This window comes from Streptoalloteichus tenebrarius (genome assembly GCF_024171885.1).
Taxonomy (GTDB): Bacteria; Actinomycetota; Actinomycetes; order Mycobacteriales; family Pseudonocardiaceae; genus Streptoalloteichus; species Streptoalloteichus tenebrarius.
This window is the reverse complement of record NZ_JAMTCP010000001.1, coordinates 1-230,686: the sequence shown is the minus strand read 5'-3', so window position 1 is coordinate 230,686 and position 230,686 is coordinate 1. Positions and strand designations below refer to the sequence as shown.

Genomic DNA, 230,686 nt, shown 5'->3' with positions numbered 1-230,686 from the left:
TGGCGATGCGGCCGGCGGCCAGCAGGACGCCGAGGCCCGCGCCGTCCACGCCGCAGTTGTTGGACACCACGCTGATGCCGCGCACTCCCGTGTCGTACAGGGCGCTGATCAGCACCGAGGGCACCCCGCTGAGCCCGAAGCCGCCGACGGCGAAGGACGCGCCGTCCCGCACGCCCGCCACGGCCTCGGCCGCGGTGGCCACCACCTTGTCCATCGCGCACGCGCTCCGATCGTCCGCCCGAGATGTTCCCTGTGTTCGCCCAGTGAACTATCGTTCAAAATCGACTGGCGCTGAGTCTGGTCCGCCGGACGCGGCGCTGTCAACGCCTCCCGCGGGGTGTGGTCGGAGAGCCGGCGGGCGCCCGGCCCGCGCCGGTAGCGTCCGTCCACACCCGACACCGACTGGAGGACGCATGCCGCGCCCGGCCACCGCCGCCCCCGTCCCGGACACCCCGTCCGGCGACGAACTCGTGGGCCCGCTCGATCGCGGACTGACCGTGCTGCGCACGCTCGCCACCAGCCAGGAGCCCCGGCTGCGGCCGGGCGACCTCGCCCGCGCGACCGGCCTGGCCCGCGCCACGGTCGACCGGATCGTCTCGACCCTGGCCCGCCTCGGCCACGTCCGCGTCGAGGGGCGCGAGGTGCTGCTCGCCCCGCGCCTGCTGGAGATCGGCAACGCCTACCTGGCCGCCAGCGGCATCCCGTCGGCGCTGGGGCCGCACCTCGCCCGCCTGGCCGAGGACCTGGACGAGTCGGTGTCGGTCGCCGTCCCCGACCACGAGGTGGTGCGGCTGCTCACGCAGCGGACGCGTCCCCGCGCGGTGCGGCTCTCCTTCCGGATCGGCCTCCCGCTCCCCGCCGACCGCTGCTCCCCCGGGCCGCTGTTCGCGACCTCGTGGGACGAGGAGGACTGGCGGAGGTGGGACGAGAGCGCCCGGCTGCGCGAGCTGCCCGCCGACCGGGTCGCGGACTTCCGGCGGAGGGTGGCCGAGGCGGGCGAGACCGGCTTCGCCGTGGACGACCAGTACCTCGAACCCGGCCTCATCGCCGTGTCCGTCCCGGTGCCGGGCGCGGACGGGACCACGGCGTGCACGGTGAACGTCGTCAGCGACACCAGCCGGCACACCGCGCGGGGTCTTGTCGAGCACGCCCTGCCCCGGCTGCGGGCCAGCGTGCCCGCCATGGCCGCCGACCTCGCCCGGCCCGCCGCCGAGAAGCCCGCGGGACGGCCCGTGGCGGGCGGGCTGCGCGCGCACAAGGACGAGCTGGGCCCCGAGTTCCTCCAGTCCCTGGCCAGGGGGTTGGCCGTGCTCACCGCGCTGCGCGCCCCTGGCGGCCGCACGTTGTCGGAGGTGGCGGACGCGACCGGCCTGCCGCGCGCCACCGCGCGCCGGGCGCTGCTCTCCCTCCAGCAGCGCGGCTACGTGGCCCCGGCCCGCGACCAGCGACGCTTCGCGCTCCAGCCCCGGGTGCTGGAGCTGGGCTACGCCAAGCTCTCGCGGCTCACCTTCGAGGAGATCGTCCAGCCCCACCTCGCCGACCTCGTCGAGCAGGTGCACGACTCCGCGTCGGTGGCGGTGCTCGACGGCGAGGACATCCGCTACGTCGCGCGCGTGGCCACGGTCCGGATCATGAGCGTCGACATCCGGGTGGGCACGCGGTTCCCCGCCTACGCCACCGCCATGGGCCGCGTCCTGCTGGCCGGCCTCCCGGACGAGGAGCTGGCGGAGCGCCTGTCCCGCCACGAACCGCGCCCCTTCACCCCGCACACGCGGACCACGCGCGAGGCGTTGGCCGTCGCCGTCGACAACGCGCGCCGGGATGGATTCGCCCTGGTGGAACAGGAGTTGGACGAAGGGTTGCGCTCGATCGCGGTGCCGCTGCGCGACCGCGCCGGCCGGGTGGTCGCGGCGGTCAACGTCGCCACCCCGGTCAGCCGCAGGACCAGCGCCGATCTCCGGGAGCGGGTGCTGCCGGCGCTGCGCGCGACCGCCGACCGCATCGCCGTCGACCTCGCCGAGGTCGGGGAACGGGGGTTCCTCCCCCTGCCCTGACGACACCCCGAGGGCGGAGCCGGGCAGTTCTGTCCACAAAGGACGGACATGCGGGGCGCCCGCCAGATCGGCCGGGTGTTGTCCACGGGCTCGTCCTGGCGACGGAGGGGGACGCCAGGACGAGCCGCGGCCCGACATGTCAGGGAAACAGGGACTCGCGTCCACAAGGGACTTGTGATCAATCGCTGTTCCGTCAGGTCACACCGATCAGTGGCGACCCTCCCTTCTCCTCGTCGGTTCTTCCGCGCGCGGTCGTCGGCGGCTCAGGGCGCGGCCGGTGAGGCCAGTTCCTGGCGGATCGGGGTCACCGGGGCGGGACGGCCGGGGCTCACCTCGCGGCGCAGCGTGGCGGCGAGGCAGCGCTCGCAGGGGACTCCCTCGCCCAGCTCGCAGATCTCGGACAGGGTCAGGCGCAACACCGTGCCGCAACAGGCCCTCGGGTGGTGCGACATGAACTCGCCCGGCGCGAGCCGGACCATGTGGACCACGCGTCGGGTCTCCCCCACCACGCCGGGCAGGTAGCGCACCAGGACCGTGACGGGCTCGCCAGCGCCCACGTCGCCCCGGACACCCCACCGGACGGCGCTCAGCCCGTAGCGCGCCCGCCAGGTCGCGGCAGCCCTGGCGACGGCGACCGGGCTCGCCGACGCCCACTCCAACAGCACCCCGTCCGGGGTCTCGCCCACGACGTGAAACGCCTTCACGTCAACGGAAGGCTCAACGTCGGACCGTCCCTCCTGGACGGACACGGGCGGACGGACGGGCGTCGCCTCGCCGGAACCGGGGCTGTCACTGGTCATCGCGCTCTCCCTGACTCGCTCGACATCACCGCGTGCGGTCAGGGTTCCCCTTCCCGGCGCGGTCAGGGACACCGGAGTGCGGAAGCGACGGTGGGGAGGATTACGGGAGGATCTTGGGAGGGTATTCACCCGATAGCGGGATGTGTTTCCGTGGTGACGGACAGTGCCAGACTGGGGGAGTCCGGGAGGAGGCCTGATGCGACCGACGCGCACCCCCAACGACCACCTGCGACGCGCCCGCGAACGGCGTGAGTCCCAGCGGTACCCGGGACATCCGCTGTCCCGCGCCGAGTTGGCCGAGGCGGTCAACGCGTGGATCTACGAGAACCGCAACCGCCGCGTGGCGGCGCTGGACGCCCACTACGTCGCCAAGCTGGAACGCGGCGAGATCCGGTGCCCGCAGGACGACTACCGCGCGGGACTCCGCGCCGTGCTCGACGTCGCCACCGACCAGGAACTCGGCTTCCAGCCACGCCACCGCAGCGCCCCTCCCCCACCGCCGGCGCCCCCCGCGGCGGTGCCGATCCCGAGCGGCCCCTCCGCGCACCCGCCGGCGCTGGGCGAGCTGATCCGCCCGGTCGCGTCGTTACCCACCCCCGGCGCCGTCGGACGCCGGGAGATCACCGAGATCAGGAGCGTGGAGCGGATGTACCGGGCGTGGGACGCCACGCACGGGTCGGGACTGCTCCGGAGCACCATCGCCGAACACCTGCGTTACGCCAACGAACTCCTCAAGGCCCGCTGCCCGGAGCCCCTCCGGGAGGAGCTGTACTCCGCCGTCGGCGGCCTGGTCCACGCCGCCGCCTTCTTCGCCTTCGACGCCGGCTCCTACGAGGAGGCCGAGCGCCTGTTCCGGGCCGCCGCCCACTACGCCGAACTCGGCGGCGACTGGCACCTGCGCGCCAAGGTCCTGTGCTCCCTCGCCCGGACCTCGTTCTGGCGGGGTGATCCGGACAGCGGACTGACCTGGATCGAGTACGCGATGGTGCGGGCCGACCGGCTCACCCACACCGAACGCGCCATGCTCACCGCGGTCCGCTCCCGCGCCCTGGCGTTACTCGGGCGCGTCCAGGACACGATCCGCGCCGTGGGCGAGGCCGACGAGTACATCGGCCAGTCCAACCCGGCCGACGACCCCCCGTGGGCCGCCTACTACGACGCGGCCGAACACGCCGGCGAGACCGGCCACGCCCTGGCCGACCTCGCCCGCCACGGCCACCGGGCCGACGAGGCCGCCGCCCGGCTGCGCGAGGCGATCCTCCACCACGGCCCCGAGTACGCCAGGGCCAGGGCCTTCTGCCAGCTCCGGCTCGCCCGCCTCACCCTCGCGGTCGGCGACCCCAGGGAGGCCGTGCTGCTGGGCGAGCAGGGACTGACCAGCGCCACCACCATCCGCTCGCACCGCATCACCACGGTCCTGCTGACCCTGGGGCAGGCCGCCGAGCGACACCGGGCGATCCCCGAGGTCGCCGCGCTCCGCGACGCCGTGGCCGAGGCGGTCACCCCGTGACCACCACCGTCGACACCGCCACCGTCGTCCGCGCCGCATGCGCCCGCGTCGGCCTCCCCGGCGCCGAGGCCAAGCTGATCCGGGTCGCCGAGAACGCGCTCTACCGACTGCCCGGCCGCGTCGTCGCGCGGGTCGCGCGCCCCGGACAGCAGGCGGCCGCCGCCAAGGAGGTCGCGGTCTCCCACTGGCTGCACGGCCACGGCGTGCCCGCCGTGCGCGCCCTGGAGATCGAGCAGCCCGTCCTCGTCGCCGACCGCGCCGTCACCTTCTGGCACGAACTCCCGCCGCACCGACGCGGACAGCGACGCGACCTGGCGGCCGCGCTGCGCCGTTTCCACGACCTGCCCGTCCCCTCCGGCCTCTCCCTGCCCGCGCTGGACCCCTTCGTGCGTCTGGACCAGCGCATCGACGGCGCGCACACCCTCACCGAGGACGACCGCGCGTGGATGCGGGCGCACCTGCGCAGCCTGCGCCGCCGCTACACGTCCCTTCCGGCCACCCGGCCGGTCGGCGTGGTGCACGGCGACGCGTGGATCGGCAACATCGCCGTGACCCATCGAGGTCAGGTCCTGTTGCTGGACTTCGAACGCGTCGCCGTCGGCCCTCCCGAGTGGGACCTGATCTACAGCGCCCTCAACCTCTACTCCGTGGCCGCCCCCGGGGCCAGGAAGGAGTACGAGGAGTTCGTCGCCATCTACGGGTACGACGTGACGACGTGGGAGGGATACACCCTGCTCCGGGACATCCGGGAGTTCCGCATGACCTGCACCGCCGCGCAGGCCGCCGCCGAACGCCCGGAACTCCACCCGCAGGCCGCCCTCCGGCTGGCCTGCATCCGGGGCGAGCGGGGACCGCGCCCGTGGAGCGGCTGGCACTCGGTCTCCTGACCGCTTCCCGCTGCCCGCTGGCGTGGGGCCGGCGCCGGCTGTCCTTCCAGCGGCGGCACCACGCTCGCGCGTCGCCCGGTCCACCCGGTGGCGATCCTGCCCCGAGTGGTGGGGACAACCTCAGGAAGGATCCGCCGGGTGACCGGCCGGGGGGAGACGGGCCGAGTCGGAAAGCTCTCCCCCGCGGAAGCCTGTTTCCTCCCGATCAGAATCGAGACCGCAGTGCCCACCACGCAGTCCGTCCTGTCCTCGCGTTCCGTTCCGTCTCCCGGCGTGGCCCAGCGACCACCGGCCCCGGTGCGAGGCGCGTTCGCACTGTGGATCACGGCGGTGGTCGCCGGCGTGCTGGAGACAGCGCTGGCCGTCGGCGGTCTGCTTTCCGGCGACCCGGGATCCGCGGGTCAGGTCGCCGTGGGCCTCGCGATCCGGGTGCCCGTCTTCGTCGCCGCGTTGGTCGTCGCGGTCCACATGCTCAGGGGACGGGGTTGGGCGCGGACAGCCCTGACACTCGGCCTCGGTGTGCTGGGCACGGCCTCGATGGTCGTTCCCCCGCTCACCGCGCTCGCTAAGGGAAGTTCCCTCGGCGCGTTCCTCGCGGACGCCGGACCACGCGACCTCGCGTTCGGGGCGATCCGCGCCCTCCATGTCGCGGCCGTCCTCACCGCCGTGCTCCTGATGTTCGTTCCCGCCGCGAACGCCTACTTTCGGGCACGTCGAACACGATGAGGATCCCGCGCCACGCACCAGGTTGGAAGAGATGCGAGGCAATCGGGTGGCTCGCGTCATCGAGGCCAGGAAGGGAAGGCTGGCTCGGAGAAGTCGAGTCCTTCGAGTCAGCTACAGCGGTGTCAAGGACAAACTGGTTCAGGTCAATGCCACCCTCCAGCGGACATCCACCGCCACCACCTGGGCATGCCGCCGTTCGGCCGATCTCCGGAATGGCCTGTGGCCAAGGAAAATTGGGTTCAGCGAAGGTCTTGTTGGCTCATGGCGGTGACGAGGGTGGAGGGAGAACGCCCTGATGCCCTGGGGGTAACCGGGTCGGCAGCCGAACCGTTAAGATCAAGTGGGATCGGGAGAACGTCTGGCGAGACGGGACATCCGCAGGTCACGCGTGGACGACGGGTACGTGGGACACGCTCCTCATACAGAGAAGCAGCGGTGGTCCGGGCGCGTGTCCGAGGCGAACTTCCCGACTGACGCGAGGAGCGCGATGAGTCAGGCCGTGCGGAACTGGGCGGGAAACGTCGTGTTCTCCCCGAGGAATGTGCACGCGCCTGTCAGCGTGGAACATCTTCAGGAGCTGGTGAATGAAGCCGGACAGGTGCGAGTGATGGGCACCGGTCACTCGTTCAGCGCGCTCGTGGAGACGTCCAGGACTCTTCTGCGGCTCGACCGGCTTCCCCGCACCGTCGAGGTCGACGCTGACAGCCGCACCGCATGGGTCAGCGCGGCGACCACCCTGGGTGAACTGGCGCCACGCCTGCACGAGCGTGCTCTGGCTCTGCCCATTCTTCCGTCCCTGCCTCACATTTCGGTGGGCGGCGCGTGCGCGACCGCCACCCACGGGTCCGGCAACGACGTCGGGAGCCTCGCGAGCGCGGTACGGGCGGTGCGGTGGGTGACCGGGGACGGTGAGGTCAGGACGATCTCTCGGGGCTCGCCCCGGTTCGAGGGCGTGGTCGTCTCACTGGGCGCGCTCGGGGTCGTGACGCATCTGGAGTTGGACCTGGTCCCGACCTTCGAGGTAGAGCAGCACGTCTACGAGGACCTTCCCTGGTCCTCGCTGCTGGACGGTGGCGCGGAGATCTTCGCCTGCGCCTCCGCCGTGAGTGTCTTCACCGACTGGCGCCGGTCCCCCTCGGTCTGGGTGAAGCGGCGTTCCGACGACGCGCCGGTGGACCTGACCTGGACAGGGGCGCGGAAGGCGTCCCGACCCCGGCATCCGATCGCGCACCTGTCGGCCGAGAACTGCACTCCCCAGTTGGGCGTCCCCGGTCCCTGGCACGAACGTCTCCCCCACTTCCGCCCCGACCGCGTCCCCAGCGCCGGCGCCGAACTCCAGTCCGAGTACCTCCTCCCCCGGGACCGCATGACGGAGGTGTTGCGGGCGCTGCGGGAACTCGCGCCCCTGATCACACCCGTTCTCCAGGTCTCGGAAATCCGCACGGTGGGGGCGGAACCGCACTGGCTCAGCCCGAGCCACCACCGGGCGAGCGTGGCCGTGCACTTCACCTGGCGGCCGGACGCGGGCGCGGTCTCCCGGGTCCTTCCCCGGATCGAGCACGCGCTCGACCCGTGGTCTCCTCGCCCCCACTGGGGGAAGATCTCGATGACGTCCCCACGACTGCTGGCGAGCCGATACCCGTACTGGGCGGAGTTCCGCGCGTTGCGTCAGGACATGGACCCGTCGCGGAAGTTCGCGAACCGGTTGATCGAAGACTGGTTCCTGGTGGACCACGCCGGGTCAGCGGGAGACCGCGCCGACGAAAGACGCTGACTGCACAAGGAAACGCTTGTCCGCATTACTCCTGCGGGGTTTCTTGCGGTGTGCTACTGGCGGCACGCGTGAACCGACGGGCCAACACGCCGAGCCGTTCGGTGAGTTCGGGCGCGTCGAGGACGTCGAAGTCGACGTCGAGGGCGGCGAGGTAGACGGCGAGCATGTGCGGGGTGTCGGCTCCGGCGTCGAGCACGCAGGTGTCGGCGTCGGTGGTTTCCAGCACCCAGGTTGGCGGCAGACGATCGGCCACGGACGCGGCCGGCGCGCGCACCACGACGCGGGCCCGGTACCGCCAGAGGGCGTCGGCGATTCCTCGGGTGACGAAACCGACCAGGTCCTCGGCCGGCGGTTGCCGTGGCGTGAAACGGGGTCCGGTGGGGACGCGGGGCGTGAGGCGGTCCGCGCGGAAGCTGCGCCAGTCCTCGCGGTCGCGGTCGAACGCCACGAGGTACCAGCGGTGACGGGTGTACACGAGGTGGTGCGGCTCGACCGTGCGGAGGCTGGTGACGGCGTTGTGGTCGCGGTAGTCGAACCGCAGTTGGTGGTGGTCGCGACAGGCCGCGGCGAGCGCCGTGAGCACCGAGACGTCGACCTTGGGGCCCGGGCTGGGCGACGGCACGGACATGGCCCGCGCGGTGGCGACCCGGTGGCGGAGCCGGGCGGGCAGCAGGTGTTCGAGCTTGGCCAGCGCGCGCACCGAGGCCTCCTCGATGCCGGAGACCGACCCATCCGCGGCTGTCCGGAGTCCGACCGTGACCGCCACGGCCTCGTCGTCGTCGAGCAGCAGCGGCGGCAGGGCCGCTCCCGCGCCGAGCCGGTAGCCGCCGGCGACGCCGGGCGTGGAGTGCACCGGATAGCCGAGGCCGCGCAGGCGGCCCATGTCCCTGCGGATCGTGCGGGCGGCGACACCGAGCCGCTCGGCCAGGTCGGCGGTCGCCCAGTCCCGTCGGGTCTGGAGCAGGGCGAGCAGCCGGAGCAGCCGGGCCGAGGTGTCCACCATGGTCCGAGTATGCGGCCGATCGCGGCCCGATCCTGGCCGCGATGGCTCCTAGCGTGCGTCGCATGAGTCACGAGAGCAAGGTTCTGGCCGGTCGTGCCGCCGTGGTGACCGGTGGTTCGCGGGGCATCGGGCGGGCGGTCGTGCTGCGCCTGGCCGCCGAGGGCGCGTCCGTGGTGTTCAGCTTCCGCGAGGACGAGGCCGGCGCGGACCGCGTGGTGGAGGAGGTGCGGGCCTCCGGGGGCGTGGCGTGGGCGGTCCGGGCCGACCAGGCGGACCTCGCCGCCGTGGAGGGCCTGTTCACCGAGGCGGACCGGCGGTTCGGCGCGGCCGGCCTGCCCGGGCTGGACGTCCTGGTCGTCAACGCCGGGGCTTCGTTGTCGAGAACCATCGCGGAGACGAGCGAGGCGGACTACGACCGGCTGATGGCGGTCAACGCCAAGGGCGTGTTCTTCACGATCCAGCACGCACTGCCCCGACTGCGGGACGGCGGGCGGATCGTGGCGGTCTCGTCCATGAGCGCCGTCTACGCCACGCGGGGAGAGGCGGTGTACGCGGCCAGCAAGGCCGCCGTCGACCAGTTCGTCCGGGTGGCCGCGAAGGAGGTCGGGGCGAGGGGTGTCACCGTCAACTCCGTCGCTCCCGGGCCGACCGACACGGACATGCTGCGCGGCGCGGTCCCGGACGAGGTGCTGGGCGGCGTCGCCCAGATGACCCCGCTCGGCCGGGTCGGCCTGCCCGAGGACGTCGCCGGCGTCGTGGCCTTCCTCGCGGGCCCGGACAGCGGGTGGATCACCGGTCAGACCATCCACGCCAACGGCGGCCTGGTCTGAGCACACGTCCCCTGAGGCCGACGTTTGCTCGCTCACCCGAGAACGGTTCCGCGTGTCGGTGCCGCGACCGCACTGGTCGCGGCACCGATCTCCCTTGTGCCAGCCGAAATCCCTGAGAACGCGGCCTCGACATCAACCGTCCTCTGTGTGTCCACAGAGGACACGTCATCCACGGTGGTCGGACCAGGCTGACGTGATCTGGTCGAAGATCTCGTCCCGGTGCGCGAAGGCGGCGAGGTGCCCACCGGGCACGAACCTGGTCTTGCCGGTGGGGAGCCTGTCGGCCAGGCGACGCGCCAGCGAGACCGGCACCTTCGGATCGTCCAGCCCGTGCCAGAGGAAGACCGGCCCGCGGACCTCGGCCGGGTCGAACCCCCACGGCCGCAGGTGCCGCCGCAGGTCGTCGACCATCGCGGCACCGCCCTGCCGACTGCTCTCGCGCACGTCGGCAGCGAACGCCGCGCGGGCGTCGCCGTGCTCCGCGACCAACAACTCGCGCAGGACCCGGCGGTCCGCCTCGGGGAGCGTCCGCTCGACCTGGCCGACGAGCCGGCCGGGGTCGCCGTCGGCGGCGGAGGCCATGGCCCGCGCAGAGGTGGCGCACAGGACGCCCAACAGCCCCGGCGCGTGTCGGGCCAGCGCCCAGTACAGGGCGTCGGACCGGCTGTCGGGTCGCCAGCGCTCCCCGGGGTCGATCGGCGGCATTCCACTGAGGACGGTCGCGCTGGACACGAGGTCGGGGCGGAGCGCTGCCAACGCCAGTGCGGGTGCGGCCCCCATGGACACGCCGATCACCGCGAGCCGGTCGAGACCAAGATGGTCGGCGAGCGCCGAGGCGTCGTGAGCCCACGCCAGGAATCCGCGCCCGGGACGCGCGGTGGACCGGCCGTAGCCGGGCCGGTCCACCGCGATCAGGCGCACGCCGTGTCGACGCGCGTGCTCCTGACCGAGCGTCCACCCGGCGGCCCAGCGGGACGAGGAGAAGCCGTGCACGAACAAGCACGGCCGACCGGCGGGGTCACCGAAGACGGTGTACGCCAGGTGCCGCCCGTCCTCCAGTTCGAGGGTGCGGTCCTCGGGAGCGCTCGTGGCCACCTGGCGTCCTTCCGCTGTCTTCCGTCTTCCGCTGTCTTTCACTGTCCGCGGCGGTCTTCCGTCGACCCGCCGTCCCGTCGACGACCCGCCGTCCCGTCGACGACCCGCCGTCGCGTCGGCGCGGCCAGGCGTCGCGGGGCTCATTCGGTCTCACGGTGGTACTCCAGTTCCTCGCGCAGGAAGTCCTGGGCCTGCCCGGGGTCGACCGTCCACAGGGCGAAGGACCGCAACACCACCTCGTTGCGTTGGAGTGGTCCGCCGACGTCGTCGTCAACCACGTGCGCAGCGTCCGCTCGCCCGCGACCAGGGACCCACCTACCCGATCTACGTCGTCCCCGAGTTCGCCACGATCACCCTCGACGAGTACGTCGGCCTCGACGACTCGGTCATCTCCGTGGGCGCGCGCCACGTCGCCCAGACCCCGCTGCTCATCCGTCGGAGCGTCGTGGTGCCTCCAGCCCGGGTCGCCGTGGCCAGGGCGGCAACGGCCGCCACTCGGGGGCCGAGCGTCCCGCTGCCTCCGCGCCCGTGCGCGACGTCGTGGTACTCGGCCCGGTCCCAGGACAGCCGGCGACGGCCGGCCTCGGGGCACAGGTCGGCCGCCTCCGGAGCCCGGGCAGGTCCTGGCCGCCGATCGGAGAGGAATAGCGGGCCTCAGTCCTGCCGGCCATCAGGTCTGGCAGCGGCTGGGTGGGCGCGGGCTGGTCGCGTCGGTGTGCTGGTCACTCCCGGCCACGGGGCTTGGCGCGCACGTGCATGCGCTCGCCCTGCGGGCCGAACAGGCTGAGGATCTCCACCGGCCCCTCCCCCGTGCTGCCGAACCAGTGCGGCACCCGCGTGTCGAACTCGGCGGCCTCCCCCACCTTGAGCACGACGTCGTGCTCGGCCAGCATCAGCCGCAGCTTCCCGCTCAGCACGTACAGCCACTCGTAGCCCTCGTGGGTCCGCAGGTCGGGCTTGCTCCGGGAGGCGCCGATGAGCATCTTGTACGCCTGCAACCCGCCGGGCTGCTGCGTCAGCGGCACGATCGTCATGTCTCCGCGCCGGACCGGCTTCATCCGCACCCGGGGGTCGCCGATCGGGGGCGCGCCGACCAGCTCGTCCAGCGGCACCTGGTGGGCGTGCGCGATCGGCAGCAGCAGTTCGAGGCTCGGCTTGCGTTGCCCCGACTCCAGGCGGGACAGGGTGCTGACCGAGATCCCGGTGGCCTCGGACAGCGCGGCGAGGGTGCACTGGCGCTGCTGGCGGAGCTGTTTGAGCCTGGGTCCCACGGCGGCGAGCACGTCATCCATCCCCCTATTGCAGAAACAGCAACAGGATTTGTCAAACCATCGGCGCGCCGGGCATGGTCGGTGCTGCGGCGCCCCGCCGAGAGGGTGGGGGCGGCGAGGACGCGGGCGGGACCACCAGCGCCGCCCACCGGACCCGTCGGGCAGGGCGACGTGGGGCAGAGCACAGGGACGAACGGCTGGAGTGGGTGTGGACAACGACTTCGACTGGGCCGCGATGGCCGACATGCTGGAGCTGGAGGGTGAGGCGCACAGCCCGTACGTGCGGCAGGCCCTCGACGAGCTGCGTGACCTCGCCCCGCGCCGGGTGCTCGACGTGGGCAGCGGCCCCGGGGTGGCGGCCTGCCGGATGGCGGAGGTGTTCCCCGAGGCCGAGGTGGTCGCGGTGGACGGGTCGCCGGAGCTGCTGGCCCGCGCCGAGCGGCGGGCCGAGCGGCTGGGCGTCCGGCTGAGGACGCGGGTGGCCGAGTTCCCCGAGGGGCTCGCCGACCTGCCCAGGGCGGACCTGGTGTGGTCGGGCCAGGTCGTGCACCACGTCGGCGACCAACAGGGCGCGCTCGACCTGCTGGCCGGCCTGCTCGAACCGGGCGGGGTCCTGGCGATCGTCGAGGGCGGGCTGCCGGCCCGGTCGCTGCCGCGCGACCTCGGCTTCGGGCGCCCCGGCCTCCAGACCCGGCTGGACGTGGCCATGGCCGACCGCTTCAACCGGATGCGGGCCGAGCTGCCCGGCACGGTGTCGGTGGTCGAGGACTGGGCGGGGATGCTGCGCGCCGCCGGCCTCACCGAGGTGCGCAGCAGGAGCTTCCTGGTGGACCACCCCGCGCCCCTGGCCGACGGGCCGAGGCGGGCGGTGCGCCAGATGCTGGAGCGGCAGCGCGGCATGTTCGCCGAGGTCCTCGACGCCGACGACGTCGCGACGCTGGACCGGCTGCTCGACCCGGAGGACCCGGCGGGCGTCGACCGTCGCCAGGACCTCTTCCTGCTGACCGCCAAGACCGTCCACTTCGGAGTCAAGGCGAAGGGCTGATCCGGGGCGGCGCTGTCCGGAGTCGGGCGGCGCCGTCCTGACTCCCTTTCCCGTGCGGCCTCGCGGGGTGCCCCGTGGTCCTCTCAGGCCTCTCTGGCAACCGCCTCTCTGGCAACCGCCTCTTTGACAAGCATCTTTTTGACAAGCACCTCTTTGACAAGCACCTCTTTGACAAACACAGTCCCGCCGCGGGCTTCCCCACCTGCCCGACGACGGGAGAACTGTCGACGCCATCTGGTCCCGACGCCCACACGAGGGGCGTCGGGACCAGGTTGTCCGCGCCGATCAGACGAATGACTCCCAGGTGCTGGGCGTGTCGCCGCGAGCACGCAACATCGCGTACACGTCGCGACCGTAGTTCAGTTCGGCCGCCACGAACTTCCCGTTGGCGCTGGACTGGATGGTCACGCACCCGCCACCGCACGACTGGGAGATGGTGAACCGCTCCCAGGCTCCCGGCGCGTCCGACCGGGCACGCAGCAGGGCCTGGACGTCGCGGCCGTAGTTCAGCTCCGCCACCACGAACTTCCCGTTGGCGGTGGAGCGGATGGTGGAGTTGCTCCCGTCAAGACAGACGTTGAAGACCTCCCACGCCCCCGGCGCGTCCGACCGGGCGCGGAGCATCGCGGCGAAGTCGCGGGCGTAGTTCAGTTCGGCCGCCACGAACTTCCCGTTGGCCGCCGACCGGATCGTCACGTCCCGACAACCGGGAACGGAGCCGCCGCGCACGTGGTCGGCGACGAACTCGGACAACGACGGCCACGCCTGTGCGCTGGCGGTCGGCGTGCTCGCGTGGGCGGCCGACGCCAGGGTCAGCGCGGCGACAGCGGCGGCAGCCACCGCGACGGCGCGGGCCGTTCGGGATCTCCACGTGCTCATCTGATCACTCCTCGGGAACGGTTGTGGGCCGCTCGGGCGGCCCCGTTCGACACCGGCGGCTCGCGGCGCGCGACAGGCGCGGCGCCACGGCTGTGACCAGCGAACGGGGCAGCGAGGAGTCGGAAGTCCCGCGCCGCTGGCGGCGGAGCATCAGGACCTCCTCGGCTCGTGGCACAGCGAAACCAGGATCAGGGCTATCAAACGCCCGCACCCGGCACAAGAAATCCGTCAACTGACGGAAGTCCCGGAGAGGAACGGGGGCGCGCTGGCCACGATTGTGCGGCCAGCGCGCCCCGCGTGCTCCTGACGTCACTCCTCGACCATGATGGCCATCACCGGGCACAACGCCGCCGCGTTGCGGACGTCCTCGGCCAGCTCCGCCGAAGGGTTGGGGTCGAGCAACACCACGACCCCGTCCTCGTCGCGCTGGTCGAACACCGCCATGGCGGCCGTCACGCACTGGCCCGACGCGACACACCTGTCCTGGTCAACGGTCACCTTCATCAGTTCCTCCAAGGGGGTCACCACGTCACGGGAAGCTCGTACACCCCGTACACCGCGCCGTCGTGTTTGAACGGGATCTCGTCCAGCCGCGCGGCCAGCCGCAGCGTGGGGATGCGGCGGTAGAGGGTGCCGTAGACGACCTGGAGCTCCATCCTGGCCAGGGGCTGGCCGAGGCACTGGTGCGGTCCGAACCCGAAGGCGACGTGCCGGCGGGCGTCGCGCCGGATGTCCAGCCGGTCGGGGTCGGGGAAGGCCTCGGGGTCCCGGTTGGCGATGTCGTTGGGCAGGATCACGCCCTCGCCCTCCCGGATGACCTGACCCGCGATCTCGATGTCGGCCAGCGCGACGCGGCGCCGCCCGTTGTGCGTGATGTGCAGGTAGCGCAACAGCTCCTCGACGGCGGAGGCGACCAGCGCCGGGTCGTCCGACTCGCGGAGCAGGGCGAGCTGGTCGGGGTGTTCGAGCAGGGCGAGCGTGCCGAGCGCGATCATGTTGGCGGTGGTCTCGTGCCCGGCGACCAGCATGAGGACGCCGATCTGGGCCGCCTCCGGCCGGGTCAGCTCCCCCTTCCCGACCCGGTCGGCCAGCGACGACAGCAGGTCGTCCTCCGGGTGGTCGAGCTTCTCGCCGATCAGCCGGTCGAGGTAGGCGGACAGCCGGTCCACGGCCACCCACCGCTCCTCGGGCGTCACGTCCCTGTTGATGAGGACCCGGCTGTTGTCCTGGAAGAAGTCGTGGTCGGCGTAGGGCACGCCGAGCAGTTGGCAGATCACCAGCGAGGGCACGGGAAGCGCGAAAGCCTGGACGAGGTCCACCGGCCTGGGGCCGGCGAGCATCTCGTCGATCAGGTCGTCCACGATCTTCTGCACGGTGGGCCGCATGGCCTCCACCCGGCGGATGGCGAACGGCGCGGTCACCATGCGCCGCAGCCGTGCGTGTTCCGGGTCGTCCATGAGGATGAAGCTGAGGGGTCGCCCCCTGACGGGCGAGGGGCTCGGGAAGCCGGGCCGGGTGACGTCCGAGCTGATCCTCGGGTCGGCCATCAACGCGCGCTGGTCGTCGTACCGGGTCACCAGCCACGGCGTGCTGCCGTCCGCCAGCCGGACCCTGGTCAGCCGGGTCCGCTCCCGCAGCGCCTGGACGGTGGGCGGCGGGTCGAACGGGCAGCCGGCCGCCCGCGCCGCCGGGAACGCCGGAGTCTGCTCGGCCACCGGGTCGATCGTTCCGGTCATGACTTCCCTCCCACGAGTACCGAAGCCCCGACGAGTTCCCGTCGGCGCAGCCTGGCCTGTTTCGGCATGTTCCAGCCGACGACGCCGATGACCCCGCCGTCGCGGCGGTGGGCGGCGACGAAACGGCGCTCCGCGACGTCACCCTCCACAATGGACACCTCAGCGGTGGGGGACGTCTCCCCGTGCACGTGGATCCTGGCGTCGAACTGGTCGGTCCAGAAGTACGACACCGGGGTGTAGGGCTGGTCGTCGCCGAGGATGTCGCCGGCGACCGCGACCGCCTGTTCGACCGCGTTGGTCCGGTTCTCCCACCGCACCGCCACGCCCAGCGCCTCGTGGTGCCAGCGGGCCACGTCGCCCACGGCGTAGATTCCTTCGGCCGCGCGGCAACGGGAGTCGCAGATCAGCCCGTCGTCCACGTCGAGGCCGCTGTGCGCGAGCCAGTCCGTCACGGGTTCGCCGCCGAGCGCGACGACCACGACGTCGGCCGGCAGCACCTCGCCGCCCTCCAGGCACACGCCGGTGACCCGCCCGTGCCGCTCGGTGAGCCCGGTGACCGCGGCTCCGGGCCGCAGGTCCACCCCGCGCTCGGTGTGCAGTTCGGCGAGCACTCCCGCGACCAGCGGACCGAACCGCGACGTCAGGGGCGCGGGTTGGGGGCCGACCATGGTGACCTCCACGCCCATTCCGCGCGCGGAGGCGGCGATCTCGGCGCCGAGCACGCCGTCGCCGACGACCACGAGCCGCGCGCAGCGGAGCAGGTCGGCGCGGAGCGCCATGGCGTCATCGAGGGTGCGGAGCACGTGGACGCCGGCCAGGCCGGCCTGCCCGGGGAGAGTGCGGGGCCGCAGCCCGGTGGCCACCACCACGACGTCAGCGGTCAGAACGCGTCCGCCCACGGTGTGGACGGTCCGCTCAGCGACGTCCAGACCGGCGGCCGGGTCGCCGAGGAGGAACTCCGCGTCCAATGCGGACAGGGTCTCTGGCTGGCGCAACGGGACGCGCTCCGGCGGCCAGACCCCGGCGAGGACCTGTTTGGACAGTGGCGGCCGGTCGTAGGGTTGGCGCGGCTCGGCGTCCAGCAGGGTCAGACGGCCCGTGAAACCCCTGCGGCGTAAGGACTCCGCGGTGGTGAGGCCGCCCACCGAGGCGCCGACGACCAGCACGTGGCCCGGGGCGCTCACGCGTTCACGCTGACCGGGTCGGCGGCTCCGGGACGCCCGTCCCGGTCCACGAAGACTGTCACGGTTGTTCCTCCTCGGGTGGTGCGGGAGACGTGACGGGCGCCAGCCACAACCCCACGAGCGCGTCGATCAGCCCGTTCGCGGTGTCGTGCCAGCTCGCCCGGAGAGTGGGGGCGCCCTCGGCGAGCGCGCGTTCCCGGTGGGCGACGAGGTGCACCAGGAGCTGCCGGGCCATCTCGGCCCGTTCGAGTCTGGTCTCGGGCGGCAGGTCGGGGAGGCACCGGTTCAGCCCCTCCACGATCCGGACCAGCGACGGCGACGACAGCGCCTCCTCGGCGATGATCGGGCGCAGCGACGGGTCGGTCATCACCTGCGCGGCGAACCGGGCGAACCAGGTGGGGCTGCCCAGCGCGGCCAGGTGCTCGGTGACCGGGCGCACCAGACAGGAGACCCAGTCCCTGAGGTCCGCGCTGTCGCCGATCTCGGCCACCCTGCGCCGACGGATCTCCTCGATCGGTGCGGCGTGCCGGCGCATGATCGCCCGCACCAGGTCGGCCTTGGTCCCGAAGTGGTAGCCGACGGCCGTGTTGTTGCCCTGGCCGGCTGCCTCGCTGACCTGTCGGTTGGACACGGCGAGCACCCCGTGCTCGGCGAACAGCCGTTCCGCCGCGGTCAGGATCAGCTCGCGGGTCGCGTGCGCCCGCTCCGCCCGCAACGTCCGCCCCGGATCGCTGCTGACAGTCCCGCTCATCGTCATCACCATCGCACCGGTAGTTCCTGGAGCCCGCCGACGGCGGCCCCCTCGATCCGATGCAGATCCTCTACCGGGACCGCGAGTTCCCACGACGGCAGCGTGCGCGGCGGCACTCGAACCTCGGTGCGCGGGAGCGGGCGGCGTCGGCGCGTCGAGGGGGACCGGGCCGCGCACCAGGTCGCTCACCTCGCTCGGAGTCACCACGCGCTCCCTCTCCGTGAAGGCCTGTTGGAGCACAGCGTGCACCCGGCGCCGAAGTAAGTCAATCAACTGACTTAAAAAGAGGGAGGGTCATCCAGGGTCTCGCGTGACAGGACCGGAGGACACGAAGTGGCGGGAGCCGGAATCCGGCTCCCGCCACCAACATCCGCACCGGGCCTCCCGCTCGGCCCCTCGCCCCAGCCCAGCGAGGCCGCCGCCCGTTCCAGCCCGGTGAACTCTGTCCAGCGAGTCCTCAGCCCAGTGAGGTCACCAGCTCCCGACACGCCCGCTCACAGCTCCGGCACGCCTCCGCGCACACCCGGCAGTGGTCGTGCCGGTCGGCGTGGCTCGCGCACTCGTCGCCACAGGCACGGCACACGGTCGCGCACGCCTCCAGCACCGCGCGCGTGATGTTGGCGTCGTAGCCGGTGTGGCGGGACAGGATGCGGCCGGTCGTGTCGCACACGTCCGCGCAGTCCTCGCAGGAACGAATGCACTTGCGGAGCATCGGGAGCATGTCGTCGGCCTCCGACATGCACGCGTCGGCGCACGCGGTGCACGCCTGGGCGCAGGAGTAGCACTCCTCGATGCAGCGCATCAGCGCCTCGCGGTCCACTCGACCCAGGTCCGCCGGGTAGGTGCGGAGCATCTCCGCGACCTGCGTCATCACGGTCACCACCTTCCGTCGCACCCCGCCCCGCGGCCCTGCGCCGCGGGTCGGCACGGGCTGCCTTCGGTTCGGCTACCCGTCCGGGACAGCCGACACGCGCGGCGACGGGGTTGGCGTCGGCCACAGGGCCGCGCGACCGGGCGGCCCCGGCGCGTCACCGGTGGCCCGCACCCGGGGCTCTCGCCGAGAGTCGACGGATCAGTACGCGCGGATGCCGCCGAGTGCGACGTCCACACCGCGCCGCATGGCCGCCCAGAAGTCCTCTTCGGACTGTTCGAGTTCGAGGCTCCTGAGCGTGGCCGCCTGCACGGCTCCGACGAACGCGCCGACCACGGCGGCGGCGGTGACCGGGTCGAGTTCGTCGGGGCAGGCCCTCTCCAGCGCCACGGCGATGTCCCGCTGCATGTCGAACGCGACCTGGAGCGCCCTGGCCTGGAGCGAGGGCACCGACCGGACCAGGGCGGGGTAGATCTCCATCAGCTCGGGGTCGCGCAGCCCACTCCCCCGCTCGTCGTACCCGGCGAGCATGGCCTCGTAGGCGCGGGTCAGCAGGTCGGCGACGCTCTCCCCCTCCCGCCGGTCGGCGATCACGTCGAGCGCGGTCCGCACGCTGTCCCTGCTGTCGGCGAACAGCACGTCGTCCTTGCTGGGAAAGTGGTTGAAGAACGTCTTGGTCGCGACGTCCGCCGCCGCGGCGATCTGGGCGACCGTCGTCCGCTCGTACCCCTGCTCGGCGAACAGCCGGAGGGCCGTCTCCGTGAGCAGCCGACGGGTCTCCCGCTTCTTCCGCTCGCGCCGCGACTCGTGCATGGGGAAAAGTTTACATCAGTAGCAAAGTTACCCTTGCTGTACGGTTACACCCGATGTAACTTTGCCGGCGGAGTCTCAGGACGACACAGGGGGCCACACGACACCCGTGCGGCCACCATCTGGTGAGGACGACGACGATGACGACAGAACCCCTGACGTTTCCTCTGGCCAACGCCGGACCCTTCGACCCGCCGAGCGAGCTGATGGCGATGCGCGAGGGGCGGCCGATCGCCCCGCTGCGGTTGCCCGACGGCAGGCTCGGATGGGTGGTCGTCCGGCGCGCGACGGTCCGCTCGGTGCTCGCCGACCCGAGGTTCAGCGCCCGACAGGAGCTGAGGGGCAACCTCAGCCCCAGCGGCGGGTCGCTCCCGCCCGCGCCTCCCGGCATGTTCATCGGCATGGACCCGCCGGACCACACCCACTACCGGCACCTGCTCACCGGCCAGTTCACGGTCCGCCGGATGCGCCAGCTCACCGCGCGGATCGAACAGCTCGCCGAGGAGCACCTCGACCGGATGGCGGCGGCCGGGCCGCCGGTGGACCTCGTGGCGACCTACGCCCGGCCCATCCCCGCGATGGTGATCTGCGAACTGCTCGGCGTGCCCGACGAGTTCCGGGAGCGGTTCGGCCAGCAGGTCGCCGAGTTGTCCCGCCAGGACGCCACACCGGAGGAACAGCAGCGCACGCTGGTCGGGATCCTCACCTACCTCGGCGAGCTGGTGCGGGAGAAGCGGAGCACGCCGACCGACGACCTGCTCGGCGGCCTGGTCGTCGACGGGGCCGGGCTGACTGACGAGGAGCTGACCAACCTCGCGTTCATGCTGCTGGGCGCCGGGCTGGACACCACCGCGAACATGCTCGGTCTGGGCACCCTCGCGCTGCTGGCGCACCCCGAGCAGATCCCCGTGATCACCAACCCGGACACCGTGGACAACGCGGTCGAGGAACTCCTCCGCTACCTCGCGATCGTCCCGGGAACCCTCCGCACCGCGCTGGAGGACGTCGAGGTCGAGGGCGTCACGGTCCGGGCGGGCGAGACCGTCATGGTCAGCCTGCCCGTGGCCAACCGGGACCCGGAGCGGTTCGCCGACCCCGACACCCTCGACCTCACCCGGCAGACCTCGGGGCACGTCGCCTTCGGGCACGGCGTCCACCAGTGCCTGGGCCAACAGCTCGCGCGGGTCGAGATGCGGGTGGCCTTCCCGGCCCTGTTCCGCCGCTTCCCGACCCTGCGGCTGGCGGTGCCCCAGGAGGAGGTGCCACTGCGCGACGAGATGCTCATCTTCGGGGTGCACCGCCTCCCCGTGACCTGGGAGGACTGACCATGGCCGAGATCCGTGCCGACCGGGAGGTGTGCGTCGGGGCGGGGATGTGCGCGTTGACCGCGCCCGAACTCTTCGACCAGGACGACGAGGACGGCCGCGTGGTCGTCCTCGTCACCAGGCCCGAGGCGGAACTGCGGGAGCGGGCTCGGGAGGCCGTCCGCCTCTGCCCGTCGGGCGCCCTGTCCCTGAGCGAGGAAGCCTGATCCGTCTTCGGCGGTTGAGGACGCGGCGGGTCACCACGGGGCCAGGTGTGACGAGGGTGGTCAGCCTGGCCCTCGGGGTGGCCCGTCGCCATGTGACCACCGCGCTGTCTCTTTCGCGCCGTCTCTTTCACGTTGTCTTTTTCGCGCTGTCTCTTTCGAAGCGTCTCGGTCGAGATGTCACTGTCACCGCCATGTGTCTTGGTTACGAGCGAGGGGGCCTCAAGCCGCTCGACCGAGGCTCGCGCCCCTCAAACGGGCCATCGGAATGGGAGGTGTTCCGGGGGACGATGACACTCCGGAGTTGTCCACAGTCCCCCGAATTCCTCCACAGGAGACGGGAACAGCCTGGCTCGTGAGGCACTTCGCGGTAGGCTGGAGCGGGGCTCGCCCCCCGGGAAGGGTGGGGGGCTGCCCTGAGGAAGGTGGGTGGGTTCCGGGGCGGGCTCCGGGATGTAGGAACTGTCCACTGAGGACGTTCTTGTCGACGAGGAACCCTCGAACCCCAGCGCCGCGCACTCCCCTCCGCAGAAATGACGAACGACGCCGTCCCCTGGCGGGACAGGCGTCGTTCGTCGTGGTGAGGCGGTACGCGTCGCTGGGAGTGGCTCTGGGGGCGGTTCTGCGCCCGACGCGCCGCCTCAGCTCGGGAACATGCCGCTGGTGGCGTTGACGAAGGTGCCGGTGATGGCGGCGGCGTGGTCCGAGGCCAGGAAGGTGAGGGTGGCGGCGACCTCGCTCAGGCGCGGGGACCGCCTGGTCATCCGCATCTGGTCCAGGTTCTGGAGGATGCCCTGGAACGCCTCCTCCTCCATCATCACGCCACCGCTGAACGTGGCGAGCTTCTCCCGGGAGAGCGTCTCGGGCAGGCCGGCGGTCCACACGCCCAGCACGCGCACGCCGCGCGGGCCGATCTCGGCGGCCAGGTTGCGCACGAACGCGTCGATCGCGGCGTCGGCGGGGCCGGTGGCGCCCATCATCGGGCTGCCGTGGGCCGAGCCGCTGTTGAGCGCGAGGATCACGCCGGAGCCCTGCTCGACCATCTGGCGGGCGGCGGCCCGCGCGGTGACGAAGTTCGCGGTGAGGCCGGTGGCGACCGGCCCCACGACGTCCTTGGTGGGCAGGTCGAGCAGCGGGACGCCCTGCACGTCGCCACGGGTGACGAGGTTGAGCGAGATGTCCAGGGTGCCCGCGTCGGCCACCACGGACTTCACGTGCGCCTCCACGGCGGCCTCGTCGGTGGCGTCCACCACGGCGACCGAGGCGTTCCCCCCGGCGGCGGTGATCTCCCCGGCCACCGCGTCGAGGGTCTCCTTGGTCCGGCCCACGAGATGGACGTTCGCGCCCGCCGCGGCGAACGCCTTCGCGACCGCGCTGCCGATCGCCCCGCCGCCGCCGTAGATGACCGCGTTCTTCTTGTCCAGCACCATGTTCGTCCTCACGTCCGTCGTCTTCTCGTCACGTGCTCGACAGCACGCAGGAAAGAAGACGCACAGGAGCGCGGGAACTCATCGGTCCCCTCACACGTCGCGCCCCGGCAGGGTCAGCGGCAGGCCAAACGCGCGGAACAGGTGCGGTTCGAACGAGGTGATCTCGACGATCCGGCCGCCCTCGATCCGCAGCACGTCGAGGACCTGCGCGCGGTAGACGGTGGTGCCGGGGCGCTGGAGGTAGCCGGCGGTGGCCGGCTGCCGGTTCGCCGACGTGGGCAGGTGCTTCCACCGGCCCAGGTAGTGCGGCGAGGACGGGTCGACCGAGGGCCGGATGAACGACATCATCGCCTCGCGGCCGGCGAACCACAGCCGGTTCGGCGGCATCGTCAGGACGACGTCCTCGCTGAGCAGCTCGGCGACCGCGTCCGCGTCCGCCTGGTCGGCGGCGGTCATGTACCGCTGGAGGATCTCGCGCTCCTCCTCGGTCGGCCGGGCGGCGGCGGTCCAGTCGGCGCGGCGTTCCGGCAGGTGTCGGCGCAGCGTCGGGCGGGCCCGTTGCAGCGCGCTGTTGACCGAGGCCACGCTCATCTCCAGAAGCTGGGCGGTGTCCGCGGCCGACCAACCCAGCACGTCCCGCAGGACGAGCACGGCGCGCTGCCTCGGCGGCAAGTGCTGGATGGCCGCCAGGAACACCAGTTCCATCGTCTCCCGGGACACGGCCGCCTCATCGGGGCGCACGTCGTCGGAGGCCACGTCGACGAGCAGCTCGTCGGGGTAGGGCTGCAACCAGGTCACCCTGGACGGCGGGGTGACACCGTCGGCGTCGGCTCCGGGAACAGGCTCGTAGGGCTGCGGCCGGCGCGAGTTGCGGCGCAGGAAGTCCAGGCAGGCGTTGGTGGCGATCCGGTACAGCCAGGCGCGGAACCCGGAGCGCCCCTCGAAGCCGTCCCTGGCCCGCCACGCCCGCAGGAAGGTCTCCTGCACCAGGTCCTCGGAGTCGTCGTAGGAGCCCACCATCCGGTAGCAGTGCACCTGGAGCTCGCGCCGGAACGGCTCCACCAGGCCCGCGAAGACCCACTCGTCCCCGGAGCGCAGGGTCTCCGCGACCGTGTCGTCCCTGGTCACGTCGGCGCGGCTGTCGTCGTCCCCCGTCCCGGCCCCGGTCACGCCGGTTTCCGTCACGTCGTCTTCCGTCACACGGTCCGGCGTGGCGTTGTCCGCCGCCACCGCGCCGGACGCCGGGCGGGAATTCGTCACCGAGCCGGCCGTGACGTTTTGTGGCGTGACGATATCCGTGACGTCCCTCGGGCCGGCGGTGGCCTGGGCGGCGTCCCGGGCGATCCGCGCGATGCGCCGTAACCTGCCGACCGACGAGGACAGCTCGGTCACCTCGGCGTAGAACTTCAACGGCATCCGCGGCACCAGCAGCCGCACCCGCCGCTCGATGTCGGCGATCAGGCGGTACACCGCCTCGTCCGTGGACGGGGTCTGGCGGGAGCGGTACGCCTTCTGCCGACACGCGGCCGAGCAGTAGACGGCGGCCCTCCCCCGTCGGGCGGTCTGCCGCGGCAACGCCCCGCCGCAGGTCCTGCACCGAGCCTCGGACACGGAGCATCACCCCGAAAACGTCACGCGAGATCACCGTTACGGATGAACGTACACGGGGAACGATCATGTCGGTGTGCGAAGGCTCGAACAGATGAGCGACGACACCCCGAGAGGGCGCACGAGCCCGGAAAGCACGAGACTGCGCAATTCTGGAGAAGCCGAGGAGGGTGAGCGGGACACAACTTCCTGCCGCGCGCACCACTTCCGCGCTCCCGCTCTCCTCTCTCCACGCGAAGGATCACCATGACCACGGGGCCCACCGACGCCGACGGACTGGTCGACACCGTTGACCCCGTCGTCGACGCGACAGGAGCCAAGCCGATCGAGACCGCCGAGCGCTACACCGACGCGGTCGCCGCCTCCGCCACCACGCGGACCTTGGGCAACAACACGGTGCGTGCGCTGCCCGGGCCAGCGCCAGAACCGGGGTAGACGGTCTTCCGCGTCCCATACCGGGGCAGGTCCTACATGATCAGCCGGACACTCCGCCACCGCAGCAGAGCCCGACCGCGCAACCATTGCGCTCCATGGCAAGGCACGTGCGAACAGGGCGCGGTAGTCGACGTAGCCACGGATCGACACGACCGACATCGAGTGCGAACGCCACTGCCTTTGCAAGGGTTGCCGGATCGGTCGCCGTGCCGGGGCGGCAGGGTGGTGTGATCACACCTCAGCCTGATCGAGGGCATCGCCTCCAAGGACCGCACAGGTGGTGCCTCTGGCGGGAGGCGCCGGAACGGTTCGGGCCGTGGCAGACGCTGGGTGAGCGGCAGTCGCGCTGGAGCGCGGACGGCACCTGGAGTCACCTGGTCAACCAGGTCCGCGAGGGCGAACCTGGCCAGGGAGTGGGACTGGGTGGTGTCGGTGGAATCCAGCCTGTCTCTGGCTGCACCATCATCGTGTTCGAGGAGGGTCTGGCCGATGTCCGCGTCACCGCCCGGGCGCCGCGCCCGTGCGTCAGGCCGGAGCGGGTGATCGTGGACAAGGGGTTACTCCAGCCGCGCCAACCGGGAACACCTGGCCCGGACGATCAGATCGACTATCCAGAGAAGGAGTGACCAGGTCGAGAACCGCGCCGTCGCGGCTCGGTCGGCGGGCATCCCCACACCTTCAGCACACAGATCGACACGCGACGCACCATGGTCGGGCGCTGTTTCAACCGGTTCAAGGGTTGTCGCGGCATCGCCACCCGCTACGACCGGCTGGCCCTCGACTACCTGGGTGGGCTGGAGCTTGTTGGTCTGCTCGACTGGCTCCGTGATCCGTCAGACACGACCTAGGAGAGGGTGCCGGCGGCCTCGCGAAGCGCGGCGCGACAGGCGCGGATCGCGGGATGACCACCGCGCCCGGCGCGCACGACGGTGAGCAGCCGGCGGGCCTGGTGACCGCGCGGGAGGCGTCGCAGCGGGACGGTCGGCCGCCGCCCCTCCCACACCAGGTCCGGGAGCAGCGCCACCGCGAGTCCGCGCTCGACGAGCCGCCGGTGCAGGAGCAGGTCGCTGGACTCGAACCGCACGTCCGGCTCGAAGCCGACCTGACGGCAGAGGGAGATCGCCCACCGCCGGGCCGCCGACCCCTCGGGCTCCAGGACCCACGGGTGTCCGGCCAGCGCGCGGAGCGCCTCGGTCGGCCCCACGGCGCCCTTCCCGGAGCGCGCGACGCGCGTGCCCCTGGGCTGGGCCAGGCGCAGCGGGTCCTCGCACAACTGTTCCACGTCCAGCTCGGCGACGCGGGGGTGAGGGTCGCCGGGGTACTCCTCGGTGATCACGAGGTCGTGGTCCCTGGCCAGCAGCGCTGGCAGCGCGATCTCCGGCTCGACCTGCGTGACGTGGACGCGCAGGCGCGGGTGGGTGTCGCGGAGCAGGGTCAACGCGGTGATCACCAGGGTCAGGGACGCGGTCTGGAAGCACGCGACGCGCAGGGCGCCGGTCAGTTCGGTGAGCGAGGAGGCGATGTCCGCCTCGGCGCGTTCCAGGCGTTCGAGCACGGCCTCGGTGTGGGCGACCAGGATCTCGGCCTGCTCGGTGAGCCGGACCCGCCGGCCGACCGGCTCCAGCAGCGGAACGCCGACCTCCGTCTCCAGCAGGGAGAGCTGCTGGGAGACCGAGGACGGGCTGTAGGACAGGGCGGCCGCGACCGCCGCGAGGGTGCCCCGGTGCTTCAGCTCGCGCAGCAGGCGCAGACGGTGGAGGTCGAACATCGCCCGCTCCCCCGATCGATCGGATTTTCCGAACGATATCGCTCGGAAACATGCGCTGGACCGAGGGGTGGAGCGGGCGTCAGGCTGGGCGCGTGCCGCAGAACACCCTTCGTCGCTCCTGGTTCGCCCTCCGCGACGCCCGCACGGTGACGACCACGCCCGCTCCCGCCGAGGTCCAGCGCTTCCACGCGGGCCTTCCCGACTACGCGCCCACTCCCCTGGTCGGGCTCCCCGAGCTGGCGCGCGAACTGGGCGTGGGCCGGGTGTTCGTGAAGGACGAGTCCGGCCGCCTGGGGCTGCCCGCGTTCAAGGCGCTGGGCGCCTCGTGGGCGGTCCACCGGGTCCTGTCCGCGCGGGAGCCGGGGGCCGAGGTGCGCCTGGTGACCGCCACCGACGGCAACCACGGCCGGGCGCTGGCCCGGATGGCCCGGCTGTTCGGCCAGCGGGCTCACGTCTTCGTGCCCAGGGGGGTGCACCCGGCGGCCGTCGCCGCCATCGCCGACGAGGGGGCCACGGTCACCGAGGTCGCCGGCGACTACGACGACGCCGTCCGGCGGGCCGACGCCGCGGCGGCGGAGCCGGGCTCCGTGCTCGTGCAGGACATGGGGTGGCCCGGGTACGAGGAGATCCCGGGGTGGATCGTCGAGGGGTACTCCACCCTGTTCACCGAGATCGAGGCGCAGCTCGCGGGGGTGGGCGTCGACGCGCCCGACCTGGTCGCCGTCCCGGTCGGGGTGGGGTCGCTGGCCCAGGCCGCCGTCACGCACTACCGCGCCCAGCCCGGTGGCCCCGCCCTGCTGTCGGTGGAGCCGGAGGCCGCCGCGTGCGTCCTGGAGAGCCTGCGCGAGCAGAGGCCGGTGACCGTGACGACCGGCGTCACGACGATGGCCGGGCTGAACTGCGGCACTCCGTCCAGCCTCGCCTGGCCCTTCCTGCGCGACGGTCTGGACGCCGCCGTCGCGGTGTCCGATGAGGACAGTGCGCGCGCGGCGCGGGACCTCGCCCGGCTCGGTGTCTCCTCCGGCCCCTGCGGCGCCGCCTCGCTGGCCGGGCTCCGGGCCGTGCTGGCCGACCCCGACAGCCGCTCCGCGCTGGGCGTCGGTCCGACCGCGACGGTCGTCCTGCTGAGCACCGAGGGGGTGCGGGCCAACCCGCACGGGGAGAACCAGGTCTGACCTCCCGTCCACTGTGGATGCTTCCTCGCGACGGCCGGAGCCGGTGACGCCAACGGGTGTCGCGAGGAAACCGGCCCGCCGGGAACCGCGGTCTCCCGCCCCGGTTCCCGGCGGGCCTCGCCGCGCTCAACCCTCGTGCGCCTCGAAGAACTCGGTCAGCTCCCGCACCACCACGTCCGGGGCCTCCTCGGGAACGTAGTGCCCGCTCCCCTTCATCTCGACCACCCGGATGTCGGTGCCCAGGTCCGGGCTCATCTGCTCCCGCAGCGCGGCGTAGCTGGACTCGCCGGCCAGCGTCAGGATCGGCACCGTCACCGGGGCGTAGGTGGCGAGGGCCGCGACGTCCTGGCGCATCGTCTGGTACCACCCGCTGCCGGCGCGGATCGCGTCCGGGTTGTCGTAGGCGTGGGCGTAGACCCGGCGGGCCTCCTCCTCGACGGACGCCTGGTCGACCAGCATGTGCCCGTACAACCAGTCGATCACGTGCCGGAACCGGCCGACGAGGAGGCGCTCGGGCAACTCGCGGAGCTGGTTGAACGCGAACCACCACGGGTAGCCGCCCCGGCCGGTCTCCAACGCCACCTGCTGCTCGTCCGAGGCGGGCAGCATGGGGATGCGGAGCCAGGAGTCGACCGGCACGCCCAGGTCGATGGTGACCAGTCGCCGCACCGACTCCGGGTGGTTCGCGGCGAGGTGGTAGCCGACCGAGGCCCCGATGTCGTGGCCGGCGACGAACGCCGACTCGTGGCCGAGGTGGCGGATCAGCTCGTGGATGTCCTCGCCCATCGTCCGCTTGTCGTAGCCGGTCTCCGGCTTGGCCGAGGAGCCCATGCCCCGCAGGTCGACGGCGGTCACCCTGAACCGCCGCGCCAGCGCGGGCATCACCTTGCGGAACTGCCACCAGGTCTGCGGCCAACCGCCGAGCAGCACCAGGGGCTCGCCCGCGCCGCCGGTGACGTGGTGCAGGCGGGTGCCGTTGACCTCGGCGTGGGCGCTGGTGAAGTCGCCGTCCAGCGAGGCGGCCAGCTCGGCGTCGGTCGGCACCGGGTTCGGGGCGGTCATGGTCCCCCTCCACATTCTTTAACGATCGGTCCAATAAAAGGGCAGGAGAAAGGTCGAGAGGTTGGGAGCCGACGGGGTCGGCGAAGACGAGGGCGTCGGGGCGTCGGGTCAGGCGAGCAGGGCGAGGGCCTGGTCCACGGTGTCGTCGAGGAAGCGTTGGCGCACCGGGGTTTTGCCGACGACCCGGATCCCCTGGAGCAGGGTCACCAGGAACCGCGCCAACACGACCGGGTCCCTGTCCTCCGACAGCTCCCCCTCCGCCTTCGCGCGCATCAACGTGGCCGTGAGCAGGACCTCCATGGTCTCCAGCCCCGACTCCACGTGGCGCTGGGCCTCCTCGTCGGCCGGCAGCTCCACCGCGGTGTTGGTCAGCAGACAGCCCTTGCGCCCGGCCTCCTGGAGCGCGGTTTCGGCGTAGTCCCGCACCAAACCCCGCACGGCGTCGAGGGCGGAACCCGAGGTCGACAGGCGCGCCAGGAGCGACTCCCTGCTGTCCTCGACGTACCGCCGCACGGCCATGAGGAACAGCTCGCGCTTGCCGCCGAACGCGCCGTAGACACTGCCCCTGCCCAGCCCGAGGTGCTCGCACAGGTCCTGCATGGAGGTCGCTTCGTAGCCCTGCCGCCAGAACAGGTCCATGGCGGCGCGCAGCGCCGCGTCCGGATCGAACTCCTTGGTCCTGCCCACGCCGAGAACCTATCCATACTTGATCGTTCGGTCAAGAATCAGCGGTCGGCCCGGCCACCGGACCGTCACGGCGCCCGCGACCGGCGGCCCGGGGCCGACGCCCCGCGCGGCCGAACGGGTGCCATGCGTCGGGCGGATGGTGCGGCGCGCGCCGAGCCGGCAGGGTGTCCCCCAGCGACGGATCTCACCGGAGGACACACCGTGTCGCGTTCCGCAGGAACCTGGTGGCGCCCCACCCCGGGCCTCCAGTGGCAGTACCAGCTCACCACGCCCGTGAAGCTCGACGTCGACGTGCCGGTCTACGACATCGACGCCTTCGAGAACGACGCCGAGGTCGTGGCCGCCCTCCACGCCGCGGGACGCCGCGTGATCGCCTACGTCGACGTGGGGGCGGCGGAGGAGTACCGGCCCGACTACGCCGACTTCCCCCCTGAGGTGCTGGGCAAGAAGGTGCGCGGGTGGTCCGACGAGCGCTGGCTGGACATCCGCCGCCTCGACGTCCTCGGCCCGATCATGGCGCGCCGCTTCGACATGTGCCGGGACAAGGGGTTCGACGCCGTCGAACCGGACATGGTCGAGGCCTACACCCACCGGACCGGCTTCCCCCTGACCGCCGAGGACCAGCTCACCTACAACCGGTTCATCGCCGACCTCGCCCACGAGCGCGGGCTGGCCGTGGGCCTGAAGAACGACCTGGCGCAGATCCCCGACCTCGTCGACCACTTCGACTTCGCCGTCAACGAGCAGTGCGTGGAGTACGAGGAGTGGACGGCGCTGCTGCCCTTCGTGGAGGCCGGCAAGGCGGTGTTCCACGTCGAGTACGAGCTGCCGGTCCGCCGGTTCTCCCCCGTCACCGCGCCGCTCGGCTTCAGCTCCATCCGCAAGAACGTCGACCTCGACGCCCGGCGCTGGGCCGGCGCCTGACGTCCACGTGCCTGGCGGGGCACCGCTACTGTTCCCGCCCATGGCCGACCTCTCCCTCGAAACCACCCGGACGTTCTACGACACCATCGCGGACGACTACGCGAAGCTCTTCAAGGACCCGTTCGAGGGCCGAACGCTGGACCGCGCGTTGCTGACCGCGTTCGCCGAGCTGGTGCGGGGCGCCGACGCGAAGCTGGTCGCGGACGTCGGCTGCGGCCCCGGCCGCGTGACCGCGTTCCTGCACGGCCTCGGCCTCGACGTCCTCGGGGTGGACCTGTCGTCCGGCATGCTCGCGGTCGCGCGGCGGGAGAACCCGGAGCTGCGGTTCGAGCAGGGGACGATGACCGACCTCGACCTGGCCGACGGCGCGTTGGGCGGCCTCGTCGCCTGGTACTCGGTGATCCACACGCCGCAGGAGCGGCTGCCCCTGGTGTTCGCCGAGTTCCACCGGGTGCTGGCGCCCGGCGGCCACCTGATGGTCGCCTTCCAGGTCGGCGACGAGCCGCTGCACCTGGCGCGGCCCTTCGGCCACCCGGTCTCGCTCGACTTCAACCGGCTCTCGCCCGACGACATCGCCGACCTGCTCGGCCAGGCCGGGTTCACGGTGAACGCCAGGACCGTGCGCGAGCCGATCGAGACCGAGTCGACGCGGCAGGCGTTCCTCCTGGCCAGCAAGCCGGCTCGCCCGTAGTCGGCCCCCGGTCACCGCCCGCCGCCGTCCCCGCCCGCTGTCGTGAAGGTCACGGGGGCCATGATCTCGGAGGTCATGGCCCCCGTGACCGAGCGCGCCTACGGTCGCCGCATGAACGCGGCGCAACCGGTGCGGGTCGGGACGCTCCTGAGGGAGTGGCGGCTGCGCCGCAGGCTCAGCCAGCTCGAACTCGCCCACGCGGCGGGCACCTCCCCGCGGCATCTGTCCTGTGTGGAGACCGGGAGGGCCCGGCCGAGCCGCGCCATGGTGCTGCGGCTCGCGGCGACGCTGGACGTGCCGTTGCGGGACCGCAACACGTTGCTGCTGGCGGCCGACTACGCGCCGGCGTACCAGGAGAGCGGCCTGGACGACGAGGCCATGGCGTCGATCCGGTCCGCGCTCGACACCATGCTCCGCGCCCACGAGCCCTATCCGGCGGTGGTGGTCGACCGGTGGTGGGACGTCGTGGCGGGCAACCGGGCGATGGACGTCCTGATGGACGGAGTCCCCGCGCACCTGCTCGACCCGCGCCCGAACGTGTTCCGGCTGGTCCTGCACCCCGAGGGGCTCGCGTCGCGGCTGGTCAACCTGCACGAGGTGCGGGAGCTGTTCCTCGAACGCCTGCTCCGCCAGGCCAACGCCAGCGGGGACGGCCGACTGCGCGCGCTCCACGACGAGGTGAGCGGGTACCCGCTTCCCGCCAACGCGGGGCGGAGCGCGACCCGGGCTGCCGCCCGGCGGGCGAGTCCCATCGAGGTGCCGATCCGCGTCAGGACGCCCGAGGGCGAGCTGTCGATGTTCAGCACCATGGCGACGTTCGGCGCTCCGGCGGACGTGACCCTGTCGGAGTTGGCGATCGAGCTGTTCTACCCGCTCGACGAGTTCACCACGCGCGCCCTGCGGGGCATGGCCGGACTGCCGCCGACTCCGTAGCCGCTCCTCGTGCGGCCTTCGCCGCGATGGCGGATCTCCGGTCGCCCGTCGCTCACTGATCGCCGGCCGGTCGTCCGTTGGCGGAGGAGCGGGCGAGGGAGTCCTCGGCTGCGGCCTCGGCTCCCGGTCGGCGCGGAATTCCGACACCGATGCCGCCGATGTCGTCGTCGTGGGGTGGTGGCGGGAGCGGCTGCCACCCCATGAGTTCCTCCCACTGTTCGAGCGTGAGGTCGAGCAGGCTCCGCGGCGTCCGTCCCGTGGGGACGGCCCGCTGGGCGAGCAGGACGTACGGCGCGCAGGACAGGGCGCAGCCCCACTCGTGCGCCCTGGTGCGGAGGTACTTGCAGCCGGTGAAGATCTCCTTGTACGAGACTCCCTGGTCCTGTCCGCAGTACATGATGCTCTTGGCCACAGTGGACAGATGCCAGCGCAACCGGGAGCGCAGCTCGTTCTGCCCGACGTCGGACCCGGGGACGAAACCGCAGTCCTCGATGAACAGGCTGGCGTCGACGTCCTGGTCCTCGGCGATCGCGATCGCGATGATCGACCACACGTAGCCCGGTCCCCGGACGCTGGCGTCCTTGTTGGCGCAGACGACGTGCGCGCCGGGAGCGGGCGGCAGCCGCAGGCGCGTCGCGTCGTGGCTGTCCGGTGTGTCGATCCGGCCGAACAACCGTTCCGTCGCGTCGAGCAGGGGCGCGACCTCGTAGACCGGGACCTGGCGGTCGGCGCGCAGGTCCGGGCCGGGCAGCTCGTCGACGGGCACCAGGTCCAGCCTCTTCCTGAGCCGGTCGTCCGGCACCTTGACCAGGTCGTACCCCCACAACGCGCCGTCCAGTCCGCAGAAGGAGGACGCGGTGATCATGTTGATCTGGCCGACGTAGGCGTCGTTCTTCTCGCACCGGTCGTAGGAGACGATCCGCGACGTGCCCTCGTCGAGGTCCTCCACCGGCACCTTGCCGACGGACAGCTTCATGGTCGCGACGTAGCCGGTCCCGTCGCTGCCGGCGGCGGAGGCGCCGACCGGGTTCAGGTAGCCGGTGCACCTCCTCTCGTGGGTCCCGATGGCGTTGTCGACCACCTGCTCCAACCGCGTGCGGGGTGTCGCCATGAGCCCTCTCCCCTGCTCGACCGGAGGTTCACCTGCTGAGTGGGGCGCAGCTCGATGCTAACCAGGACCCCGTCCGGGCCGACCGGGCCGGACACACGTCCGTGTGGCACTCACATGGCTGCATGAACGCTCTGTCATGAGGCAGGTGAGACCGCGAACTCCGGAACGCACATGAAGACAGGGACACCAGACGACCGACGACGACCACCAGAGATCATCGGGTGCCAGCAACCACAAGGAGATCCACAGTGGACTCTCCACTGTGGATCTTCTTGGTGCCCGTCAACCTTCTTGGTGCCCGTCGACCGAGATCACCGCTGCGGGGCGTCGGTCTCCCCGGACTCCCCGGCCGACTCGGGTCGCGCCTCCTGTCCGGAGAGGACGTTCGCGCGCAGGGCGAGTTCCAGCTCGAACCGGCGGTCGGGGTCGCTCAGTCTGTCGCCGAAGAGCTTCTCCAACTGCCGCATGCGGTGCCGCACCGTCTGGGGGTGGACCTTGAGGCGGGCGGCGACCTCCGGGGCGCCGCCCCGGACGCCCAACCACACGACGAGGGTGTCCGCCAGTCGACGGCGCTGCTTGGGGGTGAGGTCGGCCAACGGCGCCAGGACCCGGTCCGCCATCTGCCGCGTGAGGAACTCGTCCTGGCGCAGCAGGAGCGTCGGCAGGTGCTCGGAGCAGAGCGTCAGGGACACGTCCGGGAGGTGGCCCCTGCGGACCAGGGCCAGCGCCTGGCGGGCCAGCCGCAAGGACTCGCGCGCCTCGGCGAGCGGCACCTCGGGGCCGGCGGCGGCCCTGCACCCGCCGAGTTCCAGCCTCAGGGCGGCGAGCGGGACCGACCCCGGCAGCAACAGGCACGGTTCCGGCCCCTCCAGGTCGGCCAGCACCTCGTCCAGCACTGGCGCGGTCGGCAGGAGGGGGTCGGCGTCCCTGCCGAGGGCCACCGCCACCACCCGCTCCGGCAGCGGCCAGCGCGCGGAGACGGCGAGGTCCGCGAGCTCGGCGCGGGACGGGGGCTGCCCGGCCAGGATCGTCTCCAGCAACCGCTTCCTGCGCAGTTCGAGCGCGCCGGCCGCACGGGCCTGCGCGGCGGCGTAGCCCTCGACCGACAGCGACGACAGCTCGTCGATGTAGGCGAAGAGCGCCTCGGCGAGCACGCACATCGTGGGCAGGGGCAGGCGCACGCGCTGCCCGAACTCGGCCATCCGCCGCCAGGCCACCCGCGCCCCGACCCGGTACGCGGTCTGGAGGGTGTCCATGCCGCGTCCCGCGTTCACCTCGCACCTGCCCAGCTTCCGGAACAGCTCCAGTCGCGTGTCCCTGCCCGGGTCGGAGGGGTCGGCCACGCGGTCGAGGAACTGGAGCAGGGCCTGTTCGACGCCGTTGACGAAGACCCGGCCGAACACCCCCTCCAGCGGCAGGGCGTACTCCGGCACCGAGCGCCGGATCTCCCGCAGGATCTCGCCGGCCACCCGGCCCATCTGGGGCCGGAGCAACGCCGCGAGCGTGCTGGGCAGCTCGGCCAGCAGCCGGTTCGTGGCCCGCATGCGCCCCTCCAGCCCCGACAGCGTCGGTGACGACGGTGGCGGCGGTGGTGGCGACTGGAGAACGGCCGTGGTGGCGCGGCGATGAGGCCGGTGCGCATCGGGTCCCTGGTCGTCCAGCGAAAACACGGTCACGTCACACCCCTGGGGGACGGGCACGGGGGCGCGGGTGGACGGCAGGTGCGGTCACGCGCTGCTCCACCCACTCCGCTCCCCACACACCGAGTGGCTCCGCCGGGGAGGGGCGGGGTCCCCGCCCGTCCCCGGCGGTGGCGTTTCCTCGCAGTGCGGATCAAGGTCTCATATCGCCGGCGGTCTCAACAGGCCGGCGGTCGGGCGTTGGCCGGGTCGAGCGCGTTCAGCACGAGCTGCGCGGTCGGCCGGTTGTAGGTGATCCCGACGTGTTCGGTTCGGTCGGACGGGCAGAAGTCCTGGAGGGTCTGGTTCGTCACGTTCGGCCCGGGAGGCAGGAACGCGGAGGTGTGCGGCGTGGTGATCTCGTCGTAGCGCGTGGCGATGTTGACGTAGCGCACGGACGGACGGGTGCCGCCACCGGCGTTGAGCGCCCTGAGGAAGTCGGAGTCCGCGATCTGCTGGAGGCACGCGGCGCATGGCCCGACGATCCCGGGGAACATCCGGCCCAGCTCGGCCAGTCCGTGCAGGGTGGTGCCCTGGTTGGTCGCGACCAGCGCGACGAGCGTGCCGACCTTCGCGGCGCCGCCGAGGTTGTTGATGTAGTACCGAGGCATCATCCCGCCCTGGGAGTGCCCGACGATGTCCACCGCGCTCGCGCCGGTGGCGGCCATGACCTGGTCGACGTAGGCCCTGAGCTGGCCCGCCGAGGTCGGGATGTCGCCGGTGCCCTGGATGACCTCGCCGGGAGCGCCTCCGTAGTTCAGGGCGAAGACGCAGTAGCCGCGTTCCTTGAGCCTGCCGGACAACCCCGCCCAGTTGTCGTACCGGTTCTCCCAGGTGCCGTGCACCAGCACCACGGGGCGGGGGTGCGCGGCGGACGGGCGGCAGGAGAAGTCGTTGGCGCCCGGCGGGTCGGCGGTCGGGTGGGCGACGGCGTAGGCGAACGCCGCCGGGAAGGTGTCCTGGGCCGGGCCGGGGTCCGCCCCCGCCGTGCCGGCGAGGAGCCCGGTCAGGGCGACGGCGGCGAGGGCCGTCCACCGGAGACGGCCGAGCCGTCCGAGTCGTCCGCGTCGTCCGCGTGCGGTCGCTCTGGTCATGGCGCTTCCTTCCCGCCCCGACCGGTACGCCGTGTCCGGCCCGGCGCGCGGGGCGGCGGGCAGTCGACATCGCACGATCCGCGCGGAACGCGTCGTGCCGAGGACGCCGGGAGCCGTCCCGGAACCGGAATTGCGACGAAAACGCGACGACGGTCGGGGGATTGTTTTCCGTCGGATGCGGGCATGCAGAGTGGCACGCTCGCCGAAATGGGCTCAATACTCCACCAGAGGTATGTCGGCGAGTGCCCGTGACACCGCCGCCCTCCCCTCACCGCGGTGACAGTTCCGGCCGCCGGACTTCGTCTCCTGGTGACTGTTCCCCGGGAACGTGACACGACCGCGACCGCGACCGGACCGTCATCGGCGCGTGGTCGGCGGCCAGAGTTGTCCGGCAGTACTGGAGTCCCTTCTGACGATGCCCGGCGGTGTTCAACGGCGTCCGGCGGTGTTCGACAGCACCCGGCCGTGTTCGACAGCACCCGACGCTGCCCGCCGGTGTTCGACGGCCTCCAGTCGTGTTCGACGGCCTCCAGTCGTGTTCGACGGCCTCCAGTCGTGTTCGACGGCCTCCAGTCGTGTTCGACAGCGTCCAGTGGTGTTCGACAGCGTCCAGTGGTGTTCGACAGCGTCCGGCGGTACCTGACGGCGCCGGATGACGAAGGTCGCCACCGCGACGGCCGAGGAACCCTGGCGATGCCCGGGAACAGCCGACGACGGCTGCGTACTGTCCCATTTCGGGTGGTCTACTCGGCTTGACGTCCGAGCAGGGCACTTTTTGTCAGACCCGCATGGGATGTTTGAAGTGGGGGGTCCCCCTTACTTCAGGCAGTAGTCGCGCGCGTGCGCGTGCTCCCGCACCGGTGCGGAACTTGATCATCCCGGGGCCTGGGCGCCCGACGTCGCCTCGGAACACCTGACCGCGCCGAGAAGCCAGACAACGCGGGGACACCTGACGACGCCCGAGGTCACCAGCGGCGCGGCAGCAGGCGGTCCACGGCGTCGAGCACGTCACCGGCGCGTGCTCGACGTCGCCCGACCCGAGCTGTGATCGTCATGCCCTCGGGAGCGCCTGTGACCTGCGGCACGACTGGTGCCTCTTTTCGCTGTCTCTGGTGAGCGCCCGCGCCCCTGGATTGTCACCCGGGTGACAGTTCCGCTCCGAGTAAGGCGTCCGAACGGTGTGGGGCGCCAGGCGCGTTCTTGCCCCGAATGAGGCGCCTGGGTAACCTCGCCGACACATTCGAGGGCGAATGCGAAGGAATTCGAAGCCCTCGCCGTCGTCCTTCCCCCACGTCGTCGCCGACGTTGTCGCCGCGTGCCCCGCGAGTTCTCGCCCACATCCCGACCGAAAAGGAGGTCGCGGTTATGGTCCAGACCTCTACGGCCCTTTTCCGACTGGCCGTCATGGGGTCGGCGGTGTTCGACGGCGGGTCGCGGCGCCGTCCCCGCCGTCTCGGCGGTGGGACCGGGCTCCCCCTCCCACCGGACGGCCGACGCTCCGCCGCGACGCTCGCCCTGGTCGCGCTCGTCGCGTTCGTGTCCACAGTGGACAACACCGTCGTGGTGGCCGCCGCGCCGACGATCGGGGCGGACCTCGGGATGGACCTGTCCGCCCTCCAGTGGCTGGGCATCGCCTACATGCTCCCGTACGGCGGCCTGCTCCTGGCCTCGGGAGCCCTGCTCGACCGGGGCGGCGACCGGGTCCTCCTCGCCGGGTTCGCGGTGTTCGCCGCCGGCTCCGCGCTCGGCGGGACGTCGGGCACGGCCGGGGGCGTGCTCGCCGCGCGGGTGGTGCAGGGGGTCGCGGCGGCGCTCGTGGTCCCCGGGACGCTCCGCCTGGTCCGCACCGCGTTGCGGCCCGGCCTCCGCGCGGTGGGCGCCACGGTGTGGACGGCCGCGCTGGCGACCGCGCTGGCGCTGGGGCCGTGGCTGGGCGGAGCGCTGGCCGAGCACGCGCACTGGAGCTGGATCTTCCTCGGGCACCTGCCGTTCGTCGTCCTCGGTGGCCTGCTGGTTCCCCTCGCCTCCGACGGCCGGCGCGGCCCGAGGCGTCACCCCGTTCCGGTCGGGAACGCGTTGGCCGCCACGGCTTCGCTGTTCCTGCTCACCGCCGCGGTCCTCGCCGCTACCGACGCCTCCGCCGGCATCGGGCGATCGCTGGCGTTGGGCGTCGCCGGTTGCGTCGCGGGGATCGCCTTCGTTCTTGGGGAGCGCCGCGCACCGCGTCCGCTGATCCCCCGACGACTGCTGCGCGAGCGCGCCTTCTCCCAGGCCAACGGCGTCCTTCTGCTGTGGGGCATGGGAACCAGCGGCGTCGTGTTCGCCACGCCCTTGGTGCACCAGGAGTTCCTCGGCATGAGCCCGAGCGCGGCGAGCCTGCCGCTGACGGCGGTCGCCGGCGCGGTCATCGTGACGACCCCGCTGGTGCCCGTGCTCTCCCGCCGGTGGGGACCGGGCAGGACCGTGGCCGCCGGCATGGCCGTCGTCGCCGCCGGGATGGGCGCGCTGGCGGCAGTGAGCCACATCCCGGAGGTTGGTCCCCGCTTGGTCGGTCTGGTGGTCGTCGGCGTCGGATCGGCCCTCACCACGCCGCTGACCGCGCACGCGCTTGACGCGGTCGCCGAGGACGACGCCGGCACGGCGTCCGGACTGCTGACGGCGGCCAGGGAGGTGTCGGGCGCTCTCGGGATCGCCGTGACCGGACTCGTGGTCTCCCTGGTGGGAGCGAGCCGCGCCGACGAGGGCGTCCCGGCGGGACCGGCGCTCACCCACGGCTACACGGCCGCTCTCGTGCTGGCCGCCGTGAGCCAGCTCGCCGGCGCCGTCCTCGCGTCGCGCATGCCGCGTCCCCACGCCCGCTCCCCCGCCGGAGAGCCCACGACGCCGCCCGCGACCTCCACGCCGCCCGCGTCCGCGGCGACCTCCGCTCCCCCCGCGCCCTCGGCGACCTCTGAGCCCCCTGGTCTCGGCCGATGACCCTGTTCCCCGCGCACGAAGTCGAAGGACCCATGAACAGTCACTCCCCCGACCCCGCGGCCACCCGGTCCGCGCCGCGCGAGTCCCTCGCCACCCTGCTCGACCGGTGGGCGGTCGAACAGGGCGACCACCCCGCACTGACCCACCTCGACCACTCCCGCGACCCCGGCGGGGTGGCCACCACCCTGACCTGGCGGGAACTCGACGCCATGGCCGCCGCCGTCGCGGCCAGGGTCGAGCACCAGACCGACCGGGGCGACCGGGTCGCGGTCCTGGTCGACCAGTCACCCGCCTACGTCGCGGCCTTCCTCGGCGTGCTCAGGGCCCGGCGGATCGCGGTTCCGCTCTTCCCTCCCGGTTCCCCGCACGACAGGCGGCTGGCCGCGATCCTCGGCGACTGCGCCCCCGCCCTGGTCCTGACCACGTCCCGCCTGGTCGACGACGTGGAGCGCTTCCGCCGCGACACGGGCTCGGGCGGGGCGGCGCTCGTCGTGGTGGACACCCTGCGCCCCCGGCGCGGCCACCCCCTCCCCGAGCCCCCGCACGCCGAGGAGATCGCGTACCTCCAGTACACCTCCGGGTCGACCAGGACCCCGGCCGGCGTGGTGCTGACGCACGGGAACGTCCTGGCGAACGCGCGTCAGGCCGCCGACTGCTACGGCGTGGAGCGCGGGCGGACCGTGAACGTGTCCTGGCTGCCGTTGTTCCACGACATGGGCCTGATGTTGGCGGTGGCCACGCCGGTGCTGCGGGGCACGCGGGCGGTGCTGATGGACCCCACGGCGTTCCTCGAACGCCCGACCCGCTGGCTCCAGGCACTGTCCGCCAACCCCGGCGCGATCACGGCCGCGCCCAGCTTCGCCTACTCCTACGCCGCGGGGCGTTGCTCGCCCGAGGAGCGTTCCCTGCTGCGGCTGGACGACGTGGTCACGCTCGTCGACGGCAGCGAGCAGGTGTCGCTGGCCAACATCGACCGCTTCCACGACACCTTCGGGCCCTGCGGGCTCCGCCGCGAGGCGCACCGCCCGTCCTACGGCCTGGCCGAGGCGACCGTGCTGGTCACGGCCAGCCGCGCGGGCACGGCGCCCCGGGCGCGGACCTTCGACGCGCGGACGCTGGCCGACGGCCACGCGGTCGCCGCCGTGGGCGTGGCCAGCTCGACCCTGGTCGCCTGCGGCCGTCCCGTCGACCAGCACGTGCGGATCGTGGACCCGCGCACCCACCGGCCGCTGGCCGACGGCAGGGTCGGGGAGATCTGGGTGAGCGGCCCCAACGTCGGCGTCGGCTACTGGGGCCGCCCCAAGGAGAGCCGGCGCACGTTCGGGCTCACCCTCGACGCGCCCGGCGACCCGCTCGCCGCCGGGTGGGAGGGACGCGGCTGGCTGCGCACCGGCGACCTCGGGGTCGTGGTGGACGGGGACCTGTTCGTGACGGGGCGGATCAAGGACATGATCGTGATCGACGGCAGGAACCACTACCCGCAGGACATCGAGCTGACGGTGGAGCTGGCGCACCCCGCCGTGCGCCGGCACTCCGTGGCCGCGTTCGCCGTCCCCTGCGACGAGGGGGAACGCCTCGTGGTGGTCGCGGAACGGGCCAGGGACGAACGGACGTGGTCCGCGCCGACCTCCGACGTGGTGGCCGCCGCCCGCTCGGCGGTGTCCGCGGCGCACGGGGTGTCCGTGCACGACATGTGGTTGCTGGAGCCGGGCCAGACGCCCCGCACGTCGAGCGGGAAGATCAGCCGCGCCGCCAGCCGCCTCCAGTACCTGGCCCACGCCCGGCGGAGCGCCGCGTCGTGAGCGGGGCGCCGGTGACCGAGGAGGAGTGGCGCGGGTGGCTGGTCGACCGGTTGGGCAGCCTGCTCGGCCGACCGGTCACCGAGGACGAGTGGGAGCGCCCGCTGCGCGAGTGCGGGGTGTCGTCCCGGGTCGCGGTGAGCCTGGCCGCGGAGATCGGACGGCGGCGCGGGCGGGACGTGCCGCACAGTCTGCTGTGGACGGTGCCGACCCTGGCCGGGCTGGCGCGGGAGCTGGCCGGGGCCGGCCAGGACGGGACGCCGGACCACCGCCCGGTGGCCGGCCAGGGCGAGCCCGTGGCCGTCGTCGGGTTGGCCTGCCGGTTCCCCGGGGCCGGGGACGCCCGCGCCTTCTGGTCACTGCTGCGGGAGGGCAGGGACGGGACCGGTGAGGTGCCGGCCGGGCGGTGGGAGCCGTTCGCGACGCCCCGCGAGCTGGCCCGCCTGCCCCGCAGGGGCGGTTTCCTCCCCGACGTCACCGGGTTCGACGCGGACTTCTTCGGGATCACGCCGAGGGAGGCCGAGGCCATGGACCCGCAGCAGCGCCTGCTCCTGGAGGTGGCGTGCGAGGCGCTGGCCGACGCCGGCATCCCCCGCGCGTCGCTGGCGGGCAGCGACACCGGCGTGTTCGTCGGGCTGTCCGCGACCGAGCACGGCCAGTGGGCCATGACCGACCTGGCCTCGGTCGACGCCTGGTCCAGCACGGGCGCCGCCGCGTCGCTGGCCGCGAACCGGCTGTCCTACGCGCTGGGGCTGCACGGACCCAGCATGACCATCGACACGGCCTGCTCGTCCTCCCTCGTCGCGGTGCACCAGGCGGTGCGCGCGCTGACCGGCGGCGAGGTGTCGACCGCGGTGGTCGGCGGGGTGAACGTCCTGCTCTCGCCGGCGGTCACGGCCAGTTTCCACGCGGCGGGCGTGCTGTCGGCGGACGGGCGGTGCCGGCCGTTCGACGCCTCGGCCGACGGGATCGCGCGCGGCGAGGGCTGCGGGGTGGTCGTCCTGCGCCGCCTGGCCGACGCCCGCCAGGCCGGGGACCGGGTGCTGGCGGTCATCCGGGGCAGCGCGGTGAACTCCGACGGGCGGTCCAACGGCATCACCGCGCCGAACCCGGCCGCCCAGCGCCGGCTGCTGCGCGACGCCTACGCGGTCGCCGGCCTCGCGCCGGCCACCGTCGACTACGTCGAGGCCCACGGCACCGGGACCCCGCTGGGCGACCCGATCGAGGCGGGCGCGCTGGCCGAGGTGCTCGGCGTCGACCGCGACCAGGGCCGGCCCCTGCTCCTCGGCTCGGTCAAGAGCAACCTCGGTCACCTGGAGGGCGCGGCCGGGATCGCCGGGCTGATCAAGGTCGTTCTCGCGCTGCGCCACTCGTTGATCCCGGCGAGCCTGCACGTCACCGAGCCGAACCCGCGCGTGGACTGGGAGGCGGGACGGCTGCGGGTGGTCACCTCGGCCGAGCGGTGGCCGCGCTACTCCGGGTTGGCCAGGGCCGGGGTGTCCGCGTTCGGGTTCGGGGGCGCGAACGCGCACGTGGTCGTCGAGGAGTGGCCGCGCCTGACGCGCCCCGACACCCCCGAGCCGCGGGACGAGCCGGGCGCTCCTGTCGTGGTCCCGCTGTCCGGGCGGACCGAGGACCGGCTGCGGGCCAGGGCCGGCGCGCTCGCGCGGTGGGTCGGTGAGGATCACGACGAGCGCCCGGCGCTGTCCGACCTCGCCGCCGCGCTCGTGCACGGGTGCGACGTGGAGCCGGTGCGGGCGGCCGTGGTCGTCCACGACCGGGACGAGTTGCGCGACGAGCTGCACGCCCTGGCCGAGGGGCGGCGTCCCGCGCGGAGAACGCGGCCACCGGAGTCCGGGCCGGTCCTGGTGTTCTCCGGCCACGGTTCGCAGTGGCCGGCGATGGGGCGTCGGTTGTTGGCCGAGGAGCCGGCGTTCGCCGACGCGGTGCGCGCGATGGACCCCGACTTCACCCAGCTCGCCGGGTTCGCCCTGTCCACGGCCCTGAACGGGGATCACCGCCCGGAGGACCTGGCGGTCCAGCAGCTCGGGCTGTTCGGCATGCAGGTCGCGCTCGCCGCGCTGTGGCGGGAGCACGGCGTGACGCCGGCGGCGGTGCTCGGTCACTCGGTGGGTGAGGTGGCGGCGGCGGTCGTCGCGGGCTGTCTGGACGTGCGGGAGGGCCTGCGGGTGATGTTGGCCAGGACGGCGGTGCTGGCCGAGATCGACGCGGCGGGGACGGGCGCCATGGCCGTCGTGGAGTTCTCGCCCGAGGAACTGGCGGGGCTGTCCCGCACCGCGCCGGACGTGACCGTCGCCGTCCACTCCTCCCCCACCCATCACACGATCAGTGGCCCGGCGGACCAGGTGTGCCTGGTGGTGGCGGAGGCGGAGCGACGCGGCCGGTTCGCGCGGCGGCTCGCGGTCGGCGGGGCCGGACACTCCGCCGCTGTCGCCCCGTTCCTCGACCGCTTCCGCGCGGTCCTTGGGACCCTGTGGCCCCGCCCCGCCTCCGTGCCGTTCTACTCCACAGTGGACCCCGAGCGGACGCCGGAGCCGGATGAGGAGTACTGGGCGGCGAACCTCAGGGAGCCGGTGCGGTTCCGCCAGGCCGTGGCCGCCGCCCTGCGGGACGGCCACCGGGTGTTCGTGGAGGTCTCGCCGCACCCCGTCGCGTCGTCCTCGATCGAGCAGACCGCCCACGCGCTGGGCGGCGGCGAGGTCCACGTGGTGCCCACGATGCGCCGTCACCTGAGCGACCGGCTCGACGGTTTCGCCGGCGCGTTGGCGCGGTTGTACGAGCTGGGCCATGTCGACGTCCTGCGTCGCCGGTACCCGCGCCGCGTCGTGATCGACCTGCCGCCGCCGACCTGGGAGCACCGTCCACATTGGATCCCTCGCCCTCGCGTCGCGCGAAGCCGCGCGGGACACCCGTTCCTGGGTGATCTGGTGCGCCCTCCGCGCGACGAGCGTCGGCTGCGTTTCGGCGACGTCGGACTGTCCGGGCACCCGTGGCTGGCCGACCACGCCGTTCACGGTGTCCCGGTGTTTCCCGGAAGCGGGTTCGTCGAGCTGGCCCTGAGCACGGCGCGGGATCTGGCTCCGGAGCGCCCGCGCACCGAGGTCCGGGACGTCGTGCTGCACCGGATGCTTCCCCTGACGGAACACACCGAGGTGTGCGTGTGCGCGGAGCCCGGCCCTGACGGTGCGGTCACCCTGACCATGTTCGGCCGATCCGGCGAGGACTGGGTGTTGTACGCCGAGGCCACCGCGGGCCCACTCCATTCATCCATTGTGGACGATCTGTCTCCGCGTCCAACGCCGGCAGGCCAGCGCGAATCACGGGACGTTTACGAGGTGCTCGACCGCGCCGGCCAGGTCTACGGCCCGGCTTTCCGAGGCCTGACGTCGGTGACCGCCACGGCCGGGTTCGCGCAGGCGCGAGTCCCTCGTCCTTCGGACGCGGACCGGTTCGTCCTCCACCCGATCCTCGGCGACGTCTGCCTCCACGCGCTGGCCGCTGCCGGCGGTGACCTGGCTGGTCAGCTCTGGCTGCCCATCCGCTTCGGGCGGGTGCGGGTTCTGGGAGACCCGCGACGGGGCGACGTGGTGCGGGCGTGGTTGTCCGCGGAGCCGGGCGAGGACGGCACGCGGTCGGGCTCGGTCCAGTTACTGGACGACGACGAGCGGGTCCTGGTCGACATCAGCGAGGTGACGCTCCGACCGGTGCGGCACGACGAGGTCGCCGCGTTCCCGCCCCACCTCGCCTACGAGACGACCTGGGCGCCGACCAAGCCGCCGAGTCCCCACTCCGTGCGCGAGGGCGCCTGGCTGGTCCTCCACGACACCGATTCCGACACCGATTCCAGCACCGATTCCGACACCGATTCCAGCACCGATTCCGACACCGATTCCGACACCGACACCAGCACTGACACCGACTCCGACACGAAGAGCCGGGACCTGGCCACGAGGATCGCGCGAGGCCTGACCGAGGCTGGCCACGCTCCCACCCTCGCTCCCCTCACCCGTGTGCCGGGCACGTCCCCCGACGGCCACGAAGGGAACGGGGACGGTCTGGCGGGGGTCGTGATCGTCGCCGCCGCCTCCCCGCCGCCCGACGCGGTCGCGGCGGCCAGGGAACTGGTGCTCGCCGCCGTGGACGTCGTGCGCCGGCTCGTCACCCCCGGCTCCGCCGCGCCCAGGCTGTGGCTGCTCACCCTGGGTGCGGCGGCCACCACCGCCGACGAGGCCGGCGAACCCTCCCCCGCCGCCCTGCGCGGCCTGGTCCGGGTGCTCGCCTTCGAGCACCCCGAGCTGCGCGCGAGCTGGCTCGACCTCGACCCGGCGGGCGACCTGGCGACGGTGGCGCGCGACGCCGTCCACGAACTCACCGCGAACGCCGAGGACGACGAGGTCGCGTGGCGGTCCGGTCGTCGGCTCGCGCACCGCCTGTCCCGCGCCACCGTCGACGCCCCGACCGTCGCCCCGGCCGTCGCCCCAGCCGACACCCCGGCCGACGCCCCAACCGGTGCCCCTTCGATCCGCGCCGGCGCCTACGTGATCAGCGGCGGGCTCGGTGGGCTCGGGCTCGCCGCCGCGCGGTGGCTCGCCGAGCGGGGCGCGTCCCGGCTGGTGTTGTCCGGCCGGCGGGCTCCCGGTCCGGACGCGGAGTCCGAGGTCGCCCGGTTGCGGGCGCGCGGTGTCGAGGTGGAGGTCGTCCTCGGGGACGTCGCCGAGCCCGAGGTCGCGCGGCGCATGGTGGCGCGAGCCACCGACGGGGGCATGCCGCTGCGGGGCGTCCTCCACGCCGCCGGAGTCCTCGCCGACGCCGCCGTCCTGTCGCTGCGTCCGGAGGACCTCGCCGCGGCGTGGCGCGCGAAGACGGAAGGCGCGCTCCGGCTCCACGAGGCCACGGCGAAGCTCGATCTGGACTGGTGGGTCGCGTACTCCTCCGCCGCGGCCCTGTGTGGTTCTCCCGGTCAGGCGGCCTACGTCACGGCCAACGCCTGGCTCGACGCGTTCGTCACCTGGCTCCGGGCGCGCGGACGTCCTGCCGTGAGCGTCCAGTGGGGCGCGTGGGGCGAGGTCGGCGGCGCGACCGGCCGGGACAATCCGCTGCTGGCTCCTCTGTCCACAGAGGAGGGTCTGGTCGCGCTGGGCGCGGTGCTGTCCTCGGGGAGGGGCGTGACCGGGATCGCTCGCCTCGACTTCAGTCAGGCACTGGAGCTGTTCCCCCGCCTGGCGACGCGCCCGTTCTTCGCCATGGTGTCCCGCGACCAGTCCACGCGCGGGGTCGGTTCCGCCCGGCTCGATCCGGAGGAACTCCATCGACTCGCCCCAGGGCGCGCGCGGGACCTGCTGCTGCGCCGGCTCACCGACGTGGTCGCCGACCTGACGCGCCACGACCCCGACCAGCTCGACCCGCAGGCGCCCCTGACCTCGCTGGGGTTCGACTCCCTGCTGGCCATGCGCGCCCGCGCGACGATCGAGCGCGAGAGCGGCCGGACCGTCCCGTTGCCGCTGCTCATGCGGGGCGCGAGCCTGAACGACCTCGCCGACTGGCTGGCGTCCGAACTGGGGCTGTCCTCCTCGCCGACCGGACCGGGGCCGTCCCACCGCCCGGGTCCGCTCCCCCGCGACCCGGCGGAACGGTGGGTCGCCCGGCTGTGGCGGGAGGTGCTCGGCGTCGAGGAGATCGCGGTCGACGTGCCCTTCGCCGAGGCGGGCGGCGGCCAAGACGAGCGCGCCCGCCTGCGAAAGCTGGCGTCGGAGGAGATCGGGCGAGACCTGACCGCCGAGGAGCTGTTCGCGGTCCCCAGCATCGCCGGCATGGCCGACGTCCTGCGGGCGGAGATCGACGGTCGCCGTGACCGGCACGACCAGCCGGTGCGCGTGCTGGCCGAGGGCGGGGGCGGTCCGACCGTGTTCCTGTTCCACCCCGCCGGCGGCCCCACGGAGGTCTACCGCCCCCTGGTGCGGCGGCTCGACCCCGCGGTGCGGTGCTACGGCATGGAACGCCTCGACGATCTCCACGACGTCGAGTCGAAGGCCGCCCGGTACGTCGAGCTGCTGCGGGAACGCCAGCCCGACGGGCCGTACCGGCTGGGCGGCTGGTCGTTCGGCGGCTGCCTCGCGTACGAGGTCGCCCGGCAGCTCACCTCGGCCGGCGCCGAGGTCGACCTGGTGTTCCTGATCGACACCATCCTGCCGCTCCCGTCGGCGGACCAGGCCGGCCACTCCGACAGCTCCCACGGTTCCCACGGTTCCCACGGATCCAACGGATCCAACGGATCCAACGGATCCAACAGTTTCGACGGCTCCCACGCTTCGGACGCCTCGGGCCACGAGGTGTCGGTCGCCAGGATGCGCCGGTTCGTGGAGCACGTCGAGCACGGCTACCGGGTCGACCTCGACCTCCCCGTCGAACACCTGGCGGCGCTGCCGGAGGAGGAGCGGCTCGACCTCGTCCTGCGGCGCGTGCGGGAGCGCGTCCCCGCCGTCACCGACGCCGTCCTCGAACACCAACGAACGTCCTATGTGGACGCCCGGGTCGGGGAGCGGTACCGGCCGGGCCGCCACACCGGGCGCGTCCTGCTGTTCCGCGCCGCCCAGCCGCACCCGCTCACCACCGCCCTCGACCCCCGCTACCTCCGGACCGACGCCGCCCTCGGCTGGGACGAGTTCTGCCCCGACCTGGAGATCGTCCCGGTGCCGGGGGACCACATCTCGGTCATCGACCCACCGCACGTCACCGTGATCGCGGACCGGCTCGCCGCCGCGCTGGGCGCGGTGGACCGGTCCCGGGGAGAGGAGAGAGCCTGATGAGCAGTGGCCCACCCCTGCTGCCGAGCACCGCCTACCGCATCGCCGACCTCGCCGCCCGCGAGGAGGAGGTGCTCCGCATCGCCGAGAAGCACGCGGCGGACCGGCAACACACCCGGGGGAAGCTCACCGCCCGGGAGCGGATCGACCTCCTGGTCGACCCCGGCTCCTTCTACGAACTGGACCGGTTCGCCCGGCACCGCTGCACCGACTTCGACATGGACGCGCAGCGCCCCTACGGCGACGGCGTGGTCACCGGACAGGCCACTGTGGACGGACGCCCAGTCTGCCTGTTCTCGCAGGACTTCACCGTCCTCGGCGGCAGCATGGGCGAGGTCTTCGGGGAGAAGGTGCTCAAGGTGATGGACCTGGCGATGAGGATCGGCTGCCCCGTCATCGGCATCAACGACTCCGGGGGCGCGCGCATCCAGGAGGGCGTGGTCTCCCTGGCCTACTACGCGGAACTGGGCCGCCGCAACGTCCTCGCCTCCGGCGTGGTTCCGCAGATCTCGCTGGTCATGGGGCCGTGCGCCGGCGGAGCCGTCTACACCCCGGCCCTGACGGACTTCGTGGTGATGGTCGACGACATCGCGCACATGTTCGTCACCGGGCCGGAGGTCGTGGCGGCGGTGACCGGCGAGAACGTCTCGGCGGGGGAACTCGGGAGCGCCGAGGTGAACAGCGAGGTCTCCGGCAACGTCCACTACCGCGCGACCGACGAGCGGGACGCGCTCGACTGGGTGCGGACGCTGCTCGGGTTCCTGCCCGCCAACAACCTTGACGAGTGCCCGGTCTACGCCAGCGCCGCGCACGACAGGACCGACACGGCCAACACCGAGGACGCGCTCACGCCCACCGACCTCGCGCTGGACCACCTGATCCCGGACTCCCCGCACCAGGGCTACGACATGGGGCGGCTGATCCGGGCGGTGGTCGACGACGGCGAGTTCCTGGCGGTGCAGGAGCGGTTCGCCCCCAACATCATCTGCGGCTTCGGCCGGGTGGAGGGCCGCACGGTCGGCGTGGTCGCGAACCAGCCGCTGCACCTGGCCGGGGTGATCGACATCGACGCCTCGGAGAAGGCAGGGCGGTTCGTGCGGTTCTGCGACGCGTTCGGCATCCCCCTGCTGACGCTGGTCGACGTGCCCGGTTACCTGCCGGGAGTGGAGCAGGAGCGCGCCGGCATCATCCGACGCGGCGCGAAGCTCATCTACGCCTACGCCGAGGCGACGGTCCCCAAGGTGACCCTGGCCGTGCGGAAGGCCTACGGCGGCGGCTACGCCGTGATGGGCTCGAAACACCTGGGCGCGGACGTCAACCTGGCCTGGCCGACGGCGGAGATCGCGGTGATGGGCGCGGAGGCCGCCGTGACCATCCTGCACCGGCGGCGGCTCCGCGCGACGGACGAGGCGGAGCGCGAGGCCGTGCGCCGGCGGTTCGTCGAGGACTACCGCCGCCGGTTCGCGACGCCCTACGCGGCGGCCGACCGGGGCTACGTCGACCGGGTCATCCGCCCGGCGACCAGCCGGATCGAGGTGGCCAGGGCGTTCCGGATGCTGCGCGACAAGCGGCAGGAGACGCCGGCGCGGAAGCACGGGAACATCCCGCTGTGACCGTGTGACCACACGTTCAGTGGGGACCGGTGCTTTCTCGTGTTCAGCGTGTTCTCGTGTCCAGTGTGTCCTATATGGATGGCTGAGGAGGGACGATGGTCGCCCGGCGCCGCCTTTCCCGTTGTCTCGTCCTGACACTCCTGACGATCCTCGCGGCCACGTCGGTGTCCCCCGGTTCCGCGCGCGGGGAGACGACCTCCGCGCCGGAGGCCGACGACGGGGCCCGGGTGGTGCGGGAGACCAGGGTCTCGGACCGCGTTCTCGATCTGGAGATCAGCTCCCCCGCCCTCGGGCGCATCGCGATGGTGCGACTGCTGGTCCCGGCGGGCTGGCACGAACGCGCGCGGCGTGACTGGCCCGTCCTCTGGCTGCTGCACGGCTGCTGCGAGCCCGCCGACTACCGGTCGTGGACCCAGTTCACCGACGTCGAGGAGTTCACGGCGAACCTGCCGGTCCTGGTCGTGATGCCCAGCGGAGGGCGGGCCGGGATGTACAGCGCGTGGTGGAACTTCGGGTTGGGCGGCGCACCCGACTGGGAGCGCTTCCACGTCACGGAGGTGCGGCAGATCCTCGAACGCGGCTACGGGGCCGGCGCGCGCCGCGCGGTCGCGGGGCTGTCGGTGGGCGGCTTCGGCGCGATGCACTACGCCTTCCGCCACCCCGACCTGTTCGGGGCCGCCGCCTCCTACAGCGGGCTGCTGAACACGCTGGGCGCCCACGTTCCCGAACTCATCAAGGGCATCCTCGTGCGCGAGGGCTTCCCGCTCTGGCTCGCCCTGTGGGGCAGTGAACACCTCAACCGCGCACTCTGGGTCTCCCACAACCCCTACGACAACATCGAGCGGCTGCGCGGGAAACCGCTGTACGTGTCCTCGGGAAACGGCCTGCCCGGTCCGTTCGACCCGCCGTACCGACTGGACGCGCTGGAGTCGGCCGCGTCGGTCTCGTCGCAGGAGTTCACGAGGAAACTCCGGCACGCCGGCATCGAGGTCACCACGGACTTCGGCGCCGGAACCCACAGTTGGCCCTACTGGCAGCAGGCCCTGCGCCGGTCCTGGCCGGTCCTCGCGAAGGGGCTCGGCCTGTGACCGACCGTCTGAGATCAGCAACGCGGGAGAGACGGGCGCGCCGTCCCGACGAGAGATGGTCCTTCGGGGTTCGGTTGTGGTTGGCATGCCTCAGCCCGGCCGCAACCTCGGTCCCCCCTGATCAATCGTGGTGGGAACCCAGTCGCACCTCGGCTTGGAGCAGTTTCGGGGACACTGAGAACCCGTGCCGCTCGTACACCGACACGGCGCGCTCCGACGAATGCACGGTGACCCGCTCCAGCCCGAGTTCGGTGGCCAGGCGCAGGACCGCGTCGACCAGCAGGCCGCCGAGGCCACCGTCACGGGCCTCCGGCGCCACGTACACGCTCTGCACGTCCCCGGACGCCCGGGAGAACGCCAGCGGTGTCGGCACACGCGCGGTGATCGCGAGGAACGCCATCCCGATCACCTGACCCTCCCGCACCAGGACCAGACACCGGTGCGTGGCCGCGTTCTCCCGCGCCCACGCGGCGAACCTCCGCACGAACTCGTCGCGGCCGGCGGCGGGCAACCCGTCCCGCTCGGCCACCCAGCGCCAGCGCAACCCGGCGACGGCGTCGAACTCCGCGGCGCGGGCCGGGCGGATCTCCGTCTCGGTCACGCGTTCATCCTGGCCCTTCTGGCCCCGTGCTCACGGCCGAGCCGGCGGACGACCCGCACCAGTGCCGGCATTCCCGACGAAACCGTGGGTGCCGCGATCGTCCTCGCCATCGCCCTCGCCATCGTCCTCGCCGGTGTCCTCGCCGGCGCGCAGGAACCGGATTCGGCCCGGAATACGGAAGGGCGGCTCCCGGCCACCAGGTCGGGAGCCGCCCTTCCCTGTTCTCTCGCTGTGAGCGTCGGCCGTGGTCAGGCGCGCGCGGCGGGGATGCCCGCGGGCCGGTAGGGCCGAGGCGCCGTCGCGGGCAGCGGGTCACCGGTCACCCGCTCCATCGCGGTCACCTGGCGAACACTGTCCGGTGTCGGGATCGGAGCACCGGGGCAGGAGTCCTCGGCCACGGCGCCGTCACGGAAGTACCTCACCGCCTCGCTGGCGCACGGCAGGTGCATGAGCGAGCCGTGCACGTCGTCCTCGACGGTCAACAACGCGCCACCGATCTTCTTGCGCATCCCCAGCGCCCAGGGCAGCGGGGTGACGGTCTCGTAGGTGTGGCCGACGAGCTGGAGGGAGGCGTTGTTCTGCTTCAGGTTCCACGGCTGGGTCGGCAACGGCCAGCCCACGCAGGTGCCGGAGTGGCGGGAGAGCCCGCCGGCGGCGGGGTAGCGCCGCTTCCGCTCCTGCTTGTTCCGCCAGACCGTCTCGAAGTCGCGGCTGCTCACCGACTCGTTGCAGATCACGGCGTGGCCCTGGAAGTCGTTGCCGTACTCGAACCGCTCGTCGAAGCCGAAACGGGGGTCGGCCCCGGCCTTCGCCGCCGCCACGGCCGCCTTCGCCTCGACCCGCCTGGCCTCCCCGGGCACGTCGCCGTCCCGGATCGTGGCCAGGTCCCTGGCCCAGTCGGCCCACAGCGACCGCGGCCCGAGCATGAGCTGGGTGACCGTGTCCCCGTCGATGGTGATCTGGGACTGCCCCGAGCCGATCACGCGCGGTGAGCTGGCGAGCTGGTCCCGCAGCGTGAACAGGGCGTCGCGGACCCGGGACGCGGTGTTCCCGAAGTGGTAGACGTCGTCATAGCGCGCGACCCAGGCCGTGAAGTCGTGGAAGAGGTTCTCCCCCGCTGCCTCGGTGTCGTCGTCGATCGCCTCCAGGTCGAACCTCGGCGGCATGACCGAGTCAAGCACCATCCGGTCCACCTTGTCCGCGAACAGGCTCCGGTAGGTGGCGCCCAGGGCGGTGCCCCAGGAGATGCCGTAGTAGCTGATCTTCTGCTCGCCGAGGGCGACCCGGATGGCGTCCATGTCGCGGGCGATCGACGGCGTGGTGAGCTGCCTGGTGAAGTCGATGTCGGTCTCGGCGCAACGCTTGTAGTACCGCGCTTGCTGGTCGGACCGGAACTTCTCGGTCTGCTTCGGGGTGAGGCCGGGCGGCGGCTTCTCGTTGTCCTCGGGGAGCGTGGGACAGCGCAGCTTGTCGCTGTAGCCCACGCCGCGCGGGTCGAACCCGATGATGTCGTACTCGGCGGCCAGCGGGGCCAGCTCGCTGCGGGACACGACCAGCGGCAGGAAGATGCCGCTGCCACCGGGGCCGCCGGGGTTGGTCAGGATGACGCCCCTGCGCTTCGCGGGGTCGGTGGCCTTCAGCCGGCTCACCCCGATACTGATCTTGCGACCGTCCGGCCTGGCGTGGTCGAGCGGGACGCGCAGGGTGGCGCACTCGGTTGTCGTGTCGCCGTGGGTGAGTTCGTCCCAGCCGTTGGCGATCTTGGCGCAGGGCTCCCAGGTGAGCGTTTCCCTCGGAGCCGGCTCAGCGGCGGCGGTGGGCGCCAGCAGCACCGCGCCCGCCGCCGGAACAGCCGTCGCCAGGAGCATCGCCACCAGGCGCACAGCGGGTTTCCTCGACATCGACACCTCCCGTTTCGCGATGTCGTGCCCAGCGTGCGCTCAGTTGATCTCCACTCACATCAGCCCGTGGTCCCATCGCGGACCCGAAGATCGGCGGGTTGTCCCCGGCCAGTTGGCGTGATACTCGGCCGCCACGAACAAACGCGGCCCACCGGCCCCCACCCCAGTGGACAGCCCCCACCCGCCCTGGGGGGCGAGCCCCGCTCCAGCCTACCGGCGAACGCCCCTCGCCCGAAGCTCACATCAGACGGCTGTGGACAACTCCGGCACCTGTGGACAAACCCATCCCCCAACACGGCGACAGGCTTGACAACCACCCGGAACACGAACCAACAAGACATCCCGTCTTCGCCGCCGGATGCCCCGCCCTCGACACCGCGGACCTCGCGCGGAACAGGAGCCGACACCCCACTGGGCCGGGAACACCACCACCCGAGACAGCCCCCACCCGCCCTGGGGGGCGAGCCCCGCTCCAGCCTATCGGCCCACCACCCCCGCCCCAAGCCCATGACGTGAGCCTGTGGAGGAATTCGGGGGATGTGGACAACTCCCGCGCTCGCCCCGACGAAGGGTGAGCAGGAGCCGACGGGCGCCAACACATCAACCATCCACTATGGACACACACCAAGGCGGGACACGAAGCGGGACGGAACACACGAGGCGGGGCGCACGACGGGAAGACCTCACCCGACGTGGCGTCCCCCACAAGGGTTGCCAGAAGATCTTCGGCGTGCGTAGTCTCTGACGCATGGGAACTCTGTGATCGCCGGGCGCGGTACGGCGTCGAGCACCGCTCCGCTGTTGACGCGCTCATCCGTGCGCTGATCCTTTCTCGCCGCCTCTCACTCGCGGTCTGTCTCGCGCACGGTCACGCCCTCGATCCGTTCCGATCGGCCCGGCCGAGAACAGGGGGATTCCCTTATGCGAATCGCGCAACTCACCCTTCATGACATCACCAAGCGTTACGACGAGCGTGTCGTGCTCGACCGGGTCTCGTTCACCGTCAAGCCCGGCGAGAAGGTCGGCGTCATCGGGGACAACGGCTCCGGCAAGTCCACCCTGCTCCGGCTCCTCGCGGGCCGGGAGCGCCCGGACAACGGCGACCTGGTCGTCGTCGCCCCCGGCGGCGTCGGCTACCTGGCCCAGACGCTGGAGCTCCCCTCGACGGCGACGGTGCGGGACGCCGTCGACCTCGCCCTCGCCGACCTCCGCGACCTGGAGGCCCGGATCCACCGGGCCGAGGTCGAGATGGAGACCGTGCCCGAGTCCGAGCTGGGGGCGGCGCTCCGCCGCTACGCCAGGCTCGTCGAGGACTACGAGGCGCGGGGCGGCTACGAGGCCGACTCCCGGGTCGACAGCGCGCTCCACGGCCTGGGACTGCCCGGTCTGGCCAGGGACAGGGTGTTGGGCAGCCTGTCCGGCGGCGAACGGTCCCGGCTGGCGCTGGCCGCCACGCTGGCCTCCTCGCCCGAGCTGCTGCTGTTGGACGAGCCGACCAACGACCTCGACGACAGCGCGGTGGCCTGGCTGGAGGCGCACCTGCGCGCCCACCGGGGCACCGTCGTCGCGGTCACCCACGACCGCGTGTTCCTGGAACGGTTGACCACGACGATCCTGGAGGTGGAGTCCGGTCAGGTCTCCCGCTACGGCAACGGTTACGACGGATACCTCACGGCCAAGGCCGCCGAACGGCGGCGGAGGCTCCAGGAGTACGAGGACTGGCGCGCCGAGCTGACCCGACAGCGGCGCCTGGTCGCCGCCAACGTCGTGCGGTTGGAGGCGATCCCCCGGAAGCTGCCGTTCGCCGTCTTCGGCCACGGCGCCTTCCGGACCAGGGGACGCGGCCACGGCGCGATGGGGCGCATCCGCAACGCCAAGGAGCGGGTCGAGCGGCTGACCGAGAACCCGGTCGCACCGCCGCGCGATCCGTTGGTCTTCACCGCGCGCATCGCCACCACCGGCGCCGCCGCGGAGGAGATCGCCGCGGTCGCCGACCTGCGCGACGTGCGGGTCGGGACGCGTCTCCACGTCCCGTCACTGCGCGTCCTGCCCGGGGAGCGGCTGCTGGTGACCGGCCCAAACGGCGCCGGCAAGAGCACCCTCATGCGGGTGCTCGCCGGCGAGATCCGGCCGGACACCGGAACGGTGCTGGTGCCGGGACGGGTCGGGCACCTGCGCCAGGAGGAGAGCCCGTTGCCCCCTGGGTTGACGGTGCCGCAGGCGTTCGGGTGGGGACGGGTCGGGGACGTCGACGAGCACACGGAGACGTTGCTCTCGCTCGGGTTGTTCGACCCGGCCGACCTCCGGTTGCGGGTGGGGGAACTGTCCTACGGGCAACGGCGGCGGATCGAGCTGGCACGGCTGGTCACCGAACCCGTGGACCTGCTGTTGCTGGACGAGCCCACCAACCACCTCTCCCCGGCGCTGGTCGAGGAGTTGGAGCAGGCGCTGGCGGGCTACGAGGGCGCGCTGGTGGTCGTGACCCACGACCGCCGGATGCGTTCCCGGTTCACCGGTTCCCGGCTGGTGCTGCGAGACGGCGAGGTCGCCGAGTACCAGCCGGCCCGGGAGACCGCCGACTGCTCGTGACTCTGGTGGTGCGGGTCAGCCGTTCTCGCGGCTGGCCCGCACCGCTGCGGCTGACCCGCACCGCTGCGATTGACCGGCACCGCTGCGATTGACCGGCACCACTGCGATTGACCGGCACCGCTGCGACTGGCTCCGCCCCACCGGGGCTGGGGCCCTTGCGGCGCAGGATCGGTCCCCTTCGGTCCCTCGCCGTCCACATTGGCGTTCCTGAAGAAAACGCTTGTGCGCCAAGGAATCCCGGCCGCCGTCCAGCGGAAGGCGCCACCCGGGTCCGCCTCTGGAACCACTCGCGAGGTGATCATTGCTGGTACAACTGTGGCGATGAGCGACTTCTACCACCTGGGCTTCGTCGTCCAGGACATCCATCGCGCGACCGACGACCTCACCCGCGCACTGGGCGTGGAGTGGAGCCCGATCCGCGAGGGCCGCCTCGGCGAGTGGGCCTACAGCATCGTCTTCTCCGTGCAGGGGCCGCCGTTCTTCGAGATCATCCAGGGACCTGAGGGAAGTCCGTGGGATGCGACCGCGGGCTCCCGGTTCGACCACATCGGCTACTGGTCGCGCGACATCCACAGGGACAAGGGATTGCTCCAGGAGCGAGGCGCGCCCGTCGAGTTCGACTCCTGCCCCTACGGGCGGTCGTTCAGCTACCACCGCCTCGACAGCCTCGGGATCCGTGTCGAGCTGGTGGACACGGCCGTGCGGAAGTCCTTTGTGGACACCTGGTGCCCTGATGGTCCTGTCATGCCCTCACTCGATCTCGACCACCGGCGGACGTGACGGACGGTGTGGGGGCCGCGCCGTCTCATCGGGGCGCGAGATCGGGCGAACCGAGGCACAGCGCCGCCTGCGCCGCGCCCGCCGCCAGTGCCGTCGGCGTGTCCGCCCCTCCGAGGTGGGCGACCAGGAAACCGGAGAAGAACGCGTCGCCCGCGCCGTTGGTGTCCACGATCCGGTCGACGGGCGCGGCCGGGACGTGGTGGAGTTCGCCGTCGGAGGCCGCCACCGCGCCCGCCGCGCCGCGCGTCGCCACGGCCACGCGCGCGCCCTGGGCGACCCGTGCGGTGAGGAAGGCGAGGAGATCCGGCTCGGACATGCCGTCGTCGTTGAGGAAGAGGTAGTCGGCGGCGTCGACGAAGTCGCGGTGGAAGTCCGCGTGGCCGTCGTAGTCGTGCACGTCGCACCACACCGGGACGCCGGCCTCTCGCGCGGCGGCCAGGAGCGGGCGGGAGTGCTCGGCGAGGTCGATCACCGCGGCGTCGGCCTCGGCGAGGGCCGCCATGGCGCGCTCGTCGGGCCGCGCCCGTCCGGAATCGGGGAGGTCGAGGTAGATGGAGACGCGACCGCCGTCGGGGGTCATCAGGTTGAGGTGCTGCTCGCTCGCCCCGGGCACGACCTCGGCGAGGAGTTCCACGCCGGCGGCCGTCAGGGCCTCGGTGATCGCGCGTCCCGGCTCGTCGTCGCCGACGACGGTACGCAGGGTCACCTCAGCGCCGAGGTGGGCGAGGTTGAGCGCCTTGCCGGCCGACGTGCCGCCGAGGGCGGTGCGGTGGGCACGGGCGAAGACCGTGTGCGGTCGGGGTTCCGGGAGCTGGTCCACCATCACCAGGCGGTTCCACGACACCGGGCCCGCCACGAACACCTTCGGCATGGCGTTCATTCTGCTCGCCGCCCAGGTCTGGTCTTCGAACAAAGCCGTCGATCTTGCGCGGGGTGGCGCACCCGTGTCACCCCGGGTCACACCCGTGGCGCGCCACCGTTCTGACCGGGGGTCGTGCCGCCGGTGTTCGTCGACGGATGAGGAGTGGTCGTGGGCGTCCCCGACGCGTTCGTCGGCGGTGCGCTCGTCGTGGCGTTCTTCGGCACGACCTTGAGCATCGGGTGCTCGGTGTCGTAGGGGTCCAGTGGACGCACGCCCGGACTCCAGACGCCTGGTCAGGGGACGGCGTCCACTTCTCGTCGTCGACGAGGGCCAGCGTGTGGCACAGCGTGGGGTGGCCGTTGAGCTTCGGCCACGTGTCGAACTCGCCGTTGCCGTTGGTCTTCGCCGTGGCGAGGTCGGCGCCGCCCTTCTCCGCGTCGAACCACCGGACGGTCACCCCGGAAACCCCCTCTCCGGGGTCGGCCTTGCCGTTTCCGTTGGCGTCGTGGAAGACCGTGCCCCTGAGCAGACCGCTCCGGGGAACCCGGACGAAGTCATATCCCCGGTTGTCCTTCGGATTCGCGTCGTCCTGCTCGGCGACGAACGTGACGGGGAAGAAGAACGCGGGGATCTCGGAATCCAGCTCGGAGACCGGCACCCGGAACTCCACGGAGCGCTCCTGGCCGGGCTCCAGCGCGATCCCCGCCCCGTCCGGCCGCAGGTCCCGCCACCGCGCGGCGGGGATCTCCCGCACCACCTCGTCCGACCCGACCGTTTCCGCTCCCGTCGGGCCGATGCGCGTTCGTTACCGCCGCCGAGAAACGACCCCATTTCGTCGGGCGTGAAGAATCTCTTTTTCACGCGGAGTTCGGCGCCCGCGGGCGGACAATCAGTGGTGGAACCGCCGTGAAAACCGTTTCGTCCCTGTTGCGCGCCTTGTTTTGTTCCGGCTCAGATCCGGTCTCCCGGAGCGAGGCCGCGCGGAGGGACGTAGCCGTCGTGGTCCTTGGGGTCCCCGGCGTGCAGTCCGGGGAACATCTGGTTGGGCACCAGCACGACCTCGGCGGTTCGGGAGAGGTCGATTCCCTCGGACGGGCCGATCCAGCCGTCCTCCAGCCACCGCGGGGTGACGATGTCCCCGCTGTCGGCGTGGCCGATGTCGGAGCAGAGGAGGACGACCCGCTGGGCGTCCACGGCGCAGATCTGGAGCTCGATGCGTTCGGGGGCGAAGCCGGCGAACTGGTAGGTGAAGTGGACGGCGTTGCCCCGGTCGGGGACCTGCGGGTGGGTCCTGACCTGCCAACCGGTGACCTCGGCGGTGGTCGGGTAGGTCCTGTCGCCCCGGATCACGGTGACCTTCTTCGCCGCCGGCCCCAGCGGAGGAGGAGCGGGCTCACCGCAGGCCGCGAGGGCTCCGATCATCGTGAGGGCGGTGACGACGCCCACCGGCCGCGACCACGAACCCATGAGTACCCCCTCGTCAGGCAGACCAGCCCATGCGGTGACCTCACCCCGGTGAGACCCACGCGCACACGGTGATCATCCATGGCTCCTGGCGACGTCGGGGCGCGCGGCGCTCGACAACCAGCGACGACCTAGGGCGACCTGTGGCGACCTGTGGCGACCACCACCCCGCCTCTCGGAGGTGTTGTGACAAGAGCCGCAGGAGACGCCTCCGGTGTGCAGGTTCGCTAAACAGGCGCTGTAGCCTGACTCAACGAAGCGATGCGCCACCTGGTCGTATCGACACCACCGAATGCCGTAGGCCCCGTCCTGTGGACGGGGCTGCTTCGTGCTGCGCCCGGAAGGACGCGCACGAGAGCCGCCGGACCCGACCCCGTCCGGCCGGCGGCACCCCACACGAAGGAGACTGGTTTGCCACGCGCAGCGGAGCCGCTGGCCGCCCAGGAAGCGTCGGCGCCCGCCGCCGGCCCGGAGCTGGCCGACGGCGGCCTGAAGCCCCGTCACGTCCGCATGGTCGGGCTCGGCGGAGCGCTGGGCATCGGCCTGTTCCTCGCCTCGGGCAAGCTCATCCAGTCGACCGGTCCCGGTCTGCTGCTCGCGTACGCCGTGTGCGGCGTCCTCGCCTACCTGGTCCTGCGCGCGCTGGGCGAGCTGGTCGTGTACCGGCCGGTGTCCGGCTCGTTCACCAGCTACGCCAGGGAGTTCCTCGGGCCGTGGGCCGAGTTCGTCACGGGGTGGACGTACTGGTTCACGTGGGTCGTCGTGGGGATGGCCGAGGTCACCGCCGTGGGCATGTACGTGCAGGTGTGGCTGCCCTCGGTGCCGCAGTGGTGCACCGCGCTGCTCGCCCTGGTCGCGGTCGGCACGGCGAACCTGGTCGCGGTGCGGCTGTTCGGGGAGATCGAGTTCTGGGCGGCCATCGTCAAGGTGCTCACGATCGTCGCGATCATCCTCACCGCGGTGGCGGTCGCCGTGTTCGGCTTCGGCGCCGAGCACTCGTCGGGCGTGGCCAACCTCTGGGCGGAGGGCGGCGTGCTCCCGCACGGCCCGCTCGCGGTGGTCCTCGCGCTCCCCCTCGCCTACGCCTCGTTCCAGGGCGTGGAGCTGGTCGGGCTGACCGCCGGGGAGACGGCGCGCCCGCAGGAGGTGCTGCCCTCGGTGTTCCGCAGCGTGCTGTGGCGGATCGCGTTGTTCAACATCGGCGCGCTCGCCGCGCTGATGGTGCTGATCCCCTGGCACCGGGTGTCGGCGTCGTCGAGCCCGTTCGTCCAGGCGTTCGACCAGCTCGGCGTGCCGGCCGCCGCCGACATCGTCAACTTCGTGGTCCTGACCGCCGCGCTGTCGGTGTGCAACAGCGGCGTCTTCGGCACCGGCCGCCTGCTCATGACGTTGGGGCGGGACGGGCACGCGCCGAGGTGGCTGGGCGCGACGAACCGGCGCGGGGTGCCGGCCAGGGCGCTGGGGGTGTCGCTGGCGGTCATGTTGGTGTCGGTGGTGGTGAACTACCTGGTGCCGAGGGAGGCGTTCCTCTACCTGTACTCGGTCTCGGTGTTCGGCGGGCTGCTGACGTGGGCGGTCATCGTCGCCACCCACCTGCGGTACCGGGCGGCGGTCGCCGAGGGCCGGGCGCGCGCGGTGTCCTTCCGCATGCCGGGGCCGCCCTGGCTGGGGCGGGCGCTGCTCGGCGCGCTGGCCGTGATCACCGTGCTCTTCGCCGCCCACGACGAGACGCGCGTGGCGCTGCTCGTGGGTCCGGTGTGGCTGCTCCTGCTCTCCGGCGCCTACCTGCTGGTGCGGCGGCGTCAGCGCGCGACCGAGGCAGCCGCGAGCGAGTAGGAGGGCGGTAGGAGGGCGATCGGGCGGGTCCTCGACCCGCGTCAGCCTCCGTACTCGCCGGGGTCGAACGGCCGGTCGGCCGGGAGCGACGGCTGCTCGGTCTCGACCGTGCCCACCATGTCGTCCGGCAGTACGCGGGGCGGTAGCTCACCGAACCGCACGAAGCGCCAGAAGGCCGCCTCCTCGTCGGTCAGCCGGTCCACCGGCTCCGGCGCGTCGTCGATCCGCTCCACCTGTCGGCCCTCCCCCTCGACGCCCTGCCCGGCGGGCTCGTGTCGAACACCGGTGTGCCCAGCATTCCTGATCCTGGTCACGCCGAACAGCCCTTGGTCGAAATCGCCCCGACCCTCGTGCGCGCCGAGGCCGGGACATGTCCTCGCTCGGCATGGACGCGAGGCAGGAGGCGACCGGGACCGGGCTCTGGTGGCCGGAGCCGGGTTCCATCCACTGTGGACCTGGCCGCCGTCAACCCCCGAAGTCTGGGGATTCGCCGATCTCCTTCGCCACGGCAGGGTTCAGGTCAGGAGGAGAACCCGTCAGCGAGCGCACAGGAGGGGTGGGGATGAACTCCTACCGACGGTTGACCGTGCTGGGCATCGGAGTGTTGGTGGCGGGCAGCGCCGTGGTCGCCACGTCGGCGTCGGCGGCGCCGGCTACCGGGTCGGCGGTGTCGGGCCGGCAGACGACCCAGGCCGTGAACGGCCCGGTGCGGGAGTCCGACCTGACCACCGGCCAGGACGTGGTGCGGCAGACGACGTCGGCGGTGAAGCTCCAGTCCACCGGCGGGGTCCAGACGACCGTGCTCTCCACGTCGTTACCCGCCGGCTCGTGGGTGTTGTCCAGCAACGCCAGCCTCGTCAGTTGGGGGCCGAGCGACTACACCCGCTGCACGTTGTTCGTGAACGAGACCGTCGTGGGCGGAGCGGCCACCATGGTGGGCGCCCCGTCGCCCAACGGTGAGCAGACCGGCGTGTACGTGGCCACGGTGAGCGCCCACGGCGCGTTCACGAGCGGTGCGACGACCACGGTGAGCCTGCGTTGCTCGCACGACCACACCAGGGCGGCCTCGGAAACCGCCTACGTGGACCCGTCGGCGACGTTGTGGGCGCACAGGAGCTGATCCCTGTGCGCCCACGCGCAAGGTGAGGTCCCTGCGGCACGACGAGTGCGCGCGTGGGCGCACACCTTGGCGCGCGGGTGCACACCTTGGCGCGCGGGTGCACACCCTGGCGCGTGGGCGCACACCCTGGCGCGCGGGGCGGAAGCGTTGCCGGGGACCAGTACGGGGAGGTGCTGGGGGTCACGGGGCCGTCGGGGCGACACAGGCGCGGTGTCGCTCCGGCGGCCCCGTGCCGTCGTCAGCGCGCTTCGTCGGCCCCCGGTGGCCTGAGCCCGAGATCACGCAGCGACGCGAACGCCCGACGCGCGAGCCCGGTGGGTGACAGCACCCCGCGGAAGATCGACAAAGCCTCGGCGCGTTCCTGGTCCTGGTGCCGGTCGGGCTCGACGACCTGAGCCGCCGGCACGACGAGATCCTCCAGCGCCCTGACGCACCGGTGGTACGCGAGCCGCACGGGGTCGACGTCCACCGGCCCGTACCCGGCGAGGAACCACGACTGTTCGCGCTCCCCCACCGGAGCGAAGTCGAGGACCCCGCCGAGGACGAACAGCAGGTCGCGTTCCCGTGGGGCCAGGACCGCGTCGTCCCAGTCGATCAGCCACACCCGCTCGTCGTCCCCCACCAGCAGGTTCCCGAGGTGCGGGTCCCCGTGGCAGACGACGACCTCGGGAGGGTTCCGGACGGCGGCGTCGCGGCTGAGGACCCGAGTCGCGCCCACGAGTGCCGAGACGAGTTCGGTGGCCGCCCGCCACTCCTCCACGAGGGCGCGGACCAGAGGGTCGGGCGAGGTCGTGGCGGCTGGCTCGCGCAGACGTCCGTCCAGCGCGTGCACGTCCGCCACCCATCGCTCGTGGGCGTCCACCTCTCTCGGCAGGAACTCGGACACGGCGCTCGTCACGTGCGTGGCGTGCACACGGGCCATCAGCTCGCCGTAGGCGGTCCACTGGCGTGCGGACAGCCCGCGGTCCAACGCGCCGACGTCCGACACCCACGGCACGAGGGACAACCGGCGTCCCTCCCGTTCGCTCCAGAGCGCTCCGTGCCGGGCCCGCATCGGCGCGACGATCCCCGGCACGGCGTTCTCGGCGAGCCAGGCGGGCAGGGCGAGTCCGGCTGGTGAGCCGCCACCGCTCCATTTGACCGCGTACGACGCGCCGTCCGCGGTCTCCCCGCGCCACACCTCGGCCGCCACGTCCGCGCCGTCGTCCACCCTGGCCATCGCGACCAGGTCGACGTCGAAGTCCTCGCGCACCCACGCGCGCAGTCGGTCCCGCACCCGAAGCCCCTCCCCGCGATCCCCTGAGTCGATCCCTGCGCTCGATCCCTGAGCACACGTGGCTGACATTTCTGGCCGTCTTCACCTGTCCGTGGGCGGAGTTATCCACATCCCCCGAGGTTGTCCACAGGCGAGCATGATCCAGATGGGCGGGCCGTGCCGGACCGATAGGCTGGTCGCGGGGCTCGCCCCCCGGGACGGGTGGGGGCTGTCCTCGGGGAAGGGTGAAGATCCGGCGGTGGGGCCGGCCCGAGGGGGCGGGAGCGGGCCCAGTGGCGAGAGCGAGCACCCTCCTCGCGGAGGGACGGCGCTCGCCACGAACCGGACGGCGCTGCGGCTGGAGACAGGCACCCTCCTCGCGGAGAGGCAGCGCGTCGCCGTCGCCCGTCCCTCGCGCCACACGCCTCGCGCCGCACGCCTCGCGCCGCACGCCTCGCGCCGGTGTTCCGGGCCGGTCTCGGCGCCGCGTTCAGTCGGACCGCCGTCCGCTGGCGATGATCAGGGGAAGGGCGCGCGCCAGCGAGGCCAGGCTGGCGAACTCCCCGGTCAGGATCTTCCCCGCAACGCCGAACGGGAACGCGGCCGTGCCCTCGACCAGGACCGCGAGCGCGCCAGGGGCCTGCTCGTGCGCGCCCCACCGCCCACCGTAGGCGCGGATCAGCACCTCGCCCGTGTAGGAGCCGACCAGCTCCCGCCACCGCTCCAGCCGCTGGTCGTCGAGCGGCCCCTGGGCCAGCAGCTCCGCGCACACCTCGTCCAGCTCGTCGAGGCTGTCCACGCTCCAGTCGAGGTGGCGGCCGAACTGGGCGTCGACCAGCTCGACGCAGTCCTCGGCCGCGCGACGGAGGTCGGTGGTGGGGATGGTTGACATGGAACATGATCTTGCCATCGGCTCCGGTCCCGGCCAACGGGGTTCGACGGGGACGCCGGGGTTCTCACCCGCACGAACGGGAACGGCACCGGAAGTCCACTATGGACAGATATTCGCCGTCAGCCGACACCCCCCGATCGGGAACGCAAGAAGCACCGGTAAGCAAGAAGAACCCGCCAGCGAACCCGGCGCGCACCGAGGCCGCGCGCGCCGAGCAGACAACGGGACGGCCAGGAGATGCGGACGATCTCCCCGATCCGGCTCCGCAAAGCTGTGGCCATGCGCCACCTTCCGACGCTCGTCGTCGTCAGCGGCCCGCCCGGATCGGGCAAGACCACGCTCGCCCGCACGCTCGCCCGGGTGATCGGCTGCCCCGCCGTGTGCCGGGACGAGATCAAGGAGGGCATGGCCCACGCCACCCCCGGCTTCACGCCGAGCGAGAGCGACGAGCTGAGCCTCCGGACGTTGCCCGTCTTCTTCTCCGTGATCGGGACGCTGCTGCGGGCCGGCGTCACCACGGTGGCGGAGGCCGCCTTCCAGGACCGGCTGTGGCGGCCCGGCCTGGAGCCCCTGCTCCACCTCGCCCGCGTCCGGGTCGTGCACTGCGTGGTCGACGCGGAGATCGCCCTGGCCCGGGTGCTGCGGCGTCGTGCGGACGACCCGCTCCGACAGGTCCACGCCGACCCGCGACCGGAGGACGCCGACCCGCACGTGAAGGCGCACCGCGCGTTCCGGCGGGTGAGTGTCGACGCGCCGGCGATCGAGGTCGACACCACCGACGGCTACGCGCCCGCGCTCGACGCGGTCGTGGCGTTCGTGAACAGGTGAGGCCGGCCCCGGCGTTCCGACCGCGAGGAGCGATCACGACGCGGGTGGGCCCAGACTGGGAGGCGTGACGCGGCCGGTGGTGACGCGCGAGCGCGCGACCGTTTTGTCTTCTCCGTAGTGAATCGGTCACGGGCGGTGGCCGGCGACGCACGGGTGACTCGTCCGCGCTGTGTAACGTGAGCGCGGTGCGGCGACGGCACGCCCGGACGGGTGGCACCTGTCCGGGTTTGCGGTGACTCCAGCAGAACGAGGTGGACGTGGGCGACACCAAGGTCAGTGTTGGTCGTCGGGCGGCGGACGGCGGGGCGGGCGGGGCTGCGTGGGACCAGCCGGAGTTGCGGCAGTTGCTGGCGGGGCTCACCGCCGTCAGGGACGGTGACTTCGGCATCCGGCTGCCCGGGGACGGCGACGGCCTGCTGGGCGAGATCGCGACCGTGTTCAACGGCATGGTCGACCAGCTCTCCCTGTTCACCTCCGAGGTGACCAGGGTGGCCCGCGAGGTCGGCACCGAGGGCCGGCTCGGCGGCCAGGCCGAGGTGCCCGGCGTGTCGGGGACCTGGGCCGACCTGACCGACTCCGTCAACGCGATGGCGAGCAACCTGACCAGTCAGGTCAGGGACATCGCGCAGGTCGCCACCGCCGTCGCCAGGGGCGACCTGTCCCAGAAGATCACCGTCACCGCCCGCGGCGAGATCCTCGAACTCAAGAACACCATCAACACGATGGTCGACCAGCTCTCCGCCTTCGCCGACGAGGTCACCCGCGTCGCCCGCGAGGTCGGCACCGAGGGCCAGCTCGGCGGCCAGGCCGACGTCAAGGGCGTCTCCGGCACCTGGCGCGCCCTGACCGACTCGGTGAACTTCATGGCGGGCAACCTCACCGCCCAGGTGCGCTCCATCGCCCAGGTGGCCACGGCGGTGGCCAGCGGCGACCTGTCCCAGAAGATCACCGTCACCGCCCGCGGCGAGATCCTCGAACTCAAGAACACCATCAACACGATGGTCGACCAGCTCTCCGCCTTCGCCGACGAGGTCACCCGCGTCGCCCGCGAGGTCGGCACCGAGGGCCGCCTCGGCGGCCAGGCCGACGTCAAGGGCGTCTCGGGCACGTGGAAGGCGTTGACGGAGTCGGTCAACGTCATGGCCGACAACCTCACCGCCCAGGTGCGCTCGATCGCCCAGGTCACCACCGCCGTGGCGCGCGGCGACCTCACGCAGAAGATCCGGGTGGACGCCAGGGGGGAGATCCTGGAGCTGAAGGAGACCATCAACACGATGGTCGACCAGCTCTCCGCCTTCGCCGACGAGGTCACGCGCGTGGCGCGCGAGGTCGGCACCGAGGGCAACCTGGGCGGCCAGGCCACGGTGCGCGGCGTGTCGGGCACCTGGAAGGACCTCACCGACAACGTCAACGTGATGGCCTCGAACCTGACCAGCCAGGTGCGGTCCATCGCGCAGGTGGCGGCGGCCGTGGCCAGGGGCGACCTGTCGCAGAAGAGCACGGTGGAGGCCAAGGGCGAGGTGGCCGCCCTCGCCGGCGTGATCAACACGATGGTGGACACCCTGTCGGCGTTCGCCGACGAGGTGACCCGCGTGGCCCGCGAGGTCGGCACGGAGGGCATGCTCGGCGGCCAGGCCAGGGTCCCCAACGTCGCGGGGACGTGGAAGGACCTGACCGACAACGTCAACTCGATGGCGAACAACCTGACCAACCAGGTCCGCAACATCGCCCAGGTCACCACCGCCGTCGCCCAGGGCGACCTGTCGAAGAAGATCGACGTCGACGCGCGTGGCGAGATCCTCGAACTCAAGACGACGATCAACACCATGGTGGACCGGCTGTCGGCGTTCGCCTCCGAGGTCACCAGGGTCGCCCGCGAGGTCGGCACCGAGGGCAAGCTGGGCGGGCAGGCCGAGGTCGAGGGCGTCTCGGGCACCTGGAAGCGGCTCACCGAGAACGTCAACGAGCTGGCGGGCAACCTGACCAGGCAGGTGCGGGCGATCGCGGAGGTGACCAGCGCGGTCGCCGAGGGCGACCTGACGCGGTCGATCACCGTGGAGGCCTCCGGCGAGGTCTCCGAACTCAAGGACAACATCAACTCGATGGTGGAGTCGCTGCGCGAGACCACCAAGGCCAACCGGGAGCAGGACTGGCTCAAGTCCAACCTGGCCCGCATCTCCGGCCTGATGCAGGGGCAGCGGGACCTGACCGTCGTCGCCGAGCTGATCATGGACGAGCTGGCGCCGCTGGTGTCCGCCCAGTACGGCGCGTTCTACCTGGTCGACGACGCCGACACCGACCCGAGGCTGCGCCTGGTCGGCTCCTACGGCCACCCCGAGGCCGACGGGGCCGCGGTGGGGCCGGACCGGCTGCGGTTCGGCCAGTCCCTGGTGGGCCAGGCGGCGCGCAGCCGCAGGGTCATCGCCGTGGACGACGTGCCCGCCGACTACGTCGCGATCTCCTCCGCGCTGGGCAGCGCCGCGCCCCAGAGCCTGATCGTGCTGCCGATCGTGGTCGAGGAGCAGGTGCTGGGCGTCATCGAGCTGGCCTCGGTGCACCGGTTCACCGCCGTCCACCGCGACTTCCTCGAACAGCTCATGGAGCTGGTCGGCGTGAACGTCAACACCATCAGGGCCAACGCGCGCACCGACGAGCTGCTCGCCGAGTCGCAGCGGCTCGCCGCCGAGCTGCGTGCCCGCTCGGAGGAGCTCCAGATCCGGCAGGAGGAGCTGCAACGCTCCAACGCCGAGCTGGAGGAGAAGGCGGCGCTGCTGGCGAGCCAGAACCGGGACATCGAGACCAAGAACCTGGAGATCGAGCAGGCGCGGCAGGAGCTGGAGCAGCGCGCCCAGCAGCTCTCGCTGGCGTCGAAGTACAAGTCGGAGTTCCTGGCGAACATGAGCCACGAGCTGCGCACCCCGCTCAACAGCCTGCTGATCCTGGCGCAGCTCCTGGCCCAGAACCCGACCCGCAACCTCACGCCCAAGCAGGTGGAGTACGCGGGCATCATCCACTCCGCGGGGTCGGACCTGCTCCAGTTGATCAACGACATCCTGGACCTGTCCAAGGTCGAGGCCGGCAAGATGGACATCACCCCGGAGCGGGTGCCGCTGCGCCAGCTCCTGGAGTACGTCGAGGCGACCTTCCGCCCGATGACCAGCCAGAAGAGCCTCGGGTTCCTGGTGACCACCGCGTCCGGCGTGCCGGGCGAGCTGCTCACCGACGGCTCCCGGCTGCGGCAGGTCCTGCGGAACCTGCTCTCCAACGCGGTGAAGTTCACCGAGCGGGGCAGCGTGGAGCTGCGCATCGAGCAGGCCGACCCCGCCGAGCTGCCCGCCTCGGTGCGCCACCACGGGGCCGCCATCGCGTTCCGGGTGATCGACACCGGCATCGGGATCGCCGAGCACCAGTTGGAGTCGATCTTCGGGGCGTTCCAGCAGGCCGACGGGACCACCAGCCGCAAGTACGGCGGGACCGGGCTGGGGCTGTCGATCAGCAGGGAGATCGCCTACCTGCTCGGGGGCGCGATCCTCGCCGAGAGCGCGCTGGGCAGGGGCAGCACCTTCACCCTCTACCTGCCGGTGGCCCGTCCCGACTTCCAGGAGACGTCCGCCGGACCCCAGGGCGGCGACGCCGGGAACACGACGCGCCAGCAGGAGGTCCTGGCCGGACCGCCGCACGCGCCCACGGCGCCCTCGGCCCCGACGCAGCGGCGGCTGCTGGTGGTCGAGGAGCGGCCCCGAGGGCTGCTGTCCCTGGTCGCCGAGAGCGCCGTGGCCGACCTGGCCGGCAACCACGACCCCCGGGGACCGGTGCAGGTGGTGACCGCGGTCGGCGCGGAGGAGGCGGCGGCGGCCATGGCCGCGGAGTCCTACCACTGCGTGGTGCTGGAACTCGACATGCCGGGCGCGGCGGCCCAGCGGTTCCTGGAGGCGATGGACGGCGATCCCGCCCTGCGCTCCGTCCCGGTGCTGGCGCACAGCAACCAGCGCCTGCCGGGCGACCAGGAGCGGCGCCTGCGGGCCAGGGCCGAGAGCCGGCCGCTGGAGCTTCTGTCCAGTTTGGACGAACTCAGGGAGCGGGTCGCCCTGCACCTGACCGCCGACGGCCCCGGCGACGTGCTCCCCCTGGTGCGGGCGGAGGACCCGACCCCGGACGCGGCGTCCCAGGTGGACGGTGTCCTGACCGGACGGACCGTGCTGATCGTCGACGACGACGCGCGGAACCTGTACGCCCTCAGCTCCATCCTGGAGCTGCACGGCGCGCACGTCCTACACGCGGAGAACGGGCGGGAGGGCATCGACGCGCTCGCGGCGCACCCCGAGGTCGACCTGATCCTGATGGACGTGATGATGCCGGAGATGGACGGCTACGCCGCCACCGCCACCATCCGCGCCATGCCGGAGCACGCGGACCTGCCGATCATCGCGGTGACCGCCAAGGCCATGCCCGGCGACCGGGACAAGAGTCTCGCCGCCGGCGCGAACGACTATGTGACCAAGCCCGTGGACGCCGACGACCTCATCGCGTGCGTTCAACGCTGGTTGAACGGGTAACCCCCTCGGTATCGGCACGACCGACGACTGAGGAGGAGCACCCGTGGTCGACCCTGCGCATCCCGCCGAACCCGCGCGGGACGACGGGCGGCGTCCGTCCGCCCCTCCCGACGACGAGCGATCTCCCCACGGATGGAACCGGCTGGCGGCCACGGTGGAGCGGCTGCGCGACGAGGTGCGGAGGGCGAACGCCGAGGCCGAGGGAAGGGCGCTGATCGAGCTGGCCAAGGGCGTCCTGGTCGAGCGGCTGCGGTGCGGACCCGCGCAGGCGGCGCAACAGTTGAGCGACCTGGCGGCCAGGGCGGGCCTGATCGAACTCGAACTGGCCGCCGAGCTGGTCAGCCAGGCCGCGCAGGACCGGCTCACCGAGGCCGTCGGGGAGTTCCTGGCCCACTCCGGCCAGGGCGGAGACCAGGTCGACGGAGGCCAGGACGGGGAGCGGGACGGCCCCGCCGAGCCCTCGCCCGCGCTGCGGTTGCGCACCGCGGAGAGCGCGGTCCTGGCCGCGAACGACACGCAGCGCGTCGCCCAGTCGCTGTTGGACCACGCCCTGGAGCCGCTGGGCGCGGTGGCGGTGGCCGTGTGGTCGGCGGGGGTGGACTCCTCGCTGTCGCTGGCCGGGTTCGCCGGCTTCACCGACGAGGAGGCCCGGCGGTGGCACTACGTGCCGCCCGGTGTGGCCACCCCGGCGCGCAGGGCCCTCACCGACCGGGGTCCACTGTGGATCGAGGACCTGTCCCGGTCGGGGCTGCCGTCGATCGGGCACCTCACGCTGCCGACCGGAGGACGGGTGGTCGTCCCCGCCGAGGCGGGCGGACGCATCCTGGGCGCGCTGGAGATCTGCTGGCCGCAGGCGACGCCCCCGCAGCCTCCCGCGATCCAGCGGCAGATCGAGGCGTTGGCCGAACTCTGCGCGCACACCCTGGAGACCGGGACGCCCGCCGTGGCGGCGGGCTCTCCCGGCGACGACCAGTCGCTCGCCGAGCTGGTCAACCTCGCCGACGGGCTCTTCGACCCCGCCCTGGTGCTGCGACCGCACCGCGACGCCGGCGGCGGTCTCGTGGACTTCCGGGTCCACCACGTCAACCGCCACTTCGTGGACCTCTCCGGCCGTCCGCGCGGGGCCGTGCTGGGCGCGCTGCTGCTGGAGGCGTACCCCTCGGCCGCGACGCCCGGCCAGCTCTTCGACAAGGTCGAGCGCGTGTACGCGACCGGGGAGGCGTTCCATGCCGAGCGGATGCCCCTGCTCACCCTGGTCGACGAGGTACCGTTGACCGTGGTCGCGCGGGTCAGCGTCAACCGGCACGGCGACAACGTGCTGCTGGTCTGGCGGGTGGAGGACGAGGCGGCCCGGCTGGCCAACCTGCTCCAGCACGCCCAGCGCCTGGGCCGCGTCGGCGGGTTCGAGGAGAACACCGTCACCGGCGAGATCACCTGGAACGACCAGCTCTTCGCCCTCTACGGGCTGGAGCCCACCGCCGACCCCGTCCCGCTGAGCCGGTTGTCCGCCCACGCCCACAGCGACGACGCGGTGCCCATCAACAGGTTCCTGCGCACGGTGCTGCACCACGGGCGCCCCGCCGCCACGACCTTCCGGTTGCGACGGTCCGACGGGGTCACCCGGCACATGCGGGTCATCGCCGAACCGGTCCTGGACAGCGACGGGGACCTGATGGCCGTTCGCGGCGCGTACCAGGACATCTCCGCCCAGCACTGGACCGAGGTCGCCCTGTCGGCCACCAGGGACCAGCTCGCGCACACCGAGCAGCGGGTCGCCGAGCAGAACCGGCTCGCGCTCCAGCTCCAGCAGGCGATCATGCCGCCGGCGCAGCCGCCCATCGACGCCTTCGACCTGCGCGTCGCCGTCCGCTACCGGCCGGCCGAGCAGGAGCACCTCGTGGGCGGGGACTGGTACGACGCCGTCGTCCTGCCGTCCAAGCAGATCCTGGTCTCGGTGGGCGACATCACCGGGCACGGACTGGAGGGCGCCACGCGGATGGTGGTGCTGCGCAACGCCCTGCGCGGCCTCGCGGTGACCGGGGCGAGCCCCGGTCAGCTCCTGAGCTGGCTCAACCTGGTGGCCCACCACCTCAACGACAACATCCTCGCCACCGCGATCTGCGCCCTGTACGACCCGCAGACCCGGGTGCTGCGCTGGGCGCGCGCCGGGCACCTGCCGCCGGTGCTGGTGCGCGGCCGCCAAGCCACGAACCTGCGCATGTTGTCGGGTGTGATGTTGGGCGTGTGCTCCCAGGTGGAGTACGAGGAGGGCGAGATCCAGCTCGAACACGACGACGTCCTGCTGCTCTACACCGACGGTCTGGTCGAGCGCCGGGACCTCCCCCTCGACGACTGCCTCGAATGGCTGCGCGCCACCGCCGCCGCGTCCGCCGTTCCCCTGGAGGAACTCCTCGACCACCTGCTCACGCACAGCCCGTCCGACACCGACGACGACACCTGCGTGGTCGGCATCCAACTGACCTGAGGGCCGACACCGCCAGCCGAGGGCGTGTCTGACGGATCACGAACCCAGTCGCGCAGACCAACAAGCTCCAGCCCACCAAGGCAGTCACGACGCAGTCGGGCCACCGGTCAACACCACTGACAGAGGTCGGCCATGGCCGTCGCGGGCGAGATGGATCGTGGTGGTGGCTCCCACCGCGGGAGCGACCGAGGGCATGATCAGATGGCTCACGGTGCCCGCCGCACGATCCGCCCTCCCCCTGTGTGAGACGCCGTGCTGCGGCGGGCGCCCGGGGGCGTGCTGGTGCGTGTCGCACGGTGCTGGAATCGACCGCCACCTTCGGGGCGGGTTCGTTGATCGCCTCGGCGGGTACCCGCACCCGTGACACCACGGGTGGTCAGGGTTCCGGTGCGTGACCACCGCCAGAACCGGTTGTCGACACCTCTTCCACGGCCCGTGCCGTTCCGTCAGGTCACGCCATGCCACACCTGTCTTGGCTGGGAATGGCGTCCCGTTGATCACGCGACGCCTCGTCTCCCCGGGGGCGTCCCTTCGCGCCGAAGGCGGGCAGCAGGGTTCGATGCCTGTCATTGCTCGTCGGTCAACTCGTGCCTGCGCACCACCATGCGGGATCAAAGCCGATCAACCACACCAGCTTTGAGGACTCGCCCTAGGTGTACTGACCACTGAGGTTGCGAACGGTTCGACACGTCATCGGATGATCGTGGAATGAGGGAGGGCCTCCGGGTTCGGTGTGGATCGCGACGTCGACACCAACCAACGCAAACCCCTCGTGACCCACGCTCACACACCACTGACTCCGCTGGGCAGGCTGCGCCTGGCCCGCTGTGTCGTGGACGAGGGGTTGGCCGCTGCGGCGGGCCGCGGAACGGTTCCAGGTCTGGAGTCAGCACCGTGAAACGCTGGGCCGACCGCTACCGGGACGAGGGTGAGCCGGGCGTGGCCGACCGATCGTCTCGTCCGCACACGAGTCCGGGGCCGGATCCCGACCCGCAGCGAATCGGCGGATCATCACGGTTCGCCTGGCACGGCGATGGAGGGCCGGCCCGCATCGCGTTCCCGCTGCACCTGGCGCCCTCCACCGTGCATCGTGTGCTGGCCCGGTTCGGCCTGGCCCGGCTGGCCTATCTCGATCGGGCCACCACGCAACCGGTGCGCCGCTCCGAACGGGCGAGGCCCGGTGAGCTGGTGCCCGTCGACATCACCACACTCGGCACCATCCCCGACGGCCGCGTCGGGTCACCAGCCGCCAGGCCAGCACGCGTCACCGCACCCACACACCGGGCAAGACCCACGACCGCAACGGCAACAGCCACCTCGGCCACACCGACCCGCACAACCGTCGTGGACGACCACTCCCGGCTCGCCCCCCAGCGACATCCCGCCCGACGAGAAGAAGCAAACCGCGGTCGCGTTCCGGCAACCAGCCCAGAACGTCGTCACCACCAACGGCATCACCGTCGAACGGGTACTCACCGACAACGGCGCGTGCTACAAGTCCCAGCTCTGGCGCGACACCCTGACCACCGCCGGCATCAGCCACCAACGCACCCGCCCCTACCGGCCACAGACCAACGGCAAGGTCGAACGCCGCAACCCGCACCCTGCTCGACGAATGGGCCTACGCCCGCCCCTACCGCACCAAGACCGAACGACGAGCCGAGCCGCCGCGGTGGCCGCACACCGACCATCACCACCGCGGCCACACCGCACTCGCAGGCCAACCACCCGCCAGCCGCGTTCCCCACCTCTCAGGTCAGTACACCTAGGGGCGGTGTCCCATGGAGAAGCGGTGCCCCATGGAGAAGCGGTGCTCCATCGAGGAGCGGTACTCCATCGAGGAGCGGTGGTCGGGGGATCGCCTTTCGTTGTCACCCGTTCGTCGGAAAAGCCTCGTGGAGTCGGATCGTCCACTCCGCACTACTGTCCCGGGTGTCCCCCGCTGGTTGACTTGGTGGCGGAGCTGACCCCCATCACGCTCCGGCCCGGGTTTCCGACCAGCCCCCTGGAAACCCGAAGGCCCGCGCGGACACCCACAGGCCCAGGGTGTCCGCGCGGGCCAAAAGAATCCGGTCAGGCCTGGAGGAGCCTGCCCCCGCACAGGGTTTCGGCGTAGGCGAAGACGTAGCCCTGGCCGATCTCCACCGGGGCGAGGCCGGCGAAGTCGTCGTCGAGCGGGGACGGGAACCGCAGCTCAGCGCCACCGGCCCAGATCTCGCCGAACTCAACTCCGGTCACCTCGGAGGAGACGAGTTCGGCCACGGGTGGGGCCGACGAGGTCCAGGTGGGGAACACGCGCGTGTGCACCAACGGAACCGTGTGCAGCAACGGGGGCTGCTCGATCCGGCGTTCGGCGCGCACGGCCATCTCGGCGACGCGCCGGCCGTGGACCGACAGGGTGCCGGCGTGCCGGCCGGGGGCGTTGGGCTTCGGGCCGGCCAGCCCGACGCTCTTCGGCCGGGTCTGGTGGACCGAGCCGAACTGCTTGGGCATGCCCTGTACCCATCCCCGCATCATGGGGACGGGGCTGTCGACCCACGCGTACGGGCAGCGCGCCATGGGCACGCCCTCGTACTCGCAGGCGAGCAGGATGAGGAACTCGGTGAACTGGCTCCGCTGCGGGTCGTCGAGTTCCTCACCGGACTCCGAGCACCACTGCCACTCGGCGAAGACCGCCGCCGCCGCGCCGGGGTCGGCGCCGAGGGACAGTCCCGGCGGGAGGAAGCGGGCGGCGGCCTCGGGGTCGACGCGGTAGTCGACCATGATCACGTCGCCGGAGAAGTGCCACGGGGGCGGGGTCAGCATGGCGGAGGCGCCGGTCGGCGACAGCGGCAGGCTGTAGCCGGTCGGGCCCGCCTCGGCGGGGGCCGTCGTGGTCATGCTCGTCCCTTCGTCACGCGGGAGTCGTCGACGCGGACCGCCAGGCTTCGGCGAGCAGTCCGGCCGCGACCGTGAGCTTGTCGGGTTCGGTGAAGCTGTAGGCGAGGCGCACGGCCGCGTGCGGTCCCGAGCCGAACCGGGACCCGGCGGCCACCCGCACCCCGACCGCCTCGGCGGCGGCCAGCAACGCGGACTCGGGGTGCGCGAACGCGCGGACCCACAGGAAGTAGCCGCCCTCCGGCGGGTCGCAGGCGAAGTCGTTGTCCACTGTGGACCCCACGCCGGACCCCATGCCGGCCCCCATGCCGGGCCCCAGCCCGCACCCCAGCCCGGACCGCAGCGCGGTCGCGAGGGCGTCCCGCCTGGTGCGCAGCCGGGCGCGCAGCCACGTCAGGTGGCGGTCGTAGGCGCCGGAGCGCAGGGCGTGCGCGACGGCGAGCGAGGTGGTGTGGTTCGCCGAGCCACCGCTGACGAACACGCCCTGCTCGGCCACCCGCGTGACGACCGAGGGGTCGGCGAGCAGGTAACCGAGCCGCAGCCCCGGCGCGAGCGTCTTGGAGAACGTGCGGAGCCGGACGACGCCCTGGTGCTCGGCGAGTCCCGCCAGCGAGCGGGGCGGCGTCCGCCCGTCGAGGTCCAGTTCCGCGTAGGCGTCGTCCTCCACGAGCAGCACGTCGAGGCGACGGGCGACCGCGAGCAGGTCACGGCGTCGCGCCTCGGGCATGACCAGCCCGGTCGGGTTGTGGAAGGTGGGCACGAGGCAGGCGAACGCCACCCGGCGCCCCTGGGCGCGGACGGTGGTCACCGCCTCCTCGAACGCCCCGGGGTCGACGCCGTGGGCATCCATCGCCACCGGGAACGGACGCAGCCCGCAGTCGCGCAGCAGGCGTCGCCCCAGGTCGTAGCCGTACTGCTCGACGAGCACGACGTCGCCGGGCTCGGCGAACGTCCGCGCCAGCAGGTACAGCGCGTGCGAGGTGCCCGCGGTGACGAACACGTGCTCCGGGCCGCACGCGCTGCCTTCGGCGCGGGCCACCCGGTCGGCCACGGCCGCGCGGAATGGCTCGGCTCCCCGGTCGTCGCCGTAGGCCAGCGCGGCGGCCCCGAACTCGGCGAACGCGCCGTGGTAGGCCTCGGCGAGCAGGCCGGCGGGCAGCAGCCCGGGGGCCAGGTAGCCCGGACCGAGGTCGAGGACCCCGTCCGGGCACACCTGTTGGACCACCCCCGGCCGCCACGCGCGCGCGTGGGAGAGGGGTCCGGCCATCACCGGGCGAGCAGCACCGACCGGAGGGCCTCCGCCGCCTGGGCCACCGCGGAGGGCGACCGGGACAGGGCGACGCGCAGCGAGTGCGCCCCCTCCTCCGGCCGCGCCCAGTGGAACTGCTGGCAGGGCAGCGCGAACACGTTGTGCTCCCGCAGCGCCGACCACACGTCGAGGCCGAGCCGCTCGCCGAGGTGCACGCGCTCGACGCTGACCCGGCTGTCCAGGTCGGTGAAGGTCACCCCCGGCACGTCGGCCAGCCGGTCACGCAGGATGGCGCGGTTGCCCGCGATGAAGCGGTGCAGCTCGACCAGCCCGCCGCCGATGCCGTCCTCGGCGAAGCGCCGCACCATCGACAGCACCAGTGGCGACACGCCGAGCAGGATGTCCGAGTAGATCTTGGCCAGCGGCAGCCCGACGTTGGTGGACGACACGAGGAAGCCGATCTTCAGTTCCAGGGTGGGCCACAGCTTGCCGGTGTCCTCGATGACGACCCAGCGGCAGCCGCTGGCCTCCAGCACCGCGTAGTGGTCGTAGTGCGCGCGGGTGTCGAAGCCCCGGAAGGACGTGTCGAGGGTGAGCACGACGTCGTGCTCGGCGCACTGCGCGGCCAGGGCGCGCAGCCGCTCCTCGGACAGCACCCGGCCGGTGGGGTTGTTCGGCGTGGTCACGAAGACGGAGCCCACGGAGCGGAGCAGCTCGACCGGCAGGTCCCCGCCGTGGAGGACGTCCTCCTCCAGCGGCACCAGCCGCAGCCCGACGCCGCGCAGGATGTCGGGGATGTTGTCGAAGGTGGGGTGCACGAGCGCGATCGCGTCGGCCGCGGTGGCCAACGAGCGGGCGAAGATCTCCATCGCCACCGACGAGGAGTAGCAGCTCAGCACCCGGCCGTCGTCGGCGGGGTAGGAGTGCTGGCCGAGCATCTCGAAGTAGGTGCGGCACGCCTGCCGCTCGATCTCCTCGACCGGCCGCTTCACCGCGTCGGCCCACAGCTCGGGCAGCTCGTCGACGACCCTGCTCTGGCCGGGGGTGAGGGGCTGGCGCGCGTGGCCGTCCGAGAGGTTGAGCGGGCTGTTGAGCGCCAGGTACTCGAACTGCGTGAGGTTGCCGGGGGTGGTGGCGGCGAGCACCGGGCTCGTCTGCGTGTCCTGCATTCCGATCACAAGCACCTTAGGTAGGAGGAAACGGGCTTGGAGCCACCGCGCGCCGGACGCGACGCCCCGAGCGTCCACAGTGGACACGACAGGGCGCTGTCCCCGAATCGGGAGAGATCAACGGAAACGGTGTCCGGCGACCGGTTGACTCACCGGCGGCTGCGGCGAGCAGCCGGGACGAAACGACTCCCCGAGTAGAACACCCTCGCGTGGGCGCTGTCCACGACGAGAGTCAGGACGCCAGTGGTCGACCTGCGGCTTTTCCGCAGAAATCAAGAACCTTGTCGGTCCCGCGGACCCGCCCCAGAATCCCGTCGACAGTCGCCCCCGCGCTCGGAGTGAGGCCATGACCGCGTCCGCCACGATCGAGGCAGCCGACCGAACCGACGAGGACGGCGTCCCCGCGCTGCGGGCCGGCCCGGTCCTGGTCGTCGCCGGGGTGCTCGGCGCGTTGTTGTTGGCCACGGCCGGCCGGCACGGCTACTACATGGACGAGCTGTACTTCCGGGTGGCCGGGCGTCATCTCGCCTTCGGGTACGTGGACCAGCCGCCGCTGGCGCCGTTGCTGGCGCGGGCGCAGATCGCGGTGTTCGGGGACTCCGTGTTCGCGCTCCGGGTGGTTCCCGCGCTGCTGGCGGTCGCGTCGGTGGTCGTGGCCGCGCTCGTGGTCAGGGAACTCGGGGGTGGCGGGCGGGCGCAGGTGCTCGCCGCGCTCGCCACGAGCGCCTCGCTGGCGACGTTGGCCGCCGGTCACGTGCTGCACCCGACCGCGGTGGACCACCTGGTCTGGGTGACGGTGTGCTGGCTGGTGGTCCGGCTGGTGCGCACCGGGGACACCCGGCTGTGGTTGGCGGTCGGCGCGGTGGTCGGGGTGGGCCTGCTCGCCAAGTACCTGGTGGCGTTGCTGGTGGTCACGTTGCTCGTCGGCCTGGTGCTGTGCGGGCCACGACGGGTGCTGCGCAGCGGTCACCTGCTGGGCGGCGTCGTGCTCGGCCTGGTGGTCGCGGGGCCGGGGATCGTGTGGCAGGCGCGCAACGGATGGCCGCAGTTCACCATGGCCTCGGAGATGTCCGCCGGGTTCGGTGTGGAGGGCGCGGTCGGCTTCCTCGTCGGACAGCCGCTGATGATCGGGCTGTTCCTGACTCCACTGTGGATCGCGGGGCTCGTGGCGTTGTTCCGGCGTCCCCAGTGGCGCCCGTACCGGTCGCTGGCCGTGGCCTACCTGCTGATGGTGGTGCTGTTGACGGTCGTCGGCGGGTTCAGCCGGTACAGCGAGGGTCTGTTGACCGTGTTGCTCGCGGTGGGGTGCGTTCCGGCCGTCGACTGGGCGCGCGGCGTGGGCCGGCGCGCGCTGCTCGGGGCCGCGGTGCTGCTCAACGCGGTGACGTCGGCGGTGATGTGCCTGCCCGTCCTGCCGGCCACGGCCTACGGCGAGGACTCGCCGCTGGCCGGGTTCGCCGACGCCCAGCTCGGGCAGACGGGGTGGGCGGAGCTGACGGAGCAGGTCGCGGCCGTGTACCGGTCGCTTCCGGAAGGCGACCGCGCGCGGGCGGTGCTGCTCGGCCAGAACTACAGCGAGGCCGGCGCGCTGGACCGGTACGGCCCCGGGCTGGACCTCCCGGCCGTCTACAGTGGACACAACTCCTACGCCGACTTCGGGGTCCCCTCCGACGACAGGACCGTGGTGGTCGCGGTCGGCGTGGACGTCGCGACGCTCCGCCCACTGTTCGGCCGGTGCGAGACCAGGGCCACCCTTTCGTTCCCGCTGCCGCATTTGGATCAGGGCAAGGAGGTCGTCGTCTGCCACGACCCGAACCGCCCGTGGGACCAGATCTGGCCCAGCCTGCGCTGGATCGGCACGTTCTGACCACGGCCGCCCCTCCCCCTCGTGTCCGCCCGACGCGCGCCCCGCGTCGGGCGGACACGTCCGTCAGGGGAGGCCGACCGGTCAGTTGCGCAGGTAGGTGAGCACGGCCAGCACGCGGTGATGCCCCTCGGCGCCGGAGATGTCCAGCTTCGTGAAGATCGCGTTGATGTACTTGGCGACCGCGGCCTGACTGACGCACAGGTGCTCGGCGATGGCCGCGTTCGCCCTGCCCTCGGCCATCAGCGCCAGCACCTCGCGCTCCCTCGGCGTGAGCCGGCCGAGCAGGTGGGCGGACCGCTCCCTGCGCAGGAGCTGCCGCACCACCTCGGGGTCGATCACCGTGTCGCCCTCGGCGATGCGCTCGACGGCGCTCACGAACTCCCGCACCGCGCCCACCCGGTCCTTGAGGAGGTACCCCAGTCCGCCGACGCGGCCCCGGCCGTCCGCCTCCAGCAGTTCGAACGCGTAGGTGGGGGCGACGTACTGGGTCAGCACCAACACGCCCAGCCGGGGATGCCGCGCCTGGAGGTCGACGGCCGCGCGCAGGCCCTCGTCGCTGAACCCCGGCGGCATCCGCACGTCGGTGACCAGGATGTCCGGCTCCTGCTCGTCGACGGCCTCGGTGAGCGCCTCGGCGTCGCCGACCGCCGCGACCACGTGGTGGCCGAAGCGCTCCAACACCGCGGCCAGGCCCTCCCGCAGCAGGACGCCGTCCTCTGCCAGCACTACCCGAAGTCCGGCGTTTCCCATGGCAGCTCCACTCGCAGTTCGGTCGGCCCTCCCGGTGGGCTGGACACCGCCATGGACCCGCCCACCACGGCCACCCGGTCCGCGAGGCCCTGGAGGCCGGTGCCCCGCTCCGGCGAGGCGCCCCCGATCCCGTCGTCCCGGACGACCAGCACCATGTGATCATCCCGGGCGCTGCCGATGATCTGGGCCGAGGACGCCCTGCTGTGCTTGATCACGTTGGCCAACGCCTCGCTCACCACGAAGTACGCCGCCAGCTCCACCTGCGGGCACGGCCGGCGGGGCAGGGTGAACCGCACGTCGACCGCGAGCGGGCAGCGGTCGGCCAGCTCGGTCACGGCGGCGGGCAGGCCCCGGTCGGTCAGCACCTGGGGCCGGATGCCGCGGATCAGCTCCCGCAGCTCCGCCAGCACCCCCTCGGCCTCGGACCGCGCCCTGGCGACCAGCCGCGCGCCGGCCTCGCTGACCCCGGACAGCTCCAGCTCGGCCAGGCCGAGCGTCATGATCAGCGCGACCAGGCGTTGCTGGGCGCCGTCGTGCAGGTTCCGCTCGATGCGCGTGCGCTCGGCCTCGAACGCGTCGACCAGGCGGCTGCGCGAGTGCGACAGCTCCTGCACCTGGTCGGCGAGCCAGGCCTCGGGCGAGGTGAGGCAGCGCCGGGCGACCGCGGCCTGGCCCAGCGCGAGCAGGACGACCAGGTACCCGACCACCGGCACGAACACGACGCCGACGAGCACGGCGGCCGGCCCGCTCACCGGCCCGTCGACGTTGACGATGGGCTCGATCTCGAAGACGAACTCCAACACCGGCGACAGGGGCACGATCACCGCGCACAACGCGGCCACGAGCGCCACGAGGTCAACGACCGCGATCACCGTGGTGAACACGAGGGTGTAGCCGAACAGCCGCCACGGGCAGCCCCTGCTGGGGGCCACCCGGCCGTCCACGATCTTCAGGCGTCGGCGTTCCGCCGCGCTCACCGGCAGGGCCAGCAGCACGTTCATCCCCAACAGCCCGGCGACGGCGACCGGCAGCCCCCACTCGGTCTCCAGCGCCATGGCGCCCCGGACGAGCGCGAGCACCGGCAGGCCGCCGAGCGCGCCGAGCGCGACGTACCACAGCGCCCGCCACGGCCTCCCGGTGAGCAGGAACCGGGGCCGGCCGAGGTCAGCCGCGCGCACCGGCGGTCTCGTCCAGCGTCTCGGGCGCCAGCGTCGCCGAGGGGAACCGGCGCATCGTCGGGCTGAGGGACACGCCGAGCGCGACGAGTCCGAGGGCGGCGGCGCACACCAGCGTCCCGGTCGTCCCGCCGGCCGCGGCGAGCAGGCCGCCGAACAGCGGGCCGAGCGCGCCCGCGCCGCCCGAGCAGAACCCGGCGAGGCTGCTCAGTCGGCCGCGGAGCCGGTCGGGGGTGGTCACCAGTTGGTAGGTGAGCACCGTCGTGTTGGCCACCGGCACGCAGAACATCACCGCCCCGAGCAGCACGCCGAGCAGGACGCCGGCCGGGACCAGGCTCATGGCCGCCACCAGGGCCGTGGCCAGCCAGGAGAACCCGACCAGGACCACGGGGGCGGGCAGCGCCGCGCGCAGCCGGTCGGCGGCCATCCCGCCGAGCAGGCCGCCAGCGCCCAGGCAGGCCATGGTCAGGCCGATCTCGCCGGTGTCCACCCCGGTCTCCCCCGACACCGCGAGGACGATCGTCACGAGCGCGCCCAACACCAGGTTGCAGAAGACCATCCACAGCATGGTGGCGCGCAACGTCCGGTGCCCCAGCACCCAGCGGAAGCCCTCGGCGACGTCGGCCCTGACCCGGGTCGGCGGCGCGTCGGCCGGCGTGACCCGGTGCGGCAGGCGCAGGAACAGCAGCGCCACGAAGGACAGGCCGAGCATGACCGCGTCCGCGACGAGCGGGGTGGCCGGGTGCGCGGTGAACAGGAAGCCGGCGACCGCCGGGCCGAGCAGGGTGGCCACGAACGGCCGCGCGGCGTTGCGGGCCACCGCCCTGGCGAGCTGGTCGGCCGGCACGACCTGGGGCAGGGCCGCGTGCTCCACCGGGTCGAACACCGCGCCGAGGAAGCCCTCCACGGCCGCGACGGCCAGCACCGCCGCGAGGTGGCCGGCGCCGCCGAGCACGGCGAGGGCCAGGGCGCCCATCGCGAGGGCGCGCCCCAGCATGCACACGACCATGATCCGCTTGCGGTTCCACCGGTCGGCGGCCACGCCCGCCGGCACGACGGCGACCATGTTCGCCGCCATCAGCACCGACGAGGCCAGGCCCATGGCCAGTGGGGAGCCGGCCATGGCGAGGATCAGCAGCGGGAAGGCGATCTGGGTGATCTCGGCGGCGAGTTCGGAGAGGAGCTGGCTGCCCCAGAGGATGTGGTAGTCCCGGTTGCGGGACAGCGGGACGCTCGGCCGGCTCATCCGGTGGCGCCCCCGCGTCGACGGGCGAGTCGTCCGGTCACCTGGATCAGGTCGATGCCCCCGGTGTCCGGGTCGCGGAGGAACCGGCCGCCCAGTGACGTCGCCCCCATGGCGACGCGGAACCGCAGGTCGGGCAGGCAGGTCAGCGGAACGACCTGGTCGCCGTCCAGCGCGAGCGCGAGCCCGCCGCCGTCCTGCGCGGTCACGACGAAGGCGGCATGGCCGTTGACGTAGTGGCCGGCGGCCTCGGGCGGCCCGGGGACCGGGGTCTGGTCGGGTTCCTCGCTCCGCCCCAGCGACAGCCCCTCCTCCGCCGCGAGTTCGTCGGCCAGGTCCCGCCACAGGGCCGCGCCGGTGGACGCGTTCGTCGTCAGCGCGACGGCGGTGCCGCTTTCGGGCTCGAACCGGAGGTGGCAGGACGTGCCGTCGCCGGTGCCGTCGTGGCCGTACCAGTCGCCGTCCGGTCCGCGGTACCTCGCCCAGCCGAGCCCCCAGCCGTCGGCCATGCCGTACGGCCCCACGGTGATCCCGTCGAGCTGGTCCCGGCACATCGGGGCGGCGGCCTCGCGGTCGAGGACGCCGCCGCCGGCCAGGGAGTCGGCGAGGAACAGGTCCGCGAAGGCGACCAGGTCCGCGGAGGACAGCGCCAGGGCGCCGTTCGGCGCCTCCACCTCGGGCATCACCTGGCTGCCGACCGGCAGCACGCGGTCGCCGGTCACCACGTGACCGGGCACGGACGGGCGGGGTCCCGGGTCGCCCACCACGAAGGCCGGGGTGATCCCCAGGGGGCGCAGCAGGATCGACGCGACCGCCTCCGCCCAGTCCATCCCGGTCACGTCCTCGACGAGATGTCCCGCCAGGACGTAGCCGACGTTGGAGTAGGAGAAGACCGTGCCGGGCGCGTGCTGGGGTGAGCGTCGCGCCGGGTACCGGGCCACCCACCGCCGGCGCGGCAGGTCGACCGCGTCATCTTCGTCCACATTGGACTCAAGTCCCGAGGTGTGGCTGAGCAGCCGCCGCACCGTGATGCCGGGGTCGTAGTCCGGGACCGGCTCGTCGAGTTCCAGGTCGCCGTCGGCCACGAGCGCCATCACCAGCGCCGCGGTGAACGGTTTGGTCAGCGACCCCAACGGGAACGCCGACGCCTCCGTGACGGGAGCGGCGGCGTCGTGCCGCTCCCGTCCCACCGCGACGGTGACGGTCCTGCCGTCCCGACGCACGGTGAGCTGCGCGCCGGGGACCCGGTGGTGTTCGGCCAGCCGGGCCACCCTCGCGCCGAGCTGCTGGTCGTCGATCACGGCTCACTCCCCCGCCAGGTAGCTGACCAGGGACCGCAGGGCGGCCCCGAACCACTCGGCGACCCGCTCGACCGTGGTCCGGTCGTGCACGTTCTCCGAGTAGTACCAGGTGAATTCCAGCCGGCCGCCGCTCACCGCGCCCACGACCTCCAGCAGGTGGGCCAGCCGTTCGTCCGGGTGCTGCTCCTGGCCGATCGCCTCCCGGACGCCTCGGATCAGCGAGTCGTCGCCGACGGCCGCGACCTCGTCGGTGCGCCCGTGGTAGTTGAACACCACCTGCCCGCCCCGGCGCTCCCGCAGCGGCGAGTCGGGGGCGAGCCAGCGCAGCGCCCCGTAGCCGAGGCCGTTGCCGGGCACGGCGCGGAGCTGTCGCCGCACGGAGCGGACGAACTTGCCCCAGTCCTGCTCGATGACCTCCACGGCCACCGGGTAGAGCGTGGTGAACCACCCGACGGTGCGGGACAGGTCCACGTCGTCGAAGAGGTCCTCGCGGCCGTGGCCCTCGACGTCGACCACCACCCGGCCCTGCCCGGTCCACCGGCTGAGCGTGTGGGCCAGCGCGGCGAACAGCACGTCGCCGACGGGCGTGCGCAGGACGCCCGGCGCCCGGTTCAGCAGCACCTCGGTCTCGGCCTCGGTGAGCCGGACCGCCACGGTGCGGCTGGAGGCGACGGTGGCCGGTCCGTCCCCGTCGACCGGCAGCGGCGCGGGGTCGGGCAGGCCGGTCCAGAAGCCCAGCTCGTCGTCGAACCCGCCGGCCGCCGTGTGCTCGGACAGCCGCCGCGCCCACGCCAGGAAGGACGTGGTCGGCGGGCCGAGGCGCACCGGCTCCCCGGACGCGGCCTGCCGGTAGGCGCGGTCGAGGTCGTCCAGCAGGACGCGCCAGGACACGCCGTCGACCACCAGATGGTGCACGGTGAGGAACAGCCGGGGTCCCTCGTTCGTCCGGAACAGCAGCGCGCGCAGCAGCGGGCCGGTCGCCAGGTCCAGTCCGGCGTCGGCCGCCGCCGCGAGCCGGTCGGCCTCCGCGTCTGGATCGTCCACATCGGACAGATCATGGCAGTCGAGCGGGACCTCGCCCACCGGGGCCTCGCGTTGGGTCCAGCCCTGGTCGTCCCGCTCGAAGCGGGTGCGCAGCGCGCCGTGGTGGTCGAGCAGCCCCCGCAGGGCCGCGCGCAGCGCGTCCACGTCCACGTCGTCGCGCAGGTCGAGGAACACCGACTGCGTGAGGTGGTGCGGCGCGACCGGGTCCCCGTCGAGGAACTCGCGTTGGATCGGGGTCAGCGGCGCCGGCCCCGCGACGACGTCCTCGGCGCGGCCGGCGCCCTGGCTCTCCCCCGACCCGGCCCCGGCCGCGCCCGCGGCTCCAACCACGGTCGCCAGCTCGGCCACGGTCTGGTTCAGGAACAGGTCCCGGGACCGGACGGTGAACCCCGCCTGCCGGATCCGCGCCACGACCTGGATGCTCAGGATCGAGTCGCCGCCCAGGTCGAAGAAGTTGTCCGTCACGCCGATCCGGTCGAGGCCGAGCACGTCCGCCCAGATCTCGGCCAGGACGCGCTCCACGTCGTCGCGCGGCGCCACGTGCGCGAGGTCAGGGTCGAGGTCGGCCTCGGGCTCGGGCAGCGCGTTGCGGTCCACCTTCCCGCTGGTGTTGACCGGCAGCTCGGGCAGGGTGACGAACACGGCCGGCACCATGTACGCGGGCAGCGCCCTCCTGGCGTGGTCCCGCAGGTCCGCCGCCGACGGCGCGGTGTCGGTCGCGGGTGTCACGTACGCGACCAGCCGCCCCACTCCCGTACCGCCGTCCCGCACCACGACCGCGGCCTGCGCCACCGCCGGGTGCTCGGTGAGCACGGCCTCGATCTCACCCGGCTCGATCCGGTAGCCCCGGACCTTGACCTGGTCGTCGGCGCGGCCGAGGTACTCGACGACGCCGTCGCCGGTCCACCGCGCCAGGTCCCCGGTGCGGTACATCCTGCCGCCGGTGAACGGGTCGGCCACGAAGCGCTCGGCGGTCAGCGCGGGGCGGTTGAGATAGCCCCTGGCCACCTGCGGGCCGGCCAGGTACAGCTCGCCCACCACGCCGGGCGGCACCGGACGCAGCCACCGGTCCAGCACGTACACCGGGGTGTTCCACGCCGGCCGGCCGATCACCGGCCGCTCGGCGACGGCGACCCGGCAGGACAGGGCGTCCACAGTGGCCTCGGTGGGGCCGTAGAAGTTGTACCCCCTGGTGTTCGGGGCGGCCCGCAGGTCGCGCCAGACCGACTCGCCGGCCGCCTCACCACCGAGCATGACCACCCTCGGCGCGCCCTCGCCACGGAGCAGGCCGGCGGCGACGAGCTGCTCGGCGTAGGAGGGCGTGAGGTCGAGCAGGTCGACGCGGTGCTCGGCCACGTACTCCACAAGCGCTTCCGGGTCCCGGCGGGTCAGGTCGTCGACCACGTGGAGCTGGTGCCCGTCGACCATGGCCAGGACACCCTCCAGGAAGGTGTCGAAGGAGAACGCGGCCGTGAGCGCCACCCGCAGCGGCCGGCCCGCGCGCTCGCTCTCCGGCCGGAACAGCTCCGCGCTGTGGTCGGCGAACAGGTTGGTGAGCCCGCGGTGGGTCAGCACGACGCCCTTGGGGCGCCCGGTCGAGCCCGACGTGTAGATCACGTACGCCGCGTGGTCCGGCTGGGGCCGCTCGCCGACGTGCGTGGTGTCGGGAAGGGCCGCCGGGTCCGTGGCGTCCGCCGAGCCCGACGGGCCCGACGGGTCCGACAGGTTCGACGGGCCCGACAGGCTCGACAGGTTCGACGGGTCCGACAGGTTCGACGGGCCCGACAGGCTCGACAGGTTCGACGGGTTCGCTCCGTCCTCCCCGTCCGTCCCGCTCACCGCCAGCACGGGGATCCCCGCTGGCAGGTCGATGTCGGCCCCGGTGTTGAGCACGAGGGTCGGCGCCGCGTCCTCGACCAGGTAGGCCAGGCGTTCCTCGGGCAGGCCCGGGTCGAGGGGCAGGAACGCCGCGCCCGCCCGGAGCACCCCGAACAGGGCGACCACGGTGTTGGTCGTCCTGGCCGTGGTGAACCCGACCCGGTGTTCCGGCCCCGCGCCCAGCGCGACCAACCGGCGGGCGAGCCGGGTGGCCCGCCGGTCCAGCTCGGCGAAGGTGACCGCGCCGTCCTCGGCGACGACCGCCGTGCGGTCCGGTGTGGCCGCCGCCTGGCGCGCGAACAGCTCCGCCAGGGTGGCGTCGGGCACCTCGTGCTTCGCCGCGGCCGGGGCGGCCGGACCGAGCGGGGGCAGCGCGCGCAACGGGCGGCGCGGGGTCTGGACGACCTCGTCGAGCATGTCCCGCAGGTGCGTCGCCATCCGGTCGACGGTGGCCCGGTCGAACAGGGTGGTGCTGTAGCCGATCGCGACGTGCAGCGCCTCGCCCTGTTCGACGAAGTCGAAGGTCAGGTCGTGGCTGACGGCGTCGCCGACCACCGGCAGCCGCTCGACGTCGATCCCCGGCAGGCCCGCGTCGGCGGTCCGGCTGGTCTCCAGCCCGACCATGACCTCCACGAGCGCGTTGCGGCTGGGGTCGCGGTCGGGGGCGGCCATCTCGACCAGCCGCTCGAACGGGACGTCCTCGTGCGCGAACGCCTCCAGCACCGTGTCCCTGACCAGGGACAGCAGGTCGGCGAAGGACGCTGTCTCGTCCACAGTGGACCGGAGGACCACGGTGTTGACGAAGAAGCCGATCAGGGGCTCCAGTTCGGTGCGGGACCGCCCGGAGGTGGCGGTGCCCACGGTGACGTCCTGCTGGCCGCAGTAGCGGGCGAGCAGGAGTTGGACGGCGGCCACCAGGGCCATGAACAGCGTGGCGTCGTTGGTCCTGGCCACCGCCCGCAGCCGGGCGGCGGTCCCGGGGTCGATCTCGACCAGGAGCATGTCCCCCGCCGCCTCGCGGACGGCGGGCCGGGGCCGGTCGGTGGGCAGGTCCAGCGGGGTCACCCCGGCCAGCCGTCCACGCCAGTACGCGAGGTGCTCGTCCATCGCGGACCCGGCCCACGCGGCGCGTTGCCAGGCCGCGTGGTCCGCGTACCGCACGGGCAGCGGGGTCAGCTCCGCCCGTTCGCCCCGGACGGCCGCCGCGTAGCAGGCGGCCAGCTCCTCCTCCAGCAGCCCCATCGACCAGCCGTCGGTGGCGATGTGGTGGATGACCAGCGTGAGCACGTGCTCGCGCGCTCCGAGCCGGAACAGCGTGGCGCGGAGGACCGGCCCGGTGCGCAGGTCGAACGGACGGGACGCCTCGGCGCGGACGGCGTCGAGGAGCGCGTCCTCGGTGGTGTCCACGACGGGGATGTCCATAGTGGACGGTTCGTGGACGACCTGGACCGCGCGGCCGTCGACGGTGTCGAAGGTGGTGCGCAACGGCTCGTGCCGCTCGACCACTCGGGCGAGGGCCTCCCCGAGCGCCCGGATGTCCAGGTCGCCGCGCAGGCGGGACGAGGACACGATGTTGTACTCGGCGCTGTCCGGCTCGAACTCGTGCAGGAACCACAGCCGCTGCTGGGAGAAGGACAGCGGCAGCGGCTGGTCGCGGTCGGCGGGCGGGATGGGCTGGGCCTCGGCGGCGTCGCGTCGCGCCCGGCCGATCACCTCGGCCAGCGCCGCGACGGTGGGCGTGTCGAACAGTTGCCGGGGCGAGACGGCCACGCCGAGCCGGCCCCGCATCCGGGAGATGACCCGGATGCTCAGGATCGAGTCGCCGCCGAGGTCGAAGAAGTTGTCGTGCGCGCCGACGCGGGGCACGTCCAGCACCTCGGCCCAGATCGCGGCCAGCACCGGTTCCACCGGGCCGCTCGGCTCGACGTACTCGACGCCGGTGTCGAGCGTGGCGTCGACGGCCGGCAGGGCACGCCGGTTCACGGTGCCGCTCGGCGTCATCGGCAACGCGTCGAGCACGACGAACGCCGAGGGCACCGCGGCCGGCGGCAGGTTGGCCGCGGCGAAGGCGCGCAGCGCCCGCGCGTCCGGGGCCTCCCCCGTCCGATCCGGCACGACGTAGGCCGCCAGCCGCACGACCCCGGAGCTGTCCTTCCACGTCGACGCGGCGACGGCGCCGACACCGGGGCAACGGGCGAGCGCGGACTCCACGTGCCCCAGCTCGACCCGGAAGCCCCGGATCTTGACCTGGTCGTCGGTGCGGCCCAGGCACTCCAGGTTGCCGTCGGCCCGCCACCGCGCCAGGTCCCCGGTGCGGTACATGCGCTGACCGGGCACGAACGGGTCCTCCCGGAACCGGTCGGCGCTGAGGTCGGGACGGTTCCAGTAGCCACGCGCGACGCCGTCACCGGCGATGTAGCACTCGCCGGCCACGCCGACCGGGACCGGGCGCAGCTCCGCGTCCAGCACATACACCCGGGTGTTCTGGAACGGCCGGCCCACGGGGACGAACGCGGCGTCGCCGAGCGGGTCGCCGCCGAGTCGGAAGAAGGTGGAGTCCACTGTGGTCTCGGTCGCGCCGTAGGCGTTGACCACCACCGTGTCCGGGCCGAAGACCTCCCACACCCGCGCGGCGTCGGCGGCCGGCCAGCCCTCCGAGCCGACCATCAGCAGCCGCAGGTCCTCGGCGCGCTCGCCGCGCCAGGCCAGTTCGGCGGCCAGCTCCCTGGCCAGCGCGGGCACGGTCACCATGAGCTGGGCGCGGCTGGCGCGCAGCAGGTCCAGCAGCGCGGGCGGGTCGGCGACCACCTCGGTCGGGCAGATCACCATGGTGCCGCCGAACAGCGTGGACAGCAGGAAGTCGCCGAAGAACAGGTCGACCGACAGGCTCGACACCGACAGGCAGCGCGCCCGCATGTCGGTGAGCCCGTACGCGGCGTCCCAGGCCCGCACCATGTGCCACACGTTGCGGTGTTCGACCATGACGCCCTTGGGGCGGCCGGTCGAGCCCGAGGTGTAGACGACGTAGGCGAGGTCGTCCGGGGCGACGCGCACCGGCGGCGGCGAGGCCGGGTACGCGGTGTGGTCGAACTCGTCGACGACGACCAGCGCGGCCCCGGTGTCGACCCGGTCGGTGAGGTGGCGCTGGGTGATCACGACCGGGGCGGCGGCGTCGGCCACCATGGTCGCGAGCATCCCGGCGGGGTACTCGGGGTCCAGCGGCACGAACGCGCCGCCCGCCTTGTGGACGGCCAGCAGCGCGACGACGGCCTCCACCCCGCGTTCGACGTGGACGCCCACCAACACTCCGGGGCGCACGCCCAGCGTGACCAGGTGGTGGGCCAGCGCGTTGGCCCGCGCGTCCAGCTCGCCGAACGTCAGGGCGTGGTCGCCCCGGCTGACCGCGACGGCGTTCGGGGTCAGGGCGGCCTGCTCGGCGAACACCTCGTGCGCGTATCGGACCTCGCCGCGCTCGACGGCGGTGTCGTTCCACTCGCGCAGGAGCTGGACGCGCTCGCGCTCGGTGAGCAGGTCCAGTTCGGCGAGCGTGGCCGACGGGTTCTCGGCGATCGCGTCGAGCACGGTGGTCAGGTGCCCCAGCATGCGGTCCACAGTGGACTCGTCAAACAGGTCGGGGTCGTACCCGAGCTGGAGCTGGAGGTCCTGGCCGGCGAACGCCGACAACGTGAGCGCGTAGTTGGTGTTCTCCTGGCCGGAGTACTCGCCCAGCGTGAGGCCGTGCCGGGCGGCCGCGTCGGCGTCGTAGGGGTAGTTCTCGAACACGACGATGCTGTCGAACAGGTTGGTCCCGCGCGGCACGGCGCTGTGCCCCTGCACCTCGGCCAGCGACAGGTACTCGTACTGGCGGGCCTGCACCTGCGCGTCCTGGAGCCGTCGCAACCAGTCGACCACGGTGGCGCCGCCGGCGGTGGTGTCGCCATCGGTGGTGTCGACGCTGACCCGCGCCGGCAGCATGTTGATGAACAACCCGATGATCGACTCGGCGCCGGGCAGGTCGGCGGGGCGGCCGGACACGGTGGTGCCGAAGCAGACGTCCTGTTCCCCGCTGTAGCGGGACAGCAGCAGCGCCCACGCGCCCTGCACGACGGTGTTCAGCGTCAACCGGGCCTGCCGGGCGCGCTCGGCCAACCGGGCCAGCGGGTGCGTCGCCCGGACGTCGCGGGAGGACCGCGAGCGGTGGGCGCGCACCGGCTGCCGGTCGAACGGGAGCGGGGTCGGCGTGGTGAACCCCGCCAGCGCGGTCCGCCAGTACGCCTCAGCCTCCGCGCGGTCCTGCTCGGCCAGCCACGCCACGTAGTCCCGGTACGGGCGGCGGACGACGATCTCCGCCGTCTGGTCGCCGGTCAGCCGCGCGTACTCCCGGAAGACGTCGCCCAGCACCTCGGCGAAGCTCCACCCGTCGGCCAGCAGGTGGTGCGCGGTCCAGTAGAGCTGGACCCGCGTGTCGGTCAGGCGGACCATCGTCAGGCGCAGCAGGGGCGCGGTGGCGAGGTCGAACTCACCGCGCTCGTCCCACAGCTCGGCCAGTCCCGCGCGCTGCTCGTCCGGAGTCCGGTCCCGCCAGTCGTGGCGGGCCAGGGGAAGCCGCACCCGGGTGCGCACCACCTGGAGCGGTTCGTCGACGCCCTCCCAGACGATCGCGGTGCGCAGCACCGGTGTCCGGTCCACGACGCGTTGCCACGCCTCGGCGAGCGCGTCGGGGTCGGTGACGCCGTCCAGCAGCACACCGAACCGGCCGGCGTAGACGTCGGACCCGGCCCCGGGCCCGGAATCCGCCCCAGATAGTGAGTGGAACAGCATGCCGCTCTGCATGGGCGTGAGCGGGTAGATGTCCTCGACGGACCGGCCGTCCCCGACCAGACGGTCCACAGTGGACTGATCGAGTCGGGCGAGCGGGAAGTCGGACGGCGTGCAGCCGCCCGCTCCCGGCGACGCGCAGTGCTGGATGATCTCCGTCAACGCGGTGACCACGCGCCGAGCCAGCTTGGCGACGGTCTCCTCGTCGTGCAGCGCCGTGGAGTAGGCCCAGCGGAAGACCAGCTCGCCGCGCTCCACCACGCTGTTGATCTCGATGAGGTGCTGCCGGAGCTGGTGCGGCGCGCGCTCGGCGTTCTCCGGCGTGGGCAGGGTCCCCCGGTAGAGCGCGCCGGCGTCCACCGCGCCGTCCATGCGGCCCAGGTAGTTGAACGCCACCTCCGGCTGCCGGCCGGCCAGCTCGTGCCCCTCGGGGTCGAGGTGGCGCAGCGCGCCGTGGCCGAGCCCGTTGCCCGGCACCGCCCGGAGCTGCTCCTTCACCGACTTCAGGACCGCGCCCCAGTCGCCGTCCGGGACGGTGAGCAGGCACGGGTACATCGTGGTGAACCAGCCCACGGTGCGACTCAGGTCGACGTCGTCGAACAGGGGCTCGCGGCCGTGCCCCTCCAGCTCGACCAGGGCGGCGTCACCACCGGCCCAGTCGGCCAGGACCCTGGCCACCGCGCTGAGCAGGACGTCGTTGACCTGGGTCCGGTAGACCTCGGGGACGTGGCGCAGCAGCGCCTCGGTGTCCTCCGCGCCGAGCCGGGCGGTGACGGTGCGCGCCGTCGCGATGGTGTTCGCACCCCGGCGGTCCACGGGGAGGGCGGCCACGTCGTGGCTGCGGCGGGCGAGGTCCCGCCAGTGGTCCCGTTCGTGGTCCAGCCCGCCACTGGCGACGTGCTCGGCGAGCCGGCGCGCCCACTCCTGGAACGAGGTGCTCTTCGGGCCGAGGTCCACCCGGTCCCCGCGCGCCGCCCGCTGGTAGGCACTGTCCAAATCGGACAGAAGAACGCGCCAGGACACCCCGTCGACGACGAGGTGGTGCGCCACCAGGAACAGGCTGCGCGGCGACCCGTCCTCGGGCACGACGAGCAGCGCGCGCAGCAGGGGGCCGGTGTCAAGCCGGAACCCGTGGGTGAGGCTGACGAGGTCGGCGGCCTCCCGCGTGGGCACGGTGATCCGCTGGAGGACGTCCTCCTGACCGGGCGGGGCGTTGTGCTGGCGCCATCGACCGTCGACGAACTCGGCCCGCAGGCGCAGCGCGTCGTGGTGGTCGAGCAGCGCCTGGAGCGCGACGCGCAGCGCGTCCTCGTCGACGGTGTCGACCAGCTCCAGGTGCGTCGACTGGTGGAACCGGTCGACGCTCTCGGCCAGGGTGTCGAAGAACCAGTGCTGGATCGGCGTCAACGGCACCGGGCCGACCACCGGACCCTGCCCGCCGGTCGGGCCGGTGACGACGCCGGCCTCGGCGGCCAGCTCGGCGATCGTCTGGCGCAGGAACATCTGCTTGGGGGTCAGGTCCAGCCCGGCGCTCCTGGCCCTGGCCACGACCTGGAGCCCGAGGATCGAGTCGCCGCCGAGGTCGAAGAAGTTGTCGGTCACGCCGACCCGGTCCACGCCGAGCAGCTCCGCCCAGACTCCGGCCAGGACGCGTTCGGCCTCGGTGCGCGGGGCGACGTAGTCGAGGCCCTCCTCGCGGTCGCCGCTGGGCGTGGGCAGCGCTCGCCGGTCGATCTTGCCGTTGACGGTCAGCGGCAGCTCGTCGAGCACGACGAACGCGGTGGGCACCATGTGCTCCGGCAGGCGCTCCCGCAGGTGGGCGCGCACCCCCGCCAGGTCGGGCTCTCCCTCGCACACCAGGTAGCCGACCAGCCGGGTGATCCCCAGGGTGTCCTTCCGGACCGCGGCGGCGGCCTGCGCGACGTGCGGGTGCCGGCCCAGGGCCGCCTCCACCTCGCCCAGCTCGATGCGGAACCCGCGCAGCTTGACCTGGTCGTCGGCGCGGCCGGCGAACTCCAGGCGGCCGTCGGGCAGCCAGCGCGCCCGGTCGCCGGTGCGGTACATGCGCTCGCCGGGCCGACCGAAGGGGTCGGCCACGAACCGCTGCGCGGTCAGGGCCTCCTGGTGGAGGTAGCCGCGCGCGAGCCGGGTGCCGGCCAGGTACAGCTCACCCGGCACGCCGACCGGGACCGGGCGCAGGCGGTCGTCGAGCACGTAGGCGCGCACGCTGGGGATCGGCCGCCCGATGGGCACCACGCCGGTGGCGGCGTCGGCCGGGGTGAGCGGACCGCTGAGCGTGGCGCACACCGTGGACTCGGTCGGCCCGTAACCGTTGATCATGGTCCGGCCGGTGGAGAACGCCTCGGCGAGCGCGGGTGGGCACGCCTCGCCGCACACCACGAGCTTCACGCCGGGCGGGATGGCCCCGGACGGCAGCGCCGCCACGGCGGTGGGCGGCAGGTTGAGGTGGGTGATCCGGTGGGTGGCGATCAGCTCGGCGAGCGGTTCGCCGGGCAGCCGCTGCTCGGCGGTGGCCAGGACGAGGGTCCCTCCGGACAGCAGCGCGAGCACCAGCTCCCAGAACGCGCCGTCGAAGCTGAGGGAGGCGAACTGGAGCACGCGGGTGTCCGGCCCGGCGCCCAGGAGGTCCCGTTGGACGGCGACCATGTCCTGAACGCCGGTGTGGGTCACCACCACGGCCTTGGGGCGGCCGGTCGAGCCCGAGGTGTAGATGACGTAGGCGACGTGGTGCGGCCGCAGGTCGACGTCGGCCGGCGCGGTGCCGGGAAGACCCGCCAACGCCGTCCCGACCTCGGGGTCGTCCAGCGCGAGAACAGGGGCGGTGGCGGGGAGGCGGCCCGCCGCGTCGCCGGTCGTGAGGACCAGCACGGGGTCGGCGTCCTCGACCATCATGCGCAGCCGCTCGACCGGGTAGTCCGGGTCGAGCGGGAGGTAACCCGCGCCCGCCTTCTGCGCCGCCAGCACGGCCACGACCATCTCGACCGACCGGGGCAGCGCCACGCCGACCAACCGCTCCGGACCCGCGCCGCGCGCCCGCAGCAGGTGCGCCAGGCGGTTCGCGCGCTCGTCGAGTTCGGCGTAACTGACCGCGCGGTCCTCGAACACCAGCGCGGTGGCGTCCGGCGTGGCGGCGACCTGCTCGGCGAACAGCTCGGGTGTGGTGCGTGGGGCGGGGCCGGAGCCCAGGCCGGGCCACTCGGCGGTGACCAGGGCGTGCTCGTCGGCGGGGAGCACCGGCAGCTCGGCGACCGGTCGGTCGGGATCGACGGCGACGGCGGCCAGCAACGTGGCCAGCCGCTCCGCGAGCCGCCGGGCCGTGCCGGCGGTGAACAGGCTGGTGTTGTACCGGAGGTAGCCGGTCAGCCCGGCCTCCCCCTCGACGAAGTCGAGGACGAGGTCCGTGCCGCACACGAGGGTGGGCGGCATGACGTCGCTGACCCGCAGTCCCGGCATGCCCAACACGGGCGGCGGGGTGTTCTGGAGGTTCACCACGACGTCCACCAGCGGCGAGCGCGCGAGGTCCCGGTCGGGCCGGAGCGCGTCCACCAGCCACTGGAACGGCGCCTCCTCGTGCGCGGAGGCGTCCAGCACGGTTTCGCGCACGGTGTCGAGGAACCGGGCGAACGACGCGTCTTCGTCCACAGTGGACCGCAGGACGAGGGTGTTGACGAAGAACCCGGCCACCTGTTCCAGGTCGGCCTCGGTCCGGCCGGAGCTGGCGGTGCCGACCGCGACGTCCCGCGTACCGCAGTGGCGGGCCAGCAGGACCTTCGCCGCCGCCACGAGGACGGTGAACAGGGTGGCCCCGCGCTCGGCCCCCAGCGTCCGCAGCCGGGCCACCACCGACTCCGGCACGAGGAAGGTGTGGCACGCGCCGGAGGGGTCGCGCACCGCGGGCCGGGGCAGGTCGGTGGGCAGTTCCAGCGGGGACAGGCCGGCCAGCTTCTCCCGCCAGTAGTCGAGCTGGCGGGCCAGTCGCGGGCTGGCGAGCTGGTCCCGCTGCCACACCGCGAAGTCGGTGTAGGTCGGCCCGGGCGGCGGCAGGTCGGGCGCCGCGCCCCGCGTCGCGGCGGCGTAGAGGGCGTTGAGGTCGTTGACGAGCAGGCCGATCGACCAGCCGTCGGTGACGATGTGGTGCATCGCCAGGACCAGGACGTGCTCGCGCGGCGCGAGCCGGATCAGGCGGGCGCGGAAGACCGGGCCGCGCCGCAGGTCGAACGGCCGCCGCGCCTCGTCGAGCAGCTCGGCGGCCAGCGCCGCCTCACCCTCGGCCGACCGGTCGACCAGGGGGACGTCCACCACGCCCAGCTCGGACATCGGGTGGACCCGTTGCACGGCCTCGCCGTCCACCGAGTCGAACGTGGTCCGCAGCGCGGCGTGCCGGGCCACGAGGCCGTTGACCGTCGTGCGGAGCGCGTCGACGTCGAGGTCCCCGCTGAGCCGGAGGATCTTCGGGACGACGTACTCGATGCTGTCCGGCTCCATCTCGTGGAGGAACCACAGTCGTTGCTGCGCGGCGGACAGCGGCCACGGCCCGTCCCCGTCGAGCCGGGGGACGCCGTCGCCGTGGTCGTCCCCGCCCTCGCCGGCCAACCTGCGCAGCAGTTGCTCCCGCAGGTCGTCCGGCAACGCGGCCAGCCGGTCGTCGATGCTCATCGGAGCTCCCCCAGGACTCGGTCCCGCACGGTCTCGGCCAGGGCCCCGACGGTCGGGGCGTCGAACAGCTCACGCGGCGTCACCTCGACCCCGAAGGCCCGCCGCATCCGGGACAGCATCCGCAGCGCGATGATCGAGTCACCGCCGAGCGCGAAGAAGCTGTCGGTGACGCCCACCTCGGAGACCCGGAGCAGCTCGGTCCAGATCCGGGCGATCGCCTTCTCGGTGGGGTCGCGGGGCGGGACGTGCTCGGTGGGCGCGACCCGGCGCCGCCGGGGGTCGGGCAGCTCCGCGCGGTCGACCTTCCCGTTGCGGGTCAACGGGATCCGGTCCAGCGCCACGAACACCGACGGCACCATGTACTCCGGGAGGCGGTCGGCCAGCTCGCGGGCGAGCGCGCCCCCGTCGGGCGGGAGGTCGGTCGGCCCGGTCACGTACGCCGCGAGGCTCCGGCGGCCCGGCTCCTCCTCGTACGCGACGACCACGGCGTCGGTCACCAGGTCCAGCTCCCGCAACGCGGCCTCGACCTCGCCCACCTCGATGCGGTGGCCCCGGATCTTGACCTGGCCATCGGAGCGGCCCAGGAACTCCAGGTCGCCCGCGTCGGTCCACCGGACCACGTCCCCGGTCCGGTACAGCCGGCCCCCGTCGCCGAACGGGTCGGCCACGAACCGCTCCGCCGTCAGGTCGGCGCGGCCGAGGTACCCGCGCGCCAGGCCGTCGCCGGCCACGTACAGCTCGCCGGGGACACCGGGTGGCACCGGCAGCAGACGGTCGTCGAGCACGTAGACCCGCATGGTGTCCATGGGCCGGCCGATCGGCGCGACCCGCTCCCCCGGCGTCAGCGAGCGGCAGGTGGCGAAGGTGGTCACCTCGGTCGGGCCGTAGCCGTTGACCACCGTGACACCCGGGCAGTGCGCGGCGACCCGGTCCACGGCCGCCATCGCGACCGCCTCGCCGCCGGCCCACACCTCCCGCATGCCCGCGAAGCAGCCGGGGTCGTCCTGCGCGAACAGGCTGAACAGGGCCGAGGTCAGGAACGTCGCGGTGATCCCGTGCTCGGCGACGAGCGCGGCGAGGCCGCGCGCGGTCAGCTCGCCCGAGGCCACCACCAGGCGACCACCGCCCAGCAGCGGGGTCCAGATCTCGTAGGTCGCGGCGTCGAAGGCGTGCGGCGAGTGGAACAGCACCCGCTCGTGCGTCCCGTTCCGCAACCGCCGGTCCGAGACCGTCGACACGACGCCCCGGTGGGTCACGGCCACGCCCTTGGGCGTCCCGGTCGATCCCGAGGTGAACATCACGTAGGCCAACTGGTCCGATGTGGACGGTGCTGGCAGCTCGACGGCCTCGATGTCGACGTCAGCCGCGAGGCCGGCGGGGTCGGCGTCCACGAGGAGCACGGGCCGGCCGGTGGCGGCGGCCCGCCCGGACATCTCCTGGTCAGCCAGGACCAGCACGACGTCCACGTCGTCGGCGGCCCGGCGCAGCCGCGCGGGCGGGTAGCTGGCGTGCAGGGGGACGTACGCCCCGCCGGCCTTGAGCACCGCCAGCATCGCCACGACCGTGGCGGCGGAGCGCCCGAGCAGCAGCGCGACCCGGGACTCCGGGGTGACGCCCCGGGACACCAGCACCCGGGCCAGGCGGTCGGCCCGCGCGTCCAGCTCGGCGTAGCTGATCTCCTCGCGGTCCGACACCAGGGCGACCGCGTCCGGCGTGCGCCGGGCCTGCTCAGCGAACAGCTCGTGCACGGTCCGGTCGGCCGGGAACGGCGCGGCCGTGTCATTCCAGTCCACCAGCACCCGACGCGCGTCCGCCCCGGTCAGCAGCGGCACGTCGCCGACGCGGGCGGTGGGCCGCTCGGCGGCGCCCGTCAACAGCGCGACCAGGTGCCCGCCCAGCCGACGCACGGTCGCGGCGTCGAACAGGGCCGGGTCGAACCGGAGGGAGAACGTCAGCCGCTCGCCGGGATAGGCCACGACGTTGAGCGGGTACCCGTTGACCTCGTTCGCGGTGATCCCGGCGATGTGCGGGGCGGGGCCGGAGTGGTCGATCGGGTAGTTCTCGAACACCACGATGCTGTCGAACATCCGGGTGCCCGGGGGCACCTCGCTCCACGACTGCACCTGGGACAGCGCCACCGACTCGAACTGCCGGGACCGCGCCTGCCCGTCCTGCAACTCCTGGAGCCACGGCACGAGCGCGCGGTCGCCGTCGACCCGGACCCGCACGGGCAGCGTGTTGATGAGGATGCCGGCGATCTCCTCCACGCCGGCCAGCTCGGCGGGGCGGCCGGAGACGGTCGCGCCGAAGCAGACGTCCCGCTCCCCGGTCAGCCGCGCCAGCAGCATCGCCCACACGCCCTGCACCACGGTGTTCGTCGTGAGCTGGGCGGAGCGCGCCAGCTCGGTCAGCCGCGCGGTCACCTCCGGGTCCAGCTCGATCCGCACCGACTCCACGGAGCGCGGCCGGGAGGACGGGGCCGGCGGCCGGTCGTAGGGCAGGCGGGTCGGGGTGGTGAACCCGGCCAGCTCCGTGCGCCAGTGCGCCTCGGCGACCGTCTGGTCCTGCTCGGCCAGCCAGGCGAGGTAGTCCCGGAACGGGCGGCGCGGGGTCGCCGGGGCGAGGCCGGCGTACGCGGCGCGGACGTCGGACAGCAGCCGGTGGGCGCTCCACCCGTCGAGCAGGATGTGGTGGTTCATCCAGATGACCCGCACCTGGGTGTCGGACACCCGGACCAGGGTCACCCTGGTCAGCGGGGTCGCGGTCAGGTCGAGGCGTTCGGCCCAGTCCTCGTCCACGATGCGCCGCAGCTCGGCCTCCTGGTCGGCGTGGCCGCGCAGGTCGTGCCGGCGGATCGGCAGGGTCACGTGGGCGCGCACGACCTGGAGCGGCTCGTCGACGCCCTCGGTGACGATGGCGGTGCGCAGCACGGGGGTCCGGTCCACCAGCCGCTGCCACGCCTCGGCGAGCGCGTCCATGTCGGTCACGCCGTCCAGAAGGATGTTGAACTGGGCGAGGTAGACGTCGGACTCCGGCGCCATCAGGGTGTCGTAGTAGATGCCGCTCTGCATGGGCGTGAGCGGGTAGACGTCCTCGACGGACCGGCCGTCCCCGACCAAACGGTCCACAGTGGACTGATCAAGCCGGGCGAGCGGGAAGTCCGACGGCGTGCGGCCACCGGCACCGGGGCTGGCGCAGTGGGCGACGATCTGGCGCACGGCCTCGGCGAACTCCTCCGCCAGCCGCCCGACCGTCTCGGCGGTGTGCAGGTTCGCCGAGTAGCCCCAGGTGAACTCCAGCTCCCCATCCTGGACGGAGCCGACGATCTCCAGGGCGTGGGCGCGCCGGTCGGTCGGGTCCTGCCGCAGCCGGATCGGCGTGACCGCGCGCAGCAGGCCGTCGGCCGACCCTCGGTCGTCGAACTGGCCGAGGTAGTTGAAGCTCACCTTCGGGGCGAGGTGCGGCAGCCGGTCGGCGGCGCCGAGGTGGCGGAGGGCACCGTAGCCGACGCCGCGTCGCGGCATCGCGCGCAGCGCCTCCTTGACCGACTTGAGCGAATGCCCCCAGTCCGCGCCGGCGTCGGCCAGGGTCACCGGGAAGTAGCTGGTGAACCAGCCGACGGTGCGGCTGAGGTCCAGGTCGTCGAACAGGTCCTCGCGGCCGTGGCCCTCCATGCCGACGAGCACGCTGCCCCGTCCGGTCCACCGGCACAGCACCCGGGCCAGCGCGGTGAGCAGCACGTCGTTGATCTCGGTCCGGTAGGCCTCGGGCACGTCCCGCAGCAGCGCGCGGGTGATGGCCGCGTCGAGCCGGACGGTGACCTCGCGGGTGGTGTCGACGGTGTTCGGCCCGGTGGAGTCCACGGGGATGTCCGCGTCCTGCGCGGAGTGCGCCGAGGTCCAGAAGGGCAGTTCGTCGTCGAACCCACCTTCGGCCACGTGCTCGGCGAGCCGGATTCCCCAGTCGCGGAAGGAGCTGGTCCGGGGGCCGAGGTCCACGGGCTGGCCGGCGCGGGCCTGGGTGTACGCGGTCTCCAGGTCCTCCAACAGGACGCGCCAGGACACACCGTCCACCACGAGGTGGTGCACGGCCAGCAGCAGCCGAGGCGTCGCCGAGCGCACCAGCACGGCGCGCAGCAGCGGACCACTGTGGATGTCCACTTCGGACAGAGCGACGGCGTCGTCCTCAGAGTCGGCCACGCGCAGCAGTTCACCGTCCTCGACCGCGACGATCTCCTGCGACCACTCCCCCTCGTGGCGGGTGTAGCGGGAGCGCAGCGCGTCGTGCTGGTCGGTCAACGCGCGGAGCGCGGTCCGCAGCGCGGTCTCGTCGACGTCCGGCGCGAGGTCGGCGGTGACGTACTGGTCGAACAGCTCCGGCCGGTCGAACTCGGCGAACAGGTGACGCTGGATCGGGGTCAACGGCGCGGGGCCGGTGACGCGTTCCGCCGAGCGGGTCCCGTCCTGGTCGGCCACCACGTGCGGGGCCAGCGACGCGACCGTCTGCCAGCGGAACAGGTCCTTGGAGGTCAGCCGCAGGCCGGCCCGGCGCGCCCTGGACACGACCTGGATGGCCAGGATCGAGTCGCCGCCGAGGGTGAAGAAGTTCTCGTCGACGCCCACCCGGTCCACGCCCAGCGCCTCCGCCCAGATCCGCGCGAGTTCGCGCTCGACCGGGGTGGTCGGCTCGACGTGTGCCGCGCCCGACGGGGCCGTCCGGCGCGGTTCGGGCAACGCCCGGTAGTCGATCTTCTCGTTGCTGGTCAGCGGGAACGCCGCCAGGGTCACGAAGGCCGAGGGGACCATGTACTCGGGCAGGGTGCGGCCCAGGTGCGCGGCCAGCTCGGCGGCCTCGGGCGCGGGGTCGGCCGCGCTGGTCAGGTAGGCGGCCAGGTACTTGCGGCCGCCCTCCTCCCGCGCGACGACCACGGCGTCGGCCACGGCCTCGTGGGCGCGTAGCGCCGCCTCGACCTCGCCCAGCTCGACCCGGAAGCCCCGGATCTTGACCTGCCGGTCGGCGCGGCCGACGAACTCCAGCACGCCGGCGTCGGTCCACCGCACCACGTCTCCGGTCCGGTACAGCCGGCCCCCGTCGCCGAACGGGTCGGCCACGAACCGCTCCGCGGTCAGCGCCGGCCGCCCGAAGTAGCCGCGCGAGACGCCCTCCCCGCCCAGGTACAGCTCCCCGGGCACGCCGGGCGGGACCGGCGTGAGGAAGTCGTCCAGCACGTAGGCCCGCATGTTGTCCATGGGCGGGCCGATCGGGGTGCGGGTGAAGCCCGCCTCGATCCGGCCGAGGGCGGCGCCGACCGTGGTCTCGGTCGGGCCGTAGCCGTTGACCAGCCGGGTGTTCGGGCAGTGCGCGATCACCCGGCGCAGGGCGGCCGCCGACAGCGCGTCCCCGCCGACCAGGAGTTCGTCCAGCCCGGCGAAGCAGCCCGGGTCCTCCTCCGCGAACAGGGTGAACAGCGCGGAGGTCACGAACGTCGAGGTGGCGCGGTGGGTGGCGACGAGGGAGCGCAGGCTCTCCGGGGTCAGCTCGCCGAGGGCGAGGACCACGCTGTTGCCGGCCAGCAGCGGCGTCCACACCTCGAAGGTCGCCGAGTCGAAGGCGTGCGGCGAGTGGAACAGCAGGCGTTCGTGGCCGGTGCGCCAGTGGCGGTCCCAGGCCAGGGACACGACGTTGCGGTGGGTCACGCCCACGCCCTTGGGGGTGCCCGTCGACCCGGACGTGAAGATCACGTTGGCCAGGTGGTCGGGGTGCACGGACAGGCCGAGGTCCTCGGCCGGCCGCGTCGCGATCTCCGGGTCGGACTGGACGTCGAGCACCGGGCAGCCGACCAGCTCCGCGCGGTCGCGCAGCGCCCGGTCGGTCAGCATCAGCACCGCGTCGACGTCGGCGACGGCGGCCCGCAGGCGGTCGACCGGGGAGGTGGCGTGCAGCGGGACGTAGGCCGCCCCGGTCTTGAGCACGGCCAGCATGGCCACGATCGCGTCCGGCGTCCGGTCCACCAGCATGGCCACCCGGGACTCGGGGCGCACGCCCCGGGCGACCAGCAGGTGCGCCAGCCGGTTCGCCCTGGCGTTGAGGTCGGCGTAGCTGAGGGTCCCCGCGTCCGACAGCAGGGCGGGGGCGTCCGGCGTGCGCCGGGCCCACTCCTCGACGATCTCGGGCACGCTCCGGTGGGCCGGGAAGTCCGACGCGGTGTCGTTCCAGCGGCGGATGACCAGCTCGGTCTCGTCCGGCGGGAGCATGGGCACCCTGGCGACCGGTCCGGTCGCGGCCGAGGGCAGCGCGGTCAGCAGCGTCGCCAGCCTGCGGGACATCCGCTCGACGGTCTCCGCGTCGAACAGGTCGGTGTTGTACTGGACGAGGACGTCGAGGACGTCGTCGCGCTCGGTGAACTCCAGGGAGATGTCGTAGATCGCCGCGACCTCGGGCAGGGCCAGCCGCTCGCCGCGGGTCCCGGTGAGGTCCAGCGACCCGCGCAGGCCGCTCTGGAGCACCACCAGCGCCTGCACCAGCGGGGTCCGGCTGGGGTCCCGGTGCTCGGACAGCTCGTCCACCAGGCGGTCGAACGGCACGGCCTGGTGGTCGAACGCGGCCAGCACCGTCTCCCTGACCCGCGCGAGGAAGTCGGTGAAGGGCACTGAGCCGTCCACAGTGGACCGAAGAACGAGGGTGTTGACGAAGCAGCCCACGAGGCGTTCCAGCTCGGGGCGCTCCCGGCCGGACACCACCGTGCCCACGGCCACGTCGCGCTGCCCGGAGTGCCGGGCGAACAACACCTGGGACGCCGCGACCAGGGTCGTGAACAGGGTGACCCCCTGCTCGGCGCTGAACCGGGCCAGCGCCGCCGTGGCCTCCTCGCCGAGCGTGAACCGGTGACCGGCGCCCGCGGTGGTGCGCACCGGGGGCCGGGGCCGGTCCGTCGGCAGGTCCAGCGGCGTCAGGTCGGCCAGCTTCTCCCGCCAGTAGTCCAGGTGGGGCGCGAGGCGCTCCTCGGTCAACGTCTTCCGCTGCCAGGCGGCGAAGTCGGCGTAGCGCACGGGAAGTGGGGCGAGGGATGCCGCGTCGCCCTCGTTGTACAGCGCGGTGAACTCCTCGGCCAGCAGGCGCATCGACCAGCCGTCCACCGCGACGTGGTGCAGGCCGAAGACCAGGACGTGCTCCCGCTCGCCGAGGCGGGCCACCAGGAACCGCACGACCGGGCCGTGTTCCAGGTCGAACGGGGTGCCCATCTCGTCCCGGATCACCCGCTCCAGCTCGTCCTCCGTGGTGTCCACAACGGACAGGACCGGCTCGGCGGCCTCGTGGACGACCTGTGCGGGCTCGCCGTCGACCAGGGAGAACGTGGTGCGCAACGGCTCGTGCCGCTCGACGAGGCCACGGCAGGCGCGGCGCACCGCGTCCAGGTCCAGCTCGCCGTGGAGGCGGAACCCGAAGTGGACGTTGTACTCGACCGAGTCCCGGTCGTACTCGTGGAAGAACCAGAACCGGCGCTGGGTGGAGGAGACCGGCAGCGCGCCCTCCCGGGGCGCGGGCGGGATGACCTCGTGGGCGCCGGCCGTGGCCAGGCCGGAGTGCGCCGCGAGCGCGGCGACCGTGCGGTGGTCGAACAGGACCCTGGCCGGGAGCTGGACGCCCAGGGCCTTGCGCACCCGGGGCACCACGCGGAAGGCGAGCAGGGAGTTGCCGCCCAGCTCGAAGAAGTCCTCCTCCGCGCCGACCCGCTCCACGCCGAGCACGTCGGCCCAGATCTCGGCGATGGCCTCCTCGACCGGCCCCTCGGGTGCGCGCGAGGCGGGTGCCGCGACCTGCTCGGGCTCCGGCAGCGCGCCCCGGTCGAGCTTCCCGCTGGGGGCGAGGGGCAGTTCGGTCAGCGTGACGAAAGTCGCCGGGATCATGTGCTCCGGCAGCGACGGCGCGAGGAACTCCCGCAGCGCCGCCGCGTCCGGCAGCGGCTGGCCGTCGGCGACGAGGTAGGCCACCAGGCGGCGGTCCTCACCGGTCCCCCGCGCGGCGACCGCCGCGTTGGCGACGGCCGGGTGGCGCAGCACCGCGGCCTCGATCTCCGCCGGCTCGATCCGGAAGCCCCTGATCTTGATCTGGTCGTCGGACCGGCCGAGGTAGTGCAGGTCGCCGGCGGTGTCGAGCCGCACGACGTCGCCGGTGCGGTACATGCGCGCGCCGGGCTCGCCGAAGGGGTCAGCCACGAACCGCTCGGCGGTCAGCCCTGGCCGGCCGAGGTAGCCGCGGGCCAGGCCCTCTCCGGCGACGTACAGCTCGCCCGGCTGGCCGGGCTCGACCGGCCGCAGCCACTCGTCCAGCACGTAGGCGCGCGCGCCGTCGATGGGCACGCCGATGGCGACCGGGCCAGGAGCCAGCTCCGCTTCGGGGCCGACGCGCAGCGCCACACAGCCCACGGTCGCCTCGGTGGGGCCGTACTCGTTGATCACGGCGGCTCCGGGGACCCGCTCCCGCCAGCGGCGCAGCGTCTCGTCCGGCAGCGCCTCGCCGCCGATCACCAGGTCGGTGGTCGGCGAGAACCGCTCGGGCAGGGCCAGCAGCATCGGCAGGTGGCTCGGGGTGACCTTGACGAACGAGGGGCGCACCGGCAGCTCCGGCGCGGTGTCGTCGAGGTCCCCGACGAGCACGCAGCCACCAGTGACCAACGGCCCCCACACGGAGGTGATCGTCAGGTCGAAGGCGACGGAGCCGTGCAGCAGCGCCGACCCCGCCAGTCCGGGGTAGCTCTCGACGCAGTGGGTGAGGTAGCTGGCGAGCTGCCGGTGCTCGATCCCCACGCCCTTCGGGCGGCCGGTCGAACCCGAGGTGTAGATCGTGTACGCGAGGTGTTCCGGTCGGGGGCGGGTGGCCGGCGGCGTGGCCGGGTGGCGGGCGATGTCGGCCCGGTCGGCGTCGAGGAACACCAATGCCTCGGCCGGCGCGGGCACCCGGTCGGCGAGCCGGCGCTGGGTCAGGACGGTGGTGACCCCGGCGTCGGCCAGCATGAACGCCAGCCGCTCGCGCGGGTGGGCCGGGTCCAGCGGCAGGTACGCGCCGCCGGCCCTGAGCACGCCGAGCATGCCGACGACCAGGTCGGTGCCGCGCTCGGCGCACACGCCGACCAGCACGTCCGGCCCGACGCCGCGCCCGGCGAGGTGACGGGCGAGCTGGTTGGCCCGCGCGTCGAGTTCCGCATAGCTGAGCGAGTCGGCCCCGGTGCGCACCGCCGGCGCGTCCGGAGCCCGGCGCACCTGCTCGTCGAACGAGTCGAGCAGAAACCGCACAGCCACCCTGACCCCCAAATTCTCGGCAACTCTCGGCGGAAGGACTGGAGAACGTTTCAGTAGATGACGCGGGAGGCGGCGGTGAGCCGGGAGTCCCGGGACTTGCGCAGGTCCCTGGCCACGTTGAGCCGCCGCAGCCAGCGGTCCGTGCCGTCGAAGCGGGCCCGGAACGGCTTGCGGCCGTGGACCACGCGGTAGTTGTCGATGAAGAGCATGTCGCCGGGGGTCAGCACGACCCCGCCCATGGCCGCGTCGACCGCGGCGCAGAACGTCTCCAGCGCCCGCTGCTCCTCCGGGCCCTGCACGCCCTCCATGTAGTACGGGTCGATCCGCACGTACGGGTCCTCGGGCGAGCCGAACAGGACCTGGACCGGCTCCGGCTCGGCGAGCGCGCGCTCGACCCGCTCGACGCTGCGCCGGCGGAGCTGCTCGACCAGCGGGTCCTCCGCGTCGGCGCCGACCTGGTTCTCCGGGCGGTGCGAGTTGTCCGGCAGGATGCGGAACCGGGGCTCGGACAGGATCCTGCGGGTCTCGTCGTCGATGCGCACGTCCGCGATGTCGGCGGCCGTCGTCTCGACGTCGTCGGGGTTGCGCAGGCACATCAGGCCGAGGTAGTCGGTGCGCAACGGGTGGAACGCGTCCTCGGTGTGCCAGGTCAGCAGCTCGTCGCTGCCCCACCCGATCTGCTCGTGCTCGTGTTCCTTGATCGGGAAGATGTCGTGCATGACCCGGCCCGCCTGCTGCGTCGCCCAGGCGATCGGCTCGCCCAGCAGCGACGCGACCAGGTAGAACGCGATGTCGTAGCGCAGCGACGGCGACGCGTCCGGCTTGGTCTTCCAGTGGGCCGGCGTGGGGCCCAGCTCGTCGTCGTCCACCGGCAGGCCCGACACCACGAGGATGCCGGTCGGCTCGCCCAGGTGGAACTCGCGCAGGTCCCTGCGCAGCGCCCTGGGCAGCTCCTGGGCGTACACCCCCGCCTCGCGCTGGAACTCCGGCTCCTCCACCGAGGAGTAGCGCCCCGCCAGCTCGTCGACGAGCTTCTCGATCGAGCGGATGTCCTCTTCGCGCAAATCCAGCCGCAACACTGTGTTTCCTTCCTGACGAAGCGCACCACGCCTGGAGACCGGCCGCGGGTCGAAGCCTCTCCGGACTCGCGGCCGGGCTCCAGGTCTTTGACGGCTGAGTGAAAACCGGCGGTCAGACGGCCGAGGAGGGCTCGGCCATGGCCACCGCGATGCGCCGGGGACCGGTGAACGGCTCCCTGGCGTGCGTGCTGAGCATGTTGTCCACGACGAGCACGTCGTCCCGCTCGTAGTCGAACCGGGTGGACGCCGCGCGGTAGCAGGCCCTGAGGTGGTCCATGACGTCGTCGGGGATCACCCCGCCGTCGCCGTAGTAGGTGTTGTTCGGCAGGTTCTCCTCGCCGCACATCTCCAGCAGCCCCGTCCTGATCTCCTCGGGGAGGGTGCTGACGTGGAAGAACGTGGCGTGGTTGAACCAGACCCTCTCCCCGGTCACCGGGTGCCGGTGCACCGGCTCCCGCACCGCCCTGGTCCGCAGGCGGTCACCGCCGAGCCACTCCGTGCGGATGCCGTTGCGCTCGCAGTAGGCGTCCACCTCGGCCCGGTCGTCGGTGTTGAACGACTCCTGCCACGGCATGCCCAGCTCGTCGCTGTAGTTGCGGACGACCATCCACTTGCGACGCTCGAACTCCTCGCGGATCTCCGGGTCGATCGAGGCGTGGATCTCCCTGGTGGAGGCCAGCGGGGTGGCGCCCTGGGTCAGCGGCGGCTCGACGCAGTAGAAGTACAGCGTCAGCGGCCAGACCGCCTGGTAGGAGTTCTCGTTGTGGGCGAAGATCTCCTCCTGCGGCGGGTAGTCCGTGGAGGTGTAGACGTTCCCGCTGATCCTGCTGCGCGGCGTCGACCGCTCCGAGTAGGTCAGCGGCGTCCCCGACAGCTCCCTGACCACCTGGTCGAAGCCCTCGACGCCGCCCACGGCGAAGCCGCGCAGCAGCACGGCGCCGTGCCGGGTGAGCGCGGCGCGGATCCGCTCCCGGTCGCGGCGGATCCGCTCGTGCACGGACTCGCTGTCGCCGGTGATGACCAGCGGCAGCGTGGCGAACGCGCCGGTGTCGGCCTGGGTCACGGTCTCACGCCCCCCGCTCGTCGTTCATGGCCGCGACCAGGCTCTTGGGCCGCATGTCGGTCCAGTTCGCGGTGATGTGGTCGAGCGCGCTCTGCCGGTCGGTCTCGCCCAGCGCGACCGTCCACCCGGCGGGCACCTCGGCGAACGCCGGCCACAGCGAGTGCTGGCCCTCGGCGTTGACCAGCACCAGGTAGGAGCCGTTGGGGTCCTCGAAGGGGTTGGTGCTCACGTCGCTGTTCCTTCCGTCATCGAACGTCAGTCGAACGGGTCGGTCGAACGGGTCAGGTGAGTTCGGGCTGGCGGGGGCGGGGCAGCGCCGCTCCGCGGTTCTGGAGCAGGGCCACGCCCAGCTCGGTCAGCGAGTGCAGGACGTTGTTGCGGCTGCGCGCGGTCATCACCAGACCGGCCTTGCGCAGGACGGTGGCGTGCTTGCTGGCGCCGGCCACCGAGATGCCCAGTCGCTGGGACAGCTCCCCGGTGGTGCAGCTCTCGGTGAGCGCCTGGAGCGCGGCGGCCCTGGTGTGGCCGACCAGCGCCTCCAGCGCGTGGTCCCTCGGCTCCTCGTCGCCCCACAACTCCTGGGTGAGGGCCGGGTCGGTGGGCGCGGAGAACACCAGCGCCGGCCGGCCGCCGCTCCGCTCGGCCTCCAGGAACACGCAGGGCCGGCCGGACAGGAACACCGACGGGCTCAGCAGCAGGCCGCGGCCGTTCAGGTGGACGTCCCGGTCGGCCGCGTCCGGGACGGTCAGCACCGGGGAGTCCCAGTGCAGCTTGGGGTGCAGCGTGTCGAGCAGCCCCTCCACCCCGTTGGTGATCGCCACCCGGCCGAGGACGTCCCGCACCGACTCCAGGTGGGAGCGCACCCGGTCCCAGTACGGGGTGACGGCGACCTGGCCGAACTCGAACACGGTCGCGGCCAGTGGATCTCTGACCCTGTCGTCGGCGTCCTGGCGGTCCGGGTGCCGCTCCAGCAGCCGGAGCAGGTCCTCAAGGTGTGGTCGGTTCCGACCGGTCAGCTCCTCCGCGACCGTGGCGTCCAGCAGCCCGCGCACCCGACGGCGCCAGCTCTGGAACGAGGTCGTCGCGCCCCGGACGAACTGGTTCAGCGCGAACACGCTCTCCGCCACCACACCGAGACTCGCCGTCATTCGCGTGCGAGCCAGGTCCTGGACAGAGAAATGAATCCTCAACATGCAGGCCCTTGCCTTTCCCCAGACGTGTGCGCTTGGCGCGCACACGGCGCAGCGGAGGCGCGCCGGGGCGGGACACGAGCGTGCCGCGCGTGTCCACGGAAAGAACCGCCGAGATCGGCCGCGATCGACCGTGACCGACGGTGTACAGCCCCCACCGCGAGGTCCGCGCCGCGGACCTCTCCGCTACGACCGGACTCCCCAAAGTCCGGCCGCCGCACCGGTCTAGCAGAGGGGTCGGTTGTCCGGTAACGCTGATTGCCCGGACAACCACGATGGAGGACAAACGACGTCCGTTCGGACGCAACGACTGGTCCGTCCGTCGTCAACGCACCTGCCACAAACCTTTCTCCGCCCCCGGGCGCACATCCATTCGTGTTAGTACTTTCAGCGGAGGCTTGATGGGGAGGCTGGCTGTGGGAGGACGTCATGGGGCGGCCTGAACGTGTGATCGATCCCACCCGAGGTCCGGTGCAACGCTTCGCGCTGGAACTGCGTCAGCTCCGGGAATCCGCTGGTAGACCCAGCTATCGGGAGTTGGCCCGTCGGTCGCACTACTCGGTGACCGTGTTGTCGGAGGCCGCGGGCGGCACGTCCTTCCCCACCCTGGCGGTGGCCATGGCCTACGCGGAGGCGTGCGGGGCGGACCCCGCCGTGTGGCAGGCGCTCTGGGAGCAGGCGGCGGCGGAGCTGGCGAGCCAGAGGAACGGCGCGGCTCCCCCGCTTCCCGACAAACCGCCCTACCTGGGGCGGGCCGCCTTCCAGACCGCCGACGCGCACCGGTTCCACGGCCGCGACGCGGCGGTCGCCGAGGTGCGGTCCCGGGTCCTGGAATCGGACCTCGTGGCGCTCTTCGGAGATTCCGGAATCGGAATGTCGTCCTTCCTGCGCGCCGGACTGGCGCCCGCGCTGACCGAGTTCCACACGGTGTTCGTCACTCCGAGCGACGTTGTCGGGGACAACGACTCCGGAAAGCGATCCCCACGTGAATTCTTCGCGACCGTTCCCGGAACGGAAGGGTTGCCGGACGGTGACGGGAAACCCACGGGCACGCTACTGGTCGTCGACCAGTTCGAGGAGTTGTTCGCCACCAACAGGAAAGACGAGGAACGCGAGGAGTTCGTCAGGGGCCTGCTCGACCTCCGGTCGCGGCCGGGCAACCGGGTCCTGCTCGCGGCCAGGGCCGACACCGCGGCGCGGTGCGCGGCCGAGCCCCTGCTCGGGCCGGCCCTGTGCGGCAACACCATGATGCTCGGCCCGATGGGCCGCGACGACCTCTGCGACGCGATCATCCGGCCGGCGGCGAACGTCGGCCTCCGGGTCGACCCGGCCCTCGTCGAGGCCGTCGTGGCCGACGCGGTGGGGCAGCCCGGCTCGGTCGCCCTCGTCTCGCACGCGATGCGCGAGGTCTGGCAACGCCACCGGGGCCGCAGCCTGACCGTCGCCGTCTACCACGAACTCGGCGGCATCCCCGGCATGGTCGCCCGGCTCGCCGAGGAGGTGTTCACCGCTCTGCGCCCGGCGGAACAGATGGTGGCCAAGGAACTGCTGCTCCGGCTGACCGGCTTCCCCAGCGAGAGCGACCACGCGCCGCGCCGCACCTCCCACGACGAGCTGCTCGGGGACCGCCTCGACTCGTGGGTCACGCCCGTGCTGGAGAAGCTCGCCCGCAACCGGTTGGTGTGCGTCAAGCGCGACGGCGTGATCCTGGCGCACGACGCGCTCCTGCGGGAGTGGCCCCGCATGCGCGAGTGGCTGCGCGAGGACCGCGACCTGTTGCGCTGGCACCGCCAGTTGGCCGAGGCCGCCACCGAGTGGGAACGCTCCGGCCAGGACGCCGGCTTCCTCTACCGGGGCGCCCGGCTGGCCGCCTACGGCGACTTCCCACTCAGCCGACTCAACGACCGGGAGTGGGCCTTCCTCACCGCGAGCCGCAGGGCGGAGAACGGGGAACGCCTGGCGCGCCGCGTCCGCACCATCGTGCTGGGCGCGGTCCTGTCCCTCCTGGCCATCCTCAAGGTCGCCTACCGCAACGAACGGCGCACCCGCCGCGCCCTCACCGGCACCCCCGCACACCAGTGCACGCGCCGCACCTCGTGGCTACGACCGCGCCGCGCCAACCGCACCTCCGTCACGTGACCACCACCCCACTGACGACGAACGGAAGCACGCCCACGATGATCTCCTCCGGATCATGTCTGATGGGAGGTGTACCTTGACGACCGACAGGTCAGCACGGCGGCATCGGCGCGACATCAACGCAGGTCACGAAGTATCGGCCCCGCACACGCGGGGGTGAGTCCTGGCTCGGCCGGATGTAGACGGGCAGGTTGTCATCGGCCCCGCACACGCGGGGGTGAGTCGGTTCTCGATATCGAGCCACAGGAGGCGGCCTTATCGGCCCCGCACACGCGGGGGTGAGTCCGCGACCAAGCCCGGGCACGGTCCGCATAGGACATCGGCCCCGCACACGCGGGGGTGAGTCGTTCCTGTTCACGTCGCCGTCGCTCCTCCTCTGATCGGCCCCGCACACGCGGGGGTGAGTCTCCAGTAGCCAACTCACCCCCGTGCACGCGGGGATCGGCCCCGCACACGCGGGGGTAAGTCCCGTAGCGCGGGCGAGGTGTTGCGGCGCGGAGGATCGGCCCAGCACACGCGGGGGTGAGTCCGGCACCACGAGTCGAGGAACGTCGTGGTAGAGATCGGCCCCGCACACGCGGGGGTGAGTCGGTGGGGGCGGCCCCCACCCCTGCCAGGGTTGGATCGGCCCCGCACACGCGGGGAGTGAGTCCGACGCGGTCCTCGGCACCGGGTCCTACAAGGCATCGTCCCCACACGCGCTGGGTTGAGTTCGATCGAAACCAGGCGCGGTTGGTCTTTGATGCATCGTCCTCGCACATGCGGGGGTGAGTCATGCCGAGATCAGAACCTTCATCCCGCTGCGGTATCGGCCCCGCGTGCGCGAGGGGGTGAGTCCCACTGCCACCACCACTCGACATAGGACACATGATCGTCCCCGCACGAGCGGGGGTGAGTCTCCCATCCGGTCTACCTTCTGCGCCTGCTGCGCATCGTCCCCACACACGGGGATGAGTCCGCCCATCACCTTGGGTGCTCCTCGGGCACCCGCTCGTCCCCGCACATGCGGGGGTGAGTCCCGGATCTGCGGGATCACCGCGATCCTGCTCGGGTCGGCCCCGCCACGCGGGGGTGAGTCAGCGTCGCCGCTGGAGGTAGGGGCGTTGGTCGTATCGGCTCCGCACACGCAGAGGTGAGTCCGGCACCACGAGTCGAGGAACGTCGTGGTAGAGATCGTCCCCGCACATGCGGGGGTGAGTCGAGTCCTTGGTGGGCTCCTGGATGCTGGCCACATCGGCTCCGCACACGCGGGGGTGAGTCCATGGTCTGCCCGGTCAGCGGTGGGCTGTATCCATCGGCCCCGCACACGCGGGAGGTCCTCATCACCAGCCCACGGTCCTCACGACGGATCGTCGTTCCCGCACACGCGGGGAGTGAGTCCGACGCGATCCTCGGCACTCGATCGAAACCAGGCGCGGTTGGTCTTTGATGCATCGTCCTCGCACATGCGGGGGTGAGCCCTGGACGGCGGCGCACCCGTCGCGCCTCTTTCCATTGTCCCCGCACACGCCGAGGGTGAGTCCGGGCGATCACGTCCGGGCGGCCGTGCTCGGGATCGACCCCGCACATGCGGGGGTGAGTCGGGCTACCTGATCGGCACGTACGACCACCCCGAATCGGCTCCGCACGCGCGGGGGTAAGTCCTAAGGCGACAAGGTCTCCCTCTTCCGCTCCGTATCGGCCCCGCACACGCGGGGGTGAGTCCACGGGGTGGACGCGCCCCCGCCCCTCGCGCGCATCGGCTCCGCGCACGCGGGGGTGAGTCGACGGGCGCGCCGCTGGCGGCCCACCAGCGAGCATCGTCCCGTGGGCGTGAGTCCGAGTTGAGGATCGACCCAAGACCCCCACCGGCATCGGGCCCGCACACGCCGAGGGTGAGTCCGGGCGATCACGTCCGGGTGGCATCTTCGGGATCGGCCCCGCACATGCGGGGGTGCGCCCCACTGCCACCGCCACTCCACAGAGGACACACGATCGTCCCCGCACGAGCGGACGTGAGTCTCCCATCCGGTCTACCTTCTGCGCCTGCTGCGCATCGTCCCCACACACGGGGATGAGTCCGCGTACACCGCGAGCGCCACACTGAGCTGCGTATCGGCCCCGCGTGCGCGGGGGGTGAGTCGTGAGTGAGACGGAGCCCGGTGCCCCGCCGCTGGTCGGCCAACGCCCCTTCCTGAGCTTCAACTCGGAGCGGGCTACCAGTGGCGGGGCGTGGCCATGCAACGATCACGTCGTGATCGTGTCCAAAAAGGACTATGGCGCTTAGGTGGCCGAATGCCGGGCGGGGCGCGCCGCCTCCTTCGTCCACCCCGACTGGACGTACTCCGTCATTCCGGGACTTTCCCGATGGGCGCTGGCTGACATCCGGCGCGTCGAGACGACGGAGCCCTGGCTGTCGCCTGGCGAGGTCGCGTTCCTGTATCGGGAACTTCAGCGGTACGCCCGCGTCGCACACCGGTACTGGTCACACTGGTCCGTCGGGTCCCGGGCCTGCCATCCCTGGGTACGCGGCGACGTCGTCCACGTGCTGTGAGCCCATCCTCCACGCAGTCGCGCGGCTCTGCGTGCCCTCATCCACCCCCTCGACGACGAGATACGACGGCGGAGGCCCCCTCGACCGCACATCCCCACCAGACTCGCCCTGGTGGATGCGGCGAATCACTGGAGTTCGCCGCCCCTGACACCAGCACCACCTTTCGATGAGACCGCATCCCCCCGAAGCGGGAAGGGGTCATGTCAAGCGTTCTCGTGTACCTCGTCATCCGACAGGCGTGGGTTCCTTGGGGCGCTCCTCCACCTTCGGGGGCGTTGCCAGTCGCGCGCGGACGGCGGTCGCGGCGCTGGCGATCACGACGAGGCCACCGAGGACGGTGGGCCAGGTGAGCTGCTCGCCCAGGAAGAGCGTCGCCCAACTGATGGTCATCACGGGCTGGACGAGCTGGACCTGGCTGACCTGCGCCATGGGGCCGATCGCGAGCCCCCGGTACCAGGCGAAGAAGCCGAGGAACATGCTCACCACGCCGAGGTAGGCGAAGGCGGTCCACTCGACCGGGGTCCCGGTCGGAGGCGTCTGCGCCATCGAGACGCCGGTCAGAGCGACCATCAACGGCGCGGCGAGCACGAGCGCCCAGGACACGGTCTGCCAGGAGCCGAGCTGTCGGGCGAGGAGCCCGCCCTCCGCGTAGCCGATCGCGGCCGCGACGACGGCGACGATCAGGAGCAGGTCCGACCAGTGGAGCCCACCCAGCCCGTCGCCCTGGACCGAGGCGAACGCGACGGCGGCCACGGCCCCCACCATCGCCATGACCCAGAACGACGTCGGCGGGCGTTCGTGCCCTCGGAGCACGGCCATCACGGCGGTCGCGGCGGGGAGGAGCGCGATCACGACGGCGCTGTGGCTGGCCGAGGCGGTGGTCAGCGCGAACGACGTCAACACGGGGAAACCGACGACCACGCCACCGGCCACGACCGCGAGGCGGACCCACTGCACGCCACGAGGCAGGCGCTGCCTGGTGATCACGAGCGCGCCGGCCGCGAGCACCGCGGCGACGACGGCACGCGCGGAGCCGATGAACAGCGGCGAGAACCCGCCGCCTCCGAGGGCGATCCGCGTGAACGGCACGGTGAACGAGAACGCCACGACCCCGAGGAGGCCCCACCAGAGGCCGGCGCGTGTCGGGGATAGCACTGACACCGTCATGGGAGTAGCGCTACTGTCCTGCTTCATGGCCAACGATAGCAGCGCTCGGATCGCCGCCGACCTCCGTGAATGGATCTCGACAGCAGCACCGGGCGCGAAGCTCCCGTCCACACGGGAGTTGGTCGCGCGGTACGGGGCGAGCCCGGTCACCGTGCAGAAGGCGCTGCGAACCCTGACGGCGCAAGGAATGGTGGAGAGCCGGCCCGGTGTCGGGACCTTCGTGCGCGCGGTCCACCTCGCTCGCCCGAACGACTACGGATGGCAGACCGCGGCGCTCGGGTCACCGCGCAACCGCATCCCCTCTCTGTCCGCTGCGCTGCGCACACCCCCGAACGACGTGATCGCGCTGCACGCCGGCTACCCGGACCGGGAGCTGCTCCCCGAGCGCCTGGTGCGGGCCGCGTTCGCCCGCGCGGCCCGGAGCGACGCCACGATCGGGCGGCCTCCGACGGCGGGACTGCCGGACCTCCAGGCGTGGTTCGCCACCGAGCTGGGCGCGGCCACGCCGGTCGGGGTCGCACCGCCGACGCCGAGCGACGTCGTCGTCCTCCCCGGCAGCCAGAGCGGTCTCAGCACCGCGTTCCGCGCCCTCGTCGGCGCGGGCCGTCCGCTGCTGATCGAGTCGCCGACCTACTGGGGCGCGATCCACGCCGCCGCGCAGGCGGGCGTGCGCGTCGTGCCCGTCCCCAGCGGGATCCACGGACCCGACCCCGACGAGCTGGCGCGCGCCTTCGAGCAGACCCGGGCGCGCGCGTTCTACGCCCAGCCGAACTTCGCCAACCCCACCGGAGCCCAGTGGTCGTCCGACCTGGCCGACCACGTGCTCGACATCGTGCGGCGGCACCACGCCTTCCTCATCGAGGACGACTGGGCGCACGACTTCGGGATCACCACGGACGCGGTCCCGGTCGCCGCGCGGGACGACAACGGACACGTCGTCTACGTGCGGTCGCTGACCAAGAGCGTCTCCCCCGCCGTCCGCGTCGCCGGGATCGTCGCCCGTGGCCCCGCCAGGGAACGCGTCCTCGCCGACGCGCAGGCCTCATCCACCTACGTCAGCGGCATGCTGCAAGCCGTCGCGCTCGACGTCGTCAGCCAACCCGCCTGGCGCACGCACCTGCGCGGCCTGCGCCACCAGCTCGCCGCGCGCCGTGACCTCCTGGTGGGCGCGCTCCGGGAGCACGCCCCCGCCGCCCACCTGGAAGCCGTGCCCTCCGGCGGGCTGAACCTCTGGGTGCGGCTTCCGGACACCACCGACCTGGCACGGCTCGTCCACGACTGCGAGACCGCCGGGGTCACCATCGCGGCCGGCGACGAGTGGTTCCCCGCCGAACCGACCGGCGCCTACCTCCGGCTCAACTACTCCGGCCCGAATCCCGGCGCCTTCCCTGACGGCGCGCGCATCATCGGTGAGATGCTGGCACAGCAACAGAAGTAGTCGCGATCGTGTCATCTTCCCGAACCCTCGGTGCCACGCCCCTCATCTGTCCATTGTGGACGCGTGTTCGCGTACTCCCCGGCGCGATCGTCGCCGACCGCACCGAGAACCGAGCAGGAGGAAGGAGAGCGCCCCCGCGAGTGCGGGGATGTGGAGCGAGACCGGTTGGTCAGTAGCGGAGGACGACGCAGCCGTTGAAGCCGGTGTCGCCGTCGTAGCCGGAGAAGACGCCGCCGTTGGCGCCGTTCCCGCCCCGACCGGAGTTGGCGGGGCATTCCGCCGGCACCGTGGCACCGGCCGCGCCGCCGGTGCCTCCGCTGCCGTTGAACACACCGTCCCCGCCCTTGGTGCCGTCGAGCCCGGGGTTCGTGGTCACCGCGCCGCCCGCGCAGCTCCGCGACGTCCCGCCGGTGCCCCCGGCCCCGCCCGCCACGTTGCCCAGCGAGCCGCCTCCGCCGTTGCCCCCGCTCGCGGAGGCCTTGTTGGTGGTCCCGATGGTGATGCTGGACGAGCTACCCATCTTCCCGGCCGTGGACGGCCGGTCGTCCACCCGCGCGACGCCCTTCTCCCCGCCCGCCCCGACGGTGATGTTCAGGACGTTGCCGGGCGCGACGATCAGGGTGCAGGTCGCGTTCGCTCCGCCCCCGCCGCCACCACCGGCGGGGCCGGGCACGGGGAACGTCCCCCACCCGCTGCCGCCTCCTCCGCCGCCCGCCCCGACGACGTGCACGGTGACCAGGGTGATGCCGGCGGGAACGGTGAACTTGACGGCGCCCGGGGTCGCGAACACCTGGGTCGTGGCCGCGTGGGCGGGTGACGCGACCGCGAGGGGCAGCAGCAGGCCGGCGAGCGCCGCGCCCACGACGAGCCCCGTTCGCGAACGGGAACGGTTGGACGAGTGGAACAGGGACATGAACCCTCCTCGGAGATGGGAGCGACGGCGCGTCGCCAGCGCCGGCACGCACGACGAGTCCCGGAACGCCGAGCTGGTCCCCGCCCGACGGACCACCCACCCCGGGCTCCGTCGACGGCGTCTCGGACGTCGTGCCGGGAATCATCGGCCGGCTGGCGGACCCCCGCCAAGCTGCGATCGGGTGACACCCGAATGGCGATCCCGCCTCCGAACGGGGCAGCAGAGCCGAGCCGGCGCCGGGACTACGCCGTCCGGAGTCTCCGACGGTCGACGGGTGTCCGTTTTCGGCTGTTGGCGGTGTTCCCGTCGGCCCGGCTCAGTAGCCTGGCGAGGTGATCACCGAGGGGGGCACGCGATGGACGACGTGGTGACCGGCCAGGTGAAAACGCTCGCGCGCGCCGTCGTGGAGAAGGTGGCGCCCGAGGAGCTCCCGTTCTTCGCGGCGACCTGCGAGGCGTACTTCTCGGGTCGCCGGAGCGCCCGCAACCGGGAGGACGTCCTCGGGTTCGGGCTCGGCGAGGTCGTCACGCTCGTCGGCCCGGTGGCGTTGGCGCTGGCCACCAGCACGGTGCACCACCTGGCCGGCGAGGCGGGCAGGTCGGTGGCCGCGCGCGGACTCTCGGCCTTCCGGCGGTGGCGACGCCGGCGGTCCGCCGAGCCGCCACGGGAGGAGGTCGCCGAGCTGCCGGAGCTGTCGCCCGCGCAGGAGGCCGAACTCAGGGTCGTCCTCGAACGACGGGCCAGGGAACTCGGTGTCGAGCCGGAGCGCGTCGACGAGGTCGTCACCGCCCTGCTGTCGGCGTTCAAGCGGGACGAGTAGTCCCCGATGCGGGCGGGCGGCGACCCGGCGGAGCACCTGCTGCGGCTGCCCACCGGCACCACCCTCCGCTTCCTCGTCCTCCTGCTGCTCGCCCTCGCCACGGCGGCGCTCGCGCACAGCACGGCCTCTCCCCCGGCGGCGCGCTTCGCCGACGAGATCACCCGCTGCGAGATCCTCAACGCCCCACCCGCCTCGACCGGGCTCGACGGCTACGCGACCTACGCCGAAGCCGCCGTCGCTGACGCGGGGTTTCGCGAGTGCGTCCGCCCCATCACCCTGCGCATCAGCGGGTACGTCGCGACGGGCGTCGGCTCGCTGCTGCTGCTCGCGACGGCGTTGTACTGGCTGCGCCCGGTCTGGATCATCTGGCGACGTCGGCTGGTTCCGTTGCCCGGAGCGCCGGAGTTCGACGTCATCCGCGCCGAACTCGCGGACCTCACGGCGCGCTCGGGTCTCGGCCGCCGCCCACCCGTGTTCCTGATCGACCCGTTCCACGGGCGGCGCACCGGATTCGTGTTCGGTCGTGGGCGTCGGCCGCTCGTGTGCCTCAGCGGTGGTCTCCTCGCCCTGCACGGCCGTGACCGGGCGGCCTTCCGCGCGATCGTGCGGCACGAGCTGGCGCACGTGCGCAACAGGGACGTCGCGATCACGGGCTGGACCATCGCGGTGTGGCGGGCGTTCCTGGTCACGGCGGCGCTGCCGTTCGCGGTCGCGCTGTCCGGGATCGAGGTCTCCGAGGACCTGACCGTCGGCCGTCCCTCGCTCGACCGGCTCGCCGACCCCGACGTCTGGTGGATCTCCCTGCGGTTGGCCCTGCTGGCCGCGCTGGTCTACCTGAGCCGCAACGCCATCCTCCGCGCCAGGGAGCTGGAGGCCGACCTGCGGGCCGGCCCCGAGGGCATGACAGTCCACAGTGGAGCGACGCGCGACCCGTGGTGGCGGCGGTGGATCTCGCACCACCCGCCGGCGTCGGTGCGCCGACGGGTCGTCGAGGACCCGGTCTGGTGGGCGCGGCCCCGGTTCGGCGCGCTGGCGGCGACCGGGGTCGTGATCGGCCTGGTCGTCGGGCACGGGGACCAGGCGACGTGGATCCTGATCACCACGCGGGCCCGGCTGGTGGACACCCTCCCCCGGATCGTCGTCTCGGCGCTGCTGGCCGGCGCGCTCGGTCTGGTCGTCTGGCAGGCGGCGCTGTTCGCGCGCCGGGGTCGCGGTCGGCTCGTCGCCCACGTCCTTCCCGGGACCGCCCTCGCGGTCGGCGTCGTGCTCGGACGCGAGGCCGAACTCAACCGGGACCCGTTCGTCCTCAGCAGTGCGACCGCGTTGGTCGGCAGTGCGGTGTTCGTCGTCGTGGTCGCCGCCGTCGGAGCGTGGATGGTGTGCTGCGCGCGGAACTGGCTGCGTGAGGACGGCGGAGTGCATCCGGTCGCCGTCGTCGTGGTCACGGCCGCCGGCGCGCTGGTGCTCTACTGCTGGGCGTCGTGGATGTTCCTCCGCGGGTGGCCCACCCTGTTCGGCCTGACCAACTGGATGGACCGCCAGACGATCGCGTCGTCGGGCGCGGTTTTCGGGAGCGTCGAAACGATCGCGGCCCTGATGACGGACAGCGCCCTGGCGAATGTCCAGAGCAAGAGCGCGTTGGCTCAGGCGTCGGTCGTCGTGTTGTGGCTGCTTCCGTTGCTGGGAGCACGAATCCCGAGGCGCCGCTCGGCACGTGTCGGTCTGCTCGTCGGCGGGGTCTCCGGGCTGGTCGGGTTCGTGCTGACCGTCATCCTCCGGATGTTCCCGCCCACTGCTTCTTCGGCCGTGAGCCCGGAGGCGGTGCGGTCGGCGTGGTGGGCGTTCCTGCTCGCGTTCGCGGTGCTGGCGCAGGTGGTGGCGGCGGCCCTGGCGGGGAGATCCGCTCCGTCGACGGCGTTGATGGCCGCGTACGCGACGATCGCGCCCGCTCTCGTGCTGATCGTGCTGAGTGTGACGGTGTGCGGTTGTCTGCCGGGCGACGGGCTTCCCGACGCGGTGTGCCTCCGGCCGCCGGGATGGCTCTTCCTCGCGGCCCATCTGGGGCTTCTCGCGATCGCGGTCCCAATGACGGGCACGCTTGGCGCACTACTCGGCATGGCGCTCCGGGCGGTCCGCCAGCCGTCGATCACCCCGGAACAGGAACAGAATCGAACGCGGCACCGAGCCGCATTGCCCCTTCTCGCCGGGACCCTCGCGATGGCAGCAGGGGTCGCTTCCGCGAAACACCTGGACGCGGAGGACAACGCGCCACCGGCCGTGATGACCCAACCCACTCCGACAACGAAGCTGCCGCGACCCAGCAGTCCTTTCGAGGCGGCGTACTTCGTGGCGGTCTGGTACACGGGCGGCGGGAAGACGCACATGGACCAGGTGAGAAACACCGTGCGCGCGTTCATCTCCTCGCCGAGCGAGAACACCTGCTCCGCCATGGGCACCGCCACTCGTCAGGCCATGGCGTTCGCCCGCGCGCCGGACGACACCGCGCAACGGACGTGGCACGCCGCGCTCCAAGCCGCGAACCGGGCCGGCGGGCAGTGCGGGACGGGCCGGTGGAACGACGCGGCCGGGTCCGCCCTGACGGCCGACGAACACCTCGACCAGCTCGTCCTCGACCTGGCCAGGGCACTCACGATCCCGAAGTGACCCCACCACCGGAGCGCCACGAAGTGGGTGGCCTGTCAGAACTCTGACGACCCGCACGCCGATTCTCGGCGTCCCACTCACCTCGCGGCGGACCCTGCCGCCCGGGTCGATCCACCGCCCGTGCGTCTTCTGTCCGACCCCCGACTCGACCGGGGGCGGCAGTTCCCGACGTAGCTCCCCGAACTGTTCGGGCATCACGGGGAGCGAGACCGGCGCGCCCCTCAGACGAGCGCGACAGGTCCCCCTTGCGGACTCGTCGCGCCCGCCGCGGGACCGATCAGGGCAGACCCGCCTACCCAGTGATGTCGAGTTGCGCCGCCACATCTTTGATCGACACTGCGCCATCGTCGGTCACGGACAGCCATCATGTCCCGTTGCCCTCACGAGCGAACGTCCGCGGGGAGAGACCCCCGACGGGTGTTCGTCCTCGCGCCTGACATCACTCCTGAGTCATGCGCTCGCGGCGTCGGCGGCGACCCCCAGGGCCGGGGAAATCCCGGAGACGCACCGTGCGTGCGCGCTCAGCGGGCTGGTCGCGCCGTCTCGGTTACCCGGTCCAGCGCCATGGCCACCGCCGACGCGAGCGGGCCGTACCACGGATCACCGTGCCCGGGGACGAGGACGCCGGCGTCGAGCGCGCCGAGCGCGTCCAACGCCGCCACCGAGGCGCCCGTCGAATGGGAGAAGAAGGACGGGAGCAGGTGTGGACCGACGAACCGCGAGGTCGGATGGCCGGTGACCAGCGCGTCGCCCGTGACGACGACCCCGGCCCCCGGCAGGTGGTACGCGCTGTGCCCCGACGTGTGGCCGTGGCAGGCCACGGGAACCGGCCGGCCGGGCAGGTCCAGCGGGCCGTCGTCCGGGAACGGCCGCGCGTGCGGGACGGCGAGGCGCCGCAGCGCCCCCGCCCGGCTGATGCGCGCGCTCCAGGCGAGGACGGACGGCCGCCACGCGCGCAGGAGGATGTCGAGCGGGGTGGCCTGTTCCACGTACTCCCGGCGGGCGTGCGCGACCTCGTCCGGGTCCATGTAGACGGGGACGCCGTACCGCTCGTGGAAGTGGTTCAGCGCGCCCATGTGGTCGAGGTGCGCGTGGGTCAGCAGGATCGCGCGGACGTCCTCGGGGCGGCGGCCGAGCGCGCGGATCGCCTTCTCCAGGGCGGGCACGTCGCCCACCCAGCCGCCGTCGATCAGGGTCAGCTCCGTGCCCTCGCGCACGAGCACGCAGTTGACGTCGGTCCCTCGCACGCGGAAGACGTTCCTCGCGACCTCACGCACCCCGGGCTCCCCTCGACTCGACACGTCGGAAGACGACGAGCTGGGGTTGATGGTCTCCCTGTTCCCGGCGACACGCCAGAGCCGTCGGCCCGGTGTTGCCCACTCGCATGACCCACGTCGGGTCGGCCTCCACCCGTCAGCGCCAGGCCCCCTCCCCTCCACCCTCCGGCGACGAAAGGCGGAGGACGGGAACCGCCTGTCGTCCCACGACCCGCGAACGGAGGTGCCCGACATGGACACTCCACTGTGGAGCGTCCACTGTGGTTCGCGTGGCGGGTCAGCGGATGCGCAGCCCCAGCGCCGTGACCAGGACGAAAGCCTGGTCCGGTTCGATGGTGGCGCCCCTGAGGTTGACGGTGAGCGGGTCCATCGCGGACAGGTCGCTGCCCCGCAGGTCCGCTCCGGAGAAGTCGGCGCCGTGCAGCCACGCGTCGGCGAGGTCGACGCCGACGAACGTCGCGCCCTGGCAGCGGGTCCCGGCGAAGTCCACCTCGCGCATCCGCACGCGGGTGAACGACGCTCGCCGGAGGTCGGCGCCGGGAAGGCCGACCAGCGACCAGTCCCCGCCCGAGACCTTCATCAGGTCGTGGGTGCAGCGGTCGAACATGCTGCCCACCAGCTTGCAGTCGACGAAGGTCGCGTCGAAGAACTTGCACGCCGTGAAGGTGCAGTTGACGAACGCCGACTCCTGGTGGACCGACGCGTTGAACTCGACGCTCCGGAACGTGCACTCGGTGAAGGTGGCGCCCCGGCTGGTCAGTTCCATCATGTCCACGTCGAGGAACTCCGTGCGCGCGAAGTGGTCCTCGGCGGTCAGCTCCGCGCGGTCCCAGTCGCGGTCGAGCACGGTCGTGTCCGTCGGTGGCGGGGGCACACCGTTCCTGCGTTCAGCCACGGAGGTCCTGTCGTCGTCGGGCGGCGGTCGGCGCGCGACCGGTCGAACCGGGCGTTGACCCGGGCGAACCCGGGTCGGGGCCGGCCGGTGGGCAGTCCCGTTGGACGGTATCTGATCGACGACGAAGGCACCCAGATGCGGACAAAAGGCACTCACCCCTCCCTGACGACCCAGCGACGAGAGGCAGTCCGGGGCAGCGCACGCGTCCTATCAGCGTAACGATCAGTACTCCATTCGCCCGGAAGGGAACGACTTTTCGGACCTATTTCCCATGTACGCCTTCCGTGTGATCCACGCCTCCGAGTAGGTAATGAGCGCCCAATCCACATGGAGGAGGAAAGCCATGCGACGCGCTCTCGCCCTGACGGGCACGACGCTGATGGCCGTCGGCATCGCGCTGGCGGCGGCCACCACCGCCGAGGCCGCGACCGTGACCCGGCAGGACTGCCGGCACGGAGGCGGCACCGTGAAGTACGAGAACTACTGGGACAACGGCTGGAAGACCAAGGCCACGTGCATCGGTGGCGTGTACAACGGCTATGACGTGACCGGCTGATCGATCGCCGGGAGGTCAGCTCCTCCCGTTGTCCCCCTGTGCCGCCGGGCCTGCCCCCTCGGCGGCACCCCGACCGACATGACGGTCAGCCGTGCGCCAGCCGAAGGCCCGTGGACAGGTGACCGCGTTGTCCGGAGCTTGTCCGGAGCTTGTCCGGAGCTTGTCCGGAGCTTGTCCGAGCCTCGCCTGGGGCTCGTCCGGGGCACCGCGGCGCACCGGTGGTGCGCCTTTTCTCGTTCCGGCCACCGCGCCGAAGGCCACGGGCCGGATCGACGACACCGCCCGAGGCAGGACGCCGCCGGACGCGCCCGACCACCCGGCTCCGGCGCTCCTGACACAGGTCGCACGGCAGGACCGCCCGACCGCGGTTCCAGCCACAGCAGGAGAACCCCATGGCCGAGATTCCGGCCGGCGCCCCGGAGGACCTGGGTCCGCTCGTCAGCGTCCACCGCGTCGCCAACCGTCGCCGTCTCGGGGTCGCGGTCCGCGCCCTGGGGATCACCGCGCTCGCCACGATCGTCGCGGTGGGCCTCCTCGCCGTCGAGGACGGCGGGATCATGTCCGGCTCCGGGACCTCCCGCGTCGCCAGGATCTCCGTCATGCTGGCCCTGGTCGGTCTGTTCGTCACGGTGAGCTACGGGACGAAGGCGTTGCGGGGCGGGCAGAACGAGCACTTCCAGCTCCGCGAGCACGGCCTCGTGCACGTCACCGCGCGACGCACCAGGATGTGGGAGTGGGACGACCTGGCCACGATCCGGATCAGGGCGAGGGCGCGGCCGCCCGCGCTCGCGGTCGCCCTCGGCAGCCACTACCAGGCCCGGATCACGCGGATGGACGGCCGTGGGATCACCATCACCGGCCTGACCGAGGGGCACGAGGCCCTCGGACACGCGATCGCCCAACACTGCGAGCAGGTGGGCGAACGGATCAACCGCCGGTTGCGCTGGGTGTGGCTGGCCCTGACCGCTCCCTGTGTCCTCGCGATCGTCCTGATCGTCAACCACATCAACGACCACCAGGACGGCAGGCAGGTCATCGACCACGGCGGCTACCGGGAGGAGATCTACACCCCCGGGCTGACGGACTCCACCACGTTCCTGCTCACGATGGGCATCGCGGCCAGCAGTCTGCTCACGTGCGTCTTCCTCGCCATGTTCCTCCGCACGTTCACCCGGAAATGAGCCACCCCCAGCCCCTCACCACCGCGCCGCCGCCTCCCGGGCGTGGGTTAACGTCCGGCAGAAATCCGGGAGGGGGCACGACATGCGCGAGCAGGACGTCGCGTTGTGGAACGAGGGCGACCAGGCGTGGGAGGCGGGCGACTGGGCCAGGGCGGGACGGGTCTTCGCCGACCTCGCCGCACGGAACCCGGGGGACGCGAACGAGGCGGCCTGGTGGTTCAACGCCGCCCTGGCCCACAAGAACCTCCGCGACTGGCCCTCGGCGCTGGAGCTGGGCAGGCGCGCCGCCGCGCTGGTCGAACCAGGAACCGGCGAGCCCGCCTTCTGGAACCTCGGGATCGCCGCCACCGCCCTGCGCGACTGGGCGACCGCCCGACAGGCGTGGATCGACTTCGGGATCGACGGGATCGATCCGGGCGAGGACAGCCTGGAGGGCTACTTCGGCCCGGTCTGCATCCGGCTCGACCCGGCGACGACCGGCGAGGTCGTGTGGGGCCGCCGGATCTGCCCCACCCGCGCCGTCGTGCTCAACGTGCCCATGGCCTGCGACCGGCGGTTCGGCGACGTCATCCTGCACGACGGCGTCCCCGACGGGGAACGGGTCCTCAACGGCCACCCGGTCCCCGTGTTCGACGAGATCGAGGTCTGGCAACGGTCCGAGCTGCCCACCTGGGCCGTCGAGGTCTCCGCGCCCGACGCGAGCGACCACGAGGCCCTGCACAAGCTGTTCGCCTCCGGGAAGTGGGGCGTCGAGGCGGGCAGCGCGATGAACATCATCTGCGAGTGTTGTTCCCACGGCAGCCTCGCCGTGCGGCGCACCGTCCCGACCGGGACGCGGACCATGTGGCTCGCCGCCCCTGCCGACGTCGCCCGCGACCTGCTGGCGCGGTGGCGTGACGAAGCCCCTGACCGGCGGACGGTCGGCAAGCTGCACACGATCTCCGCGCCCTCCGCCTGACCCGGTTGTCGGCGACCCACGCTCAGGCCTGTCCTCAGAGCGGGTGTGGCTGATCTGGTGTGGCCTCGGGGTGGGGCGCGCGGGCACGAGTTGACCGACGAGCGGTGGCAGGCCATCGAACCGCTGTCGCCCGCCTCCGGGGCGAAGGGACGTCCGCCGGTGGACGAGGCGTCGCGTGATCAACAGGAGAGCTGCCAGCTCACCATGCCCTCGGTGGCTCCCTCGGCGGACCGTCCACCAAGATCCATCTCGCGTGCGACCGGCATGGCCGACCGCTGTCGATCGTGTCAACGGGCGGTCATGCCAGTCGCACCCACACCGGGTGATCGCGGCCAAGAGCTACTCCAGGCACACCATCCGCACCGCGCCGCGCCGCCGGCCATCCGAGCCATCATCCCGGAACTCTGACGATCGGGCTTCGAGGACAGGCCCTCGGCCTCCCGTCACGTGGTGGGAAACCGAGCGGCGGCTCACCCTGAGCTTGGTGCTCGGACAGGACGCCGATATGTCCTATCAGGACAGTCCACAAGAGACCTCTCTCGGCCACCTCGTTCGGGGCCTATGAGACTTCCACCTGCTGGTGATCGGGCTCTGGGGCTGGCGCCCGGAGACTGTGCGGGCGGAGGAGGTGTGGCGGCACGTCCGCGAGCTGGCGGACCACGTGGTCGGCCGCCGAGTAGTCGAGGGCGCGGGTGAGCGGGGTGGGGACGGCGACGACGGTCATCCCCGCCGCCTTCGCCGCCGCGACCCCGGCCAGCGAGTCCTCGAACGCGACGCAGGCCGCCGGGGCGACGCCGAGCCTGCGCGCCGCCTCCAGGTAGACCGCCGGGTCGGGCTTGGCCGCCGGCACGTCGTCAGCGCCGACCACCGTCTCGAAGTGGTGGGCGAGGTCGTAGTGCCGGAGCCAGCGGCCCACCCAGTTCCGTGACGCGGCCGAGGCGACCGCGAGGCGGAACCCGGCGGCGGACAGGTGCGTGAGGAACTCCGGGACCCCGGGCACGACAGTGACGTTGTCCGGCGTGAGGAACAGGTCCCACAGCTCGGAGAGCCGGTCGCGTAACCGCTCCTTGTCGCCCGCCCGCGGTGACGTGGAGGCCAGCCGTTCCAGAAGCGCCTCACCGCCCAGGGGGAGGCCACACGCCCGCGCCCACACCTGCGTCGGCAGCTCGACGCCCCACTCGGCGAACAACGTGGACCAGGCGAGGAAGTCGGCCTGGATGGAGTCGACCAGGACGCCGTCGTGGTCGAAGATCACGACGGCGTCCTGGTGGTCACGCCGCGGATCGACGGCACCAGGGAGCCCGATGTCCGGCGGACCGGCGCGCCGTGGCGGCTCCGGTGGTTCCGTTTCGCCTCCTGGGCTCAGGAGCATGGCGTTCTCCTCACTGGCTGCCCTTCCCCGAGGACGGGGTCAGCGGTCCCTGGCGTCGAAGGTCAGGACGGCGCCAGGATGCACCGAACGCCGGCAGGCCACCAGAACCCGGGCGGACACGTCACCCCGGTGCCTCCGAGATGACGCCGTCCGACGGGCGTGCGGACGAACCCGCTCCCCCACTGGTGGGCACGTTCTCACCGTCATGGCGGGCAGAACCCAACGCACGACGGACAGCCGCACCGAGATCCCCCGGTGTTGGCTCGGAGAGCACGGCCGCGATGTGCCCGTCGGGACGGATCACCCACGCTTCCCGGGGGCGCGCGTCGAGGACCTCGGCCACGGTTCCGGCGCGGTCGATGTCGGCGAGGCGAACCACCCGGAGCGGGGCGCTGACCGCCCCCTCCAGCGCCCCGGCGGTCGCTGCCGGGTCGACGCCCTCGGTGGTGAGGACGAGGAACCCGTCCCTGACCAGCTCCCGGAGCCGGGACGCTCCGGGCGCGGACACGGGCGCGTCCGGGACGAGGACTCCCGGGACGGCGGGCGGCGCGTGACCACGGGGTGGCCGGCCGGGGAACGGACGCGTGGCGCTCGGCGTGGTCAACGGGGAGTCCACGTACCAGAACGGCTCCGCGAACCGCCCTGAGTCCACTGTGGACCTCTCGTCCGGCGCGGCCACGGCCGCGTCCAGCAGGGCCCGGCGCGCGCGCCACTCGGCCTCGCCCCTGGGGACGAGGAACCGCATGGTGGCGCTGGTGACCTCGATGTTCTCGACCGCGGCCGCGAGCCGCTCGGTGTGGTAGCTGTCCAGCAGCGTCTCGGGCGCCCACCCCCGCAGCACGAAGGCGAGCTTCCACGCCGCGTTCTCCGCGTCCGCGACCCCGGAGTTGAGCCCACGGGCGCCGAACGGCGCGACGACATGCGCGCAGTCGCCGGCGAGCACCACCCGACCGACCCGCATCCGGGGCACCAGGCGCGAGTGGAAGCGGTACACCGACCTCCAGACGATCTCGTACGGGCGGTCGCCGACGATCATCCGGATGCGGGCGTCCAGCGCGCCGCCGGCCTCCTCGGCCGCCAGGTCGAAGTCGGCCGGCACCTGCCAGTCGATCCGGTAGGTCGAGTCGGGGCACGGGTGGATGAGCACCTGCCGGTCCGGGTTCCACGCCGGGTCGAAGTAGAACCGGCGTTCGGACTCCCAGCCCGGCAGCTCGGCCCGGATGTCGCAGATCAGGAACCGGTCCTCGAAGCTGCGCCCCTCGAACTCCAGGCCGAGCGCGCGGCGGACCGAGTGCCCCCGCGCGCCCGCGCACGCCACGGCGTAGCACGCCCGGAGCTGGACCTCGCCCCGGTCCGTCGCGCAGGTGAGCGTGACGCCGCTGTCATCCTGCGCGATGCCGGTGACCTCGTGGGACCACCGCACGTCGATCAGGGGCTGTTCGGCGATGCGCTCGTCGAGGACCTGCTCGGTGCGGCACTGCGAGATGTTCACGAACGGCGGCAGCGGAGAGCGGCCCCGGTCCACAAAGGACCACGCGAACAGCTCGTGCTCCCGGTAGAAGGTGCGCGCGGTGGTCCAGGTCAGGCCCTCCTCGGCGATCCGACCGGCCCCCAGCGAGGCCCACACGTCGAGCACGTCGCGTTGCTGGCAGATCGCCCTGGACCCCGCCGCGTCCCGTGCCGGGCGCTGGTCCAGCAGGAGGACGGGCACGCCCCAGCGGGCCAACAGCAGGGCGGTGGTCTGCCCCACCGGTCCGTTGCCGACGACGGCGACCGGGTCACCGCCGTGCGGAGACAGGGGGCGCACGCCTCACGCGCCCTGGAGCTGGTCCCAGACCTCGCGGTCGCGCCGCGCGGTCCAGATCCGCGGCCAGTCGATCCCGTCCAGCTCGTCCCACAGGCGCGAGACGTCGAACGGCAGGCAGTGCTCGAAGATCGGCCACCGCCCGTACTTCGGGGCGAGCGCCGCGTGGGTCGCGTCGAACGCCTCCTTGAGGGTGCCGCCCCGCGCGTGCACCGCGCCGACCTTCTCCCGCATGACCAGCAGGAAGTCCCGGGTCTGCTCGATCGCCGCCGCCACGGCGTCGCGGCCGCGCGTCACCGCGCCCCGACCGCCGACCAGCGCCTCGGCGTCGAACTCCCGCACCCGGTCCAACGTCGTCGTCGACCAGTCGGCGTGGAACCCGTCCCCGGTGTAGAGGGCCGCCTGCGCCTCCACGAGGTCGCCGGTGAACAGCACGCGCTGGCGCGGCAGCCAGGCGACGATGTCGCCCGCGGTGTGCCCGCGCCCGCAGTGCTGGAGGACCAGCTCGCCCCGGTCACCGCCGAGCTGGATCGTCATCCGGTCGGAGAACGTCACGTCCGGCCAGGTCAGCCCCGGGATCGTCTCCGGCTGCCTGAACAGGCGCGGCATCCGGCCGAACTCGCTGTCCCAGTCCTCCCTGCCCCGCTCGGCGATGAGCTTCCTGGTGTTCTCGTGCGCGACGATCACCTCGGCGTCGAAGGCCGAGGCCCCGAGCGTGCGCACCGCGTGGTAGTGGCTGAGCACCAGGTACCGCACGGGCTTGTCCGTGTGCTCGCGCAGCCTGGCGAGCCAGTCCCTGGCCGCCGCCGGCGTGGCCCTGGCCTCGAACGCGACCAGGAAGTCCTCGCCCTCCACCGCGCCGACGTTCGGGTCGCCCTCCGCCGTCAACGCGTAGACCCCGTCGGCCAGCACCTCCAGCGTCTCGGTCTTCTCCGACAGGTCGGCGGAGGACGCGAACGGCTTCGTCGTCATGCTCGGTCTCCCTTCGTCTCCGAGGAACGGCCGCGCGCTCGGCGCCCCGGTCAGACCAGCTCGCGAGGGGCGGGAACCCCGCCCACGAGGGGCGCGCCCGGGACCGGGTCACCTCGGGTCCCCGGGCCGTTCCGGACGTCACGGGAAACGTGCCACCGATCACAACATTGGTAAAGTACGAGAAATCTCCCATCTTCTTCGGGAGGACCGATGAACCAACCCCGGTTCACCCTGCGGCAGCTCCGCTACTTCGTGACGATCGCGGAGTGCGGCACGCTGAGCGAGGCCGCGAGCCGGCTGCACGTCGCGCAGCCGACGTTGTCGCAGGCGCTCACCGACCTCGAACGCGCGCTCAGGGTCCAGTTGTGCGTCCGCCGCAGGGCGCACGGCATCACCCTGACGCCGTCGGGCCACCAGGTGTTGCGGCAGGCCCGGCACCTCCTGCGGCAGGCGGAGGACCTGGAGAGCGCCGCGTCAGGGCAGGGCTCGTTGACCGGTGTGCTCTCGGTGGGCTGTTACGTCACGCTCGCGCCGACCGTGCTCCCCCCGCTGCTCCAGGGGTTCTCCGCGCCGCACCCCGAGCTGACGGTCGAGTTCAGCGAGGACACACAGGACGTGCTCCAACAGCGTCTGCTCCACGGCGAGCTGGACCTGGCGATCCTCTACGACATGGACGTGAACCCGGAGCTGGCGCGCACCGTCCTGCACACCGTCCGGCCCCACGTCCTGCTGCCGGCGGACCACCCGATGGCCGACCGGTCGTCGGTCTCGCTCCGCGACCTCGAACCGGAGCCCATGGTGCTACTGGACGCGCCCCCGAGTTCCCACAACACCCTGGCCATCTACGAGAACCTCGGCCTGGTGCCCCGCGTCCGCTACCGGCCCAGCACGATCGAGACGACCAGGGCCCTGGTCGGCAGGGGCATGGGGTACGCCCTGTTGGTCCAGCGGCCGAACCACGACCGCACGCACGAGGGACGCCGGGTCGTCGTCAAGGAGATCGCGGAGCAGGTGCCCTCGGCCAGGGTGCTGCTCGCGTGGCCCCGCGCGACCCGGCTCAACCGCAGGGCCGAGGAGTTCGTCCGCTTCTGCCGGGAGAACTCGGCCGCCTGACGCCGGCCAGAGCCAGAGCCGAAGCCGGAGCCAGAGCCGGTTTCGACCATCCGCGCCGATCGAGGTTCCGGCGATCTCCTCGGTGGGACGGCAGGTGCTGGTCGGCGTCGTCGGACTGGCCATGGTGGCCACCGGGATCGCGCTCCGGACGCACGAGGCAAACCGTCGCCCTCGCCGGAAGCGGCCACGACGAGCAGACCGGCGGCGACCTGCGCCGCACGCGCCCGCGCCCAACCCGTCAACCGGCGGATCCGTTGCCGAACCTGGCCCAGGGCAACGAGTTCCGCATGGTGGCTCCACGCGGCAGCGTCAACGCCGCGTACGTCGTGCACCTCCGGCTCACCGGCATCGCCACGAACAACGACCTGACCTGGACGGCCACCGCGTGGCAGGACGGCGATGCCTGAACCGGCGGCGCTGCGCCAAGACGCCGTCTGGCCTAACTTCATCACAGGACGCCAGGCTCCTCTGTTGAAGTCAGGGCGTCTCACTCGACCGAAGGTCGTTGTCCCGTGGCCCCGGCGCACAGATAGTGGTGAGTGCCGCCACGGCCACCATCCTCCGAGGGAGGAAGGATGTTCCTGCGCACCTTCGTGGCTCTCGCCCTGGTGTTCGCCCTGCCGACGCCCGCGCACGCGGCGTCGGAAGGCCGCTGTGACGGGTACGTCGCGCTCACCTACGACGACGGGCCGAACGGCTACACGCGACCGCTGCTCCGGGCGCTGCGGTCGGTCGGGGCACGAGCCACCTTCTTCGACGTCGGCTTCCGGATGGAGAAGAACCCGGACGACGTGCGCGCCACCGTCAGGGCCGGCATGTGGCTTGGCAACCACACCTGGTCCCACCCGCACCTGCCCCAGCTCGCGCCCGACGAGCTGACCGAGGAACTGGACAGCACCCAGGAGATCATCCACGAGATCACCGGGCGCACGCCGACGCTGTTCCGCCCGCCCTACGGGGACACCAACCCCGCCGTGCGGGCCGAGGCCGCCCGGCAGGGCATGGCCGAGGTGCTGTGGACCGTCGACACGCTCGACTGGAGCGGGCGGAACGCCCAGCAGATCATCGACTCGGCGCTCACCGCGAAGGCGCGCGGCATCGTGCTGATGCACGACGGCTACCAGCCCACCGTGGACGCGGTCGAGCCGATCGTGCGCGGTCTACGGGCCAAGGGACTGTGCCCCGGCAAGATCGTCAACCGCGACGGCACGCCCGTGGTGACGGCCCCGTGACGTGACCACTCCGGCCCGACCGCTCTCCGGTCGGGCCGGAGAGCGCACCGTGTTCGGGTCGTCGCCGTGCCCGGGACGACCCACCAGGACAAGGGGAACCCCCGAAGAGATCTGTCCTCACTGGACAGAAGTATCGGACGAACACATCGGACAGACACTTCGGACGGACGAGGGTCCGGTGCTCCTCACCCCGCGTGGGGTGAGGAGCACCGAACCCTCGCGTGCGTCACGTCTCGTTCGTCCGAGCCTTCCTGACCGCGTCCTTCATGCGGTCGAACAGCGCCAACACCGGACCGGCCAGCAGGTTTCCCGTGGCGCTCTCCATCCCGGGGTGAGGCCGGGTCGGCGCCACGGCCTCGGCGGCGCGGACGGCGCCGACCAGCCGCGCGAGCTGGTCGGGGCTGCCCTGCTGACGCAGGTACAGGAACTCGTAGCGCTCCTCGTACTGGGCGTGGGTGAGCACCGCCATGCGCAGCTCGTCGAGCAGCGACAGGAACTCCGGGGACTCGGCGTCCATCTCGTCGAGGCGGGCCAGCATCTCCTTGGCCTTCTCCTCCTCGTCCAACCGGTCCCGCACCACACCGTCGCCGCCGGGGAGCAGGCGCCGCGCGAGGGGGTGCACGACCTCCTCCTCGGCGGTCTCGTGGATCGCCAACAACCGCGCCAGCTCCTCGAAGGTGGCCCGCCTGTTCCGGGCGTCCGCCCCGGTGACCCGCGCGAACAGCTCACGGATCATGGCGTGCTGCTCCACGAGCAGGTCGACGACGTCCTGCGAGGGAGCCTCGTCGTGGGTCTGCCGAACCATGCTGATCCTCCTGGTGTCGCGGTGCTCAGGCCCGGCTCGCCTCGTGTTCCCGCAGGCTCTCGACCGGGTGCGGCCCCTCGGTCTCCATCCGGTACTCCCGGCCGAACCGCTCCCGGTGCTCGTCGATGATCCGCTCGCTCGGCGGCTTCTCCCCGCCGTGGATCTGCTCCTGCATCCGCTCGAACCGCTCGTGGGCCTCGCGGACGTAGCCGGCGCCCAACGTCGTCAGGTCGATCTGGGTGTCCAACAGCTCCCTGATGTAGGCCTTGTTCGGCTCGAACGTCAGCACGTTGGGCAGCTCGGGCGCCAGGATCTCCTCCGGCTCCCTGCCGTCGTTCCGGCGCATCAGGTCGCAGGCGATCCGCAGGTGCTCCAGCTCCATGTTCAGGTGCAGCTCCCAGATCGCCCGCACCTTCGGGTCGGGCTCGGTCTCCATGAAGGAGTGGTAGAGGTAGCACTCGTTGTACTCGTGGTTCACCAGCCGCTCCCACCAGGTCTCGCCCGGGTCCACCAGGGACTCGTAGTGGGTGACGTGCTCCTCCTCGACCAGACCGATCTCCTGGTAGAGCTGGCGCGCGATCGGCTCCATGTACTGCGGGCCAACGTTCATGTAGAAGTTCATCGTCTGCTGCTCGGCCGACATGATGGTCAGCGCGTGCAGTTTGGACAGTGGGCTGGCCTCGTCGCGGTCGTACGGGTCGCGGACGTTGTCGGCCGCGTTGCGGTGGTGGAACTTGGTCGGCCGCCCCGGCATGACCTCGGTCAGCGCGTCGACGATCTTCTCGGCCTTGCGGTGCTGCACCATCTCGTACAGGTTGGCGTACCGGTAGAGGTGGTCGAAGTCCTCCAGCACCCCGAACTGGTACGCCTGCTTCAGGTACGGGTCGGGCTCCATCCGCGCGACCCACGCGGTGAGGTCCACCGCGACCTGCTCGTAGGCGATCGTGGTCTCCAACGGCGACGCGGCGCCGGGCAGCAGCCAGTTCACCGCCTTCTGCTGCTGGTGCTCGATGTAGCGCACCTCGGCGAGCTGGCGCTTGACGTCGGCGTCGAGGCAGTTCCTGGAGAACTGGTGGCTGAACAGGATCGCCTCGACCTCGATCCCGTTCATGGTGATGACCCGGCACCGGGTGTAGGGGTCGGCGTGGTCCGGGTCCAGCGGCGTGACGTTCAGCTCACGCCAGTTCCGGAGCTGTTGGTCGAGCGGGATTCCCCGTTCCTGCAAGGGGTTGAAGGCCATGGGGGCGTCCTTCCGCGACGGCGCGCAGGGGTTCGCTCCGACCGTAGGTCGCGGTTTCCGCCCCGGCAGCGTGACCAAGGGGGCACCCGCGCAACTCCACCCGGATGGACACGACCGGCCGCACCGCGACGCCGACGACGGCCGTGACCGCAGCGGGGTGGCGCGAGGAGCGGCGACTGACAGCGATGCGGTCATGCCGCGTACTGGCCAATTTCACCGCGTCGACGGACCCTCGATCAGCGTCGCTGTCACGCGAGGACATCCCCGGCAGAGGACGGCGGTCCCCAGTGAGCGCGGGGCGCGCGGCAGCGCACCCAAGCGGGAGCGCACCCAAGCGGGAGCGCACCGCCCGTGAGGTGCGCGGGCGGTGCGGGCTCACGCCTGGTGACGAGGCCAGGGGAACCGGCGGGGCGATCCGCCGGTCCCCGCGTTCATCACGCCAGCAGGCGACGCAACTCCTCCGGGTAGTCGTCGTAGCTGACGAGGAAGTCCTGGAGGTCGACCAGCCACGGGAAGTCGATGACCGGCTGCCGCTGGGCGAGGAACACCGCGCTCTTCTCGACGACCCGCTGCTCGTCGGCCTCGGCGACGCCCAACTTCTCCAACACCCCCGGGTCGACGTGGAACCGACACTCCACCGTCTGCCCCTCGGCCTCGGTTCGGACCAGGTACTCGTGCTCGGCCACAGGTTCGACCAGGAAGCGCTCAGCCATGGCTCCAACTTAGGAGTCGCGCCCCCGGCGCGCACGGCCCAACAGCGCCGATCTTCGTGCCGTCGCCCACAGGGGTCTCACCCCGCACGACCCACCACCCTCCGCGCACACCATCCCCCGTGTCGCCACGGAGAGGAGCCGGCCCCCACGTCTGAGCGTCTCCTCCCCCAGCCCTCCTCGGGGAATCGCGGCGGTGTCAGGGCGAATGGTGGTCCACTTCGGACAGCGCGTGCTCGATGTCACCCCACAGGTCGTCGGGGTGCTCGATCCCGAAGGCGATCCGGACCATCCCCCGGCTCACACCGGCCTCCCGGAGTTGGTCGTCGTCGAGGTGGCGGTGCGTGCTGGTGGCCGGGTGCGACGCCACGGTCTCGGTGCCACCGAGCGACCCGGCGTTGAGCACCAGCCGCAGACGCCGCAGGAAGGCCTGCGCGGCGTCGGCTCCACCGGCGAGGTCGACGGCCAGCACCCCGCCGTACCCGGACAGGAAGCGCCTGGCCACGGCGTGACTGGGATGGGACGGCAGTCCCGGGTAGTGGACGGCGGCGACCGCCGGGTGCGTCGCGAGCCGCTCGGCGACGTGGAGGGCGTTCGCGCACTGCTGGCGCAACCGGAGCGGCAGCGTCTTCACACCCCGGATGACGAGCCACGCCGAGAACGGGTCGGCGACGACGCCGAGCCGGGTGGCCTGCGACCACGCGGCGCGGTAGCGCTCGGCGTCGGCGAAGACCGCCACCCCGCCCACCACGTCGTGGTGCCCGCCGAGGTACTTGGTCGCGGAGTGGATGACGACGTCGGCGCCGTGCTCGATCGGGCGGCACAACAGCGGCGTCGCGAAGGTGTTGTCGACGACCGTCGCCAGGCCCGCGCTCCTCGCGACGTCGACCATCGCCGGCAGGTCGGGCACGAACCCGGTGGGGTTGGCGATCGTCTCCAGGTAGAGCAGGCGGGACGTGGGACGGATCGCCGCCCGCAGTTCGGCGGGATCGTCACCACGGACGAACTCGACCGTCACACCCCACCGTTCCGCCAGGTCGCGCAGCGCGCCCATCGTGCCGCCGAACAGCGCCTTCTGGGCGATCACGTGGTCTCCGGCGCGCAGGAGCGACTGGAGGACGGAACTGGTCGCGCCCATCCCCGAGGCGGTCGCGAGCGCGGCGGCGCCGCCCTCCAGGTCGGCCACGGCCTCCTCCAGCGCCCGCACGGTGGGATTGGCGTAGCCGCTGTAGGCGAAGGCGCCCTCCGGGCCGGCCAGGGCCGAGGCCAGCGCCTCGGGGCCGTCGAAGGCGAAGATCGAACTCTGGTGGATCGGCACCCCGACCGGCGTGCCGTCCACCTCACGGGGAGCGGTGATCCGGGCGGCCCTGGTCTCACGGTGGAGGGACATGCCGCCAGCCTCCGACAAGATCCGGACAGGGCACAAGGCCAATGGGCGTTTCCCGGCTCCTCAGGCGACAGGCTGTGGGAGGTGTGCGGGGAACGGGCCAGGCTCCCTCGGACGAGGGACGCGGCTCGTTCCGAGGAGGGGTGCCGCCGAGCCCAGGGCGTGTGACGGTCAGGAGCATGATCGAGACCGCTCAGGGCGCCGCCCTCGCGACACTTCCGATCGAACGTCGAAGATGGTCCCGGCGGGTGGGTCCCGCGGCCGTCGTCTGGGCTGCCGGCTATGGGGTATTCGGCCTGGCGAGTGCGCTCACCAACACCCCGATCGTCCAGTTCGGACCGTCCCCTGCTCCGGTCGCCCTGAACTGGTTGGTCGTCGCTGTCGCCGTCGTCGCGGGCGCGGTCGTCCCGGCCACCCTCCGGCCGTGGGGACGGCGCGTTCCCCGGGTCTTCCTGCTCTCCGTGGTGTGGGGGTTGGCCGTGGTCTGTGCGGCGGCGGCCTTCGGACTGCTCATGCAGCTCGCGTCCGTGCTGATCTCCCAGCAGGTCGACAGTTGGGCTTCGGCGGGGAACCAAGTGTTGGCAGCGGTGGGGGTCGTGCTGCTCGTCGGGACCGCACGTGCTCACCAGCACGCCACGAGCGGGACGTGCCCCCGCTGCGGGGAGAAGCACGGTGCGCGGACGAGCTGGGTCCGGCCGGAGCCGAGCCCAGCGCCACGAGCGGTCCGCGTGGCCGCGTACGTCGGGTGCGCGGCGTTCCTTCCCTACATCGCGATGAAGACGACGTGGGCGCTCGGCGGCACCTTCGCCGGTGTCACGGGCGCGGACATGACCCCCGGGGCGGAACAGCACGACGCCGGCGGCCTGTGGCCCGTGTTGGAGTCGGTCGGCATCGACCCCACCGCCCTCCTCGCCGCGCTCGGCATCTTCCTGATCCTGGGCCTCGTCCGACCGTGGGGCCAGGTCTTCCCCCGCTGGACCCCGTTCCTGGCCGGTAGGCCGGTGCCCCGGTGGCTCCCCCTCGCGCCCGCCCTGCTGGGCGCCGCCTCGCTCGCGCCGTACGGCCTGGTCGGCCTCCCGTACGTCGCTCTCGGAACCCTCGGGGTCGTCCCGATCGACAGGGGCGACTTCCAGACCCTGGAGGACATGCTGGTCGTCGCGTGGTGCGGGATGGTCGCGTTCTGCGGTCACGGCGTCGCCCTCGCGATCGCGGCCCGCTCCTACTTCCTCCGCACCCGCCCCCGCTGCGTACCCACCCCCGCGCCCTGACCTCCTCCCATCCCACGAAGCCCCTTCGCATGATCTCGACTCGGCGCGTCTCCTGGATCGGGAGTTTCTTGGTCTGGGGCTTCACGCTCCTACCGCTGTTCTTCGGCAGCCGCCGGGCGGCGGCGCGGTTGGTGTTCCTGGTGACCATCGACCGCGAGGTGGGACAGAGGCCTGATGGTCCCAGCCCGGACGGCCTGAACGGCGCTCTTCTCTACCTCCTCACCGTGTCCTTCCTGGCTGCTCGCACGCTGGTGCCCCGAAGAGACGATCACCAGCAGAGGGGCGGTCGCGTCTGACGACGCGAACCTCCACCAGACGAGACCGTGGTGGAGATCAGGGATTCTGACGGGCGGTGAGGCGGGCGATCCCGGCCAGCCCGGTCACGACCAGTCGCCCCAGCTCGGCGTCGGACAGAACCAGCGGCGTCACGTGGGCCGGCGTCCTCTCCGTGATCGGGTCCAGTGAGCCGGTCCTCCTGAGCTGTCGCACCATGGCCAGCATCAGGCCGTGCCCCACCACGAGGCGTGGCCCCGGATAGGCGAGGCACGCGCGCAGCCCGCGGAGGAACCGGGCGAGCACGGCGAGACGTGTCTCGCCTCCACCGGGTGGCGCCACAGTCGCGCCGTGCTCGCCGCACCACAGCTTGTAGGCGTCGAGGCTGCCGCCCTCGAAGTGGCCGTAGGTCTCCTCGTTGATCAGCGGCTCGACCACGCGGTGCGCGGAGTGCCCACGGAGCAAAAGGTCTCCGGTCTGGCGCGCCCTCGGCAACTCGCTCGTGACGAGCGTGCGGACATTGGTGAGCCACAGGGCCGAGGCCGCGCGCCGGCACTGCGCCAGGCCCTTGGCCGTCAACCTGATCCCGGTCGTCGGGTCCCCGTTGCAGACGCGGGCCGCGTTGTTCCCGGCGTGGCCGTGCCGCACCAGATACGAGACGGACTCCACCGGAAAGCCCCCTCTCTCGACAGCGGAAACGGTCGAGGCACGGCAGGACCCTCGTCGTGGGCGATCTGGGGTCAGGAGGCGGCGTCGCGCATCTCCCGGAAGTTCGCGCGGTACTGGTCGTGGATCGCGTTGGACCGGATGCGCACGAGTGCCTCGTCGTTCTCCCGCAACGCCGCGTTGGTGTAGTTGTGGGAGCCGGTCATGACCCACTTGCTGTCCTTCACGCCGGCGTAGGTGCCCTCGATCAGCATGTACTTGGAGTGGACGATCTGGTTGCCGTCGATCTGGCGCAGCACGATCCGGTCGTGGTTGGCCAGGTGGCTCCTGCTGCCCGCGTCGAGGGTCGTGTAGACGACCTCGACCCAGCACTTGCGGTCGGCCAGCTCGCGCAGCTTCCTGGCGATGGCGTCCCGGCTGAAGTACCACATGGCGATCCTGATGATGGTGCGCCCGCTCTTGGTGCCGACGGAGGTGTTGCCCTCACAGGCGACGTTGTCGTCGAGCATGTTGTAGATCGTGTCCGTCGACGCGTCGCTGCCCGCCCTGGGGAAGAAGTACGCCTTGGTGTTGTCGCCGTTGACGGTGCGGTAGTAGTCCCCGGTCTTCTTCATGGCCGCGAGGTCGCGGAAGTAGGACAGGTAGCCGTTGTAGAGCGCGGTGTCCCCGACCAGGGTCACGGCGTTGTTCCAGTACTTCTCCGCGTTGTCCTTGGTCAGGTTGGACGACGACTGCACCAGCACGTTGGACGATCCACTGGTGTTGGAGAACAGGAAGAACTTGTTGTGCATGATCGGCGTGCCGACGTTGCCGATGCACGCGCCGCCCTTGGTGCAGATCCGCACCCATGACGGCTTGCTCCGGTCGGTGCCCAGCGCCTTCACCAGGTTCTCCACCGCCGCCCTCGACTCCGACGACTGGTCCACGACCAGGCGCACCTTCACACCGCGGTCCCGCGCCGCCACCAGGTCAGCGGCGACGGCGGTGTCGCTGAAGTGGTAGATGGCGGCGTGGATCTCCGACCCCGGGGCGGCGCCCTGGATCAGTGACCGCAGGTGCTTGATGATCGCGTACTGCCGTGCCGCGTCGCCCGGCTTGTTGAACACGGCCGACGAGGCGACGGCGGCCGAGGCCGGCGGCGTGGCGGGAGTGGGGAGGAGTAAGGCGGTCAGGGCGGTCAACGCCGCCAGTGTGACGCGAGCGAGTCGCATCAGGTCCCCCTTCGTCGAGATCGCGACATCCCGCGTGAGACAACGGCCCCCCAGCCGCACGCCCGTGGCGGCGCATGCCTCCCGCGGGTCTTCGTCCGACCATCATGTGCGTCCGACCCGCCCGGATCACTCCGCCAACCGCGCTATTGCCCAGTCAACGCGGCGCGTCAGCGCCCGCCGACCGGTGCGCCCCGCCGACCGGTGCGCCCCGCCGAGCGGCGCGCCCCGCCGAGCGGCGAGAGCCGACAAGGCATCGAAGGGAGACCCCGGAGAAGGAGAACGCGGCGCCGGCGACGCGCCGCTACCGTGACCGCGACGCGCGGCGGCCGACGCGGTCCCAGCGCGTGAACCCGCCGGCCAGGGGCCGCGCGTCGTAGCCCAGCTCGCGCAGGAGCTGCACCGCCTTGGGAGAGGCCACGCAGTACGGCCCCTGGCAGTAGGCGACGATCTTGGCGTCCCTCGGCAGCTCCGCCAGCTTGTCCCTCAGCTCGCCGCTCGGCAGCGAGACCGCCCCCGGCACGTGGCCGGCGGCGTACTCCTCCGGCGAGCGGATGTCCAGCACGACCAGGTCCGGGTCGTCGAGCCGCTCGCGGAGCTGCTCGACGGTGACCGGCTCCATCTCGGCGGGGTCGCCGAGGTGCGCGGCCACGGCGCTGCGCAGGTCGGCCAACCGGTCCTCGGCGAAGTCCTGGAAGTGGCCGAGGAACGTCGAGACCTCGGGGGTGGCCAGCCGGTAGTAGACCCGGGTCCCGTCCTTCCGGCTGGCCACCAGGTTCGCGGCCCGGAGCTGCTGGAGCTGCGCCGAGGTGTTCTTCACCGTGACCCCCGCCTCGTCGGCGAGCTGCTCGACGGTGCGCTCGCCCTGGTCGAGCAGGTCGAGCAGGCGGAGCCGCACCGGGCTGGACAGTGCCTTGCCGATCCGCGCGAGCTGCGCGTAGATCGGTTCCTCGACGAACTCACCCATCCGCTCTTCCGCTCCTCACCCGTCGCGCCGTCGCCCCGCCGGGGCTCACGCCTCCGGGGCGTCCCCGCGCAGGAACTGGACGTACCGCTCCGCGCAGCGCTCCACCACCTGCTTGGCGTCCCCGTCCAGCACCGAGGTCCACCACCCGCCGTAGATGCGCCCGAACTCGTAGGGCCGCACCGCCGCGACCACCTGGCGGACCAGGCGCTCCGGCAGCGGGAGCATGTTCGGGGCGCTCCACAGGAAGGTGACCCGGTCCCGGCCCGGGGTCACGTAGATGGTGTCACCCGTCAGCAGCACGCCGGCGCCGTCCGCCCCGTCGGCCCAGTGCAGGACGGAGCTGCCGGGGAAGTGGCCGCCGCACTGCACGAGGGTGACGCCGGGCAGCGGGGACAGGGAGCCGGACCACGTCCGCACCGCCGGGTCGGTCCTGGTCATCCACTCCTGGTCGGCCTCGGGCAGCAGGATCGGGGCGTCGAAGGCGCGGCTCCACTCGACGGCCGCGCCGTACATGTGCGGGTGGCTGGAGCTGACGGCGGCGAGCCCGCCCAGCTCGCGGACGGTGCGGACCGCGTCGTCGTCGAGGAAGCCCGGCGGGTCCCACAGCAGGTTGCCGCCGGACGTGCGGACCAGCAGCCCCCGCTGGTTGATGCCGAGCCCGGGCTTCACGCCGAGTCCGACCAGGTTGGGCTCCTGCTCCCGGAACTCCACGGTGTGCCCGTCCCGCGCCAGCTCCTCCAGCGTGGTCCAGCGCTGCCCGGTGATCGGCACCCACTGCCGCTCGTCGGCGCAGATCTTGCAGCTCGCGGGGGGCTGCTCCCCCTCGTGGTGGTTGACGCAGGTCGCGCAGATCCAGAGCGCCATGGCGGACCCGTCTCCTTCCGATATTCCAAAGATCTTTAGAACAACCGTAGATCAGGGCGGCCCGGTCCACAACCCCTTCCCCGACGCCCCCTTCGCGTGGCGCGGCCGGGCGAACACACGCGACGGCCGCGCCCGGAGATCGAGCGAGGCCGTCCTCTCGTTCGGTGGTGTCACTACGACGGTTCCGTGGCGCCGCGTCCCGCCCGGGGATGACGGAAACACCCGAACGACAGCGCGGACGACCCAACGAAGAATGTGGCGGACATTTCGGATGCTCCTCACCCACTGGGGTTGCGGACCGTTTCGACGCGCCCGGATTCCGGCGGGGCTGCCCTACGCTGGTCGGGTCGCTGATCCGAGCCTGTGCGAGGGCGTCGGCAGCGGGGAGGGGTTTCCCGTATCCCCCGGAGCCCGGAGTCGGGATACAGCCCCTGAGCAGGGAGAACGCCATGGGGGCCACCACCGCGTTCGGTCAGGAGCTCCGTCGCCTGCGCACCGCGCTCGGCCTGTCGCTCGCGCAGTTGTCGGAACGGACCCACTACAGCAAGGGCTATCTGAGCAACATCGAGAACGGACGGAAGTCGGCGTCCGTGGACCTGGCGCGTCGACTGGAGGACGTGCTCGACGCGAAAGACGTGTTGGTCCCGCTGGTGGCGGAGGCCGAGGAGGGGCCCTGCCCCTATCGGGGACTGGCCGCGTTCGGCCCCGAGGACGCGCGGTGGTTCTTCGGCCGCGACCGGACGACGGCCGCGCTGCTGGGCCAGGCCGCCGAGAGCCTCAGGACCGGCACACCGCTGGTGGTGTTCGGCGCGTCCGGGGCCGGCAAGTCCTCGCTCCTGCGCGCGGGGCTGGTGCCGGCCGTCGCCAGGGGCGCGCTGCCCGTGCTGGGGTCGGCCCGGTGGCCCGCGCTGGTCATGACGCCGACGGCGCGCCCAATGGCGGCGCTGCGCGAGGGCCTGGCCAGGGCGCTGGGCGCGCCGGCTCCCCCGATGAGTGAGGAGCCGCGGACCTGGCGCGACGCGCTGCCCGACGGGCGGCCGCCCGGGGTCCACCTCGTCGTGGTGGTCGACCAGTTCGAGGAACTCTTCACGCTCTGCGAGGACGAGGCGGAGCGGGTCACCTTCGTCAGGGCGCTGTGCGAGGCCGCGGCGCTGGACCGCGCCGGCCTGCCCTCGGCCCTGGTGGTCCTGGGGGTCAGGGCCGACTTCTACGACCGCTGCCTGGCGTACCCCGACCTGCTCGGCCCGGTGCAGCGCAACCAGTTCGCCCTCGGCGCGATGACCCGGTCCGAGCTGGTCGAGGCCATCATCGCGCCCGCGAGGGTCGCCAAGGTCAACCTCGAACACGGGCTGGTCGAGCTGCTGCTGCGGGACCTGGGCGTGGCGCGCGGCGAGGAGCGGGACCACCCGAGCTACGACCCCGGCGCGCTCCCCCTGCTGTCCCACGCGCTCCTCGCGACCTGGCAACAGCGGCAGGACCACGACCTGACCGTCGACGCCTACCAGCGGACCGGGGGGATCCACGGGGCCGTGGCCGCGACCGCCGAACGCTGCTACTCCCGCCTGGACGGCGAGGCGCAACAGGCCGCGCGCCGCCTGCTGCTCCGGCTCGTGCGGGTCGGCGAGCAGGGCGAGGCCGTGCGTCAGCGCGTCGACCGCGACCGGCTGCTGGCGGAGGCGGCGGACGAGACGGTGTCACGGGTCGCGCTGGAGTCCTTCGCCTCCGCCCGGCTGCTCACCCTCGACCAGGACAGCGTGGAGATCACGCACGAGGCCCTGTTGTGGGCGTGGCCCCGGCTGCGCGACTGGCTCGACGCCGACCGGGCGGGGCTGCGCGTCCGCCAACAGCTCATCGACGCGGCCGAGGAGTGGGACCGGCGGGGCAGGGACCGTGCCCTCACCCAGCGCGGCGCTCCCCTGGCCGTCATGAGCGACTGGGCCGCGCACCACCCCGGGGAGCTGACCCCGGTCGAACGCGACTTCCTGCGGGCCAGCGACCGGGAGGAGAAACGCGGGGTCCGGCGCCTGCGCCGACTGGTCGCGACGCTGACCGTCCTGTTCCTCCTCGCGGTGGCCGCGACGATCTACGCGGTGCGGACGCAGCGGGACGTGGTCGAACAACGCAACGTCGCGATCTCCCGCAAGGTCGCGATCGAGGCGTCCGCGCTGCGCACGACCAACCCCGAACTCGCCGCGCAGCTCGCCCTCGCCGCCTTCCGGCTGTCCCCCACCGTGGAGGCGCGCAGCAGCCTGCTCGCCTCGTACGCCAGCCCGCACGCGTCCTTCCTGACACGCGATCCCCACCTCCCCGAGTCGGTGGCGCTGAGCCCGGACGCGCGCACGCTCGTCACGACCGGCCGGGACCGCATGACCCGCCTGTGGGACGTCTCGGACGTGGCGAACCCGACCTCCCTGGCCACGCTCGGCGAGCACACCGACTCCGTGCTCGCCGCCGCGTTCAGCGCGGACGGCCGCCTCCTCGCCACCGCCAGCCGCGACCGGACCGTCCGCGTCTGGGACGTCGCCGACCGTGCGGCGCCGACCCCGCTGAGCGTGGTCCACGGCCACGGCGACGTGGTCAGGGCCGTGGCCTTCTCACCCAGGGGCGCGCTCCTGGCGACGGCGAGCGACGACCGGACCGCGCGCCTGTGGGACCTCGCCGACGCCAGGAGCCCGAAGCCGCTGGCCACGATGACGGGCCACTCCGACGCGGTGCTGGACGTGGCGTTCAGCCCCCGGGGAGACGTCCTGTCCACCGTGGGGAAGGACCGCGCGGTGCTCCTCTGGGACGTCGCGAGCGGGCAGTCGCCCCGGGTGCTGACCGCGCTGCGGGACCAGGCGGAGCTGGTCGCCAGGTTCAGCCCGGACGGGCGGCTGCTCGTCGTCGCGGGGCAGGACCGGACCGTGCGGCTGTGGAACGTCGAGAACCCCCGCCAGGTCCAGACGGTGTCCACGCTCACCGGTCACATCGACGTGGTCCGCGCCCTCGCGGTCAGCCGCGACGGCAGGACGGTGGCGAGTGCCAGCGACGAGCGCACCATCCGGCTGTGGGACGTCAGCGACCCCCGGCGCCCCAACGCGCGGGCCATGCTCAGCGGCCACAACGACAACATCACCTCGCTCGTATTCAGCGGGGACGGGCAGACCCTCATCAGCGCCAGCGCCGACAACACCGTGCGGTTGTGGGAGATCGCGGGGCCGGTGCTCGCCGACCACACCGAGGCCGTCTTCGGCGTCGCCTTCAGCCCCGACGGCAGGACCATCGCGACCACGAGCGACGACCGCACGGTGCGCCTGAGCGACGTCACCAACCCTCGTCGCCCCGCTCCGCTCGCGGCGCTGACCGGGCACCAGGACACCGTCCGCCACGTGACGTTCAGCCGCGACGGACGCCTCCTCGCCACGTCGAGCTGGGACCGCACGGCCCGGCTGTGGGACGTCGCCGACCCGCGACACGCCGGGGCACTCGCCACGGTCACCGGGCACGCCGGCAGCGTGCGCTGGGTGGCGTTCGGGCCGGACAGCCGGCTCCTGGTGACGGCCGGCGACGACCGGACCGCGCGGCTGTGGGACGTGGGCGAGCCGCGCGCCCCGGTCGCGCTGGGCGTCCTGACCGGGCACACCGACATCGTGCGGTCGGTCGCCGTCCGGTCGGACGGACGGGTCGTGGCCACGTCGAGCTGGGACGGCACCGCGCGGCTGTGGGACGTGGCCGACCCGAGGCGGCCGGCGGCGCTCGGCGTGATCTCCGGTCACCAGCAGGCGATCCGGTCGATCGCGTTCGCGCCGGGGGGAACGGTGGTGGCGACGACGAGCTGGGACCACACCGTGCGCCTGTGGGACGTCGAGGACCCTCGACGGCCCAGCCCGCTGTCCACGATGACGGGCCACACGGCGATCGTCTTCGGCGCCGCGTTCAGCCCCGACGGCCAGACCCTCGCCACCACCGGGGACGACGGCACGGTCCGGTTGTGGGACGTGCGCGACCCCCGGCATCCCGTCGCCACGGCGATCCTCACCGAGCACCTGTCGGCGGTGTTCGCGGTGGCGTTCGGCCCCGACGGGCACACGCTGGCCACCACCTCGCAGGACCGCACGACCCGTCTGTGGGAGACCGACGTCGACCGCCTGTCCACCTACGTCTGCTCGACCGTCCGCAGGCCCGTCTCGGAGGACGAGTGGCGGCACTACTTCACCGGCATCCCCTACGAGCCGCCCTGCCCCGGGCGCTGACGCGGTCCGCGCTCGGCGTTCTCCCCTGCCGGCGAAAAGGCGTGGTTCGACGCCGACGGCGCGTGGCAGGGTGCTCCAGTGGTCGACCGTGCCTACTCCGACAGCAGCCTCGCCGAGTTGTACGACCTCCTCAACCCGTGGGGAGCCAGCGACGACTTCTACCTGGAGCTGGTGATGGCCGCCGGCTCCGTGCTCGACGTGGGCTGTGGGACGGGGACCCTGCTGCGCCGGGCGCGCGAGGTTGGGCACCGGGGGCGGTTGTGCGGTCTCGACCCGGCCGGCGCGATGCTCGACCGGGCGCGGCGGCGGACGGACGTCGAGTGGGTTCAGGGCGATCTGACGACGGTGAGCTGGGACCGGGAGTTCGACCTCGTCGTGATGACCGGGCACGCGTTCCAGGTGCTGCTCGGCGACGAGGAGCTGCGTGACGCGCTCACCACGGTCGCGGCGGCCCTGGTGCCCGGCGGGCGTTTCGCCTTCGAGACACGGAACCCGCTGGCCCGGCCCTGGGAGCGGTGGAACGGCACGGACGAGGTGCGCGACGGCGCGGGAGACACGGTGCGGGTGACGCGCGAGGTCGAGACACCTGTGACCGGCGACGTCGTCCACTTCACCGAGACGTTCACGTGTCCGCGTTGGGAGGAGCCCCGGGTGAGCCGGTCGAGTCTGCGTTTCGTGGACGTCGACGCGCTGGGCGCTCTCCTGGGCGCGGCCGGCCTGGTGGTGGAGGACCAGTTCGGCGACTGGTCCCGGGCACCGCTGACCACCACCAGCCGCGAGATCATCACGATCGCGAAGCGACCGTCCTCAGTGGACTGATCCACAGGGGCTGCGAGTTCCGTCCAGCTCGCCGCGAGCCCCATGAGAGCAACACCGGCCCCACAGGGCCGGTGTTGCTACGAGTTCACACCCGTCTTACAGCGCCCATGGGCTATCGGCGCGAAAAAGTCGAGGATGGGGTTTCGCCGGGCTCTTCAGCCCGCTCGACGAGCGCAACACGAAGCTGAGGTGAACTTCCAACCCAGCTCACCAAGCCATGCCGCGCACCAGGCGCAACCTGTACCAGTCCGCGCCGTCCCGACTCATGCAACGCCACGCCGGGCCATGCTGGGCGGATGAATGTCGTGCAGGTACTGCCCTTCTCCGACGGCTCGTTGATCATGTCGACGAAGGTGCAGAACAACGGCGAGCACGGTTGCCACGAAGATGAAGACATACAGATTGCCGAGAACAAAACCGATCGGCCCACCCAGTGGCACCGCACCCCTGGCGCTGTCCGGCGGGTCGGCGAGGGCAAGGACCCACGGAAACGTCAGCGGCAGCAACACCGCCGGCCCCAACCAGGCCGGGTGCACCACAGACCAGTCCCGCCGAGCCGCGAGGTGCAGCAGATACACAGCGAGCGGAACCAGCCACACCCAATGATGTCCCCAGGACCACGGGGAGATCGCCGCGGACGCCATGCCGCACAGGACGACGCCGAGAAAGTGCTCTCCCCGCCGGCTCGCCCACATCGCGGTCGCGAAGACCCCAGCCGCGACCACCAGGGCCAGCAGTGGCCAGACCACGGCCATGCCCTCGTTGGACACCCCCAGGCGGAGGATCATTCCCCGCAAGGACTGGTTGTGCGTGGACGTGAGGTTCGCGTAGATGCGCGACGTGTCGGCGAAGAGACCTCCGAACCAATATCGCGAGGCCTCACGAGGCAGGAGGACGAAGCCGACGAGCACCGTGCCCAAGAAGGTGCACGTCGCCACGGCCGCCGCCCGGTACCGCCTGGTCAACAGCAGGTAGGGCAGGAAGATCAGCGGAGTGAGCTTGATGCCCGCGGCGATCCCGACACCCACTCCCATGGTTCGCCGACGATCGTCGCGAACCAGGTCTCCAATGATGAGCGCCAACAGGACGAGGTTGATCTGCCCTACGTAGACCGTCGCGTGAACCGACTCGGACAGCAGCGAGAGACTCGCGATCACCAGGCACACGGTGGGCACTCGTCGTCTTCGGCTCGCATCGAGCCAACGCCAGGACCTCCAGACCACGAACACCAGAAGCGCACAGTTCGCGAGGACCAGGAGTGTCCGTGCCGCGATCGCCGGCATCGCGGCCAACGGGGCGAACAGTAGCGCCGCCCACGGCGTGTACGTGAAATGCATGGCGTTCCAGACGGGGCGATCGTAGAGACTGCCCCCGTCGAGCACGGCTCGGCCTCCCGCGCGATAGACCTCCAGGTCGATCGCGTTCGCGCGTATCGCGAGGGCGGTCATCGCCAGCCCTAACACGCACGTCGCGCCAGCACCTACGGCTGAGACAGCAGGATGGGACGCCAAACGGCGTAAGACGTGCACTGCTCCTCCACGTGTCTTTGCATGCAGAAGGAAGGAAGGACGAAGGTTAGCCTGTCGACGTGAGAGTTCTTCTCGCGCCAGAACGTGATCCACGCAGGGAGCCGTTGACTCTCTTGATCGCTGCGCCATGCGGCGGCAGAGATTCGGCTGACACGAGCAACCCTGCTTACTACCGCCCGTCCACATGGCCGGGAGCGCTCCAGCACGACCCGAGCACGCGGCATCCGCCACCGACAACACTCATGTCCGACGTGGACCGTCAACGGACCGCGTGAGGTCTGGCACCACCTTGGAGATCGAACGCCATGACCGCGACGCAAGTGTCCTCAGTGGACTGAGGTGCTGGGTGAAACGGAGTTCCGGTGGATTCTCAGCCACGGTCGAGCAGGGATTTGTGGTGGATGACCGGCAGAATGTCCGATCAAAGCGGTGGTCCGTCCTCCTGTCTCGACGAGGAAGACGCCACATATCAATCTTTCCGAGCGTCGGCGCGAACGCGTATCACAGCCTTCGACGCTCCGTCACCAGCTCCCCTGCGGCGGACGAGTCACGAAGACGGCGGAACGCGTCCAGGCAGCGAGCGCGCATCGCCAGCAGGTCCTCGAACCGGAGGTGGCCGCCGCCGGCCCCGCCGGCGAGGTCGACGAGGTGAGGGCGACGGCGACACTCCAGAAGATCGAATTCGTACGGTGTGGGCGAGAAACGCCAGTTTTCCCGGTGTTCAGACACCTCTGCTCTGACCATAGTGGACGACCGTTGGGCTGGTCACGGATGCAGGGGTCCCCGACCGGGCCGGGGTGCGGGAGTGTGTCGGCTGGGGGGTACTGACCGTGGTGCCGGCCCCAGGTCCGCTCCGGTTGACCGTGGGGTCAGCCGACGGAGGCCCACGGCGTCACCTGAGCGCCCTGGGCGAGGACCTGTCCCAGCACCTCCCCCAGCACCGCCTCCGACGGCGCGCCCTCGCCGCGCCACGCCACGAAGCCGTCCGGCCGGACCAGGACGCTCCCCCGGTCCTGCCCACCCCACAGCGCGGCGCGGTCCGGGGCGTCGAACTGCCCTTCGACGCCCACGTGGTAGACCCGCAGCGGAACCCGCCGCCGCGCGGCCGCGCGCGCCATGCGCGGAACCGCGTCGGCCTCGCTGGTCAACAGGACCGGGGCGTCCCGGCACAGGTCGATGCTGGAGAGGCGGCGTCCCCGGTAGGTGAGCCAGACGTGCGGGAGCCTGGTGCCCGGGGCGCCGGACAGGTCAGGGACCGCGGGGACGGCGGGGCCGCCACCGCCGATCACGGCGGCGGACTGGTAGCGGTAGCCGGTGAGGAACGAGACGGTGTCGCACGGCGTGATCCCGCCCAGCCGATCACCGGGAACGCCGGCCCTCAGGGCGCTCTGGTCGGCCGTGGCCCTGTCGACGGGCCGCCGTTCCGCCTCGTAGGTGTCCAGCAGGGGCTCCCCCGCCCAGCCCTTGAGCACGGCGGCGAGCTTCCAGGCGAGGTTGTGCGCGTCCTGGATCGCGAGGTTCGCGCCGTGGTTGCCGGCGGGCGGGTGGGCGTGCGCGCAGTCGCCGACCAGGAAGACCGGGCCGCAGCGGAACCGGGTGGCGAGCTGGTGGCTGGCCGGCCACCGGCGCACCGCCTCGACACGGGCCCTGAGGTCCGGCCTTCCCGCGACGCGTCGGATGACGCCGAGCCACCGGGCGACGTTGACGTCCTCGGGTTCCGCGCGGTCGGCGGGTGTTTCGAGCGCGAGGCACCAGCGGTGGCGGTCGTTGGACTCCGTGACCGTCGCGGGGAGGTCGGGGTCCGTGATCACGCAGGCGGAGAAGCGCCGGCCGCGCAGCACGCGGTCCAGGTCGGCGTGGAAGAGGACCGACGTCCAGCGGGAGATCAGCCCCATGCCCTCGACCGGGACGCCCGCCTGCTCGCGGACGGTGCTGTGGGGGCCGTCGGCGGCGACGAGGTAGCGGGCGCGCACCCGCCTCCGCGTCCCGTCGCGGCGGCGTTCGACGGTCGCGGTGACGCCGTCCTCGTCGGCCGTCCACGACACCAGCTCCGCGCCGAACCACAGGCGCGCGCCGCGCTCGCGGGCGGCGTTGGCGAGGAGGGGTTCGGTCCGGTCCTGACCGCACCAGAACGGAGGGCACGGGCCGGGGACCGCCAGCTCGTCGGCTCCGGTCTCCAGCACCTGGGCGTCGTGGATCTCGGCCAGGTTGCGGGCGGCGAGGACCGTGCGGGGCAGCACGGCGCGGTCGGTGCGTGCTCGCGGATCGTCGTCCGGCACGAGCCGCATGCCGATCGCCCGCACGCGCGGCTCCAGACCGACCGTCCGCAACAACTCCATCGTGCGGCTGCTGACGTGGGTGGCGCGCGGCAGCCGTGACGTGCTCTCGGCGCGTTCGACCAGAAGGACGGGGATCCCCTGTTCCGCGAGGAACAGCGCCGACGCCAGGCCGCCTGGCCCGCCGCCGACCACGAGGACGGGAACGTCTTCCTTCAGCATGGCTCCGCTCGCCTCCCGCAGGTCCGGCGACCCCGGAACCTACCCACGGCGTCGCCGGGAAACCCGCCACTCGCACCCCGACACGACCCAACCTCCCCGGTCAGGCGACCCCGCTCCCCGCGCGCCGAGTGCGGACAACGCGTCGTCCATGACAGTCAAGGTGATCTCTTGGTCCGACTCCCGAGGAGTGGGCGGTTCCGTCTTCCGCGGACCATCAGGGCGCGATGAGGACGGAGCGTGACGCTCGCTCCCTATGGTGTGGTGGTCGTCCCTCACAAGTGGACTGAGAGACGAAGGCAGGTGTAACTCCGCGCAGCACCGGGCACGGGGTAGCACCACCCTTCGTTCGATGTCAGCGCAAGGAGTTCCGCGAACCCGACATCCCGGGCCCCACGAGGAGAACCGCATGCGTATGTCGCCAGCCCCTTGGCGGTCGGCTTTACGGGCGTCCTCGCTCTGAGGCTTCCCGGCAGCGCCGCTGTCGCGGTGCCGCTGCCGGACGACCCGGCCGCCGAACCGGCGGACCTCGAACTCCGGAGTCCCTCCCGGGAACCGGAGTGTCCGCAACCGCCGAGCGTCAGGGAGAAGACCGGTGATCGTGGGCTTGAACTACAGCGCCATGCACGACAGTTCCGTCTGTGTCCTGGACGACGCGGGGCGGGTTGTCCACGCGGTGTCCGAGGAGCGGTTCAGCAGGGTCAAACAGGACGGTCGCTTCCCGAGGGGCGCGCTGTCCCGGATCGCCCTCGACGAGGTGGAGGCGATCGGTGTCCCCTACTCCAGGGAGGAGCCGCCGCCCGTCGCCAGCGCGGAGGTCTTCCGGGACGTCCTGCTCGCCAGGAGTGAGCCACTGGCGACCAACCCCTGCCCGGAGCAGTGGCTGCGGAACCTGGAAAGTCTGGGGCGTCCGCTGCTGTTCTTCGACCACCACGAGATGCACGCCTACGCCGCGTTCGTCCTGTCCGGACTCTCCGAGGCGCTCTGCGTCACCTCGGACTACGGCGCCTACTGCTGCCCGGTGTCCACCGGGGTCTTCCACGTCTCCGCCAATCGCGTCCAGAGGTTGGCGGCGGCAGGGCACCACGAGCTGGAGCCGCTGGCCGCGATGTACACCGACGTCACCGCCCTGCTCGGGTTCACGCCCACCAAGCACGAGGGGAAGGTCACCGGGCTCGCGGCGCACGGGATCCCGGCCGACGAGGTCAGGGACGCGCTCTGGAAGATCCACGAGGACGTGCGCCGCGACCGCTACCGGCTCTACGACTGGGTTGGCGTCCTCGACGAGGACGTGCCTCCGTTCCTCGAACCCAACCGGCACCTGGTCGCCGAGTACCGGGCGCGGCTGCCGTACGGCGACGCGGACCTCGCCCGCGCGGCCCAGGACCTCCTTGAGGAGAAGATGGGCCGGGTGCTGGAGTGGGTGGCCGAGACGTACGGGACCGACCTCCCGCTGCTGCTGTCCGGCGGGCTGTTCGCCAACGTCAGGCTGAACCTGCACGCGGCCCGCATCGGGTTCCGCTCGCTGTTCGTCTGCCCGCCCATGGGCGACGAGGGCCTGGCGGTGGGCGCCGCCCGCGCCGCGTACGAACAGGTGGTCGGCCCCGTCGCGCCGGGCGGCGGCAGGCCGCTGTCGATGGCGTTGGGGCCGACGCCCGGCCCCGTGGAGCGGGTCCTCCGCGACCTCGGCGTGCGCTACCGCCGCGAGAGCCCCTCGGTCGTGCGGGACACGGTCGTCGCCACGCTGGCGGCTGGCGGCACGGTCGCGCTGGTCAGGGGTGCGCAGGAGTTCGGGCCGCGCGCGCTGGGGCGACGGTCGATCCTGGCCTCGGCCCAGGACCCGGAGATCAACGACCGGCTCAACCAGAAGCTGCGACGGACCGAGTTCATGCCGTTCGCCCCGCTCCTGCGCGACGTCCGGTTCGACGAGGTGTTCGACCTGAGCGACGTGCGCGGCGACGTGAGCCCGTGTCTTCCGTTCATGACGATCTGCCTCCCGGTGCGCCGGGAGGTCGCGGCGCGCATCCCCGCGGTGGTCCACGTCGACGGCACCGCGCGTCCCCAGGTGGTCCGCGAGGAGGACGACCCCGAGCTGTACGCGCTGTTGGCCGCCTACGAGGAGACGACGGGCGCGCCGGCGTTGATCAACACCAGCTTCAACATCCACGACGAGCCCCTGGTGTCCGACACGACGGACGCCGTGTCCGCGTTCCTGGTCGCGGAGCTGGACCTGCTGGTCGTCGAGGACTGCCTGGTGCCGCTGGAGCACAACCGCGAGGCCGCCGCGCTGGTGCGGGCGACCGAGCGGGCGGCGCTCGCCGTCGGGAAGGCGCGCCACAGGGCGCTCAACGAGAGCTTCGGCCGGCAGATCGTCGACGGACCCGGCCGGTTCGACCCGCACTTCGTCGCGCTGGAGAACGGGGAGGCCCCCTGAGCGCCGACGGCGGCTCGGGAGAGCGGCGTCGGCAGGTGGGAGAACAGCACGGCGGGCGGGAGAACGGTGACGGGACGGTGGTCCTCGCATCGGACGAGGACCACCGTCCCGCGTCGGCGCCGGCGGGGCGCCGAACCGCACCTGGGTCGGTCGGGGGACCACTCCCGGCCACGCCGACAGCCGGGGGTGGGCTCCACCGAACACCCACGGTGGACTAGGTGGCGATGTGCCAGCTCCTGGCGTGCTCGTACTGGTTGTGCAGGCGGGCGAAGGTGCCGCCGGTGCGCAGCAGGTCCACCGGGGAGCCGAACTCCATGACCCGCCCCCCGTCGAGGGCGACCACGAAGTCGGCGGTGGCCAGCGTCGCCGGGCGGTGCGCGATCACGATCACGGTCCGCTCGGGGTCCCTGGCCAGGTTGGCGATGGCCTCGCTGATCGCGCCCTCGTTCTCCGGGTCCAGCGCCGAACCGGCCTCGTCCAGCAGCACGATCCGCGCCCGCTTGAGGAAGGCCCTGGCGATCGACACCCGCTGGCGCTCGCCGCCGGAGAGCTGCGCGCCGCCCTCGCCCACCTGGGTGTCCCAGCCGTCGGGCAGGCGCTCGATGACCTCGTCGAGCCGGGCCGCCCGCGCCGCCGCCTCCAGCTCCTCGCGCGTGGCGTCCGGCCGCGCCAGGCGGAGGTTCTCCTCGATGGTGGTGTCGAACAGGTACACGTCCTGGAACACGATCGCGATCTCGCCGAGCAGGGTCGCGTGGTCGAGGTCCCGGACGTCGACCCCGCCGACCCGCACGCTGCCCGAGTCCACGTCGAAGAACCGGGCCACCAACCGGGTGACCGTGGTCTTGCCCGAACCCGACGGCCCGACCAGGGCCGTGGTCGTGCCGGGGCGGCAGACGAACGACACGTTGGACAGGGCGGGGGTGTCGCCGTAGGAGAAGGTGACGTCGTCGAACTCGATCGAGGCCTCCTCGATCCGGCGCACCGCGTTCTTCTTGTGCGGCAACGCCGGCGTGTGCAGGATGCTCTCCACCCTGCTGATCGCGTTGTCCATCGCGTGCAGCGTGCCGAGCAGCTCGGTCAGCGTGCCGAGGGGTTCGAGGAACCGCACGGCCAGCACGAGCAGGGCCACGGTGTCGGGGACGGCCAGACTGCCGTTGAGCAGGAACTGGGCCCCGAACACGAGCACGGCGACGAACCCGACCATCACCACGCCGGTGTAGGTCAGGTCGGGGAACAGCGAGCGGCGCAGACCCCGGAGGTAGCGGTCGCGGTGGTCGTCGAGCGCGTGCCGCATGCGGGCGCTGCCGGTGGCGCCGACGCCGGCGGCCCGCAGCACGGGCTGGGCCTGGCCGAACTCGATGGCGCGCCCGGCGATCTCGACGGCGGCCTCCTCCAGCTCGCGGTCGGCCTCGGAGGTGATGCGGCCGGCGCGGCGCAGCGCCAGGAACGCGATGGGCAGGATGATCAGGAACACCAGCGCGAGCCGCCAGTCCACCACGAACGTCACCGCCACGACGGTGATCGGCACCAGGGTGCCGGTGATGGCCGGCGGCCCGAAGGTCGCGGCCAGGTGGGCGACGTTGCCGGCGGAGGTGGTGACCGTCCTGGACAGCCGCGCCTTGCGGTCGCCGGTGAACCAGCCCAGCGGCAGCGTGGCGACGTGCCGCATCAGGTGGTGCCGGAGCTGGGCGGCCAGGTGCATGCTCGCGGCGAACCCGACGGGGGTCGCGATCACCTTGAGCGCCCAGTACACGAGGACGCCGATCCCGCCGGCGACCAGCCACGGGGTGGCGGTGGCGAAGTCGGGCTCGGGGCGCAGCAGCGCGCGCAGGATCGGCACCAGCGACCCGAGCAGCAGTCCCTGGAGGACCGCCAGGACGACGTGCAGCACGGTGAGTCGGACGAGCAGTCCCGGATGTGGGTACAACCGGTACATGTGGCGGATCACGCGTTGTCTCCGTTCTGCTGGGCGCGCCACATGCGGGCGTAGAGCCCGTTCCTGGCGAGGAGTTCCTGGTGGGTGCCCGACTCCACCAGCCGGCCCTCGTTCAGGACGAGGATCTGGTGGGCGTGGGCGATGGTGTGCAGGCGGTGCGCGATCACCAGCACCGTCTTGCCGGTGACCAGCTCGGACAACGCGTCCTGCACGGCGGTCTCGCTGTCGGGGTCCAGCGAGGCGGTGGCCTCGTCCAGGATGACGATGGGGGCGCCCGACAGGATCGCCCTGGCGATCGTCAGCCGCTGCCGCTCGCCGCCGGACAGCCCGCCGCCGGCCGCGCCGTCGAGGACGGTGTCATAGCCCTCGGGGAGGCGCTCGATGACGTGGTGGATCTGCGCGGCCTTGGCGGCCTCGCGGACCTCCTCGTCGGTCGCCTCGGGCCGGCCGATCCGGATGTTCTCCCTGACGGTGTCGCGCAGCAAGACCACGTCCTGGAACACCAACGACATCGAGGACAACAGCTTGTCCGACGCGATGTCCCTGAGGTCGACGCCGCCGATGCGGATCGCGCCGCCGGTCACGTCGTAGAACCGCGGCACCAGGCTCGCCAACGTCGACTTGCCCGCACCCGAGGGACCCACGATGGCGGTCACCGTGCCGGGCTCGCAGACCGCGCTGATCTCCTCGACCGCGTTGCTCACCCCGTCGTAGGAGAACGTCACCCGGTCCAGCTCCACCCGGTGGCCGGTGGGGCGCCGCGGGTTGGCCGGCTCGGGCAGCGGCTCCTGCGCCAGCAGGCGCTCGATGCGGCCGGCGGCCACGCGGGCCTTCCGCAGGCCCTGGGTGCCCTGGATGATCGGGGTGAACGAGGTCGGCAGGCCGATGCCGACGACGAGGAACGGCAGCACGTCGGGGAAGCCGAGCCACCCCGCGCTGACGAACCCGACGCCGGAGGCCAGGACGACGGCCAGCACGGTCATCTCCGAGCTGAACACCTGGGCCAGCGCCGAGCTGTACCGGGTCTCGTCGACCCAGACCCGCAGGGCCTCGGTGTGCTCGCGGACGGCCTCGGCGAAGCGCTCCATGATCCGCCCGCCGGTGCCGAACGTCTTGACCACGGTGATGCCGTCGGCGTACTCGACGCTCGCGGCGCTGATCCGCCCCTCCGCGGCGATGAGCCGGGCCATGTGCGACGACATCGAGCGCATCGCGGCGCGGTAGCTGATCACCATCAGCAGCGGCACCACCAGGGTGATCAACGCCATGCGCCAGTCCACGAACACCAGGTAGCCGAAGCCGACGACCAGGGCGGTGATGCCGCAGACGATCTCCCCGAGGGCGTGCGCGATCAGGTGGTGCATCTCCTCCAGGTCGTCGGTCATCGCCTTCTTGACCTGGCCGGAGCCGGAGGCGCGGAACCAGCCCAGCGGCACGACGCCGAGCCGGCCGACGAGCCGGGTCCTGATGTCCCGCAGCACCTGGGCGTCCGCGGTGTGGCCCACGTGGGAGGACAGGCCGAGCAGCACCAGGCGCAGCATGGCGCCGGCCCCACCGATGGCGACCCACGTCCACACCGTCCCGGCGACCGACGCGACGTCCGGCGCGCCGAGCACCGTGCGCGCGATCTCCGCGATGGCCACGTACGGGGCGAACCCGCACGCCGCGGCCACCGCCGACAGCACGGCGCACGTGATCAGGTGCGGGCGCACCCGGCGCAGCAGGCGCGCGGCCGAGTCGGCGCGGATGAGTCGAGGTTCGCTCTCGACCACGGGCTGTCCTCGCCGGTTCGGGGTCGCGACTCGCAGCTCCCCGGTCGTGGTCGTCGTTGTCATCGATCTGCCTTCCTCATCGTGGTGTCTGATCACGCCGAGTCAGATCACGCCGTGTCGGATCACGCCGCCCCGAGGGCGCGCACCTCGTCGGTGCGGACCACATCATATGACTGATAGTCAGTCACGTCTGAGGGTAGGCTACCCTAACGGTGGACGCCAGGGGTGTCGGAGTGTGACGGACCAGGCCGTGGGGTGTCCCGGAGGACACGACAGGGGGATCAGCGCGATGCCAGAACCGGCATCCTCGCCGTTACTTCGTCAGGTGTGGCGCGGGAACGACCACGAGCGCGCGGCAGAGGCGGGCCGCCTCGGCGAGCATGCGGTCCCGGTCCTGGGGGAAGTGCACGATGTGGTCGGCGATGCCGTGCATCGCGTGGTAGAGGACGACCGCCGTCGCCTCGGGGTCCACCAGGTCGGCCCCGATCTCCCGCAGCAGGTCGTGCAACGCGTCGACGGAGGGGTTGCGGGTGGGCGTCTCCGGCCGGGTCATCGTGTGGAACAGCAGGTCGTGCAGGCGGATGTCGGCCAGGTGCTCGTCGATGCCCGCCAGCATCCACTGCTCCACCCGGGCGACACCGTCCTCGGCCGTCCGCGCGGCCTCACGCTGACGGGCGACGAAACGCTCGACGTAGCGCTCGCGCAGGGCCGTGATCAGCTCATTCTTGTTGGCGAAATGCAGGTAGAACGTCCCCTTGGCGACACCGGCCCCCACGGTGACGTCGTCGACCGTGAAGGAGTCGACGCCGTTGCGCAGCACGAGCGACTCGGCGGCGTCGAGCAGTTCACTCCGCCTCTGCTTGCCCGGCTTCGTGCGTGGCACGTCATCCCCTTTCGCCCTACCCAGCGTATCGGGCGCATCGGGGGACACCCCTCACTACCGGGTTCCGGATCAGCCAGCCGTGTCTGACTGTCAGTCAGTCATGATAGTAGGGAGCCCCTCGACATGGGAAGAACGGACGAGACGTCCCGCCGGACCGCCCCGCAGGGCCGGGCGCCCGCGCCGTCGGAGGACGGCGCGGCACCCCTGTCGCGACGACAGCGCATGCTCGTCATCGCCTCGCTGTACCTGGTCTCCGACATCGGGTACTCGTTCTTCTTCGGCGCCCTCGGCACGATCCTGCTCGCGCGCGGCGTCTCGCTCGGCACGGTCGCGCTGATCAACCTCCTCACCATGGTCTACTTCGGCCGGTTCCTCGTCGGGCCGCTGGTCGACCGGTTCGGCTCCTCCCGGCACGGGCACTACCGGAGCTGGCTCATCCTCACGCAGGTCGTGCTGGTGCTGATCCTGGTGGCGCTGGCGGCGGTCGACCCGGTCGAGCACCTGCCGGCGACCCTGGTGCTGATGGTCGGCGTGCTGCTCGTCTCGACGTTCCACGACACCGCCATCAACGGGCTCGCGGTCCGCATCCTGTCCCCCGCCGACGCCGGCATGGCCAACGGCATCCAGGTCGCGGCGGCCAGCCTGTCGTTGATCATCGGCTCCGGCGGCGCCCTCCTGCTCTACTCGCACGTCGGGTGGACCGCGACGGTGCTGTCCGTCACCGCGGTGTTCGCCGTCCCCCTGATCGTCCTCGCCCGCTTCGTCGAGCCGCCGGCCCCGCGCGGCGCGGGCCGCGCCGCGCCGTGGCGCGCGCTGGCCAGCTACTTCCGCATCCGGCGCAACGCCGTGTGGACCCTGCTCGTGATCCCCTTCTTCCTGCTGGGCGACTGGCTGGCCAGCGCGCCGCAGTCCGCCATGCTCCTGTCCGCGGGGTGGTCGACCGACCAGATCGGCTTCGTCCAGTACACCCTGGCCACGGGGGCCCAGATCGTGGCGGCGCTGGTCACCGGGACGATCATCACCCGCTACGGGCGCTCCCGGCCGATGGTGGTGATCGGCATCGGCAGCGCCGTCGCGCTGGCCGCCACCCTCCCACTCGCCTTCGGCAACGGGCACGTGGGGCTGACCTCGACCGCCCTGATCCTCATGGCGATCACCTACGGGGCCAAGCTCACCTGGATCTCCACGGTGTCGCTCGACCTGGCGCGCGGGGCCTCGGGAGCGACCGACTACACCGTCCCCGTCTCCATGACCGGACTGGGCAGGGTCGTGCTGACCTCGGTCGGCCTCAGCACGGCCGGACTCGTCGGCTACCCGTGGCTGGTCGGGCTGTCGGTCGTCTTCGCGCTGCTGAGCACCGGGGTGGCCGCGGCGGTGGTCCGCGGCTATCCCGGAGCCCCTCGCGAGACGGTCAGCGCGGCGGCCGGATCGACAGAGCGTGTCGGAACACGTTCCGGGGATCCCACTTCGCCTTGACCTCCTGGAGGCGCGGGTAGTTCTCCCCGTAGTACAACGTGTGCCACGGCACGCCGGAGGTGTTCCACTCCGGGTCGGCGAGGTCGATGTCGGGGTAGTTGACGTAGGCGCCGGTGTTGACCTCGTTCGGCACCGGCACTCCCCCGGTCTCCGCGTGCACGTCACGGTAGAGCTCCCGCATCCACCGGATGTGCTGGTCGTCCTCGGCGGGGTCGTTCCACGCGGCCATGTAGAAGGTCTTCACCACGGCGCCGCGCGGGATCGCGGTCGCCGAGGGCGACACGGTGTTCACCCTGCCGCCGTACCCGATGTACTCCATCGACGAGTTCGGGCCGTGGTAGTCGGGGTCGGTGAGGTGCCGGTAGGCCGCGACGAGCTGCTCCTCGGTGTGCGGGCCGCGCAGGTCGGCCGACTTGACCTTGCGGCGCGCCGCGATCGCCCACGGCCCGGTGTCGGGCACCGCCAGGTACCGGCTCGCCGCCAGCCACGGCAGGGTCTGCCGGCGGACCAGCGGGGTGACCCCGACGCCGGCGTTCAGCTCGTCGAGGAACCGGTCCCAGCGGGACGCGGCGTCCGGCCGGTCGGCGGGGATCTGCGTGTGCATCGCGACGTGGCCCGCCGACTGGTGCATGCACCGCATGAGGGCGTACAGGTCCACGTTGGGCGAGTCCACGTCGCTGTTGGCAAGCTGCCACCGGACGAAGTTGCGGGCCAGCCGGACGAAGGCCCGCTCGGTCAGCTCGGGCCACGGCCACTCCACCTCGGCGATGTGCACCATCCCCGGCGCGCGCGGCAGCAGGCGGGCGGGGTCCGTGCCGGTGGCGTCGGGCGAGCGCATCCAGTAGCGGGTGATGACGCCGAAGTTCCCGCCCCCGCCGCCGGTGTGCGCCCACCACAGGTCCCGGTTCGGGTCGTCGTCCTCGCGGGTGGCCACCACGGTGGAGGCGACGCCGTTCTCGTCCACGACGACGACCTCGACCGCGTGCAGGTAGTCGACGGTCAGGCCGAGCAGCCGGGACATCGGGCCGTACCCGCCGCCGCAGATGTGCCCGCCCGCGCCGACACCCATGCAGAACCCGGCGGGGATGGTGACTCCCCAGCCGCGGAAGAGCGTCTGGAGGACCCGGCCGACGGTCGCGCCGGCCTCGATGACGAACGCGTTGCGCTCCCGGTCGAACCCGACGTGCGACATCGGGGAGAGGTCCAGGATGACCTGGACGTCCGGGGAGGCGACGAACGCCTCGCCGCAGTGGCCCCCCGAGCGCACCGTGAGGCGCTTGCCCGCCGCGACCGCCTCGCCGACCGCCTGCTCGACCTGCTTCGGCGTGTGGGCCAACCGGAAGTACTCGGGGCGCGCGACGAACCGGTAGTTGTCCGCCCTGGCCAGCAGGTCGTAACGCACGTCGTCCGGCGTCACGATCTCCGCCGCCGGTGCGGGCGCGTCGACCACACCGTCCAATGTGGACGACTGAGGCGCCCGCTCGGCGAGGTGTTCCATCCGTCTCCTCCTACCGCGATCACACGAGGTCCCTGCCGGCGGCGTGCACGGCGCCCTCGGGCCACTTGTCACGTCGTTCTCCGTCGCGGGGGAACAACTCCCGGACACCGATCACCGACTCGGCCTGGACGAGTTCGGTGGCCGGGCGGTTGTCCGACTCCCAGTTCCTGAGCGCGACCGGGACGTCCCTGGCGTCGGCGACCGCCCTGGCCAGCCTGAGCGCGTTCATCACCGCGGTGCCGGCGCCCTGGCCGAGCGTCGGCGGCATCGCGTGCGCGGCGTCGCCGACGACCGCCACGCGCCCCACCGACCAGCGCTCCAGCCGCAGGACCTCGTACCGGTCGTAGCGCGGGGCCGGCGGCAGCTCCGCGAGCAGGGGCCGGAGGACGGGGAAGGTCTCGCACCACACCGCCGGATCGAGCGGTTGGCGCAGTGCCTCGTCCGTGTGGACCGCGCCGAGCAACAGGTACAGCTCGCGCTCGTCGCAGGGCACGTAGAGGACGCGCCGCCGCAGTCCCGCGTCCAGGAAGTTCAGGTAGTTGCGCCACCGGCCCCGGAACTCCGGCACCCTGGCGAGGGGAACGAGGAACCGGTACATCCCGTACGGGAACAGCTCGTGCCCGGCCAGCAGCCCCAGGCTGTCGCGGACGCGGGACCGGATCCCGTCCGCGCCCACCGCGAGGTCCGCCGGCCACCGGGCGCCGTCCTCGGTGACCAGCACGCCGCCGGGCTCCGCCGCCACGACCCGGGAGCCGGTGCGGATCTCGACGCCGGCGGCCTCCGCGGCGGTGAGCAGGGCGGTGTGCAGGGTCCTCCGCGTCATCGTGACCATCCGCAGGCCGCCCGGCAGCGGCAGCGGGCGGATGCCCAGCTCGTTGTCGTCGGAGTCCCGTTCCTCCCACTGAGAGGCCTCGTAGGAGCGGGCCAACACCCACTCCACGACGCCCAGTTCGGTCAACACCCGCAGACCGTTCGTCCACAGGAAGATCCCGGCGCCGAACGCTCGGGGGCGCGGGCCGGCCTCGTGGACACGAACCCGCCAGCCGCGCCGGGCGAGCTCGGTCGCCACGGTCAGCCCGGCGAACCCCGCGCCTGCGACCTCTGCCGTTCGCGTCACGGCCTCACCCTCGCAGGGCCGTCATGGCGGCTCAACATGGCCAATGGTTCGAGTCCGACATATGTCGCGCGATGTAAGCCCGTTGTGACCGGGGCGGGGAGCGTCTCTAATGAAGGTCATCCACGCACCGCTCCCCCGCCGGCACACGCCCCCGTCCGGACGAGAGAGGCAGAAATGAGCGCTTCGTCTCCCGCACCCGTCCTCGCCGACTCCGCGCTGAACCAGTGGCTGGCCAGCATGGGTCTGGCGGTCGAATACGTCCGAGCCGAGGGGAACACACTGTACTACCGGGACGAGAACGGACGGGAGGTTCCCGTCCTCGACCTGGCGTGCGGTTTCGGCTCCCTGCTTTTCGGCCACAACAACGACGAGATCGTGGAACACGCGAAATCGGTGCTGGACGCGCGGGTCCCGTTCCACGCGCAGCTTTCCGTGCTGCCACACGTCAACGCGGTCGCCAGCGAGATCAACAGGATCATCCGGCGGGAGACGGGGACGGACCAGTACTACTCGGCCATCTTCGCCAACACCGGCGCCGAGGCGAACGAGATCTGCATGAAGCACGCCGAGCTGGAGCGGCGGGGCCGCGTCTCGGAGCTGCGCGCGGAGATCGACGAGCACGTGGCCGCCGTCAGGGCGGCGGCCGGGGGCGGGCGCCTGTCGGTGGCGGAGGGCCCGCACGTCCCCACGGGCGCCCACCAGGACGTCGCGAGCCTGCTGACCGCCGTCGAGCAGGAGAACGCGGAGCGGCTGGCCAACGCCCGACCGGTGTTCCTCGCGCTGGAGAACGCGTTCCACGGCAAGTTGGTCGGCAGCATCCAGCTCACCCAGAACGCGCAGTGGCGGACCCCGTTCACGGCGTTGGCCGCGACGGTCCGGTTCGTGCCCGCCGACCAGCCCGACGACCTCGCCAAGATCATCGAGGAGGAGCGGCGCACGCTGCTCGACGTCGTGGTCGACGGCGACGTGGTGCGGGTGGTCGCGCGGGACCTCCCGACCATCGCGGGGTTCTTCGTCGAGCCCGTCCGCGGCGGCGCCGGCATGAAGCCGGTGACCCCGGAGTTCGCGCGGGAGATCCAGAACGCGTGCGCCGCCATCGGCTGCCCGGTCATCGTGGACGAGGTGCAGAGCGGCTTCGGCCGCACCGGGACCTTCCTCGGCAGCTCCCACATGGGTCTGCGGGGCGACTACTACACCTTCGCCAAGATCATCGCGGGCGGCGTCACGAAGAACTCGGTCGCGCTGGTGCGCCAGGACCGGTTCCGCCCGGAGTTCGAGGTGATCCACAGCTCGACCTTCGCCAAGGACGGCTTCTCCGGCGCCATCGCCCTCAAGGTGCTGGAGATGCTGGAGGCCGACGGCGGTCGGGCCTACCGGATGGTCCGGGAGCGCGGCGAGAGGCTGGCCGGGGCGCTCAACGCCGTCCGCGCCGACTTCCCCGACGTCATCAAGGAGGTCTGGGGCATCGGCCTCATGCTGTCGGTCGAGGTCGCGGACCAGAGCGACGCGGCCTCCGAGCGCATCAGGGAGGCGGCCCAGTCCGGCACGTTCGGCTACCTGCTCTCCGCGTTCCTGTTGCGCGAACACCACATCCGCGCGCTCCCGGCCGGACCGGGGACGCGGTTCCTGCGCGTCTCGCCGTCGATCTACATCACCGACGACGAGATCGCGCGGACGGAGGCGGCGCTGCGTTCCCTGTGCTCCGCGCTCCGCGACCAGGACGACCAGCGTCTGCTGCCGTCCTGAGGCCCCTGCCCTCCTCCAGGTCGTCGGCGTCCGCGTCCTGCCCTCTCCGGACGACGACGTCGTGGGGAACGTCGGTCACCTGGCTTCGGAGGTGCGATGCGCGTCCTCTTCTCCAGCATTTCCACCTATGGCCACTTCTTCCCTCTCCTACCGCTCGCCGTCGCCACCGCGCGCGCCGGTCACCACGTGGGTTTCGCGGTCAACGAGTCCCTGCACCCGTACCTGTCCGGGCTCGGGGTGGAGCCGATCCCGGCGGGGCCGCCGATCTCCGAGGCGTTCGCGGAGGCGGGGCGCCAGTTGTTCGGCGAGCGGGCGAACCACGACGAGCTGACACCCGCGCAGTGGGAGACGTTCGTCGCGGCGACCTTCGGCTCGGTGCTGCCGAGTCGCTATGCCGAGGACGTTGGGCGCGTTGTGGCGCGGTTCCACCCTGATCTGGTCGTCTACGACTCGGTCTGCGTAGGCGCGGGGATGGCGGCGGCGCGCGCGGGGACGCCGGCGGTGGCCCACGGGCTCAGTCATCACTCGCTGAACGTGCTCACCCCCGAGTACGTGCGCCGGGTCGACGCCGTGGCCGAGGAACTCGGGCTCGCCATGTCCCTCCGGGAGCCGAACCCGCTTGGTCACCCGTACCTGGACATCTATCCCGCGTCGATGCAGGACCCGGACTTCGTGGCCAGGGCCACCCGGTTCGCGCTGCGCCCCGTGCCGTTCTCCCGGCCAGCGCCCCTGCCCGAGTGGGTCCGGTCGAGGGACCGCGGCCGGCCCCTGGTGTACGTGACGCTGGGCACCGAGGCGGGGGCGGAGGGGGCGGACGACCTGCTCAGGGAGATCGTCCACGGCGTGGCGGCGCTGGACGCGGACGTCCTGGTGGCGACGGGGCCGAAGCTGACGACGGCCCTGCTCGCGGACGCGCCCGACAACGTGGTCGTCGAGTCGTGGGTGCCGCAGGCCGAGTTGTTGCCGCACCTCGACCTCATCGTGCACCACGCGGGCTCCGGGACGATGCTCGGCGCGTTGGGGCAGGCGGTGCCGCAGTTGGTCCTCCCCCGGGGCGCCGACCAGTTCGTCAACGCCGAGGCGGTGGTGGCCGCGGGCGTCGGGGTGCGCCTGCTGCCCGACGAGGTCACCGCGTCGTCGGTCTCCGGCTCGGCGCGGCGCCTGCTGGACGACGGGGAGTTCCGGGTGGCCGCCCGCCGCGCCGCCGAGGAGATCGCCGCGATGCCGTCCCCCGAGGAGGTCGCTGGTATCCTCCCTCGACTCGCCGGGAGATGACTCGCGGCGGAGCGCCGCCACCACGACCGTTCCGTCCTACGCCACGGGGCGCCCTTCGGCGCCCCGTGGCGTTGTCGTTGGCAGCGTGCGGTTTTCCCCTCCGTGTCACGCCGCCGCGCGCGTTGGTCTCAGTCCGCCGGCTGGATGGACAGCGTGTGCCGGAAGATGTTCAACGGGTCCCAGCGCTTCTTGACGCGTTGGAGACGGGGGTAGTTCTCCTTGTAGTACAGGTAGTGCCACGGAACGCCTGAGGTGTTCCACCGGGGGTCGGCGAGATCGGTGTCCGGGTAGTTGATGTAGGAGCCGTCGCTGATCTCGCCGGGGACCGGGACGCCGCCGGTGTCGGCGTACACGTCGCGGTAGAAGCGGCGGATCCAGTCGAGGTTGGTCTCGTCGTCCGCCTCGTCGGACCAGATGGCGATGTAGACCGCCTTGAGGACCGAGTCGCGCTGCGCCAGCGCGGTGGCCGCCGGGTCGACGGCGTTGACCTGCCCGCCGTAGGCCAGCAACCACAGCCGGGCGAGTTCGACCCTGGCCTGCGGGGACGTCAGGTAGTCGTAGATCGTGTCGACCTGCGCCGTCGAGAAGCCCCGGCGCAGGTAACCAGCCTTCCCCTTGTACCTGTCGTACTCGGCGCCCCGCTGCGCGTCGCCGTCGGGGACCGGCGGCATCATCGTGTAGAGCCACGGCGTGGGCTCCCCGATCTGCCGCACGCCACCGACGCCCTCCCCGATCGCGTCGAGGTAGCTCTCCAGCATCGAGCGGGCGTCGGGCAATCCCCCGTCCAGCATCGCCGCGACCACGATGTCGTCGGGGCGGTCCTCCTCCCCGCGCCCCGTGATCACGAACCGCGACGCCAGGGACGCGTAGCGGCAGCCCGGATCACTGTTCCGCTCGTGCCAGTCGGCGTGGTTGCGCATCAGGCGGTGGAACGCCTCGCGCGGCAGGTCCCGCCACGACCACGCGACCACGCCGCTGAGCAGGGACACCGGCGGTCGGGGCAACAGCGACGCCGGATCGTCGCCGGTGGCCTCCGGCGAGCGCAGCCAGTAGCGGGTGACGACGCCGAAGTTGCCGCCCCCGCCGCCGGTGTGGGCCCACCACAGGTCGTGGTGGGGGTCGGACGGGTCCCTGGTCGCCAGGACCGCGCGGACCTGGCCCGTGGCGTCGACCACCACGACCTCGACCGCGTCGAGGTAGTCGACCACGGAGCCGAGGGCGCGGGACAGGACCCCGTACCCCCCGCCCTGGATGTGGCCGCCGACGCAGACCGAGTGCCCCCAGCCGCCCGGGATCGTGACGCCCCAGGTCAGGTAGAGAACCCGGTACACCTCGCCCAGGGTGGCCCCGGACTCGACGACGAACGCCCGCCGGGCGGGATCGTGGTACACGCCGTTCATGGCGGACATGTCGATGACGACGCCGCCCGGCCGCTCGCCGACGGAGTTCTCCATGGAGTGTCCGCCGCTGCGCACCGCGATCCGCCGCCCGGCGCGGACGGCCGCGGCGACCGCCGCGACCGTCTCCTCGGTCGTCCGGACCACCTGGAAGTAGTCGGGGCGCTGGCTGAACCTCTCGTTCCTGCGCCGGAGCGCGAGGTCCTCGTACCGGGGGTCGCCGGGCCGGACCGCGCCGGGCGGGACAGCGCCGGGCGGGACAGCGACGTGGGTGGAGTCGGAGGCGTCCGTCAGCAGGTCATTCCCCAGCGATTCGACCATCAGTCGTCTCTTTCTGTCGACGTGCAGCGTCACGGCCCGGCGTCCCGGTTCTCCCTCGGCCCTCTCGCCGGCTACGTCGTCACGTGCCAGCTCCTGGCGTGCTCGTACTGGTTGTAGAGGCGGGCGAAGGTCCCGCCGGTGCGCAGCAGCTCCGTCGGGCTCCCGGTCTCGGTGACCCGCCCCGCGTCCAGGGCGACGACGTGGTCGGCGGCGGCCAGCGTCGCCGGCCGGTGCGCGATCACGATCACCGTCCGCTGGGGGTCCCTGGCCAGGTTCACGATCGCCTGGCTGACCGCGCCCTCGTTCTCCGGGTCCAGCGCCGAGGCCGCCTCGTCGATGAGCACGATGCGCGCCCGCTTGAGGAAGGCCCTGGCGATCGACACCCGCTGGCGCTCACCACCCGACAGTTGCATGCCGCCCTCGCCCACCCGGGTGTTCCAGCCGTCGGGCAGGCGCTCGACGACCTCGTCGAGCCGGGCCGCGCGCGCCGCCGCCTCCAGCTCCTCCCGGGTGGCGTCCGGGTTGGCCAGGCGGAGGTTCTCCTCGATCGTCGTGTCGAACAGGTACACGTCCTGGAACACGATGGCGATGTCCGACAGGAGAGCGGGGTGGTCGTACTCCCGCACGTCGACCCCGCCGACCCGCACGCTGCCCGAGTCCACGTCGAAGAACCGCGCCACCAGCCGGGTGACCGTGGTCTTGCCCGAGCCCGACGGCCCGACGAGCGCGGTGGTCGTCCCGGCGGGGCACCGGAACGACACGTCGGACAGCGCGGGCTTCTCCCCGTAGGAGAAGGTCACGTGGGAGAACTCGATGCTGGCCTCCTCGACCCTGCGCACCGGGTTCGGGCTGTGCGGCAGCGTCGGCGTGCGCTGGAGGTTCTCCACCCGCGTGGCCAGGTAGTCCATCGCGCCGAGACCCGAGGCGTGGTCGATGGTCCCGCCGAGGGGCTCGACGAAGCGGACGGCCAGGACGAGCAGGGCGATGGTGTCGACGGCGACCAGGCTCCCGTTGAGCAGGAACTGCACGGCGAGCACGAGCACGACCGCGTACCCGGCCATGACCACGCCGCTGTAGGACAGGTCGGGGAACAGCATCCGGCGCAGGCCCCTGCGGTACCGCTCGCGGTGGTCGTCCAGCGCCTCCCGCATGCGCGCGGTGCCCGTGGTGCCGTGGCCGGCGGCGCGGAGGACGGGCTGGGCCTGGCCGAACTCGATGGCGCGGCCCGCGACCTCGTTCGCGGCCACCTCCATGTCGTCGGAGACCGACGCGGTAGTGCGCCAGGAACGGCGCAACGCGAGCAACGCCAGCGGCACGGTGGCCAGCAACGGGATGGCGAGCCGCCAGTCGACCACGAAGGTGACCGCCACGATCGTGACGGGCACCAGCACACCGGTGAGGGCCTCGGCCCCGACGGTGACGGTCAACTGGGCGAGCACCCCGGTGACGTTGGTGACGGTGCGGACGAACTTTCCCTTGCGCTGCCCGGTGAACCAGCCCAGCGGCAGCGTGGTCACGTGGCGCATCAGGTGCTGCCGCAACTGGGACGCCAGCGCCATGTGCGCCGTGAAGGTGACCGGCATGACGATCACGCTGAGCGCTCCGTACACGAGCAGTCCGACCGCGCCGGTGACCAGCCACGGGGTGGCGGCGGCGAAGTCGGGCTCGGCGCGCAGGAGCGCGCGCAGGATCGGCACCAGCAGACCGAGCAGCAGTCCCTGGAGCACGGCCATGGCCCCGGTCAGCAGCCACACGCGCAGCAGCGGGCCGGGCTGCGGCCAGACGCGGTAGAGCTTGCCGATCATGCCGCCTCTCCGTTCTGCTGGGCGCGCCACATCCGCGCGTACAGGCCGTCGTGCGCGAGGAGCTCCTGGTGGGTGCCGATCTCGGCGAGCCGGCCGCCGTCGAGGACGGCGATCTGGTCGGCCTGGACGATGGTGTGCAGGCGGTGCGCGATCACGATCACCGTCTTGCCGGCGACCAGCCGGGAGAGGGCGTCCTGGACCGCGGCCTCGCTGTCCGGGTCCAGCGAGGCGGTGGCCTCGTCCAGCACGACGATCGGGGCGTTGGCGAGCACCGCGCGGGCGATGGTCAGCCGCTGCCGCTCGCCGCCGGACAGCCCGCCGCCGGCGGCGCCGTCGAGGAAGGTGTCGTAGCCCTGGGGGAGCCGCTCGATCACCTCGTGGATCTGCGCGGCCTCGGCCGCCGCGCGGACCTCCTCGTCGGTGGCGTCGGGCCGACCGATGCGGATGTTCTCCTTGACGGTGTCCCGCAACAGCACCACGTCCTGGAACACCAACGACATCGACGACAGCAGGCGCTTGGAGGACATCTCGCGGATGTCGACGCCGCCGACGCGGATCGCGCCGTCGGTCACGTCGTAGAACCGCGGCACCAGGCTCGCCAACGTCGACTTGCCCGCGCCGGAGGGGCCGACCAGCGCCGTGACCGTGCCCGGTTCGCACACGAAGCTGATGTCGGTGAGGGCGTTGGTGGCGCCGTCGTAGGAGAAGGACACCCTGTCGAACTCGATGCGGTGGCCGTGCGGCTCCCGCGGGCGCGCGGGCTCGGGCAGGCAGTCCCGCGTCAGCAGGCCGTGGACCCGGCCGGCCGCCATGCGCGCCATCCGCACGCCCTGGGCGCCGTGCATCATCGGGCTGAACGAGGTGGGCAGCCCGACACCGACGATCAGGAACGGCAGCAGGTCGGGCGCGCTGAGCCAGCCCGCGGCCACGAAGCCCAGCCCGGCGGCCACCACCACGGCCAGGACCATCATCTCCGAGCTGAGCACCCGGTTCACGGCCGCGCTGGTGCGGGTTCCGGCGAGCCAGTCGCGGTAGGCCTCGGCGTACTCGCTCATCGCCTCACCGAAGCGGTCCAGCAGCCGGCCCTCGGTGCCGCCGAACGCCTTGACCACGCCGATGCCGTCGACGTACTCGACCGTCGCGGTGCTGATGCGCCCCTCCGCGGCGATCAGGCGCGACATGTGGGCCGGCAAGGACCGCATGGTGATCCGGTAGACGACCATCGCCAGCACGGGCACGGCGACGGTCACCAGGGCCATCCGCCAGTCCACGAACACGAGGTAGCCGAAGCTGACCACCATCGCGGTGCCGGCGCCGACCACCGCGCCCAGCGCGTGGGCGAACAGCTCGTGCATGTCCTCCAGGTCGTCGGTCATCGCCTTCTTGACCTGACCGGAGCCGGAGGCGCGGAACCAGCCCAGCGGCACGACGCCGAGCCGGCCGACGATCCGCACGCGCAGGTGGTGCAGCATCTCCGCGTCAGCGGTGTGCCCGACGTGGGTGGAGAGCCCGAGCAGGAGCAGGCGCGCCAGCGCGCCTCCCGCTCCGACGCCCGCCCACGCCCACACCGTGCCGGCGGGGAAGTCGGGGCTGGCGAGCACGACGCGCGCGATCTCCGCCGCGGCGACGAACGGGGCGATGCCCATCGCCGCCGCCACCGCCGAGAAGACGGCGCAGGTGAGCAGGTGCGGTCGCACCGGACGCAGCATCTGTGCCACCGCGCCGATCGGCAGCATGCGCGGCGCCTCGGCGCCCGTGCCCGGTCCGGTTGGCTCCCGCTCCGGCGGTTGCTCCGGCCGGACCTCGATCGAGGTCGTCTGCGTGGTTGTCATGGCCCTTCCTCGTCCTGGTGCTCACTACCTGTCCGCAACACCGTTCAAAAATGACCGACTGACAGTCATATTAGGCGAGGCTAGCCTGCCCACAACACGGCTGACGATCAGGGGGGACCAGAGGGAGAGGAGACGGCGCCGGTTCTTTCCGTTGTCCCAGGCCAACTTCCTTCCGCCCCGCTCGCGATCCCGGCGCGGGCACGACGCGACGGGAACGGAGGCCGGCCGGAGGGCGGCCGGAGGGCGGGCGGAGGACAGCGAGAGCGGAGGGCGCGGAAGAACGGCCCGCCCCAGGCGGGACGAGTCGGCGCGGCCCCCGGCGGCCGACGGGCGGGCGCCTGGTCCGCCCGGTCGCGACTCTCGGCGACGGGGATCCCCGTCGCCCGCCGGCGCCAGGCGGACCAGGCAGCGGAACTGGTGGGTCGACGCAGGAGGATCTCCCCGTCTACACCGGTTCGCGCGGCACCCACTCCGGCGACACGTCCTTCGCGTTGAGCCCCTTCTCGATGAAGGCGATGTTGCGGTAGCAGTGGACTCCCGACACGTACTTCTCCGTGATCGAGGGCGCGTGCTCCCGCATGTCCCGGTACTCCGGGAAGTTCAGCCCGTCCAGGAGTTCCTTCACGCGCTCCACCGAGGTCCTGGCGGTCCCCTCCCCCGGCGCGGCGCCGCCGAACCCCGGCCAGTAGGACGTGTGCATGTCCTCGATGACATACAGGCCGCCCTCGCGCACGTAGGGGAAGAGCGCGTCGAAGGACGTCAGCACGTGCTCGTTGATGTGGCTGCCGTCGTCGATGACGATGTCGAACGGCCCGATGCTCTCGGCCAGCTCCCGCAGGAAGTCCGCGTCGCCCTGGTCCCCCCGGATCGTGCGCAGCCGAGGACCCCTGATCGCGGACTTGTCGTGGATGTCGAGGCCGTAGACCAGACCGCGCCGGAAGTAGCGCTGCCACATCCGCAGGGACGCCCCGCCCGCGTTCGGGTCGTCGTAACCGCCGATCCCGATCTCCAGCACCTTCACCGGCTCGTCGGCCAGGTGCCGGAAGTGCTGCGCGTAGTGCGGGGTGAACCAGTGGAGGAAACCCCACTTGTCCGACCCGTACCTGACGGCGAGGTCGTCGAGGTTGGCCGGCTCCGGCGAGAAGCAGGCGAGGACGGACTGGATGGCCTCGGCGTAGGGGACCTGGGCCTTGAACATCAGGTAGCTGTCCTCGCGCGGGTCCCTGCCCGGCGGGCGCAGCAGGGACTCGACCTGCCTGGTCGTGCGGCTGGGCCGGGACGCGGGGCCGTACAGCGCGGTGAGCAGGTCGACGACCTCGAACCTGATCAGCGCGCCGGGCTCGCCGTGGCGACCGGGCGTCACGTCGATCGCGCCGTCGGCGAACGAGATCGTGTGCTCGACCGACTCGTCGCCGCGGTAGACCTCGAAGAGCAGCGCGAGCGACACGCCCTTCGGCGGCGCGCACCGGCTGACGAGTTCCTCCACGATCAGTGTCGCCGCGCCGCTCAGGGTGATGTCGTCGATCAGGTTCCCGAGGGCGTCCGGCGTTCCCGCCGCTCGTAACAGGGACGCCGTCGTGCTGTCCTGTGGGTCTGCCACCATGGGATCTCCCGAGTCTCTCCGGCGCGAACGCCTCGACGCCCGCGACCTTGTGACCGTCTGTGGTGATGTCTCACCGCGTGGTGGGACGGGAAGCGGCCGAGCACCTCACCGCACGGGGTGCTCGTTCAGGTCGAAGTTCCACGGCAGGCCGAGCGCCCAGCGCCCGAGCAACTGGCGGGTGACGAAGCTGGTCGGCGGGTGGTACCGGGCCGCGTGGACGTCCCTGAGCAGACGCGAGGCCGTGCCCTTCGCCGAGTACGACCCGACGCCGACCAGCTCGGTGGTCAGTTCGACGGCGCGGATCGCCTGCGTCGCGGCCTGGAGCTTCAGCGCGAGCATGGCGGGGAGCAGGCTGCGGGAGTCGGCCTCGTGCTCGCCCAGCTTGCGGGCCAGACCCGCGCACGCCGCGTCCATCGGCAGCAGCGCGGTCATGATCTCGCCGAGCGCGGACTGGAACGACGGCAACTCGGCGCGCGTGGCGTCGAGGTGGTTGATCCGGGCGCGGGAGAGCGCGGCGCGCGCCTGGTCCACGGCGGCGGCGGCGACACCCAGGTAGCAGGCGGTGGCCGTGACGCAGAACCAGCCCGTCCCCGCCGCGAAGACGTCGTCGGCGGTGGAGCCGGGAGCGCCGCGGTGGATGACCAGGTCGTCGGGGACCGGGCAGTCGGTCAGCCGGATGGTGTCCGACTCGGAGGCCCGCATGCCCAGGGTGTTCCAGGTGCGCTCCACCCTGACCCCGTCGGTCTTGGTCGGGATCAGGGCGACCAGCAGGCTCTCGGGGCCGCCGGCCTCGTCGATCATCTGGAGACAGAGCAGGTCGCTGCGCTCGGCCAGCGAACAGGGCACCTTGATGCCGTTGGTCACCCAGTTGTCGCCCTCCCGGCGGGCGGTGCAGTTGGACCGGGTCAGGCTGCCGCCGAGACCGGGCTCCGCGAACGCGGAGACGACGATCTGGCCCTCCTTGGCGATGGTCTCCAGTAACGCCGAGGAATCGTCACGGTGACGCAGCCAGTGCTCCACCATGAATCCCATGGAGAACAGGTGCATGTTCACCGCGACCGACAGCCCGGGGTCGGCCGCGCCGATCCGGCGTTGCACCGCGCAGCACTCGACGAGCGAGGCGCCGGCGCCGCCGAACTCCCGGGGCACGGGAAGACCGTAGTACCCGCATTCCCGCAGCGCCTCGATGCTGCGGTCGGACAGGCGACCGTTGCGGTCGTTCTCCTCCGCCAGGCCGGCCAGCTCCTGGACGACCTTCTCGGGAACGAGATGGTCGGTGTTCGGCCAGATCGCTTCCATACCACGCTGGTACTCGTATGCTTCGTCCACGTCGAGCTATTCAGCTCCCGAGGGAATAAACTGTCAAGACACCCGAACGGAGGCGTTCTAGGCCGGTGGTCGTAGAACCAGGGCGTCAATCTCGCTGACCAGGGGACGACAAACGGAGTGCTCAGCGGGGCGACGACGTGACCAGTCCCGGCCGACGCGCGGGGCGACTTTGTTTCCCGATTCTGTCGAACCCCGCCGGAACGGGAACCGCCTCACCCACGCGCCGGGAGAACAACCCCGGGGAAGACTGGCCCGATGACCGGACGTGCCCCTAGACTTCCACGGCGTGGAGGCCGCCGGGAGGAACCAGCGAATTCGCGCTGACCACGACAAGCACGTCATCCCGTCCTGAACCGCCCGCGCTCTCCCTTTTTCCTGCGGAAAATCCGAAAGGAATGTCGATGACGGAACAGAGCGCCGCGCAGATCGAGGCGCGTCGGACGATCATGCGCACGTTGTTCGGGACGATGGTCACGCAGGCGGTGGGCGTGGCCGCGCGATGGGAACTCGCCGACGCCATCGGGGACGGCGAGGCCGCCGCGGCCGATCTGGCCAGGGTCTACGACATTCCCGAGGAACGACTGAACCGGCTGCTGCGCGTCCTCGCCTGTCTGGGCCTGTGCGTCGAGCGCACCCCCGGCAGGTACGCGCTCACCGAGGCGGGCTACCTGCTGCGCAAGGACAACCCGAACTCCCTGCTCGACCTGACACGACTGCTCACCCACCAGACGATGCAGGAGGCGTGGCTGCACCTGGAGACCAGCATGCGCACCGGCCGCCCGGCCTTCGACGACGTCTTCGGGACGCCGGTGTTCACCTACCTCGGTGAGCGGCCGGAGCTGTCGGCGTTGTTCAACTCGGCGATGAGCCAGCGGACCAAGGGCGACGGGGTCGCCGCGACCCTGCCCCAGCGCTACGACTTCGGTCGCTTCTCCCGCGTGACCGACGTCGGCGGCGGCGACGGCACCCTGCTCACGACGATCCTGAAGCACCACCCCTCCCTCAGGGGCGTCGTGTTCGACACCCCCGAGGGCGTGGCCCAGGCCAGCAAGACGGTGGAGGCCGCCGAGCTGACCGACCGGTGCGAGATCGCGGCGGGCGACTTCTTCGAGGCCGTCCCCGGCGGGTCCGACCTCCTCCTGATCAAGAGCGTCCTGCACAACTGGGACGACGAGCGGTCGACGACGATCCTGCGGCACTGCCGGGCGGCGATGCCCGACGACGGCCGTCTCCTGATCATCGAGCCGGTGCTGCCCGACACGGTGGACCCGGGCGGGGCCGCGTTCGAGGACCCCTACCTGAGCGACCTCAACATGATGGTGCTCATCGGGGGCAGGGAGCGGACCCGGGGCGACTTCGAGCGGATCTGCGCCGGGGCCGGGCTCGCCGTCACCGACCTGATCGAGTTGCCGGCGCACGTGGACTTCGCCGTGGTCGAGGCCAAGCCCGTGTGACCGGCCGGCGGGGGCGCGCGTGACGACTCCTCGGAGCGCGCGTCCCCGCCCCGCGCCCGGCCCGCGCTCCACTGTGGACGCAACACTGTGGACGCGACACTGTAGACGCGACACTGTGGACGCGACACTGTGGACGCGACATCGGGCGCCCGTGGCGCGTCGAGGGAGTGACGGGCGCCACCGGCGGCGGCGCCGGCACGACTTGAACCTCACGTGACGTGAGGTCCTACCGTCCCGGGACATGAAGATCGTCGTTCACGACACCGCCACCGCCATGCTCGACCTCCTGGACCGACCCGTGGAGGAGCGGCCCGAGGCGTTGCGGGAGATGTACCGCCCACTCGAGGACGTGTTGTCCGCCGTGGGGATGTCGGACATGGTCCGGATGCACCAGATGGGCAGCGGCTTCCCCCTCGACCGGGACGACCCGCGTCTGCGGGACGCCATCCACCAGATGCGGGACGCGCGGGTGTGGGAGCGGATCGAGGGCTCGCTCACCGCCGCGTGGCAGCGGATCAGCGAGGCGGCCCCCGACATCAGGCACGCCGACACGGTGCACGTCGTCCTGGCGCTCGGCGACCCCGACGACCACCACCTGACGGTCCGCAGCGCCGGCTACTTCGGGATGGGCGGCATCCCTGGCGCGATCCACCTCCTGATGTGGCCCACCGAGACGAGCATGACGAAGATCGAGTACGCCGCCGCGCACGAGTTTCACCACAACGTGCGGTACGCGAACGTCGTGTGGAACCCGATGACGGTGACCGTCGGCGAGCACGTCGTCGCCGAGGGACTGGCCGAGGCGTTCGTCAGGGAGCTGGCCGGCGAGCAGGCCATGGGCCCGTGGGCGACGGCGCTGACCGGCGCCGAGCTGGACCGCGCCCACGAGAAGATCACCGCCAACATCGACGTCGCCGGGATGCAGAACCTGACCGCCTACGTCCTGGGCGACGCCACCGCGGAGCTGATGGGGCAGCCGACGGCGGGGCTGCCGGACTTCGCCGGGTACCCGGTCGGCCTGCGGATCGTGGACGCCCACCTGGCGGCCACCGGGATGACCGCCGCCGCGAGCACCGGGCTGTCGGCGCGCGAGATCCTCGCCAACGCGGGCGTGCCGACCAAGGCGTGATCCCGCGTGGCGGCGGTCGCGCCCGACGAGGTGGCGTCGGGCGCGACCGGCGCCGGGGCACGCTCCGACGATTCCGATGATTCCGGCGATTCCGATGATTCCGGCGAACAGAGGATTTGTCAGACGTGGGGCGACCGGCGGAAGTCCGTTCGGCGGTACCGGTTGGTTTCCGAACGGAGCCAGGAGGTCGGAACAGGCCACGAGAGCCCGACGCCACAAATCTTCCACCGCGGACCGAGCCGATCGGGAAGACGTCCGTGTGAATGCCGATCCCGACGCCTCCTCCCGCGCCCCACACCGCCCGCCCGGACCGTGATCTGTTGACAGAACCAGGAGAGACTGTCGGAGACCTGGCTGATCCCCTGGTCCGGTCGGGGGGTCCGGAGATGTTATTCCGGGCACGAACCGGGGGATTCTGGTGCAATCGCCCCCTGGTCCGACCGGCGCAGCGGCGGATGCTCGGTTCGGCGAGCGCCGCTTCTCCCCGCGCGCCACGGCGACCGTGACAGGTCGTCGGGGCGCGCGCCGTCGGGGAGGCGGGCCCTGTCCGGCGGGGTACCGCGTCGCCGCAGGTCAGGAGCTGTTTGGTCCGACAGTGTGGGTCGTGGGTGGCATCCCGTGCCCCATCTGGATCACCCGAGCCCGGCACTACGACGGACAGCGCCGGCGAGGGGACGCCGTCCGGGTGAATCCCGGGCCGCCCGACCCTCGTCGCGCGCGGCTCCGGTCACTGGTCGCCCCGCTGACGGCTCGGGCATGATGATCACATGGATCTTGCTGCGCATCGAATCACCGCCGGTATTCCTGCGGGCAGGAACAGCGGGATATCCGGGGGCCCCACGCACACGACACGCCGCGACGGCGGTCACGGGAGAAAACAGGAGAAAACCCCGCCGCACCCGGGGCGAACGGGTCGCTGTCGGCCGACATCCACCGGAATCCGATGAACGCTCGCGAGGCGGACCGGGGAATTCAGCTCGACATCGGGGAGCTGGCCGAACTGGCCAGGGTCCAACCGTCGGCCCTGCGGTTCTACGAACGGCAGGGGCTGCTGCGGCCGAGCGGCAGGGCCGGTGGCAGGAGGATCTTCGACGAGGACGGCCTGCGCCAACTGGCCGCCATCGACTTCTGGCGCGAGGCCGGGTTCACGATCGAGGAGATCGCCGGCCTCGTCGGCGATCCGACCGCCAGCATGGACGAGGCCAAGCGGGTGGCGGCCTCCCGGCTGGCCGAACTCGACCAGATCATCGAACGGGCGACGCAGGCCAAGCGGAGCCTCACCCACATCCTGAGCTGCGCGCACCCCACGCTGGCCGAGTGCCCCTACTACCGGGAGCACCTGGAGGAACGGGTCAACAAGATCATCAGTGGCGGGTACCAGCGGGACCACCAGACGCCACTCCAGCAACTGCGGCGCGCCAAGGGGTCCAGCGCGAGCTAGGGTGCGCCGACGAACGGGTCTCCACCCGCACGTCGTCGTCGGATGCGACCGGGCGACCGCCCTGGGCCGGTCGGGCGGGTGCACCGGCGGCGCCCCGTGGACGGGACAGGATGCCGGGGCGGGACTGGACACAGTGGACTCATAGTGGACACAGTGGACGGTCGGAGCGGGACGGTAGAAATCAGGGCGGTAGAAACGGGGCGGTGGGAGCGGAGTCGTCGGAGGAGGCGGCTGGCGCGTCGCGGCCAGTCCCCCTCCGGCCGCTCCGCGCGATCAACAGCGTCGCCCGAGTCAGTGCCGCCGTCGAGAACCGCGCCCTCGGTGCCAGCCAGCGCCCGTCGGCGCCGGTCGGCGGGAACAGCGCTGTCCGTGGGATCGCGGTGGTCGCGCTGTCGGCGCCAGGGCCGTTCGCCCACGCCCACGTCGATCCGGCGAGGTCGAACCAGCGCGAGAATTCCGCGTTCCTCCGCCATTCCCGGGAGGAACCTAACATGGCGCGCAAGAGCCGCCAGGTTCGTGTCAGGCGCGCGTCTAACTCCATGGTTGTAGGACCGCCGCCCGGTTGTGGGCACTTGTGTCGTTCCGCCCCGCGCGGCAGTGAAACCTTTGGACAGGATGGGGTCGTCCGCACTGCCTTTTCTGATCACGGAGGGCCATCCTGGGACCCGGTCGCCCGCGTGGCGTTCCAGCCGATCACCGAAGCCGAGGAGTGAGGCCATGACCGAACGTGCCGCATCCGCCCTGGACCTGGACTGGGACAGCCCACCCGACGCGGATGACCTCGTGCGGGAGGCCGTCGAGTGGCACTTCAACCCCAAGACGGGCTCGGAGTTCTGGCTGGAGCGGGCCAAGAAGCTCGACTTCGACCCGCGCAAGGACGTCAGGACCGTCGCCGACCTGACGCTGTTCCCGAACATCGTCGACGAACTCAGGGACATCCGGCTGGAGACCCTGATCCCCAAGGGATACGCCTCGCTCAAGCGGTTCAGCGAGCGCCCCGTGGTGGGTGAGAGCGGCGGGACCACCGGCGAGCCCAAGCGCGTGTTCGCCCTGCCCGACGTGATCAACCACGCGTGGGACTGGTACCACCGCAGGCTGGAGGACCACGGGATCACCAAGGGCCCGAACTGGCTCGGGGTGGTGCCGACCGGGCCGCACATGGTCGGCAAGCTGGCGCGGGACACCGCCGCGTCGTTCGACGCGATCTTCTTCACCGTCGACCTCGACCCGCGCTGGGCCAAGCGGCTGGTGGCCAGGGGCGCGGTCGACGAGCTGAAGGCCTACGTCAACCACCTGCTCGACCAGATCGAGTGGATCCTGCGCAGCCAGGACATCGGCGTCCTCGCGATCACTCCCCCGCTGCTGGAGGCCGCCTGCCAGCGCGAGTCCCTGGTGGAGCTGATCAACGCGAAGGTCCGCACGCTCACCTGGAGCGGCGCCTCGATGGACGAGGACACCCGCCACCTGCTGCGCACCGAGGTGTTCCCCGACGTCAACATCGTCGGCATCTACGGGAGCACGATGATCTTCTGTGCGATCCCGGAGCGCAGGGGGACGTCCCTGGAGGAGCCGGCGATCTTCGACCCGCCCTCGCCGTTCTCCATGTTCTCCGTGATCGACCCGGACACCAAGGAGAGCGTGCCCTACGGCGAGCGCGGGCAGCTCGTCTGCCACCACATCACCAGGAACCTGTTCCTGCCGAACAACCTGGAGCGGGACACCGCCGTCCGGCACAAGCACGCGCTCGGCCTGGCCGGCGACGCGCTGTCCGAGGTCAAGCCGGTGAAGGCGTTCGGCGACAAGGCCGTGATCGAGGGAGTGTACTGAGATGACCGCCTCCGCTCCGGCCCGGCTGGACGCGCTCGGCGCCAGCGGGCCGTACCGGAGCCGCAACCTGGAGCAGGTGCACGACGTCACCGGCGGCCTCGTGGCCGAGCTGAGCCTGGTGCCCTGGCTGTACGCGCAGCGCACGCTGCGGGCGCTGCGCGCGGCCGCGCCGCCGGACCCGGCCCGGCGGGAGGAGATGCTCGTCGAGGCGGGACGGCTGTTCGCGACGGGCACGGTGGACGGCGTCGACGCCGAGACCTTCCACCGGACCGTCGCCGCGGTGTCTGGCATGCCGATCACCGCCGTGCGGGAGGCGACCCAGCGGGTCGGCGACTACGCGGCGAAGGCCTGCGCCAGCGTGCAGATGGCCCGGCCGGCCGGAGCGGTGACGGACTGGCGCGACCCGCGCGCCCGGCACGGCTGTGGCGTGTGGACCCGACGCGGCGAGGTGTTCGTGGTCCACGCGCCGGCCAACACGCCCGCGGTGCACTCGGCGTGGCTGGACGCGCTCGCCCTCGGCTACCGGGTCGCGATCCGGCCCTCGCGGCGGGAGCCCTTCACCCCGCACCGTCTGGTGTGCGCGTTGCGCCAGGCCGGTTTCGCCGACGACCAGGTCGCGCTGCTGCCCACCGACCACGAGACGGCCGACCGGCTGATCGCGGAGGCCGACGTGGCCATCGCGTTCGGCGCCGACGACGTGGTGCGGAAGTACCAGTCCAGCACGCTCGTCCTGCCCCAGGGGCCGGGGCGGTCGAAGATCCTGCTCACCGAGGGGGTCGACGTCGCCCGGCACCTGGACACCCTCGTCGAGTCGGTCGCCGGCCACGCCGGGACGGGCTGCATCAACGCGACGGCGGTGTTCGTCGAGGGCGATCCCCGGCCGGTCGCCGAGGCCATCGCCGAGCGGCTGGGGGCGCTGCCCTCACTGCCGCCGCTCGACGAGCGCGCCCGCCTCCCGGTCAGCGAGGTCGCCTCGGCCAAGCGGATCGACGACTACCTCCAGTCGAAGGTCGACGACGCGATCCCGCTGCTGGGCGGGGGCACGGTGGTGGACGAGCTGGGCGACGGCTCGGCCGTCCTGCGCCCCGCGGTGTTCCTGCTCGACAGGGCCGACGCGCCGCAGGCGCGGATCGAGCTGGGCTTCCCGTGCGTGTGGGTGGCCCCGTGGTCGCGGGCCGACGGCGTGGCGCCGCTGCGGGACACCCTGACGCTCACCGTCGTCGGCGGGGACGACACGTTGATCACGGAGCTGGTCGAGGACCCCACCATCAGCAAGGTGTACGTCGGCGACCACGCGACCACGTGGACGCGGCCCGGCCTCCCGCACGAGGGCTACCTCGGCGACTTCCTGATGCACAGCAAGGCCGTCATCGTCGGCTGAACCACCGCGACGACCACGAGGACCCGCTCCCGCCGGGGGGCGGGTCCTCGTGCTCTCACACAGGGTTCTCTCACAACCAGCACGGGTGCTTCGTGCACCTCCGCCCGGCGAGGTCACCTTGCTGGGCTCGCGGACCCGTTCCGATCACCACCCGTCGGCCGGCTGCCACGCCACACACATCGGCCGCCGACCTCCTGAACGACGGAACTCCAGCACCGCCTCACGCACCTTGGGCAAGGGAATGGCCGCGCTGGCGGGGAACTCCAGCGCCGAATGCCGATCCTGGTACAGAACCGGGGCGCCCACGATGGGCGGAGCGGACAACGACATCGACGGGACATCGAAGTCAGGACCGAAGTACCCCAACGCACCCACCCCCGCCGCCACATCGAAGTCGAACTTCAGGCCGTGGTCGGGCACCCCCGCCACACCGAACCGCGGCCGCTCCACCACATACAGAGTCGGGTTGTCCAGCACGCCCCCAGCTTCGAGCAACCGCTCGAACAGATGGGACAACTGCTCGTCGGTTCGTGCGGCCTCACTGAAGCCACCCCGGCGCGCCTGGAGGTGGAAGTGCGCGCTGTAGTTCGTCATGAAAGGCCGTCTTTCATGGTCAGAGTCCGAGAACTCGGGCTGCCGTGAAGGAACCCGGAACCGGCCGGTTTCCGACGAATGCACTTCGCGGTTCACCACCCGTCGGCCGGCTGCCACGCCACACACGTCGGTCGCAGCCCACCCAACTCGTGGAACTCGTGCACGGCGGCTCGAAGCTGGTCGAGGGTGATGGCCGCGCTGGCGGGAAACGGGGTGGCGGAGTCGATGTCCTTGTACAGGACGGGTGCTTCCAACGGCGGATCACTCAGCGTCATCGAGGGACCGTCGAACTGCGGGCCAACGTACGCCAGTGCCGCGACGCCGTGGTCCCGGTTGATGTCGAACTTCAGACCATGGTCCGGGAACTCGGCCGGTCCGAACGTGGGGCGTTCCAGTACGAACACCGTGGGGTTGTGGCTGAACGTCGGCGCGGCGGCGATGATGCGATCCAACGCCTCGTCCACTTCCCCCGTGGTGCGGGCGGTGATCGTGGCGCGGTCCGTCGTCGCTTGTAGACCGAACTCCAGGGTGTAGCTCACCCTTGTTCCCTTCCCTTGTAGACGTGTGTGCCAGTGATGTCATGGATGACCAGAGTCTGCCCAGGGGAGAGCACACGTACGGAAGTAGGCGGTGGCAGCCGAACCGCTCCTTGTCGACCTCGTTGTTGATCGCCAGCTCTACCTGGATGGACCCGCCCCGGCTGGGGGGCGGGTCCCTGCGCTGTCCGAGTGATCTTGTACTGAATTCGGCCCACTCACCCCGATCGCCTCAGGATGCTCGGTGTCGTGTCCACCATCGGGGAGGTCGCCGCCGCCGTCCGGGCCATCGCCGAACGGCTTCCGCACCAGGAGATCGCCACTGCGACGGAAGCCCTACAGGAATGCCAATCCGTGTTCGCGGCCGCAACCGAGGGAAGCTGGGCCGAGGAGCCCGCTCAGGTCGCGGCTTGGCTTGCCTCCGCCCTCGAACAGATCACGCAGGTTGCACAGCTCCTGACGGAGCTGCGGGAGATGCTCAGTCACGTCGCCGACCGTCTGACGAACTCAGCATCGGCGCCGAGCCCTGCGCCTTCGTCTCCAACCCGGCCTCCGCGCTCGCCAGTGGATCGAGACTGGGGACAGCGCACTCGTATGCGACTACCCAAGCGCCCCGGTGGCAAGGGGCCAACGCTCGGAATCTACGTTGACGATGACGGGATTGAGCACACGGTGCGCAGCGGTGTGGAGGAAGACGGACTCGACAAGGACTTGGCACGCTACATGTGGGAGCGGCGGCTTGTCCCGGCCTGGATGACCAACCCGGGGGCTGCCCAGCATGTAGAGATGAAGGTTGCCTATCGGATGCGGGAAAGTGGCACGCGTTGCGTCGAGCTGGCGATCAACAACCGAGTCGATCCCGAGACCTGGGGGTGTGATCGATTACTCCCCGCGGTCCTGCGCCGCGGGCAGATGCTGATCATCCATGATGTGGAAGGCACGAAGATCTACAGGGGTCGGAGCGAATGACGACGAACTACACCGCGCACATCTTTGCCCAAGCCTGCAACGGGGACATCGAGGGTGACGCACGATCTGATGATCACCTGGGCCGGCTGTTCGATCAGATACTCGAAGCCGAGGTCCACGGCTTCTGGCACAACCCTTCCGTCTACATCGTCGAGCGGCCACGCTTCGGTGTCGCGGAGGTGCCCGACCACGGTCTGAAGTTCGACCTCGACGTGACGGCGGGGGTGGGCGCGCTGGGCTACTTCGGTCCCGACTTCGACGCCCCATCGATGTCGTTGTCCACCCCGCCCATTCCGGGCGCCCCGGTTCTGTACCAGGACCGGCACTCGGCACTGGAGTTCCCCGCCAACGCGGCCATCCCCTTGGCGAAGGTGCGCGAGGCCGTGTTGGAGTTCCGCCGCTCCGGCGGAAGGCGGCCCACCTGTGTGGAGTGGCAGCCGGCCGACGGGTGGTGATCGGATCGGGTCCGCGAGCCCAGCAAGGCGACCTCGCCGGGCGGAGGCGCACGAAGCACCCGTGCTGGCTGTGAGAGAACCCTGTGAGAACGCAAGGACCCGCCCCGTGTGAGGGGCGGGTCCCTGCGCGACGTGTGGTTTGGCGGCGGGTCAGGACGAGTCAGGAGGACGCGGCGAGGGTGGCGCGCAGCGCCTTCTTGTCGACCTTGCCGATGCCGAGGTACGGCAGCGACTCGACGACCTCCAGCCGCTCGGGCAGCTTGAACCGGGCCAGGCCCCGGTCCTGGAGGAAGCGGCGGATCTCCTTCAGCCCCGGGGCGGTCGCTCCCTCGTGGCACACGACGTAGAGGCACACGATCTCGCCGAGGCGCGCGTGCGGGGCGCCGAGGGCGGCGGCGGCCGCGACGGCGGGGTGCTCGGCGGCGAGCAGCTCCAGCTCGGTGGCCGGGATCTTCTCGCCACCGCGGTTGATGACGTCGCGGGTGCGGCCCTCCACGATGATCGAGCCCGACTCGTGCAGGCGGACCAGGTCCCCGGTGCGGTAGAACCCGTCCTCGGTGAAGTTCTTCGCGTTGGCCTCGGCGTCGGCGTAGTAGCCGGCGACGGTGTACGGCCCCCTGGTGAGCAGCTCCCCCACCTCGCCGGGTGCGACCGGTGCGCCGGTCTCGTCGACGACCAGGATCTCGTCGGCCGGTGAGACCGGCCGGCCCTGGGTGTCGAAGGCGACGTCGTCCGGGTCGTCGAGCGCGGTGTAGTTGAGCAGGCCCTCGCTCATCCCGTAGCACTGCTGGACCCGACAGCCCAGCGCCTCGGGCACCTTCTCGACCTGGCCCCGGCGCGGACGGGCCCCGCCGACCTGGATCACGCGCAGGCTGGACAGGTCGTGCTCGGTGTCCTCGGCGGCGGCGGCCCACCGCTCGGCCAGCGCGGGCACCAGGGTGCAGTGGGTGACCCGCTCCCGCTCGACCAGCTCGAACGCGGCCTCCGGCTCGGTGGAGGGGCCGAGGACGACCCGCCCGCCGGCGCCGAGCGTGCCGAGGATGCCGGGACAGCCGAGCACGAACCCGTGGGTCGCCGGCATCACCGCGAGGTACACCGTGTCCTGGTCGACGCCGGCGACCTCCGGGGTCACCCTGAGCTGGTAGTCGTAGGCCTCCTGCAACCGGGGGATCACCTTGGGCGGCCCGGTGGTGCCGTTGGACAGCAGGCACAGCGCGGGGTCGTCGAGTCGCGCCCTCTCCGGCTCGGGAAGGGACTCGCCCGGCGCGGGCGGCGCGCACAGGGCGCCGAGACCCACCGCGTCCCCATCGTCCACATCGGACACCAGCAGGGAGCGCACGCAGGGGTGGGCCTCGCGCAGGCGACGGGCCATCGCGTAGTGGTCGAAGCGGGCCAGCTTCTCCGGGACCGCCAGGGCGACCGGCTGGGTGATCCGCACGATGTGGTCCAGCTCGTAGTCCCGCAACGCGGTCGGCGTCATGATCGGCGGCGCGCCGATGCTGGACAGCGCGAGCGTCAACACGACCAGTTCCAGGTCGTTCGGCAGTTGGACGACCACGGGGTCACCCCGGCGGATCCCCAGTGCCGCCAACCGGCTCGCCGCGGCGCGCACCGAGGCGGCCAGCTCGCCGTGGGTGAGCCGACGCGTCCCGGCGACCAGGGCCACCGCGTCGGGACGGGTCGCGGCGTGCGCCAGCACGGTCTCGTCGACCCGCTCAGGACCCCACAGACCCTCGGCGCGGTACCGCCGTGCCCGTCGCTCGTCGATTCTGCTCAGCGTCTCCCGCACCGGGGTCTCCCTTCACGCCTGCCGCGTCCGGGCGTCCTGGATCATGGCGGCCAGCTCGGCGATGGTGTAGTCGTGCTTGTCCCACAGGTCGATCGTGAGGCCGAACCGGCGTTGGAGTTCTTTCTCCAGATCGACAGTTTCGGTGGAATCGAGCGCGAGATCGGACCGCAACCGGTGTTCCGGGGCGATCACGTCTTCTTCGACACCGATGTCCAGCAGGATTTCGCGCAGTTCGCCCATGAAACGACGGTATCCCGGAACGCGGCCCGGTCCAGTGCATCCCTGGTGCTAGTCCTGCAACCCGCGTACCGGGTCGTACAACCGCTACCACCCATTGGCTGGTAGCTCGGTCGGACGCCGGGTCCGCAAGATTGACGGCACGACCGATTCGTGGACAGCGCTGCCGCGGAACTCTGTAGGACACGACGGGAAGTGGGCTCCGATGCCACCACATCACTATCGCGTCCCGTACCCACAACGGGGAAGTTTGCTCGGCGACGAGGAACTGGGTGCACTCGCCGAGGTGTTGAAGTCGGACGTCTCCCTTTCCGGCGGTGTCTATCGCGAGACCTTCGAGCGGCGGTTCGCCGAACTCGTCGGCTCCCGGCACGCGGTGTCGGTGACCAGCGGCACCGTCGCGCTCGCGCTGGCCATCAACCTGCTCGGGCTGCGCGCGGGGGACGAGGTGATCGCGACACCGCAGACGTACAAGGCGACGATCCAGCCGCTGCTGGACCTGCCGGTCACCGTGCGCTTCTGCGACGTCGACCCGAACACCCTGAACGCGGACCCGGACAGCGTCGAGGCGCTGATCACCGAGCGCACCAGGGCGATCCTGATCGTCCACTACGGCGGCCTGCCCGCCGAGATGGACCGGATCATGCGGATCGCGCGGGCCCACGACATCGTGGTCGTCGAGGACTGCGCGCACGCGCTCGGCAGCGTCTACCACGGGCGGAGACCGGGCTCGCTCGCCGACATCGGCTGTTTCAGCTTCCACGCCAGCAAGAACATCACCACGCTGGGCGAGGGCGGCATGGTGACGGTCGACGACGACGCCTGGCGCGAGCGGCTCGACCGGATGCGCTCCAACGAGTCCGACGCGGTGTTCGTGCCCGCCGCCCAGCGGTTCGGCGGGTCGGACACCGCGCGGCCGTGGATGCTGCACGCGGGCAACTCCTACACGCACGACTGCGTGGAGATCCACTACTCCGGGACCAACGCGACGCTGGCCGAGCCCAGCGCGGCGGTGGGCATCGCGCAGTTGCGTCGGCTGGACCAGCTCGTCGCGCGGCGCAGGGAGATCGCGGGCCGGATCAGCGACGTGCTCCGGCGGTACCCGTTCGTCCGGCTCATCACCGAGCCGAAGGGCGTGGTGAGCGCCTACCACCTCTACACGTTCTTCGTCGACCCGGACGCGGGCATCGACCGCGACGCGCTCGTGGAGCGGCTCGCCCAGCTCGGCGTGCAGCTCCAGCTCCGGTACTTCCCGCTGCACCTGCTGCCGGAGTGGCGGGCGCGCGGGCACCGGCTCGGCGAGTGCCCGACCGCCGAGCGGATGTGGTTCCGGCAGCAGGTCAACCTGCCCTGCCAGCCGAGCCTGTCCGACCAGCAGGTCAACCACATGCTCGGCGCGCTGGACGCGGTCCTCACCGAGGCGTCGTCCCGCGACTCCGCCATGGCCAGACCGTAACTCTCCACAAAGGACGGCGTGAGCAGATGACCGATTCCAACGCGTTCGACATCATCGTCGTCGGGGGCGGCCCGGTCGGCCTGTCCTGCGGCTGGCAGGCGGCCGCCAGGGGACAGCGGACGCTGGTGCTGGACCGGCACGGATTCTTCAACGAGCGCAACGGGACCAGCGGGGCGGAGCGCCACTGGCGCCTCCAGTACACGCAGGAGGACCTGTTCCGGTTGACGCTGGCGACCGAGCCCCTGTGGCGGCGGTTGGAGAGCCTGGCCGAGCGCCGGCTCATCCACTCCATCGGCAGCCTCTGGTTCGGCGACGTCGAGGTCGACACGAACGAGGGCCAGATCGCCGAGACCATGCGGGTGATGGACAAGCTGGGCCTGAGGTACGAGGCGCTGGACGTCAGGGACATCGAGCGCCGCTTCGGGTTCACCAACCTCCCCCAGCACTACGCCGGTTTCCTCCAGCCCGACGGCGGGGCGATCGACGTGCGCGGCACCCTGGCCGCCCTCTACGGCCTGGCCCAGCACCACGGCTGCGTGCTCAGGGCCGGTGAGCGGGTGATCGACCTGGCCCCGGACGCCGACGGCGTGACGGTCAGGACCGACGAGCGGACCTACCGGGCGGCCAAGGTCGTGCTGGCCAACGGCCCCGGGATCAACGACCTGCTCGGCCCGCTGGGCGCCACGCTCGACATCAAGCTGTACGAGATGGCCCTGGTCTCGCTGCGGCGGCGGGACGAGAACGTCGACTTCCCGTTCTGGTTCGTGTTCCAGCAGCCGACCGAGGAGGACACGAACCTGTTCTACGGCTTCGGCCGCAACCCCTGGTCGCCCAGCGAGCTGGTGCGCCTCGGCCCGGTGTTCGAGGTGAACCCCCTCGACCACGCCGACCAGGCGACGAACCGGCCCGACCCCCGGCACGTGCGCCGGCTGACCTCGTGGGTCGCCGACCACCTCCCCGCGCTGGACCCGGAGCCCGCGCACACGGGGGCCTGTCTGGCCGTGCTGCCCAGCGACCTGGAACGCCAGTTCTACCTCGGTCTGGCCGAGGGACTCGTGCCGCACGGCGAGAACATCGTGATCTACAGCGCCGGGTGGGGCTTCAAGTTCGTCCCGCTCCTCGGCGAGATCTGCGTCGACCTCGCGCTCAACGGCGGCACTCCCCACGACATCGCCCGGCTTGCGCCCACCGCGACCCTGGAGGCTCAGCAGTGACCCGCGACAGTGCCCGCACCACCCCCGACAGCACCGGCGGGGCCATCGCGATCATCGGCATGGCCGGGCGGTTCCCCGGCGCCCGCGACGTCCCGACGTTCTGGCGCAACCTCCGCGACGGCGTGGAGTCGATCACGCGCCTGTCCGACGAGGACCTGCTGGCCGAGGGCATCCCCCGGGACGTGTTCTCCCGGGAGGAGTACGTCCGCGCCGCGCCCGTCCTGGACGACGTCGACCTGTTCGACGCCGCGTTCTTCAACATCAACGCGCGCGAGGCCGCGCTGCTCGACCCGCAGCAGCGGCTGTTCCTGGAGACGGCGTGGCACGCGCTGGAGGACGCCGGCCGCGGCCCCGGCACCGACTCCGACGTGGGTGTCTTCGCCGGCGCGAACATGCCGGCGTACCTGATGTCGAACCTGCTCGGCGGCAGCCGGATCGTGATGAGCCCGGCGGTCTTCGAGCTCCAGATCCACAACGACAAGGACTACCTCGCCAGCCGCACCGCGTTCCTGCTCGGGCTGACCGGGCCGGCGGTGACCGTGCAGACCGCCTGCTCCAGCTCGCTGGTGGCGGTCCACCAGGCGGTCAGGGCGCTGGCGGCGGGCGAGTGCGGCACCGCGGTCGCCGGCGGCGTCTGCGTCCGGGTCCCGCACCGCGTGGGCTACCTCTACGAGGAGGGGCTCATCTACTCCCCCGACGGCCACTGCCGTCCCTTCGACGCCGACGGACGCGGCACCGTGTTCGGCAACGGCGTCGGCGCGGTGGTGCTGCGCCGGCTGGAGGACGCCCTGGCCGACGGCGACAACGTGCTCGCGGTGATCCGGTCCTCCGCGGTCAACAACGACGGCTCGGACAAGGTCGGCTACACCGCGCCGAGCGTGGCCGGGCAGGAGCGGCTGGTGGCCGCCGCGCTGGCCAGCAGCGGCATCGAGGCGAACACGATCACCGCGATGGAGGCGCACGGCACCGCCACCCAGGTCGGCGACCCGATCGAGATCAAGGCGCTGGCCCGCGCGTTCGCCCCCTACACCGACGAGCGGGGCTTCTGCGCGGTCAGCTCGGTCAAGGGCAACATCGGGCACCTGGAGTCGGCGGCCGGCGTGGCCAGCCTGATCAAGGCGGTGCTCCAGCTCCGGCACCGCGAGCTGGTGCCCAACCTGCACTTCCGCACGCCCAACCCGCGCATCGACTTCGACAGCACACCGTTCTTCGTCAACACCGAGCTGACGGAGTGGAAGAACGGCGGGCACCCCCGCCGGATCGGCGTCAGCTCGTTCGGCATCGGCGGCACCAACGCACACGTGATCCTAGAGGAGGCGCCCGCGCCGAAGCCGGCTCCCCCGGCGGAGCGGGACGCGCAGGTCGTGGTGCTGTCCGCGAAGTCCCCGCGCGCGCTGGACGAGCTGACCGAGAACCTCGCCGCGCACCTGGCCGGCGTCAGGGACTCCGACCAGCCGCCGGCGCTGGCCGACATCGCCTCCACCACCCAGCTCGGCCGCGGTTCGCTGCCGTTCCGCAGGGCCGTGGTGGCCAGGGACCTCGGCGAGGCCGCCGAGCTGCTCGGCGGTTCGGACCCGGCGCGGGTCTCCAGCGCCGTCGCGCCGCCCGGCAAGCCGAAGGTGGTCTTCCTGTTCCCCGGCCAGGGCACGCAGTACCCGGGCATGGGCCACGACCTCTACCTCACCGAGGAGGTCTTCCGGTCCGAGGTCGACACCTGCGTGGACATCCTCAGGCCGCTGTTGGGCGTTGACCTGCGCGAGGTGATGTACCCGCCGGCCGGCGCCGACCTGGAGGCCGCCGCCACCCGGCTGGAGAACACCGCCTACGCGCAGCCGGCGCTGTTCGTCACCGAGTACGCCCTCGCCCGCCAGTGGGAGAGCTGGGGCGTGCGGCCCGACGCGATGGTCGGCCACAGCCTCGGTGAGTTCGTCGCCGCCTGCCTGGCCGGCGTGTTCGACCTGCCCACCGTCCTCCGGCTGGTCGCCACCCGGGGCACGATGATGCGGGAGCTGCCCTCCGGCTCGATGCTGTCGGTCGCCGCGCCCGAGGAGCGGGTGCGGGAGCTGCTGCCGCCGGAGCTGTCGGTGGCCGCGGTCAACGCGCCCACGCTGTGCGTGGTGTCCGGCCCGCACGAGGCGGTGGCGGCGCTGGAGGAGCGGCTGGCCGCCGCCGAGATCTCCTCGCGCCGGCTGCACACCTCGCACGCCTTCCACTCCGGCATGATCGACCCGATCGTGCCGCCGTTCACCGAGCAGGTGCGCGCCGCCACGCTGGGCGAGCCGGGCCTGCCGATCGTCTCGACGGTGACCGGGGAGTGGATCGGGGCCGAGCAGACCACGGACCCCGAGTACTGGGGGACGCACATGCGCCGCCCGGTCCGCTTCGGCGAGGCCGTGCGCAGGGTGACCGAGCTGGGCAGGACCATCCTGCTGGAGGTCGGCCCCGGCAACACCCTCGGCACCCTGTCGCGGCAGGCGGTCGACGCCGGAGCCGGCGCGACGGTGGTCAGCTCGATGCGCCGCCCCGACCAGGAGCAGTCCGACCAGGACACCCTGCTCTCGGCGTTCGCCGGGCTGTGGCTGGCCGGGGCCGAGGTGGACTGGACCCGGTTGCAGGCGCCGCGCCCCCGGGTGCCGCTGCCCACCTATCCCTTCCAGCACAAGCGCTTCTGGATCGAGCCGCGCGGGGAGGCCGGCGGCGAGCTGGTCATCGACACCCCGGCGACGACGGAGACCGACGAGTCCGACACCGCCGGCGGCGGGCGGCCCGAGCACCTGCTCACCGCCTACACCGCGCCGCGCAACGACCTGGAGCGCAGCATCACCGCGCTGTGGGAGGAGTTCTTCGGCTTCCACCCGATCGGCATCCACGACAACTTCTTCGAGCTGGGCGGCCACTCGCTGCTGGCGACGCAGGTGCTGAACCGGCTGCGCAGCGAGCTGGGCAGGACCGCGACGCCCGCCGAGCTGCTGTCCCGGCCGACGGTGGCCGCCCTGGCCGAGCTGATCGCCGACCAGGAGCCGGCGCAGGAGCCGGAGGTGCTGCCGACCATCACGCCGGAGCCAGAGCGCCGGCACGAGCCGTTCCCGCTCACGGAGATGCAGCAGGCGCAGTGGCTCGGCCGGCTGGGCAGCTTCGACATGGGTGGCGTCGCGCCGCACCTGTACCTGGAGTTCGACAGCGACACGCTGGACCTGGAGCGGCTGGAGCGCGCGTGGCAGCGGGTCGTCCAGCGGCACGAGATGCTGCGCATCGTCGTGCTGTCCGACGGCCGCCAGCGGGTGCTGAAGGACGTGCCGGCGTACCGGTTCGAGGTCCTCGACCTGCGGGGCGCCGACGAGGAGACCGCGCGGGCGCGGCTGGCCGAGGTGTCCGACCGGATGGCCGCCGAGGTCAGGCCGGCCGACACCTGGCCGCTGTGGGAGATCAGGGCCACCTGGCTGGGCAACGGCAAGCTGCGGGTGCACGTCAGCTTCGACCTGCTGTGCGCCGACGTGGCGAGCTTCTTCTACCAGGTCCTCCCCGCCTGGCGGCAGTTCTACGAGAACCCCGAGCTGCCGGCGGACCCGCCCGCGCTGTCCTTCCGGGACTACGTGCTGGCCGAGGAGAACCTGCGCGAGACCGCGCTGTACGAGCGGTCGCTGGAGTACTGGCGTGAGCGCGTCCGCCACCTGCCGCCGGCGCCCGAGCTGCCCACGGCGGCCGCGCCCGGCGAGCTGACCCGGCCCACGTTCGTCCGGCGGCACGCCAGCCTGGACCCGCGGACCTGGGCCAGCATCAAGGAGCGGGCCGGTGAGCACGGGGTGACCCCGTCCAGCGTGCTGGTCGCCGCCTACGCCGCGACGATCTCCCGCTGGAGCAAGAGCCAGCACTTCACGCTGAACTTCACCGCGGTCAACCGGTTGCCGTTCCACGAGGACGTCGACGGCATGGTCGGCGAGTTCGCCTCGTTCGAGCTGCTGGAGGTGGACACCCGTCGGCTGGACACCTTCGCCGACCTGGTGGCCCAGCTCCAGCGGCAGAGCTGGGAGGACTTCGAGCACCGCTACGTCAGCGGCGTGCGCATCCTGCGTGAGCTGAACCGGGTGCGCAGGGACACCACCGGCGGCGTCATGCCGGTCGTGTTCACCAGCGCCCTGTCCACCGAGCAGGACCCGGCCAGCGTGCCGTCCCCCGTGGCCTGGCTGGGCGAGCAGGCCCGGTTCATCTCGCAGACGCCGCAGGTCACGATCGACCACTTCGTGCTGGAGTTCGGCGGCGTGCTGGAGCTGGCGTGGCACGCGGTGGACGAGCTGTTCCCCGAGAACCTGATGGCCGAGATGTTCGAGTCCTACCAGGAGCTGCTGGTCGGGCTGGCGTCGCCGGAGGGCTGGGAGCGGCCGCCGACGATCGAGCTGCCCTCGGAGCAGTGGGAGATCAGGGAGCGCGTCAACGCGACCGAGGGTCCGGTCCCGACCGGCCTGCTGGTCGAGCCGGTGCTGGCCGCCGGCGTCGACCCCGCGTTGGCCTCCCGCGACGCCGTGATCACGGCGGAGCGCACGCTGACCCACGCGGAGCTGTCGGGCAGGGCCGTCGACCTGGCGCGCACCCTGGCCGAGCGGGGCTACGGCCCCGGCAAGCTGGTCGGCATCGGCCTGGCCAAGGGCTGGCGGCAGATCGTCGCCGCGGTGGGCGTCTCGGCCGCCGGGTGCACCTACGTGCCGATCGACCCCGACCTGCCGGAGAGCCGCCGGGCGTGGCTGATCGAGCACGCCGGGATCGACTGCGTGGTCACCGACGGCTCCGGAACGCCGGAGTGGCCGTCCACTGTGGACACCGTCGCGATCGCGGAGGACCCGGACTGGCGGTCGGTGGACGTCGCGTCCTGGCGCAGCCCGGCCAAACCGGAGGAGATCGCCTACATCATCTACACCTCCGGTTCCACGGGCACGCCGAAGGGCGTCGCGGTGAACCACACCGCCGCCCTGAACACCCTCGTGGACGTCAGGGAGCGGTTCGGGATCACCCCGGACGACCGGGTGCTCGGCCTGTCCTCCCTGAGCTTCGACCTCTCGGTGTTCGACGTCTTCGGGATGCTCGGCACCGGCGGCGCGCTGGTGCTCCCCGAGCCCCACGCGCGGCGCGACCCGCAGCGGTGGATCGAGCTGGTCCGCGAGCACGGGGTCACGGTGTGGAACTCGGTGCCGGCCCTGCTGGAGATGCTGGTGACGCACCTGGAGAGCACGGCGTCCGCCGAGGGCGGCGCGGTGCTGCCGCTGCGGCTGGCGATGCTCAGCGGTGACTGGATCCCGGTGCGGCTGCCGGACCGCGCCCGCGCGCTGGCCGAGGACCTCACGGTCTACAGCCTCGGCGGCGCCACGGAGGCGGCGATCTGGTCCATCCACTACCCCATCGGCGAGGTCCCGCCGGAGTGGACGTCGATCCCGTACGGCTTCCCGCTGCGCAACCAGACGTTCCACGTGCTCAACGAGCGGATGGAGCCGGCTCCGGTGTGGACGGCCGGGCAGCTCTACATCGGCGGCGTCGGCCTGGCGTCCTGCTACTGGAACGACGAGCAGCGCACCGCGGAGTCCTTCGTCACCCACCCGACCACCGGGGAGCGGCTCTACCGCACCGGGGACCTCGGCCGCTACCTGCCCGACGGGTCGATCGAGTTCCTCGGCAGGGAGGACTTCCAGGTCAAGATCGGCGGGTTCCGGGTGGAGCTGGGCGAGGTCGAGCACGCCCTCGCCCAGCACCCCGCGGTCGCCAACACGGTCGCGGCGGCCCTGGGCCAGCGCACGCAGCAGCGCCTGGTGGCCTACCTGGTGCCGAACGAGCCGGTGACGGACCAGGCGGCCCTGGTCGAGTCGGTGCGCGAGCACCTGACCCGCACGCTGCCGAACTACCTGATCCCGGCCGACATCGTGGTGCTCGACGACCTCCCGCTGAGCAGCAACGGCAAGGTGGACCGCTCCGCGCTCCCCGCGCCCGAGCGGGTCGGCCACGGCGGGGCCGCCGAGGACGCGGTGGACGAGCGGCTGCGGATCAGCCTCGACCGGCTGCTGACGTTGGCCAGGTCCGTGCTCGGCGTGGAGAGCGTCGGGGCCTCGGACAACTTCTTCGAGCTGGGCGGCGACTCGATCATGGGCATCCAGCTCGTGAGCCAGGCCAACGCCGAGGGACTGGCGATCGGCCCGCAGGACCTGTTCGAGAGCCCGAACTTCCTCGACCTGGCCCAGCGCGTCGAGGCGGTCGGCGGCACGGCGGTGGTGGACGCGGACGCGGTCCCGCTCACCCCGCACCAGGCGGAGCTGGTGGCCGCCGGGTCGGTGAGCTGGGTCGAGACCGGTGTCGCCGCCGGGTTCGACCCGGAGCTGGCCGAGCGGGCGCTGCGCGAGGTGACGGCGCGGCACACGGCGCTGCGCCTGCGGCTGGGCGCCCTCCAGGACGGCACGCCGGGCCTGCTCGACGCCGGGACCGCGGAGGGCGTGCTCTCCGAGATCGACCTGAGCGGGCTCGCCGCCGACAGCCGCGCGGAGGCGTTGACCGAGCTGGTCGCCGAGATGGCCGAGGAGCTGGACCTGTCCGCCGGTGAGGGCGCCAAGCTGGTGCGGGTCACCACGGGTGAGGACGAGGACCGGCTGGTGTGGCTCGGCTCGGCGGCGGCGCTGGACGACAGCTCGTGGCGGGTGCTGCTGAGCGAGTTCGCCCACGCCTACCGCGGCCTGGCCGACGGCGGCGCGGTGACCTGGGAGGGGCGGCCCCCGTGCTTCCTCGACTGGTCGCGGCAGCGGGCCGACCGGGCGGCGCGGGGCGAGGTCGAGCCGGTCGAGGCGGTGCGGCTGGGCGAGGCCCAGGTGACCACCGTGGACGCCGAGGCCGTCGCCGCGCTGCGCGAGTCCGCGTTCTCCGCCTACCACGTCGACCTCGGCGAGGCCGTCGCCGCGGCGCTCGTCCTCGCCCTGCGGACGCAGCGGCAGGACCCGCCGGCGGTGGTGGTGGAGCGCTCGCTGCGCAAGGCGGCCGTGGAGAACTCGGCGGGGCGGTTCACCGAGCCGGTCGGGCTCACCGTCTCCGGTCCCGCCGACCCGGCCGAGGTGCTGACCTCGGTCAAGCGGGACTACCGACAGGCCGACGCGCCCACGGACGGCGCCCGGCGGGTGCTGCTGCGGGAGGTCGTCGAGGCCGACTGGCGGTCGGCCGAGGGCGGCCCGCTGACGCTGACCGGGTTCGCCGGGCCGAGCGGGGTCACCGCGCCGGCGGGCACGGTCGCCGAGGTCGGCGCCGCGCTGGTCGACGGCGAGCTGCGGATCCACTGGCGCCCCACCGAGGGCGCCGAGGGCACCGAGGGCACCGAGGGCACCGACGGCGCCATTGACGTCGCCGCCCTCTCCCGGGCCTTCACCGACGCGGTGGTCGCCCTCACCGAGCACTGCCGCGAGGCCGGGTCCGGCAGCTACGAGCCGTCGGACTTCCCGCTGGCCGGGCTGGACCCGACGGAACTCAGCAAGTTCCTCGGCTCGCTCGACTAGGTCCGGTCCATCCCGACGACGAAAGGCACGCACGTGAGCTCCAACCGAGTCACCAAGGGCATCGAGGACGTCTACGAACTCACCCCGATCCAGCAGGGGTTGCTGTTCGAGCAGCTCAAGCGCCCCGAGGCGGGGGTCTACATCGAGCAGCTCGTGCTCACCTTCGCGGGAACGCTGCACACCGACGCGTTCGCCAGGGCGTGGCAGAAGGTGGTGGACCGGCACCCGATCCTGCGGACGTCGTTCCACTGGCGCGACGAGGGCCTGCCGCTCCAGGTGGTGCACCGCGAGGCCGAGATGCCCCTGGAGGTCCTGGACTGGCAGGACATCCCCGTGGCCGAGCAGCGGAAGAAGCTGGAGGACTGGCTGGACCGGGAGCGGATCGAGGGCTTCGACCTGACCAAGGCCCCGCTGATGCGGATCACGGTGATCCACAGCGAGCCGCAGACCTGGCAGTTCGTCTGGCGGCTGTCGCACCTGCTGATGGACGGCTGGTCGTTCGGCCTGGCGGTCACCGACTTCATCACCGCCTACCGGGCGGAGTGTCTGGGCCACGAGCCCCAGTGGGGGCCGATGCGCCCGTACCGGGACTACGCGGCCTGGTGGAGCCAGCAGGACGGCGAGGACAGCCTGACGTTCTGGCGGAACGAGCTGGAGGGCTTCCAGCCGCCGGAGCCGCTGTTCCTGGGCGGCCAGCCGATCGAGGACGGCAAGCCGAGCCACGGGTTCGTCGAGCTCCAGCTCGCGGCGATCGAGCCGGGGCTGAAGGAGCTGGCCCGCACCAACCAGCTCACCCTGAACACCATCGTGCAGGGCGCGTGGCTGATCGTGCTGGCCCACTACTACGGCACCACCGACGTCGCCTGCGGCTTCACCATGGCGCACCGGCCGCCCGAGCTGCGCGGCAGCGAGACGATCCTCGGCCCGCTGATCGCGACCATGCCGGTGCGGGAGAAGCTGGAGATGACCAGGGCGGCCCTGTCCTGGCTGCGGGACCTGCAACGGCACATCGCCGCGGTGCGCGACCACACGACGATGCCGCTGTTCGGCGTGCAGCGGGTGCTCGGCTTCCCGCTGGACGTGCCGCTGCTGGAGAGCAGCGTGTCCTACGAGAACATGCCGATGCCGGACTTCGCGTTGCAGGAGACCGGCATGAAGCTCACCGAGATGCGGTACGACGGTCGCCCGCACTACCCGATCACCATGGTGATCATGCCGGGTGAGGGCATGCCGCTGCGGGTCATCTACGACCGCAGCCGGTTCTCCCCCGAGGCCGCGCACCGGTTCTGCGACCAGCTCAAGGACGTGCTGACCGCCATGGTCGAGCACCCCGAGCTGACCATCGGCGAGCTGTCGCCCGGCGCGGCCGAGGTCACGCCGGTCAGTGGCGGCGCCGACCTGGAGATCGACGGGCGGACCCTGCACGACACGTTCGTCGACCACGCCCAGCGCGACCCGGACGCCGAGGCGATCACCTTCGGCGACCAGCGGCTGAGCTACCGGGAGCTCGACGAGTACAGCGACGCGATCGCGGCCAAGCTGATCAAGGCCGGGGTGAGGCCGGGTGGCAGGGTCGGCCTCTGCCTCGAACGGTCCAGCCACCTGGTGGCGTCGATGATCGCGGTGTTCAAGGCCGGCGGCGCCTACGTGCCGCTCGACCCCGAGTACCCCGCCGACCGGTTGGCCGACATGCTGGCCGACGCCGGGATCGACGCGGTCGTCACCTCGACCGAGCTGGCGGCCAGGGTGCCGGAGTTCGAGGGCACCGTGGTCAGGCTCGACGGGAAGATCGGCACCAGGCCCGCCCGGCTGAAGCTGCCGGAGACCAGCCCGGACGCGCCGGCGTACGTGCTCTACACCTCGGGTTCCACCGGCCGGCCCAAGGCCGTGGTGGTCACCCACCGCAACGTGCAGAGCCTGCTCGCCGCGGCCAGGGAGACCTTCGGGGCCGGCGCCGACGACGTGTGGACTTTCAGCCACTCCTTCGCCTTCGACTACTCGGTGTGGGAGATCTGGGGCGCGCTCGGCAACGGCGGCCGCCTGGTCGTCGTTCCACAGTGGACGGTCCGCTCGCCGGAGGAGTTCCACAGGCTGGTGCTGACCGAGAAGGTCACGATGTGCAGCCAGACCCCGACGCTGTTCGAGCACTTCGCCGCCGCCGACGCGGAGTGGGACGACGCGAAGGAGTCGGTGGCCTCGCCCTCGGCGCTGCGCAACATCTTCATCGGCGGCGACCGGCTGCACACCGCGATCCTCCGCGGCTGGATCGAGCGCCACGGCGACGAGCGGCCGAAGGTGTACAACCTCTACGGCGTCACCGAGGCGGCCGTCGTGTCCACCTACCACCGGATCACCGGTGAGGACGTGCGGCGCGACGCTCCGGTCCCGATCGGCAGGGCGCTGCCCAACCAGCGCGCCTACCTGCTCGACGACCAGGGCCGCGCGGTGCCCTCGGGCGCCACGGGCGAGCTGTGCGTCGCCGGCCCGGCCGTCGCGGTCGGCTACCACAACCGCGAGGAGCTGACCGCCCGTCGGTTCGGCGTCGAGCCGGTGGCCCCCGGCGAGCGGCTGTACCGCACGGGCGACCTCGCCAGGGAGCTGCCCGGCGGCGCGCTGCAACACCTGGGCCGGGCGGACACCCAGGTGAAGATCCGGGGCTACCGGGTCGAGCTGGGCGAGATCGAGTCGGTGCTGGCGGCCCACCCCGCCGTCCGCACCGCGGTCGCGATCACCCGCGCCGACGGCTCCGGCGCGGCCAGGCTGCTGGCCTACGTCGTGCCGGCCAACGGCGCGGTCGAGATCGGGGAGCTGCGGTCGTTCGCGGCGCAGCGGCTGCCCGAGCACATGGTGCCCTCGGCGATCGGCCAGATCGACCGCATCCCGACCACGGTCGGCGGCAAGGTCGACACCAGGGCGCTGCCGGAGCTGAGCGTCGAGCAGGACTCCGACGCCGACCTGGTGGAGCCCAGGACCGCGATGGAGCGGGCGCTGGCCGAGGTGATCGGCGAGCTGGTGGGGACGACCAGGATCGGCGTGTACGACCGGTTCGCCTACCTCGGCCTGCACTCGGCGCACCTGATGCGGCTGATGACCGTCATCCGCTCGCGCTGGGGCGTCTCGCTCCCGCTGCGTGAGCTGTACGTGGCGCCGAACCTGGAGGCGCTCGCCCAGCTCGTCGAGAGGGAGCAGGCATGAGCACCGCGACCCCACCCCCGGCCCTCACCCGGCTCTCCCCCGAGGACGCGGCGTGGCGCGACCACGTCCGGGAGTTCGCCCTCAGGGAGATCGCGCCGCTGTCCGACGCGATGGACCGCGACGCCGCCCTCGACCCCGGTCTGCGCGCCAAGCTGTTCGAGGCGGGGCTGATGGCGGTCGAGGCCCCCGCCCGCTACGGCGGCCGAGGCGGCTCGCTGTTCCAGGTGGTGCTCACGATCGAGGAGGTCGCCAGGGTCGACCCCGGCGTCGCCGTCGGCGTGGACGTGCACAACGCGCTGATCGTGGCCACGCTGCTGCGGATCGGCACCGGGGACCAGAAGCGGAAGTACCTCCCGCTGCTGACCAGCCGGCACGTCGGGGCGTTCTCCCTGTCCGAGGAGCACGCCGGCAGCGACGCCTTCAACGTCAGCACCACCGCGACCGCCAAGGACGGCGGGTACGTGCTCAACGGTCGCAAGCGGTGGACGAGCAACGCGGCGCAGGCCGACCTGTTCCTCGTGTTCGCCCGCGTCGAGGAACACGGTGTGTCCGCGTTCCTGGTCGAGCGCACCGCCGAGGGCCTGTCGATCGACCCCCGCACCGAGCAGATGGGGGTGCGGGCGGCCTCGACCGCGGACGTCATCCTCGACGACGTCGTGGTGCGGCGGCAGCAGTGCCTCGGCGGGCTCGGCGGCGGCGAGGGCGTGGCGATCGCGGCCCTGGACATCGGGCGGATCGGCATCGCCGCCCAGATGGTCGGCCTGGCCCAGGGCGCGCTCGACCTGGCGCTGGGCTACAGCCGGGAGCGCGAGCAGTTCGGTCAGCGGATCGGCTCCTACCAGGGTGTGCAGTTCACCCTCGCCGAGATCGCCACCGAGGTGGCCGCGGCCCGCGCCCTGCTCTACGACGTCACCAGGACGGTGGAGGCCGGCGCGACCGTGTCCGAGCGGCTGCGGTTGTCCGCGATGGCCAAGTACTTCGCCTCGCAGGTCGCGCAGAAGGCGGCCTCCGGCGCGGTGGAGGTGCTCGGCGGCAACGGGTACACCAGGGAGTACCCGGCGGAGCGGTTCTTCAGGGACGCCAAGGCCGGCACGATCTACGAGGGGACGTCGAACATCCTCCTGCGCGGCATCGCCGGCTCGCTGCACAAGGGCGGGTCATGACGGGGAGGATCCGGCGCCCGATCCGCCGACCCGGCACGGCGCGGGTGAGGCTGTACTGCCTCGCCCACGCCGGCGGGGACGCGCGGATGTTCGCACCCTGGTCGGCGCGGCTGCCCGAGCACATCGAGGTGTGCCCGGTGCAGTTGCCCGGCCGGGGCGAACGGCTCCAGCACCGGCCGCTGTCCACCCTGCCCGAGGTGCTCGACGAGATCCTCGCCGCCGTGGACACGTCCCTGCCGTTCGCCCTGTTCGGACACAGCCTCGGCGCGATCCTGGCCTTCGAGGCCGCCGACCGCCTGCGGGACCACCCGCCGGCGCGGCTGCTGGTCTCCGGCCACCGCGCCCCCCACCTGCCCCTGCGGGAGGAGGTGATCCACCACCTCCCCGACGAGCAGTTCGTGGCGCGGCTGGCCGAACTCAACGGAACACCCCAGGTCGTGCTGGACAATCCCGGTTTCCTCCGGATGCTGCTGCCGGTGATGCGCGCCGACTTCACCATCTCGGAGACCTACCGCTACCGGGACCGTCCCCCGCTGTCCTGCCCGATCACCGCGTTCGGCGGGACCGAGGACCCCGACGTGTCCCACCGCGAGCTGGTCGAGTGGAGCCGGCACACGACGGGCGCGTGCCGGGCCGAGCAGTTCCCGGGGGACCACTTCTTCCTGACCCGCGACCCCGACCCGTTGCTGGCCTCCGTGGCCCGCGAACTGGCCGAGTTCGCCCCCACCTCGGTGGGTTAGCGGGTCAGGACGCCACCTCCCGGCACGGAGGCGGTGGCTGGTCGCTCAGGAGGTGCTCCGGCACCAGCGACGCCCTGATCGCGGTCACCACCGCCTCCGTCCGGTCGGCGACGCCGAGCTTGCGGTAGACCATGTGCAGGTGGGCCTTGACCGTCTGCTCAGCGATGTGCAGCGTCCTGCTGATCCGCCGGTTCGACGCGCCCTGCACCAGCAGTTCGAGCACCTGCCGCTGGCGCGGGGTCAGTCGGATCGACGACCGGGCGGACCGGAGTTCGGGGTACACGACGTTCGACAGGCTCGCGAGGTTCGAGACGGCGGTGACATTGGGGACGTTCGGGACCTCATGGACGTCCGGGACACCGGCGGCGGCCGAGGAGGAGGACGTGGGCTCCTGGCGGGCGACCCGCCGTTCGGCGCGTTCGGCGGGAGCCTGCTCCTGGAGCGTGGTCAGCCGGGAACGCGCCTCGCGGGCCAGGTCACCGACGACCTGGAAGTGCGCCAGGATGTCGTCGATCGTCTTGAGAGCGGCGGAGAGGTCTCCCTCTTTCTGCGGCTTCAGTGACATGGTCATCCTTCGGGAGCTGACGGCGGGATCGGGTGGGTCAGGCGGGATCGGGTGGGTCAGGCGGGATCGGGTGGGTCAGGCGGGAGACTTGACGGGCGCGCCGCGCTTCCACACGTGCGTGACGTCGTCGGGGCGCGCCAGGACCGTGATGTCGTCGAGGGGGTTGGCGGACAGGGCGATGACGTCGGCGTCGTAGCCCTCGGCCAGCAGACCCGACCGGGGCGCCTGGGGGCCGAGGGTGAGCGGGGCGGCGGCGGTGCCCGCCTCGATGGCCTGGAGCGGGGTGAGCCCGGCGGCGACCAGGTGGGCGAACTCCTCGCCGTTGTGCCCCCAGCCCAGTGGCGAGCTGTGCGAGCTGGTGCCCAGGTCGGTGCCCATGGCGACGCGCACCCCCGCCGAGCAGGCCAGGGCCATGGCCTCGCGGTGGCGGTCGGCGATCTCCTCCAGCTTCCCTCGGGCGTCGGGCGGCAGCAGGGCCTTGCTGGCGAGGAACGCCTCGAAGGCGGTGCGCGTGGGCACGAGGATGGCGTCGCACTCCTTCATCGCGTCGACGACCTCCTCGTCGACCTCGGTCCCGTGCTCGATCGTCCTGCACCCCGCCCGCAGCGCGGCCATGATCCCGGCCTTGCCGTGGCAGTGGGCGGCCACGATCCGGTCGGCCCTCGCCGCCTCCTCGACGATCGCCTCCAGCTCCGCGTCGCTGTACTGGGGGTGCCGGGGGTGGTCGAGTTCGCTGATCACGCCGCCCGAGGTGCACACCTTGATCAGCTTCGCGCCCATCCGGAGTTGGAGCCGCACCGCCCGCAGGCACTCGGGGACGCCGTCGGCGACGTGCAGCATGCCGTTGGCGCGTCGCGGGTCGGTGACCCACTCGTAAGGCAGCGAGTGCGCGTCGGCGTGCCCGCCGGTCTGGCTGATCAGCCTGCCCGCCGAGTAGATGGACGGTCCGGTCAGGGTGCCCTCGTCGATCACGGGCGCGAGGAAGATGCCGTAGCCGCTCATCTCCCGGACGCTGGTGAAGCCGGCCAGCAACGCGACCTCCGCGTCCCGCACGGACCGGGCCACGGCCACCTCGGAGCGGGTCAACATCAGGTTCTGGGTGCTGACCGAGCCCGGCAGGCCGGCGAAGTGCGTGTGGCAGTCCCACAGCCCGGGCATGACCACCGGGACCCGCACGGTGTCGTCGTCGGGGCCGGCGGCGGGCGCCTCGGCCTCGGGGCCGGCGAAGGCGATGCGGTCCCCGTCGAGGACCACGACCCCGTTGGCCACCGGCTCGCCGGCGCCGGGGATCAGCAGATCCGCGTGGATTCGGTGCACTTGTGACCTCCTGGGTCAGGGCGGGAGTCGACCGGAACGTGCGCCGGACAGGATCGGGCGACGCGCTCGCACCGCCCGTGACGAGATGGTCGTGCCGCTGTTCGGGACCAGGTGGCCGTTTTTCGCGTCGGAACGGCCCCGCGCGACGGTTCTACGGTACGCCGTGCGCTCGCAATGCTTCCCCCAGCGAAAAATCCTCGACGACAACGGCACCCGGTCGAGCGCGCCGCGGTTCGCTCAATCCGCGCTCACTGTCCGGTGATTGCGAGTCTGCCCAAGGTGACTCGGAGTGACAAGGTGGGCGAAAGAGCTGAGACAGCAGTCCACATGGGCCGGAAAAGCACAATGAAAATTGTCCGACCACCTCATTCGCGAAGCGGCCGGACGCGAAATTCCTACACCCCTCGGGGCGACCCGGTCAATCGTCCGAATGTGCGGTCCCCCTTTCGCGGCCCCTCGCCCCGGCGGACCGCCGCGGCCCCCGGGAGTGTCCGACGAACTCCCATGCGGAAGTCCGACGCGGGCGCAGTCTGGCAGTTGAACCCGACTTCAAGTCAACCAAGGAGCGGCGCGCTCCCGCACGGAACACTTTCCGAGGTCTTTCCCCCGGCTCTCGGCGAACTCGGCGAGGACCCCGACGAATGGTCCGTCCAGGTGAGAACGCGACGGAGGCGCGAGCCCGCACGGAGGCCGGTGCGCGAAGGACGCCCAGCGCGGCGCTGACGAGCTACTGACCGGTCACCTGTCGTCCCGAATCTTCCGGCGCCGTCGCCTTCCCCGGGAGGGGCGTCCGCGAAGAAATGGACGACAGAGACCGTCCCCACCTCCTGTCGGAAGTGCCCGGCCTCGCCGACGGCCACGAGAACAGAACATGACAGACGCCAATAGTCGTACGGCCGGTACATGTTCTGGGCCCAGCCGCCGAGAAATCCTTCTCCTGTCCGGTGCGATTCCTCACCCGAATTGTTGCCGCACGTGGCCGCTCCCCCTTTCCTCGACCGACGCCCGACCTCTCCCCCGCGATCTTCTTTCCGATTCGCCGCCAGCGGGGAACAACAGCGCCCTCACCGACTCGATCACGCCTCGTCCACGGCGATATCGAGGCGTTATCCGGACCCCAGCGACCGTCCACCACTATTCCCCAGCCCATTACGCGGTGTCACCGCCCCAGCGACAATGCCCTCCCCGCGCCGCCCGCGCGCGCAACGGCAGAACCGAGTCCGACAGCTCTGGCGCGCGCCGGCGGCCAACGTGCACCGAGGTGGCCGCGCGGACACCCGGAACGCGCGTCGGGCCGAGTTCCCCGCGCGTTTCCCTCTCCCCAACCTCTGTCGGCCGCCTCCACTCCTGATCCGTGCCCAACCGGGCCGACCCGATTCCACCCGCACGCGGGCAACGGGACGCCGCCCCAACTCCACGACCGGCGCCAGACCCAAAGAAACGGGGTCGGGTCGGCGGTTCCGCCGACCCGACCCCGCCATCCCGGCGACAGCCCCGGGAGATCAGGTGCGGGTGTTGACGTCGATCGCCGCCTGGACGGCGGTTTCCAGGGCTCCCTCGATCCACGCGTGCTTGAGGGAGACGTGGTCGCCGGCGAAGAACACCGGCCCCTCGGGGGTGGGGATCGAGGGTTGCAGCTCGGTGAGCTGCCGCGGCGTGAACACCGCCGCCTCACCGCCGGCGTAGCGGTTGCGCAGCCAGCTCTGGGTCGGGGCGTGGCCGGTGAAGAACGCCTCGATCCGCCTCCCGTAGATCGCCTGGAGGCCGCGCAGGGCGTAGGCGGAGCGCTCGGCGTCGTCGAGGGAGTCCCAGCGGTTGGCGTCGTCGGCCCAGCTATAGCTGGCCAGCACCACGCCGCCGGGGCTGCCCTGGACGGGATGGGAGGGGAAGTACATGAACCGGTTGGGGCCGTCGGTCACCGAACCGCCGCCCACCGTGCCGGTCGCCTCGCCCTTCCCCCGCTCGCGGTAGTGGTCGTAGAGGCCGGGCCTGATCGCGTTCAGCTCGCGTTGCCAGTCCTGTTCGGTGAACTCCCACCAGCGGCGCCGGAACTCCAGCAGCACCTTGGTCGCGGAGTCGTAGTGCAGTTCGGTGATGGCGCGGCGCTTGCCGTAGGAGAAGCCGGGGGTGACCTCGACGTGGCGCAGCACCGAGAACGGGATGGTGACGATCGCGACGTCACCGGTGAACACCTCCCGCTCGGCGGGCTTGCCGGAGACGGAGTCGTCGCCGCCGGACTCGCTGACGGTCTCGATCCACACGCGCGGCCCGTCCTTGCGGACGTGTTCGCACCCGGAGCAGTCGCGGTCGGGGTCCCAGAACTCCATCCGCGTCATCCTGCGGTTCATCCGGACCTCGTCCTTCACCGACGGCAGGAGCGCGTAGGGCAGGCGCGCGGTTCCCCCGTCGATCTCCCAGTAGGTCGCCGAGGTGCTGACCAGGCTGCGCGTCAGGAAGCTGTGGATGAACGACAGGGCGAGGCGGGAGGTCAGGTTCTCCACCGTGCCGATGAGGTCCACGGCGTTGGTCGACAGCCCGGCCTGCTCGGTGAGGAAGCGCTCCATCGAGTGGCCGTCGAAGTCGTACAGGACCCTGGCCCAGCCCTCGATCCACTGCGGCACCGGCTTGTTGACCCGTTCCCCGTTGGCGCCGCGCACGGAGAAGTAGTCGCGGACCGGTTCCAGCGCCGCGTCGAGCATCTGGGCCGCCGTGACCGTCAGGTCCTTGCCGGACAGGCCGAAACCGGTGTTGGTCTGTGCCGGGCGCGCGGCGTAGTCCGCGCGCCGCGTCAGGTTGCCGTTGGTGTGGATCCAGGTCCGTGCCGCCGGGGTCGGGGCGCGGAAGTCGGTGTCGCGGGGGCCGCGGCGCCATTCGGCTCCGGTGAAGGACCGGTAGACCACCGGCGGTAGGGGAGCCTTGTCGTTGCCCGTGCCGGGGGTGATGTCGACGTTGTAGAACAGGCGGCGCTTCAACCCGAGTTTGTCGACCAGGGCTAACGCCAACGGGTGGAAGTCGGGCAGCCGCATCGCTCCGGCCTCCGCGTACTGGCGCACGTCGGCGAAGAACGGCTGCCGTCCGGTCCACTCAGGACCGGACCGGAAGGTCTTGATCCGGCCGCCGACCCGGTTGGCGTTCGCCTCGATGATCGTGACGTGGTGCCCGGCCTGCTTGAGCAGCATCCCCGCCACCAGTCCGGAGATCCCGGCGCCGACGACGAGCACCTTCTTCGGCCGGGAGGTCCTGGGCAGCCCCTCGTCGATGAGGACCTTCAGGTACTCCAGCTTCAGGTCCTCGCCCTTCGGGCCGACCAACAACAGCTCGCGCGCCAACCGCAGGCACCGCTCCCACCGCTGGGGGTCGCGTGCCGGTGTCGCCGCCCACCCGACGTCGGGCAGGGCCGTGGTTCCCGCCAGCGACACCGCGGTCAACCCCGCGGCGGCGGTGAGGAACGACCGGCGCCCGAGCCCGTCCGTCGACGCTTGCCTCGCTTCATCCGTAGCCACGGCGCCAAGATCAACCAGAAATCGATCACCCCACCAAGTGGGGGAGACCGATCATGACACTTTCGTGCAGGCCGATTCACTCAGACGTGGCGGATAGCGTGGTTTGTGATGGAATCGGCAACTTCTTCGTTCCCACGACAAGGGCAACCCCACCCCCACCGCGCGACCTGCGCAGGTGTTCGCGGGTGATGGCCCGCCCGGCGCAGGTCGGCGGTGGCGAGGCCCTCTGGGCCCCCGGGATCACCGCACGGAGCGACGCGTGACCGGGAAGTCGAAGTACGTGTCGGGGAACGGCTCGTCGCGCAGGGTGTAGTGCCACCACTCCAGCGGATAGTTCGTGAAGCCGGCGGACTCCATCGCGGCGCGCAGCCGCTGCCGGTTCTCGCGGGCCGTGGCGGAAACCCGGGGGTCGTCGGTGTGGGCGCGGGTGTCGAAGCAGTCGAAGCCGGTGCCCATGTCGACGCTGTTGTCGGGGAACCGCTCCCCCACCGGCGCGAAACAGGGGCGCAGCCGTTCGCCGGGGACGTAGGGACGTTGCGGTCGGACCGGGAGCCGCACCACCGTGAGATCGACCGTGCTCCCCCTGCTGTGTCCGGACTTCTCGGCGATGTAGCCGTCCTCGAACAGCCGGGACTTGTCAACCTCGGGGTAGAACTCCGCCTTCATCCGGTCGTCGCGCACCCGCTTCGCCCACGCCACGAAGTCGTTGACGGCGCGCTGGGGCCGGAAGCAGTCGTACACCTTCAGGGTGTAGCCCTGGCGCAGGAGCATCCGCTGGGCCTCGCGCAGGGCGAGGGCGGCCTGCCGGGTCAGCAGGCAGGTGGGCTCCTGGTAGCCCCGCACGGGACGGCCGACGAAGTTGTGGAGACCGGCGTAGCGGATCTCCTGGCGGATCGTGGGATCGACGTCCCGCAGGGCCACGAATCCCGGTGGCGCCTTCTCGTCCGCGACGGCCGGCGTCGGGACGGAGACCAACCCGACCAGGACGAGGACCGCGAGCCACACCGTGTGCTCTGAGCGTCGCTTCACGCGATGTTCCTAACACAACGAAATCGCGCTCCAGGAGCCCCGAGGAACCACCGCCGGCGGCCCGACGCCGCACCCGCCGTCGCACCCTGGCGAGCCGACGGAGGCGGCCGGAGCGCGGCCAGCGCAGCCGGAGAGAGGGGGTTGGCTGGGCTGGTCACGCCCCGGCCGGCCGGGTCGCCGAGGGCGTCCAGTGCGCGATCGACGGGGGCGACGCCCACGCCGACCCACCTGGCGGAGGCCGGGGAGCCTCGGCGGCGACCGGTCAGTCGTCGGGCCAGGTCCCGGTGAGGCGGTGGAAGGCGGCGGCCCCACCCCGGTCGATCGCGGCCTTGACCAAGCCGAAGATCGCGCCCTGGATCGCGGCGGACGCCAGGACCTGGCCCCAGGTGGCGCGCCGCGCGGTCGCCCTCGGGGCTTCCCCTCGGCCGGCGACGCGCTTCCACACCTGGGCGAAGACCGCGTCGCCGGCGAGGCCGCCGAGCACGCCGAGGAGGACGCCCAACGGCTTGTACACCGCCCTCACCGTCACCGCCGCCTCAGCATCCGCCACAGGACCAGGAGGGCGACGACGCCGGCCACCACCGCGACCGGGAGGGGGCGTTGCCGGGCGGTGGCGGCCAGGCGCTGCCCGCGCTCGGCCACCGGCTCCGGCACCTTCGCCGCGGCCTGGTGAATCAGGTGCTGCGTCTGGTGCCGCAGGTTCTCGGTCGAGTGCCGGACCGTGTCGGCGGCCTCCCTGGCCTTGTCCCTGGCCTGGTGGGACAGCTCGCTCGCGGTGCTCCGCACCGTCTCGCCGGTGTCGTGGAGCTTCTCCCTGGTCTGCGCGGACACGTCGAGCTTGTGGGCCAGCTCCTGCACGGTCTCGCCCAGCTCCGCCCTCGTGCGGTCCCGGTCGCGACGCAGGCCCTCGGGGTCGGTGGGGACGTCGTCGCCGTGAGCCTTGTGCCCGTGCGTCGGGTTCCCGTGCGTCGGGTTCCCGTGCGTCGGGTTCCCGTGCGTCGGGTTGCCAGGAGACGCATTGCTGGAGGGCGTGCTCCCGGGCGTCGGGTTGCCGGGAGTGGGGTTCCCGGGGGGCGTGTTCGCGGGCGTGGCGGGCGGCCTCTGGGACGTCGGCCCCGCCGCCGTCGGCCCCGGCACCGTCGGCCCCGTCGTCGTGGGTCCCGTCGCCGGTGGCTTCTGCGCCGTCGGTTCCTGCGCCCGCGCGGGGACGGCGGCGCCGCCGCCCTGGTTCTTCGGGGTCCTCGCTCCGTTGTGCTGGGTGTTCTTCCGGTGTGCCGTGCTCATCGGCGCGCCCTTTCCTTGATCGTCTCGACGTCCTGCCTCAGTCCCGTGACCGCCTCCTCGGGCACCGGCGGCCCCGCCCTGCGCACCTGCTGCCGCGCGGACAGCCCGAGCACCGCCCCGACCAGCAGCAGGACGACGCCCACGACCAGTGCCGCCACCCACGCGGGCATCACCAGGGCCAACACCAGCACGAGCGCGGCGACCAGGGCCGCGCCGCCGTACCAGGCGAGCACCGCGGCGGCGCCGGCCAGCCCGGCGCCCGCGCCCAGCCGCCTGCCCTTGCCGCGCAGCTCGACCGCGGCCAGTCGCATCTCGTCGCGCACCAGCCGGCGGATCTGGTCGGTCAGGTCGGAAACCAGCTCGGCGACTGACCGGGACTCCGCCGGCCGTGCGGCGGTCCTGTGGGTCATCGCGACTCCTCCTTCCCCCTGTGCGGTGCGTTCTGCGCGGGGATGTCGGGGATCCTCTCCGGGGTCGCCGGGGGCGGGTCGTCCATCGCGCGCGTGTCGCGGGGCGGCAGGAAGGGTTCCCACTCGGGCGGGTGGCCCTCCTCGATCCGTTCGCCCCTGGCCAGCTCGGCGTTCAGCTCCGCGCCCAGCAGCACCGCGATGTTGGAGATCCACAGCCAGACCAGGAAGACGACGACCCCGGCCAGCGAGCCGTAGATCTTGTTGTACGAGCCGAAGTGCGCGGCGTAGAACGCGAACCCGGCCGAGGCGGCCACCCACACGACGACGGCGAGGACTCCCCCGGGGCTCAGCCACCGGAACCCCGGCTGACGCGCGTTGGGGGCGGCCCAGTAGAGCAACGCGAACGCCAGGCTGGCCAGCGCGGCCATCACCGGCCACTTCGCGACGTCCCACACCAGCACCGCGGTCGAGCCGAGCCCCCACCACTCCCCGACGCGCTCCGCGACCCCGCCGGTCGCCACCACGCCGACGGCGCACAGCCCCAGCGACAGCAGGAGCGCGAGGGTGAGGCCGATCCGCAGCGGGACGGTCTTCCACACCGGCCGGCCCTCGTCCATCTCGTAGATCGCGTTGGACGCCCGGATGAACGCCCCGAGGTAGCCGGAGCCGGTCCACACGGCCCCGACGAGGCCGACCACGGCCATCGGCCCCGCCACGCCCCCGGTCCCCTGGACCTCGTGGAGCACGCGGACCAGCACCTCGGTCCCCGCGCCCGGCCCCATGTCCTTCGCCGAGTCGGCGAGCGACTGGAGCGCCGAGGACCCCGTCATGCCCAGCACGGCCGTCAGGACGACCAGGCAGGGGAAGATCGACAGCACGCCGTAGTAGGTCAGGGCCGCGGCCCAGTCGGTGAGGTCGTCCTCCCTGAACTCCGCCACGGTGCGTCGGAGCACCGCCCACCAGGAGCGACGCGGCAGGTCGGTCGGGCCTTCCGGCCTCGACCTCGCCGGCGGGGCGGCCGTCGTCCCCGCCGCGCCCTCGGGTTGGGGATGTCTCGACACGCGGGTCACCTCCCGCCGGGGCCGTCCGGTCCCGATCGGGTTATCCCCTCGTGCGCGGCAACAAACTCGGGTGCGCCGAGCCTGCCCCGAACAGGCGCGCCCGTTCTCCGGGCAGCGCTCGGCCCGCCGGGTGGTGGGTGCTGGACGTACCCCAGTCACCACCCGCCCGCGTGAAGCGGTGCCATCTGGTGACGAGCTGTCACGGTGGCGTGCCAACGGACACCCAGCGTGGCCGCTCCCCCACCACGGCGGGCCGAAGGATCACGGGCCGGGTGGCGGTCGTGGTGGGGGCGGGTGGTCAGACAACCACGATGTCGAGCCTGCGGTCGAGGTCCTCGGCGACGCGTTCGATCCGGTCGATGTCGGCCGGTCCCCGGTACGCCCCGGCGATGGCCAGTGAGCCGGCGAACTGGTACCAGCCCTCTGGCGGCTTGCGCAGCACCGCCCCTGGCTTCGCGGCGGTGAGGTAGGAGCGGAAGTACGGCGAGTGCGCGACCTCCCCCGCGTTGTTCCGCATCAGAATCCCGTACCGGTACGCGTACTTGATGCACGTCGTCATCCGGGGTTCGCTGCGCGGCAGCTCCCCCGCCCAGACCTGGTCCTCCAACGCCGGGTCCGTCCCCGCGAGGGCCGCCTTGAGCAACGGGGGTACCGCTCCTGGTGCGGGCCGGGCCCCAGGTCGCCGGAAGCCGGTGGCCAGCACGACCACGTCAACCTCGTCGCGCATGGACTGTCCTGTGTGGACTTCCCTGATCTCCAGCCGCACGGCGTCCTCGTCGGCCTCCACCGCCGTGACGAGGCTGTTGCCCCGCACGAAGACGCGCTGTGCGTCGTCCAACCGCTGCTCGTAGATCATCCTCTTCGGTCCGTGGATGGAAGAGGACAGCGGGGAACGCGTGACAGGCGGCCGATCCGGTGGTCACGCTGTCCCGCGTCCGGGCGCCCCCGGGCGCGCTCGCCGGTCCACGGCGGGAGGCGTCGGCCGGGCCGCGTTCGTTCGGTTTCGGCGCCGTCCAGGGTCGTCCGGTGTCGTCCAGGGTCGTCCGGTGCCGTTCGGGGGACGCCGTCGCTTGCTACTTTGGCGACGGGATGAGGAACGTCCGGCCCACGCGACGCACGGGTCAGGGCCGGACGAGGCTGGGGAACCCGTCGCCGACGCCGGGAACGCACCCGAACGACCGCCGAACGGTCTCCGGACGACACTCGACGAACAGAACACCAACCACCGCAGTCGCGCGCATTGGAATGGAGCCACCCCGTGACGTCTTCCCCGCAGGCGACGCCGGAGTCCAAGGTCGGCAGGGTGCCGGCCGCGGACCCCGCGGTCGCCGAGGCGCACTTCTACACCCGTCGCACGTTCGAGGCCGACGTCTCCGACGTCCACGCCGACATCGAGGCGGGAGTGGCCGACTTCGTCCTCGTCGACACCCGGAGCGAGGAGGCGTGGAACCAGGGCCACGTCCCCCAGGCGATCCACCTGCCGACCGACGACATCCCCGAGCGCGCCGAGGTGCTGGTCGACAGGTCGAAGCTCGTGGTCACCTACTGCTGGGGCCCTGGCTGCAACGGCGCGGTGCGCGCCGCGCACGCCTTCGCCAAGCTCGGCTACCGGGTCAAGGAGATGCTCGGCGGCTACGAGTACTGGGTGCGGGAGGGTTTCGCGGTCGAGGACGCCTCGGGGGTGCGCCGCGCGCCGGTCGACCCGCTGACCGCGCCGGGCAAGGGCATCGCCTGCGCGTGTTGACCACGCTTTCCCGTCGCTGAGCGGGAACGGGCGAGAAGGGAACGGGCGCCTGCGCCGACGACGGTCGTCGTTGGCGCAGGCGCCCGCTGTTACGACGGGGACTTCCGGCGGATGTCCGGGCAGGGCGAGATCATTCAGGCCGCGGACCGGGCGGGGTTCGGCGCGTTGTGGCTGCGGGACGTTCCCTTGCAGGTCGACGCGAACGCCGACGGATGGCTGGTCTACCCGGGGCCGACCGCGGTGGCCGAGGGTCCCCGAGCGCTGGGCGAGAAGATCGCGCGATGGCGCGACCTGGTGCCCGACGGCGAGTTCAGGCCGGCGGCGACGAACGAGTGGATCGACCTGGTCGAGGTCCTCGGCGACGCGTTCGATCCGGTCGATGTCGGCCGGTCCCCGGTACGGCCCGAGTCCGCTGCGCACTCCGGCGACCCCCAGTTCCGAAATTTCAGACGAAACATCGTCCAAAAGAGCATTGCGCCACCCAAATGACGGGGCCCATCCTCGGCCGATACGGAACATCAGGACGGCAGGGTAATCGCCGGAACCGGAACTCGTGTTGGGACAGGAAGGGAACAACCGATGGGGAAAGCACCTCCGCCACCGCCCGAGAAAAGGATGTGCCCAAAGTGCCATGGTCAGCGGACGTGACGGCATGTTGCCGTTCAGGACCGCGTGCCACCGGTGCCGCCGCTTTGTCGCCACCTTCGAAGTAAACGAGGGGACAGGCAAGCTGACGCGGAGCTATCAGCACCTCGTCGGGGACGGGCGCGTGCTCCGTAGGGTGCACCACCCGGACAGTTTCGACACCGGCGAGGAAGATGAGGCGGTCCTTGAGGAGGAGTGCCCGCAGTGCGGGGGTACGGGGTGGCTCGACGGGTTCATCCCCCCCGTCTGACCGAGACTCGCACACGCCGGGCGCGACTGATGTGCGGGCCACAGCGTTCCGGGATCGGCGGCCCGAATGTCGCGCCGGCGGCGTGCTGGTGGGGTGGGGCCGAGCACGCCGCGTGACGCGCTGGTGGTTCACATCGCCAGGCGCGGCCCGCCCGGCCCGACGTCCTGGCGGACGAGGGCCACGAGTTCCTCCCGCGCCCTGGCGACACGGGAGCGGATCGTCCCCACTGGACAGCCACACACCTCGGCCGCCTCGGCGTAGGACAGGCCGAGTGTCTGGGTGAGCACGAACGCCTCGTGGCGCTCGGGGTCCAGCGCGCCGACCAACGCGCGGAGCGCGACGTACTCCTCGAACCTGCTCGCGCCGGCGGGCGTGGACTGCTCCGCGGCGTGCTGCCAGTCGGGGACGTCCGCCTGCCGGGGCCGCACCCGCACGGCGCGGATGTGGTCGGCGGCGACGCGGCGGGCGATGGACAGCAACCACGCCCTGGCCGAGCACCGGCCCTCGAACCGGGCGAGGCCGCGCAGGGCGCGCGCGTAGGTCTCCTGGGCCAGGTCCTCGGCGAGCTGGTTGTCGGTCAGGTGTGCGACGAACCGCCACACGTCGTGCTGGGTCGCCCTGACGAACCGCTCCAGCGCGGCGCGGTCGCCCCGTCGGGCGGCGAAGGCCCACCCGGTGATCTCGTCGTCGCTCGGTCGTGACATGCCCTCACCCGTGTCCTTCGTCCCGCGCCCCGGTCCGGGGGCGGGCAACCTGATCCGACAGCGCCGGCACGAGCCGGTGACGCCCTGCTCGTGGGCGGCGGGACCGGGCGGGTGTGTCCGTCGGTCCCGATGACGGTGCGCTCATGCGGCGTCGGTCCGGCGCTCCGCCGTGGGCGACAGGTGACGGGCGCCTCGGCCCCGCCCGCCGCCGGAGGGGTCGGTCCCACCCGCCTGGCCGACGTGGTGGTCGCCGTCGTGCCCGGTCGCCGTGGGGCTGCCGGGGATCGGGTGCTGTCGGTGCGCCCGGTGGACGAGGAACAGCAGCACCAGCGCGACCAGCAGGGGCACGTGCGAGATCACGCGCGCGGGCGAGGTGACGCCGGTGATCAGGTCGTGCGCGGAGAACGCGGCGAGGACCGCGAGGAAGGACCCCAGGACCGGGAGCAGGGTGCCGGCCCGTTCGGCGCGTCGGGCGACGACGAGCAGGCCGAGGCCCAGCGCGAGGTTCCAGGCCGCGCCCTCGTTGAAGAGGTGCCCCGCCGACCCTCCGTGTCCGGTGTGCCCGGTCATGCTGCTGAGGAGCTGGGAGATCGCGACCATGAGCTGGAGGAGCGCGACGGCGGCGAGCGCGAGCCTGACGGGGAGCCCGCGCCGGGGGCGGGGCGCGACGGCGACGACCCTGGCGACCAGGTCCGGCACGTCCTCCGCCGCCCGGACCCGGACGGCCCTGGTGAGGGCCTCGGCCTCGACCAGCCAGCGCGTGCAGGGGGCGCAGGCCGCCACGTGCCGGTCGACCTCGGCGGACGGCACGGGTTCCGCCTCGTTGTCCATTCGGGCCGAGAGCGCCTCACGGCAGGTTCCGCAGTCCACGTCGTACAGGTCGTTCGGGGAGGCCTCCCGGTTCCCGCCCCGTCCACTGTGATCTCAACTATCACGGCGAGTGACGACAACCCGACGAACGATCACCGTGTGTCGACGGAACATTCTGCCGTGTCGACCGTCCACAAGTCTTGATCGTCCAGGCGTCCGAGGTGGACGGACAGTGTGGACGCCCCGTGATGTCCACACTGTCGAATCCCACGGGGCGTGCTTCCACTGTCCAGTGAGGCCGCTGGCCGCAGCGAGGCGACCACCCGCCGGCATCGCCCCGCGTCTCGGAGTGGGTGGCGCACGGGAACGGAGGAAGGACCGGTGGCTGCGCCACCGGTCCCCCTCACAACCTCACTGGTCCGGGCTACTCCCACCGGCACGACAATGACGCTTCGACCGGAGGCGAGCACTCGTGCACGGAATCGACGGGTGTCACTTCTCGGCCGTGCCGGATTTCCCGCCGAGGGACTTCTGGTAGATGTCCGCGTAGGTGGGTGAGTCCTTGATCAGGTCGTCGCAGAACGCGGCGACGTCGTCGCCGATGAGTTCCAGGACTCCCTTGCCGGCCGCGGCGCCCTCCTCGAAGAAGTCGACGATCCCGGAGAGCAGGCGCCCGTCAGGAAGGTCGACCGGTCCGACCTTGAAGAGGTACTTCTGGATCTCCTTGTAGACGATCTGGTAATCCTGCGGGAGCGCCCTGACCCGCGCCGTGTGCGCCCGCCACTGCCTCTTGCCCTCGATGATGTCCCGAATGCCCACGTCAGCCCCCCAGCCGGCCCAGTTTCCTCGCGACGTTCCTGTTCAACTGCTCGCGCCACCGGTCGCGGTAGCTCGGGGCGCCCTCTCCGCCGGCCAGCGCCGCGCAGAAGCCCCTGATGTCGTCCCCCAGCACCTCGTCGACGCTCTGCCCGTCTGCCGCCGTCTCCTCAAGCAGCCCCAGCGCGCTGTCGAGGATCGGCGTCAGGTTGCGCCCCGTGAAGCCCGAGTAGGGGGCGAGGTGGACCTTGATCTGTTCCCACGCCGCCCGGTGATCGTCCGGCAACGCCGCGGCCCTGGCCTCGAACCCCTTCCACACCCTGGTGAGATCACTACCTGTGATGGTTTCCCAGAAGCTCATCTCCCGCCCTCCCTGAGCTGGTTGATCCGCGATGAGAGGTAGTCCCATTTCGCCCAGAACGTCGCGAGTTCCTGACGCCCCGCGTCGTTGAGGGCGTAGAACTTGCGCGGCGGCCCCACTTCGGACGGCCGTTTCGTCACCTGGACGAGCCCGTTCTTCTCCAGCCGCAGCAGGATGGTGTAGACCGTGCCCTCGATGACGTCGGTGAAGCCGAGTTCGTTCAGCCGACGCGTGATGGCGTACCCGTAGGTCTCCTCGTTGCCGATGATTTCGAGCACGCAGCCCTCCAGCGTGCCCTTCAGCATCTCTGTCAGGCCGTCCATCGTGGGTTCCCTCCGACCCTCTTGGTACTAAGTAGTACCGAGTACCACTACACGGTATCAAAGAGTAGTAGCCGTGCCGAGAGTGGACGCGTGATACCGCCGAGCACGCCTGACGACGGCGCCCGTCCTCTGTGGAGGCCGTGATCCCCACCACAGACGTGACTCGACGAGAACCGGCGTGACCAGCGGAAACACGGCGGGAGCCAGGGTCGGAACCCCGCGCTCCACGTCCCTCACCGTCGCCGGCGTCGTGGTCCCGGGAACTGGCGGCCCCCGCGGCGCGACCTGTGGGGCAGAACCGAACTGGGGAGGCCATCGTGGAACGTCGCTCGTTCCTGCGCACGTCGGCTCTGTCCGCCGCGGCGCTCGGCACCGCCGGAGCCGCCGGGATCATCGGCGCGACCGGAACCGCGTCCGCATCCGAAACCCCGACCGCGTCCGAAACCCCGTCCCCGTCCGCCGCCAAGCCCCTGCGCGTCCAGATCTTGGTCTACGACGGCGTGGAGGAGCAGGATTTCATCGCGCCCATCGACGTCTTCGGGCTCGCCAAGTCCCTGGGCGGCGCGCTGACGACCACCCTGGTCACGCCGGGGAAACCGGGCATCGTCACCTGCGCCTACGGCACCAGGGTCGAGGTGGCGCAGGGCTGGTCGCCCCACGCCTCCGACGTGCTCGTCGTCCCCGGGGGCGGCTACCGGAAGAAGGACGGTCCCGGCGTCCACCGCCTCATCGCCGACCGGGACTTCCTGCGCCGGCTGGCCTCGGCCCGGACGATGCCCGTCGGGATCTGCACCGGCGTGATGGCGCTGTCCGCCGCCGGCATCACCAAGGGGCGGCCGGCCACCACGCACCACGCCGCGAAGGCCGACCTCGCCGCCCAGGGCGCGCAGGTCATCGACGCCCGCGTCGTGGACGACGGCAACCTGATCACCGCGGGCGGCGTGACGTCCGGCCTCGACCTGGCCCTGTGGGTCGTGGAGCGGTTCCTCGGCGCGCGGCTCGCCCAGAGCGTCGAGACCGTGTTGGAGTACGAGCGCCGGGGCACGGTCTGGCGCCGCTGACGCCGGCCCCGCCGGCGGGGCGGGCGGTCAGTCCGGATCGCCCGCCCCTCGGCGCAGCAGGTAGCTGTCCATGATCCACCCCTTCGCCCGCCGGGCCCGCTCCCGCGCCTCGACGATCCGCTCCGCCACGTCGACCAGCCGGCCGGAGATCAGGATCTCGTCCTCGGTGCCGACGTAGGCGCCCCAACTGATGCGCACCCCGGGGTCGTCGGCGAAGCGCAGGAACGCGTTGTGCGCGTCGAGCATGACCACCACGTCGTCCGCGCCCTCGGGCCATCCCGCCGCGAGGCGCCGCCCCGTGGTGATCTGCACCGCGCCCCCGACCTGGTTGAACGTGGTGCGGTGCCGCGCGGCGAGCGCGGAGACGCTGCTGACGCCGGGCACCACGCGCACGTCGAAGTCCACCCGGCCGCGCGCGAGGACGTCGTCGACGACCGCGATGATGCTGTCGTACAGGGCCGGGTCGCCCCACACGAGGAAGGCGCCGGTCTCCCCCGGCTTCAGGTGCTCGGCGATCATCCGCTCGCACACGTCGGCGCGACGGCTGCGCCAGTCCGCGACCGCGTCGACGTACCGCGCGGCGGCGCGGTCCCGGGGCGGGTCCTCGGCGCGGACCACCCGGTACCCGCCGTCGGGGACGTGGGTGTCCAGGATCGCCTGCCGCAGGTCCGACAGCTCACGGGCCTCGCCGGGCTTGTCCAGGAAGAACACCACGTCGGCCCGGTTGAGCGCGGCCACGCCCTCGACCGTGACATGCCCCGGATCACCCGCACCGATCCCGATCACCTCGACGCGTGCGCGCACGTCACCGCCCCATCCTCGCGTGTAGCCGTGTGGACCCGGTGGTCGCGCCCCGCGCGCCACCCGAGGGGTCAGGATATGCCGGGGCCAGCGAGGCGCGGCCACCGTGTGGTCGGGGCGCACAGCCACCCGCCGACCGCGCGCTCAAGACGCCCTGCGCCCAGCGTCGAACGCGACGAGAACACTCCTGGCGCCCGCTCTCCGTTCTGTCCAAAGTGGACTTAGATGCCCTGCCCCGGCTGACGCCGCAGAGCAGGAACGTCCTGTCGACCTACCTGGCGCCCGCTCCGGTCCTCACCGGGCTCGGCCTCGGGTTCGTCATGCCCCCGACCGCCAGCCTGGTCACCGCCGACGTCCGGCCGCACGACGTCAGCGCGGCCTCGGCGGCCGACAACGCCGCCCAGCAACTCGGGGCGACCCTCGGCACCGCCCTGCTCAACACGGTCGCCACCAGCACCTGCCAGGGAGGACGCCGAGGCGCCCTCCCTCGCGCGACCGAGGTCAGGGAGGGCGCGGTGAGCCGTCGGCGGTTCGTTCGAGGGCGGAGTGTGACCATCCGACCACGGATCGGTGAGGTCGAGGTCGGCGGGCGGAGCTGCTCTTCTCAGCTCCGGGGACGAGGGCGGGGCCGGTGGGAGGGGCAACGCCCTTGCCCACCGGCCCCGTCAGATCCACCGGCTCTGGCAGCGCCCTCTCGGGCGCGTGAAGGGACTAGCTGGGAGAACGGACCGCCCGGCCGGAGACCAGACGACGGAGCGGGCGCAGGGACGCCAGGGCGCCGAACCCGAGGAGAACCAGCAACGCCGGCGCGGCGACGGACAGCAGGCTCGCGCCGCCGCCACCCTCACCGCCCGCAGGCGGCGCCGGCGCGGCCAGGCCGATCTGCTCCGCGCCCTCGGCCGGAGCGTTCGCCGGGGTGTTGCCGGCGCAGGCTCCCGGGAAGGTCTGGCAGTAGGTGGGCCGGCCGGCCACGGGCTTCGCGCGCAGCACGGCGTGCGCCACCGCGCGACTGAACGTGTTGGCTCCGGCCTCCAGCAGCGCGTTGAAGTCCTCCAGACCGACCTCGGAGCCCTTCTTCGTGCTCACGCCGAAGATCGTGTCGCCGTCGGACATCGTGTGCGCGGGGCGGATCGCCCGCGCGAGCCCGCCGTGCGCGACCTGGGCCAGCTTCTGGACCTGGGGCGCGGTCAGCTTGGCGTTGGTGGCGACCACGCCGATCGTCGTGTTCTTGTCCACCTCGGCGCTGGGCTTGTCGGCCGGCTTCGCCGAGGGCACCGTGGCCTTGCAGCCCTCCGGCGGGCGGCGGGTGTCGCCGAACTCGTTCCCGACCTCCAGGTGCAACGAGTACAGCTCGCAGCCCCGCGTCTCGTCGTAGGCCTTGCCGAACGAGTTGACCACGACGAACGACGCCACCGTGATGCCGTTGCCGAGGTTCACGCTCGCGGTCCCCACGCCGCCCTTGAGGCGGATGCCGGGGCCGTCCGTGCCCGCGCCGGTGCCGGCGCCGACGCTGCCCTGTTCGACCGGGCCCGACTTCGCGGCCTTCGCCGCCTCGTAGCCGAACTTCCTGTCCGGCGTGACCTCCAGTTGGCCGGCGAAGTCCGCGCCCTGCTCCAGGTCGTAGATGATCGCGCCAGCGACGCCGGGGAGGGTCTTGCCGTCCGCGTAGACGTGCCCGACCTTCTGCTCCCGCAGGTACTGCACCACGCCGTCGTAGGCGGACAGCCCCGCCCAGCTCCCGCCGGACAGCACCAGCCCGTGGAACGCCGACTGCGAGGTGACCGGGTTGAGCGCGTCGGTGTTGACCGTGCCGGGGACGCCGCCCCGCACGTCGACGCCGACCTGCGCGCCCTCCTTCATCAGCAGCACGCTCGTGCCGGTGACGTTGGTGCGGTCGGTGTACTGGCCCACCTCGATCCCGGCCACGTCGGTGATGGAGTTGGTGGGGCCGGTGGCGGCCTCGGCCGCGCCCGCGTTCGGCGCGGGGAGCACCACGGCCAGCACCGCCGCCGCGGAGACTCCCGCGACCGTGCGCCCCGCGGCCCGCCGCGTGCGTTTCCTGTGTCGTCCCAACACCCGTCTCTCCTTGCCTCGCCCGTCAGGCGCCCCGCGCGGGGGCGCCGGCGCGTCGGAGCGGTCGCGGCGGGGCCTGGTCGTCGGCGTCACGACGACCGGCGACGCGGTGCCACCGCCTGGTTGGACCCGGTCGGGAGCACGGCCGGACTGTCGGACCGCCGGACTGTCGGACCGCCGGGCCGTCGGACTGTCGCTCCGGGATGGTCGCGGCGGACGGGCTGACGTACCGACGTGGTCTGTCACCACTCCGTCGTCCACAGACGAGTGATCACTTCTGTGCGGTCCGGACACGGTGGTCCTTCCGGTGCGGCGCGTGCTCGCGACCAGAATGGACACCGCCGCCACCGGGATCAATCGCGGCACCAACCAACCTAGACGAGAAGCCAGGTTCGGGGGCGTGGCGGCACTGGTACGCCGGTATCGGCCCGACCGTCACACGGGGTGCGAGGCCGCTGTCAGCTCGTGACGGTGAACCGCCCCAGGAGTCTGAGCGTGTCCTGGGAGCTGGAGCCCTGCTCGGCGGTGACGACGAGCACCGACTGTTCTGGCGAGTGCGGCAACGAGAGCGCCTGCTGCGTGACGGTGAGTTCGCCGACCAGGGGGTGTCGGAGCCGGTAGGTCGCTCCCTCGCAGGGTTTGACCCGGTGGTCGCCCCACAGCGCGACGAACTCGGGGCTCTTCACGGACAGCTCCCCGACCAGCGAGGCCAGCAGGGCGTCCTCGGGGTGCCGGCCGGCGATCAGTCGGAGGTTCGCCACGACGCCGCGCGCCTTGCGGTCCCAGTCCACGTACAGGTCCCGGCAGTGCGGGTCGAGGAACAGCATCCTGGCGACGTTCGGTCGGTCGGCGGGCCGCTCGGGGGCCGTCGGGTCGAGGTGGCTGGCGAGCAGGGCGTGCCCGAGGGGGTTCCAGGCCAGCACGTCGGTGCGGCGGCCGAGGACCAGCGTGGGCACGTTCTCCATCGAGCGCACCAGGTCGAGGGTCATGGCGTTGACGCGCTCCGCCGGGGGACGCCGGAGCGGGCGGGGGCGCCGCGACGCGAGTTCCCGCAGGTGCGTGCGCTCGTGGTCGTCCAGGCGCAACGCGCCGGCCAGCGCGTCCAGCACGGCGTCGGAGGCGTTGACCGACTGCCCCTGCTCCAGCCGCGTGTAGTACGAGACGCTGACACCCGCCAGTTGCGCGAGTTCCTCCCGGCGCAGGCCCGTCACGCGCCGTCGCCCCGGCAGCGCGCCCAGGCCAACGTCCTCAGGACGCAGACGCGCGCGCCGCGCCCGCAGGAACTCTCCGAGCTGCCCCGTCACCGTCACGACCCCACTATGCCCGAGGCCGGGGGCGGCGTGCCTGACCCTGCCAGTGGTAGGCACGCCCGAGGCTGGCTCCGGGTCCGGCGAGCGTGCAGGCTGGGCGCATGCAGGAGATCGTGTTGGGTGACGTGAGCGTCACCCGCGTCGTCGAGATCTACGGATCGTCGTTGCCACCCGCCACCTTCTTCCCCGAGGCGCCGGAGGACGCCTGGCGCGAGAACGAGTCCTGGCTGGCGCCGGACTTCCTCGACCCCAGCGCGAACGTCTGCGTCTCCGCGATCCAGACCTGGCTGCTGCGCAGCGAGGGGAGGACGATCCTGGTGGACACCGGGGCCGGCAACCACAAGGAGCGGCCGGACAACCCTCGCTGGCATCGCCTGGACACCGACTTCCTCGGCAACCTCGCCCGGGCGGGCGTGCGACCCGAGGACGTCGACCTGGTGGTCAACACGCATCTGCACGTGGACCACGTGGGCTGGAACACCCGGCTCGACGGCGACACGTGGGTGCCGACCTTCCCCAACGCCACCTACCTGGTGTCCAAGGTGGAGTTCGACTTCTGGAACCCCGCCAACGACAACCGGCCGGGAGGGGTCAGCGGCTGGCAGGCCGTGTTCGAGGACAGCGTGGCCCCGGTGTTCGAGGCGGGGCTGGTCCAGCTCTGGGAGGGCAGCAGCCACACCATCGACCGGAATCTGCGCCTGGACCTCGCTCCGGGGCACACGCCGGGCTCCTCGGTGCTCACGTTGGCGTCGGGTGGCGACAGGGCGCTGTTCGTGGGCGACATGCTGCACAACCCGTTGCAGTTCGTCGAGCCCGACACGAACAGTTGTTTCTGCGAGGACCCCGCGGAAGCCAGGGCGACCCGTCGCCGCGTGCTCGGCGAGGCCAGTGACACCAACGCGCTCGTGCTGCCGGCGCACCTGGGCGGGCACGGAGCCGCCGAGGTCGTGCGGAAGGGCGACAAGTTCGCCATCAAGGAGTGGGCCGCGTTCTCCCGACTCCAGCGCGAACGCTGAGAGCGGACTGTGAGAGTGGACGCTGAGAACAGGAGAAGAGAGACCCAGGTGTCCGATCCGATCGTGACCACCACCGAGGGAGACGTGCGTGGTGGCCTCACAGGAAACGTGCGTCACTTCCTTTCCATCCCCTACGCGGCACCACCGCGGGGCGCCGCCCGGTTCGCCCCGCCGGAGCCGCACGAGCCGTGGTCGGGTGTCCGCGACGCCACCGAGCCAGGGCCGACCGCGCCCCAAGCGCGCAGGAACGGGTTCGGGGCGCTCGACATGACACCGTTCTTCGGCCCCGGCTGGGTCCGTGGCGAGGACTACCTCACCGTTAACGTCTGGTCGCCACGCGACGCGGAGAACTGCCCCGTGATGGTGTTCGTGCACGGCGGCGGTTTCCTGTCCGGCTCCAACCGGGCGGCGTTGTACGACGGCAGCGCCTTCGCCCGGGACGGCGTGGTCCTGGTGACGGTGAACTACCGGCTGGGCATCGCGGGGTTCCTCGATCTGCCCGGCGCGCCGCGCAACCGCGCGATGCTCGACGTCATCGCCGCACTGGACTGGGTGCGGCGCAACATCGCGGCGTTCGGTGGCGACCCCGACAACGTCACGCTGTTCGGCCAGTCCGCCGGCGCGACGATCGTGGGCGCGATCCTCGCCATGCCCGAGGCGGAGGGGCTGTTCCACCGGGCGATCATGCAGAGCGGCAACGGGATGGGCGCGCTCCTCCCGGAACAGGCGGCTCTGGTGACCCGCGCCGCCGCGACCGCGCTCGGTGTCGAGCCGTCGGCGGCCGGTTTCGCCTCCGTTCCCGACGACCGTCTCGTCGAGGTCACGCCCCAGCTCAGCGGGCTGGACCTCCGCGTGGCGGACCGGTTCGACCCGTTGCTGCGGCTCGGCCCGTTCGGTCCCGTGCTGGAGCGGCAGCCCGCCGAGTCCCGCCTGGCGGAGGTGGACCTCCTCGTCGGCTCCAACACCGAGGAGGGGAACCTCTACCTCGCGCCGCAGGGAAACCTGACGACCTCGACCGACGAGGACGTCCGGGAGGTCGCCGGCCGGGCGCACCGCGATCCCGACGCGCTCGTCGCGGCGTACCGGGCCCAGCGGCCCGGCGCCAGCGCGGGCGAGCTGCGCTCGGCGATCATGGGAGACGCGCTGTTCACCGTCGGCACCCGCCGGATGGCCGAGGCGCACGGCCGCGCGCACGTCTACGAGTTCACCTGGCGATCGTCCGCTGTGGACGGTCAGCTCGGGGCGGCGCACGCGGTGGAACTCCCGTTCGTGTTCGACCGCCTCGGCCTCCCGGCGCTGCGCGGTCCGGGGGCGCTGCTCGGCCCGGCCGAACCGCCCGCGTCCCTGGCCAGGGAGATGCACGCGGCGTGGATCTCCTTCGCCCGCACCGGCGATCCCGGCTGGCCCCGGTTCGGGCAGGACCAGCACGTCCGTCGGTTCGGCGTCGTCTCGACCACCACCAGGGCACGCGACCTGCCCGGGTGGTAGCCGGAGCGGGAGCGCGTCCGGTGTGGACGTTCAGACTCGCCGGGTCGAGGTGAGGACGGCCACGGGCTTCTCTCGCCATCACGGACACGCGGGGTTGACGAAACTCCGGGTGGCAAAATTCCGTTGGTGGTTGGCATTCCTGCCACTCCCCCGGACGACGACGGGCTCCTACCGTCGGTGAGGCGATCCCTTCGCGTCACCAGTCCCCGGAGATGACGGAAACCCGACGATGTCCTTCGTAACGACCTACGTCACACCGATTCTGATCGGCCTCCTGTACGCGCTCCTCAACTCCCTCATCCGCGAACCACACCGGCGTCGGTTCAACGCCGTGATGGTTGGCGGGGCCGGGGCCGCCTACCTCAGTGGTGGCGGCCTCGGCGGCTGGGAGTTCGCCTTCACGATCCTCGTCACCTACTGCGCCTTCCGGGGCTTGGAGTCCTGGCGGTTCATCGGGATCGCCTGGCTCCTGCACACCCTCTGGGACGTGGTCCACCACGTGAACGGCCACCCCATCATCCCCTTCGCCGACCTCTCCTCACTGGGCTGCGCGATCTGTGATCCCGTGATCGCCCTGTGGTGCCTGGTCGGCGGCCCCTCGCTCATCGACCTGGCGCGCAACCGGTTCTCCCGACGGCCGGCGCGCACGAGCGACGTCTCCGCCACGTAGCCCTTCCGGCGAGGAACGCGAGAGAAACGCAGGCGTGCCACCGCCACCGACCTCCAGACGAACGGTCCGACCGGCCTGTGGCGGTGGTGTTCGCCCACATCGGCAACCCGTTGTTCGCCCGGAACCCCGACCAGGGCGCGTTGCCACAGCTCAACGCCGCGACCGACCCGACTGTCCGAAGTGGACATCTCATCGGTCCGGACGTCGTGGCCGAGCCGCGCGGCACGCCGACGCGGGTGGAGTTGTCAGCGGCGGCGGCCAGTCCGGAGACCGGCCGCCGCCTGTGGGCGTTGTCGGAGAAGATGACTGGCGTGCGGCTCACGATCCCAACCCCTGCCTGAACCGCCCGGGGCCGGGCCGCTCGCACGAACGGCGCGCCTCAGCGGTTGGCTGGCGTGCCGCCGCCCGGGCGGACCAGGGCGATCAGGGTGCCGACGGTGACCCGGGGCGGCCGCTGGAGGTCACGCTCGGGGCGGAGCACCGGGCGGACCAGCAGCCAGACGACGAGACCGAGCACGTACCCGTAGACCACGACCAGGCCGTGGGCGTTGCCCTGGGCGAACCACAGCGCGAGACCGAACACGGGCGCGGCCAGGGACAGCAACCGCTCCTTGGCGTCGCGGCCGCGCAGGAGCAGGACGGCCGCGGTGGTCGCGCCGAGGAAGTAGGTCGCGCCGGAGCTGCCGGCGAAGTTGCGCGGGTCCGTGCTGACGCTGGCCATCCCGAACAGCGTGTCCACGAGGTTGGGCAGCAGCGCGCCGGCGGCGAACAGGCCGAGCATCAGCGGCGCGCCCCAGAACCACTCGGCGAGGGACGCGATCACGGCGATCGTGGCGATGTTCCACGCCGTGCCGCCGACGCCGCCGTTCTGCATCAGCACGGAGGTGATCGGCCGCCACCAGCCGGTCCTGCTCGGGTCGGCGTCGAGCGCGTCCATGGCTCCGGCCCACACCAGTTGGGTCACCACCCCGGCCAGCACCACCGCCGTCAGGGCGACCGCGGCCCAGGGGACGCGGCGGCTGGGCACCGTGTCCGCCCCGACCAGGGTCCGCCCGCCGACGAACAGCAGCACCAGCAGTGCCGCCGTGGTCAGGTTGAACAGCAGCGCGTCCATCGCCACACCCCGTTTTGAACAGTGTTTGAAAGCGTCGGGCATGACAGTAGCCGCCGCGACCGCGAGATTCAAACGGTGTTTGAAAGTGGGTAGGGTGAGGGCCGTGAAGCTGACCACGGAGCTGATCGTCGACGCGGGGATGGCCGTGTTCGCCGAGGTCGGGTACCAGGGGCTGTCCATGCGCGAGGTCGCAAGGCGACTCGACGTGCACGCCGGGAGCCTCTACTACCACGTGCGAAACAAGAGCGCCCTGGTCGCGCTGATGGCGGAACGGGTGGCGGGCCTGGCCTACGAGGAGGGCAGCGCCGCGCTGGCCGCCCTCCCGGAGGACGCGGACTGGCAGGACCGCGTCGAGGCCCAGCTCGTGGCGCTGCGCCGGAGCGTGCAGCGCCACCCCGGCGGCGCGGTCCTGCTCGCCGACAGCCCGAAGACCCTCAGCGCGGGCGCGCTGTCGCTGATGGAGCGGCTGCTGCGCACCCTGGCCGACGCCGGGCTGCCCGCCGAGCACCGGATCGTCGCGGCCGACGCGCTGCTCAGCCACGTCACCGGCTTCGTCCTCCAGGAGCAGGGCGAGACGCCCCCGCCCACCATGGACCACGCAGCCGACGTAGCCGACGCAGCCGACGCGGCCGGCGCGGCTGGCGCGGCTGGCGCGGTGCTGGACGATCTCCGCGAACGGTTCCCCCTGACCATGGCCGAGGCGCCCACCTACGACCAGGACGAGAAGTTCCTGCGCGGCGTCCGCCTGTTCTGCGCCGGGGTCAGGGCGCTGGCCGAGGACACCCGACGCCACGTCCGGGCCTGAGCGAGCCGGGCCACCCGCGAGGGATCAGTCGGGGTCGGCGCTCGCCCCCAGGGCTCCCATGAGCGCCCCGACACAGATGTCACGGAGTTGCGCGCGGGAGAACGCCTGGGTGGCCAGCCAGTCCACGCACAGGGCGCGGACGAAGACCATCCAGCTCGTCAGCACGGCCGACACCATCTCCCGGGAGTGGCCGGGGAAGCTGACCGTGTCGAGCAGGCGTCCCCGGAGCGTGGCGCACTCCTCGTCGATGATCGCCTGGATCACGCGGTCCCCCGCGAGGTCCCGGTTCGCCGCGAGCACCGTGTTCCTGTTCGCCACGAAGTAGTCGATGTGCGCGTCGATCGCGTCGGACACCTGGTCGGCCACGGGTGCGGACGGGTCGAACTCCACGTCCGCCACCAGTCGGTCCGCCGCCCGCTGGTAGATCGCGGCGAACAGGTCGCGCTTGCTGGGGAAGTAGCGGTACAGCAGGGCGCGGGAGATGCCGGCCCGCTCGGCGATCTCCTCCATGAACACGTCCTCGTACGGCTTCGCCGCGAACAGCCGCGCTCCGACGTCCAGCAGCTCGGCGCGGCGCTCGGCGGGGTCGAGTCTGCGGCGTTTGGTCACGCCGCCCACGCTAGTTGACAGCTCCCGTCGGCCGACGTAGCTTCGCCGCTTAGTAGATGCGTGTCTACTAGCGGGAGGGGCGGGACATGGCGAGGTTTCTCCGGGGGCTCATGCTGGCCATGGGGGTCGCCTGCGTGCTGATCGGCGCGGCCCACCTCGCTCTCGGCATCGACTCCGTGCCGGGCGAGGGGTGGACCGGCGCGACGGTCGACAGCAGGGAACGGTTCTACAACGCGATCTTCCTCGGGTACGGGCTCGCGTGGATCTGGGCCGCCCGGCGGTCGCCGATCCCGGCGAGCGCGGTGCGGTGGCTCGCCGGGATCTTCCTGCTCGGCGCGGTCGGCCGGCTCCTCTCGATGGTCGTGTACGGCCAGCCCCACTGGTTCCAGGTCGTCCTGACGGTCATCGAGGTGCTCCTGCCACCGGTGTTCTTCTGGCTGGCCACCGCCGACGAGAAGGCAGCGGCCTCGGCGCGGGCGGCGCGCGGTCCCGTCACGCACCAGGCGCGTCCGGTCTCTCCGTCGGCGTAGGCCATGGCGGCGGCCTGGGCGACTCGGCGGAAGAGTTGTGCGGCGCGGCGGAACAGGGGTGGCAGCAGCAGCCAGGCGACGAGTGGTGATCGCGAGGTAGCGGCTGTCCGGCTCATCCCCGCGTGTGCGGGGCCGATTGGACCACCATCGGGTGGGACGAACACATGGTCGAACCATCCCCGCGTGGGCGGGGCCGACACTTCCTGACCTCGCGTGCGTGCGGTAGGGCCGTGGGGGCGGGTGTGTGCGGGGACCGCCAGGGGCACTGGTGTCATCGTCGCCTGCGGGCAGTCCTTCGCCTGTCGCCACCGCGTCCGCGGAGCTGGACTCCGGCCTCGATGAGGATGCGGTGCACGAATCCGTAGGACCGGCCGGTGGATGCGGCCAGGGAACGGATGCTCGCTCCTTTCTCGTACTTCTTCTTCAGGTCGGCGGCCACCTGTTGGCGGAGCCGGCCGGTGATCCGGGCGGCCGGTTGCATCTTCAACGCGTGCTCCTCATGGTCTGCGACTCGTCCCTGCGTTGTCGGCGTTCGTGGTTCCAGCGGCGGAGGTCCCTGCGGACCCGACGGAAGAGTTGGGCGGCCCGGCGGAACACGGGTGGCAGCAGCAGCCAGGACATGATGACGACGTCGACAGCGATCGCGGCCAGGTTGATCACGAACGTGGTCACCGGCCTCGCCTCCACCAGGAGCGACGGGACTGGCCGTGTGTGCGCTGGCTGACGTTGTCCTGTCGGAGTTCGCGCTGGCGGAGTTCGTAGGCCAGTAGCGCCCGGGGTGGGACGGGCAGGACGACCCGGACCCGGCGGCGGCGCAGCGGGGCCATGGAGGCCTCCCACTCCGCCGCCTCCCCCGGGGTGGGGTGGTGCAGGATCCGGAGGTTCGGCATCAGGATCCGAGGGTCCACAGTGGAGGGTTTCCTGCGGAGGATCTTCCAGAGTTTCCGAAGGATTTTCGTGGGGCGTCGCATCAGGGATCGGTGCTTTCAGTGTCAGAGGGGAGTCAGGCGAGGCTGAGGCCGGCGGCGAGGAGGAGCAGCAGGATCAGGAACCAGGTGAGCCGGTGGCGCTCCGGCAGGGGTGGGCCGGGCTGGAAGTGGGAGTCGTCGACCACAGAGACCCCAGGCGGCGGCGAGGGAATGGTGTTGTCCCGGGCGCAGGCGTAGCAGACGACCCTCACGCACTGGTTCCAGTGTTGGAGGCGCAGGGGTGCGGTCAGGGCGATGCTTTCGGCCAGGGCGAGACCGAACTCGCTGGTGGTGAGCACGACAAGGGGCTTTCGGTGCTGGTCGGGTCAGGGTCAGAGGTCGTAGCCGCGTCGGCAGGGTGGGCGGTCCCCGTAGGCGTGCGGGGTGGGTTGCGGGGTGGTGCGTTCGGCGTGGGTGGTGGTGTGTGCGGCGTGGGTGGCCTGCCAGCCGGCGATGACGTGGGCGAGGTGTTGGCATTCCTCGCACCGGGGGAACGGGGTGTCGGGTTGAGGCTCGGTGATGAGGAGGGCGAGGCCGCAGAAGGTGGTGACGGTGATGGGGTGGGGTCGGGTGGTGCGGGGGTAGGCGTGGAGCTGGCCGGCGTGGGCGACCCACGGGAGGCCTGAGGGGATGGGGGGTTGGTGCGTGGTGGTGGTCACGGGAAGCCTCCAGGAGTGGATGGGCCTGGGAGATGAGGAGCGAGATGGGGTGGGGGTGGCGGGGCCGGGACGTGGTCGTCCGGGGGCCGGTCCCCGCCACCCCTGGGGAGGCCCGGCGCGTGGGGTGCGGTCGGGGCGCGTCGCGCTGGGCCGGGCCGGGGCTGGTTAGGGGGTGCGGAGGAGGTAGCTGAGGATCGGTTGGGGTGGGCCGATGCGTTTCTCGGCGATGTCGTCCTCGGGTGGGACGGTGAGGTGCACCTCGCACAACCGCTGGGGGCTGTCGCCCTGCCTGGTGGGGAGGACGTCGACGACGATGATCCAGCGTTGTCCGGCGGGGATGTGGTGTTTGAGGAAGTAGGCGTGGGCGTAGGCGGTGGCGTAGACCTCGGGTCCGCCGGGGACGATGTGCCAGTAGTCGTCGTCCTCGGGCTCGGTGTGTTCGAAACGCAGGACGCGGCGGCCGCGTTCGATGCGGAACAGCCGCACGAGGTGTCGGGTGGAGTTCAACGGCTGCGGGGGGCGCCACTTCACGACCATGGCTAGCCCTCCCGCAGCACGGGCAGGGGTGTGGTGGCCTCCGGGTCGGACCCGTAGGTGGGGGTGGGGCCGAGGCGGTGAAGCCGGTCGAGGGTGCGTTCGATCAGGCGTTGAGTCTCGGCCGAGGCCTCGGTGTTGTCGCTTCTGGCGCGGCGAGTCCGGAGTGGACGGGTCCACTGGTGACGGCGGAGGAGGTCGGAGGCGGGCACACCGCCGCCGTGGGGTCGGAGGGCGTGGCGGGGCAGGGATGGGGGCGTGCCGACGGGTTGGGCCGGCACGGGTCGGGCCATGGCGAAGATCAGGCCGCCGAGGAGTGCTGCAAGACTGCCGCAGGTGACGAGCTGGATCACGGGAAGACCTCCCATGTGCTGCCTGAGGGGGGCGACGGCGCGGAGGCGCTGAGAGTGGACCTGTCTCACCAGCGAAACCCAGGAGGGCTGGAGGGCAGGTGTCCCCTCTCACTGACCGGTGCAACGTTACTCCGTGGAACGTGCATGGAACGATCGTCCAAGTGGGCGAACTCACTACTGTGCTTACCGCTGCCAGGCAAACTGTCGTCGTTCACACGAGGGGAGAGGGCATGACGATCGAGCCAGGGCCAGCGGTGCGTCGCCGGCAGCTTGCACGGGAGCTACGCCAGCTCCGGAGCGCGGCGGGCATCAAGACCTTGGAGCAGGCTGCGGCCCTGACCGGGTTGAGTAGAGCCAGCATCAGTCGAATCGAGAACGGGAAGCAGACGATCCTGCCTCGCACCGTGCGGCTCCTTTGTCAGGCCTACGGGGTCGGCGCTCCGATGCAGGATCACCTGGTGCGGCTCGCGGAGGAGTCCGAGGATCGTGGGTGGTATGCCGCCTATCAGGACACCATGCCTGACTGGTTCGAGCGGTACGTCGCAGAGGAAGGCGATGCTTCAGAGGTCTGGTACTACGAGGCCGAGTTCGTCCCGGGCTTGTTCCAGACCGCCCGATACATCGAGGCCGTCACCCTGGCGTCTCATCCTGAACTCCCAGCTCAAGAGCTTCACAAGCTCATTGCGTTCCGCCTTGAACGCCAGCAGCGCCTGTCGGCAGCCACGCCGCCGAAGATCGATGTCGTCCTGAACGAAGCAGTGATCCGGCGAGTTGTGGGATCGGTCGACCTCATGCGGGAGCAACTGCGCCATCTTGCCGCACTCGCAGAAAGACCCAACATCATTGTCCGGGTGTTGCCATTCGCCGCAGGTGCTCACCCGGCCATGACAGGCTCTTTCGCCATGCTGCATTTCCCTCGTGGAAGCGGCATCACGACCGTCTTCCTTGAGGAAGACAGCGGGGGCTTGTATCCGGATCTTCCTGCCGCAGTCGAGCGATATGGCTGGATCTACCAGCGGTTGCGTGAGCTGGCCCTGCCTCCTCAGGAGACGATCTCCCTGGTCAGTAGGGTGATGGCTGAGCTGTAACCCTACTGACCAGAAGGGGGGCGCATGCCTCACCTGGACCTATCCCATGCATCATGGAGGAAGTCCCGTCGTTCCTCAGGCAACGGCGGCAACTGCGTCGAGGTGGCGTCTGTCGAAGACGTTGCTGCGGTGCGTGACTCCAAGAACCCGTCCGGTCCGGCGCTCGTGTTCGCGCCGGCCGCCTTCACCGCGTTCGTCAACACCGTGAAGCAGGGCCGGCTCGACCTACACTGACCCAGATGTGAACTGACGGCGGGGGCCAGACGCGTTGGCCCCCGCCGCCGTCTTTCAACGTACCGTCTTGGCTCGGTGTCGTCGTCAGGGTTGGTGCGGTCAGGGGACAGACATGCGGTTCGCTGTTAGTAGCCTGGCTTCGGAGCCCCAGTCCTGATGTGAAGGGGAGCGCGATGGTCGAGCTGGACCTGAGTGGCGTGGCCTGGCGTAAGAGCAGTCGCAGCCAGAATGGGTCGGCGAACTGCGTAGAGGTCGCAAACCTGTCCGGCGTGACAGGGGTTCGGGACTCGAAGAACCCCAGCGGTCCGGCGTTGGTGTTCGCGCCGGCTGCGTTCACGGCGTTCATCGGGGCCGTGAAGACCGGTCGGCTCGACCTGAGCTGACTGCGAGTGTGCACCGAGGGCGGGGGCCGACGGTCCCCGCCCTCAGTCGTTTGGCCCCTCGTTCGACAACCTGCCGTGGGGGACCATCGGGTCTGACTCGGGTCGAGGGGAGTAGCGGTGATGTGGATGCCAGCATCTGTGCTGAACGTGAAGTGGCGGAAGTCCAGCCGCTCCACTGGCAACGGCATGCAGTGCGTCGAGGTGGCGTCCGTTGCGGACGTCGCTGCGGTGCGGGATTCGAAGAACCCGACCGGGCCGGCGTTGGTGCTCGCGCCGGCCGCGTTCACGGCGTTCGTCGACTCGGTGAAGGCTGGGCGGCTCGACCTGAGCTGACTGCGAGTGTGCACCGAGGGCGGGGGCCGACGGTCCCCGCCCTCAGTCGTTTGGCCCCTCGTTCGACAACCTGCCGTGGGGCACCATCAGGCCCAACTCGGGTCGAGGGGAGCAGTTGCGATGCGGGAGTCAGCAACTTCAGCAGTCACGAGGTGGCGCAAGTCGAGCAGGAGCCCGAACAACGACAACTGCGTCGAGGTGGCGTCTGTGGCTGAGGTGGCTGCGGTGCGGGATTCGAAGAACCCGGCCGGGCCGGCGTTGGTGTTCGCGCCGGCCGCGTTCACGGCGTTCGTCGACTCGGTGAAGGCTGGGCGGCTCGACCTGAGCTGAGTGCGGTCCGGAGCTGAGGGCGGGGCTGGGCGTTGGTTGACTGCCCGGCCCCGCCTTCCCCGCTTCCGGGAGGAAGGCTGGCTGGCCCAGCTCGCCGGGGTGGTTGGTCAGTGGTCGCGGCCGAGGAGGATGTGCGGGTAGCCACGGTGAACCCGGGGCCCCAGCTCCACTCCGAGGTCGGCGATGACCTTCTCCAGGCGTGCGGCGGAACTGGTGATCAACAACGAGATGTGCCGGGGCCGATGTCCTGTCTCGCGTTGTTGCCGATCTTGCTGTTACCCAGCCAGACGTTGATCGTGCGCGATCCGAAACAGACCCGGGTCTTCCGTGGAAGGACCATCTCGTGAGCTACACCCTTGACGTGTACTACCACCGCGATGACGAGCGGGACTCCGACGAGCCCACCGTCGTCCGCACCAGCGCCGAACTGGACGAGCTGCTGGACTACATCGCCGGGCATGAGCAGCCGAACCCTCCGGTGCTCCACGCCAGGCAACGACCGACGTTCGGTCCCCTCAACCAGCCCGACCATCAACTCAAGATCGACCTCGACGGGGCCGCCCAGGTCGGGGCGATCTCCTTCATGGGCGATGACCCCGACCGCCCCGGCGACGAGCACGCCGGCGCCTGGGTCACCACGACCGACCAGCCCGTGCGGGACGCGCCCGTGTTGTATCTGGACAAGCACGTCCCCGTCGTGTTCCCCGCTGACGCGGTGCTCCCGCTCGACGTGGTCCGTCGGGCGGTTCATGAGTTCAGGAAGACCGGTGAGCGGCCCCGCTGCGTGCGGTGGCAGGAATCAGACGTCTTCTGAGGAGGTGACTCGTCACCCGGCCAACGGCCCGTCGTCCTGCTTCCGAGCGCATCCCACGCCCCTCGAACCGGTGGGGTGAGTGTGGTTCAGCCGGCACCGCGTGATCGACGTCCACGTCGACCACGCGCACTCCCTTCACTGTTGACAACGCGGTCCGGTAGGCGCGCCACAACTGTT

At 72.0% G+C, this 230,686-nt stretch carries 174 protein-coding genes, 1 pseudogene and 1 CRISPR repeat array (1 of these 176 cut by a window edge); of the genes and pseudogenes, 75 read left to right on the top strand and 100 right to left on the bottom strand.

The genetic code is table 11. From position 1 onward, the window contains the following. On the bottom strand, window positions 1-214 hold the start of the coding sequence (locus LX15_RS00890; protein ID WP_253667493.1) for a CoA transferase subunit A. 542 nt of this gene lie to the left of the window's left edge; 214 of the gene's 756 nt are visible here — the first part of the coding sequence; the start codon lies at window positions 212-214; the stop codon falls past the left edge of the window. Between the two features lie 199 nt (window positions 215-413). On the opposite strand from LX15_RS00890, the gene LX15_RS32920 reads away from it, so the two are divergent. Continuing rightward, window positions 414-2,054, top strand: coding sequence for an IclR family transcriptional regulator domain-containing protein (locus LX15_RS32920; RefSeq protein WP_308213386.1), 1,641 nt, complete (start codon window positions 414-416; stop codon window positions 2,052-2,054). A gap of 263 nt (window positions 2,055-2,317) precedes the next feature. Here the strand turns inward: LX15_RS32920 and LX15_RS00875 are convergent, their stop codons facing one another. Further along, entirely contained in the window at window positions 2,318-2,854 is a 537-nt protein-coding gene (locus tag LX15_RS00875; protein ID WP_253667492.1) for a hypothetical protein, read from the bottom strand. A gap of 196 nt (window positions 2,855-3,050) precedes the next feature. On the opposite strand from LX15_RS00875, the gene LX15_RS00870 reads away from it, so the two are divergent. From LX15_RS00870 to LX15_RS00855, 4 genes are all read left to right on the top strand, one after another. After that, window positions 3,051-4,364 (top strand): NsdA family TPR-like regulatory protein, encoded by a 1,314-nt coding sequence (locus LX15_RS00870; protein WP_253667491.1) that lies wholly within the window; start codon window positions 3,051-3,053, stop codon window positions 4,362-4,364. Then, entirely contained in the window at window positions 4,361-5,251 is an 891-nt protein-coding gene (locus LX15_RS00865; RefSeq protein WP_253667490.1) for a phosphotransferase enzyme family protein, read from the top strand. The genes LX15_RS00870 and LX15_RS00865 overlap by 4 nt, the downstream gene beginning before the upstream one ends. 273 nt (window positions 5,252-5,524) lie before the next feature. Further along, complete coding sequence (locus tag LX15_RS00860; protein WP_253667489.1) at window positions 5,525-5,977, top strand: hypothetical protein; 453 nt, start codon at window positions 5,525-5,527, stop codon at window positions 5,975-5,977. 487 nt (window positions 5,978-6,464) lie between these two features. After that, window positions 6,465-7,751, top strand: coding sequence for an FAD-binding protein (locus LX15_RS00855; protein WP_253667488.1), 1,287 nt, complete (start codon window positions 6,465-6,467; stop codon window positions 7,749-7,751). Window positions 7,752-7,776: 25 nt separating this feature from the next. On the opposite strand, the gene LX15_RS00850 is transcribed toward LX15_RS00855, so the two are convergent. Continuing rightward, window positions 7,777-8,754: a helix-turn-helix transcriptional regulator gene (locus tag LX15_RS00850; protein ID WP_253667487.1), complete on the bottom strand. Its 978-nt coding sequence runs from the start codon at window positions 8,752-8,754 to the stop codon at window positions 7,777-7,779. A gap of 62 nt (window positions 8,755-8,816) precedes the next feature. On the opposite strand from LX15_RS00850, the gene LX15_RS00845 reads away from it, so the two are divergent. Next, a complete protein-coding gene (locus tag LX15_RS00845; RefSeq protein ID WP_253667486.1) occupies window positions 8,817-9,584 on the top strand; it encodes an SDR family oxidoreductase in 768 nt (255 codons plus the stop codon). Window positions 9,585-9,749: 165 nt separating this feature from the next. Here LX15_RS00845 and LX15_RS00840 read toward each other — a convergent pair whose 3' ends face one another. Then, window positions 9,750-10,679, bottom strand: a complete 930-nt coding sequence (locus LX15_RS00840; RefSeq protein WP_253667485.1) for an alpha/beta fold hydrolase — start codon at window positions 10,677-10,679, stop codon at window positions 9,750-9,752. Window positions 10,680-10,819: 140 nt separating this feature from the next. Then, the gene (locus LX15_RS32915; RefSeq protein WP_253667484.1) at window positions 10,820-10,957 is read right to left on the bottom strand and encodes a hypothetical protein; all 138 of its coding nucleotides are present in this window, start codon (window positions 10,955-10,957) and stop codon (window positions 10,820-10,822) included. Between LX15_RS32915 and LX15_RS00830 the strand changes: the two genes are divergently transcribed. Continuing rightward, window positions 10,930-11,466, top strand: coding sequence for a phenolic acid decarboxylase (locus tag LX15_RS00830; RefSeq protein ID WP_253667483.1), 537 nt, complete (start codon window positions 10,930-10,932; stop codon window positions 11,464-11,466). The two genes, LX15_RS32915 and LX15_RS00830, sit on opposite strands and share 28 nt — an antisense overlap. Here the strand turns inward: LX15_RS00830 and LX15_RS00825 are convergent. Further along, the gene (locus LX15_RS00825; protein WP_253667482.1) at window positions 11,402-11,971 is read right to left on the bottom strand and encodes a helix-turn-helix domain-containing protein; all 570 of its coding nucleotides are present in this window, start codon (window positions 11,969-11,971) and stop codon (window positions 11,402-11,404) included. The genes LX15_RS00830 and LX15_RS00825 overlap by 65 nt on opposite strands. 187 nt (window positions 11,972-12,158) lie before the next feature. Here LX15_RS00825 and LX15_RS00820 point away from each other — a divergent pair, with 187 nt between their 5' ends. Then, a complete protein-coding gene (locus tag LX15_RS00820) occupies window positions 12,159-12,995 on the top strand; it encodes a class I SAM-dependent methyltransferase (RefSeq protein WP_253667481.1) in 837 nt (278 codons plus the stop codon). A 285-nt stretch (window positions 12,996-13,280) separates the two neighbouring features. Here LX15_RS00820 and LX15_RS00815 read toward each other — a convergent pair whose 3' ends face one another. The 7 genes from LX15_RS00815 to LX15_RS00785 all read right to left on the bottom strand — a co-directional run bounded on the left by LX15_RS00815 (window position 13,281) and on the right by LX15_RS00785 (window position 19,229). Continuing rightward, window positions 13,281-13,874: a fascin domain-containing protein gene (locus LX15_RS00815; protein WP_253667480.1), complete on the bottom strand. Its 594-nt coding sequence runs from the start codon at window positions 13,872-13,874 to the stop codon at window positions 13,281-13,283. 309 nt (window positions 13,875-14,183) lie between these two features. Then, entirely contained in the window at window positions 14,184-14,378 is a 195-nt protein-coding gene (locus tag LX15_RS00810; RefSeq protein WP_253667479.1) for a ferredoxin, read from the bottom strand. 17 nt (window positions 14,379-14,395) lie between these two features. Beyond that, the gene (locus LX15_RS00805) at window positions 14,396-15,610 is read right to left on the bottom strand and encodes a cytochrome P450 (protein ID WP_253667478.1); all 1,215 of its coding nucleotides are present in this window, start codon (window positions 15,608-15,610) and stop codon (window positions 14,396-14,398) included. After that, on the bottom strand, window positions 15,607-16,794 hold the full coding sequence (locus LX15_RS00800) for an NAD(P)/FAD-dependent oxidoreductase (RefSeq protein ID WP_253667477.1): 1,188 nt from the start codon (window positions 16,792-16,794) through the stop codon (window positions 15,607-15,609). The genes LX15_RS00805 and LX15_RS00800 overlap by 4 nt, the downstream gene beginning before the upstream one ends. 58 nt (window positions 16,795-16,852) lie before the next feature. Further along, window positions 16,853-17,545 carry a TetR/AcrR family transcriptional regulator gene (locus LX15_RS00795; protein WP_253667476.1) on the bottom strand — a complete coding sequence of 231 codons (693 nt, stop codon included), beginning with the start codon at window positions 17,543-17,545 and terminating at the stop codon, window positions 16,853-16,855. Between the two features lie 457 nt (window positions 17,546-18,002). Beyond that, window positions 18,003-18,416, bottom strand: a complete 414-nt coding sequence (locus tag LX15_RS00790; protein WP_253667475.1) for a four-helix bundle copper-binding protein — start codon at window positions 18,414-18,416, stop codon at window positions 18,003-18,005. A 201-nt stretch (window positions 18,417-18,617) separates the two neighbouring features. Further along, on the bottom strand, window positions 18,618-19,229 hold the full coding sequence (locus tag LX15_RS00785) for a TetR/AcrR family transcriptional regulator (RefSeq protein ID WP_253667474.1): 612 nt from the start codon (window positions 19,227-19,229) through the stop codon (window positions 18,618-18,620). Between the two features lie 137 nt (window positions 19,230-19,366). Between LX15_RS00785 and LX15_RS00780 the strand changes: the two genes are divergently transcribed. Both LX15_RS00780 and LX15_RS00775 read left to right on the top strand, forming a co-directional pair. Then, entirely contained in the window at window positions 19,367-20,551 is a 1,185-nt protein-coding gene (locus LX15_RS00780) for a cytochrome P450 (protein WP_253667473.1), read from the top strand. 2 nt (window positions 20,552-20,553) lie between these two features. Beyond that, window positions 20,554-20,757: a ferredoxin gene (locus LX15_RS00775; protein WP_253667472.1), complete on the top strand. Its 204-nt coding sequence runs from the start codon at window positions 20,554-20,556 to the stop codon at window positions 20,755-20,757. Between the two features lie 638 nt (window positions 20,758-21,395). Here the strand turns inward: LX15_RS00775 and LX15_RS00770 are convergent. Both LX15_RS00770 and LX15_RS00765 read right to left on the bottom strand, forming a co-directional pair. Beyond that, window positions 21,396-22,196 (bottom strand): SDR family NAD(P)-dependent oxidoreductase, encoded by an 801-nt coding sequence (locus LX15_RS00770; RefSeq protein ID WP_253667471.1) that lies wholly within the window; start codon window positions 22,194-22,196, stop codon window positions 21,396-21,398. A 78-nt stretch (window positions 22,197-22,274) separates the two neighbouring features. Next, window positions 22,275-23,795: a sigma-70 family RNA polymerase sigma factor gene (locus tag LX15_RS00765; RefSeq protein ID WP_253667470.1), complete on the bottom strand. Its 1,521-nt coding sequence runs from the start codon at window positions 23,793-23,795 to the stop codon at window positions 22,275-22,277. A 243-nt stretch (window positions 23,796-24,038) separates the two neighbouring features. Between LX15_RS00765 and LX15_RS00760 the strand changes: the two genes are divergently transcribed. Then, window positions 24,039-24,227, top strand: coding sequence for a hypothetical protein (locus LX15_RS00760; RefSeq protein ID WP_253667469.1), 189 nt, complete (start codon window positions 24,039-24,041; stop codon window positions 24,225-24,227). 707 nt (window positions 24,228-24,934) lie between these two features. Further along, window positions 24,935-25,075, top strand: coding sequence for a hypothetical protein (locus tag LX15_RS00755; protein ID WP_253667468.1), 141 nt, complete (start codon window positions 24,935-24,937; stop codon window positions 25,073-25,075). Here the strand turns inward: LX15_RS00755 and LX15_RS00750 are convergent. Beyond that, on the bottom strand, window positions 25,072-25,995 hold the full coding sequence (locus LX15_RS00750) for a LysR substrate-binding domain-containing protein (protein WP_253667467.1): 924 nt from the start codon (window positions 25,993-25,995) through the stop codon (window positions 25,072-25,074). The genes LX15_RS00755 and LX15_RS00750 overlap by 4 nt on opposite strands. 92 nt (window positions 25,996-26,087) lie before the next feature. Here LX15_RS00750 and LX15_RS00745 point away from each other — a divergent pair, with 92 nt between their 5' ends. Then, window positions 26,088-27,170, top strand: coding sequence for a pyridoxal-phosphate dependent enzyme (locus LX15_RS00745; RefSeq protein WP_253667466.1), 1,083 nt, complete (start codon window positions 26,088-26,090; stop codon window positions 27,168-27,170). 126 nt (window positions 27,171-27,296) lie between these two features. On the opposite strand, the gene LX15_RS00740 is transcribed toward LX15_RS00745, so the two are convergent. Together LX15_RS00740 and LX15_RS00735 are read right to left on the bottom strand one after the other, a co-directional pair. Continuing rightward, window positions 27,297-28,232: an alpha/beta fold hydrolase gene (locus LX15_RS00740; RefSeq protein WP_253667465.1), complete on the bottom strand. Its 936-nt coding sequence runs from the start codon at window positions 28,230-28,232 to the stop codon at window positions 27,297-27,299. Between the two features lie 108 nt (window positions 28,233-28,340). Beyond that, the gene (locus LX15_RS00735) at window positions 28,341-28,919 is read right to left on the bottom strand and encodes a TetR/AcrR family transcriptional regulator (protein ID WP_253667464.1); all 579 of its coding nucleotides are present in this window, start codon (window positions 28,917-28,919) and stop codon (window positions 28,341-28,343) included. Between the two features lie 201 nt (window positions 28,920-29,120). Between LX15_RS00735 and LX15_RS00730 the strand changes: the two genes are divergently transcribed. From LX15_RS00730 to LX15_RS00720, 3 genes are read left to right on the top strand one after another with little or no spacing between them, the layout of a single operon-like run. Continuing rightward, window positions 29,121-29,843, top strand: a complete 723-nt coding sequence (locus LX15_RS00730; RefSeq protein WP_253667463.1) for an endo alpha-1,4 polygalactosaminidase — start codon at window positions 29,121-29,123, stop codon at window positions 29,841-29,843. A gap of 40 nt (window positions 29,844-29,883) precedes the next feature. Further along, window positions 29,884-30,534 carry a class I SAM-dependent DNA methyltransferase gene (locus tag LX15_RS00725; protein WP_253667462.1) on the top strand — a complete coding sequence of 217 codons (651 nt, stop codon included), beginning with the start codon at window positions 29,884-29,886 and terminating at the stop codon, window positions 30,532-30,534. Window positions 30,535-30,594: 60 nt separating this feature from the next. Beyond that, window positions 30,595-31,467, top strand: a complete 873-nt coding sequence (locus tag LX15_RS00720; protein ID WP_253667461.1) for an MmyB family transcriptional regulator — start codon at window positions 30,595-30,597, stop codon at window positions 31,465-31,467. A gap of 52 nt (window positions 31,468-31,519) precedes the next feature. Here LX15_RS00720 and LX15_RS00715 read toward each other — a convergent pair whose 3' ends face one another. The 3 genes from LX15_RS00715 to LX15_RS00705 form a co-directional block, all read right to left on the bottom strand. Then, window positions 31,520-32,578, bottom strand: coding sequence for a histidine decarboxylase, pyruvoyl type (locus LX15_RS00715; RefSeq protein ID WP_253667460.1), 1,059 nt, complete (start codon window positions 32,576-32,578; stop codon window positions 31,520-31,522). A gap of 311 nt (window positions 32,579-32,889) precedes the next feature. Continuing rightward, on the bottom strand, window positions 32,890-34,122 hold the full coding sequence (locus tag LX15_RS00710; RefSeq protein ID WP_253667459.1) for a PucR family transcriptional regulator: 1,233 nt from the start codon (window positions 34,120-34,122) through the stop codon (window positions 32,890-32,892). Window positions 34,123-34,436: 314 nt separating this feature from the next. Next, entirely contained in the window at window positions 34,437-35,351 is a 915-nt protein-coding gene (locus tag LX15_RS00705; protein ID WP_253667458.1) for an esterase/lipase family protein, read from the bottom strand. A 1,365-nt stretch (window positions 35,352-36,716) separates the two neighbouring features. Between LX15_RS00705 and LX15_RS00700 the strand changes: the two genes are divergently transcribed. The 5 genes from LX15_RS00700 (at window position 36,717) to LX15_RS00675 (ending at window position 49,651) form a co-directional block, all read left to right on the top strand. Continuing rightward, the gene (locus LX15_RS00700) at window positions 36,717-38,327 is read left to right on the top strand and encodes an MFS transporter (protein ID WP_253667457.1); all 1,611 of its coding nucleotides are present in this window, start codon (window positions 36,717-36,719) and stop codon (window positions 38,325-38,327) included. 32 nt (window positions 38,328-38,359) lie between these two features. After that, window positions 38,360-40,129: a fatty acyl-AMP ligase gene (locus LX15_RS00695; protein ID WP_253667456.1), complete on the top strand. Its 1,770-nt coding sequence runs from the start codon at window positions 38,360-38,362 to the stop codon at window positions 40,127-40,129. Continuing rightward, window positions 40,126-46,950, top strand: a complete 6,825-nt coding sequence (locus LX15_RS32115; RefSeq protein WP_308213385.1) for an SDR family NAD(P)-dependent oxidoreductase — start codon at window positions 40,126-40,128, stop codon at window positions 46,948-46,950. The genes LX15_RS00695 and LX15_RS32115 overlap by 4 nt, the downstream gene beginning before the upstream one ends. Then, on the top strand, window positions 46,950-48,563 hold the full coding sequence (locus LX15_RS00680) for an acyl-CoA carboxylase subunit beta (protein WP_253667455.1): 1,614 nt from the start codon (window positions 46,950-46,952) through the stop codon (window positions 48,561-48,563). The genes LX15_RS32115 and LX15_RS00680 overlap by 1 nt, the downstream gene beginning before the upstream one ends. 95 nt (window positions 48,564-48,658) lie before the next feature. Further along, a complete protein-coding gene (locus LX15_RS00675; protein ID WP_253667454.1) occupies window positions 48,659-49,651 on the top strand; it encodes an alpha/beta hydrolase in 993 nt (330 codons plus the stop codon). A 121-nt stretch (window positions 49,652-49,772) separates the two neighbouring features. Here the strand turns inward: LX15_RS00675 and LX15_RS00670 are convergent, their stop codons facing one another. Further along, complete coding sequence (locus tag LX15_RS00670; RefSeq protein ID WP_253667453.1) at window positions 49,773-50,252, bottom strand: GNAT family N-acetyltransferase; 480 nt, start codon at window positions 50,250-50,252, stop codon at window positions 49,773-49,775. A gap of 248 nt (window positions 50,253-50,500) precedes the next feature. Continuing rightward, the gene (locus LX15_RS00665; RefSeq protein ID WP_253667452.1) at window positions 50,501-52,153 is read right to left on the bottom strand and encodes an alpha/beta fold hydrolase; all 1,653 of its coding nucleotides are present in this window, start codon (window positions 52,151-52,153) and stop codon (window positions 50,501-50,503) included. A gap of 921 nt (window positions 52,154-53,074) precedes the next feature. Between LX15_RS00665 and LX15_RS00660 the strand changes: the two genes are divergently transcribed. Together LX15_RS00660 and LX15_RS00655 are read left to right on the top strand one after the other, a co-directional pair. Further along, the gene (locus LX15_RS00660; protein ID WP_253667451.1) at window positions 53,075-54,742 is read left to right on the top strand and encodes a TlrC/CarA/OleB/SrmB family ABC-F type ribosomal protection protein; all 1,668 of its coding nucleotides are present in this window, start codon (window positions 53,075-53,077) and stop codon (window positions 54,740-54,742) included. Between the two features lie 321 nt (window positions 54,743-55,063). Continuing rightward, window positions 55,064-55,522: a VOC family protein gene (locus LX15_RS00655; RefSeq protein WP_253667450.1), complete on the top strand. Its 459-nt coding sequence runs from the start codon at window positions 55,064-55,066 to the stop codon at window positions 55,520-55,522. A gap of 25 nt (window positions 55,523-55,547) precedes the next feature. Here LX15_RS00655 and LX15_RS00650 read toward each other — a convergent pair whose 3' ends face one another. The 3 genes from LX15_RS00650 to LX15_RS00640 form a co-directional block, all read right to left on the bottom strand. Next, the gene (locus tag LX15_RS00650) at window positions 55,548-56,393 is read right to left on the bottom strand and encodes a carbohydrate kinase family protein (RefSeq protein WP_253667449.1); all 846 of its coding nucleotides are present in this window, start codon (window positions 56,391-56,393) and stop codon (window positions 55,548-55,550) included. Between the two features lie 76 nt (window positions 56,394-56,469). Continuing rightward, window positions 56,470-57,138, bottom strand: a complete 669-nt coding sequence (locus LX15_RS00645) for an SdrD B-like domain-containing protein (RefSeq protein WP_253667448.1) — start codon at window positions 57,136-57,138, stop codon at window positions 56,470-56,472. 197 nt (window positions 57,139-57,335) lie between these two features. Then, window positions 57,336-57,851 (bottom strand): hypothetical protein, encoded by a 516-nt coding sequence (locus LX15_RS00640; protein WP_253667447.1) that lies wholly within the window; start codon window positions 57,849-57,851, stop codon window positions 57,336-57,338. 408 nt (window positions 57,852-58,259) lie between these two features. Between LX15_RS00640 and LX15_RS00635 the strand changes: the two genes are divergently transcribed. Next, the gene (locus LX15_RS00635; RefSeq protein ID WP_253667446.1) at window positions 58,260-59,684 is read left to right on the top strand and encodes an amino acid permease; all 1,425 of its coding nucleotides are present in this window, start codon (window positions 58,260-58,262) and stop codon (window positions 59,682-59,684) included. Between the two features lie 41 nt (window positions 59,685-59,725). Here the strand turns inward: LX15_RS00635 and LX15_RS00630 are convergent, their stop codons facing one another. After that, window positions 59,726-59,998: a hypothetical protein gene (locus LX15_RS00630; RefSeq protein WP_253667445.1), complete on the bottom strand. Its 273-nt coding sequence runs from the start codon at window positions 59,996-59,998 to the stop codon at window positions 59,726-59,728. Window positions 59,999-60,246: 248 nt separating this feature from the next. Here LX15_RS00630 and LX15_RS00625 point away from each other — a divergent pair, with 248 nt between their 5' ends. Next, entirely contained in the window at window positions 60,247-60,804 is a 558-nt protein-coding gene (locus LX15_RS00625; RefSeq protein ID WP_253667444.1) for a hypothetical protein, read from the top strand. A 238-nt stretch (window positions 60,805-61,042) separates the two neighbouring features. Here the strand turns inward: LX15_RS00625 and LX15_RS00620 are convergent, their stop codons facing one another. Together LX15_RS00620 and LX15_RS00615 are read right to left on the bottom strand one after the other, a co-directional pair. Then, window positions 61,043-62,080, bottom strand: coding sequence for a phosphotransferase enzyme family protein (locus LX15_RS00620; protein ID WP_253667443.1), 1,038 nt, complete (start codon window positions 62,078-62,080; stop codon window positions 61,043-61,045). Window positions 62,081-62,549: 469 nt separating this feature from the next. Then, on the bottom strand, window positions 62,550-62,951 hold the full coding sequence (locus tag LX15_RS00615) for a hypothetical protein (RefSeq protein WP_253667442.1): 402 nt from the start codon (window positions 62,949-62,951) through the stop codon (window positions 62,550-62,552). A gap of 279 nt (window positions 62,952-63,230) precedes the next feature. On the opposite strand from LX15_RS00615, the gene LX15_RS00610 reads away from it, so the two are divergent. From LX15_RS00610 to LX15_RS00595, 4 genes and pseudogenes are all read left to right on the top strand, one after another. Beyond that, window positions 63,231-63,779, top strand: coding sequence for a P-loop nucleotide/nucleoside kinase family protein (locus LX15_RS00610; protein ID WP_253667441.1), 549 nt, complete (start codon window positions 63,231-63,233; stop codon window positions 63,777-63,779). 335 nt (window positions 63,780-64,114) lie between these two features. Then, window positions 64,115-68,335, top strand: a complete 4,221-nt coding sequence (locus LX15_RS00605) for a HAMP domain-containing hybrid sensor histidine kinase/response regulator (protein ID WP_253667649.1) — start codon at window positions 64,115-64,117, stop codon at window positions 68,333-68,335. A gap of 43 nt (window positions 68,336-68,378) precedes the next feature. Beyond that, the gene (locus LX15_RS00600; protein ID WP_253667440.1) at window positions 68,379-70,820 is read left to right on the top strand and encodes a SpoIIE family protein phosphatase; all 2,442 of its coding nucleotides are present in this window, start codon (window positions 68,379-68,381) and stop codon (window positions 70,818-70,820) included. 772 nt (window positions 70,821-71,592) lie between these two features. Continuing rightward, a pseudogene (locus tag LX15_RS00595) lies at window positions 71,593-72,589 on the top strand (IS481 family transposase). 304 nt (window positions 72,590-72,893) lie between these two features. Here the strand turns inward: LX15_RS00595 and mppR are convergent. From mppR to mppP, 3 genes are read right to left on the bottom strand one after another with little or no spacing between them, the layout of a single operon-like run. Then, window positions 72,894-73,700 (bottom strand): enduracididine biosynthesis enzyme MppR, encoded by an 807-nt coding sequence (gene mppR / locus LX15_RS00590; RefSeq protein WP_253667439.1) that lies wholly within the window; start codon window positions 73,698-73,700, stop codon window positions 72,894-72,896. A 13-nt stretch (window positions 73,701-73,713) separates the two neighbouring features. Further along, entirely contained in the window at window positions 73,714-74,922 is a 1,209-nt protein-coding gene (locus LX15_RS00585) for an aminotransferase-like domain-containing protein (RefSeq protein WP_253667438.1), read from the bottom strand. 41 nt (window positions 74,923-74,963) lie between these two features. Further along, window positions 74,964-76,115: an enduracididine biosynthesis enzyme MppP gene (gene mppP / locus LX15_RS00580; protein ID WP_253667437.1), complete on the bottom strand. Its 1,152-nt coding sequence runs from the start codon at window positions 76,113-76,115 to the stop codon at window positions 74,964-74,966. Window positions 76,116-76,461: 346 nt separating this feature from the next. Between mppP and LX15_RS00575 the strand changes: the two genes are divergently transcribed. Beyond that, window positions 76,462-77,982 (top strand): glycosyltransferase family 39 protein, encoded by a 1,521-nt coding sequence (locus tag LX15_RS00575; RefSeq protein ID WP_253667436.1) that lies wholly within the window; start codon window positions 76,462-76,464, stop codon window positions 77,980-77,982. Window positions 77,983-78,063: 81 nt separating this feature from the next. On the opposite strand, the gene LX15_RS00570 is transcribed toward LX15_RS00575, so the two are convergent. The 10 genes from LX15_RS00570 to LX15_RS00525 form a co-directional block, all read right to left on the bottom strand. Beyond that, a complete protein-coding gene (locus LX15_RS00570; protein ID WP_253667435.1) occupies window positions 78,064-78,732 on the bottom strand; it encodes a response regulator in 669 nt (222 codons plus the stop codon). Next, on the bottom strand, window positions 78,708-79,910 hold the full coding sequence (locus tag LX15_RS00565; protein ID WP_253667434.1) for a sensor histidine kinase: 1,203 nt from the start codon (window positions 79,908-79,910) through the stop codon (window positions 78,708-78,710). The genes LX15_RS00570 and LX15_RS00565 overlap by 25 nt, the downstream gene beginning before the upstream one ends. After that, window positions 79,897-81,153 (bottom strand): MFS transporter, encoded by a 1,257-nt coding sequence (locus tag LX15_RS00560; RefSeq protein ID WP_253667433.1) that lies wholly within the window; start codon window positions 81,151-81,153, stop codon window positions 79,897-79,899. Before LX15_RS00560 ends, LX15_RS00565 begins: the two co-directional genes overlap by 14 nt. After that, window positions 81,150-82,451 (bottom strand): serine hydrolase domain-containing protein, encoded by a 1,302-nt coding sequence (locus LX15_RS00555; protein WP_253667432.1) that lies wholly within the window; start codon window positions 82,449-82,451, stop codon window positions 81,150-81,152. Before LX15_RS00555 ends, LX15_RS00560 begins: the two co-directional genes overlap by 4 nt. Before the next feature lie 3 nt (window positions 82,452-82,454). Continuing rightward, complete coding sequence (locus LX15_RS00550) at window positions 82,455-94,868, bottom strand: non-ribosomal peptide synthetase (RefSeq protein WP_253667431.1); 12,414 nt, start codon at window positions 94,866-94,868, stop codon at window positions 82,455-82,457. Beyond that, window positions 94,865-104,167 carry a non-ribosomal peptide synthetase gene (locus LX15_RS00545; protein WP_253667430.1) on the bottom strand — a complete coding sequence of 3,101 codons (9,303 nt, stop codon included), beginning with the start codon at window positions 104,165-104,167 and terminating at the stop codon, window positions 94,865-94,867. The genes LX15_RS00550 and LX15_RS00545 overlap by 4 nt, the downstream gene beginning before the upstream one ends. Before the next feature lie 50 nt (window positions 104,168-104,217). Further along, window positions 104,218-105,246, bottom strand: a complete 1,029-nt coding sequence (gntD, locus tag LX15_RS00540) for a guanitoxin biosynthesis L-enduracididine beta-hydroxylase GntD (RefSeq protein ID WP_253667429.1) — start codon at window positions 105,244-105,246, stop codon at window positions 104,218-104,220. Between the two features lie 112 nt (window positions 105,247-105,358). After that, window positions 105,359-106,309, bottom strand: coding sequence for a TauD/TfdA family dioxygenase (locus LX15_RS00535; RefSeq protein WP_253667428.1), 951 nt, complete (start codon window positions 106,307-106,309; stop codon window positions 105,359-105,361). Between the two features lie 4 nt (window positions 106,310-106,313). Beyond that, the gene (locus tag LX15_RS00530) at window positions 106,314-106,538 is read right to left on the bottom strand and encodes an MbtH family protein (RefSeq protein ID WP_253667427.1); all 225 of its coding nucleotides are present in this window, start codon (window positions 106,536-106,538) and stop codon (window positions 106,314-106,316) included. A gap of 52 nt (window positions 106,539-106,590) precedes the next feature. Next, a complete protein-coding gene (locus LX15_RS00525) occupies window positions 106,591-107,436 on the bottom strand; it encodes an ArsR/SmtB family transcription factor (protein ID WP_253667426.1) in 846 nt (281 codons plus the stop codon). A gap of 492 nt (window positions 107,437-107,928) precedes the next feature. Here LX15_RS00525 and LX15_RS00520 point away from each other — a divergent pair, with 492 nt between their 5' ends. Then, window positions 107,929-109,638, top strand: a complete 1,710-nt coding sequence (locus tag LX15_RS00520; RefSeq protein ID WP_253667425.1) for a helix-turn-helix domain-containing protein — start codon at window positions 107,929-107,931, stop codon at window positions 109,636-109,638. A 135-nt stretch (window positions 109,639-109,773) separates the two neighbouring features. Continuing rightward, a CRISPR array of direct repeats spans window positions 109,774-110,228; the repeat unit is 28 nt; unit sequence ATCGGCCCCGCACACGCGGGGGTGAGTC. Window positions 110,229-112,396: 2,168 nt separating this feature from the next. On the opposite strand, the gene LX15_RS00515 is transcribed toward LX15_RS00520, so the two are convergent. Continuing rightward, complete coding sequence (locus LX15_RS00515) at window positions 112,397-113,338, bottom strand: DMT family transporter (protein ID WP_301303780.1); 942 nt, start codon at window positions 113,336-113,338, stop codon at window positions 112,397-112,399. A 25-nt stretch (window positions 113,339-113,363) separates the two neighbouring features. Between LX15_RS00515 and LX15_RS00510 the strand changes: the two genes are divergently transcribed. Then, on the top strand, window positions 113,364-114,776 hold the full coding sequence (locus LX15_RS00510) for an aminotransferase-like domain-containing protein (protein ID WP_253667423.1): 1,413 nt from the start codon (window positions 113,364-113,366) through the stop codon (window positions 114,774-114,776). Between the two features lie 169 nt (window positions 114,777-114,945). Here the strand turns inward: LX15_RS00510 and LX15_RS00505 are convergent, their stop codons facing one another. Then, complete coding sequence (locus LX15_RS00505) at window positions 114,946-115,689, bottom strand: glycine-rich domain-containing protein (RefSeq protein ID WP_253667422.1); 744 nt, start codon at window positions 115,687-115,689, stop codon at window positions 114,946-114,948. Between the two features lie 355 nt (window positions 115,690-116,044). On the opposite strand from LX15_RS00505, the gene LX15_RS00500 reads away from it, so the two are divergent. Next, a complete protein-coding gene (locus LX15_RS00500; RefSeq protein ID WP_253667421.1) occupies window positions 116,045-116,509 on the top strand; it encodes a hypothetical protein in 465 nt (154 codons plus the stop codon). A 6-nt stretch (window positions 116,510-116,515) separates the two neighbouring features. Further along, window positions 116,516-119,173 carry a M48 family metalloprotease gene (locus tag LX15_RS00495; protein WP_253667420.1) on the top strand — a complete coding sequence of 886 codons (2,658 nt, stop codon included), beginning with the start codon at window positions 116,516-116,518 and terminating at the stop codon, window positions 119,171-119,173. Window positions 119,174-119,694: 521 nt separating this feature from the next. Here the strand turns inward: LX15_RS00495 and LX15_RS00490 are convergent. After that, the gene (locus LX15_RS00490; RefSeq protein WP_253667419.1) at window positions 119,695-120,450 is read right to left on the bottom strand and encodes an MBL fold metallo-hydrolase; all 756 of its coding nucleotides are present in this window, start codon (window positions 120,448-120,450) and stop codon (window positions 119,695-119,697) included. Window positions 120,451-120,727: 277 nt separating this feature from the next. Beyond that, window positions 120,728-121,345 (bottom strand): pentapeptide repeat-containing protein, encoded by a 618-nt coding sequence (locus LX15_RS00485; RefSeq protein WP_253667418.1) that lies wholly within the window; start codon window positions 121,343-121,345, stop codon window positions 120,728-120,730. Window positions 121,346-121,688: 343 nt separating this feature from the next. On the opposite strand from LX15_RS00485, the gene LX15_RS00480 reads away from it, so the two are divergent. The 3 genes from LX15_RS00480 (at window position 121,689) to LX15_RS00470 (ending at window position 124,040) form a co-directional block, all read left to right on the top strand. Continuing rightward, window positions 121,689-121,901, top strand: coding sequence for a hypothetical protein (locus LX15_RS00480; protein ID WP_253667417.1), 213 nt, complete (start codon window positions 121,689-121,691; stop codon window positions 121,899-121,901). Between the two features lie 392 nt (window positions 121,902-122,293). Further along, complete coding sequence (locus tag LX15_RS00475) at window positions 122,294-123,082, top strand: hypothetical protein (protein WP_253667416.1); 789 nt, start codon at window positions 122,294-122,296, stop codon at window positions 123,080-123,082. Window positions 123,083-123,164: 82 nt separating this feature from the next. Then, window positions 123,165-124,040, top strand: coding sequence for a tetratricopeptide repeat protein (locus LX15_RS00470; protein ID WP_253667415.1), 876 nt, complete (start codon window positions 123,165-123,167; stop codon window positions 124,038-124,040). A gap of 559 nt (window positions 124,041-124,599) precedes the next feature. On the opposite strand, the gene LX15_RS00460 is transcribed toward LX15_RS00470, so the two are convergent. The 3 genes from LX15_RS00460 to LX15_RS00450 all read right to left on the bottom strand — a co-directional run bounded on the left by LX15_RS00460 (window position 124,600) and on the right by LX15_RS00450 (window position 128,188). Beyond that, window positions 124,600-125,295: an HAD family hydrolase gene (locus tag LX15_RS00460; protein WP_253667414.1), complete on the bottom strand. Its 696-nt coding sequence runs from the start codon at window positions 125,293-125,295 to the stop codon at window positions 124,600-124,602. 238 nt (window positions 125,296-125,533) lie between these two features. Further along, the gene (locus LX15_RS00455; protein WP_253667413.1) at window positions 125,534-127,219 is read right to left on the bottom strand and encodes an FAD-dependent monooxygenase; all 1,686 of its coding nucleotides are present in this window, start codon (window positions 127,217-127,219) and stop codon (window positions 125,534-125,536) included. Window positions 127,220-127,222: 3 nt separating this feature from the next. Next, window positions 127,223-128,188 carry an MBL fold metallo-hydrolase gene (locus LX15_RS00450; protein ID WP_253667412.1) on the bottom strand — a complete coding sequence of 322 codons (966 nt, stop codon included), beginning with the start codon at window positions 128,186-128,188 and terminating at the stop codon, window positions 127,223-127,225. 210 nt (window positions 128,189-128,398) lie between these two features. On the opposite strand from LX15_RS00450, the gene LX15_RS00445 reads away from it, so the two are divergent. Both LX15_RS00445 and LX15_RS00440 read left to right on the top strand, forming a co-directional pair. Beyond that, the gene (locus LX15_RS00445) at window positions 128,399-129,301 is read left to right on the top strand and encodes a LysR family transcriptional regulator (RefSeq protein WP_253667411.1); all 903 of its coding nucleotides are present in this window, start codon (window positions 128,399-128,401) and stop codon (window positions 129,299-129,301) included. 575 nt (window positions 129,302-129,876) lie between these two features. After that, window positions 129,877-130,533: a polysaccharide deacetylase family protein gene (locus LX15_RS00440; protein WP_253667410.1), complete on the top strand. Its 657-nt coding sequence runs from the start codon at window positions 129,877-129,879 to the stop codon at window positions 130,531-130,533. 226 nt (window positions 130,534-130,759) lie between these two features. On the opposite strand, the gene LX15_RS00435 is transcribed toward LX15_RS00440, so the two are convergent. The 4 genes from LX15_RS00435 to LX15_RS00420 all read right to left on the bottom strand — a co-directional run bounded on the left by LX15_RS00435 (window position 130,760) and on the right by LX15_RS00420 (window position 134,678). Next, the gene (locus tag LX15_RS00435; RefSeq protein ID WP_253667409.1) at window positions 130,760-131,338 is read right to left on the bottom strand and encodes a hemerythrin domain-containing protein; all 579 of its coding nucleotides are present in this window, start codon (window positions 131,336-131,338) and stop codon (window positions 130,760-130,762) included. Between the two features lie 25 nt (window positions 131,339-131,363). Next, window positions 131,364-132,578, bottom strand: coding sequence for a hypothetical protein (locus LX15_RS00430; protein ID WP_253667408.1), 1,215 nt, complete (start codon window positions 132,576-132,578; stop codon window positions 131,364-131,366). 434 nt (window positions 132,579-133,012) lie between these two features. Further along, complete coding sequence (locus LX15_RS00425) at window positions 133,013-133,291, bottom strand: hypothetical protein (protein ID WP_253667407.1); 279 nt, start codon at window positions 133,289-133,291, stop codon at window positions 133,013-133,015. Window positions 133,292-133,487: 196 nt separating this feature from the next. Beyond that, a complete protein-coding gene (locus LX15_RS00420; RefSeq protein WP_253667406.1) occupies window positions 133,488-134,678 on the bottom strand; it encodes a trans-sulfuration enzyme family protein in 1,191 nt (396 codons plus the stop codon). A gap of 365 nt (window positions 134,679-135,043) precedes the next feature. Here LX15_RS00420 and LX15_RS00415 point away from each other — a divergent pair, with 365 nt between their 5' ends. Together LX15_RS00415 and LX15_RS00410 are read left to right on the top strand one after the other, a co-directional pair. Continuing rightward, window positions 135,044-135,943, top strand: a complete 900-nt coding sequence (locus LX15_RS00415) for a hypothetical protein (RefSeq protein WP_253667405.1) — start codon at window positions 135,044-135,046, stop codon at window positions 135,941-135,943. Between the two features lie 29 nt (window positions 135,944-135,972). Further along, complete coding sequence (locus LX15_RS00410; protein ID WP_253667404.1) at window positions 135,973-136,239, top strand: hypothetical protein; 267 nt, start codon at window positions 135,973-135,975, stop codon at window positions 136,237-136,239. A 37-nt stretch (window positions 136,240-136,276) separates the two neighbouring features. Here LX15_RS00410 and LX15_RS00405 read toward each other — a convergent pair whose 3' ends face one another. The 4 genes from LX15_RS00405 to LX15_RS00390 all read right to left on the bottom strand — a co-directional run bounded on the left by LX15_RS00405 (window position 136,277) and on the right by LX15_RS00390 (window position 139,921). Then, window positions 136,277-136,885, bottom strand: coding sequence for a histidine phosphatase family protein (locus LX15_RS00405; protein WP_253667403.1), 609 nt, complete (start codon window positions 136,883-136,885; stop codon window positions 136,277-136,279). Window positions 136,886-136,956: 71 nt separating this feature from the next. After that, on the bottom strand, window positions 136,957-138,093 hold the full coding sequence (locus LX15_RS00400; RefSeq protein WP_253667402.1) for a phospholipase D-like domain-containing protein: 1,137 nt from the start codon (window positions 138,091-138,093) through the stop codon (window positions 136,957-136,959). 301 nt (window positions 138,094-138,394) lie between these two features. After that, a complete protein-coding gene (locus LX15_RS00395; RefSeq protein WP_253667401.1) occupies window positions 138,395-139,057 on the bottom strand; it encodes an ArsR/SmtB family transcription factor in 663 nt (220 codons plus the stop codon). Window positions 139,058-139,102: 45 nt separating this feature from the next. Next, on the bottom strand, window positions 139,103-139,921 hold the full coding sequence (locus tag LX15_RS00390) for an MBL fold metallo-hydrolase (protein WP_253667400.1): 819 nt from the start codon (window positions 139,919-139,921) through the stop codon (window positions 139,103-139,105). A 449-nt stretch (window positions 139,922-140,370) separates the two neighbouring features. Between LX15_RS00390 and LX15_RS00385 the strand changes: the two genes are divergently transcribed. After that, on the top strand, window positions 140,371-144,153 hold the full coding sequence (locus LX15_RS00385; RefSeq protein WP_253667399.1) for an nSTAND1 domain-containing NTPase: 3,783 nt from the start codon (window positions 140,371-140,373) through the stop codon (window positions 144,151-144,153). A 78-nt stretch (window positions 144,154-144,231) separates the two neighbouring features. Then, complete coding sequence (locus LX15_RS00380) at window positions 144,232-144,972, top strand: class I SAM-dependent methyltransferase (protein WP_253667398.1); 741 nt, start codon at window positions 144,232-144,234, stop codon at window positions 144,970-144,972. Window positions 144,973-145,235: 263 nt separating this feature from the next. On the opposite strand, the gene LX15_RS00375 is transcribed toward LX15_RS00380, so the two are convergent. Beyond that, the gene (locus LX15_RS00375; RefSeq protein WP_253667397.1) at window positions 145,236-146,420 is read right to left on the bottom strand and encodes a glycosyltransferase 87 family protein; all 1,185 of its coding nucleotides are present in this window, start codon (window positions 146,418-146,420) and stop codon (window positions 145,236-145,238) included. A 950-nt stretch (window positions 146,421-147,370) separates the two neighbouring features. Continuing rightward, window positions 147,371-148,999: an FAD-dependent monooxygenase gene (locus LX15_RS00370; protein WP_253667396.1), complete on the bottom strand. Its 1,629-nt coding sequence runs from the start codon at window positions 148,997-148,999 to the stop codon at window positions 147,371-147,373. 592 nt (window positions 149,000-149,591) lie between these two features. Between LX15_RS00370 and LX15_RS00365 the strand changes: the two genes are divergently transcribed. After that, the gene (locus LX15_RS00365; protein ID WP_253667395.1) at window positions 149,592-151,430 is read left to right on the top strand and encodes a carbamoyltransferase C-terminal domain-containing protein; all 1,839 of its coding nucleotides are present in this window, start codon (window positions 149,592-149,594) and stop codon (window positions 151,428-151,430) included. Window positions 151,431-151,644: 214 nt separating this feature from the next. On the opposite strand, the gene LX15_RS00360 is transcribed toward LX15_RS00365, so the two are convergent. The 3 genes from LX15_RS00360 to LX15_RS00350 form a co-directional block, all read right to left on the bottom strand. Beyond that, window positions 151,645-153,378: an ABC transporter ATP-binding protein gene (locus tag LX15_RS00360; protein ID WP_253667394.1), complete on the bottom strand. Its 1,734-nt coding sequence runs from the start codon at window positions 153,376-153,378 to the stop codon at window positions 151,645-151,647. Then, entirely contained in the window at window positions 153,375-155,201 is a 1,827-nt protein-coding gene (locus LX15_RS00355; RefSeq protein ID WP_253667393.1) for an ABC transporter ATP-binding protein, read from the bottom strand. The genes LX15_RS00360 and LX15_RS00355 overlap by 4 nt, the downstream gene beginning before the upstream one ends. 250 nt (window positions 155,202-155,451) lie before the next feature. Further along, complete coding sequence (locus LX15_RS00350) at window positions 155,452-156,021, bottom strand: TetR/AcrR family transcriptional regulator (RefSeq protein ID WP_253667392.1); 570 nt, start codon at window positions 156,019-156,021, stop codon at window positions 155,452-155,454. Window positions 156,022-156,144: 123 nt separating this feature from the next. Here LX15_RS00350 and LX15_RS00345 point away from each other — a divergent pair, with 123 nt between their 5' ends. Next, window positions 156,145-157,497, top strand: coding sequence for an MFS transporter (locus tag LX15_RS00345; RefSeq protein ID WP_253667391.1), 1,353 nt, complete (start codon window positions 156,145-156,147; stop codon window positions 157,495-157,497). Here LX15_RS00345 and LX15_RS00340 read toward each other — a convergent pair. Further along, window positions 157,433-158,995, bottom strand: a complete 1,563-nt coding sequence (locus tag LX15_RS00340) for an FAD-binding oxidoreductase (protein WP_253667390.1) — start codon at window positions 158,993-158,995, stop codon at window positions 157,433-157,435. The genes LX15_RS00345 and LX15_RS00340 overlap by 65 nt on opposite strands. 19 nt (window positions 158,996-159,014) lie before the next feature. After that, window positions 159,015-160,112: an FAD-dependent monooxygenase gene (locus LX15_RS00335; protein WP_253667389.1), complete on the bottom strand. Its 1,098-nt coding sequence runs from the start codon at window positions 160,110-160,112 to the stop codon at window positions 159,015-159,017. Between the two features lie 174 nt (window positions 160,113-160,286). On the opposite strand from LX15_RS00335, the gene LX15_RS00330 reads away from it, so the two are divergent. Together LX15_RS00330 and LX15_RS00325 are read left to right on the top strand one after the other, a co-directional pair. Next, a complete protein-coding gene (locus LX15_RS00330; protein ID WP_253667388.1) occupies window positions 160,287-161,858 on the top strand; it encodes an aspartate aminotransferase family protein in 1,572 nt (523 codons plus the stop codon). Window positions 161,859-161,954: 96 nt separating this feature from the next. Further along, window positions 161,955-163,133, top strand: a complete 1,179-nt coding sequence (locus LX15_RS00325) for a glycosyltransferase (protein WP_253667387.1) — start codon at window positions 161,955-161,957, stop codon at window positions 163,131-163,133. Window positions 163,134-163,261: 128 nt separating this feature from the next. On the opposite strand, the gene LX15_RS00320 is transcribed toward LX15_RS00325, so the two are convergent. From LX15_RS00320 to LX15_RS00300, 5 genes are all read right to left on the bottom strand, one after another. Beyond that, window positions 163,262-164,851 (bottom strand): FAD-binding oxidoreductase, encoded by a 1,590-nt coding sequence (locus LX15_RS00320; RefSeq protein ID WP_253667386.1) that lies wholly within the window; start codon window positions 164,849-164,851, stop codon window positions 163,262-163,264. 71 nt (window positions 164,852-164,922) lie between these two features. Beyond that, entirely contained in the window at window positions 164,923-166,656 is a 1,734-nt protein-coding gene (locus LX15_RS00315) for an ABC transporter ATP-binding protein (protein WP_253667385.1), read from the bottom strand. Further along, window positions 166,653-168,488: an ABC transporter ATP-binding protein gene (locus tag LX15_RS00310; RefSeq protein WP_253667384.1), complete on the bottom strand. Its 1,836-nt coding sequence runs from the start codon at window positions 168,486-168,488 to the stop codon at window positions 166,653-166,655. The genes LX15_RS00315 and LX15_RS00310 overlap by 4 nt, the downstream gene beginning before the upstream one ends. Window positions 168,489-168,933: 445 nt before the next feature. Then, the gene (locus LX15_RS00305; protein WP_253667383.1) at window positions 168,934-170,091 is read right to left on the bottom strand and encodes a class I SAM-dependent methyltransferase; all 1,158 of its coding nucleotides are present in this window, start codon (window positions 170,089-170,091) and stop codon (window positions 168,934-168,936) included. Between the two features lie 105 nt (window positions 170,092-170,196). Continuing rightward, window positions 170,197-171,390 (bottom strand): acyl-CoA dehydrogenase family protein, encoded by a 1,194-nt coding sequence (locus tag LX15_RS00300; protein WP_253667382.1) that lies wholly within the window; start codon window positions 171,388-171,390, stop codon window positions 170,197-170,199. Between the two features lie 431 nt (window positions 171,391-171,821). Here LX15_RS00300 and LX15_RS00295 point away from each other — a divergent pair, with 431 nt between their 5' ends. The 5 genes from LX15_RS00295 to LX15_RS00275 all read left to right on the top strand — a co-directional run bounded on the left by LX15_RS00295 (window position 171,822) and on the right by LX15_RS00275 (window position 178,652). Further along, window positions 171,822-172,874, top strand: a complete 1,053-nt coding sequence (locus LX15_RS00295; RefSeq protein ID WP_253667381.1) for a methyltransferase — start codon at window positions 171,822-171,824, stop codon at window positions 172,872-172,874. Window positions 172,875-173,115: 241 nt separating this feature from the next. Next, complete coding sequence (locus tag LX15_RS00290; protein WP_253667380.1) at window positions 173,116-174,003, top strand: DUF2268 domain-containing putative Zn-dependent protease; 888 nt, start codon at window positions 173,116-173,118, stop codon at window positions 174,001-174,003. A gap of 943 nt (window positions 174,004-174,946) precedes the next feature. Continuing rightward, window positions 174,947-175,444 carry a MerR family transcriptional regulator gene (locus LX15_RS00285; RefSeq protein ID WP_253667379.1) on the top strand — a complete coding sequence of 166 codons (498 nt, stop codon included), beginning with the start codon at window positions 174,947-174,949 and terminating at the stop codon, window positions 175,442-175,444. Window positions 175,445-176,161: 717 nt separating this feature from the next. Then, window positions 176,162-177,271 (top strand): phenylacetate--CoA ligase family protein, encoded by a 1,110-nt coding sequence (locus LX15_RS00280; protein ID WP_253667378.1) that lies wholly within the window; start codon window positions 176,162-176,164, stop codon window positions 177,269-177,271. Between the two features lies 1 nt (window position 177,272). Further along, window positions 177,273-178,652 (top strand): aldehyde dehydrogenase family protein, encoded by a 1,380-nt coding sequence (locus tag LX15_RS00275; protein WP_253667377.1) that lies wholly within the window; start codon window positions 177,273-177,275, stop codon window positions 178,650-178,652. Between the two features lie 144 nt (window positions 178,653-178,796). Here LX15_RS00275 and LX15_RS00270 read toward each other — a convergent pair whose 3' ends face one another. Together LX15_RS00270 and LX15_RS00265 are read right to left on the bottom strand one after the other, a co-directional pair. Further along, window positions 178,797-179,363, bottom strand: coding sequence for an Imm1 family immunity protein (locus LX15_RS00270; RefSeq protein ID WP_253667376.1), 567 nt, complete (start codon window positions 179,361-179,363; stop codon window positions 178,797-178,799). Continuing rightward, the gene (locus tag LX15_RS00265) at window positions 179,339-179,785 is read right to left on the bottom strand and encodes an Imm1 family immunity protein (RefSeq protein ID WP_253667375.1); all 447 of its coding nucleotides are present in this window, start codon (window positions 179,783-179,785) and stop codon (window positions 179,339-179,341) included. Before LX15_RS00265 ends, LX15_RS00270 begins: the two co-directional genes overlap by 25 nt. A gap of 246 nt (window positions 179,786-180,031) precedes the next feature. Between LX15_RS00265 and LX15_RS00260 the strand changes: the two genes are divergently transcribed. Further along, window positions 180,032-180,751, top strand: coding sequence for a DddA-like double-stranded DNA deaminase toxin (locus LX15_RS00260; protein WP_253667374.1), 720 nt, complete (start codon window positions 180,032-180,034; stop codon window positions 180,749-180,751). Beyond that, window positions 180,748-181,206, top strand: coding sequence for an Imm1 family immunity protein (locus tag LX15_RS00255; protein ID WP_253667373.1), 459 nt, complete (start codon window positions 180,748-180,750; stop codon window positions 181,204-181,206). Before LX15_RS00260 ends, LX15_RS00255 begins: the two co-directional genes overlap by 4 nt. Before the next feature lie 160 nt (window positions 181,207-181,366). On the opposite strand, the gene LX15_RS00250 is transcribed toward LX15_RS00255, so the two are convergent. Together LX15_RS00250 and LX15_RS00245 are read right to left on the bottom strand one after the other, a co-directional pair. Further along, window positions 181,367-182,995 (bottom strand): (2,3-dihydroxybenzoyl)adenylate synthase, encoded by a 1,629-nt coding sequence (locus LX15_RS00250; protein WP_253667372.1) that lies wholly within the window; start codon window positions 182,993-182,995, stop codon window positions 181,367-181,369. 12 nt (window positions 182,996-183,007) lie between these two features. Continuing rightward, a complete protein-coding gene (locus LX15_RS00245; protein ID WP_253667371.1) occupies window positions 183,008-183,235 on the bottom strand; it encodes an acyl carrier protein in 228 nt (75 codons plus the stop codon). A gap of 202 nt (window positions 183,236-183,437) precedes the next feature. On the opposite strand from LX15_RS00245, the gene LX15_RS00240 reads away from it, so the two are divergent. From LX15_RS00240 to LX15_RS00215, 6 genes are read left to right on the top strand one after another with little or no spacing between them, the layout of a single operon-like run. Beyond that, complete coding sequence (locus LX15_RS00240; protein WP_301303777.1) at window positions 183,438-184,688, top strand: DegT/DnrJ/EryC1/StrS family aminotransferase; 1,251 nt, start codon at window positions 183,438-183,440, stop codon at window positions 184,686-184,688. 26 nt (window positions 184,689-184,714) lie between these two features. Continuing rightward, on the top strand, window positions 184,715-185,902 hold the full coding sequence (locus tag LX15_RS00235) for an FAD-dependent oxidoreductase (protein WP_253667369.1): 1,188 nt from the start codon (window positions 184,715-184,717) through the stop codon (window positions 185,900-185,902). Beyond that, window positions 185,899-193,416, top strand: a complete 7,518-nt coding sequence (locus tag LX15_RS00230) for a non-ribosomal peptide synthetase/type I polyketide synthase (RefSeq protein WP_253667368.1) — start codon at window positions 185,899-185,901, stop codon at window positions 193,414-193,416. The genes LX15_RS00235 and LX15_RS00230 overlap by 4 nt, the downstream gene beginning before the upstream one ends. Before the next feature lie 33 nt (window positions 193,417-193,449). Next, window positions 193,450-196,611, top strand: coding sequence for a non-ribosomal peptide synthetase (locus LX15_RS32910; protein ID WP_253667367.1), 3,162 nt, complete (start codon window positions 193,450-193,452; stop codon window positions 196,609-196,611). After that, window positions 196,608-197,774, top strand: coding sequence for an acyl-CoA dehydrogenase family protein (locus LX15_RS00220; protein WP_253667366.1), 1,167 nt, complete (start codon window positions 196,608-196,610; stop codon window positions 197,772-197,774). The genes LX15_RS32910 and LX15_RS00220 overlap by 4 nt, the downstream gene beginning before the upstream one ends. Then, window positions 197,771-198,514 carry a thioesterase II family protein gene (locus LX15_RS00215; protein ID WP_253667365.1) on the top strand — a complete coding sequence of 248 codons (744 nt, stop codon included), beginning with the start codon at window positions 197,771-197,773 and terminating at the stop codon, window positions 198,512-198,514. The genes LX15_RS00220 and LX15_RS00215 overlap by 4 nt, the downstream gene beginning before the upstream one ends. A gap of 4 nt (window positions 198,515-198,518) precedes the next feature. Here LX15_RS00215 and LX15_RS00210 read toward each other — a convergent pair whose 3' ends face one another. From LX15_RS00210 to LX15_RS00170, 9 genes are all read right to left on the bottom strand, one after another. Beyond that, complete coding sequence (locus LX15_RS00210) at window positions 198,519-199,079, bottom strand: response regulator transcription factor (RefSeq protein ID WP_253667364.1); 561 nt, start codon at window positions 199,077-199,079, stop codon at window positions 198,519-198,521. A gap of 75 nt (window positions 199,080-199,154) precedes the next feature. Further along, window positions 199,155-200,396 carry a metal-dependent hydrolase family protein gene (locus tag LX15_RS00205; protein ID WP_253667363.1) on the bottom strand — a complete coding sequence of 414 codons (1,242 nt, stop codon included), beginning with the start codon at window positions 200,394-200,396 and terminating at the stop codon, window positions 199,155-199,157. A 1,502-nt stretch (window positions 200,397-201,898) separates the two neighbouring features. Further along, window positions 201,899-203,899: a flavin monoamine oxidase family protein gene (locus LX15_RS00200; RefSeq protein WP_253667362.1), complete on the bottom strand. Its 2,001-nt coding sequence runs from the start codon at window positions 203,897-203,899 to the stop codon at window positions 201,899-201,901. 240 nt (window positions 203,900-204,139) lie between these two features. Next, window positions 204,140-204,928, bottom strand: coding sequence for a M15 family metallopeptidase (locus tag LX15_RS00195; protein ID WP_253667361.1), 789 nt, complete (start codon window positions 204,926-204,928; stop codon window positions 204,140-204,142). A gap of 262 nt (window positions 204,929-205,190) precedes the next feature. Further along, entirely contained in the window at window positions 205,191-205,442 is a 252-nt protein-coding gene (locus LX15_RS00190; protein ID WP_308213384.1) for a DUF4235 domain-containing protein, read from the bottom strand. Between the two features lie 11 nt (window positions 205,443-205,453). Beyond that, window positions 205,454-206,212: a DUF3618 domain-containing protein gene (locus LX15_RS00185; RefSeq protein WP_253667360.1), complete on the bottom strand. Its 759-nt coding sequence runs from the start codon at window positions 206,210-206,212 to the stop codon at window positions 205,454-205,456. After that, window positions 206,209-206,622, bottom strand: a complete 414-nt coding sequence (locus tag LX15_RS00180) for a phage holin family protein (RefSeq protein WP_253667359.1) — start codon at window positions 206,620-206,622, stop codon at window positions 206,209-206,211. Before LX15_RS00180 ends, LX15_RS00185 begins: the two co-directional genes overlap by 4 nt. Further along, on the bottom strand, window positions 206,619-207,683 hold the full coding sequence (locus tag LX15_RS00175) for a YihY/virulence factor BrkB family protein (RefSeq protein WP_372502046.1): 1,065 nt from the start codon (window positions 207,681-207,683) through the stop codon (window positions 206,619-206,621). Before LX15_RS00175 ends, LX15_RS00180 begins: the two co-directional genes overlap by 4 nt. Window positions 207,684-207,981: 298 nt before the next feature. Next, complete coding sequence (locus LX15_RS00170; RefSeq protein ID WP_253667358.1) at window positions 207,982-208,539, bottom strand: SidA/IucD/PvdA family monooxygenase; 558 nt, start codon at window positions 208,537-208,539, stop codon at window positions 207,982-207,984. 402 nt (window positions 208,540-208,941) lie between these two features. Here LX15_RS00170 and LX15_RS00165 point away from each other — a divergent pair, with 402 nt between their 5' ends. Together LX15_RS00165 and LX15_RS00160 are read left to right on the top strand one after the other, a co-directional pair. Then, entirely contained in the window at window positions 208,942-209,427 is a 486-nt protein-coding gene (locus LX15_RS00165) for a rhodanese-like domain-containing protein (RefSeq protein ID WP_253667357.1), read from the top strand. A 111-nt stretch (window positions 209,428-209,538) separates the two neighbouring features. Then, the gene (locus tag LX15_RS00160) at window positions 209,539-209,916 is read left to right on the top strand and encodes a hypothetical protein (RefSeq protein ID WP_253667356.1); all 378 of its coding nucleotides are present in this window, start codon (window positions 209,539-209,541) and stop codon (window positions 209,914-209,916) included. Window positions 209,917-210,450: 534 nt separating this feature from the next. Here LX15_RS00160 and LX15_RS00155 read toward each other — a convergent pair. The 5 genes from LX15_RS00155 to LX15_RS00135 all read right to left on the bottom strand — a co-directional run bounded on the left by LX15_RS00155 (window position 210,451) and on the right by LX15_RS00135 (window position 213,336). Continuing rightward, window positions 210,451-211,026 (bottom strand): sigma-70 family RNA polymerase sigma factor, encoded by a 576-nt coding sequence (locus tag LX15_RS00155; RefSeq protein ID WP_253667355.1) that lies wholly within the window; start codon window positions 211,024-211,026, stop codon window positions 210,451-210,453. Between the two features lie 141 nt (window positions 211,027-211,167). Next, entirely contained in the window at window positions 211,168-211,896 is a 729-nt protein-coding gene (locus LX15_RS00150) for a zf-HC2 domain-containing protein (RefSeq protein WP_308213383.1), read from the bottom strand. Between the two features lie 432 nt (window positions 211,897-212,328). Then, a complete protein-coding gene (locus LX15_RS00145; protein WP_253667353.1) occupies window positions 212,329-212,655 on the bottom strand; it encodes a DUF1048 domain-containing protein in 327 nt (108 codons plus the stop codon). 1 nt (window position 212,656) lies between these two features. Continuing rightward, the gene (locus tag LX15_RS00140) at window positions 212,657-213,013 is read right to left on the bottom strand and encodes a DUF1048 domain-containing protein (RefSeq protein ID WP_253667352.1); all 357 of its coding nucleotides are present in this window, start codon (window positions 213,011-213,013) and stop codon (window positions 212,657-212,659) included. Further along, window positions 213,010-213,336, bottom strand: a complete 327-nt coding sequence (locus LX15_RS00135; RefSeq protein ID WP_253667351.1) for a PadR family transcriptional regulator — start codon at window positions 213,334-213,336, stop codon at window positions 213,010-213,012. Before LX15_RS00135 ends, LX15_RS00140 begins: the two co-directional genes overlap by 4 nt. 317 nt (window positions 213,337-213,653) lie before the next feature. Here LX15_RS00135 and LX15_RS00130 point away from each other — a divergent pair, with 317 nt between their 5' ends. Continuing rightward, complete coding sequence (locus LX15_RS00130) at window positions 213,654-214,397, top strand: DJ-1/PfpI family protein (RefSeq protein WP_253667350.1); 744 nt, start codon at window positions 213,654-213,656, stop codon at window positions 214,395-214,397. A 27-nt stretch (window positions 214,398-214,424) separates the two neighbouring features. Here the strand turns inward: LX15_RS00130 and cobF are convergent, their stop codons facing one another. The 4 genes from cobF to LX15_RS00110 all read right to left on the bottom strand — a co-directional run bounded on the left by cobF (window position 214,425) and on the right by LX15_RS00110 (window position 218,581). Continuing rightward, window positions 214,425-215,201, bottom strand: coding sequence for a precorrin-6A synthase (deacetylating) (gene cobF, locus LX15_RS00125; protein ID WP_253667349.1), 777 nt, complete (start codon window positions 215,199-215,201; stop codon window positions 214,425-214,427). A 268-nt stretch (window positions 215,202-215,469) separates the two neighbouring features. After that, complete coding sequence (locus tag LX15_RS00120; protein ID WP_253667348.1) at window positions 215,470-215,649, bottom strand: hypothetical protein; 180 nt, start codon at window positions 215,647-215,649, stop codon at window positions 215,470-215,472. Window positions 215,650-215,909: 260 nt separating this feature from the next. After that, window positions 215,910-217,274: a P1 family peptidase gene (locus LX15_RS00115; protein WP_253667347.1), complete on the bottom strand. Its 1,365-nt coding sequence runs from the start codon at window positions 217,272-217,274 to the stop codon at window positions 215,910-215,912. Between the two features lie 455 nt (window positions 217,275-217,729). Beyond that, entirely contained in the window at window positions 217,730-218,581 is an 852-nt protein-coding gene (locus LX15_RS00110) for a helix-turn-helix transcriptional regulator (protein ID WP_253667346.1), read from the bottom strand. A 101-nt stretch (window positions 218,582-218,682) separates the two neighbouring features. On the opposite strand from LX15_RS00110, the gene LX15_RS00105 reads away from it, so the two are divergent. The 4 genes from LX15_RS00105 (at window position 218,683) to LX15_RS00090 (ending at window position 222,096) form a co-directional block, all read left to right on the top strand. Further along, complete coding sequence (locus LX15_RS00105; protein WP_253667345.1) at window positions 218,683-219,597, top strand: MBL fold metallo-hydrolase; 915 nt, start codon at window positions 218,683-218,685, stop codon at window positions 219,595-219,597. Between the two features lie 15 nt (window positions 219,598-219,612). Continuing rightward, window positions 219,613-221,085 (top strand): carboxylesterase/lipase family protein, encoded by a 1,473-nt coding sequence (locus LX15_RS00100; RefSeq protein ID WP_372502043.1) that lies wholly within the window; start codon window positions 219,613-219,615, stop codon window positions 221,083-221,085. Between the two features lie 229 nt (window positions 221,086-221,314). Continuing rightward, on the top strand, window positions 221,315-221,755 hold the full coding sequence (locus tag LX15_RS00095) for a DUF6010 family protein (protein ID WP_253667343.1): 441 nt from the start codon (window positions 221,315-221,317) through the stop codon (window positions 221,753-221,755). Between the two features lie 83 nt (window positions 221,756-221,838). Next, window positions 221,839-222,096, top strand: coding sequence for an SDR family NAD(P)-dependent oxidoreductase (locus LX15_RS00090; protein ID WP_253667342.1), 258 nt, complete (start codon window positions 221,839-221,841; stop codon window positions 222,094-222,096). A gap of 38 nt (window positions 222,097-222,134) precedes the next feature. On the opposite strand, the gene LX15_RS00085 is transcribed toward LX15_RS00090, so the two are convergent. Next, on the bottom strand, window positions 222,135-222,869 hold the full coding sequence (locus LX15_RS00085; protein WP_253667341.1) for a hypothetical protein: 735 nt from the start codon (window positions 222,867-222,869) through the stop codon (window positions 222,135-222,137). 103 nt (window positions 222,870-222,972) lie between these two features. Here LX15_RS00085 and LX15_RS00080 point away from each other — a divergent pair, with 103 nt between their 5' ends. Then, window positions 222,973-223,674: a TetR/AcrR family transcriptional regulator gene (locus LX15_RS00080; RefSeq protein WP_253667340.1), complete on the top strand. Its 702-nt coding sequence runs from the start codon at window positions 222,973-222,975 to the stop codon at window positions 223,672-223,674. 24 nt (window positions 223,675-223,698) lie between these two features. Here the strand turns inward: LX15_RS00080 and LX15_RS00075 are convergent, their stop codons facing one another. Continuing rightward, window positions 223,699-224,283, bottom strand: a complete 585-nt coding sequence (locus LX15_RS00075) for a TetR/AcrR family transcriptional regulator (RefSeq protein WP_253667339.1) — start codon at window positions 224,281-224,283, stop codon at window positions 223,699-223,701. A gap of 86 nt (window positions 224,284-224,369) precedes the next feature. Here LX15_RS00075 and LX15_RS00070 point away from each other — a divergent pair, with 86 nt between their 5' ends. After that, complete coding sequence (locus LX15_RS00070) at window positions 224,370-224,813, top strand: DUF4345 domain-containing protein (RefSeq protein ID WP_253667338.1); 444 nt, start codon at window positions 224,370-224,372, stop codon at window positions 224,811-224,813. A 271-nt stretch (window positions 224,814-225,084) separates the two neighbouring features. Here the strand turns inward: LX15_RS00070 and LX15_RS00065 are convergent, their stop codons facing one another. The 7 genes from LX15_RS00065 to LX15_RS00035 all read right to left on the bottom strand — a co-directional run bounded on the left by LX15_RS00065 (window position 225,085) and on the right by LX15_RS00035 (window position 227,327). Further along, on the bottom strand, window positions 225,085-225,294 hold the full coding sequence (locus tag LX15_RS00065) for a helix-turn-helix domain-containing protein (protein ID WP_253667646.1): 210 nt from the start codon (window positions 225,292-225,294) through the stop codon (window positions 225,085-225,087). Window positions 225,295-225,296: 2 nt separating this feature from the next. Beyond that, entirely contained in the window at window positions 225,297-225,485 is a 189-nt protein-coding gene (locus LX15_RS00060) for a hypothetical protein (protein ID WP_253667337.1), read from the bottom strand. Then, window positions 225,482-225,703 carry a hypothetical protein gene (locus tag LX15_RS00055; protein ID WP_253667336.1) on the bottom strand — a complete coding sequence of 74 codons (222 nt, stop codon included), beginning with the start codon at window positions 225,701-225,703 and terminating at the stop codon, window positions 225,482-225,484. The genes LX15_RS00060 and LX15_RS00055 overlap by 4 nt, the downstream gene beginning before the upstream one ends. Before the next feature lie 113 nt (window positions 225,704-225,816). Then, on the bottom strand, window positions 225,817-226,080 hold the full coding sequence (locus LX15_RS00050; RefSeq protein WP_253667335.1) for a hypothetical protein: 264 nt from the start codon (window positions 226,078-226,080) through the stop codon (window positions 225,817-225,819). A gap of 33 nt (window positions 226,081-226,113) precedes the next feature. After that, a complete protein-coding gene (locus LX15_RS32100; RefSeq protein ID WP_301303775.1) occupies window positions 226,114-226,440 on the bottom strand; it encodes a hypothetical protein in 327 nt (108 codons plus the stop codon). A gap of 165 nt (window positions 226,441-226,605) precedes the next feature. Further along, window positions 226,606-226,977: a hypothetical protein gene (locus tag LX15_RS00040; RefSeq protein WP_253667334.1), complete on the bottom strand. Its 372-nt coding sequence runs from the start codon at window positions 226,975-226,977 to the stop codon at window positions 226,606-226,608. Between the two features lie 2 nt (window positions 226,978-226,979). After that, the gene (locus LX15_RS00035; protein WP_253667333.1) at window positions 226,980-227,327 is read right to left on the bottom strand and encodes a hypothetical protein; all 348 of its coding nucleotides are present in this window, start codon (window positions 227,325-227,327) and stop codon (window positions 226,980-226,982) included. Window positions 227,328-227,557: 230 nt separating this feature from the next. Between LX15_RS00035 and LX15_RS00030 the strand changes: the two genes are divergently transcribed. The 6 genes from LX15_RS00030 to LX15_RS00005 all read left to right on the top strand — a co-directional run bounded on the left by LX15_RS00030 (window position 227,558) and on the right by LX15_RS00005 (window position 230,509). Further along, entirely contained in the window at window positions 227,558-228,415 is an 858-nt protein-coding gene (locus LX15_RS00030; RefSeq protein WP_253667332.1) for a helix-turn-helix domain-containing protein, read from the top strand. 24 nt (window positions 228,416-228,439) lie between these two features. Continuing rightward, entirely contained in the window at window positions 228,440-228,649 is a 210-nt protein-coding gene (locus tag LX15_RS00025; protein WP_253667331.1) for a DUF397 domain-containing protein, read from the top strand. 173 nt (window positions 228,650-228,822) lie between these two features. Beyond that, complete coding sequence (locus LX15_RS00020) at window positions 228,823-229,032, top strand: DUF397 domain-containing protein (protein WP_191892532.1); 210 nt, start codon at window positions 228,823-228,825, stop codon at window positions 229,030-229,032. A 126-nt stretch (window positions 229,033-229,158) separates the two neighbouring features. After that, on the top strand, window positions 229,159-229,365 hold the full coding sequence (locus LX15_RS00015) for a DUF397 domain-containing protein (protein WP_253667330.1): 207 nt from the start codon (window positions 229,159-229,161) through the stop codon (window positions 229,363-229,365). Between the two features lie 120 nt (window positions 229,366-229,485). Beyond that, window positions 229,486-229,695, top strand: coding sequence for a DUF397 domain-containing protein (locus LX15_RS00010; RefSeq protein ID WP_253667329.1), 210 nt, complete (start codon window positions 229,486-229,488; stop codon window positions 229,693-229,695). Between the two features lie 343 nt (window positions 229,696-230,038). Continuing rightward, window positions 230,039-230,509, top strand: coding sequence for an Imm1 family immunity protein (locus LX15_RS00005; protein ID WP_253667328.1), 471 nt, complete (start codon window positions 230,039-230,041; stop codon window positions 230,507-230,509). Window positions 230,510-230,686 lie beyond the last annotated feature (177 nt).

Bases quoted from the DNA above. Each gene is read 5' to 3' on its own strand.
- LX15_RS00720 (WP_253667461.1), top strand. From the start codon at position 30,595: ATGATCTCGGAGGTCATGGCCCCCGTGACCGAGCGCGCCTACGGTCGC.
- LX15_RS00410 (WP_253667404.1), top strand. From the start codon at position 135,973: ATGATCTCGACTCGGCGCGTCTCCTGGATCGGGAGTTTCTTGGTCTGG.
- LX15_RS00705 (WP_253667458.1), bottom strand. From the start codon at position 35,351: ATGACCAGAGCGACCGCACGCGGACGACGCGGACGACTCGGACGGCTC.
- LX15_RS00695 (WP_253667456.1), top strand. From the start codon at position 38,360: ATGAACAGTCACTCCCCCGACCCCGCGGCCACCCGGTCCGCGCCGCGC.
- LX15_RS00340 (WP_253667390.1), bottom strand. From the start codon at position 158,995: ATGGAACACCTCGCCGAGCGGGCGCCTCAGTCGTCCACATTGGACGGT.
- LX15_RS00325 (WP_253667387.1), top strand. From the start codon at position 161,955: ATGCGCGTCCTCTTCTCCAGCATTTCCACCTATGGCCACTTCTTCCCT.
- LX15_RS00330 (WP_253667388.1), top strand. From the start codon at position 160,287: ATGAGCGCTTCGTCTCCCGCACCCGTCCTCGCCGACTCCGCGCTGAAC.
- LX15_RS00375 (WP_253667397.1), bottom strand. From the start codon at position 146,420: ATGACCGCCCTCGCGATACGCGCGAACGCGATCGACCTGGAGGTCTAT.
- LX15_RS00370 (WP_253667396.1), bottom strand. From the start codon at position 148,999: ATGCTGAAGGAAGACGTTCCCGTCCTCGTGGTCGGCGGCGGGCCAGGC.
- LX15_RS00700 (WP_253667457.1), top strand. From the start codon at position 36,717: ATGGTCCAGACCTCTACGGCCCTTTTCCGACTGGCCGTCATGGGGTCG.
- LX15_RS00750 (WP_253667467.1), bottom strand. From the start codon at position 25,995: ATGTTCGACCTCCACCGTCTGCGCCTGCTGCGCGAGCTGAAGCACCGG.
- LX15_RS00245 (WP_253667371.1), bottom strand. From the start codon at position 183,235: ATGGGCGAACTGCGCGAAATCCTGCTGGACATCGGTGTCGAAGAAGAC.
- mppP (WP_253667437.1), bottom strand. From the start codon at position 76,115: ATGCAGGACACGCAGACGAGCCCGGTGCTCGCCGCCACCACCCCCGGC.
- LX15_RS00805 (WP_253667478.1), bottom strand. From the start codon at position 15,610: ATGACCGGAACGATCGACCCGGTGGCCGAGCAGACTCCGGCGTTCCCG.
- LX15_RS00495 (WP_253667420.1), top strand. From the start codon at position 116,516: ATGCGGGCGGGCGGCGACCCGGCGGAGCACCTGCTGCGGCTGCCCACC.
- LX15_RS00550 (WP_253667431.1), bottom strand. From the start codon at position 94,868: ATGAGCATCGACGACCGGCTGGCCGCGTTGCCGGACGACCTGCGGGAG.
- LX15_RS00010 (WP_253667329.1), top strand. From the start codon at position 229,486: ATGCGGGAGTCAGCAACTTCAGCAGTCACGAGGTGGCGCAAGTCGAGC.
- LX15_RS00220 (WP_253667366.1), top strand. From the start codon at position 196,608: ATGAGCACCGCGACCCCACCCCCGGCCCTCACCCGGCTCTCCCCCGAG.
- LX15_RS00105 (WP_253667345.1), top strand. From the start codon at position 218,683: ATGCAGGAGATCGTGTTGGGTGACGTGAGCGTCACCCGCGTCGTCGAG.
- LX15_RS00020 (WP_191892532.1), top strand. From the start codon at position 228,823: ATGGTCGAGCTGGACCTGAGTGGCGTGGCCTGGCGTAAGAGCAGTCGC.
- LX15_RS00515 (WP_301303780.1), bottom strand. From the start codon at position 113,338: ATGACGGTGTCAGTGCTATCCCCGACACGCGCCGGCCTCTGGTGGGGC.
- LX15_RS00210 (WP_253667364.1), bottom strand. From the start codon at position 199,079: ATGTCACTGAAGCCGCAGAAAGAGGGAGACCTCTCCGCCGCTCTCAAG.
- LX15_RS00160 (WP_253667356.1), top strand. From the start codon at position 209,539: ATGTCCGGGCAGGGCGAGATCATTCAGGCCGCGGACCGGGCGGGGTTC.
- LX15_RS00480 (WP_253667417.1), top strand. From the start codon at position 121,689: ATGCGACGCGCTCTCGCCCTGACGGGCACGACGCTGATGGCCGTCGGC.
- LX15_RS00040 (WP_253667334.1), bottom strand. From the start codon at position 226,977: ATGGTCGTGAAGTGGCGCCCCCCGCAGCCGTTGAACTCCACCCGACAC.
- LX15_RS00305 (WP_253667383.1), bottom strand. From the start codon at position 170,091: ATGGTGGCAGACCCACAGGACAGCACGACGGCGTCCCTGTTACGAGCG.
- LX15_RS00790 (WP_253667475.1), bottom strand. From the start codon at position 18,416: ATGACGCAGGTCGCGGAGATGCTCCGCACCTACCCGGCGGACCTGGGT.
- LX15_RS00715 (WP_253667460.1), bottom strand. From the start codon at position 32,578: ATGGCGACACCCCGCACGCGGTTGGAGCAGGTGGTCGACAACGCCATC.
- LX15_RS00345 (WP_253667391.1), top strand. From the start codon at position 156,145: ATGGGAAGAACGGACGAGACGTCCCGCCGGACCGCCCCGCAGGGCCGG.
- LX15_RS00070 (WP_253667338.1), top strand. From the start codon at position 224,370: ATGGCGAGGTTTCTCCGGGGGCTCATGCTGGCCATGGGGGTCGCCTGC.
- LX15_RS00170 (WP_253667358.1), bottom strand. From the start codon at position 208,539: ATGATCTACGAGCAGCGGTTGGACGACGCACAGCGCGTCTTCGTGCGG.
- LX15_RS00430 (WP_253667408.1), bottom strand. From the start codon at position 132,578: ATGGCCTTCAACCCCTTGCAGGAACGGGGAATCCCGCTCGACCAACAG.
- LX15_RS00055 (WP_253667336.1), bottom strand. From the start codon at position 225,703: ATGCCGAACCTCCGGATCCTGCACCACCCCACCCCGGGGGAGGCGGCG.
- LX15_RS00240 (WP_301303777.1), top strand. From the start codon at position 183,438: ATGCCACCACATCACTATCGCGTCCCGTACCCACAACGGGGAAGTTTG.
- LX15_RS00435 (WP_253667409.1), bottom strand. From the start codon at position 131,338: ATGGTTCGGCAGACCCACGACGAGGCTCCCTCGCAGGACGTCGTCGAC.
- LX15_RS00755 (WP_253667468.1), top strand. From the start codon at position 24,935: ATGGTCGGGCGCTGTTTCAACCGGTTCAAGGGTTGTCGCGGCATCGCC.
- LX15_RS00445 (WP_253667411.1), top strand. From the start codon at position 128,399: ATGAACCAACCCCGGTTCACCCTGCGGCAGCTCCGCTACTTCGTGACG.
- LX15_RS00815 (WP_253667480.1), bottom strand. From the start codon at position 13,874: ATGAGCACGTGGAGATCCCGAACGGCCCGCGCCGTCGCGGTGGCTGCC.
- LX15_RS00795 (WP_253667476.1), bottom strand. From the start codon at position 17,545: ATGAGCGGGACTGTCAGCAGCGATCCGGGGCGGACGTTGCGGGCGGAG.
- LX15_RS00570 (WP_253667435.1), bottom strand. From the start codon at position 78,732: ATGGGAAACGCCGGACTTCGGGTAGTGCTGGCAGAGGACGGCGTCCTG.
- mppR (WP_253667439.1), bottom strand. From the start codon at position 73,700: ATGACCACGACGGCCCCCGCCGAGGCGGGCCCGACCGGCTACAGCCTG.
- LX15_RS00520 (WP_253667425.1), top strand. From the start codon at position 107,929: ATGGGGCGGCCTGAACGTGTGATCGATCCCACCCGAGGTCCGGTGCAA.
- LX15_RS00095 (WP_253667343.1), top strand. From the start codon at position 221,315: ATGTCCTTCGTAACGACCTACGTCACACCGATTCTGATCGGCCTCCTG.
- LX15_RS00025 (WP_253667331.1), top strand. From the start codon at position 228,440: ATGCCTCACCTGGACCTATCCCATGCATCATGGAGGAAGTCCCGTCGT.
- LX15_RS00870 (WP_253667491.1), top strand. From the start codon at position 3,051: ATGCGACCGACGCGCACCCCCAACGACCACCTGCGACGCGCCCGCGAA.
- LX15_RS00640 (WP_253667447.1), bottom strand. From the start codon at position 57,851: ATGGGTTCGTGGTCGCGGCCGGTGGGCGTCGTCACCGCCCTCACGATG.
- LX15_RS00825 (WP_253667482.1), bottom strand. From the start codon at position 11,971: ATGGATGACGTGCTCGCCGCCGTGGGACCCAGGCTCAAACAGCTCCGC.
- LX15_RS00470 (WP_253667415.1), top strand. From the start codon at position 123,165: ATGCGCGAGCAGGACGTCGCGTTGTGGAACGAGGGCGACCAGGCGTGG.
- LX15_RS00140 (WP_253667352.1), bottom strand. From the start codon at position 213,013: ATGAGCTTCTGGGAAACCATCACAGGTAGTGATCTCACCAGGGTGTGG.
- LX15_RS00615 (WP_253667442.1), bottom strand. From the start codon at position 62,951: ATGTCAACCATCCCCACCACCGACCTCCGTCGCGCGGCCGAGGACTGC.
- LX15_RS00760 (WP_253667469.1), top strand. From the start codon at position 24,039: ATGACCACGGGGCCCACCGACGCCGACGGACTGGTCGACACCGTTGAC.
- LX15_RS00785 (WP_253667474.1), bottom strand. From the start codon at position 19,229: ATGCACGAGTCGCGGCGCGAGCGGAAGAAGCGGGAGACCCGTCGGCTG.
- LX15_RS00875 (WP_253667492.1), bottom strand. From the start codon at position 2,854: ATGACCAGTGACAGCCCCGGTTCCGGCGAGGCGACGCCCGTCCGTCCG.
- LX15_RS00400 (WP_253667402.1), bottom strand. From the start codon at position 138,093: ATGCGACTCGCTCGCGTCACACTGGCGGCGTTGACCGCCCTGACCGCC.
- LX15_RS00215 (WP_253667365.1), top strand. From the start codon at position 197,771: ATGACGGGGAGGATCCGGCGCCCGATCCGCCGACCCGGCACGGCGCGG.
- LX15_RS00255 (WP_253667373.1), top strand. From the start codon at position 180,748: ATGACGACGAACTACACCGCGCACATCTTTGCCCAAGCCTGCAACGGG.
- LX15_RS00725 (WP_253667462.1), top strand. From the start codon at position 29,884: ATGGCCGACCTCTCCCTCGAAACCACCCGGACGTTCTACGACACCATC.
- LX15_RS00810 (WP_253667479.1), bottom strand. From the start codon at position 14,378: ATGAAGGTGACCGTTGACCAGGACAGGTGTGTCGCGTCGGGCCAGTGC.
- LX15_RS00395 (WP_253667401.1), bottom strand. From the start codon at position 139,057: ATGGGTGAGTTCGTCGAGGAACCGATCTACGCGCAGCTCGCGCGGATC.
- LX15_RS00390 (WP_253667400.1), bottom strand. From the start codon at position 139,921: ATGGCGCTCTGGATCTGCGCGACCTGCGTCAACCACCACGAGGGGGAG.
- LX15_RS00450 (WP_253667412.1), bottom strand. From the start codon at position 128,188: ATGACGACGAAGCCGTTCGCGTCCTCCGCCGACCTGTCGGAGAAGACC.
- LX15_RS00610 (WP_253667441.1), top strand. From the start codon at position 63,231: ATGCGCCACCTTCCGACGCTCGTCGTCGTCAGCGGCCCGCCCGGATCG.
- LX15_RS00135 (WP_253667351.1), bottom strand. From the start codon at position 213,336: ATGGACGGCCTGACAGAGATGCTGAAGGGCACGCTGGAGGGCTGCGTG.
- LX15_RS00655 (WP_253667450.1), top strand. From the start codon at position 55,064: ATGAGCGACTTCTACCACCTGGGCTTCGTCGTCCAGGACATCCATCGC.
- LX15_RS00275 (WP_253667377.1), top strand. From the start codon at position 177,273: ATGACCGCCTCCGCTCCGGCCCGGCTGGACGCGCTCGGCGCCAGCGGG.
- LX15_RS00085 (WP_253667341.1), bottom strand. From the start codon at position 222,869: ATGGACGCGCTGCTGTTCAACCTGACCACGGCGGCACTGCTGGTGCTG.
- LX15_RS00285 (WP_253667379.1), top strand. From the start codon at position 174,947: ATGAACGCTCGCGAGGCGGACCGGGGAATTCAGCTCGACATCGGGGAG.
- LX15_RS00850 (WP_253667487.1), bottom strand. From the start codon at position 8,754: ATGGTGGACACCTCGGCCCGGCTGCTCCGGCTGCTCGCCCTGCTCCAG.
- LX15_RS00065 (WP_253667646.1), bottom strand. From the start codon at position 225,294: ATGCAACCGGCCGCCCGGATCACCGGCCGGCTCCGCCAACAGGTGGCC.
- LX15_RS00855 (WP_253667488.1), top strand. From the start codon at position 6,465: ATGAGTCAGGCCGTGCGGAACTGGGCGGGAAACGTCGTGTTCTCCCCG.
- LX15_RS00740 (WP_253667465.1), bottom strand. From the start codon at position 28,232: ATGACCGCCCCGAACCCGGTGCCGACCGACGCCGAGCTGGCCGCCTCG.
- LX15_RS00560 (WP_253667433.1), bottom strand. From the start codon at position 81,153: ATGAGCCGGCCGAGCGTCCCGCTGTCCCGCAACCGGGACTACCACATC.
- LX15_RS00385 (WP_253667399.1), top strand. From the start codon at position 140,371: ATGGGGGCCACCACCGCGTTCGGTCAGGAGCTCCGTCGCCTGCGCACC.
- LX15_RS00660 (WP_253667451.1), top strand. From the start codon at position 53,075: ATGCGAATCGCGCAACTCACCCTTCATGACATCACCAAGCGTTACGAC.
- LX15_RS00290 (WP_253667380.1), top strand. From the start codon at position 173,116: ATGAAGATCGTCGTTCACGACACCGCCACCGCCATGCTCGACCTCCTG.
- LX15_RS00030 (WP_253667332.1), top strand. From the start codon at position 227,558: ATGACGATCGAGCCAGGGCCAGCGGTGCGTCGCCGGCAGCTTGCACGG.
- LX15_RS00185 (WP_253667360.1), bottom strand. From the start codon at position 206,212: ATGAGCACGGCACACCGGAAGAACACCCAGCACAACGGAGCGAGGACC.
- LX15_RS00310 (WP_253667384.1), bottom strand. From the start codon at position 168,488: ATGACAACCACGCAGACGACCTCGATCGAGGTCCGGCCGGAGCAACCG.
- LX15_RS00845 (WP_253667486.1), top strand. From the start codon at position 8,817: ATGAGTCACGAGAGCAAGGTTCTGGCCGGTCGTGCCGCCGTGGTGACC.
- LX15_RS00235 (WP_253667369.1), top strand. From the start codon at position 184,715: ATGACCGATTCCAACGCGTTCGACATCATCGTCGTCGGGGGCGGCCCG.
- LX15_RS00500 (WP_253667421.1), top strand. From the start codon at position 116,045: ATGGACGACGTGGTGACCGGCCAGGTGAAAACGCTCGCGCGCGCCGTC.
- LX15_RS00300 (WP_253667382.1), bottom strand. From the start codon at position 171,390: ATGGAAGCGATCTGGCCGAACACCGACCATCTCGTTCCCGAGAAGGTC.
- LX15_RS00015 (WP_253667330.1), top strand. From the start codon at position 229,159: ATGCCAGCATCTGTGCTGAACGTGAAGTGGCGGAAGTCCAGCCGCTCC.
- LX15_RS00155 (WP_253667355.1), bottom strand. From the start codon at position 211,026: ATGTCACGACCGAGCGACGACGAGATCACCGGGTGGGCCTTCGCCGCC.
- LX15_RS00575 (WP_253667436.1), top strand. From the start codon at position 76,462: ATGACCGCGTCCGCCACGATCGAGGCAGCCGACCGAACCGACGAGGAC.
- LX15_RS00315 (WP_253667385.1), bottom strand. From the start codon at position 166,656: ATGATCGGCAAGCTCTACCGCGTCTGGCCGCAGCCCGGCCCGCTGCTG.
- LX15_RS00710 (WP_253667459.1), bottom strand. From the start codon at position 34,122: ATGCGGGCCACGAACCGGCTGCTGGCCGAGCTGCCCAGCACGCTCGCG.
- LX15_RS00440 (WP_253667410.1), top strand. From the start codon at position 129,877: ATGTTCCTGCGCACCTTCGTGGCTCTCGCCCTGGTGTTCGCCCTGCCG.
- LX15_RS00355 (WP_253667393.1), bottom strand. From the start codon at position 155,201: ATGACAACGACGACCACGACCGGGGAGCTGCGAGTCGCGACCCCGAAC.
- LX15_RS00425 (WP_253667407.1), bottom strand. From the start codon at position 133,291: ATGGCTGAGCGCTTCCTGGTCGAACCTGTGGCCGAGCACGAGTACCTG.
- LX15_RS00780 (WP_253667473.1), top strand. From the start codon at position 19,367: ATGACGACAGAACCCCTGACGTTTCCTCTGGCCAACGCCGGACCCTTC.
- LX15_RS00650 (WP_253667449.1), bottom strand. From the start codon at position 56,393: ATGCCGAAGGTGTTCGTGGCGGGCCCGGTGTCGTGGAACCGCCTGGTG.
- LX15_RS00295 (WP_253667381.1), top strand. From the start codon at position 171,822: ATGACGGAACAGAGCGCCGCGCAGATCGAGGCGCGTCGGACGATCATG.
- LX15_RS32920 (WP_308213386.1), top strand. From the start codon at position 414: ATGCCGCGCCCGGCCACCGCCGCCCCCGTCCCGGACACCCCGTCCGGC.
- LX15_RS00510 (WP_253667423.1), top strand. From the start codon at position 113,364: ATGGCCAACGATAGCAGCGCTCGGATCGCCGCCGACCTCCGTGAATGG.
- LX15_RS00625 (WP_253667444.1), top strand. From the start codon at position 60,247: ATGAACTCCTACCGACGGTTGACCGTGCTGGGCATCGGAGTGTTGGTG.
- LX15_RS00775 (WP_253667472.1), top strand. From the start codon at position 20,554: ATGGCCGAGATCCGTGCCGACCGGGAGGTGTGCGTCGGGGCGGGGATG.
- LX15_RS00475 (WP_253667416.1), top strand. From the start codon at position 122,294: ATGGCCGAGATTCCGGCCGGCGCCCCGGAGGACCTGGGTCCGCTCGTC.
- LX15_RS00180 (WP_253667359.1), bottom strand. From the start codon at position 206,622: ATGACCCACAGGACCGCCGCACGGCCGGCGGAGTCCCGGTCAGTCGCC.
- LX15_RS00505 (WP_253667422.1), bottom strand. From the start codon at position 115,689: ATGTCCCTGTTCCACTCGTCCAACCGTTCCCGTTCGCGAACGGGGCTC.
- LX15_RS00280 (WP_253667378.1), top strand. From the start codon at position 176,162: ATGACCGAACGTGCCGCATCCGCCCTGGACCTGGACTGGGACAGCCCA.
- LX15_RS00420 (WP_253667406.1), bottom strand. From the start codon at position 134,678: ATGTCCCTCCACCGTGAGACCAGGGCCGCCCGGATCACCGCTCCCCGT.
- LX15_RS00680 (WP_253667455.1), top strand. From the start codon at position 46,950: ATGAGCAGTGGCCCACCCCTGCTGCCGAGCACCGCCTACCGCATCGCC.
- LX15_RS00675 (WP_253667454.1), top strand. From the start codon at position 48,659: ATGGTCGCCCGGCGCCGCCTTTCCCGTTGTCTCGTCCTGACACTCCTG.
- LX15_RS00320 (WP_253667386.1), bottom strand. From the start codon at position 164,851: ATGGTCGAATCGCTGGGGAATGACCTGCTGACGGACGCCTCCGACTCC.
- LX15_RS00665 (WP_253667452.1), bottom strand. From the start codon at position 52,153: ATGTCGAGGAAACCCGCTGTGCGCCTGGTGGCGATGCTCCTGGCGACG.